The following is a 228598-nucleotide window of genomic DNA, read 5'->3' as shown; positions in this document are numbered from 1 at the left end:
TCAGGCCGATCAACAGCACCACGATGCCGGTGACCAGCGGGGTGATCAGGCGCTTGACGAAGGGCAGGATGCGGCTGATGCCCATTTCAACGAAGGAGCCGGCGATGACCACGCCGAAGATGGCGGCCATGACGGCTTCGACCGGGGTGCCTTGCTTGACCATGACCGAGCCGCCAGCGATCAGCGGGCCGACGAAGTTGAAACTGGTGCCCTGCACGATCAGCAGTCCGGCGCCCAGGGGGCCGAAGCGCTTGCACTGGACGTAGGTGGCGATGCCGGAGATGACCAGCGACATGGACACGATCAGGGTGGTGTCGCGGGTGCTCACGCCCAGGGCCTGGCAGATCAGCAGGCCGGGGGTGACGATGGGAACCAGGATGGCCAGCAGGTGCTGCAGGGCGGCGACAAAGGCCACGGGAGGCGCGGGACGGTCGTCGGGGCCGTAGACCAGGTCAGGGCTGGGGTCGGCGTCGGATGAGCCGTGGGGGGCGGGTTGGGTCAGGGAGGCGGGTTGCATGGCGGATGGGCCGGCCAGGGATGGGTAGGGGAGGAAAGTGCGGGATTTTAGCGGGGAAGGCCCCGTGCCGTCCGGGGACGGACCGGGAGGGGGGCGCAGGCGCGGGCCGGGATCTCCGCCGCTGGTTAGAATCCCTGGTCGCCAATCAACGGCAGGTCAGCCCCGCCACTCCATGCAAAAACGCGCCAAATGGGCCGTGATCACGCTGGTTCTGATCATCGCCGCGCTGCCGATGTTCCTGTTGTTCTGGTTGATGGACGGCGACGACTTCGCGGCCGTCGACCGTGGGCAGTCTTACGGCAACAGCATCTATAAGAATTATCAGGGCGGCGTTTACGCCGCGGTCCCCAGCAACGGCTATTACCGCATGGACGAGGCCGATCCGGCCAGTTTCGCGGCCTTCGATACCGGGGCTTTCGACGGCAGGCAGGCGGCCAGGGACCAGCGGCACGTGTACTGCGGCAACCAGCTCCTGCCTGACATGAAGCCGGCGTCGGCACGCTACCTGGGCAACAGCTATTTCAGCGACGGCGCGGTTACGGTTTTCTGTTCGATGCACAGTGTGCGCAACGAGGAACTGGGCATGCTGGACGAGTTCTGGCAGAAGATCCAGTACCGGGCGGACGCCGGCCCCAAGCCGCAGACCTACCTGTATCCGTTCGTCGTCCTGCCGGCCAGCGCCCGGCCCTACCGGCCGTTGCTGGACCGCGAGCTGGCCACCGACGATGTACGCGTGTACTACCGCGGCCGCGAAATGCCGCAGGCGGCGCCCGCTTCGCTGCGCCGCCTGCCTGCAGGCCGGGATGGCGACGTGCGTTCCAGCGACGATTTCTTCGCCGATGGCCGCCGCGTCTATTTCCACGAACAGTTGCTGCCGCTGTCGGATGATCCCGCGCTGTACACCTTCATGGTGGGCGACCTGTACCGCCAGCCCTATCTGCAAGACCCCCGCGACGGCATGGTGTATGTGGGCGCGCAGCCCTTCGACGCGGCGCATGCGCCGTACCGCCTGCTGAACGAGCACGGCCGGCATGTGTACCAGGCGCTGTTCCGCAGCAAGGACGGCATCTTTTTCTACAACACGCAGACGCGGCAGGTGGAACGGGCTGGCGACGATCCCTTCGCCTCGGGATCCTTCACCGAGCTGTCGCCATACGTGTACACGGACGGCAAACAGACGTTGTTCCTGCAGGCGCAGGAAGTTTGGGCCCGCAACTCGCGGGGCGGGGGCGGTGGGCTGGTGTCCCGTTCCACGCTGGTCAACCAGCTGGCGGATGCGCCGGCTGGGGAATGGATCAAGCGCGGCGCGGTTTATCACAACTTCGGCACGGTCTGGCAGAAGGGAGAGAAGCTCTATTACCTGGATGAGCTTGGACCCTCGCAGCTGATTTCCCATTCGATCTATCAGATCATGGACCGCGGCGCGGCGGATTTCCTGCTGAGTTCGCAAGAAACACGGCAGATCACGGTTGCCGACATACGCAAGCTGGTCCGGGCCGGCAAGCTGGCGGTGCCGCAGTATGAAGCCGTGCTGGAAGCCAAGACACGTTACCGCAAGGTGTTCTCGATTTTCTGAGGCGCTGCCGCCACTCCCCAAAAGGGGAGGCTAGAACCTGCGGGGGTTTTTTTGCCCGCCCTTGAAAGTGCGCCATTGGCCCCCACATCAGTAGGGTTTCCCGGCGGCCGCGCGGGCCAGATGTCCCGGCAGCCAATAACCGTCCCTAATTTTTACCTAGCCACGTAGAACTATGAGCCAAACCGCCACGCCTTCCACGTCCGAAACCCTGGGGTTCCAGGCAGAGGTGAAGCAGCTGCTGCACCTGATGATCCATTCGCTGTACAGCAACAAGGAAATCTTCCTGCGCGAGCTGGTGTCGAACGCATCGGACGCCTGCGACAAGCTGCGCTTCGAGGCCATCGACCAGCCCGAACTGCTGGAAGGCAATGGCGAACTGGCCATCACGGTCAGCTACGACAAGGCCGCCCGCACCATCACGATTTCCGACAACGGCATTGGCCTGTCGCGTGAAGAAGCCGTGGCCAACCTGGGCACGATCGCGCGCTCCGGCACGCGGGAGTTCTTCTCCCAGCTGACCGGCCACAAGCAGAAGGACGCGCAGCTGATCGGCCAGTTCGGCGTGGGCTTCTATTCGTCGTTCATCGTGGCCGACAAGGTCACGGTGGTCAGCCGCCGCGCCGGCGCCACGGACGCGATCCAGTGGGAATCCGACGGCCAGGGCGAATTCACCATCGCCGCTGCCGAGAAGGCCACGCGCGGCACGGACGTGACGCTGCACCTGCGCGCCGACGAAGACGAATTGCTCAACGGCTGGAAGCTGCGCGAGATCCTGCGCCGCTACTCGGACCACATCTCCCTGCCCATCCGCATGGCCAAGGAAGAGTGGGACCAGGAAAAGGGCGAGCAGGTCAAGACCGAAGAACTGGAAACGGTGAACCAGGCCAACGCGCTGTGGGCCCGCAGCAAGTCGGACGTCACGGAAGAGCAGTATCGCGAGTTCTACAAGACGGTGTCGCACGACTACGACGACCCGCTGGCCTGGACCCACAACCGCGTCGAAGGCCGCAGCGAATACACGCAGCTGCTGTACGTGCCCAAGCATGCGCCCATGGACATGTGGGACCGCGACGGCCGCCACGGCGTGAAGCTGTACGTGAAGCGCGTCTTCATCATGGACGACGCCGACCAGCTGCTGCCGTCGTACCTGCGCTTCGTGCGCGGCGTGATCGACTCGGCCGACCTGCCGCTGAACGTGTCGCGTGAAATCCTGCAGGAAAGCCGCGACGTGCGCGCCATCCGCGAAGGTTCGGCCAAGCGCATCCTGTCGCTGCTGGAAGACATGGCGGAGAACAAGCCGGAAGACTACGCCACGTTCTGGTCGGAGTTCGGCCAGGTGCTGAAGGAAGGCGCGGGCGAGGACTCGGCCAACCTGGAACGCATCGCCAAGCTCATGCGTTTCGCCTCGACCCACACGGGCGACCAGGCCCAGACCGTGTCGTTCGCCGACTACGTGTCGCGCATGAAGGAAGGCCAGGACAAGATCTACTACGTCACGGCGGATACCTTCGCCGCGGCCAGCAACAGCCCGCATCTGGAAATCTTCCGCAAGAAGGGCATCGAAGTCCTGCTGTTGTCGGACCGCGTGGACGAATGGATGCTGTCCTATCTGCGTGAATTCGACGGCAAGTCGCTGGTGTCGGTGGCCAAGGGCGGCCTGGACCTGGCCGAGCTGGCCGACGAGGAAGAAAAGAAGCACCAGGCCGAAGTGGCCGAGGACTTCAAGCCGCTGGTCGAGCGCCTGCAGAAGACGTTGGAAGACCAGGTCAAGGAAGTGCGCGTGACGCTGCGCCTGGTGGACTCGCCGGCGTGCGTGGTGGTGGGCCAGAACGAACTCAGCCCGCACCTGCTGCGCATGCTCAAGGCCGCCGGCCAGGAAGCGCCCAACGTCAAGCCGGTGCTGGAAATCAACCCGGAGCACCCGCTGCTGGCCCGCATCCGCGCTGCCGAAGACGGCGAATTCGACCAGTGGGCGCGCCTGCTGCTGGATCAGGCGCTGCTGGCCGAAGGCGCGCAGATCGCCGACCCGGCCGCGTTCGTGAAGCGCTTGAATGCGTTGCTGCTGAAGTAAGCGGCGCATCCGCTTGAAGAAGGAAAGGCGCCCCTTGGCGCCTTTTTTTCGTTTGGGAGACGTTTCACAAGCAGGGATCAAAAAATTACCGATCGGTAATTTTGTACAAAAAACCCGCTTGGATTGAAAAAATTATTCCCGTTCGGTAATTTTTTGGCCGTAGAAAAATGTGCTGCGGCAAATTTTTTCCCGCTCGGTAATTTTTTCCTGCGCCAATCAAATTTTTATCCTAAAATTACCGATCGGTAATTTTGGAGGCGGCCATGCCCTCGCAAGATATTCCTGCCGAGCTCGCAGGCGGGGCCGGCGTAACGATCCGCACATCGACCGAACTGGGCGAATTGGTGAAGGCGGTGCGGCGCTCGCAGGGTTTGCTGCAAGCGGACTTGGCTGGCCTGTCTGGCACCGGCAACCGCTATGTGGTGGATCTGGAGCGCGGCAAGCCCACGCTGCAATTGCAGAAGGTGCTGGACATGCTGGATCTGCTGGGCCTGGAAGTGCAGGTAGCGCCCAAGCGCCCGAGGCTGCCGTGACCGTCGCTGACGCGCTGGACCTCTATCACGCTGACCGCAAGGTCGGCCGCTTGTTCGACGAGCGGCCGTTGCGCTTCGTGTACGAAGATGCCTGGCTGAATTGGTCTGGCGCGCATGCCATTTCGCCGTCGGTGCCTCTGCGCAGCGGCGATCATGCGGGCGATGTCGTGCATGCTTTTTTTGAAAACCTGTTGCCCGAAGGGCATGTACGCAAGTTTCTGCAGGTCAGCCGCCATGCCACCACGGTCTTCGGTCTGCTGCGCAGCGTGGGCGGGGATACCGCCAGCGGGTTGACGATACTGCCGCAAGGGGAGCGGCCCGCGCCGGCGCGCCACCGGGTTGCTACATGGCAGGACGTGACAAAGCGCCTGCAAAACGTGGCCGTGCCCGCGCTGGCGGCGGAGAACGCCGAGGGCGCCCGCATTTCTCTGGCCGGGGCGCAGGACAAACTTCTATTGACGGTCATGCCCGATGGTTCGCCAGCGATACCCGAGGGGGCTGCACCGTCCACGCATATTCTGAAGCCGGATATTCGCGGCCTCGATGGCGTATGGTCATCGGCCCTGAACGAAACGCTGGTCATGCAGTTGGCCGCCAGAATGGGCCTGGGCGTGGCGGAAGTCCGCTATCAGCCCGATACGCGCGCATGCCTGATTACCCGGTATGACCGCAAGCCTGACGGCAAGGGTGGTTTGCTGCGGCTGCATCAGTTGGATCTCTGCCAGCTGGCTGGCAAGCCGTCCGACGTGAAGTATGAGTCCGATGGCGGTCCGTCGCTGCAGCAATGTCGGGAGTTGTTGGGAAGCATGGGCATCGGCGCGGCGGATTTGAAGCGATTCCTGCAATGGATATTCTTCAACTTGTGCGTCGGCAACAACGATAGCCATGCCAAGAACCTGTCCGTGCTGCAGACGCTAGATGGCCGATACCGGCTGGCGCCCTTTTATGACCTGATGTGCACGGGCATGTACTCCGGGCTTGCTCGCAATTTCGCGTTTGCGATCGGCGGTGAAGTGAAGCCGGGCAGCATCGGCGCGGAACATATCGCGACCATGGCTAAGGAGTTGGGTTTTGCCCTGCGCTACGTCAGGGCAGCAGGGGAGTCGCTGGTGGATGCGCTTCCCGTCGCCTTGGATGAGGTGCAGGCAGGACTGCTGGCGCAGGCGCCGGGGGGCGCGGAGCGCACGTTGATCGAGCGCTTGGGGCGTTGGATCAAGACCAACACCCGCAAGCATGCCAGGCGGTGGGGGATGGACGCGTAGCCGCCCGCGGCCGCATCGGCGCCACCGTCTGGGTGGCGCCTAGCCCCGCATCACCACCGCATCCAGTGCCACCACCCCTTGTCCCTCGGGCAGCGCCAGCAAGGGATTGATCTCCATTGAACTGAAGTCCTCCCGCCGCGCGTGGGCGTAGCGGGATAGCGCCGCCAGCGCGTCAGCCAGCGCATCGACGTCGCAAGGAGGCGCGCCGCGCGCGCCTTGCAGCAGCGCGTAGCCCTTGATCTCGCGGATCATCGCCAGGGCTTCCTCGCGACCGAAGGGGGCCAGGCGGAAGCTCACATCCTTGAGCACTTCGACGAAGACGCCGCCCAACCCGAACATGACGACCGGGCCGAACGCCGGGTCGCAATGCACGCCGGCGATGCATTCCACGCCCTTGGGCGCCATGGGCGCGACGAGCACGCCGTCGATGCGGGCGTCGGGCCGGTGCTGGCGCACGGCGGCCATGATGTCGGCATAGGCCTGCCGCACGGCGGCTTCGCCGCGGATGTTGAGCTTCACGCCGCCTACGTCGCTCTTGTGCGTGATGTCGGGCGATACCACCTTGAGCACGACGGGAGCGGCGTCGCCGTCCGTAGCAGCCAGCTCGGCGACGGCGCGCACTGCCGCGTCCACGTCGGCGGCCAGCGTGCACGGCGAGGCCGGCAAGCCGGCCTGGCGCAGCAGCGCCATGGCCTGGACTTCGTTGTAGGCGTCCAGCAATGGCGGTGTGTGCGCCGCGGGCATCGTGGGAGCATCGTCAACCACGTCGCTACCCGTATGAGCAGCCAGCCCGGCCACCGCGCCTATCGTGCGGATGGCGGCGCTGGGATCAGTGAACACCAGGCAGCCCAGTTGCTCCAGTTCCCGGCGGCGCGCGGGCGGAAACAGCGCGCTGATGGCCAACGGCACGTCTGGATGGCGGGCCTGCATCTGCATTGCGAAAGCCTCGAAGGTAGGCCACAAGGCTTCGGAGGATCCAGCGGCGGCCAGGAAGACGGCCAGCGCGTCGTAGCGTCCATCGGCCAGCATGTCGTCGGCGGTGGCCAGCAGCAGCCCGGGTTCGGACACGGCCTGGCCGGTGACGTCGACGGGATTGCGGCCGCTGGCGAAGGGCACGCGCTCCAGCAGGCGGGCTTGCGCTTCGGCGGCGGGCTCGGGCAGCGCCAGGCCAGTGTCGTCAGCCTCGTCGGCCATCAAGGCGCCCACGCCGCCAGAGATGGTGAAGATCCCCAGCCGGCGGCCCTGCGGCGGCTGTTTCCAGGTGTCCAGCGCATAGCCCAGGTTGAAGAATTCCTCGATGGTGCGCGCGCGCAGGGCGCCGTATTGGCGGAACAGCGCGTCGTAGACGGCATCATCGCCGGCCAGCGCAGCGGTATGCGAAGCCGCGGCTTGCGCGCCGGCCTGGGTACGGCCGATCTTGGTGACGACGACGGGCTTGCCAGCCGCGCGCGCCGCGGCCAGGGCGAGGCGCAGCTTGGCGCCGTCGCGGCAGCCTTCCATGTAGGCCATGATGACGCGTGTATCGGCGTCACGAGCCAGCCATTCGATGCAGTCGGCCACGTCGATGTCGGCCTCGTTGCCGGTGCTGATCCAGTGCGACAGGCCCAGGGCGCGCTCGCGCGCCATGCTGTAGGCGTAGGCGCCGAATGCGCCGCTCTGCGACACCATGCCAATGCCGCCGGCGGCGACGATGCCGTTGGCGGGGGCGGGCGAGAACGTTGCGTAGACATTGCGCCGCACGTTCATGAAGCCCAGGCAATTCGGCCCCAGCAGGCGGATGCCGCGCTCGCGCGCGATGGCGCAGAGCCGTTCCTGTTGCGCGGCCCCTTGCGCGCCGGTCTCGGAAAAACCCGAGGTGAACACCACGGCGGCGCCTACCTGCCCGGGCCGGGCGCGTTCCAGCGCCTGCGCGGCATGAGCGGCCGGCACGGCCAGAATGGCCAGGTCCACCTCCGCGTCCAGCGCGTCCAGGCCGGGTACGGCTGGCAGGCCGGCGATGGCGTCTGCGCGCGGGTTGACGGGGATAATGCGGCCGCCGTAGCCGTGCTGGAGCAGCAGCTTCACCGGCATCGCGCCGATCTTGCCGGGCGTGGCCGAGGCGCCGACGATGGCGATGCCTTGCGGATTGAAGAGGCGGGACAGGGAAGAGTCAGTCATGATGTGGCGATGAAAAATCAGGAGTAGCGCACGACGCTGCGGCCCGTACTGCCGCGTTCGAGCATGGCGGCCAGCGCTTGCGGCAGCTGGCGGGGTTCGATGACGCGCGCGATCAGGTCCAGGTGCGCGGGGCGGTATTCGGCGGCGAGCTTGTTCCATACCTGGCGCCGCAGCGGCATGGGGCTGTTGGCGTTGATGCCCAGCAGCTTGACGCCGCGCAAGATGAAAGGGATGACGGTGGTGGGCAGTTCCGCGCCGCCGGCGTTGCCGAAGGCGGCGGCCACGCCGTCTGGCTTCAGGCTGGCCAACGCGTGGGCCAGCAGCGGCCCGCCCACGGAGTCGACCACGCCGGCCCAGCGCGCGCTCATGAGCGGCTTGATGCCGGCCGACAGGTCGGGCGGGGCAATCACCTCTTGCGCGCCCAACGAGCGCAGATATTCCGCCGCATCCGGCTTGCCGGACATGGCGCAGACGCGATAGCCGCGCTGGCTCAGGATGTCGATGGCGACGCCGGCGACGCCGCCGGTTGCGCCGGTGACCAGGACCTCGCCTTGTTCCGGCGTCAGTCCGCAATGCTCCATCCAGTGCAGCGAGAGCGCCGCGGTGTAGCCCGCAGCGCCCAGCACGGCCGCATCGCGCAGTCCAATGCCGGCGGGCAGCGGCAGCACCCAGTCGTGGCGCACCCGCGCATACTCGGCATAGCCGCCGTCGCAATCCACGCCGATGCCGAAGCCATGCACCACGACCTCCTGGCCGGGCGCGAGCGCAGGGTCGGCGGAATGCACAACGGTGCCAGAAAGATCAATGCCGCCGATGCGTGGATACTCGCGGATGATGCCGCCGCGCCCGGCCTGGGCCAGCGCGTCCTTGTAGTTCAGGCCGGCATAGGCCACCTTGATGAGCGTGTCGCCCGCGGACAACTGGTCCGCGGTCAGCGTGTCGAAACGGCCCTGCGGCGGTTCGCCCGCCGCGCCTGCGTGCAGGCGGTAGGCCTGGAATTCGGGATTTTCCATGTTCGTCTCCTTAAGGGATCAGGCCAGCAGCCGGCGCGCCAGCGTGGCGCGGTGCAGTTCGTTGGCGCCGTCATAAATGCGGAAGGGGCGCATCTCCTGCCAGACCATGGATACGGGCGTGTCGTCCGAGAGGCCCGATGCGCCCATCATCTGTACGGCGCGGTCGGCCACGCGGTTCACGGCCTCGGACACAAAGACCTTGGCCATGGCGCTGTGCTGTTTCACCGACAGGCCTTCGTCCATGCGGGCTGCGCAGTCCAGCGTCATGAGGCGGCTGGCATGCAGGTCGATGTGGGAGTCCGCGACCATGGCCTGGATCTGTTGCAGGTCAGCCAGGCGCGCGCCGAAGGATTCGCGCCGCACCACATAGGCCTGCGCCGTCTCCAGCGCGCGCCGGGCGCGGCCGATGTAGCGCATGCAATGGGACAGCCGGGCAGGTTCCAGCCGCAGCTGCGCATATTCCAGGCCGCGGCCGGGCTCGCCCAGCACGGCCTCGTCACCGACCTCGCAGTCTTGCAGCAGGATTTCGGCGTGGCCGCCGATCTGGTAGCCCGTCACCATGCCGATGTCGCGCACCACCTGGTAGCCCGGCGTGTCCGCCGGCACCAGGAACAGCGTGGCGCCGGTATCGGTGCGCGCCAGCACCAGCGCGAAATCCGCACCCACGCCGCCGCTGATGAATTGCTTGTGGCCGTTGAGCACCCAGCGTCCGTTGCGCCTTTCGGCGCGCGTGCGCAGCATGGACGGATCGGAGCCGGCGCCGGGGGCGGGCTCGGTCATGGCGAAGCAGGCGCGCTGTTCGCCGCGCACCAGCGGCGCGAGGAAGCGCTCCTGCTGGGCGGTGTCGCCCAGGCGCAGCAACGTCAGCATGTTGGGCTGGTCGGGCGCGGCGCAGTTCAGCGCGGCGGGGCCCAGGAAGCCGCGCCCCGCTTCTTCCAGCACCTGTGCCAGGGCGCGCCAGCCCAAGCCCAGTCCGCCCCATTCCTGCGGCAACTGGGGCGCATACAGGCCGGCCTCGCGGGCCTGTACGCGCAATTGGGCGACGCAGCGATCCAGCGCGGCCACGTCGCGGGCAATGGCGGGGGACTCGGCCGGTATCGCCACCTCGTCGACGAAGCGGCGCACGCGCGCGCACAGGTCTTGCAGGGCGTCGCCGCCGTTGCGTTCTGGCTTGGACTGCATGGTTTATTCCTCGATCTTGACGCCGGCCTGCTTGACCACGGCGCGCCATCTGTCGGTTTCGTCGGCGATGTGCCGGCCGAACGCTTCGGCCGTGCCGCCCGTGGCTTGCATGCCCAGCCCGCTGAAGTAGCTGCGCACTTCCGGATCGGCCAGCACGGCGTTGATCTGCCGGTTCAGCAGGGCGACCACGTCCTTGGGCGTACCGGCGGGCGCCATCACGCCCCACCAGGACGAGGCCGACATCGGCACGCCCAGTTCAGCCAGCGTGGGCACGTCGGGCAGCTCGGGATTGCGCGTTTGCGAGGCGATGGCGACGGCGCGCAGACGTCCCGCCTTGACCTGCGCATACACCGGCGGCAGGTTGTCGAAGCTCATCTGGACCTGGCCGCCGACCAGTGCGGTGGCGGCTTCGCTGCTGCCCTTGTACGGAATGTGCCGCAGCGCGATGCCGGTCTGGTGCGCGAACTGTTCGCCTGCCAGATGGGGGATGCTGCCCGTTCCCGCAGTGGCGAAAGTCAGCCCCTGCTGCTGCGCGGCAGCGCGCTTCAAGTCTTCCAGGCTGCGTATCGGGCTGGCTGCGGGCAGCAGCAGGTAGACCGGCACATCCGTGGCCCAGACCACGGGCGTCAGGTTCTTCTTCACGTCATAGGGCAGCTTGGCGTACAGCACGCTGTTGGTCGCCAGGTTGGCGGTGCCCATCAGCAAGGTGTAGCCGTCGGGCGCGGCGCTGGCGACAAAAGCGGTGCCGATCTGCGTGGCGCCGCCGGGCTTGTTTTCCACCACCACGGGCTGGCCCAGCAAGGGGGCCAGCTTGCGGGCGATCATGCGCGCCGCGGTGTCGGTGCCGCCGCCGGCCGCGTAGGGCACGATCAGGCGCACCGGTTTGTCGGGGTAGGCGGCGGCCTGCGCCGCCCCGGCCGCGCCCAGCAGGGCCACGGCGCACAGTGCGCGCAGCGTTCGGATCAAGGCTTGCATGGCGGTCTCCCGGCGGGTTTACTGGATGCGGGTGCCGGTGGACTGCACCAGCTTGCCCCACCAGGCGGTTTCGTCGGCGATCTGCTTGGCGAACTCGGCGGGCGTGCTGGCCAGCGGTTCCGCGCCCAGCTCCTGGAAGCGGGTGCGCAGCTGCGGGTCTTGCAGCGCCTTGACCACGGCGGCGTGCAGCCGTTCGATCACCGCGGGGTCGGTGCCGGCAGGCGCCATCAATCCCTTCCAGGCCATCACCACAAAGCCCTTCTGGCCGGCTTCATCGAAGGTGGGGATGTCGGGCGCGGCGGTGGCGCGCTGGTCGCTGGGCACCGCCAGCGCGCGCAGGCCACCCGCCTTGACCTGCGGCAGCAGCGCCGGCATGTTGTCGATCATGAAATCGATGTGGCCGGCCACCAGGTCGGTGATGGCGGGGCCGGTGCCTTTGTAGGGCACGTGCTCGGCCTGGATGCCGGTCTGCTGCTTGAGCAGTTCGCCAGCCAGCTGCGCGGGCGAACCGTTGCCGGGAGAGCCGAACGACAGTTTGCCGGGGTTGTTGCGCGCGTACTGCAGGAACTCCTCTAGCGTCTTCACCGGCATGGACTTCGTCACCACCATCAGGTTGTGTTCGCGTTCCAGGCAGGTGATGGGCGCCAGGTCCTTGGCCGGATTGAACGGCATGTTGGCGTACAGGCTGGGATTGATGACGGTGGGACCGGCAGCGGCCAGCAGCAGTGTGTAGCCGTCGGGCGCGGCGCGGGCCACGAAATCGCCGCCGATGTTGCCGCCAGCGCCGGGCTTGTTCTCCACAATGACCGGCTGGCCCAGGATGGGATGCAGCGCCTCGGCCAGCAGGCGGCCCAGGATGTCGGTCGAGCCGCCCGGGGCGAAGGGCACGATCAGCCTCACGGGCTTGTCGGGATAGGCGGCCGCGGCTTGCGGCGGCAGCGCCGCGCAGGCGAAGGCGGCGGCCATGGCGCCGATCCACTTCGGCAGGTGCTTGTGCAGCATGATGGAAGTCTCCTTTGGTTTGGCGGGCCGCCGGCTTCTTGCGGCTGCGGTCCCTGTATTGCCCTAGCGGCCGGGCGTGTAGCCCGCCTGGCTCAGCGTATGGCGGGCGATGTTCAATTGATGGATCTGGCTGGTGCCCTCGTACAGGCGGAACAGGCGCACGTCGCGGTAGAAGCGTTCGATGCCGTGATCGGCGATGTAGCCGTACCCGCCATGCATCTGCACACATCGGTCCGCCACGCGGCCACACATCTCGGACGCGAAGTACTTGCAGATCGAGGCGTTCAGCGTCACGTCCTCGCCCGCATCGCGCTCTCGGGCGGTTTGCAGAACCAGCGCGCGGGCGGCCTGGATCTCGGTCTGGCAGTCGGCCAGCATGGCCTGGATCAACTGGAAGTCCATCAGCGGCTTGCCGAACTGCTGGCGCTCGGCCACGAAGCGCAACGTGTCGTCCAGCATGCGGATCGCCGGGCCGATGCACAGCGCGGCCAGATGGATGCGCTGCTTGTTCAGCACCTTCATGGCCGTCTTGAAGCCCACGCCTTCCTGGCCGCCGATGATGCAGTCTGCCGGCACGCGGCAGTCCTCGAAATGCACGGCGGAAACCGGCGATCCGGCCTGGCCCATCTTGTCGTAGGGCTGGCCGGTGGACAGGCCCGGCGTGCCGCGCTCCACGATGAATGCGGTGATGCCCTTGGCGCCCGGCGCATCGGGATCGGTGCGCGCCATGACGGTGAACAGGCCCGCCAGCGGGGCATTGGTGATGAAGCACTTCTCGCCGTTCAGCACGTAGTGGTCGCCGTCGCGCACGGCGGTGGTGCGCAGCGCAGTGGCGTCGGAACCCGCCTGCGGCTCGGTCAGGGCGAAGCAGCCGGTCAGTTCCCCGGAGGCCAGCCGCGGCAGGTAGCGGGCCTTCTGCGCGTCGGTGCCGTCCGCCACCAGCGCCTCGGAGCCGATGCCCGTGTTGGTGCCGACCCGGGCGCGAAACGCCACCGAGCATTGCGACAGTTCCATGGCCGCCAGGATCAGCTCCTCGGTCGTCATGCCGGCGCCGCCGTATTGCTCCGGGATGGAATAGCCGAACAGTCCCTGCGCGGCCATGCCGGCGACCAGGTCCTGTGGCACCTCGTCCAGGCGGGCGACCTCGGCTTCGCGCGGCGCCAGTTGCTCTCGCACGTAGCGGCGCAGCGATTCGAGGAATTGCGGGAATCCGTCAGGGTCCCTGATCATGGCTAGTCTCCGTTTCATCATGGGCGCTGATGCGTGCCGCGCCGTGTTGAATCCAGGCTAGCAAAAGGCCGCGGGATTTGAGACAAGTGTTTTGATATCTTGAACGCATGGCGGGCCGTCGCTGCTCTATGATCGGCAGGGACAGACCGCGCATTCCGCGCGCGCCGCGCCCAGGACCTCCACCATGACCACCCGCCCCGGCGAGCGCCATGCCGACCCCGCCTTCGCCACCACGCTGGCGCACGGCTTGTCAGTGCTGCAGGCGTTCCGGCATGGCGAACCCGCGCTCAGCAACCGCGAACTGGCGGACCGCACCGGCCTGTCCAAGGCCACGATTTCACGCTTGACCACCACGCTGATGCAGCGCGGCTTGCTGCGCTACGACGGGGGCTTGCGGCGGTACCGGCTTGGCACGGCGGTGTTGTCGCTGAGCTACCCGCTTCTGGCCAGCATCAAGGTTCGCCAATTGGCGCGCCCGCTGATGAAGCGCCTGGCCGATGCGGCGGGCGGCTCGGCCTCGCTGGGCATGCATCACGGCCTGAACATGGTGTACGTGGAAACCTGTCGCGGCCATGACGCCGTGTCGTTCCGGCCGGACATCGGCGCCTTGCTGCCGCTGCTGCCTTCGGCCATGGGGCGCGCCTGGCTCGCGCAGGCGCCGGCGGACGAGGCTGAGCCCTTGCTGGCGGCGCTGCGGCGCCAGGATCCCGCCGTCTGGCGGCGTCACGCGCCGGACTGGGAGCAGGCTCAGCGCGACTACGCCGAGCATGGCTATTGCGTGGGGCAGGGCGACTGGCACTCGGACGTGCACGCGGTGGCGGTGCCCATGCGCACGCGGGTCGACGGCCAGGCGCTGGTGTTCAACTGCGGCGTGCCCGTGACGCGGCTGCGGCCGGGCGACCTGCGCGGCCGCATCGCGCCGCGTCTGCTGACGCTGGTGGCGCGCGTGGAAAAAATGCTGGAGCGCCAGAATGACGCATGACCAGGACCGGGAATTCACCACCACGCTGGCGCGCGGCATCGATATCCTGGCGTGCTTTCGCGCCGACCGCCCAGTGCTGGCGAACAAGGACTTCGCGCAGCAGACCGGCCTGTCGCGCAGCGCCGTGGCGCGCTTGACGCATACGCTGGTTGAATTGGGTTTTCTGCAACGCGAGGGCGAGCCGGCGCGCTACCGGCTGGGCGCCTCGGTGCTGGCGCTGAGCTATCCCTTGCTCGCCAGCATGCAGATCCGGCAATTGGCGCGGCCGCTGATGAAGCAGCTGGCCGACCACGCGCGCGGCGCCGTGTCGCTGGTGGTGCGTGACCGCCTCCAGATGGTGTACGTGGAGACGGCCCGCTCCAACGAAGCCTTGCAGACGCGGCCCGATATAGGCGCGGCGCTGCCGCTGTTGTCCAGCGCCGCCGGCAAGGCTTGGCTGGCGCGGGTGTCGGATGAGGAGCGGGCGGTCGTCCTGAACCAGCTGCGCGTGGCTGATCCCCGGCACTACGAGGCCCACCTCCCCAGCCTGGCGGCCGCGCGCCGCGATCTGGAGCGCAAGGGCTATTGCGGCAACAACCTGGAGTGGCGGCCGGACGCCTATGGCTTTGCCGCGCCGCTGGGCAGGCCCTATCAGTCGTTGCTGTATGTCTTCAATTGCGGCGTGCCGGCGCAGGACGGGCCTTACCGCGAGCGCGCGGCCGACATCGGCCCGCGCCTGGTCGCCCTGGCGCGCGAGACGGAAAGGTTGCTGGGACTGGCCTGAGACGAATCGGCCCCTTTTCGTGATTCATGACTCCAGGTCAAAAGTGTTTCGCTGTTTCCTGCCTTTTTTCGCAAGGATGACGGCGGCATACTGGACGCCTGTCTTCCGATCCGGGTTTTCCCGCGTGCCGGCCCCTTTGCGCCGGCCCGCTCTCCCGGTCGGCGCAATCGAACCCAAGGAAACCAGATGAATCCCCAGGACTCCCAGCCGGTGAAGGCCGGCCTGCCATTGCTGGCGCTCGCCGTCGGTGCCTTCGGCATCGGCGTGACCGAGTTTTCTCCCATGGGCCTGTTGCCCGTCATCGCCGAAGGGGTGGACGTGTCCATACCCAGCGCCGGCATGCTGATCAGCGCCTACGCCATCGGCGTGATGGTGGGCGCGCCGCTGATGACGCTGGCGCTGTCGCGCTGGTCGCGCCGCAACGCCTTGCTGGTGCTGATGGCGATCTTCACGGTGGGCAACGTGCTGTCCGCGCTGTCGCCCAACTACACGACGCTGCTGTTGGCGCGCCTGGTCACCAGCCTGAACCACGGCGCCTTCTTCGGCCTGGGTTCGCTGGTGGCGGCCAGCGTGGTGCCGCGCCACAAGCAGGCCAGCGCCGTGGCCACCATGTTCCTGGGGCTGACCATAGCCAACGTCGGCGGGGTGCCCGCAGCCACGTGGCTGGGCCAGGTCATAGGCTGGCGCATGTCATTCGCCGCGACCTCGGTGCTGGGCCTGATCGCGATGCTGTCGCTGTGGTTCGCGCTGCCGGCCGGCGAGGCCGGACGCCGTCCCGACATCCGCCGCGAGCTGGCCGTGCTGAAGAGCCCGGTGGTGCTGGTGGCCCTGCTCACCACGGTGCTGGGCGCGGGCGCGATGTTCACGCTTTACACCTACGTGGCGCCGACCCTGGCCGAACTGACGGGCGCATCGCCCAACTTCGTCACGGCGATGCTGGTGCTGATCGGCATCGGCTTCACTATCGGCAATACGGTGGGCGGGCGTTTTGCCGACCGTTCGCTGGATGGCAGCCTGATCGCCTTCCTGGTGCTGATCATCGCCGACTTGCTGGCATTCCCGTGGCTCGCTACGACGCAGACCGGCGCCGCGATTGCGCTGCTGATCTTCGGTTTCGGCACGTTTGCGGTGGTGCCGCCGCTGCAGATGCGCGTCATGCGCGCCGCCACCGATGCGCCGGGGCTGGCGTCGTCAGTGAACGTGGGCGCCTTCAACCTGGGTAACGCGGTAGGCGCCGCAGCGGGCGGGGGCGTGATCTCGGCGGGCATGGGCTATGCCGCGGTGCCGGTCGCCGGCGCAATCATCGCCGCAGCGGGTCTGGGCCTGGTGCTGTGGCAGCGCGCCAGCAACCAGCGCCAACGCAAGCTGGCGATGCAGGGCTGCTGAAGCCGCGACGCGCAGCAAGTAAACAGGGCGCCTGTGCATGCAGGCGCCCTTTCTTCATGCAGGGAAATCGCGGCGTCGCTCAGGCCTCGATCCGTTCCACCTTCCCCACCAGCAGGATGTACGACAGCGCACCCAGCAGGGCCAGCGATGACACGTACACGATGGCGGGCGCGAAGCTGTCCTTCGTCACCAGGAAGCCGATCACGATGGGCGTGCAGATCGACGACAGGTTGCCGACGAAATTGAACACCCCGCCCGTCAGGCCCAGGAGGCGCACCGGCGCCAGCGTGGACACCAGCGACCAGGTGATCGACGCCAGGCCGTTGCCGAAGAAGGCTACGGCCAGGAAGAAGATCACCCAAGGCGTGGAGTCGGTGAAGTTGGCGCCGATCATGGACGTGGATATCAGCAGGCCCAGGATGATGGGCAGCTTGCGCGCCAGGCCGACGGTGGCGCCGCGGCGGATCAGGAAGTCGGACAGCACGCCCGAGCACAGCACGCCGATGAAGGCCGCCAGGAAGGGCACCGACGCCAGGAAGCCGGACTTGATGAAGTCCATGCCGCGGTACTTGACCAGGTAAGTGGGGAACCAGGTCAGGAAGAACCACAGCGTGGACGTCAGGCAGAACTGGCCCAGGTACACGCCCCACAGCTTGCGCTTGCTCATGACCAGGCCCAGGTCGTTCCAGTTGAACGGGGCCTTCTTTTCCTTGACGCTGCGGTCCAGGTCGACCACGCCGCCGCCCTGCTGGATCAGCTCGATTTCCGCCGCGTTCGCGCCCTTGAACTGCCGCGGCTCGCGGTAGATCATGAACCACAGCACGCCCCATACGATGCCCAGAAGGCCGGTGCTGACGAACACCATGTGCCAACCGTAGTGGTGCTGCAACCAGGCCAGCACCGGCGTCAGGAACGCCAGGCCGACGAACTGGCCCGAGGTATAGAAGCCGATGGCGGTGGCGCGTTCGCGTTCCGGGAACCAGGTGGTGACGACGCGGTTGTTGATCGGATAGGCCGGGGCTTCCAGCGCGCCCACGGCCAGGCGCAGCACGAACAGGATGACGAAGCTGCCGGCAAAGCCCATGAAGAACGTGGCTGCCGACCACAGGATCAGCGCGGCCGCGTACAGCACGCGCGGCGACACGCGGTCCACCAGCCAGCCGCCGGGGATCTGCATGGCGGCGTAAGTCCAGCCGAAGGCCGACAGGATCAGGCCTTCATGCACGGTGTCCAGGCCGAACTCGTCCTTGAGCGCGGGTGCTGCGATCGACAGGTTGCTGCGGTCCAGGTAGTTGATGACGACGGTGATGAACAGCATCACCATGATGAGGTACCGGCTGCGCGTGGGGCGCTGGGCGCCCTGCAGGCCGGCGTGGGTGGCAGTGGACAAGGGATGTCTCCTCTTTCTCTCTATCGGCTGATTTTTATCGGCTTACCATTCGGCGAAGCTGCCGTCGGCGTGGCGCCAGATCGGGTTGCGCCAGCGGTGGCCCACGGCGGCGCGTTCCTTCACGTATTCCTCGTTGACCTCGATGCCCAGGCCCGGGCCTTGCGGAATCGCGACCATGCCGTCTTCGTAGGCGAAGACTTCGCGGTTGCTGACGTAGTCCAGCAGGTCGTTGGCGGCGTTGTAGTGGATGCCCAGGCTTTGTTCCTGGATGAAGGCGTTGTAGCAACCGGCGTCGATCTGCAGGCAGGTGGCCAGCGCGATCGGGCCCAGCGGGCAGTGCAGCGCCAGCGCCACGTCATAGGCTTCGGCCATGGCCGCGATCTTGCGGGTCTCGGTGATGCCGCCGGCGTGCGACGGGTCAGGCTGGATAATGTCCACATAGCCTTCGGACAGCACGCGCTTGAAGTCCCAGCGCGAGAACAGGCGTTCGCCCAGCGCGATCGGGGTGGAGGTCAGCGGGGCCAGTTCCTTCAATGCTTCGTAGTGTTCGCTCAGCACGGGTTCTTCGATGAACATGAGCTTGAACGGGTCCAGCTCCTTCATCAGCACCTTGGCCATGGGCTTGTGCACGCGGCCATGGAAGTCCACGCCTATGCCTACGTTGGGGCCGACCGCGTCGCGCACGGCGGCCACGTTCTCCAGGCACTTCTCGACCTTGTCGAAGGAATCGATGTACTGCAGTTCCTCGGTGCCGTTCATCTTCACGGCGGTGAAGCCACGCTCCACGGCGCTCTTGGCGGCCGCGGCGGTGTCGGCCGGGCGGTCGCCGCCGATCCACGAGTACACGCGGATGCGGTCGCGCACGTTGCCGCCCAGCAGCTGCGACACGGGTACGCCCAGGTCCTTGCCCTTGATGTCCCACAGGGCCTGGTCGATGCCGGCCAGCGCGCTCATGTGGATGGCGCCGCCGCGGTAGAAGCCGCCGCGGTACAGCACGGTCCAGTGGTCTTCGATGTTGCGGGGGTCTTTGCCGATCAGGTAGTCGGATAGTTCCTCGACGGCGGCGGCGACCGAATGGGCGCGGCCTTCGACGACCGGTTCGCCCCAGCCTACGATGCCGGCGTCCGTTTCAATCTTCAGGAAGCACCACCGCGGCGGCACGATGTAGGTGGTGAGCTTGGTGATCTTCATGCTTGGGTCTCCTGGGCGGGATAGGCGCGTTGCCAGGCCGCGATGAATGCGCGCGCGTTCTGGCCGACTTGGGCGGCCGACAGGCCGGGTTTGTACAAGGCGGAGCCCAGGCCGAAGCCGCTGGCGCCCGCCTGGGCGTAAATCGCGATGTTGTCGGGCGTGATGCCGCCCACGGGCGCCAGCGCGATCGGCGGGCGCAGCACGGCGCGCCAGGCCTTCAGCACGACGGGGCCGAGTTGTTCGGCCGGAAACATCTTCAGCACGTCGGCGCCGGCCGCCAGTGCGGCGTAGGCTTCGGTGGGCGTGGCCACGCCGGGGCAGGAGGCCATGCCTAGCGCCTTGGCCGCGCGGATCACTGCGGCGTCGCTGTGCGGCATGACGATCAGTTCGCCGCCGGCCTGCTGCACGCGGGCGCAGTCCTCGGGATCCAGCACGGTGCCCGCGCCGATCAGGCAGTCGGTGGGCAGCGCCGCACGCATGGCGCGGATGCTGTCCAGCGGATCGGGCGAATTCAGCGGCACTTCGATCAGGCGAAAGCCCGCGGCATAGAGTTCCTGCCCTATGGCTTCGGCCTCGGCGGGCTTGATGCCGCGCAGGATGGCGATCAGGCCGCAGTGGGCCATGGCGGTTTGCAGACCGGGATGGTTCATGTTTGGTTCCTATTCCGTGGAGGGCGAGGCGATCAGCCCGGCGCAGATGGCCAGGTGCCACAGGCCGCGCTCGGTGGCGTTCTGCGCCTGTTCGGGCGTGCCCAGGCCGTAGTGCTGCATGGCCTGGATGTAGCGCCGGCACAGCGCGGGGTCGCCGCAAAGCACGATGCGGGGCAGTTCGCCCTGCTGCTGCAGCATGTCGGCAAGCGCCGCGATTTCATGGCCGATGAGCAGGCCCGACAGATAGTCAGCCTGCGCTTCGGGCGCCAGTTCGCCGGTCAGGCCGAGCGCGCGCGTGCTGAAGATGGTGGACAGCACGCCCGCGCGGCCGGCGGGCGCTCCGGCAACTTTCAGGCCGCGCTCGAAGGCGGCCATGTCGGCGCTGGTGGCGTCGGCCATGGTCCGGCCCAGGATGGTGTGGCCGCGCAGCGCCGCGTAGACCTCGCCGGTCATGAAGGTGTCGAAGTGGGTGACGCGGCCGCGGCGGGCGCTGACCCACTTCGAATGCGTGCCGGGCAGGCCTATCAGGACGCTGTCGGCGCTGCGGGTCGCCTGGTCCGCCATCACGCCGACGACCTGGGTTTCTTCGCCGCGTATGACGTTGGGCAGGCCATGGCGCTGGATCAGGCCGGGCACGATGTGCAGGGCAGGGCCGTCCTCGCGTTCGACCTTGGTCAGCAGCGTGCCGATGCGCTGCAGGTCGACCGGCACGTCCAGGTAGGCGGCTTCCTTCCAGCCCTGGGCGCTGCCGACCATGCCGCAGGCGATCACAGGCAGGGCCGGTTCGGCGCGCAGCCAATCGCCGCAAGCCTGTTCGAAGGCCAGCTCGAAGCCCGACAGGGCGGTGGTGGCGGCGCCGTCCTGCAGCGGCTGCGGCAGGCGCATGATGCCCCAGGGCAGATGGCGCGTATCCAGCGTGCGGCCGGCGGCATCCAGACGGTAGGCGCGCAGCGAGGAGGTGCCCCAATCCAGCGCGATAAGCGCCGCGCGGGCGGGAGATCCGGTAGTCATCAGAAGCTGTCTCGTTTCCGGCCGCAAACCGGGCTGCGGACGCGCGGTGAGGCTGGCGCGGGGGCAGGGCTCTGCGGACCTTGTTGTCTCAGGCCCGCCGGATGTTCGTGAGCACGCGGCGGGCGATGGGAAAAATTCTAGATCAGCGCTTGAAAAATCTCAAAATATAGAATTAAATCCCACATACAGGGAAAGAACGGTGATGAGGCGCGCTCCCTGCGCCTGGAGCATCCTCCGGGCATATCGCCCGGAAAGCGCGCCTTTTCCCCGCATCTCGCTGCGATGGTGGCGGTTATGCTTGCAATCGTTCTCTTTGTCGCCCGGCCCCGCTTTCATGATCTCTACGCAGACTCCCGACCGTACGCCCACCCTGGACCCCGATGGCGCCGCGCCCGCCGGCACGCAGACGCTGATGCGCGGCCTGGCGGTGGTGCAGGCCGTGTCCGGCGGCGCGCGCGACCTGAAGGAAATCTGCGCCCGCATCGGCGTGGCGCGCAGCACCACGCACCGGCTGGCCAGCTGCCTGGTGCAGGAACGCTATCTGCGGTCCCTGCCCGGCGTGGGCTATGTGCTGGGGCCGAAGCTGATCGAACTGGGTTTCCAGGCGCGCGAAGCCTTTCCGATGGCGACGCTGGCGCGTCCTTATCTGGACAGCCTGGCGGAACAGACGGGCGACACCATCCACCTGGCCGTGCGCGACAACGACGAAGTCCTGTACCTGGAAAAGATCCCCGGCAAGAAGGGGCTGGAGATGCGCTCGCGCGTGGGGCACCGCATGCCGCTGGCCGCCACGGGCGTGGGCAAGGCCTTGCTGCTGGATACCGAAGAGCCGCAGTGGAAAGCGCTATACCGTGTCGGCGCGCCGGTGTCGTCGCGCGCGGGAGGCGGCAGCCAGACCTGGGAGGCCTTCCGCGACCGTATGCGCGACTATGCCGCCCACGGCTACGCGTTCGACCTGGAAGACAACGAACCGTCGATCCGCTGCGTGGCGGCGCCCGTGCGCGACGCGTCCAGCGGCATCGTCGCCGCCATCAGTGTGTCCAGCACGGTGCCCTATATGTCGCTGGATCGCATGCGCGACATGGTCGCCGTGGTGCAGGGCGCCGCAGCGGGGATTTCAGCGGAACTGGGATGGAAGGTGGACCGCGGCTGAGGCCGCGGCCCTGTGTCTTATTCCAGCGGCAGCGTCAGCACGCCCTGCGGGGCCGGACGCATCATGACGCGGCGGTACCAGGCCGACAGCGCCGGCGTGTCCGGTCGTTCGATCGGCAGGGCCAGCCAGCGGTGGGCGGAGCAGACCAGGGCGATATCACCCATGGTCAGTTGGCGGCCGGCGATGAACTCGCGGCCCTGCAGGGCCTGGTCCAGGATCAGGGCACGGACATTCGAACGCTTGACCGAGTTCTCGATGGCGGCGCGGTCGCGCTTTTCCTCGGGTGTGCGGATCAGACCCAGGAACGCCGGACCCATGACGCCCTGCCATTCGGTGGCCTGCCAGTCCATCCAGCGGTCGGCGTCGGCGCGCAGGCATACGTCTTCCGGCCACAGGCTGCCGACGCCGTAGCGCGCGGACAGATAGCGCACGATGGCGTTCGATTCCCACAGCACGAAGCCGCCGTCGTCGATGACGGGGACCGTACGGTTGGGATTCAGCTTGGCGAATTCGGGCGTATCGACCACGCCGAACGGACCGCCAGCCTGCGTGAAGGAGTGCGGCAGGGCCAGTTCGCGCACCGCCAGCATGACTTTCTGAACGTTGACGGAAGTCAGGCGTCCCCAGATCTTCAACATAACCATTCCTTTAGTGTCAGACGGGCGGCAGCTGCCGCCGTGCAAAGCCGCTGTCGCGCGAGAAGCGCGTCCAGTTGAAAGCGGGTCCGGGATCGGTCTTGCGGCCCGGGGCGATGTGTTCATGGCCCCAGGCGGCGGCCAGCGGATGGCGCGCGCGCAGAGCCGGCGTCAGCTTGCGCAGCGCCAGGTATTGCTCTTCGGCATAGGGCAGGGTATCCGTGCCCTCGAGCTCGATGCCGATGGAAAAGTCATTGCAGCGTTCGCGGCCGGCAAAACGTGACACGCCCGCATGCCAGGCGCGTTCGTCGGTGGACACGAACTGGATGATGCTGCCGTCGCGGCGGATGAAGAAATGCGCCGACACGCGCAGGCCGCGCAGCCGTTCCAGCCAGGGATGCGAACCGTAGTCCAGCGTATTCAGGAACAGCCCCGCGACTTCAGGGCCGCCGAAGCGCCCCGGCGGCAGGCTGATGTTGTGCAGCACCAGCAGCGACGCCTGCGCGCCGGCAGGGCGCGCGTCGCAGTTGGGGGAGGGCATGAGCGAAACACCCGGGGCTGGCGCCAGCCAGCCATGACGATCCAGAAGCAAGGCCATGGGAAGAGAGCATGCGTGTGGTTTCCAACACGCATTATGCCGTGCAGGGCGGCAAGCCTCTAATCAGGCGGATCAGTGCCGGGCCGGGCCCAGGCGCGCGTGTTCCGAGCTGCACCAGGTCTGGCCGTTCTGCTGCAAGGCTTCGGACCGGGGCAGATGGATGCCACAGTGGGCGCAGCGCACCATGGACTCCAGCGGCTTGGGGCCGCGCGCATCGGCCTTGGGCTTTTTCGCGCCCTGCTGGCCGGCTTGCCGCGCCGCGGCCATGCGGCCCGCCAGACGGGCCACGAACAGCACCAGGATGATCAGAACAATCCAGAACAGCAACTTGCCCACTTCAACCTCGATGCAGAATCATTTCCAGCACGAACCGGCTGCCGGTATAGGCCAGAATCAGGAACCCGAAACCCGTCAGCGTCCAGCGCAGGGCGACGCGGCCGCGCCAGCCCCAGACGTGGCGGCCGGCCAGCAGCACGCCGAAGGTCAGCCATGACAGCAGCGTGAACACGGTCTTGTGGTCGAAGGGCAGGATCTTGCCCGTCAGCTTCATGGACGCCACCGAACCCGTGCCCACGGCCAGCGTCAGCACGATGAAGCCGATCCAGATGATGCGGAACAGCAGCTGTTCCTGCACCAGCAGCGGCGGCTGGGAGTCCAGCACGCGGCCGACGATGCTGCGTTCGGCGGGAGCTTCCAGCGGGCGATGCAGATGGCGGTCCAGCAGCGCCATCATCATGGCGTGCAGCGCGGCGATGGTGATCAGGCCGTAGGCCGCCAGGGCGATCAGCAGGTGGACGCGCAGCCACGCGTCGTTGGCATGGGGCACGAATTGGCCCTGGGGAAAGATTGCGGCCAGGCCGCTGGCGATGGTGGCTGCCGGCAGCAGCAGCAATTGCAGGCCGTCTATGCGTACCAGCAGGCTTTCCAGCCAGAACACCACCATGCCCAGCCAGATGGCCGCGGACAGGGCCAACGCCCACCCGATGAACAGATGCTGGGCCCCCAGCATCGATTGTTGCAGCCCGATTCCATGGAGAACCAGGGCACCCAGCAGGCACAGGCGGGCGATTTTGCCGGTCTGTTCCACGCCGCCGCCACGGGCCAGGCGGATCCAAAGCGACCCTCCCAGCACCGCGTACGCCAAGGCAGCCGCCGTGTGAAATACAATGCCTAGTGACATAGAAACCGTTGTCTGGATGGGGCCTTGGGGCGCATGCCGCCCGAAAGCGCAGAATCCGCGCCTGCGGCCACCGTTCAATCAACTAGTTTAAGCGGAAACGCCTCTCATGCTCGATAACCTAACTCAACGCCTGTCGCGCGTCGTCAAGACGCTGCGCGGGGAAGCCCGCCTGACCGAGGCCAACACCCAGGAGATGCTGCGCGAAGTGCGCATGGCGCTGCTGGAAGCCGACGTGGCACTGCCCGTCGTGCGCGAGTTCGTCGCGCGCGTGAAGGAAAAGGCGCTGGGCGAAGAAGTCGCCAGCAGCCTCAGCCCGGGCCAGGCCCTGGTGGGCGTGGTCCACAAGGAACTGACCGCCCTGATGGGCGGCGACCTGGGCGCCGACTCCGGCGAACTGTCGCTGGCGGTGCAGCCGCCTGCCGTCATCCTGATGGCAGGCCTGCAGGGCGCCGGCAAGACCACCACCACCGGCAAGCTGGCGCGCTGGCTCAGCGAAGGCCAGCACACCCAGCACGGCCGCAAGACTGGCAAGAAGAAAGTGCTGGTGGTGTCCGCCGACGTCTACCGCCCGGCCGCTATCGATCAGCTGAAGAGCGTGGCAGCACAGGTGGGCGTGGACTTCCTGCCGTCCGACCCCAGCCAGAAGCCCGAGGACATCGCCCGTAACGCGGTGGACCACGCGCGCCGCCATCACTATGACGTGCTGATCCTGGACACGGCCGGCCGTTTGGGCATCGACGAAGCCATGATGCGCGAAATCCGCGCGCTGCATGACCTGGTCAAGCCGGTGGAAACGCTGTTCGTGGTTGACGCCATGCAGGGCCAGGACGCGGTCAACACCGCGCGCGCCTTTGCCGAAGCGCTGCCCCTGACCGGCGTGGTGCTGACCAAGCTGGACGGCGACGCCCGCGGCGGCGCGGCCCTGTCGGTGCGCCACGTTACCGGCAAGCCCCTGAAGTTCGTCGGCGTCTCGGAAAAGCTCGATGGCCTGGAGCCGTTCTATCCCGAGCGCATGGCGCAGCGCGTGCTGGGCATGGGCGACATCGTCTCGCTGGTCGAACAGGCCCAGAAGAACATCGACATCGCCGAAGCCCAGAAGCTCGCCGCGAAGATCAAGTCGGGCAACAAGTTCGACCTGAACGACTTTCGCGACCAGCTGGGCCAGGTGAAGAAGCTGGGCGACATGGGCTCGCTGCTGGAAAAGCTGCCCGCCCAGTTTCAGCAGGCTGCCGGCCAATTGCAGGGCGGCCAGGCTGAAAAGCAGCTGCGCCGCACCGAAGGCATCCTGAACTCCATGACGGCGGCCGAACGCGCCAAGCCCGAACTCATCAAGGCCTCGCGCAAGCGTCGCATCGCGGCTGGTTCCGGCGTGCCGGTGCAAGAGGTCAACCGCCTGCTGGCACAGTTCGACCAGATGCAGGGCATGATGAAGCAGATGAAGAAGGGCGGCATGGCCAAGATGATGCGCGCCATGGGCGGGATGAAGGGCTTGGGCCGCTTCGGAATGAAGTGATGCCCCCACGGCGCGCGCACTGCGTGCGCTGGCGGTGCCCCCCAAAAGGGGGCGCTTTTTCCCTAGGCAGCCCTGCGGAAAAGACCCTTCTTGCGCCGGACCGGAATGCCCCTGTTGGGGCATTTTTCATTGGAGAGACGGGCGAAAAAAATGGCCAGACATTGCGTCTGGCCAAGTAATCGCGGCTAGCAGGGGGCGCCTGCCGCGATGCAAGCCGGAAAGCGCATGGGTGCCTTCCAGCCTGTCCGATTTACGGCAATGATCAGGACAGGGGCGGGATACGCAGCACCTGGCCCGGGTAGATCTTGTCGGGGCTGGTCAGCATGGGCTTGTTGGCTTCGAAGATCAGGTTGTTCTTCGCGCCCTGGCCCTTGCCGTATTGCGCTTCGGCAATCTTCCACAGGTTGTCGCCCTTCTGCACCGTGTACATCTTGGCTTCCGGGGTGGCCTGCTTCACCTTCAGTTGGTTGTCCACCTGGGCCACGCCCACGGTGTTGCCCAGCGCCAGAGTGATTTTCTCCGCCGCTTCAGTGCTGAGGGCCTCGCCCGCCACCGTGACCTTGTCGCCATCGACCGAGATCTGCAAGCCGTCGGCATTCAGGCCGTGCTTATCGAGCTCTTTCTTCAATTCGTCCGCCGTCGCGGCCTTGGCCTCGCTGGCGCCGAAGAGCTTTTCTCCAACGTCCTTGATGAAATTGAGCAGACCCATAGTGTTTCCTTTATCTATGTTGCGGTGAGAGAAACAAGTGCCATCAGGGCTTTTGGCCCATGAACATTTTGCGCACGATGCCGGCGATCAAGGTCAGCACGGCGCCACCGACGCCGCCGCCGACCACGCTGCTGGCGATCGCGGAAAGATCCAGTCCCGTATTGCCTGCTGCAACCGCGTTCGCTCCGGCGGTGATCATCGGAGCCAGCCAGGAACCCCCTGCCAGGCCGCCGATGGCGCCTGCGATGGTATTGCCCAACGGGCCCAGATTGAACTGCTGGAGCATCTTTCCCAAGCCATTGCCTGCGGCAGCGCCGGCGACAAGCTGGATGATCAGGTTGATGATGACTGCGGTGTTCATGATGCCTCCTCTGCCCCGCGAGGGCGATGTGCAACGCTAGAACAACAGCAAGACGAACGTACGAAACCAGCAGGAACGATTATGACTCGCACATTCCCCGGGCGACGAGGGGTTAACGTGTAACAGGTTGCTAGCCTGTCGGCAGACTACGCAAGAATGCTGGTCAGTTTGCAGGGAATGCGCCGCGATCGGTCTAAACCGCATCGGGCGCGCGGCTACATGCGACAAGGGCCGCTATCGCAGCGGCCCTTGTCTTGGCTGTCTTTCAGCGCGGCGCCGGTGTCAGCCGCCGCCCACGGCCACCACGATTTCGATCTGGTCGCCGTCCGTCAGCGCGGTCTGCGCGTGCTGGCTCTTGGGCACGATTTCGCCGTTGCGTTCCACGGCCACGCGCTTGCCGGCATAGCCCAGGGCTTCCAGCAGCTCGTTCACGGTCGTGTCCAGGGGAAACTCCCGTGCGTCTCCGTTCAGGGTGATGTGCATGCAGGTCTCCTCAGTTATCGCGCATAGCCGTCGGTGGCGGCGATCAGCCGCGCCAACGTGCCGGGTTCGTCAAACGCATGGCCCGCATCCGGGACCAGGTGGAATTCGGCTTCGGGCCAGGCGCGGTGCAGATCCCAGGCGGTGCGCGCGGGCGTGCAGACGTCGTAGCGCCCCTGCACGATGGTGCCCGGAATGCCGCGCAGCTTGTGCGCATCGCGTATCAGCTGGCCTTCTTCCATGAAGCCGCGGTTCACGAAGTAGTGGTTCTCGATGCGCGCGAACGCCAGAGCGGCGCGGTCGGCGGCATGGCTTTGCTGGTGGCGCGGGCTGGGCAGCAGCGTGATGGTGCTGTCTTCCCATTTGCTCCAGGCCTTGGCGGCGCGCAACTGCTCGGCCGGGTCGTCGCCCGTCAGGCGCTTGTGATACGCCGCGACCAGGTCGCCGCGCTCGTCTTCCGGAATCGGCGCCAGGTACTCTTCCCAGCGGTCGGGGAACAGCCACGACGCGCCTTCCTGGTAGAACCAGTGGATCTCCGCGCGCCGCAGCCCGAAAATGCCGCGCAGCACCAGTTCGCTGACGTGGGACACGTGCGTTTCCGCATAGGCCAGCGCCAGCGTCGAACCCCAGGACCCGCCGAACACCAGCCACTTTTCCGCGCCCATGACCTCGGTGCGCAGACGTTCGATGTCGGACACCAGATGCCAGGTCGTGTTGTTCTCCAGGCTGGCGTGGGGCTGCGAACGGCCGCAACCGCGCTGATCGAACAGCAGCACGTTGTAGCGCTGCGGATCGAACAGCTGCCGGTGCACGGGCGAGCAGCCGCTGCCGGGGCCGCCATGCAGGAACACGGCGGGCTTGCCCTGCGGATTGCCGCAGAGTTCCCAGTAGATCTGGTGGCCGTCGCCGGTGTCCAGCGTGCCTTGGCGGTAGGGTTCGATGGGCGGGTATAGCATCAGGCGACTCGCTTGAAGATCAGGTCCCAGACGCCGTGGCCCAGTCGCAGGCCGCGGTTCTCGAATTTGGTCAGAGGGCGGTAATCGGGGCGCGGAGCGTAGCCGTCCGCGGTATTCGCAAGCTGCGGCTCATTGCCCAGCACTTCCAGCATCTGCACCGCGTAGTCTTCCCAATCGGTGGCGCAATGGATGTAGCCGCCCGGCGCGATGCGGCTGGCCAGGAGCGCGATGAACGCGGGCTGGATCAGGCGGCGCTTGTGATGGCGCTTCTTCGGCCACGGATCGGGGAAATAGATATGCACGCCGGCCAGCGAATCGGGGGCGATCATGTCGCGCACCACTTCCACCGCGTCGTGCTGGATGATGCGCAGGTTCGGGATATTGGAGTCTTCAATGCGGCGCAGCAGCGAGCCCACGCCAGCGTTGAACACCTCCACACCCAGGAAATTGTCGTCCGGGCGCGCCAGCGCGATCTTCTCGGTGGTCTCGCCCATGCCGAAGCCGATTTCCAGCACCGTCGGGGCCTGCCGGCCGAAGGCGGCGGCGGGATCCAGGCGGCGCGGCGCATAGGGAATGGACCATTGGCCCATCAGGCGCTCGAGCGCGGCCAGCTGGCCCTGCGTAATGTGGCCGCGGCGGTGCACGAAACTGCGGATATGGGTCGCGCCCGGGCTGTTGGGAGCGTGGGCGGTACTGGCCAGCGCCGCCTGCGTTTCCGGGGAAACGGCGGCAGCCGAGGGCTCGCCGCCAGGCGTCGCGGGGGCGCTTGCGGCAGCCGGGGCCGAGGCGGCTGCGGGGTTGTTTTCGGGGGTGTTCGTATTCATAGCCCGAATTGTAGTGGCAGGCCCGGCATGCCGCTGTCGCCCAGATGCACTAAATTGGGGACATATTTACAACCTTGAGGCTGAGGGCCTGTTGCAGCAGGGCGGCGGCGGCCAGCAGCGATGAAAAAAGGCGCGCTATAATCGCCGCCTCTGCTTCGGCTTTGCGCCGAGGGCACGACACCCGAGCGGGTGTAGTTCAATGGTAGAACGGCGGCTTCCCAAGCCTCAAGCGTGGGTTCGATTCCCATCACCCGCTCCAATTACGCGCCACGTCCAATTCCTCGGTTTGGGATGCAATTCCCTCAGACTGGGGCTTGTCGCGCCTGCGCATCAAAGATGGTCAAGCGGCAACGCCGTGGTGTACTTGAGTTCCTCCATCGCAAAACTCGAACTGACGTCAAACAGTTCAGCGACCTGGATGAGCTTCTTGTAGACGAAATCGAACCCGGCGATATCGGGCACCACCACCTTGAGAAGGTAGTCGGTGTCGCCGGTCATCCGATAGAACTCCATGACCTCCGGCATATCCTTGACGCCGAGCGAGAATTTCTCGAGCCAATTCAGGTCATGGCGGTTCGTCTTTATCGACACGAACACAGTCACGCCCAGCCCCGCCTTGTTGTTGTCCAACAGGCAAACCTGGCGGCGAATAAGGCCGGACGCCTGCAGATGCTGAATCCGCTTCCAGCACGCGGTCGGGGACAGGTGGACCCGTTCGGCGATTTCATTGTTCGAGAGGCGCGCATCAGTCTGAAGCAACGCGAGGATGCAGCGATCTTTCTTGTCCATGGCTCACTCAACTTACCCTCCCTTTTGCGCAGCGTACATACCTGTATGCCGTTGCCGCCGCGCGGTTCGGAGGCCAAACCTGAGGTCGATGTTATAGGCCGCTACCCCCGGGGGCGATACAATTCATCGAGCCAAACCTACAAGAAATTTTATATTTGAGCCGGCGAGCCGGAGGCGCGATGCAAGAGGTGGACCTTACTCTCACGCAGACTTTTTTCCTTGTCGCACAGGAGGGCACGTATTCCGCCGCGGCGCGCCGGCTGAACATCACCTACCAGTCGGTGGCCAATCACATCCGGCGCCTCGAGCAGCGCGTCGGCGAGAAGCTGGTGGTGGCTGGGCGCGGCGCCAAGTCGATCAAGCTCACTCCTCGCGGCACCAGCCTTTACCGGCTGCTGGCGCCGGAATTCGACGTCATGCTGACGCGCCTGGGCAACCTGATCGACAAGGAACGGCCAGTCATCCGTATCGGGATGCCGCACGCGATCTTCTACTACCTGCTGCCGCCGGTGCTGACGAAGTTTCGGCGCATGTATCCCAACGTCGAGATCGTCGGCTACGAAAAGGACGTCTCGCTGCCGGAGCTGATCCGCAACGGCTCGCTGGATGTCTGTTTGAGCGAGCGCTATTTCGGCGACACCGTGATTCCGCAGCGCGTTATCTGCCACTACCAGCCGGCGCTGGCGTTCCCGTCGAGCTGGCCGGCGCCAGCCGATGAGACGGCTGTTCCGGAATGGGCGCTTGGGCGGCCGCTGGTGACATATGAACCGGGCCAGATGCTCCGCAATATCGCATTGGACTATTTGTCGGTCGGCAACGAGCAGCCCAAGGTCGCGGTGTCTACCTCGACCAGCATGAGCGTCAAGCGTTGCGTCGATGAAGGCCTGGGTTTCGCATTGCTTCCCACGTGGTGCATCGACGAGTCGGATCGGCGCCTGAGCTGCATCGCGCTTCCCAACGCGCCGAGGATTCCCATCTATTTCGGCGAAGCCATGTTCCTGAAATCGAATCCATTCGTGCGTTCGCTTCACAAGCTTTGCCTGGAGATTTTTCCCTCCACCATCGAAGAACGCGCGGGCCGGTGGAATTCCCTTGACGCAAGCAGGCCGAGACGCGCGCGCGCCGCTGCCCGAAGCTGAGGCCTTTCCTCCCCCGGGTCTGAGCTGACCCGGCTTAGCCAGTCCGCCTTCGCCAGATTGTCAGGATTCGGCGGTGATTATTTTTCTCTTTTTGCCTCCGGAAGGGGTAAAAAATCGAAGAGTTTTCACCCACTCTCCTCATAGACTTGATCACGTCATCAGTGGTCATCGACTTCCCCTGGAAGCGCTGGCCGTGCATCCACGGAGATTGAAGTTCATGAGGCAAAGCACTCAACTCGTCAGCGCAGGCCGGCATCCGGAACGTTTTGGCGGCCTGGTGAATACCCCCATCTGCAGGGCATCGACGATACTCGCGGGCAGCATGGCGGAATGGGAAGGCATGAAGCGCGCCCGCGCCGCGCAAGAGCCGGGCGCCACCACCTATGGCCGCTATGGAACCGCCACCACCCACGCGTTCGAGGAGGCCATGGCCACCCTGGAAGGCGGACACCGCTCCCTGGTCTTTCCCTCGGGCCTGGCGGCCATCGCCACGACGCTCACCGCATTGCTCAAGGCCGGCGACCATATCCTGGTTTCGTATAGCGCCTATTCCCCGACCCGCTCCTTCCTCGATCGCGTGCTCAGCCGCTTCGGGGTTGAGGTACAGGTCTACGACCCTGCTTGCGGCAAGCGCATCGAATCGCTCATGCAGCCCAATACGCGCGTCGTATTTGTCGAATCGCCGGGTTCCGAAACGCTCGAAATCCAGGATATTCCCGCCATCGCGGCGGCCGCGCACGCGCACGGCGCCTTTGTCGTCATGGACAACACCTGGGCCACGCCGTTGTTCTTCAAGGCTTTCGACCATGGCGTCGATGTGTCCATTCACGCCGCGACCAAGTACATCGTGGGTCATTCGGATGCCATGCTGGGCGTGGTGACCTGCAACCAAGCCACCTGGCCCAAGGTCAGGGAGACGACGCAGGAAATGGGCCAGACGGCCAGTCCCGACGATATCTTCCTGGCATTGCGCGGGCTGCGCACCATGGACGTGCGGCTGCAGAAGCATATGGCGTCGGGAATCCGCGTGGCCCAGTGGCTGGAACAACAAGCCGAGGTCGAGGCCGTGGTGCATCCCGCGCTGCCGTCGCATCCGGGCCATGCCATCTGGAAGCGTGATTTCAAGGGGGCAAGCGGCCTGTTCACGGTAGTCCTGCGCGCCAGCGACGACGAATCAGTCGCCGCCTTTGTCGATGCCTTGCATCATTTCGGAATCGGCGTGTCCTGGGGCGGATATGAAAGCCTGGCCATACCGTTCACTCCGGGAAAGCACCATGGTGATCGCTGGCCTCACAAGGGCAAGGCAGTACGCATGCATGTGGGGCTGGAAGACCCGGAAGACCTGATCGCCGACTTGAAGCAAGGTTTGGCTGCGATGGTTGCCTGCCAGGATGCGCAGCAGCAAGATACTCAGAAAGAAGTCGCCCGCTCGGTTTGAGCTTCCACCATTTTTGACTCGTCCATTACTGGAGATACACATGAGCAAGATGAAGATCACCGGGTCCTTCGTGGCCCTGATTACGCCCTTCAACAAGGATGGCAGTCCCGATTACGAAGCTTTCCGCGAACTGCTGAAGTTCCAGGAAGACAATGGCACCAGCGCCGTGCTCATCATGGGATCCACGGGCGAGGTTTCCATGCTGTCGCAAAAAGAGCGCCAGGACATCATCGTGGAAACCGCGAAGATGAAGACCGGCAAGATGAAGCTCTTCTATGGCTGCACCGGCAACAACACCGAGGCCACCATGGATTACCTGCGCTTTGCACGGGCCAACGGCGCCGATGGCGCCATTCTGGCAGCGCCTGCCTACATCTGCGCCTCCGAAGCGGACATCGAAAGCTATTTCCTCGAGATAGCCGACGCCACCGATCTGCCGCTGGGCATCTACAACAATCCGCCGCGGGTCAAGAGCGATCTGCACTGGGATCAGCTGCTGCGCATCTTCAAGCACCCGAACTACGTGGTCCACAAGGAATCCACCACGCGCGTGGGCCAGGTGGCGCAGGTGCTATACGGCGCGCCCGACGTATCCGTAATGTGCTGCGATTCGCCCAATCTGGGCCTGGTCGTGCCGACCATGAGCCTGGGTGGCCATGGCACGGCCAACATGACCGGCAATATCGCGCCGGCAGAGTTGACGGAAATTTCCCAGCCCTGGACCTCGCCCGAGGTCAGCTTCAGCTTCCGCGAATCCTATTTGCGCAATCTGCAATTGCTGCACTACTCGTACTCGGCCATCAACCCCGTGGCCATCAAATCGCTGATGAAGGCCGTGGGCCTGCCGGCAGGCGAACTGCGCAAGCCGCTGCGCGCACTGGAAGGAGAGCCTCTGCTCAAGGGCCTGCGCGCGGTCAAGGCGCTGGGGCTGGACAAGAAGTACGGCTGGAATTCGCTGCAACTGAAGGCCGCCTGATCCCTTGCAGGATGGGGCCGGAAAGAACGCGCGCCGGGAGATTGTCCGCCTTGCGGCTTCCTGCTGACTGAATTCCTTTCCGGCCATTTCATGTCATGGATCGGGCTGCGCCTTTGCAATAGGAAACGCTATGGATTTGGGAATTCGAGGCCGCCACGCGCTGGTTTTCGGCGGTAGCAAGGGAATGGGCCGCGCCTGCGCCCATCAGTTGGCAAGCGAAGGCGTCAACGTGACCATCGCGGCGCGCACGGAAAGCACGCTGGCCCAGGCCGCTGAGGAAATCACGGCGGCCACGGGAACCCGGGTCCGATACGCAGTTGCCAATATCACCACGGATGAAGGGCGGGAGGCGGCGCTTGCAGCGTGTCCCGCGCCCGATATTCTGGTCAATAACGCAGACGGCGCGCCGCCCGGCGACTTCCGCCAGTGGACCCAGTCCGACTGGCATGCGGCCCTTGATGCCATGGCCCTCGGGCCGATCGACATGATCCGGCGGGTCGTCGACGGCATGATGGAACGCCGCTTCGGCCGCATCGTGAACATCGTTTCACGCAGCGTCAAAACCCCGCAGCTTGAACTCGGCCTTTCCAATGGTGCGCGCTCGTGCCTGGTGGGCTTTGTCGCGGGCCTGGCCCGCCAGACGGTGCGGCACAACGTCACCATCAACAACCTGCTTCCGGGCGTCTTCGCCACCGATGCGCAGCGGCATCACATAGAAGGAATGCTGGAGCCAGGCGGCAAGAGTTTTGAACAGCTGTGGACGGAGCGCGGATCCAACAATCCTGCCGGCCGCTACGGCGAGCCCGAGGAATTGGGCGCGCTTTGCGCATATGTCTGCGCGGCCCAATCCGGCTATATATGCGGCCAGAATATCTTAATAGACGGCGCAGCCTATCCAGGCACCTACTGATTCGCCTACGATCATCCCCGCTTTCCACGCCGGCCTTTTTTCATGTATTGCGGGGCCGAAGAGGGGGGGCGGTATTCGTTGCCCAACCATTTTCAATGAGATCGTTCGTCATGCGTAATACCCCTATTCGTTCTCGCCGCCTTTGCATGAAAGGCATTGCGGCAGTTGTCGGTGGATTGGCCGTGCTGGGTTCGGTACAGGCGCAGTCGAAGGCGGACGCCTCCTATCCCAGCCGCCCGATTACCATCGTGGTGCCTCATCCTCCTGGCGGCTCCGTCGACGGCCTCGCCCGCATATTTGCCGTGAAGCTGGGCGAGGAGCTGAAGCAATCGGTCATCATCGACAACAGGGCAGGCGCGTCCGGGATGGTGGGCGCAGGCGTGGTCGCCCGTTCGGCGGCAGATGGCTATACGTTGTACCTGAATGCCTCGATCCACAACATCAACCCGCTGCTCTATGGGAAGAAGATGACCTTCGATGCGGTGAAGGATTTCACCCCCATCAGCGGTCTGGCGCAAGGCGCATTGATATTCAGCGTGAACAACGATGTCCCTGCGAAGACCGTGCAGGAGTTCGTCGGTGTGGTGAAGGCAGCTCCCAACAAATACAATTTTGCAACCACGGGCTTTGGCTCGGCGGGGCACCTCGCCATCGCGCAGTTTGCATATGAAGGCGGTCTTTCCGATCTGAAGATCCCGATCGTCCTCTACAAAGGCGGCGGTCCCGCCTTGACCGATCTGATCGGCGGACAGGTTCACGCGCTGGCCGATCCAATGCTCTCCTCGCTGCCGATGGTCAAGTCAGGCAAGATACGCGCGCTGGCGGTAACCGGCGACAAGCGCAGCCCCTTGCTTCCGGACGTTCCCACGATGCGCGAAGCCGGGCTGAAGAATTTCGAGTTTTATTCCTGGTATGGCTTGTGGGCGCCAGCCAAGTTGCCGGAGCCGATACTCAAGAAGCTGGAAGTCGCCACGCAGAAAGTCATGACGTCCGCCAGCATGAAGGAGCAACTCGACAACCTCGGCTTTGAAAGCTCCTACCGGAACAGCGCGGACTTCGCGCAGTACATCCAGGCCGAGACGGACAAATACAGCGCCATCATCAAGCAGGCCAATATCACCGCGGAATAAGGCGTTTTCCCAAGAACCAGAGCGCCCCATCGAGGGGCGCTCCGGGCGCTTGGGAAAAGCCGTGTCCGGACCCGGGCCAGACGGCTATGCGGCACGATCCAATTTGGCAATTGCCGGCGCCTCCAGGGCCCGGACCGAAGGCGCGGCTTCTTCCCAGCGCATTACCTCCACCAGCGCGGACTGGGCACTGCTTCCCTGAGTCAAGCGGGAAGTGCCCACGTCTATCGTCAATACGTTGGGGTTGCCGTGTATCTCCAGCTCCTCGTCGGCAGCGTCAAACCATGCTCCCGTAGGCAGCGCCACCACGCCGGGCTTGAGGTCGGCGTCGATAAGCGCGGTTGCAAGGCACGCGCCACGGTCGTTGTAAATCTTGACGAGATCATGCTGGCCGATGCGGCGCGCTTGCGCATCCAGCGGCGAAATGCGCAGGGCCTCCCGGCCATTGACCTTGAGGTCCACCGATGCCTTGCCGCCATCCATTTGGGAATGGAGCTTGCCCGCGGGCTGCGGCGTGAGCAGATGCAGCGGCCACCTTGCAGCCTTGGGTGAGCCAAGCCATTCGTCCGGCATCAGCCAGCTGGGGTGGGGCGGGCAATCGGCGTAACCGAATCCGGCGATTTTTTCCGAATACAGCTCGATGCGTCCGGACGGTGTACGCAGTGGATGTTCCTCGGGATCGCGACGGAACTCTTCGAACAGCACGAATGGCTTTTCAGGCTCGGGAATTTCCACGAACCCGCGGCTCCAGAATGCATCGAAATCAGGGGCCATATGGCCGCAGTCGCGCCATTCCTTGGCCATTGATTCGTAGATATGCCGTACCCACTCCATCTCGCCTCGGCCTTCGGTAAAACCATGCTCGTAGCCGCCCAGCGCGGCCAGTTCCCGGTATATGTCGAAGTCATTGCGGCTGGAGCCGATCGGCGCCAGGGCCTGATGCATGGCGAACACGTGACGATCGCGCGTCGATCCGCCGATGTCATTTCTTTCCAGCGTGGTGGTGGCCGGCAGCACAATGTCCGAGCGCCGCGCCATGGGTGTCCACCAGATCTCATGGGCGACTATCGTTTGCGGCCGGCTCCACGCCCGGCTGAAGCGGTTCAGGTCCTGCTGGTGATGGAAGGGGTTGCCGCCGGCCCAGTACACCATCTTGATGTCTGGATAAGTACCTTCCCGCCCATTGAATTCATAGTGCTGGCCAGGATGCAGCAGCATGTCGGTGACCCGGGCAACAGGAATCACCGAGCCGGTCGGGTTGCGTCCCGATTCCATGGCCGGTCCCGCGATCTCCATGCGCGGGTTTCCCGCGCCATTCATGGACGCATGCCCAAACGCAAAGCCCCCCCCAGGCAGCCCGATATGCCCCAACGCAGCGGCTAGCGCAATGCTTGCCCAATACGGTTGTTCGCCGCGATGAGCCCGTTGCAACGACCACGCGCAAGTCAGCATCGTGCGAGTGTTGCGTGCCTGACGCGCGAGTGCGCGGATAGTCTCGGCCGGCACATCGCAGATCGCCTGGGCCCATTCCGGCGTCTTCGGGATTCCGTCCGTACTGCCTTCGAGATAATCGCGCAAGGCCGGAAATCCAACGCAGTGGGTCTGGAGGAACGCTTCGTCGTGGACGCCATCAACGATCAGCGCCTGGATCATTGCCAGCATCAAGGCCGCGTCCGTGTTGGGACGAATGGGAATCCAGCGCGCACGCACGCCGGCAGGGACATCTCCCCGGGTCGGGCTGATGACCACAAGCTCCATGCCAGCGGCTATCGCCCGTTCGAGCTGCCCGGGCACGGGATGGTCCCCGGCGCCGCCCGATGTGATCTGCGTGTTGCGCAACGGCATGCCGCCGAATGCGATCAGCAGCCGCGTATGACTGGTGACACTGTTCCAGTCCGTCACACGGCCGGTAACCGGCGTATAGGTGCCGATCACATGGGGCAGCAGGAACTGCGCGGTGCCCCAGCTATAGTTGCCCGCCTGATTCGTAAAGCCGCCGCCGGCGTTCAGGAAACGGTGCGTCTGGGTGCGCGCATGGTGCAAACGGCCCGCCGATGACCAGCCATACGAGCCGCCAAAGATGGCCTCGCTGCCATGCTCTGTCCTCACTCGCTGGAGTTCCGAATGGACCGCCGCAAGGGCCTCGTCCCAACTGACCTCAACGTAGTCGTCACGTCCGCGCTCGCTCCCGTCGCACAAGTGCCGGTCGCGCAGCCAGCCCTTCCGGATGGCTGGCCGGTTCACCCGTAGCGGCGAGTGGACCATGGCAGGCATCGATTGCAGGATGCCCGAGGGAGCGCTGTCGCGGGCGAACGGTTCGCAATCGATCAGCCGGCCGCCTTGCGTGACCGCGGTGAATGCGCCCCAATGAGAGAGCGAGGGGAAGCGGCGAATCTGTTCAGACATGATTTGACGAGGTTCCGGCCCAAGGCCGCGCATATCAAAGGCGCGGACCGATTGCGAATGTTCAGCACGCCATTAATGCTAGCAATACAGCTGGTGAATTTTCTTTCCATTCGCGCGGATTGGCGTCAAAACAATGAAATAAATTTCACTCCGGCACCCTTTATTCTTGAATCCGGTCCGGCCTGGCATCGCCGGGCAGCGCGTTCCGGCTACGCCGCAGACATCACAATCGACCAAGACAACCACGCCCATGAAAGTTCTCATCCTCGGATCCGGCGTAGTCGGCGCCACAACGGCCTACTATCTCTGCCGCGAAGGCCATGACGTCGAAGTTGTGGAACGCCACTCGGCGGCGGGAATGGAAACCAGTTTCGGCAATGCGGGCGGTCTTTGCCCGAGCTTTGCGGCGCCATGGGCCGCGCCGGGAATGCCGGTCAAGGTATTGAAGATGGCGTTGCAAGCCGATGCCCCGGTGCGCTTTTCGCTTTGGCCCGAATTTGAAAGGCTCCGTTGGACCAGGCGATGGCTGATGGAATGCAATGCGCCGCGGTTTCGCGTCAACAAACTGCGCATGCAGCGCGTGGCTCACTACAGTCTCGCTTGCCTGAAGCAGCTCATGGCCGAGACGCCGATCGCGTTCGATTTTCATGCGGGCGGCGTGTTGCAGCTGTTCCAGACCGTAGCGGAGTGCCGGTATGGCGATATTGCCGCCAGCGCACTGAGGGAATTCGGCATTCGCCACAGTGTGTTGAACGGGCGCGATGCGCTGGCGGTCGAGCCGGCCTTGCGAGACGCCACCGCCAGGATCGCGGGCGGCCTTCATTTGCCGTCCGATGCCTCGGGCGATAGCCACATTTTCTGCCAGGCATTGACCGCCTGGCTTCAGCGTGCGGGCGTGAAGTTTCGATTCGACACCGATGTGCGGCGATTGCTGCATGAGGGCGGTCGGGTGGTGGGCGCAGAGACCTCTGGCGGCATACTGAAGGGCGATGCCACGGTTGTCGCCTTGGGCAACCAGGCTCCGGCACTGCTTGCGCCGCTGGGGATCAAGCTTCCCGTATATCCGCTCAAGGGCTATTCGATTACCGCGCGGGTGACCAATGCCGATCAAGCGCCCAATATGTCGGTCATGGATGAACACAACAAGGTCATGATTTCACGGCTGGGCAATAGAATCCGCGCGGCGGGCATGGCCGAACTGGTCGGCCACGACTTGTCATTGAAGGCGGCCCGCAAGGATGTGCTGGTCCGGGCGGTGCGCAGCCTGTTCCCACATGGTATCGACTACGCCAACGCTACCTTCTGGGCGGGTCTGCGCCCCATGACGCCAGACGGCCCCCCGATTCTCGGAGTCTCTGGTTGGGGCGGGCTGTTTCTCAACAGCGGGCATGGCTCGAACGGCTGGACCCAGGCTTGCGGAACGTCCCGGATCGTGGCGGATCTGGTCTGCGGCCGCAAGCCTGAAATCGACCTCGAGGGACTCACGATCGAGCGTTTTCGAAGGTAGCATTGACGGCACGCGAAGTTTCGCCATCCCTGTCGAGGTTGTTCGCGCCAGACAGACGAACGCCGATCTAGAGATGGAAATCGCCCGCGGCTTCCGGCTGGTAAAGCACTTTCCTGATCCCGATCCGGCGGGTCCGGTCCGAAATCCGCCAATCGATGGAATCCCCCTCCTGGTAGCCCAGGATGGCGGCCCCGACATCGGAACAGACAGAGAGCTTTCCTGCGCTGCTGTCGGCGTCTTCAGGGTAGACCAGGGCCACTTCCATCTCTTCGTCGTCCAGCTGCAGCAAGGCACGGGAGTTCATCGTGACCACGTCCCGCGCCACTTGCTGCGGCTTGACGACGATGGCGCGCTCCAGCTCGTGCTCGAGCTCGACAATAGTCGGACCCTGCTCGAGTTCTATCAGGCTCTTGAGCCGGGCCTTGTCGATTTCAGTGATGTAGATATCGGTGGAGTCGACAACGGCGCCTTCGCGCAACAGTCGTAGATAACGCCCCGCAGTCATGGAAAACGACTTCAGCGTCGGTGTTTCGTTTTCAAGCAGAAAGCCGCTGCGCAGAAAGGTCTTCAGCGAACGCGCGTTGTCCGGGTGGATCTTGGCGATGAGCTTTTCGGCCCGCATGTCGAGGAAGGCCAGCTTCATGCCTTCGCGGATCGTGCTGGCGCCCAGGTTCCGGCCCCAGTTGTCGCAGTCTCCGATCACCAGGACGATCTCGCAATCCGGGCCGGTCTTGACGAGGCGAACGAAGCCCACCGGGGCGTCATGCCTGTCATAGGCCATGAAGAACCGGCCGCCCTGGTTGAACAGATGGGTCAGGATCGGCAGCTGGGTCCGATCGATGGCTTGCTCGATGAAACGGGAGACATTGCGCGAATCGCTCAGATAGCAGGTCACGCGCTCATCTTCCAACCAATCCATCAGCGTCAGCGCGTGCGTCCGGGTGATTTCCGGGCACAGCGAAATGAAAGGCTTGTTCATCTTCACCACACTCATTCGTAAAGGATGAAAGCCCTTCATGGCGATGGCCATGACGGTTCTTTCGGCAAACCGCGCATTTTAGGACGGAATGCGGATGAGTGCAGGGCGGGCCGAGAACGGGCGCCGCTTGCAAGGCCCGGGGCCGTGTCAGATCGGATGAACCCTGCGCCTGCGCATGAGCCACTGCCAGAAATCCGCGAACAGTTTTGCTGACACGGAAAAAGCGATCAGCACGGCCGCGCCAGCAAGCGTGGGCCATCGATCAGCCCAGGCTTGCTCGAATACCAGGAGGACAAACATGTGCCCCAGCGCGGCCATCAATGGCGCGCCGATCAACCATCCCGCGACAAACCAACAATCGTGGCGGGTAAAGACCTTCGTGAAACTGAGGTGATAGGCCGCGCGTGCCACGTAATAGGACAGCACCAGGGTCAGGAAAATGAGTGCGATGCCAGCAAGCGTAAAGTCTTCGGATACGCGGACCTTGTGCCAGCTTTGAAGTATCGGGTCGCCGATCAGAATCCACTGGTCTACCGGCGGATCGTAGTGCGCGATCGGAATGATTCCGACACCGCGTGCAAGCCACGACAATCCGTGGAAGCAATACCAGGCAAAGATGATCGAAGCTGCTGCGCCGAACAGCATACGCAGCTTGTGGCTAGCCATTGCAGTAATTCCCATCGCGCTCGAAGTTCCCTGAGTATTCCACGCATGTTCCTGGCGTTCTCGGCAGCCAGTCTCTAAACCTCTCTTCCATACTGCTCCATTTTCCACCGAGCCCGCGGCCCCCGCTGCGTGTACTCGCGCCGGTAATCCGCCGGCGTTACGCCGAACTTCCGCTTGAAGGCGCGACGGAAGGCCGCCACGTCCAGATAGCCGCAGTCATTGGCTATGTCCTCCACGGAGCGCAGCGTCACTTCCAGCCACATCTGGCTCTTTCTCATCCGTATATCGGTGAGGAATTCATGCGGTGTGATCGCCAAGTGCGTCCGGAAAAGGCGTGCCAAGGTTCTTTCGCTGACGGCCGCATGCTGTGCGGCGTCGCCTATCGTTATCGCTTCCTGGGCATGTGCCAGCAACCACTGGACGGCCCTGTACAGCGGGCTGTCGCGTGTGAGACCGCTGACCTTCTCTATGGGCAGCGTCGACGCGATGATCTGCCGCGCGGGATCGAAGACGAGCTTGTCGCGCGATGCGCCGGCCAGTCCGGCGATGCCCGTGCGGTCCATCAGATCGAGCACGCAGTCATAGGCCAATGAAGGCGTCCCGGCAAGCAGGATGCGCTCGCTGGCCCAGACAATCGGATCGTTGGCGATGGCCAGGTCCGGATGGGTCCGCGCGAAGCCCGACTGGTACGCCCATTGCACCGGCGTCCGCATCTTGTCCAGTACGCCTGCCGCCGCGACCAACCAGACGCCGGTGCCCACCGCGCAGACGTAGCGCCCATCCGCCACCGCGCTGCGGATTTCGTGCAGCACGGCGTCGTTGTTTGCCACGCTGGCGCGCAACTGCGGCACCGAGACCGTTTCCAGGGGCGGAACAAAGACGGCGCGCTCCATTGCCGAATCCGGCGCGCCCGGCGGCATGAAGCTCAGATGTTCGGACGCCGAGTCCGTTTCCGCCGAAAGGGCTGCGCCCACGCAGCGCCACGTCACCACATGGCCGCTCGCTTGCCCGCTGCGGCTGCGGGCAATGCCGTTGGCGGTGCGGAACGTATCGATCGCGGCATGGATGGGGCCGTTCAACCTGCCGGCGGGCTGCAGCAGTTCCACATGCAGAGGGTAGTTGTCTGGAGCGGCACCCATGATGTCTGTTTGGAGCGCGGTCTTTCCGCAGAGGATCGAACAAAATCAACACGCAAATATTAGATCAACCGCGCCCTCCAAGGAGCCATCCGTGCCATACGCAACCGCGTCCGACGACACCCGCATCTACTACGAAACCTATGGCGACGGCGCGCCCGTCCTGTTCATCCATGGCGGCGGCGGCAACACCATATGCTGGTATCAGCAGGTGCCTTTCTTCGCCAGCAAGTACAAGGTCATCGTGATGGACTTGAGGGGCTTCAAGAACTCTCCCTGCGTGCCGGAACGCAACCATCCGCGCCACTACCCCGCCGATGTGCTGGCCATACTGGAACAGGAAGGCATAGGAAAAGTAAACCTCGTGTGCCAGTCGCTGGGCGCATGGGCAGGCTTGCCGCTGGCCGTGAAGCATCCGGAGCGCGTCCAGACGCTCTTCATCAGCGGCTCGCCGACGCCGGCCTATTCGCCCGAGACCTGGGAAATTCTGCGCAAGGCCGGCAAGACCTTCGATGACGGCCGCCACGATCTGCGCAGCAAGAGCATCGGCTGGAACCGCAAGAACGTCGAAGCCCGGCCCGAGATGCTGCATCTGTACGGCTGCATCAAAGCGCTCAATCCCAAGGGCTTCCTGGCGCTGACCATGCAGGCCGACGACGTCAAGATCCATCCCGCCGAGTTCGAGGGCTACCGCGTGCCGACCTTGATGACCGGCGGCAGCCACGACGATTTCCTGACCCCGGAAAGCCACCATCTGGTCGCGAAGCTGCTGCCGGGCAGCCTCAAGTACACCTTTGAAGATTCGGGCCATTCTCCTTATTTCGAAACGCCGGACGAATTCAACCGCGTGGTGCTTGAGTTCCTGGACGCGCACAACTAGTTCCTGATCCTGCAAGAAGGAGACAACATGGCTGCCATCAAAAAAACACTGGCGTTCGGGCTGGCTGGCGTCATGGCGCTGGCCAGCGTCGCCGCCATGGCGCAAACCGATTATCCGAACCGGCCCATCCGCTGGATCGTTCCCTCGCCGGCGGGCGCGCCTATCGACGCCATCGGACGCAAGCTGGGCGAACTCATGTCCGCGCGGCTCGGCGCGCCCGTCGTGATAGAAAACAAGCCCGGCGCCGGCAGCACCATCGGCGCCACCGAGGTCGCGCGGGCCAAGCCCGACGGCTATACCTTGATGCTGAGCGTGGGCGACGCGCTCATCTCTTCGGTCGTGACCATGAAGGTGCCTTATGACCCGCAGCGCGACTTCACGTTGATCAGCAAGATAGCCGCGTCAGGTCCCGTGCTCATCGCAAACAAGTCGATGCCGGCCGGCGACCTGGCCGGGGCGGTCAAGGAGGCCCGGGCGGCGCAGGTTCCTCTGGCCTATGGGTCGTATGGTCCGGGCTCGTACCCGCAACTGATCATGGAGAGCCTGGCCAGGCAGTCTTCGGTGAAGTTCATCGAAGTCCCCTACAAGGGATCGCCGCCGGCGATGACCGATCTGCTGGGCGGGCAGTTGGCATTTACCTTCACTTCCACCAGCATTGCCGCGCCCATGATCGCGGACGGCAAGGTCAAGGCCATCGCCGTTATCGGCGACAAGCGCTCGGCGCTGCTGCCTGGGGTCCAGACCTTCGCCGAAGCGGGATACGACGCCTTCATATTCAAGAACAAGGCCTGGGTCGGCCTGAGCGGCCCCGCCGGCATGCCTGCGGACGTGGTGCAGAAGCTTGCGGCGGCGGCTCAGCAGGTGGTGCGGGATCCGGAGTTCGGCAAGTATCTGGAGAACATCGGCTTCGACGCCGTGGGCAATACGCCGGAGGAGTTCCTGAAGGAGTATCGGGAGGAGTATTCGGTCGTGCCGGGGCTGATCAAGGAGCTGGGCGTGGCGGCGCATTGATCAGCGGGTTTATTTGATGGCGGATGGAAATCGATGGTTCCTGATATTCATTCGATATCAAATCTCAAATTCTTAATATTAGACAGCCCCGTCAAGCACGCCTAAAGTCATCCGCTGGACCATATGGCCAGGACCGCCGCCTAGAGCGGCCGGCCATCCACGCAAAGGAGACTTCCATGCAACACCGCAGAAAGATGCTGACGGCCATGTTGGCCGTGGCCTTGCTTGGCGCCGCCGGCCATCAGGCCGTCGCGCACGCCGAGACCTTCCCCTCCCGCCCGATCAAGTTCGTGGTGCCGTTCGGCCCAGGCAGCGGCACCGATACCTCGGCCCGCTATTTCGCCCGCCAGCTGCAGGAACTTACCGGTCAGCCGGTAGTAGTGGAGAACAAGCCGGGCGCCAATGGTTTCATCGCGGTGAAGAACGTGTTGTCGGCGCCGGCGGATGGCTACACGGTGTTCATCGGCAGCAATTCGACGCTGGCGGTCAATGCGGCGCTGTTCAAGGCGCTGCCTTACGATCCCGTCAAGGATTTCGCGCCGCTGACCATGATGATGCGCTCACCCGCCATGCTGGCAGTCAGTCCGCAGGCGCCGTACGGCACCCTGAAGGATCTGATCGCCTACGCCCAGGCCAATCCCGGCAAGGTGAATTTCGGCGCGGGCTCTGCCGGCTACCAATTGATGGGGGAGTTGCTGAACGACAGCGCCGGTCTGAAGACGGTACATGTGCCGTTCAAGGGCGCCGGCGATGCCATCATGGCTGTGGCCGGCGGTACGGTGGACTACACGTTCGCCGAGGTGACAGCGGTGCAGGAGCTGGCCAAGGACGGCCGCGTGAAGGTGGTGGCGGTGGCGTCGGACCAGCGTGTCGGGACTTCACCCGATGTGCCGACGGCGACCGAGGCCGGCCTGCCCGGATTCGAAGCCTATACCTGGGTGGGCGCGATGGTCAGCGCCAAGACGCCGGCCGAACAGACCGAGCGCCTGGCCGAGCTGTTCACGCGCATCTCCAAGATGCCCGAAACCCGCGCCTTCTATGAACGCCTGGGCGCCACGCCGATGACGGGCGGTCCTGCGCAGATGCACGAATTCCAGCAGAAGGAAATCGCGCTGTGGCAGCGCATCGTCAAGAAGGCGAACGTTCCCCAACAATGAAGGAAGAGGCGAGCATGACGTCGCAAGCCCTGCAGAATGTGAAGGTGCTCGATCTGTCGCGCGTGCTGGCCGGCCCCTGGGCCGCCCAGACGCTGGGCGACCTGGGCGCTGAAGTGATCAAGGTGGAGCGGCCGGGCACGGGCGACGATACGCGCGCCTGGGGGCCGCCCTACGTGACCGATCCGGCGGGGCAGCCCACGGGCGAGTCCGCTTATTACATGTGCGCCAACCGCAACAAGCAGTCGATCAGCATCGATTTCACCAAGCCCGAGGGGCAGGAACTGGTGCGGCAGCTGGCGCGGCAATGCGATGTGCTGATCGAGAACTTCAAGACCGGGGGCCTTGCGCAATACGGGCTGGACTATGCGTCGCTGAGCGAGCTGAACCCCAGGCTGGTGTATTGCTCGGTCACCGGCTTTGGCCAGGACGGTCCGTATGCGCATCGCGCCGGCTACGACTTTTTGATCCAGGGCATGGGCGGCTTGATGAGCATCACGGGGCATCCCGACGGCATGCCCGGCGGCGGTCCCATGAAAGTGGGCGTGGCGTTGACCGACATCCTGACGGGACTGTATGCCAGCACCGCCATCCTGGCCGCGCTGCAGGCGCGTGCGCACACCGGGCGCGGCCAGCATATTGATCTGGCTTTGCTTGACGTGGGCGTCGCCTGCCTGGGCAATCAGGCGATGAACTATCTGTACGGCCAGCAGGCGCCGCGCCGCATGGGCAATGCGCATCCGAATACGCTGCCGTATCAGGATTTTCCTACCGCCGACGGGCATATGATCCTGGCCGTCGGCAACGATGGGCAATTCGCCCGGCTGTGCGTCGCCATAGAACGGCCGCAATGGGCCGAGGACGAGCGCTTTGCGCGCAATGCGGCGCGGATTGCCCATCGTGAGGAACTGATCGAGGGCTTGCGCGCCATCACCGTCACCCGCAGCACGCGCGACTGGGTCGCGCTGCTGGAGCAGCACGGCGTGCCTTGCGGACCCATCAACACCGTCGCGGACGTATTCGAGGATCCGCAGGTCCAGGCGCGCGGCCTGCGCATGAGCATGCAGCACCCGCAGGCGGGCGAAGTGCCGCTGGTCGCCAGCCCCATCCGCCTGTCGGATACGCCGGTGAGCTACCGTCACGCGCCGCCGCAACTGGGCCAGCACACCGACGCCGTCCTGGCCCGCCTGCTGGGCTTGAGCGCGGATACCCTGCACACGCATCGAATCAATGGAGTCCTGGGATGAGCAGTCTGAATTCACTGGCGTTGCCGCTGACGCGCATTCCTCCCGAAGACGAGGCCCTGCGCCCCGCCGTGCGCGCCTTCCTGCAAGAAGCGGTGCGCGACATGCCGGCGCATATCCGGGCGCGTTCCTGGGGCGGCTACGACACCGCGTTCAGCCGGCGCGTGGGCGAGCGCGGCTGGATCGGCCTGACCCTGCCGCGCGAGTATGGCGGCGGCGGGCGCAGCGCCTTCGCGCGCTATGTGCTGGTAGAGGAATTCCTCAATGCCGGCGCGCCGGTCGGGTCGCACTGGATCGCAGACCGGCAGAGCGCGCCGCTCATCCTCAAATACGGCACGGAAGCGCAGAAGCGCTTCCACGTTCCCCGCATCTGCCGCGGCGAGTCTTTCTTCTGCATAGGCATGAGCGAGCCCAACTCGGGGTCGGACCTGGCCAGCGTGCGCACGCGCGCGGCGCCGAACGACCGCGGCTGGCTGCTCAACGGCCAGAAGATCTGGACCACCAACGCCCATCACTGCCAGTACATGATTGCGCTGGTGCGCACCTCGGGCGGGCCGGAGGATCGCCACAAGGGCCTGTCGCAGGTGATCGTCGACCTGTCCCTGCCCGGCGTGACGGTGCGGCCGATCGAGGACCTGTCGGGCGACAGCCACTTCTGCGAAGTGTTCTTCGATAACGTGCAGTTGGACGCCGATGCGCTGGTGGGCGACGAAGGGCAGGGCTGGGAGCAGGTCACGGCCGAACTGGCGTTCGAGCGCAGCGGCCCGGAACGGCTGTACTCCAGCATCGTGCTGTTCGATCAATGGCTGGACTATGCGCGCCTGCCCGCCAATCGCACGCCCTCGTCCCGGCGACTGGCCGGCAAGGTGCTCGGCCAGCTGACGCCGTTGCGGGCCATGTCGGTGTCGGTGCAGGAGAAGCTGACGCGCGGCGCCAGCCCCATCGTGGAGGCGGCGCTGGTCAAGGAGCTGGGCACCACGCTGGAACAGATGATTCCGGCCTGGATTGCGGAAGACCTGTACTCGCGCGAGGCCGAGGACATTCCGGTGGAACTGCTGATGACCTTGAAGTACGTGACGGAGGCCTCGCCCTCGTTTTCCCTGCGGGGCGGCACCCGCGAGATTCTGCGCGGCATGATCGCGCGCGGCCTGGGCCTGCGCTGAAGGAGCATGACATGAGCGATAACGATCTTTACGCCGATGCCGCGCGCCAGGTGCTGGCGGACCATTGCACGCCGCAGGCGGTGCGCGATATCGAAGCGGGCGGCGACGCCGCCGGCAGGCTCTGGCAACAGCTGGAGGACACCGGCCTGGCCGACGCGCTGGTCGGCGAGGAAGAGGGCGGTTCCGGGCTGAGCCTGGAGCAGGTGTTCGGCGTGCTGGAGCAATGCGGCGCTCATGCGCTGCCCTTGTTGCTGGGCGAGACCATGATCGCGCGCGCGCTGCTGCCGGCGGCGCAGCGGCCTGCTGGCAGCATTGCATTGGCACGCGGCGTGCAACAGGCGGATGGCGCCTGGCATTGCGCGCTGGTGCGCGGCGGCGCGGTGGCTGACAGCGTGCTTGTGCAGACGGGCGATGCCTGGCGCCTGCTGGACGCCGCGCAGGCGCATAGGGAGCCGCAGGCGCTGGCATTGGACGCCGCCCTGAGCTGGACCCCGGCCCAGGTCGCGGCTGCGCCGTTGGCGCCGATGGACGCGGCTACCGACGTCCGCACCATGCAGGCCTGCGTGGTCGCGCCGCAGATGGCGGGCGCGCTGGGCAGCGTGCTGGAGCGCACCCTGCAATACGCCAATGAGCGCCAGCAGTTCGGCCGGCCCATCGGCAAGTTCCAGGCCATCCAGCATCAGCTGGCCGTCATGAGCGAGCATGTCTGCGCCGCACGCATGGCGGCGCAGCTTGGCTGCCATGCCGACGGCGTGGCGCCGGACCGGCTGCGGGTGGCGGTCGCCAAGGCGCGCTGCAGCGAGGCGGCGCTGGTGGTGTCCGAGCTGGCGCACGCCGTGCATGGCGCGATCGGCTTTACGGAAGAATACGATTTGCAACTCTACACGCGCCGCCTGCATGCCTGGCGTCAGACCGCGGGCAGCGAAGCCTACTGGCATGACGTGGCGGGCGATGCGCTGCTCGCGCATGCGGGGCCGACGCTGGACCTGGTGCGTACGATTACCGACGTCCCGGCGTAAGCCCGGCTCTCAGGAGAAACTTGCATGGCTTTTCTGCAGATAGAACGCGAGGACGGCATCGTCGTCGCCACCATGAACCAGCCGGAGACACGCAATGCGCTGACCGGCAACACCGCCGTCGAAGAGATCGTGCAGCTATGCGCGGACATCCGCCAGGACGCCAGCGTGAAGGTGCTGATCCTGACCGCCGCCGGGCCGATCTTCAGCTCGGGCGGCAACGTCAAGGACATGCGCCGCTTTTTCGACGATGCGCTGACCCCCGAGCACATCTGCGAGGAGTACCGGCAGGGCATCCAGCGCATTCCACTTGCGCTGCATGGCCTGGACGTGCCCGTCATCTGCGCCGTCAACGGTCCGGCCATCGGGGCGGGACTGGACATCGCCTGCATGTGCGACATCCGCATCGCGGCCGACACGGCCACGTTCGCCGAGAGCTTCGTGCGTGTGGGCATCGTGCCCGGCGACGGCGGCGCCTGGCTGCTGCCGCGCGCCGTGGGCATGGCCCGCGCCAGCGAAATGGCCTACACGGGCGAGGCCATCAGCGCGCAGGACGCGCTGGCGTGGGGCCTGGTCAGCCGGGTGGTGCCGGCGGCGGACCTGCTGCCGACCGCCAGGACCCTGGCCGCAAAGATCGCCGCCAATCCCGGCGGCGTCATGCGCATGACCAAGCGCCTGCTGCGCGAAGGCCAGCACAGCAGCCTGGCGTCCTTGCTGGAGCTGTCGGCCAGTTATCAGGCGCTGGCCCACAAGACTGCTGAACATCGCGAGGCGGTCACCGCGTTCATCGAGAAGCGCGCGCCGAAGTTTTGAAGGGCGGCGCTGCCGATGCATTTGCGCATCGGCAGCGCCGGATGGCGTCAGTGCGCGTCCATCATGTGCAGGCCACTGCCCAGATGCGCAGCGCCATCGATCTGGAGCAGCTGGCCCGTCATCAGGTGGCCAGCCGGCGTGGCCAGGAAGGCAACCAGCTCCGCGACTTCTTCGATCGATGTGGCCCGGCCCATGGGCGTGGCGGCGACCAGGCGGTCCAGCATGGCCTGCGCAGCCTCGCCGGCCAATCCTGGCGTGATCACCGCTCCGGGGCCGATGCAATTGAGCGCGATGTCGTCAGCAGCCCATTCCAGGGCCAGGGTCCGAGTCAGGCCCAGCACGCCGGCGCGTGCGGCAATGGAATGGGCAATTCCCATGGAGCCGCGGTCCACGCCCGAGAGCGAGATGTTCACCACCGTGCCTTGGCGAGCCTTGAGGAAGGGATAAGCTGCCTTGGTTACGACAAACACGGCGTTCAGATTGGTGTCGATCACCGCATCCCAACCTTTGCGGCTGATCTGCGCGGCGGGCGCGAAGAATTGGCCGCCGGCATTATTCACCAGCAGGTCGATGCCCTGGCGTTCGCCCACTTCGGCGATCAGCGCCTCGATGGCGGCGGTGTCGCGGATGTTGGCGCAGGCATAGCTGAAGTCGCCGGTCAGTTTTTCTGCCATTCCGGCGGTCTCCGCCAAGGGATCTTCGCGCCGTCCCACCCCGAACACGTCCATGCCCAGCGCCAGCAAACGCAGGGCGATGCCACGACCGATGCCAGAGCCGGCGCCAGTGACCAGTGCGCTGCGGCCGACCAGAACGCCGGGCCGCATGACCTGGGTGGATTCCATGCAAGTTTCAGATTTCATGAGGTTCACCTGGAAGTAGGAATTCAAGAGACCTGCCGCCGCCCGCCGCCGATGGCCGGCGTGGGGCTGCGGGGGATGCGTTGACCGTCGAACAGGGCGGGAAAGGCCGGCACGTGTTCGCCGTTGGCGAGTTCCTGCGATACGGCCCCAGGCCGCAGGCCGCGGATGAGCGTCAGCGCTTCGGCCGGCGCCCGGACGTTGCCGGCCGGGATCTGCATGTCCCGCATCTGCCGGAGCACGGCTTCGCGGGTCTGCGGCAGGGTCCAGGCTTCCACCTGGGCGTCGAAGTGCGCCGCGCGGCGGATGCGTTCCTTGATGGGTGCATCGTCCGCGCCGATCAGCGGGCGCAGGCGCGCCCAATAGCTGTCCAGCCCGCCCAGGATGTAGACATGGCCGTCTGCGCAGCGATATATGCTGGAAGGCGCCGACGCGCGGTCGCGGTTGCCCATGGGCGGATCCAGTGTTTCGCCTTCGCTTAGCGCCAGCGCCGCCGGCCCCAGCAGCATTGCGGACGCCACCTCCATCATGGAGAGATCGATCAAGCGCCCGCGGCCTTCGAGCATCGCCATCGCGCAGGACAGTCCCGCGTACATGCCGCTGAACATGTCCACGGGCCAGCTCGTGGTCAGGCGCGGCGAGCCATCCTCGTCGCCGTTCAAGAGGGCGAAGCCGGATTCGCATTGCGCGATGGTGTCCATGCAGATGCGGTCGTCCTGCTGTCCATAGCCGGAGATGAGCACGACGGTCAGGCGGGGATGGCGTGCGCATAACGCCGGGCCTTGCAGGTCCAGACGGGCGAGCGATCCCGGGGCCAGATTGCAGATGAAGGCGTCGGCCTGCGCCAGCAGCGTCTCCAGTGCTTCTCGTCCGTCCGGCGCGGCCAGGTCCAGCACCTGGCTCCGCTTGCCGGTGTTGAAGCTGCGAGCGTAGAAGCTGCCGAAGCTATTTCCCGGCAAGGTACGCACGCCATCGCCGCGCGGCGGCTCCACCTTGACCACGTCGGCGCCGAAATCCGCCAGGTACTGCGCGGCGGTAGGGCCGGCGATGAACTGCGACAGCTCGATGACGCGCTTGCCGGCAAGGGGGCGTGGAGTGTCGGCCTCAGGCATGGATCACCCGCTTGGCTTTGTGGACGGTGCGCGGCAGAGTGCCGTTTTCCACCACTTCCACGTGAAAGCGCACCTGCAGGCGATCGCGCAGCAGTTGCGACAGCCTTTCGCCAAGGTCGGCGCTGGCGCCGGGTTCGCGTTCGACGCGCAGCTTCACGCCGGTCAGGAAGCCCGTGCTCGGATCCTTGACGCTGTCGTCGATGATGATCACGTATTCATTGCTGACGCCGGCAAAGCCACGGACCACGTCTTCGATGGCGGACGGGAACAGATTCACGCCGCGCACGATCAGCATGTCATCGGCACGGCCGAGCACGCCGCCAGGCAGGCGGGCATGGGTGCGGCCATCGGGGCCCAGGCGGCTGTCGCGCACCACGATGTCGCCAGTCCACCAGCGCACCAGCGGGCAGGCCTGCTTGTCCAGATGGGTGAGCACCAGCACGCCGCGTTCGCCGTCGGCCACCGGCTCATGCGTGTCGGGGTGCAGGATTTCGACGTAGATGAAATCCTCGGCCAACGTGGGGCCGAGCTGCGCGGCGGTATCCCAGCCTATGGGTTGGCATTCCAGGGCGCCGTAGCAGTCGAACATCTTGGCGCCCCACAGGCGCTCGATGCGTTCGCGCGTGCCGGCCACGCTGGCGCCGGGCTCGCCGCCGACGCAGACCATGCGCACGCGGGATTCGCGCAGGTCGCGTCCCATGGATTGGGCGGTCTCGGCCATGTGGGCCATGAAGGACGGGGTGCCGATGACGCAGTCCGTGCCGTACTGGAAGATGGTTTCCACCTGGCGTTGCGTGTCGCCGGAGGAGCCCGGAATCACCAGCGCGCCGACCCGCTGCGCGGCCAGGGTGGCGCCCAGGCCGCCGACGAACCAGGCGTAATTGAACATGCATTGGAAGACATCGCCGCGGCGCAGCCCCTGGCCGTAGAGATAGCGTGCGTACAGCTCGGCCCAGCGGTCCACGTCATGCTGGGTCCAGAGCACGGGAGCGGGCTGCGCCGTGGTGCCGGAGGAAAAGTGCACCCGCACGGCCTCGCCGGGCTGGACCGCGGCCAGCGTGCCGAAGGGCGGCGCGGCGCGCAGGCCTTCGAGATAGTCGCGCTTGTGGGTGAAAGGCAGGCGTCTCAGGTCTGCCAGGGTCTTGAGGTCTTCTGGAACGAAGCCCGCGTCCGCGAACACCTTGCGGTAGTGCTCGCTGGTATCCGCGACGCGCCGCAACTGCCGGCGCAAGGCTTCGAGCTGGAAGGTCTCGATGCGGTCGCGCGACCAGGTTTCGACCTCATCCCAGATGGTACTGGAATAGGGGAGTTGCTCTTGCTGCTTCATTGTTGGAGTCCTTGAGTAGCCCCCGCAGCGCATAGGCCGCGAGGGTGTGCGCGATATCGTCTATCGCCGCGTCGCTCTGCAGACGCCGCTGGCTGTACCACACGGTGGCCCAGTTCAGCGCGCCAAAGAAGGGTTTGCTCAACATCCTGGCGGGAAGGTCCACGAAGTCACGTTCGCGGATGCCGTCATCGATCACCTCGACGAACATCTGCTCGTAGTCATCGCGCATCTTCACCACGGACCGCAGCCGCTTGGCGGCCGCGGACGCCTCGAGCAGGTGACGCTCCAGCCCCTGCACCGCCACCTTCTGCATCGGCAATTCCTTGAGCAGGATCTGGGTATGGCGCAGCGCCATGGCCGACAGGCGTTCGACCGCCTTGCCGCCGCCGCGGGCGATGGGGTCGATCTCGTCCGTCAGCCGGGTCATTGCCGCCACCTGCACGTCGAAGAACAGGTCGGCCTTGCTCCGGTAGTGGTGATAGATGCGGCCCTTGGTGGCGCCCAGGCGTTGGGCGACCGCGTCGATGGAAGTGGCCGCATAGCCGAACTCCATGAAGAGTTCCGCGGCCGCCTGCAGGATTTCCTCGCGCGACTCGCCGCCGCCCACTTCTGCCGGGTTCTGTTGTGCACTCACCATTGCTACCTCTTTTCGGAATCGGGTCAAATAGCCAGCTCTTCCGCCTCCTTGCGTACCGCGCGCGACAAGACCAGCCGCTGGATTTCGGAAGAGCCCTCATAGATCTCGAGTATGCGCTGGTCGCGGTACAGCCGCTCGGCCACCGTAGGCTTGCAGTAGCCCAGCCCGCCCCAGATCTGAACGGTATTGTCCACTACCCGGTGCGAAACCTCCGAGGCGAACAGCTTGGTCATGGCGCCCAGGTTGGAGACGTCTTCCTGGCGGTCATAGGCTTGGGCAGCCTGGTACAGCATCATGCGGGCAGCCGAGATTTCCGTGGCCATGTCGGCAAGGCGAAAGCCGATGGCCTGGTTGTCCCCGATGGGTTGGCCAAAAGTCCGGCGCGCCACGGCGCGGGCGGCGGCCTCGCGGTAGCTAGCCAGCGCCACGCCAAGGGACTGGGCGGCGACCATGATGCGGCCGACATTCAACGTCTGCAACGCCAGGCGCAGCGCGCGGTTGAGTTCACCGACCTGGGCGCTTTCAGGCACGACCAGGTCGAGTTTCAGGTTCGAGGTCTGGGTGCCGCGGATGCCCATCTTGTCGGAGAGTTCGTCAATGACCGCGCCCGGCTGCTCCTTGTCGACCATGAAGGCGCTGATGCCGCGTCCTCCTGCCGCCGGGTCGGTCTTGGCAAAGACCACGTAGTAACGAGACGCGCCGCCATTGCCGATCCAGTATTTCTCCCCGCGCAGGCGCCAGCCGCCGCCTTCGCGCACGGCCGTGGCCTCGATGGCCGCGGCATCCGAACCGGCGATGCGCTCGGAAAGCGCAAAGCTGGTGGCGCGGCCCTCGGCCATTTCGCGCAGATAGAAGGATTTCTGCTCGTCCGTGCCGGCCAGCAGCAGGGGGAACGCGCCCAACTGATAGGCGCACATGATGGCGGCGGTCGAAGCGCAGTGCGTGCCCAGGGCTTCGACCGCCGCCACGGTGGCGACCAGGTTGGCGCCCTGGCCGCCCCATTGCGTGGGTAGGAACAGGCCGGTGAACTTGTTTTCCACCAGGGCGGCGATGGTCTCCCAGGGATAGCGTTGTTCACGGTCCAGTTCGGGGGCGAGCGGCGCGAAGCGCTCGGAGCCCAGCTTATGGGCCAGGGCCTGCCAGCGGGTGGCGGTATCGTCCAGTGTGGGATTCCAGATAACAGTCACTTCGAGTTCTCCAGTGTGGTCGCCATGGCCTTGGGACGCTTGCGACGTGTCGCCAGCAGGCCCATCAGCCCTTGCGGAAAGAAAGCCAGAACAAGGATCAGCAGGCTGCCGAGCACGATTTTGTCGACATAGCCTCCGAACGAGAAAAACTTTTCCTGGATCAGGATCAACGCGGTGGCCAGTAGCGGCCCGAGCAACTGGCGGCGGCCGACCAGTACGACGGCGGTCAGCATCAGGATGAGGAAGTAGGTTTCAAGGATGTCGGCGCTGACGTAGGCGCGCTGATAGGCATACAGCCAGCCCGCGCAGGCCGTGATGGGCGCCGAGAACAGGAAGACCTGCAGGCGCACCCTGAGCGGATCGATGCCGTTCATGGTGGCCAGGCGGGGATTCAGGTGCACCATCAGCGCCGCCTGGCCCAGGCGCGAGTGGCGGAAGCGGTCCACCAGGTAGAGCGTGATCGCCAGCAGCGTGAACGCATAGGGCCAGAGCGTCTGGTCATTGCCGGCACTGAGCGTCCAGCCGCCGATGGACAAGTCCAGCGTGGGCAGGCCGCGGATGCCATCCGAGCCGCCCAGGAAGGCCCAGTTGGCTGCCAGGGTCATGGCGACCACGGCGACCGCGTACGTCACCAGCGAAAAGACGAACTCGCGCAAACGCAGGGTGGCCAATCCGATTACTGCCGCCAATCCCAGGGCGACCGCAATCGACGCGGCCAGCGTCAACCAGGCGCTAGCGCCGGAGCGGGTAGCCAGCAACGCCGTCACATAAGCTCCCGCGGCGAAGAAGACAGTATGTCCCAGGCTCACCTCGCCCAGGTCCGAGACGATGACATCCAGCCCGTAGGCCATGACGGCCATGATGGCGATCAGCACGGCGGCGCTGTAGAGAGCCTGGCTGCCGCCCAGCCAGGAAGGCAGGAAGAATACGATGACGGCGCCCGGCAGCAGCGCGAGACGCGAGGCGGAAAGCGTGGCCATCAATGGACTCCTTTCATCGAGCCGGCGGTCAGGCCGCCAGGGCGCAGCACCAGCACGCCAATCAGTACGACGAAGGCCGCGGCGGTTGCGTATGCGGGCGACACCAGGGCGCTGAACAGCGCGGTAAAGACGCCCAGTGCGACACCCGCGACGTAACTGCCGGTCACGCTGCCGATGCCTCCCAGCACGACCACGACGAAAGTGATGATGACCTCTTCGAAACCCATGGAGGTCAGGATCGGCGTGCGCGGGGCCACCAGCCCGGCGGCCAGGGCGACCGCCGCGCCTTCGAAGGCGAACACGCCGTAGTAGACCTGCCGTACGTTGATACCCGCCAGTTGGGCCAGCTTGGGATCCTCGGCCACCATGCGCACCAGCCTTCCGGCGCGGCTGCCGTCGAGCACGCGCTTGAGCAGCAGGAACAGCAGGATGGCGGCGGCGACGATGGCGGCATCCTGCCAGGTCAGCCACAGGTCGCCGATCTCGATATCGCGTTGCGACCAGGCGGTATCCAGAATTTGTCCTGTCGAGCCGAAGGCCAACGACGCTGCGCCGTGCATGACATAGCCAAAGCCGAGCGTCATGATCATGATCGACACCAGGTTCTGTTCGAACGTGGCACGCAGCATGATGCGCTGCATGATGATGCCGATCAGCGCGCCGGCCGCCATGGCCAGCGGCAAGGCCAGCAGATAGGGCAGGCCGGCGGTGGTGGTCGCCCACCAGGTGACGAAGGCGCCCAGCATGTACATCTGGCCGTGGCCGAAGTTGACCAGCCGGGCAACGCCCAGCAACAAGGTCCAGCCGATGGCGATCAGCGCGTAGGCATGGCCCAGCACCAGGCCATTTATCAACTGTTGCAGCAGGCTCATGTCGTATGTGCTCCCAGATAGGCTTGCGCGATGCGTGGATCCGCGCCGACCTCTGCTGCGGGGCCTTGCAGCACCAGCCGGCCGCGCTCGAGCAGCAGCAGACGATCGACCACCTGCAAGGCGGCGCGTACGTTCTGTTCCACCAGCAGGATGGCCAGGCCGGCGCTGGCGAGCGAGCGCAGGCTTTGCAGCACTTGCGTCACCAGCATGGGCGCGAGTCCGATGGAAGGTTCATCCAGCAGCAGGGCGCGCGGCCCCATCATGAGCGAGCGGCCGATGCCCAGCATCTGCCGCTCGCCGCCGGAGAGCTGACCGCCCAGGTGCAGGCGGCGTTCGCGCAGACGGGGGAATAGATCGTAGACATCGTCGCGCTTGTAATAGCGGCGCGACGAGTCCTCGGCGGGCGTGATGGCGGGGGCGAGATTCTCTTCCACCGTCATGCGTGAAAAAACCAGGCGAGACTCCGGCACCAGCAACAGTCCCGCGCGTACGCGCTCATGTGTCGGCAGGCCGTCGATGGGCCGTCCCGAAAGCTGGACCTCGCCGCTGACCGCGGGCTGACCGCGCGACCAGCCCAGCAGGGCGTTGACCAGCGTCGACTTGCCTGCTCCATTGGCGCCTATCACCCCGACGATCTCTCCGGCCCGCAGGTCCAGCTGGTCAAGCTGGAGCACGCGATTGCCGGCATAGGCGACATCGAGACGCCGCGCGCTGAGTACGTGTGGCGTGGACATCATGAATCGCCTCCGAGATAGGCCTGGAGCACGCGCGGGTCGCGCTGGATCTCTGCCGGCGTGCCGCAGGCCAAAGTCTTGCCGAGGTTGAGGACGCAGATGCGGTCGGCGACTGACATGATGAGGTCCATGTGATGCTCGATCACCACCACGGCCACGCCTTCGGCCTTGAGCGAGCGCAACAGCGAGGTCAGGGCTGCCATGTCGGCGCCGCCCAGCCCCGCGGCGGGTTCATCCAGCAGCAGCACGTCGGCGCCCGAGCCGTAGGCCAGCGCGATGGACAGCATGCGCTGCATGCCGTACGAGATTTCATGCGGCTTCAGATCGTGGCAATCGGGCGGCAGGCCGAAGCGCTCCAGGCGCTTGGCGGCCTGGTCGCGCAGGGCCTGCGCCTGCCGGCCCGCCGTCAGCGGGCGCAGGATGCAGGCGCCGAGGCCGGCCGTGCCGCCCAACGCCGCCACCATGTTGTCGCGCACGCTCAACTGGTCAAAGAAGGCGTTTTGCTGGAACGCGCGTTTGATGCCCAGCCGCGCCAGCCCGTGGGCCGGCACGGCGCTGATGTTGCGCCCGCGCAGATGCACGCTGCCGCCGCGGGGGACCAGCGCAGACACGGCGTCGTAGCACGAGCTCTTGCCGGCGCCGTTGGGGCCGATGATGCCCAGCAATTCGCCGGCGCTGACTTCCCAGCTGACGTCTTCCAGGGCGACCAGCGCGCCGTAGCGCACGGCCAGGCTGTCCACGCGCAAGGCGGCAGTCATGGCTTGACCACGATCTTTCGGTCTTTGACCGTGAACAGGTAATAGTGCGACTGCAGCTGGCCGTTGGGCTCGAACGTGACGTCGCCCATGAGCGTGCCCTTGAAACTGCCGCCGCGTATGCGCTTGGCCACAGGTTCGCGATCGAGCGTTTTGAGCTCGTTGACCGCCTGGGCCCAAACCTGCAGCGAGGTCGCGCCCAGCGCCATGAACTTGTCCGGCGTGTACTTGAACATCTCCTGCGTCTTGGCGACGAAGCGCTTGTTGGCGCTGTTCGAGGCGAAGGGCTCGACGTCGGGGAAGTAGATGTCCGCGCCTATCAGGCCGTCCGAGGCATCGCCCGCTACGTTGATGACGCTGGGGGCCACGGTGCCGACCGCGCTCACCAGTTGGCCCGGCAGGCGTGATTGGCGGGCCTGGCGGATGATGGCGGGCATGCCCAGGCCTTCGTTGGCGTTGATGGCGACGGTGACGTCTGGCTTGGCGGCGCGCACGTTGGTCATGGCGACGCGGAAGTCGGCTTGGGTGAAGGGGAATTTCTCCTCGGCCACTTTTTCATAGGTGTGCCCGAGAGCCTTCAGCGCCTTCTCGATGGATTCCTGCGCACCGTTGCCGTAGGCGTCGTTCTCGGTAAGAAAGGCGACGCGCTTGGCGCCGGCGGTCTTGGCGATGTATTCGGCGATGACCGTGCCGTCCTGTGCGTTCGAGCTGTTCAGCCGGATCGCCAGCGGATTGCCTTCGCCGGAAAGAATGGGGTCTGCCTTGGAGATTGCGGTGATGTCCAGCACGCCGGCGCGGGCGATCACGGGCTGCATCGCCAACGTCACCGGGCTGTTCCAGCCTTCGATGATGACCGACACGCCGGCGCTGATGAGTTCGGTGGCGCGTGACACGCCGACCGCCGGCGTGGATTCGTCGTCGCGCGACACGATCTCGATCGGACGGCCGAGTACGCCGCCGTCTTCATTGATCACCGCCGCCATGGCCTGAATCGCTTGCGTGACGTGCTGGCCTTGCGGACCCGCGCCGCCCGACAACGGGAAGATGACGCCTACCTTGATGGGCGCGGGGGCCGCCCCGACGGGGGCGCACAAGGCCATCGAGGCCGCCAGCGCCAGGGGCGATGCCATGCGCAACAACTGTTGTATCCGCTTCATGCCTGTCTCCTGATTTTTGTGACACCGGTCTGCGCCGGCGCTGCGGCGGCCATGGCCGCCGTGCTGCATAAATGGGGACTGCGTGGTGCAACGGTTGACGGAGGCCGCGGGCCGGTAGGTCTCCGGCACTCTGAATCGGCTGTCGGAGTAAACATACCATTCGGTATTTTGATAGGTCAACGACGTAAATAAAGTTTGATTCTAGGCATTTTCCCTAGGTAAAAAATCAGTTTTTTGGTTTTTATTGATCAGATACTCATTGGTATGTACTATGAAATTTCCTTTTTCGTCACTGAGGGCTTTGGCATGAAGACAGAAGGCAACAGCGCGCTGGTGACAGGCGGCGCATCCGGGCTGGGCCTGGCGACGGCGCAACGCCTGGTCGCGCAGGGCATGAAGGTGGTGATCGCGGATCTGCCTGGTTCAGCGGGGGAGGCAGCCGCCCGCGATATTGGGGCGCTGTTCGCTCCCACGGATGTCACCCGGGAGGCCGACGTGCAGGCCGCGTGCGAACTGGCGGCCACGCTCGGCCCCTTGCGGGTGCTGGTGCATTGCGCGGGCCGCGGCGGGCCGGTACGTCTCATCGACAAAGAAGGAAATCCCGGCTCGCTGGAAACCTATACGGACATCGTCCGCATCAATCTGATCGGCACTTTCAACACCCTGCGCGTGGCGGCGGCCCATATGGCGCGCAACCCGGTGGACGACGAGGGCGAACGGGGCGTCTGCATCCTGACCGCTTCGGTGGCGGCGTACGAAGGCCAGATCGGCCAGATCGGCTATGCCTCTTCCAAGGCCGGCGTGGTGGGCATGACCATCGTGGCCGCGCGCGACCTGGCCAGCAAGGCGATACGCGTCTGCACCATCGCGCCTGGAATTTTCGATACGCCCATGCTGGCTCGCGTTTCTGACGATGCCCGCAAGACCTTGTCAGCCTCGGTGCCACACCCGGCGCGCCTGGGCATGCCCGCGGAATACGCCCTGCTGGCAGAACACATCATTGCCAACCCCATGCTCAACGGCGAAACCATCCGTCTGGATGGCGCCTTGCGCATGGCCCCACGCTGACGTGTAGAGGAGATAACGATGACCGAGAACAAGACGGAAAGCGACGAGGTATTGCTGGAGAGCAGCGACGGAATCCTGACGATCACCATCAACCGGCCGCAAGCGCGCAATGCGGTGACCCTTGCCGTGGCGCGGGCCATCGCCGCAGCCGTGGATGAACTGGATGACCGCGAGGACCTGCGCATAGGCATCCTGACCGGCGCCGGCGGTTCGTTCTGCGCCGGCATGGACCTGAAAGGCTTTCTACGCGGCGAACGGCCCAGCATAGAAGGGCGAGGATTCGGCGGGCTGACCATGCGCCCGCCGAAAAAGCCGCTTATCGCGGCGGTCGAGGGATATGCGCTGGCGGGCGGCTTCGAGCTGGTGCTGGCTTGCGATCTGGTGGTGGCGGCCGAGAATGCGCAGTTCGGCGTTCCGGAGGTCAAGCGCGGGCTCGCGGCCACTGCCGGCGGCCTGGTCCGCCTGCCGCGGCAGTTGCCGTGCCGGGTGGCGATGGAGCTGGCGTTGACCGGCGACATGTTTCCCGCAACGCGTGCCTTGAGCTACGGCCTGATCAACCAGGTGACTGCGCCCGGAGAGGCCCTGCAGGGCGCGCGGGAGCTGGCGCGCCGCATCGTCGCCAACGGGCCCCTGGCCGTGGCAGCCAGCAAACGCGTCATCGCCGAGTCGCAAGGCTGGCCGGCCGACGAGATCTGGAGCCGCCAGGCCGAACTGACCGAGCATGTCTTCACGTCGGCCGATGCCCGCGAAGGTTCCGCGGCGTTTGCCGAGAAGCGCGCGCCCGTCTGGCAGGGGAGGTGAGGTATGGCTGGCGATGCGCGTTTTGACGGGCCCGGACCCGACGTCCGCCATCAGGCGGGTTTGCGGGAGGGCCGTATCCTGTTGCAGCACTGCGACGACTGCGCCAGCGTGCGCTTTCCTCCGGCGCTGGTCTGCCGGGCCTGCGGCAGCCCCCGGCTGACCTGGCGCGAGTCGCCGGGCGCGGGCGTGGTCTATTCAACCACGACGGTGCGCGACCGCGCCGGAGACTACAACGTCTCGCTGGTCGAAGTGGAAGGCGGGGCGCGGATGATGACCCGCGTCGAGGGCGTGGACGCGCCTGCCATCGGTTCAAAAGTGCGCGCGCGCATCGTCGCGGGCGATGACGGGGCCTACGTCGTATTCGACGCCCCGGGAGAACGCTCATGAGCGCCCGCTTGCGAGGCCGTTGCGCCATTGCCGGCATAGGCAATACGCGGCGCTGGAATGCGCCCGGCCGTTCTCCCTTCGATCAGCTGCAGGAGGCGGCGATCCTTGCGCTGGAAGATTGCGGCCTGGGGATGAAGGATGTAGATGGTCTGTATTGCGCCATGTCCACATCCGGCCTGCCGGTGCTGAACGTGGCGGAACGGCTGGGCATACAGCCGCGCCAGGCCGATGGCACGATGGTCGGCGGTGCGTCGTTCCTGTTCCATCTGCAATCGGCGATGGCTGCGCTGGAAACCGGGCTTTGCGATGTCGCGCTGATCTGCTACGGGTCGAACCAGTTGACCGCAGGCGGCAAGCTGGCATCCATGCCTGACCCGCAGCCCTACGAGACGCCGTTCGCGCCGCGTTATCCGATCTCGAGCTATGCGTTGGCCGCGGCGCGGCACATGCATCGGTATGGGACCACGCGCGAGCAGCTGGCGGACGTGGCGGTGGCGGCGCGCCTGTGGGCGCAGCGCAATCCGGATGCCTATGTGCGCGGCGAGTTGACGCGCGCGGATGTGCTGGCCTCGCGCATGGTCAGCGACCCGCTCAGCAAGGCGGATTGCTGCCTGGTGACCGACGGCGGCGCCGCCGTGGTGCTGGTCAGCGCGGATCGCGCGCGCGACCTGCGCAGGCCGCCGGTCTATGTGCTGGGCACCGGCGTGGCGACGAGCCACAGGCAGATATCCTGCATGCCGGATCTGGCTACCACCTGCGCGGTCGAGTCAGGGCAACGCGCCTACGCCATGGCCGGGCTGTCGCCGCGCGACATCGGCCATCTCATGGTCTATGACGCGTTCACCATCAACACGATCCTGTTCCTGGAGGACCTGGGCTTCTGCGCCAAGGGGGAAGGGGGCGCCTTCGTCGCCAGTGGCGCCATCGCGCCTGGGGGCTCCCTGCCGGTCAATACCAACGGCGGCGGGCTCTCCTGCAACCATCCTGGCATGTACGGCCTGTACACCTTGCTGGAGTCGGTGCAGCAGTTGCGCGGCGAGGCGGGCGAGCGGCAGGTGCCCGACGTGCAGGTGTCGCTCGCCCATGCCAATGGCGGCGTGCTGTCCAGCCAGGCCACGGCCATACTCGGCACCGCCGACGTTTTGTGAGGTTCGCATGCCCATCGATCCGGCAACACTGTTGGCTGCGCGCATCCCCGAGCGCATCCAGGAATACGACTGGCGCGACTGCGCGCTCTACGCCCTCGCGCTCGGCGCGGGCATGAATCCCGTCGACGAGGAGGAGCTGTCCTACGTCGATGAAACCCGGCTGAAGGTCCAGCCGACCCTGGTCAACGTGTTGGCGGACCCGGGCCTCTGGCTGCGCGATCTGCCGCTGGGGCTGGATTGGCGCCGCACGGTGCATGGCGAACAGTCCATACGCCTGCACCGGCCCCTTGCCCCCAAAGGGCGGGTAAGAGGCGTGACTCGCATCGTCGACCTGGCGGACAAGGGCGCCGGCAAGGGCGCTTTGCTGTACGTCGAGCGTGAACTGTTCGATGCCGCGGACGACGCCTTGCTGGCCACCCTGCAGCAGACCGTGTTCTGCCGTGGCGATGGCGGTTTCGGCGGGCGGGCGTCGGCGCGGCCGGCGCCGCCGGCGATGCCGGCGCGCGAACCCGATGCGGCTGTCGATTGCCCTACTTCGCCGCAGGCCGCCCTGGTCTACCGGTTGTCGGCAGACCTGAACCCGCTGCATATCGATCCCGCGGCCGCGCGGCTGGCGGGCTTCAAGCGGCCGATCCTGCATGGCATGGCCAGCTTTGGCGTGGCCGGTCTGGGCCTGGCGCGCCTTTGCTGTCCGGGAGAGCCCGAGCGGGTGCGCGCCATGAGCGGGCGTTTTCGCGCGCCGGTCTATCCGGGCGAGAGGCTGCGGGTCGATGTCTGGCGGGAGCAGCCGGGACTGGCGCGCTTTCGCGCCGTGGTTGTGGAGCGCGGCGAGATCGCCATCGACAACGGCGCATTCGAGTTCGGAGAGTCGCAATGACAACAAAAAAGGTGCTGGTGGTGGGCGCGTTGGGCGTGGTGGGGCGGGCGGTGATGGAGCATCTGCATGGCCGGCCGGACGTGCTGTGCGCAGGCTTGTCGCGACGGTCGGCCGACTTTGCCAGGGATGCGATATGGATTGCGGCCGACCTGCGCGATGCGCAGGCAACGCGGCAGGCCTTGGCCGAGCACGGCGATGTGACGCATCTGGTCTATGCCGCCTTGAACGAGCAGCCGGATTTGCTCAAGGGGTGGCGGGATCCGGAGAACGTCGCCATCAATACGCGGATGCTGGCCAATACGTTGGCGGCATTGGACGGCGCGCCGCTGGCGCATGTGACCCTGATGCAGGGGACCAAGGCCTACGGCGTGCATACGGGGCGGGCCATGCGCATCCCCGCGCGCGAGCAGGACGCCGTGCGCGACCATGCCAATTTCTATTTCGACCAGCAAGACATGCTGGAACAACAGGCGCGGCGGCAAGGGTTCGGATGGACCATATTCCGCCCGCAGATCGTGCTTGGCGTTGCCCTGGGTAGCGCCATGAATCCGGTGGCGACGCTGGGCGCCTACGCCGCGCTGTTGCGGGAATCGGGCCAGCCGCTGGCCTATCCCGGACATCCGGAGCTGTTGACGGAATGCACGGATGCGCGTCTGATCGCCCGCGCGGTCGAGTGGGCCTGGGATGCGCCGCAAGCCTGGGGTGAGGTCTTCAATATCGCCAATGGCGATGTGATGGCCTGGCGCCATCTGTTTGAGCGCCTGGCCGAATTCTTCGGCATGCCAGCAGGGGAGTTGGTGCAGACCCGTATGCGGCAGGCCATGCCCGCCGAAGCCCAGGTCTGGCGCGAGATGGCGCGGCGGGAGGGCTTGCATGTGAACGAGCTGTCGGACCTGATCGGGCTGTCATGGCAGTACGCGGACGCGACCTGGTCGGCGCAACACCCCTTGCCGTTCCCGCCGCTGGTATCCACCATCAAGCTGCGCCAGGCCGGCTTCGGCGATTGCATCGACAGCGAGCTGTCGGTGCTGGAAAATCTGCACAGGATGCAGGCGCTCGGCTACTTGCCGCGCTGAGCCGGGCGCCCGCGATCCCGCCTATTGCACGGGCGGGATCTTCAGCTTCTCGATCAGCGCGCCCCAGCGCTGACTCTCCCGCAACGTGATATCGCGCAGTTCCGCCGGACTGCTGCTGCGCGGTTCATTGCCGATCTGCTGCATGGTGCGCACGAACTGTGGCGAAGCCGTGATCTTGCGCAGTGCGGCGTTGAGCTTGTCGACCACTGGCGCCGGGGTCCCGGCCGGAGCGAACACGGCGTACCAGGTTTCGCCGACCACGTCCGGATAGCCCAGCTCGGCGAATGTGGGCACGTCGGGCAACAGCGGTTGACGCTGCGGACTCAGCACGGCCAGCGCGCGGTACTGCCCGGCGCGCACATTGGGAACGGCGCTGGTAAGCGCCTCCACGTTGGAGTCGACCACGCCGCCTATCATGTCCACGGTGGCGGGCGCCGCGCCCTTGTAATGCACCTGCGTCACGTCCACGCCCATGCCAGCTGCAGCCAGCTCGCCCAGCAAATGGACCATGCTGCCGAGACCGTTGGTGGCGTTGTTGACCTTGCCGGGATGAGCTTTGGCATAGGCGGCGTATTCGGCCACGTTTTTTGCGGGAAAGTCCTTCTTCACTACAAAGGCGAACGGCACGGTGGCGATAGCGGAAACCGGCGCGAAGTCGTCCAGCGTGTACGACATCTGGGTCATCAAATGAGGCGTGACGGTGAAGGTGCTGCCGGAGGAAAGCAGCAGGGTGTATCCGTCCTTGGGTGCGCGCGCCACGAAGGTGGCGCCTATCATGCTGGATGCGCCGGCCTTGTTGTTGACGACAAAGGTCCCTCCCAGCTCCTCGCCCAACTGCATGGCGAGTTGCCGGCCCACCACATCGCTGGTGCCGCCGGGGGGAAAGGGAATGACAAGCGTGACGGGCTTGTCTGGGTAGTTGGGTGAGGCGGCCTGCGCAAGTGGGGCGAGGCTGGCCAGGGCCAAGGCGGCCCAGGCCGGAATGCGATTCAGCATTGCGGTCTCCGGCAAAGAGGTGAGAGCCGCGGGCGTAGCGCCCGCGGCCGGCTTCAGACGGTGGCGACGGGAGTGACGGGCGAACCTACCGCGCCGGGCAGGCGCAGCGGCGGCGCCGTCAGCAGGAAAGTGCTGCGGCCATGCTCGCGCAGCCATTGCGCCAACTCTGCGAAGTACCAGAGTTCGCCGAGATGCAGCCCAAGCTTGAAGAGGCAATGCGCGTGCAGGGGCAGGCCGGGATAGTGCTCACCCTTGCCTGGCGTGGCCGGATAGGCTTCCACCGCGAAGTTGTCGGCGCAGATTGCCACGATGCCGGAGTCGGTGATCCATTGCAGCAGGCGTTCGTCGCGGCCGTCCAGCACGGCGCACGAGCGCGCCAGGACGTCGCCGTCCGGCTGCTTGTTCATTTCCAGGATCAGGTCGGCAAAGCCCGTATAGAGGCAGAGAAAATCGCCGGGCAGTACCGCGACGCCGTCCAGGGCTGCCATCAGCTCGTCATAGCCGATCAGTGCGCGTTCGCGCCCGTAGCGGCGTTCCAGGTCGACCAGCACGCCACGCCCCTGGACGCCGGCGGTGGCCATGCGTTCGATACCGATGGCCTTGGCGCCCAGGCCGCTCTTTGCGTCATCGGGCCCGATCACGTCCAGGCCGCCGCGATAGCCGTTGTAGTAGACCTTTTCGGGCAGCCCGTCGCCGTTCGCATCGAACATCTGTCCAACATGCCCCAGTCCGTCCCATTGGGTCGAGTACTGCAGGAACATGAGGACGGCGTCGTCCGAAACGACGTCGTTGAAGCAGGGGCAGACCTGCGACAGCCGATAGTTGTAGTTGTGGCCGTCGCCGCGCTTGTCGTAGGAGAACTGCGGTTCCCGGCGATGCTGGAACAAAGTGTTCCCGCCTGGGTAGTCCAGCGGCAGGCTGAGGCAGAACGCCCGGCCTTCCTGCACCTCGCGGAACGCGCGCAAGCGCGTTTGCGGGGTTAGCAGATTCATGCGCCCGATCTGATCGTCAGGGCCGAAGTCTCCCCAATTCGATCCTTCCGGGCGCTGCTTCCAACGTGGGGTATCCATATTCTTAGACATCCTTGCCATGGGTTGGTGAGCCTGCGTGCAGACCGTCCGCCGATTGTCTCCTTCAGCGGCGGGCTGCATTCTTTTGGCAAACATACCATTCGGTATGTTTTTATGTCAATCGCGTTTTCCCATATAAAAAATCCCGATTTTTTAATGCTGAGATTTTTATTTTTTATGAGAAATGAAAAATACCAATAGGTATCTTTATGGGGGTTGGGAGCAAGGAAAGCCCCTGCCGCGCCACGCTCATGCGAGCACGAGCGTGCTAGGGGACGGTCGGAAGGCTGGGATGGAAGACATGGTCCGTTCGGCAACAGAACGAACAGGGCACGATCAGCTCCCCCGCATCGGGGGCATTGGAGGGAACGCCCGGCGCGCGTAGCGGCGCCGGGCGGGATCGGGATCGGGGGGGGCGGCCTACTGCTTGTCCATGTACGTCAGCGCGGAAGCCACCAGCGCGCGTACACCCATGCGCAGCGCGCTTTCGTCGATGGCGAACTCCGGCGAATGGTTGGGCGCGCCGCTTTTGTCGCCCAATGGCGAGGCATTAATGAACCAGAAGACCGAGGGTACCTTGCCGCTGACGCCATATGCGCCGAAGTCCTCGCTGCCGGTGGATGGCGCGGGCATTTCAACTGTCTTGCCGGCGCCGGCCGCTGCCTGCCATGCAGGTATCAGGCTGCCGGTCAGGGATTTATCGTTGTCGACGACCTCGTAGCCGGTGTAGATGTTCACCTTGGAGCTCAGGCCGTAGGCCTGCGCAATATGCTCGGCGCGCGCGCGGATGGCCTCGTGGACGATGCGTTGGTTGTGCGACGATAGCGAGCGTACCGTGCCCGCCAGTTCGGCGCTTTCGGGCAGGATGTTTGCGCGCCGTCCGCTCTGCAACATGCCGATGGACAGTACGGTGACGCCGTCGGATTGATCCACCTTGCTGCTGGTGATGCCCTGCAACGCCAATGTCAGTTCTGCCGCGGGTACGAGCGCGGGATTCGCGGTCCATGGGCGTCCGCCGTGTCCGCCCTTGCCGTGCAGTGAGATCTCGAAGCGGTCGCCGCTGGCCATGGTAGGGCCGGCGCGATAGGCGATGGTGCCGGAGGGGGCGCCGGCGCTGATGTGCTGGCCGAAGACCACGTCCACTTTGGGATTCTCCAGCACTCCCTGCGCGATCATGGCCCTGGCGCCGCTGGGCTCTTTGTCGGGTCCCCATTCTTCGGCGGGCTGGAATAGGAAGACTATCGTGCCGGGCAGTTCGTCCTGCATCGCCGACAAGGCCTTGGCCGCGCCCAGCAGCATTGCGACATGAGTGTCGTGGCCGCAGGCGTGGGAAACCGATACCTGCTCTCCGCGCCAGACGGCCTTGGCCTGCGAGCGGAATGGCAGGTCATTGCGTTCCTCGACGGGCAGGGCGTCCATGTCGGCGCGCAACGCCACCACCGGTCCTGGCTTGCCGCCCTTGAGCACGGCCTTGACGCCTGTGCGCGCTATCCCGGTCTCGACGGTGATGCCGGGCATGGCGCGCAAGGCGTCGGCGATGTACTTCGCGGTTTCGGTCTCCTGGTACGACAGCTCAGGATGCTGGTGTATGTGGCGTCTCCATGCGATCACTTCAGACTCGGTCTGGTCCGCCCGTTGCAGGGCCTCCTGCAGCAGGCCGGCATCGGAGGCGGCCTTGGCCACCGGCAGTGTCAGTCCCAGGGCCAGCATCAATCCGGAACTCGCGGCCATAAGCCGGTTGGGTAGGGCCATTGCCTTGCTCCTATCAGTGGGGCGCCTCGGACTTGCGGGCGCAGGGAGAAATGTTCAGCGCTGCGCGCAAGCGGCGATGGCGCGTGCGACATAATCGATGTTGCCGTCGGTCAGGCCGGCAACGCAGAGTCTGCCGGACTTCAGCAGATACACGGCATGTTCGCGGCGCAGCGATTCGACCTGCTGGGGGCTCAACCGCATGTAGGAGAACAGTCCTTGCTGTCGCTCGATATAGTCCCAGGCTTCGCGCGCGCCGGTCAATTGCGTCAGCGCGTTGGACAAGCGGGCGCGCAGGCTGACGAGCCGTGTCCGCATCTGCTCCAGTTCATCGGTCCAGACTTGCCGCAACGCGTCATCGCTCAGAATGGCGGCAACCAGGGCGGCGCCAAACGTGGGAGGCGTGGAGTAGTTTCCACGTATCAGCAGCTTGAGCTGGCCCAGCGCGCGGTCGGCGGCGGTTTGGTCGCGGCACACGATATTCAGGGCGCCGCAGCGTTCGCCGTACAGGGAGAAGTTCTTCGAGAAGGAACTGGCGACCAGGCATTCCACGCCCGCCCGCGCCATTGCCCGGATTGGTTCGGCGTCCGCATCCAGACCTAGTCCGAACCCCTGGTACGCCAGGTCAAAAAAGGGAATCAGGCCCTGGCGCGCAAACAGTTCGGTCAGTGCCTCCCACTGATCTGCAGACAGGTCCACGCCAGTTGGGTTGTGGCAGCTGGCGTGCAGCACGACGATGGACCCTGCCGGCAGAGCCTGCAACGCGTCATGCATCTGCGCAAAGCGCACGGTGGCAGTTTGGGCGTCGTAGTAGGGATACTCATGCACCGCGAAGCCCGCCTGGCGGAAGATCTGAGCATGGTTCTCCCATGTCGGATCGCTGACCCAGACCGTCGCTTTGGGGCAGATATGGCGCAGCAAGTCCGCGCCCAGCTTCAAGGCGCCGGTGCCGCCGACACTTTGGGTCGTCACCACGCGCTCAGGCTCGGGGCCATTGGCTCCGAAGATCAGCGATCTGGCTGCGTTGCGGTATGAGGCCGAGCCGGGGATGGGCAAGTAGGGATGCGGCTTTCCCGCCTGCACGAGCATGTCGCGGGCCTGGCGCACGGCGCGCATCACAGGGATGCTGCCGTCTTCGGCAAAGTAGGTGCCGATGCTGAGACTGACTTTGTGGGGCGCAGGGTCGTTCTGGAAGGCTTCAACCAGCGCGAAGATGGTGTCGCCGGCTGTAGCGGGCAGGGGAGAGAAAAGAGACTGCATGGAACTGCCTCATTGGAAAGGTGCGGCCGGGGCCGGCCAGGATGTCAGCGCGATGTCTGGATCTGTACCGCCAGCGTGCCGATGTCCTCGATCGTTGCGCTGATTTCGTCACCGATCTTGAGGAACGTGCCTTGTGGCGCGCCCACGCCTGCGGGCGTGCCCGTCAGTACTAGATCTCCGGGTTCCAGCGTCATGATGCGACTCAGGATTGCCAGCTGCTCACGGATGTCGAAGACCATGCCGCTGGTACGGGCGTTTTGCTTGATCTGGCCGTTGACGCTGAGCTTCAGACCCAGGTCCATGGGGTCGCGGATGAACGCCGCCGGTACCAGCCTGGGTCCGAGCGGGCAGCTGGTGTCATGCGCCTTGCCGGCCACCCAGTCCAGCTTGTAGAAGGTGTCGGGCGCCTTGTTGAGGTCGCGCGCCGACATGTCGACCGCGACGGTGTACGCCGCCACGTGGTCCAGCGCATTTTCCGGCAGCACATTCCTGGCCGTCTTTCCTATCACCAGCGCCAGTTCGATCTCCCAGTCCAGGCGCTGGCAGCCTATGGGCATGTGTACCGTGGCACCCTCGCCGACCACGGCCTGGCGGGGCGGCTTGAAGAAAAAGAACAGGCGCTGTGCGGACTTGTCCTCGGCGTTCGGGACGTTCATTTCCGCCAGGTGGTCATGGTAGTTGGCCCCGGCGCAAAGCACCTTGCCCGGATACTGCAGCGGAGCCATGTGGCGCACCGGTCCGGAGACCTCATGGCCGTCGAGCGCGGAGCGGCGGGCGGCTGCCTGCTCAAGCAGCGCCAGCGAGCGCGGCCAGTCTTCGAAGAGATCGCGGACGGAGGTATCCAGGGCGGGCTGGTCCAACACCTGGGCACAGGTGGCCAGCGGATAATTCCGCCCTTCGATTTCCAGGCAGGCAACGGGACGAGAGGCGATGTCGAGGGTGGTCAATGCGAACATGGGACTTGATCCAGTGAGATCAGAAAATGGGTGGCGGGCGGCGCAGCTCAATCGATCACGAAGCCGGACTGGGCCACGGTATCGCGCCACTGCTCGAGCTGCTGGCGCGCCAGCGCGTCGACCGCCTGCGGTGTGCCGCCGGCCGGCCGCATGCCCAGCTCGGAAAGACGCTTGGCGACGTCGGGAAGGGCGAGGATGTCGTTTACCGCCGAATTCAGCTTGCGGATGGCTGGCTCTGGGGTGCCGGCCGGTGCATACAGCCCAGCCCAGCCCGAGGTCTCGAGTTCGCCCAGCCCGAGTTCGCGCATGGTCGGCGTTTGCGGCAGCGCCGGTTCGCGTTGCGCGCTGAAGGTTGCCAGAACGCGCAACTTGCCAGCCTGCGCCAGCGGGACCACTTCGCCCGCATCCATAACGATGGCATTGATGTGTCCGCCCAGGAGCGCGGTCACGGCGTCCTTGCCGCCCTTGAACGCGATGTGCTCCAGCGGCGTACCTAGGCGCCTGGCCAGTGAAACGCCCAGGAAATGCTGCAGGCTGCCGGTGCCGGATGTACCGTAGAACGCCTTGTCCGGATTCTGCCTGGCCCAGGTCTGGAACTCGTTGAACGAGGTGACGGGGCTATCGGCCGCGACGGCGAGCACGATGTCCCAGCTCACCAGCTGCGTCACCGGCTTAAGGTCGGCGAAGGGATCGTAATTGAGCTGTCGGAACAGGTGCGGGTAGAGGAAGATGGCCACGCCCGGCGCCACCAGCAAGCTGCTTCCGTCGGGCGCGGCGCCCTTGACCGCCTGAATGGCAATGCGCGTCTGCGCGCCGGGGCGGTTCTCCACCACCACGGGCCGCTCCAGATGATTGGGAAGCTTCTCCGCCACGATCCTGGCCACGGTATCGAACGATCCGCCGGCCGGTAAGCCGACGACCAGCTTTGCCGGCTGCTGCGCGTGGCCGGAGGCCGCCATGAACAGGCCGGCCAATGCCAGGTACTTGAGTCGGGTGAGAAGGGAGGCCCCGCCAGGAACGGCTGTCTTCATCTTATCTCCACGGTCTTTTTATTTGAGTTGACCCTGGCGAGGATTGTAGGCGCGTGGTGAAAACCGTCTAATGAAGATTAGTCATCGGGTAAAAGCCAATAGGAATTACAGAAATAGGAACGGCGCCGCGGACCGAAGTCCGTGGGCGCCACGGCCGTCCCGTGCGGGACGGCGCGTCAGCCGGGGTAGTAGCCCTGCCGTATATCGTTCTCGCGGGCGAGTGTCGAGCGCCGCGCGGGATCGCCATAGCCGCCGCCGCCGGGCGTGTAGACCTCGATGACGTCGCCGGCCTGCATGACGATCCCCTGATCCTTGGATACATGGGCTGGCACATAGGCTGCGCCGTCGCGATAGACCGTGACGCGGGTACGGCCGCCTTCCTGCCCACCCGCCGCGCCGGGGGGACCGAATTTTCCGTGATCCATGACCATGGAAGCGCGCGCCGAGCCTGCCCTGAGACGGATCCGGTAATGGATGCCCATGCCGCCGCGGAACTCGCCCAGTCCGCCGGATCCTTCGTGGATGGCGTAGCGCTCGAAGAGCACCGGATACAACTGTTCCTGGACCTCCACCGGCGCGGCCTTGGAGATGCCGATGGTGGAGCAGCCGTTGGTCAGTCCATCGCCTGCGGGATGGCCGCCGTAGCCGCCGCCCGAGATGACGTACATGACATAGGAGCGCCCATGCATGGGGTCATCGCCGCCGATGGCAAGATTGGCGGTGGTGCCGGCGGGCGCCGCGAACAAACGCTGGGGGATTGCTTTCTGCAAGGCGTCGAATACGGCTTCGGCGATGCGCTGGCTGACCTCCGCGGCGCAGCCCGATACCGGCCGGGGATACTTCGCATAAAGGAAGGTGCCGTCGGGATCCTCGATGCGCAGCGGTTCGAACAGGCCCGCATTGATGGGCAGTTCGGGGAAAACATGCTTGATCGCCAGGTAGATGGATGAGCGCGTCGTGGCGATGACGCTGTTCATCGGGCCGGCGCAGGGCGGGCTGGATTCGCTGAGGTCGAAGTGCATGAGCTCGCCTTTCTTGCGGATGCGCACCGCCACCTTCAGCGGCTGGTCCTGCACGCCGTCGGAATCCAGGAAGGCTTGTCCAAGATACTCACCGTCAGGAATCGCGGCGATCACGGCGCGGGTCTGGACGGAGGCCTGGCGTTTGAGTTCTTCGATGGCGGTGTCGACGGTGTCCTGACCGTAGCGGTCCAACAGCTGGGTCAGCCGTCGTTCGCCGATGGCCAGCGCGGCCGCCTGGGCCTTGATGTCGCCGATGCGTTGCTCGGAGATGCGGATGTTCGACATCAGGATGGACAGGATTTCCGGATCCAGCTCCCCCTTCTTGTAGAGCTTGACTGGAGGAAGACGCAGTCCTTCCTGCTCGATTTCGGTGGCGTGGGCAGAGAATCCGCCGGGCACCATGCCGCCCATATCGGGCCAGTGGCCGGTGTTGGCGAGCCAGGCGTACAGCTTGCCGCGATAGAAGTAGGGTTTGACGAAGCGCACGTCCATCAGGTGGGTACCGCCCAGGTAGGGATCGTTGACCATGAAGATATCGCCGGGGGCGATGTCCTTGGCCCGTTCGATCACGGCCTGGGTGGAGAACTGCATGGTGCCCACGAAGATGGGCAGGCCCAGCTCTCCCTGGGCGATCAGTTCGCCGCTGTCGCGGTGGTAGATGCCGTTGGAGCGGTCCTGAGATTCCGAAATGATGGGTGAGAACGCCGCGCGGCAATGCGCCAGGTCCATTTCATTGCATACCTGATGCAGCCCGCTCTGGATGACGGTCAGCGTGACGGGGTCGATGTGGGTCATGAGAGTGCATCTGCCCTAGAGAGTGATGATGAGGTTGCCATAGCCGTCGCCGCGGGCATGCGCGCCGGGGTCGATGACGGTGGTGGCGTCCAGTTGTTCGATGATCGCGGGCCCGTTCAGGCCTTCGGCGGGGATGTGCTCGCGTGGGTAGATGGGCGTGTCGGTCCAGCCCGTTTCCGCGAACCACACCGGACGCCGCCGTGGCGGCGCAGCGGCCGTTCCTGTGCTGCGCAGCGAGTCCAGCGATATGGCGTGGCGCTTGCCGACGAGGCTGGTGTCCAGCGTCACCAGAACCGGTCGCAACTCGGAGAGTTCGACCTGGAACCGTTGCCAATAGGCGCGGGCGAAAGCCTCCTGCAGCTGCGCGACGGTGGCGGCGCCGGCTTCGACGGCCACTGTCAACAGATGGCTTTGGCCCTGGAACTGCATCTGCGCGTGATGGAAGATTTCGATGTCGGAGACGGCGATGCCGTCGCGCTCGATGGCGGCATGCCCCAGGGCGATCTGGTCATGCAGGCAGGCCTGCAGATCGGCGTCCGTCAGATCCTTGAGCGGCCGGTTGAAAGACTTTACGAAGTCATGCCGCACATCCGCCACCAGGCAACCCAGGGCGTTGGTCAGTCCGGGGCGCACCGGAATGAGGACGGTCGGTATGGCGAGTTCGCGCGCCAGCGCGACGGCGTGCAGCGGCCCCGCGCCGCCGAAGGCGAAGAGCGCGAAATCGCGGGGATCGTAGCCGCGGGCCAGGCTGACCAAGCGCACGGCGCCGGCCATGTTGTTGTTGCCGATCTGCAGAATGGCCGCCGCAGCCTGCACCGCGTCCAGGCCCAGCGGGCGACCGATGTGCTCCTCGATGCGCGCGGCCACTTCGTCCACGGTGACCGCGCGATCCACGGAGAGCAGGCGATCGGGGTCGAGCCGCCCCAGCACCAGATTGGCGTCGGTCAGCGTCGGCAGTTCGCCGCCGCGTCCGTAGCAGATGGGGCCGGGGCGCGCGCCCGCGCTGTCGGGGCCGACGCGCAGCATGCCGCCGGCCTGCACCCGGGCGATGGAGCCGCCGCCCGCGCCGACGGTATGCACATCGACCATCGGCACGTGCAGGGGCATGCCGTACTCCAGCTCCAGCTCGCTGGATACCTTGGGCACGCTGTTCTCGATGAGCGCGACGTCGGAAGACGTGCCGCCCATGTCATAGGTGATCAGATTCGGGTACCCGGACATCCGGCCGGAATAGGCCGCGGCCATGACGCCCGACGCCGGCCCGGACATGACGGTGTTGATGGCGGCGCGCGCGATGGTGCGCGCCGATACGGTGCCGCCGTTGCCTTGCATCACCAGCAGGTCGTTGCGAAAGCCCGCCGCGGTGAGGCTGCTCTGCAAGCGGTCGATGTAGCGGTCCAGGATGGGCTGGACTGAGGCGTTGACGGCGGCGGCGGTGCCGCGCTCGAACTCGCGGAACTCGGAAATGATGGTGTGGCCGGCGGTGATGTAGTCGTTCGGCCAGTGTTGGCGCGCCAGTTCCAGGGCGCGCAGCTCGTGGGCGGGATTGGCGTAGCTGTGCAGGAAATGTATGACCAGGGCTTCCGCGCCGGTCTGTGCCAGTTCCCGGACCCGGGCTACGAATGCCTCCTCGTCCAGCGCAGTCAGCACCTTGCCTTGGGCGTCCATGCGCTCGGGAACTTCACGCCGCAGCTCGCGGGGGATGAGCGGCACGAAACTGCCCGTCAGTCCGTAGGCGTGCGGCCGGGTGCGCCGGCCGAGTTCGAGCACGTCGCGGAAGCCGTCGGTGGTGATCAGCCCGACCTTGGCGAGCTTGCGTTCGAGTACGGCGTTGGTGGTGGTGGTAGTGCCGTGGACGATGCTGTCCACCCGTTCCAGGGGGACCTCGGTGCGGCGCAATGCCTCGAGCACGCCGAAAGCCTGATTCTCCAGCGTGCTGGGGACCTTGGAGATGCGCACGGCGCCGGATTCGTCATCGACCAGAATCAGATCGGTGAAGGTGCCGCCTACGTCTATGCCTACGGTGACAGTCATGCCAACACCTCTTCGCGGCGCAAGACGTTGAGCGCTGCATGCGCGGTCTCGACGATCTGGGCGATGTCCTGATCCCGCATGGGCGTGGACAGGGCGATGAGTCCATAGCTGGCCATCAGCACGCCGCGGTTCAGCATTTCGCGATTGAAGCGTGCCATGGCCTGAGCCTGTTCCGGACTGGGATAGGCATCGCGGTAGCTGGTCAGCGTCTGCGCCTTCAGATGCAGCTTGACGAGCGATCCCAGCCCGGTGGCCTGGCCTGCGATGCCGGCGTCGGCAAAGGCCTGGTTCAATCCCTGCCGCAGCATGTCGCCGTGACGGTCGAGCTGGGCATAGGCTGCGTTATCCAACAATTGCATGGCGGCCAGTCCGCTCACCATGCTGACGGGGTTGGCCGAGAAGGTGCCGCCGTGGGGTACCGCCGGACGGCCGGCGCTGGGATCGAATACCGCCATCACGTCCGCGCGTCCGGCCACGCCTCCGACGGGAAAGCCGCCGCCCATGATCTTGCCGACGGTAGTCAGGTCCGGCGTGACGCCCAGCCGCGCTTGCGCACCGCCTGGCGCCAGGCGCAGCGTAATGACTTCGTCGACGATCAGCAGGATGCCCAGCTCCGTCGTGACTCGCCGCAGCATGCGCAGATACTCGGGGCTGGCGGGAATCAACCCAACCCGGTTGGGCAGCAGGTCGATCAGCACGCCGGCCAGGCTGGCGGCGTGCGCGCGCAGCAGGGCTTCGGTGGCCTGGCAGTCGTTGAAGGGCAGGATCACGACGTCCGCCGTCACGCCTGCCGGCGTTCCCTGCGAGTGCGCCACCGAGGCGGGCGCGGTTGCCTCACCCCAGTTCGCGGGGCTGGCGTCCAGGCTGGTTTCGGCATGGTCATAGGAGCCGTGGTAGGCCCCCTCGACCTTGGCGATCTTGGGGCGACCGGTATAGGCGCGAGCGGCCTTCAGCGCCATCATCACGGCTTCGGTGCCGGAGTTGGTGAAGCGGATGTGTTCAATGCCCGGCACGCGTTCGGCCAGCAATTCGGCCAGCGCGATTTCGCTCTCGGTCGGCATGCCGAAGGCGGTGCCCAGGTCGATCTGGCGGTGCGCCGCCGCGGCCAGCGCCGGGTGCGCATGGCCGTGGATGAGTGCCGTGAAGTTGTTGATGCAGTCGATCAGCTCGTTGCCGTCGACGTCGCGGACGCGGCAGCCGGCGCCCTGCGCCGCGTAGACGGGGTAGGGCGAAAGATAGACGGTCGTGCGCGTGTTGCCGCCGGGCAGGCTGCGCTTGGCGCGCGTGTGCAGCGCCTGTGAACGGGAGGAAGGATCGGGATACATGGTTTCTCTCAAGCAGGAATTAGCGGCCCAGGTAGGCGTCCCGGACCCGCGGGTGCAGACGTAAGGTCTCGGCCATGTCGGTCAAGACGATGCTGCCGTTTTCGATGACATAACCGCGGTCGGCCACGCCGAGTGCGAGCACGGTGTTTTGTTCGACCAGCAGGACGGTCATGCCGCCCTCATTGATGCGGGCGATGCGGGCATAGACTTCTTCGGCCAGGCGCGGCGCCAGGCCAAGCGAAGGCTCATCGAGCAGGAGCAGGCGGGGGCGCGCCATCAAGGCGCGGCCGATCGCCAGCATTTGCTGTTCGCCGCCAGACAGGGACCAGCCCAGCTGGCTGGCGCGCTCCTTCAGCCGGGGGAAGAGGTCGTAGACGCGGTCGAAGTCATCGCTGCTGCCGCCACCGCGCACCGAGCCCCCGACTTCCAGGTTCTCCTTCACGGTTAGGCCCGGAAATATTCTGCGGCCTTCCGGGACATGGGCGATGCCCGCCTTTACGCGGCGCTGGATCGGCAGCGTGTCCAGGGAACTGCCGTCGAAGTTCAGTTCACCCGTGGTGGGAAGCAAGCCGGAGATCGCGCGCAGCAGCGTGGTTTTTCCGGCGCCGTTGACGCCAATCAGCGCCACGGCCTCGCCAGCGCGCACATCCAGATCGATGCCGCGCAATGCGACGATGTCGCCGTAGGCCGCACCCAGGTTTCTACACTGCAACATGCTGGTAGCCTCCTCCAAGATAGGCTTCGAGCACCGCGGGATCGGACTGCACCTCGGCGGGGGTGCCTTCGGCCAGCTTGGCGCCGAAGTTGAGCACCGCCACGTTCTCGGCCAGCCGCATCACCATGCCCATGTTGTGCTCGATCAGCACGACCGATAGCCGGTGCTGTTCGCGCAGGCGCCGCAACAGGTCCATCAGTTGTTCGACCTCGCCGGAATTCAGACCGGCCGCAGGCTCGTCCAGCAGCAACAGCCGCGGCCGCGCGACCATGACTCTGGCCATCTCGACCAGGCGGCGGTTGCCGTAGGACAGCGAACCTATGCTGCGGTCGGCCAGCGTATGCAGGTCGAACTGGCGCAGGGTGTCGTAGGCGGCATCACGGGCGGCGCGTTCGCGCTCCCGCGTGGATCGGGGGCGCAGCAGCAGCGCGCTCAGCGAGCGCGGGTCGCGCATGGCGGCGCCCAGCATGACGTTTTCCAGGACGCTGAGGCGCGTGAACAGGCGGCCGCTTTGGAAAATCCGGCCTATGCCCGCGTGGATGATCGCGTGCGTGGGCAGTCCGGTCAGCACTTTGCCGTCGAAGCTGACCTGTCCGGATGTGGGGGGAACCAGGCCGGTCATCACATTGAGCAGGGTGCTTTTGCCGGCGCCGTTCGGGCCGATGATGGCGTAGAACTGGTTGGCGCCGATCTCCAGGCTGACGTTCGACAGCGCCTGCACGCCGCCGTAATGCTTGCTGATGTTCTGTACTTGCATGAGGCTCATGACAGGCTGCCTCCATGGACCACGCCGCGCCGGCCGCTGCGTTTGGCGCGCCGGCGGTAGGTGGCCGGGTCGACAAGGCTGATCAGGCCGCGGGGCAGCACGATCAGGATGACCAGCACCAGAACGCCGAAAACCAGCAGATAGGCGTTGCCGACGCCGCGCAGCAGTTCGGGCAGCAGGGTCACGCTTACCGCGCCCAGGATCGCGCCGACGATGCTGCCTTCGCCGCCCACGACCAGCATGGCCAGGTAGATGATGGAGTGGGAGAAGTTGAAGTCCTCGGGCGAGACAAAGCGGATGTGGAAGGCGAACAGGCAGCCGGCCACGGCCGCGTAGGCGGCGCCCAGCGTGAAGGCCGCCACCTTGACCTCGGTGACCGGCAGTCCCGTCATGGCCGAGGCCAGCTCATCGTCGCGCACCGCCATCAGCGTGCGGCCCGCATGCGAATGGCGGATGCGCGCGGCCAGCAGGGCCAGCAAGGTCAGCACCGCCAGCGAGAAAAGGTAGAAGCTGGGTTCGTCGTCGAGCTTGATGGCGCCCAGCGAGAGCGGCGCAATGCCGGAGATGCCGTTCGTGCCCCCTGTGACGTCGATCCAGTTGGAAACGACGATGGTGAAGCTGACGTTCAGCCCCAAGGTTGCCAGCGCCAGGTAATGCCCCTTCAGGCGCAGCAGGATACGGCCGGTGACATAGGCGGTCAGGCAGGTGGCGGCAATGGCGAGCAGCGCCGCCAGCCAGGGATTCCAGCCGTGGGAGGTGGTCAGGACGGCCACCAGGTACGCGGCCACGCCCATGAAGGCGGCGTGCGCAAGCGAGATGAGGCCGGCATAACCGAACACGAAGTTCAAGCCGATGACGGCAATGGCCGAGATGACGGCGGTATTGGCAAGACGGTTGCCGTAGCCCTGGGTATAGAGGGGCAGGGCGGCGGCCAACGCCAGGACGGCCAGACCGCAGAGCAGATGGGATCGTTTCATGGTCAGCCCCGATCGGCGATGCGTTCGCCGAAGATGCCCTGCGGCCGCAGCAGCAGGAAGAGAATCATGATTCCAAAGGCCAGCAGGTCCTTGTAGGTGGAGGACAGGTATGCCGCGCCAAGAATTTCTATCAAGCCCACCACCAGCCCGCCCGCGATCGCGCCGGGTACGCTGCCGAATCCGCCGATGATGGTGGCGGCGAAGGCCTTCAGCGCGACGGCATCGCCCATGTTGACGTCGGCGAACCACATGGGCCCCACCAGCAGGCCGGCAAAGCCCGCGAACACGGCCGCCAGCAGCCAGGCGAAGCCCAGCAGCAGGCGCACCGGCAGGCCCATCAGTCTCGCGGTCTCGACGTCCTGCGCCACCGCTCGCATCGAGCGGCCGATGGAAGTACGGTGCAGCAGCGCGTGGAGACCGGCGATCAACAGCAGCGTGATGATGATGGTGGCCAGGGCGTGCACCGTGATGACGCCGCCGGCCAGGCTGATGGTGCCGTCGCCGAAAGGCGACGGCATGCGGAAGGGCCAGGCGTCCCAGATCAGCAACGCGCCGTTCTGCATGGCGATGCCGGCGGCCACCGTGCCGATGATGACCGTCACGACGGGACGGTTCTGCAGCGGCAAGTGGACCAGGGCATAGAACAACAGGCCGAAGACCGCCATCATCGCGATGGCCACGGGATAGGCCAGGGCTGCGGGCCACTGGGCCTGGATGATGGTGCTGACCCCGAAGAAAGTGCCCAGCATGACGAACTGGCCGGCGGCGAAGTTCACCACGCTGGTGGCCGAATACACGATGACGAAGCCCAGCGCGGCCAGGGCGTAGACGCTGCCGAGCGCGACGCCGTTGACCAGCAGTTGGATCATTTCCTGCATGGAGTTCCCCTTGTGGCGCCGGCCATGCTCAGTCGACCTTGATGGTGCTGATGAACTGCATGTCCTTGCTTCCCTTGGCGAACTTCACGATCGCGACATCGTGCACGCCGTTGCCTTTGGCATCGAAGCTGTAGACGTGCGAAACGCCCTGATAACCCTTCAGGTCCTTGAGATAGGCCTGGAGCTTTTGCGGGTCGGCGCCGACGGCGTTGATGGCCTGGGCCATCAGCATCGCGCCGTCGTAGTACGCGGCGCCATAGGGATCGGCGTCCATGGAGAAGCGTTGCTTGAAGCGTTCCGCGTAGTTCTTGCCCTTGTCGGTCGCGGGCAGATAGGTGTCGATCACGCCCCAGACGTTGTCCAGATCGGCTGGCGACAACAGTTGCATGGCGGCCGGGACAAAGGCAGCCGACGAGGCCACCACGGGCTGCTTCAGACCCAGCATCTTGATCTGGCGCAGCACCATCGCGCCGTCCTGCGGGTAGACGAAGGCGAGGATGACGTCGGCGCCCTTGTTCTTCAGGCTGAGAATCTGCGCCGACATGTCCTTGTCGTTCTGGCCATAGGCTTCCGTGCCGACGGGGGTGATGCCCTGATCCTTCAGGAAGGCCGCCGCGGCATTGGCGCCGCCCTGGCCGAAATCATTCTGGATGTAGAGGATGCCGGGCTTGGACAGCTTGAGCTCATCCTTGACGAAGCGCGCCATGGCGACGGCCGCCGTGCTGTCCTGCGGGCGGATGCGGAACAGCCAGGGATTGCGCAGATCCGCGACGGCATCGGCGCCGCCGGCGTACATCGCAGGAATGCCGGCCTTCGCCACTTCCGGCGCGACGGCCATGTTCTGGGTGCTGTAGCTGGTGAGAAAGGTGAAGGCGGGCTTGTTCTCCTGCGCCAGCTTCACGTAGGCATTGACGGCCGTGCCGTTGGACGCCTGGGCGTCCTCGAACACGAACTTGACCGGCTTGCCTTGCAGGCCGCCCGCCTTGTTGATGTCGTCCTCGGCCAGCTTGAGGGAATTGAAGTATTGCTTGCCGGTCAGCGACAAGGGGCCGGTGAGGGGCACGGTGGCGCCTACCACCACGTTCTGGGCGTAGGCCGCGTTGGCAAGGCTTGCCAGGGCGACGGCCGGTAGAACGCGGCGGGCAAGGGTGAGGATGTTCTTGAAAGACATGATGCTGCGCTCCTGTAACGATCAACGTTGAAGGCGGGGCGGCTTTCCCCAGGGTTTTTGATGGCTTTCTCGTCGTTCCGAAAATCGGTACAACGTTCCTTTTTTCGGTATAATAAAAAACAGCCGGCAAGGACAGCAAGACCGGGTTTTCCCGGCATGGGCGTTCGGCCGCCCTACAATGCGCGTCCAAGGAACGCCTATGAGCCAAGATTCCAAACTCCCCCCCCTAGAGCGCTACACCCGCATCCTCGAACTGCTCGCCTCCTTTCCCGACGGCCTGGCCCTCACGGAAATCGCGCGCATGCTGGCTTTACCCAAGACCAGCGCGCATCGACTGCTGGGCACCATGCAGGACTCACAACTGGTGGATCTGGCCGCAAGCACCTATGTGCTGGGTGCGCGGGTGAAGCGGCTGGCATACGCCAGCGCAGATACGGAGTGGATAGGCGCGGTGGTGCGCCCGCACCTGGCCGACCTGGCGGCCGAGACCGATGAAACCTGCTACCTGGCGAAGCTGCACAGCGGTCACCAGGTGTCATCCGTGCTGATGGAAGCGCCCGATACACCCTGGCGCGGATTCGTATTGCCCGGCAAGGGCATGGCGCCGCATGCGGCCGCATCGGCCAAAGCCATTCTTGCGTTTCAAGCGCCCAAGGTCATCGATGCCGCGCTGGCGGAACCGCTACCGCGCTTGACCGCGCATACCTGCGTGGATAGCCGCCGCATCAGAGACGAGTACGCCCAGGTCCGTCAGCAGGGCTACGCGACCTGCATCGGCGAAATCGATGAGGGCCTGGCGGCGTTGGGCGTGCCGGTGCATCTGCCGCATCTGGGCGTGATCTACAGCCTTGGCGTTACGGGACCTTTGCAACGCCTGAAGTCGAAGAACCTCGAGGCGTTGGCGGCCATCATGCAGCGCTACGCAGAAAGGGTCGCGCATGCTTTGGCCGCGGGGTATACGCGGCGTCCTGCGGACGAAGGCTAGGCCTGCGGACTCGCCGCCGACCAGACCTCCACCCGATCACGTCCCGCATTCTTCGCCCGGTACAAGGCCTCATCCGCCTTCGCCATGACCTTGTCGATGTCGGCATCATCCGACGGCCACAGCGCGATGCCGATGGACACCGTGACACGCTCCACCGCTTGCGGCATGGCATGGCTTGCCGTCGCAGCCCGGATGCGTCCCGCGACCATCGCCGCCGTGTCACGCGAGGCGTTGGGCATCAGGATCAGGAACTCTTCGCCGCCCACCCGGCACGGCGCGTCTTCCCCTCGCACACAGGTCTTGAGGATGGCGGCCAGCGCGATCAGCACCTGATCGCCGGCCGCGTGCCCGTAGGTGTCGTTCACGCGCTTGAAGTGGTCCAGGTCCAGCGCGAGCGCCGCGAAAGGCTGCTGGGTCTGGCGCAGGGTGGCGATCTGCAGCGCCAGGCCCCTGCGGTTGAAGAGGCCCGTCATCGGATCGGTGATGGTGTCCGTGTTCAGCTTGTCGAGCCGCCGGGTTTGGGAGCTTTGGCTCATCGTCACGGCGTTCCGCAGGCGGGCAGCTTCGTAGTACCAGCCCTTGACCCTGTCCAGATCTCCAGCGGATGCGCCCGGCTGGTCCCGTTCGATGATCTGCGCCAGTTCCTCCAGCGGCCGCGAGATCCAGCGGCCCAACAGATAGATGACCAGGAACATGATCAGCCCCACCGGCAAAGCGTAGAGCACGATCCTGTCGGTCAGGCTCCGCAGCGGGCGCAGCGTTTCGTCCAGCGGGCGTTGCGCCACGACGCCCCAGCCGCCGTTCTTGAGCGCGGCGTAGCCGGCCAGGAGGTGCGCGCCGCGGGTGTTGACCACGGGCATCGCACCCGTCTCGCCGCGCAGCACGGCTTCGACCACGGCGTTGCTTCTTTCGCTGGTGCCGATGCGATCCTTGTCCTTGTGATAAATGATGGTGCCGTTGCCGTCGACGACATACAGGTAGGATCCGTCGCGGTAGAAGTGCTCGCCTACCAGTTTGTCGAACTCGTTGCCTTGCCGAAGGTGGATGGCCGTGAGAATCGTGCCGGCATAGTTGCCCTTGGCATCACGGAAAGGCTCGGAAAACGCCAGTATCAGCTGGCCCTCCATACCCACGTAGGGGGTCGATATCTGGCCCTTCAAATGTTGGGCGCCCGTCGCCAATTGTTGGCGCACCAGCGTCCTGCCTTCGAAGCCCGCGTCGGCGGGAGCGGTGGCGAGGATGGTGCCGCTACTGTCGGCGATGGCGGCCGTCATGACGCCGTCGCTCTGATGGACGAGGCGCGCGAGTTCGTCTTCCATGGCGGGTTTCGAACCCAGCAGGCCAGGCGCTCGCTCGGCTGACAGGAGCAATTGCCGCTGTATGGATTCGATGTAGATGTCGGTGACTTCCGCCAGCTTGACCGCATAGGCCCGGTTGGCCTCGAGGGTGTTGGCAATCAACTGCTCGCGCTGCACCAGGTAGGCCGCGTACAGGGTGTTGACGAAGGCGATGATTCCGCTCGCGAGCGCCAGCACGGTGACAAGGCGGCGCAGTTTCAGTCTGGGCATCGCGGCAGTGGTCAATGCGGAGCTCCTTCAATCATTCACTCTGACCATTGAATCGGGGCCTTCCGCGCCTGGCCGAGCCTGCGCGCGTGTAGAACTTCAGTTTTGCGGCAAGCCTGCGCCAAGTCAAGAATCGCGTGAACGGGCGCCTGTGGATAGCGCTTCGATCAGGTGCTCGATGAACGCGGCCGTCGCTTCGGGCAACCGGGCGTGGCTGGCGGTCTGCACTTGCAGCGTGCGTTCGGCGAAGACGGCTTGCTGCAAGGACACGGCCACCAGCGCGCCGCTGCGCAGCGGTTCGGCGAGCGTGATCTCGCCGGCCAGCGTGACGGCATGGCCGGCCTCGACGATGGCGCGAATGACCGATGACGAGTTGCTCGAATAGGCGATGTCGAAAGGCGGCCCGTCGCCGCCCGCCGCCGAGTTGTCGAACAACAGGCGCACGGTGGTGCCCGAGTCGGTCAGCGCGATCGGGTAGCGGCGCAGGTCGTCCAAGGACACGCTGGCGCGTTTGGCGAGAGGATGGCCCGGGACCATGATGGCGCGAACGGGCGAGACGATTTCGTAGCGCACGGCGATGCCGTTGCCCGCGTTCAGGCTGAAGGCCAGGCCCACGTCGATGCTGTTGTCGCGCAGGCGCTGCGTCACGACGCCGGGCGAGCCGATGTGCACCTGGAACGCTACATCGGGATGCAGGGCGCGGTACGCGCCCAGGATGGGCGGCAGCACGTTGCGCGCCACGGCTTCGTTGGAGCCTATGCGGATGGTCGTCAGCTCCGCATGACGCAGGCTGCGGATATCGCGCAGCACGTGTTCGGCATCCATGGCGACGCGGCGCGCATAGTCGGCCAGCATTTCGCCGGCCCGGGTCAGCTCCATGCCATGCGGGCGCCGTTCAAACAGGGCCGCGCCGCAGTCATCCTCCAGTTTGGCGATCTGCCGGCTAATGGCGGAGGGCGCTACGTGGAGGCTCGTGGCCGCGTCCTTGATGCTGCCTGCGCGTACGACCTCGAGGAAATAGCGGTGCGCGGTGCTGAGCATGTCGTGATTCTCAAAATAGCAATTGGCATGCTAATTATTGATATTGATTGCCGCAAAAGCAATTCATAGAATGGGCCGACCAGGGCCGCCAGGATACAAGGGCAACAGACCCGCCTACGGCGCTTCAACCAAGGGGAATCGCATGGCTAGTGTTGTATGTAAATCGGGCCGCGCCGCCGCGCGCCCGCAGGGACTCGGCATTCTGAAGCGCGCCTTTGCCGCGCTGGCATTGTCGGCGGCTACCGGCGCGGGGGCGGCTGATTTTCCGCAGCGTTCGCTTCAGCTGATCCTGTCGTTTCCACCGGGCGGAGCGACGGACGTGCTCGCTCGCGAGCTGAGCCAGAAGCTGGGCGACACGCTGGGCCAGTCGGTGGTGGTGTTGAACCGCCCCGGCGCTGGCGGCTTGATCGGCATGCAGGCGGCTGCGCGTTCCGAAGCCGACGGCTACACGCTGTACATCTCGTCGGTGATGTCCAACTCCATTTACGAAGCGCTCAATGGCAAGCAGCAGGTGTCGCTGGACGGCGACTTCGATGCGGTGGGCGCGATCGCCAGCGCCCCGCACATCCTGGTCACCCCCGCGACGCTGGGCATCAAGGACTATGCCAGCCTGGTGGCCTATCTGAAGGCAGCGCCGGGCAAGTACAACTACGCGTCGATGGGCGCGGGCACCCTGTCCAACCTGGAGGGCGAGATCTTCAAGGAGCAGGCGGGCGTGGACGCATTGCAGATCCCGTACAAGGGCAGCAGCCAGGCCTTGCCCGAAGTCATCTCGGGCGCGTCGGTCTTCATGTTCGACAGCGTGACCAGCTCGCTGCCGCATAAACAGGGCGGCCGCATCGACGTGCTGGGCGTGGCCTCGGCCAAGCGTCTGCCGGTCATGCCTGACGTACCCACGCTCAAGGAGCTGGGCGTGCAGGGCCTGGAGGCGGAGAACCTGTTCGCGTTGATGGCGCCCAAGGGAACGCCCAAGGACCGCCTGGACATCGTGGCCCGCGCGCTGGCCAAGGCGCAGGGCGACGCGGGATTCCGCAAGGCCATCGAGGCGCAGGGCTTCCAGATCAGCGAGATTCCGGCTCAGACCCTGCCCAAGTTCATCCTGGACCAGCAGGCGTTCTGGCGCGACAAGGTCAAGGCCCTGAACATTACTGCGGGCAAATAGCGGCCGTCCCGGCTTTCTTGCTGGCCGCCCGCGGGCGGCCAGCTCCTAACTTCCGACCCGACTCCCATGCCCATTCCGAACGATCCCTTCTGGCAGCTTCCTTATGCATCGCAACGCATGCCCCTGCTTGCGGACAACGTGGTCAGCACGTCGCAGCCACTGGCCAGCGCTGCCGGCCTGCAGATGTACGCGCGGGGCGGCAACGCGATCGACGCGGCACTCGCCACTGCCATTGCGCTGACCGTCGTGGAGCCATGCATGAACGGGATCGGCGGCGACATGTTCGCCATCGTCTGGCATGGCGGGCGCCTGCATGGGCTGAATGCGTCGGGGCGCGCGCCGGCCGCCTGGGAAACGGCCAGGTTCGCGCATCTGGATGGCATGGACCCGATAGGCTGGGGCAGCGTGACGGTACCCGGTGTCGTGTCGGGTTGGCGCGCGATCTGGGAGAAATTCGGTTCGCTGCCGTTCGAGGACTTGTTCGAGCCCGCCATACGCTATGCGCGGGACGGCTATCTGGTTTCGCCCACGGTGCATCGCCAGTGGCAGAAGCAGGTGCCGCGCCTGAGCGGGCAGCCGGGCTTTGCCGAGTCCTTTGCGCCCGGGGGCCGCGCGCCCTTGCCCGGCGAGCGCTTCTCCAGCCCTGGCCAGGCCGCCACGCTGGAGAGCATCGCCCGCAGCAAGGGCGAGAGCTTCTACCGCGGCGAACTGGCCGCGGCGATAGCCGCCCACGCGCGCAACACGGGCGGCTATATCACCGAGGCCGACATGGCGGGCCATACGGCTGACTGGGTGGAGCCGATAGGCATGCGCTACCGCGACCTGGAGCTCTACGAGATTGGTCCCAATGGCCAGGGCATCGGCGCATTGATGGCCTTGGGCATGCTGGAACGTTTCGACCTGGCGGATTGCGGGCGCGACAGCGGCCGCGCGCTGCATCTGCAGATCGAGGCCATGCGCCTGGCGTTCGCGGACCTGTACGAACATGTGGGCGATCCGGCCCACATGCAGGTGTCGAGCGCGCAGTTGCTGGAACCCGCCTATCTGGCGGAACGGGCAAAGCTCATCGATCCGGATCGCGCGGGCGAACCCCGGGCCGGCAATCCGCACAGCGGCGGGACGGTGTATCTGACCGCGGCAGACCGGCACGGCACCATGGTGTCGTTCATCCAATCCAACTTCAAGGGATTCGGTTCCGGCGTGGTGGTGCCGGGAACGGGCATCGCCATGCAGAACCGGGGCTGGGGCTTTTCAACGAAGGCCGGGCATCCCAATGTGGTGGCGCCAGGCAAGCGGCCGTTCCACACCATCATTCCAGGCTTCCTGATGAAGGGCGGGCAGCCTTTGATGAGCTTTGGCGTCATGGGCGGCTCCATGCAGGCGCAGGGCCATCTTCAAGTGACGAGCCGGCTGGCCGACTTCGGCCAGAATCCCCAGGCAGCGAGCGACGCGCCACGCTGGCGCATCAAGGATGACAACGTGGGCGTGGCGGTGGAGTGGAACGTCCCGCCGGATGCTGTCGAGCATCTGCGCGCATGCGGCCACAAGGTCGATGTGGCGCCGCGCTTTGATCTGGAGTTCGGCAGTGCGCAGATGGCCTACCGGCTGGAGCAGGGAGGCTATCTGGCGGCGTCGGATCATCGCAAGGACGGCTACCCCATAGGCTATTGACGCCGTCTTCCTGGGGCATGTTTGGTCGAGGAAAATCCCCGTTTCGTCGAAAACTGCGTGATGTCTCGTGGCCGGCCGATGACAATCGGCACATTTCCGGCCCGAACCGATGCGGCAACGGTCCTATCCCGACGCTGGCCACAATGGCCGACCCGTCGCGTCAGCGCTGCGCCACCGCGCGCCGCAGGCGCTGCGACGCGACCCGTCCCAGCACCACGGGCGCAACACCGTTGTTGAACGCGACCTCGGTCTGCGCGCCGGGCAGCTGCGACAGGTGGGAGACATGTTCCAGATTCATGATGACCGACCGCGACAAGGCGCAGAAGGGCGGACTGGGCAGTTGGGCCGCCAGGCGCTTGAAGGTGATGTGCATCAGCTCGTTGGCGTGCGCGGCGCTGCAAAGCATCACGTAGTCGCCTTGCGCCTGCGCCATGGTCAGTTCATGGATCTTGATGATCTTGGTGCCGTTGCGCGTTCGCAGCGTCAGGTGGCCGCCAGCGCGCGGACGCAGCCGCGCCAGCGCCTGTTCAAGCCGGCCCGGACGCACGGGCTTGAGCAGGTAGTCGACGGCCTGGACGTCGAAGGCGCGGGCGGCGTAGTCGCTGTGCGCGGTGACGAAGACGACGGCGGGTGGGACTTCCAGCTGGTCCAGCAGGTCGAAACCGGTGGCGGCAGTGAGTTCGATGTCCAGGAACAGGGCATCCGGACGATGTTCGCGGATCAGCGTTCGCGCCAATTCCAGGCAGTCGGCTTCGCCCGCGACATGGACGTCGGGCGAGGCTTCGAGCAGCCGGCGCAGGTAGCGCCGCGCCGGGGCTTCATCGTCGATGACAAGCACACGCAGCATTTTCCTCCCTGGCGCCATGGTGTGGCGGGTATAGTCGTCCGGTCTGGCACGCGGGTAAATATAAGGCCTATGCAGTTTCCAGAGAACCCTTTGCCCGTCCGGGGGGCGCATCCATGAAGTTCGCATCGATCGGCCAGGGTTTGAGTCCAGGGGAGTCCTCGCTTGGCTTCTGGCGGGCGCAGACGCTGGGATGGCTCTTTCTCGCGATCGTGGGCTTCTTCATCCGGTTGGCGGTGTTCGGCAATGCCACCGCAGCCTTCTGGCTTACCGTGGCGCTGGAACCCCTGGCATTCGTCCTGACCAGCGGGGCGGCCGTGCTGCATGGCCGCCGTGCGGGCAAAGGCGATCCGCCCTTGCTGGTGCTGGTCTGCGCGGTGTTGTTCTGCCTGACCGCCTCGGCCTTGCTGGCGTCGATCGCCTATGGCATCCACAGCCTGTTTCTGCCTGGCGCAATCCGCGTGCTGCCGGGCAACCAGTACCGGCTGGGCTTTCTCTACTACATGGGCATGCTCTCGATCTGGACGCTGATCTATTTCGGCGTCTCGGCCGAGCTGAACGCACGCAGCGAGCGCCTGTCCAAGATGAAGGCGGAGACGCGCTCCTTGAGACTGGAGCTTGAGCATCTGCAGCTGCAGATCGAGCCGCACTTCCTGTTCAACTCGCTGAACACCATCGTGGCCGAGATCGCCGATCGGCCTGCCATCGCAGAGGAAATGACGCGCAGCCTGGCCGAGTACCTGCGCTATTCGCTGGACCGGCGCGGACGAGGCTTGTCCAGGCTGGAGGAGGAGATCGAGGCCGCCGAAGCCTATGTGCGCATCCAGGCGCTGCGCTTTGACAAGCGGCTTGAATTGCGCAGCCAGATCGATCCGGCCACGCTACGGATCAGTGTTCCGCGCATGACGCTGCAGGGACTGGTGGAAAACGCGATCAAGCACGGCATGCGTTCGGAACACGCGCATTTCCCGATCAGCATACGCACGCGTTTGCAGGGCGATGAACTGCTCATCGAAGTGGACAATCCCGGCCGGCTGCACGCGCCCTTCGATCTGGCCAGCGGCGGGGGCGGACTAGGGAATCTGTGCAGGCGGTTGACGCTGAGGTATCCGGACAGGCATCAGTTCGTGCTGGAGCAGCGCGGGGAAAGAACCGTCGCGCAGATAAGGCTGCGGGGCGAGCCGCTGCCGGCCTAGCGCGCCGGTTTCAGCGGTACGTCGCGAGCAGGATGCTGGTTTCGGTGGCCGCGATGCCCTTGATCAGGCGCACGCGTTCCAGCACCTTGGACAGATCTGCAGTGGAATCTGCGCGTATTTCGGCCAGCAAGTCCCAACGGCCGTTGGTGTCGTGCAGCTGCTCGACGCTCGGCTCGCCCAGCAGGCTGGCCAGCACGGCGCGCGTCTGGTTGCCGTCGACGGTAATGCCCATCCAGGCGCGCAGGCCGTCCTGGTCGGAGTCAGGGCGCAGCTTGAGCGTATACCCGGCGATGAGCCCGTCCTCCTCCAGCTTGCGCAGGCGGTTGGAGACCGTGCCGCGCGACACGCCGGCCTTGCTGGCCAAAACGGAAAGCGGCGTGCGCGCGTCGCGCCGCAGAATGCCGATCAGTCGGGTATCGATTTCATCCATGACGGGTCCGGATTTCAATGTTCCCGGAACAGCCGGCCATAGCCGTCCATCCGGTCGTGGATCCCCGCCAGCCGCAGGCAATGCCACATGCTGGCCTGATTGCTGCCGATCACGGGCTTGCCCAGCCTGTCTTCCAGACGTCCGAGGATGGCGGTGGAGCGCAGCGCGCCGCAGCTGATGAAGACGGCGTCGGCATCGGGCCGGTCCACGGCACAGGCGAATTCGTACAGATAGTCGGGCGAGACCCGGTTCATGGTTTCGTCGTCGGGCAGGGCCAGGCCCTGCAGCGAGACGACTTCGTGGCCGATGCTTTCGAAGTAAGTGCGCTCCAGTTCGTTGACGGCATCGTCATAGGCGGTGGCAACCGCCAGGCGGCGCGCGCCGACCGCGTCCAGCGCCTGCGTGACGCCGTCCAGCAGCGTGGCCACGGCCGCGCCGGGGCGGGCCTGCGCGAGCAGCGCTCGTACCTTGTCGTTGCCGATCACGAAGCTGCCCGCGGTGCAGTTGTAGCAGACCACGTCGATATCGCGACGCCCTGGCGCCAGGCCGTCCAGGGCCTGAAGCAGTCCGCCCTCCATACCGGCCAGGCTTTGCACGGTGCAGGCCGTTGCCATGGGCACGCGGGCAAAGCTCAGGCCCACGCCGTCGGGAGCCATGGCGTGCATTTCGCCCTCGGTCAGGCCGGCATTGGCCACGCACAGGAAAGCCAGGCGGGCCCGGGGGTAGGGGCCGGCGTCGTAGCGGACGGGATTCATTCCGTCATCCCCGCGGCGTCGAAGCACTCGCGTATGACCGTGGCCGCCTTGACGAAGTTGGGGTGCCCGACCATGGCGTAGTTGCGCGGACGCGGCAGATCGATGTCGACGGTCAGCGCCACGCGGCCCGGCCGCTTGCTCATCACCACCACGCGGTCGGACAGGAACACCGCTTCGGAGATGCTGTGGGTAATGAACATGACGGTCTTCTTGCTTTCCAGCCATACCCGTTGCAGCTCCAGGTTCATGGCTTCGCGCGTCATCGCGTCCAGGGCGCCGAAGGGTTCGTCCATCAGCAGGATGTCGGGGTCGTGGATCAGCGCGCGGCACAGCGCCACGCGTTGCTGCATGCCGCCGGACAATTGGTGCGGCAGGCATTTTTCAAAACCTTCCAGTCCGCTCAGCTGGATCAGTTCTCGCAGCCGGGCCTCATGACGCGCCGCGGGCAGTTTGCGCATCTCCAGCTGCAGCGAGATGTTCCCGACGACGTCGCGCCATGGCAGGAGCGCCGCACGCTGGAACACGATCCCCACGTTGGCGCCCGGCTCGGTCACGCGCTCGCCAAGCACGCGGATCTCGCCGGCGGTGAGCGGCGTCAGGCCGGCGACCGCCCGCATCAAGGTGCTCTTGCCGCAGCCGGAGGGGCCGAGCACGGAGAGGAACTGGCCTTCGGGTATGGCAAGGTCGATGCCGTCGACCGCGACATAGGAGCCAAAGCGCTGGACCATGCCGCGGATGTCGATCGCGGTATCGGGCGCGCCCGCTGCGGGAGCGAGCGTCAAGGCTGCGTGCTGTGCCATATCTAGTCCCTGTTGTAGTCGTTGGTGTAGAGCGTGCTGGTCGGGACCGGGCTGGCGATCTGATTCGATTGCACGAACTGGTCGACCATGGCCTGCCAGTCCTTCTCCGCAGAGACGCCGAACGGCAATCCCTTGGTGTTGGGCGTGCCGGCGGCCTGCAGCGAAAGCTGCAGCTGGCGCACCAGTTGCTCGCGATTGCGCGCCTGTTCCGGACGTTGGCGCACCAGGGCGTCGACCGAGGCGGCCGGGTCGGCCAGGGCCGCCTCGTAGGCCTTGCGCGTGGCGCGCAGGAAGCGCCGAGCCGTTTCGGGATTGGCCTCCAGCCATTTGGTATTGGCCGCCAGCCCGCCTTCCAGCGCGTTGACGCCGAAGTCGGCATAGAAAAAGTAATGCACCTTTGCGCCCTGCGCTTCCAGCGGCGGGATATGGAAGTAGGTGACGCCCGTGATGGCGTCCGCGCGGCGTTGCAGGAACAGGGCGGTCTTGGTGCCCACGGCGGGCGCGATGACATTGATCTTCTTCTGGTCCACGCCGTTCAGGGCGGCCAGCACTGGGAACATCTGAGCCGTCGACTCGGATGCGCTCATGCCCAGCACCTTGCCTTCCAGGTCCTTGGGCGCGCGCACCGGAGCGTCCGCGTGGCTGATGATGACCATGGGAGAGCGTTGGTGCACGGCGAAGACGGCCTTCAGCGGCATGCCTGCGGCGACGCCCTTGAGCATGGTGCCGTAGTCCATGAAGCCGATGGGATCGATGCCCTGCGCCACCAGTTTCGCGGTGTTGCTGGAGCCGCTGCCTTCGCCGATGCTCAGGTCTATGCCTTCGGCCTTGTAGAGGCCTTTTTCTATGCCGTAGTACAGCGGCGCGTGCGTGCCGTAGATGCTGTAGTCCAGGCGCAGGCTCAGCTTCTCCTGCGCGCCGGCCGCGCCTGCGGCCAGCAGGCAAGCCAGGGTCCAGCCAAGTCGAGTCGTGAATTTCATGATGGAGTCTCCGGAGGGCGGGGTCAGACAGAGGGCAGGGCGTCGCTGCGCACGCTGATGTGCCAGGGAATCAGGAATCGTTCGGAAAACTCGACCAGGTAGTAGAAGACCAGGCCGATGAGCATGAGCGCGACCAGCACCGCGAACAGCAACGTCGTGTCTAGGTTGGCGTTGGCGGACAGCAGCACGTAGCCCAGGCCGCTTTCGGCGCCCACCCATTCCCCCACCACTGCGCCGACCGTGGCGAAAGCAATGGCGACCTTCAGGCCGGAGAAGATCTGCGGCAACGCATACGGCAGCCGGATGCGCAGAAAGGTCCGCAGGGCGCCCGCCCGCATCGAGCGGGCCAGGTCGTTGAGGTCCGCGTCCACGGAACGCATGCCCGCCACCGTGCTGACCACGATGGGGAAGAAGGCCACCGAGAATGCGATCAGGATCTTGGGAAACAGGCCCAGGCCGAACCAGATGATGATGAGCGGCGCGACCGCTACCTTGGGAAACGCCTGCGACACCACCAGCAGCGGCATGATGGCGCGCTCCAGCGGACGCGACCACACCAGCAGGATGCCCAGCGGTATGCCGACGGCGATGCTCAGCAGGAAGCCGCCCAGCGTCTCGACGGACGTGACCCAGGAGTGATGTCCCAGGAACGCCGAGTCGGTCCACAGCCGTTCGAGCACGCTTAGCGGCGGCGGCAACAGGTAGGCTGGCAGGCCGAACAGCGGTATCGCGAAATGCCACAGAAGCAGCACTCCCATGACCGCGATGGTTGGATACATCCAGTTCTTCAACACGGCAATTCCCCTTGTATGTTGTTGGAGCCGGTCTTGTTGTCAGACGTCGATTTCGATCAGCTCGCGCGGATAGCGGGTGAGCACTTCGCAGCCGTCCTCGGAGACGGCCACGCTTTCGCTGGCCATGAAGCCGCCTTCGGGCATGAAGAGGGAAGGCACCAGGTGAAAGGTCATGCCGGGCTCAAGCACCGTGGGGTCGTCCGGACGCAGCGCGAGGAAGCGGCCCTCGGCCCAGTTGGGCGGAAAGCCGATGCCTATGCCGTAGGCCGTGCGGTGATCGAAGTAATGCCCCAGCCCGGCCCGTTCGAAGACCGCGCGGCAGGCCAGGTCCACCTGGGCGGAGGTGACGCCGGGGCGGATGGCGTCGATGGCGGCGTCCAGCGCGGCGATGACGGTGCTGGCCAGGAAGCGCTGCCGCTCGGTGGCGCGCCCGACCACGCAATTGCGCGAGATCATGGCGTGATAGCGGTTGATGTTGGCCGCGGCCTCCAGGAACACCAGGTCGCCCCGCTTGAGCTCCCGGCGCTGCCAGGTGGTGAAGCAGACGCCGCTGGCGCGCCCCACGGCCACCAGCGGCACGCGGGTGTATTCGCTGCCGGCCTTGGTGGCGCCGTGCAGCATGGCGGCGGCAAGATCGTTTTCGGTGGCGCCGACTGCGATCGCGCGCACTGCGGCGTCGATGCCGGCGACCGCCGCGTGCGCGGCCTGGCGCATGAAGCCCAGCTGCGCCGGGGTCTTGATCTTGCGCGCCTCTTCCATCGGGCCTTGCCAGTCGGCCAGCCGTGGGCTCAGGCGGGCTTGCAGCTGCTTGTAGGCGGCCACGCTGAGGTAGCCAGAAGCCGTTTCCAGGCCAATGCGGCCGCTGGGCAGGATGTCCTTCAGGTAGCTCGCCAATACATCGACCGGGTCGCTGATGTCATCGATGGCGACAAAGCGTGCGATGTTGCGGTTGCCGGTCGCCACGGCGTGGTTGACCTGGCGCGAGACCATGGCGATGCCGCCGTCGGGCGAGACCACCAGGCACTGGAAGGTGAAGTAGCCAATGGAACGGTAGCCGGTCAGCCAGTAGATATTCTCGGGGTCGAACAGGATGGCGGCTGACAGGCCCTGAGCCTGGATGTCCTGTGCCAGCAGCGAGAGGTTCGCGGCATAGGTTTCCGGGCCGAACGGCAATTCCATGGTTGCGTAGTTTTCCGACACGATGGGTCCTGGATGAAAGTCGAGCGTTCATCCTAGGAACAATCTGCATAACTGCCTAATACCAATAATTGCCATCCCTATAGCTAAATAGTTATAGTCGGCGCATGAACGTGCGAGAGATAGAAATCTTCAGGGCGGTGATGCGCGAAGGCTCGGTGTCCCGGGCGGCGCAGGTGCTGCTGATTTCACAGCCTGCCGCCAGCAAGTACATCGCCCAGCTGGAGCGCCGCGTGGGCGTGGCGCTGTTCGTGCGCAAGGGCGGGCGTCTGTTGCCCACGCCCGAAGGCAGGGCGCTTTATGGCCAGGTCGACCGGCTGTTCTCCGGCCTTTCGCAACTGGATAGCTTCATCAAGGACCTGGGCAGCGAAAAGCAAGGCCACCTGACCGTCGCGTCCTTGCCCTTGCTGTCCTTGACCGTCATGCCGGACGTGCTGGCCAGTTTCATGGCGGACCGGCCCAACATCTCCGTGGCTTTGCAGACGCGCAGTTCGGCGCGCATCGTCGAATGGGTGGCGGCGCGCCAGGTGGATATGGGGGTGTGCTTCTACGGGGGGCAGCATCCGGGCGTGGTAGCCGAGCCGCTGGTGAGCCTGCAGCTATATTGCGCCATTCCTCCCGGCGACCCGCTGGAAAAGTTCGACACCATCCGTGTGGAACAACTGGCCGGCCGCGACCTCATCATCTACGACAACCTGGACCACACCCGCTTCTGGCTGGAAGCGCTGCTGGAGCAGCAGAAGGTCTACGCGCGGCGTCGCGTGCAGGTGTTCTGGACCTCGGTGGCGATGGAACTGGTGATGCGCGGCGTGGGCATCGCGCTGGTAGACCGGCTGACCGCCGCGCGCATCCCGGGCGGGCTGGATCAGCTGCGGCCGCTGGAGCCGGGCGCCTCGTTCGATCTCAGCCTGGTATGGCCAGAGCATTGGCCGTCGTCGGTCATCGCGCTTTCATTCGCTGACGCGTTGCGCGAGCATCTGCGCGACCACGCAACCTAGCGCACCGCGCCCGCGGCCAGGAAAACTGGAGGCGCGGGCTGGAATCGAACCAACCTTCGCGGATTTGCAATCCTGCTGCATAGCCACTCTGCCACCGCGCCGTTTATTTTGTCCTAGGACATATATAATTATGTTCGAGTACAAACTAAAACGCAAGCGGCAACCCATAGACAGAGGACAGCAATGCAGTTCCAGTTTCCCATCGTCATCATCGACGAGGACTTCCGCTCGGAAAACACGTCCGGCCTGAGCATCCGGGTATTGGCCGAGGCCATCAAGGCCGAAGGCTTCGATGTGCTGGGAACGACCAGCTACGGCGATCTCAGCCTGTTCGCGCAGCAGCAAAGCCGCGCCAGCGCCTTTATCCTGTCCATCGACGACGAGGAACTCGCGCACGGCGAGGGCGTCGCGCCCGCGCTGCTGGCATTGCGGGAATTCATCAGTGAAGTTCGGCGGCGCAATGCCGACGTGCCGATCTATGTGTACGGCGAAACCAAGACCGCGCGGCACATTCCGAACGACATCCTGCGCGAACTCCAGGGTGTTATCCATATGTACGAGGACACGCCCGAATTCGTGGCGCGACACTTGATCCGCGAGGCCCGGGCCTATCTGGAGGGCGTCAAGCCGCCGTTCCTGAAGGCTTTGCTGGACTACGCCGAGGACGGATCCTATTCCTGGCACTGCCCGGGCCATTCGGGCGGCGTGGCGTTCCTGAAGAGTCCCGTGGGTCAGATGTTTCATCAGTTCTTCGGCGAGAACATGTTGCGCGCGGACGTCTGCAACGCTGTGGAGGAACTGGGGCAGCTGCTGGATCACAACGGCGCCATCGGCGCGAGCGAGCGCAACGCCGCGCGCATTTTCAATGCGGACCACTGCTATTTCGTGACGAACGGGACCAGTACCAGCAACAAGATCGTGTGGCACCACATGGTGGCGCCGGGCGATGTGGTGCTGGTGGACCGCAACTGCCACAAGTCCATCCTGCACAGCATCGTCATGACGGGAGCGATACCCGTCTTTCTACGCCCGACACGCAACCATTTCGGCATCATCGGCCCGATTCCGCGCAGCGAGTTCGATATCCAGGCCATCCGGGAGAAGATCCGCGCCCATCCGCTGCTCAAGCACCTGGACGCTGACGAGGTCCGCCCGCGGGTGATGGCGCTGACGCAGTCGACCTACGACGGCATCATCTACCAGACCGAGGAGATCAAGACGGCCCTGGACGGCTACGTGGACGCCTTGCACTTTGACGAGGCCTGGATGCCGCACGCGGTGTTCCACCCGTTCTATGGCGCCTACCACTGCATGGGCAAGCAGCGCGCGCGGCCCAGGGAATCGCTGGTTTTCTCTACGCAATCGACGCACAAGCTGCTGGCCGGAATCAGCCAGGCCAGCCACGTGCTGGCGCAAGACTCCATGACGCGGCGGCTGGATCGGCATCTCTTCAACGAAGCCTATCTGATGCACACCAGTACCAGTCCCCAGTACGCCATCATCGCCAGCTGCGACGTGGCCGCGGCCATGATGGAGCCGCCCGGCGGCACGGTGCTGGTGGAGGAGAGCATCGCCGAGGCCCTGGACTTCCGGCGCGCGATGAAGGAGGTCGGCACGCATTTCGCCGATGGCGACTGGTGGTTCAAGGTCTGGGGACCGGAGACGCTGGCGCCGGAGGGCATAGGCTCGCCCGAGGACTGGATCATCCGGGGCGGCGACGGCGAGTCGTCCTGGCACGGATTCGGGGCGCTGGCGGACGGTTTCAACATGCTGGATCCGATCAAGTCCACCATCGTGACGCCAGGGCTGGATCTGGACGGCAACTTCGCGGACAGCGGAATTCCGGCCTCCATCGTCACCAAGTTCCTGGCGGAGCATGGCGTGATCGTGGAGAAGACCGGGCTGTACAGCTTCTTCATCATGTTCACGATAGGGATCACCAAGGGCCGCTGGAGTTCGCTCTTGACCGCGTTGCAGCAGTTCAAGGACGACTACGAACGCAACCAGCCCATGTGGCGGATCCTGCCGGAGTTCTGCCGCAAGCATCCTCGCTACGAGAACATGGGCTTGCGCGACCTGTGCCAGCATGTCCATGCGACCTATGCCAGGCATGACATCGCCCGGCTGACCACGGACATGTACCTGACTGACGTCACCCCCGCGATGAAGCCCTGCGATGCCTATGCCTGCATCGCCCAACGCCGCACCGAGAGGGTGGAGATCGACCATCTGGAAGGCCGCGTCACCACCAGCCTGATCACGCCCTATCCCCCGGGCATACCGTTGCTGGTCCCGGGCGAGGCGTTCAACCGGACCATCGTCGATTACCTGAAGTTCTCGCGCGAGCTGAACCGCGAGTGTCCCGGGTTCGGCACGGACATCCATGGCTTCGTGGAGCTGCGCGACGCGGACGGAAACCTGCGCTACTACGTGGATTGCGTGCGGTAAGCCCGCTTTATGCGGACTGGGAATCCATGTCAAACTTACGCCGGGAGTCGGCGCGGCCGCTGCCCATGCCAGGAACGGAATTGTCTTAGGACGCTATGAAAATACAAGGAAAGACCGCCGCTGAGATCTTCGATTGCGTGCGCGGGCTGGCTCAGTCGGGCCAGTTGCCGCCGGGCCAGGCGTTGCCGCCGGTGCGCGATCTGGCGGTCGAACTGGATATCAACCGCAATACGGTCGCCGCCGCCTATAAGCGCTTGGTGACGGCCGGCATCGCGCTGACCCAGGGTCGCCTGGGCACCATCATCCGCGACCAGTCCGGACCGGGCGAACAGGAAGGCGCGCTATCGGACTCGCCATTGGCCGATCTGGCCAGCGGTAATCCCAATCCGGCCTGGCTGCCGGATCTGAGCGCGGCCCTCGCGATCCGGCCCTATCAGCCGCGGCTCTACGGCGAACCCACGGTCAACGCGGGGCTGGAAAGCTATGCCCGCGCCTGGTTCGCGCGGGACTGCCCGGCGCCTTTCGAGATCAACCTCACCCACGGGGCTGTGGACGCCATCGAACGGCTGCTCAGCTCGCACCTGGTGGCTGGGGATAAGGTGGCGGTCGAGAATCCCTGCTTCCTGAGCAGCATCAACATGCTGCGCATCGCCGGCCTGCAGGCGCTGGGCGTACCGGTCGACGCCGAAGGCATGCAGGCGGCGGCCCTGGAAGCGGCACTGGCCAAGGGCGCGCAGGCCGTGATCCTGACGCCGCGCGCCCACAACCCCACGGGCTGCAGCCTGAGCGAAAAGCGGGCGAAGGCGCTGGCGCGGGTGCTGGCCAAGTATCCCCATGCCATGGTCATCGTGGACGATCACTACGCCTTGCTGTCAGGAAAGGAATACCACTCGGTGCTGCCTTCGGGCATCCAGCGGTGGGCGCTGGTGCGCTCGTTCTCCAAGACGCTGGGCCCCGACGTGCGCCTGGCCATGGTGGCCAGCGATGCCGCGACGTCGCGCCAGCTTCGTTTGCGGCTGGCTTCCGGCACCAGCTGGGTCAGCCATCTGTTGCAGGACATGGTCGAGGTCACGCTGGGCCGGCCCGAGGTGGCCAAGCAGATGGCCCAGGCCCGCAAGGACTACGCCCAGCGGCGCAAGGCCTTGGAAGGCGCCTTGTCCGAGCAAGGCGTGCCATACGCCGCGGACGGCGACGGCCTGAACCTGTGGGTACCGCTGGATTCCGACGACCAGGCGGTCGCGCTGGCCCTGGCCCATCGCGGCTGGTTGGTGCGCCATGGAGATGCCTTCGGGGTCCAGGAGCCGGTCAGGGGCCTGCGCATCACCGTCTCTGCGATCGAACCCGGGCAGTGCCGCAAGCTGGCGCGGGATATCCGGGAAAGCATGGTCTAGCCACGGCCGGCGTCAACGCCGGTCGGCCATGGCTTGTCCCAATCTGACGGCGCGCCCTGTCTTCCAGCCGGGATGGAATCGCCAGGCGTTGCCCGGCATCAGCAACACCACGGTCGACCCCAACTGGAAATGTCCCATTTCGGCGCCTTGCGGCAAGCGCAAGGGGGCCTGGCCGCCGTAGTCCCATTGCTGGATACGCCGGCCCCGCGGCGCCACCTGGCCATGCCAGGCCGTGGCTATGCTGCCAACGATGGCGGCGCCTACCAGCACCATGGCGTAGACGCCATGGAGAGGATGCTCGAACCAGCAGACCAGCCGCTCATTGCGCGCCAGCAGGCCATCCATGTGCTGCACGATCTCCGGCCGGACGGAATACAGAGTCCCCGGCACATGGCGCATGCCCAGCAGGCGTCCCTCGCAGGGCATGTGCACCCGATGGTAATCGCGCGGACTGAGATAGATCGTGGTGAACCAGCCGCCTTCCAATGCGCGCGCCAGGTCCGCATCGGCCAGCAGTGCGGCCGCGCTGTATCGGCGCTGCTTGGCCTGGATCAATTGCCCCAGGCTGATGCGGCCGAACTGGCTGACGGTGCCGTCCGCGGGGCTGGTCCAGTCCGCATCGGCCAGCTTGCGCGCGCCCGGGCGCAGCGCGCGCGCGAAGAAGGCATTGAAGCTGGCATAGGCCTTCGGGTCGGCGTGCAGCGCTTCGTTCAGATCGATGCCGTACCACTTGGCGTAGCCGCGTATCAGCGGCTGGGCTACCCATGGCTGGCGGCATGAGGCCAGCCGGCCGGCGCAACGCGTCAGCCAGCGCTTGGACGCGATGCGTTGGACAAACAGGGAAAGAGAGGTCGACATGAAACTCGCGGCTGTGCGTGATGACGGATATTGTCCTGAATCATAGTGTAGTATGGCATAGGACAAAATCCACAGTAAGAATCCCGTCGATCGCTTACCGAGAGGCCGCAGCCGCAACAACATGGTTTCCCTACATAGCCCGCGCGTTGAAACCCTGTCGCCCTATGTGCCTGGAGAGCAGGCTCCCGGCAATGGATGGATCAAGCTCAACACCAACGAGAATCCCTATCCGCCGTCCCCCGCCGCGATAGCAGCCATCGCCGCTGCGGCTGCTGACGGTCTGGAGCGTTATCCGGACCCGCAGGCCGGGCATTTGCGCGAGGTCATCGCGCAGTATCACGGGGTGCCGGTAGCGCAGGTCTTTGCTGGCAACGGCTCCGACGAAGTGCTGGCGCTGGCGTTCTGCGCGTTCTTCCAGCACGGCGTCCAACCCTTGCTGATGGCGGATGTGACCTACGGCTTTTATGAGGTGTATTGCCGCCTGTTCGGCATACGCTGCGCGCAGATCTCCGTGGACGAGCGCTTGAGGCTGGACCTGGACGGATTCGCGGCGCTGGGCGCCGCGGATGCGGGCATAGCCGGCATCGTGATCGCCAACCCGAACGCGCCCACGGGAGAGTGCCTGCCGCTGGACCGCGTGCAGCGGCTGCTGGAGATCCAGCCTCGCCGGCTGGTGCTGGTGGACGAGGCCTACGTGGACTTCGGCGGGCGCTCCGCCATTGCGTTGGTCGAGCAGTATCCGAACCTGCTAGTGGTCCAGACGCTATCGAAGTCCAGGGCGTTGGCCGGCCTGCGCGTGGGGTTTGCAATCGGGCAGACGTCGTTGATCGCCACGCTGGAGCGGGTGAAGAACAGCTTCAACTCCTATCCGCTCGGGCGACTGGCCCAGGCAGGCGCTGCAGCGGCCTTTCAGGACCGCGCCTATTTCGAGGAGACGCGGCAGGCCATCATCGGCACCCGTACCTTGCTCTGCGCGCATTTGCGCCTGATGGGCTTTGACGTCTTACCGTCACAGGCGAACTTCCTGTTTGTCCGTCATCCGCGCTTCGACGCGCGCTTGCTCGCCGCCGGCCTGCGAGACGCGAAAATACTGGTGCGCCATTTCGCGCGGCCACGCGTGGAGCAATACCTGCGCATTTCCGTGGGCACCGAGGAGCAGGCGGCCTGCCTGGTGCGCGCGCTGCGCGCCCTGGTTCAGCCATAGCGGCATCGGAGGACCCGCGGCGTCTAGCGCGGACGCGGCGCGGGGCAGCTTAGCGCGTCGCACTCGTCGCGGGCGGGATCATCGGATGCGGCCGCGTGTGCCGCAGGAACATCGTTCTCCGCCAGCAGCCTCCCTATGGCTGCGCCCAGGGCCAGGTCGTCGATGCTGCCAAAGTGCTGCAGGCGCACGCGTCCCTGGCGGTCCAACAAGACCAGGCTGGGCGTGCCGCGCAAACCGTAGGCTTGCATGGTCATCGGGATGGCGCCCGTCGCCGCTGGCCGGTCTATGCCGATGGGAAAACTCCACCGGTACTCGTGATTGAAGGCCCGCAGCGCGGCGGGCCCCATGACGTCGTGGTGTTCGAACACGGTGTGCAGGCCGATGACCGCGACCTCCTGGCCGCGGAACAGTCTGTGCACGCGTTCGGCCTGCGGCAGCCCATGCGACAGGCACCCGGGGCATAGCATCTGGAACGCATGCAGCAGCACGACCTTGCCGCGCAGGGCGGCGAGTTCGATGGGACCGTCCGCATTCAGCCATTCGTCCGCCAGCAAGGGCGGGGGCAGTGCGTCGGCCAGGGTGTCGGATCGGGACATCTGAATGCTCCTCTGATGCGGCAGGCGGGGCGATGACGCCCCGCCTGCCGCTGTGGTCGTGCTATGCGGCGCGGCGCAGCTTCACGGCCGGGAAATCCACCGGCACGGCAAACGCCACGTTGACGTAGTTGGTGAACAGGTTGAGCGCGACGTGCGCCAGGATCTCGACGATCTCCTGGTCGCTGTAGCCAGCCGCGCGTACGGCCTGCACGTCGGCTTCGCCCACTTGCCCGCGCGCTTCCACCAGCTTGAGCGCAAAGCGCAGCGCCGCAGCTGTCTTGGGATCGGCGGCGTCGCCGCCTTGCGCGGCCGCCATTTCTTCGGCGCTGGCGCCTGCCTTGCGGCCCAGGGCCGTGTGGGCCGCAAGGCAGTATTCGCAAGCGTTGCGGTCGGCCACCGCCACCGCGATCTGTTCGCCCAGCTTGGCGGGAATGACCCCGCCGCCCAGCGCGCCGAAGGCGCCCCACATGCTCTGCAGCGCAGCCGGCGAATTGGCCACGGCCTTGAACATGTTCGGTGTTGCGCCAAAGGCGCCGTGGATCTGCGTGAGCAGCGCCTTGCGGTCCGCGCTGGCGCTGCTGGCATCGATAAGAGGAACTCGGGACATGTCGGTAACTCCTGGAAATGAAAAAAAGGCCGCCGATATCGAACGGGCTGGAGGAATCGTACGTAGAATGTCTGGACGTAAGGTGTTGTTTAATCCATAAAAATTGTCATTTCGTCCAAGATATGAGCAATCCTCTTCCCATTCAGGTTGACCGGCTGTCGGCGCTGCTGGACCGTTTCCGGGTGCGCGCCACGCTGTTCCACACGGGGGCGCTATGCGGCACCCAGGCTTTCGAAGCCGTGCCTGGGCGCGGCTTCCTGCACGTGTTGCGCCGGGGCGAAATGGAAGTGCGGCATCGCCCGGGCGAGACCGCCACGCCGCGCCTGCGCCTGGCCGAGCCGACCCTGCTGTTCTACCCGCGCGCCGTGCATCACGAATTCGTGAACCCGCCGCGGGACGGCTCGGATTTCACCTGCGCGGCGTTGGATTTCGATGGCGGCGAACGCAATCCCATCGTCCAGTCGCTGCCGTCCGTGGTGCGGATCCCGCTGGACGCGGTCGAAGGCTTGCGGCCGGCGCTGGACCTGCTGTTCGCCGAGGCGGATCAGGTGCGCTGCGGTTCACGCCTGTTGGCCGACCGCCTGTTCGAGGTGGTCTTGATCCAGCTGCTCAGGTGGATACTCGACCATCCGGAGGAAGTGGGTGTGACCAGCGGTCTGGTGATGGGCCTGTCCGATCCGCGTCTGGCCAGGGCGTTGGTGGCGCTGCACCGCTCGCCGTATGAAGACTGGTCGCTTGCCCGGATGGCGGCGATGGCGGGCATGTCGCGCAGCGCCTTTGCAGCGGCCTTCAAGGATGCCACCGGCGCCACGCCCGCGGCCTACCTGACCGATTGGCGCTTGAGCCTGGCGGCGTCCATGATGCGGTCCGGCCGCGCGGTCAAGCTGGTGGCGGCGGAGCTGGGATTTGCCAGCGCCTCGTCCTTGTCCAAAGCGTTCCGGCAGCGGATGGGTGTTTCGCCGCGCGAGTGGCTGGCGGCCAACGCGTAGCATCGGCCGCCTGCGCGCCGGCGTGATAATATTGACCTATGACAAAACTTCAGACGGCATAAGCGTAATGGAAAGCGCCCGCCGTTGTTCCTCCGCGAGGTTCAGGCATGAGCGAGCAAGACCCAGGGCAAGACAAGGGCACCCAGACACAGCATGACCAGCATGGCCGCTGGCCGCAGGCGCAGTCGGTCGAAGACTTCCGCCACAACCTGGCCACGGTCAACGGACGCATCGCCGATGCCGCGCGCCGCGCCGGGCGCGATCCGGCCACGGTGCGCCTGCTGCCCGTGAGCAAGACGGTGGAGGAAGCGCGCATCCGGCTGGCCTACGAGGCTGGCTGCCGCTACCTGGGCGAGAACAAGCTGCAGGAAGTTTCGAGGAAATGGGAAGCCATGGCCGACCTGACCGATCTGCGATGGTCGGTCATCGGCCACCTGCAGACCAACAAGGCCAAGCTCGTGGCCCGCTATGCGGCCGAGTTCCAGGCGCTCGACAGCCTGCGGGTCGCTGAGGCGCTGGACCGCCGGCTGCAAGCGGAAGGGCGCCAGCTGGACGTTTTCGTGCAGGTCAACACCTCGGGCGAAGCCAGCAAGTATGGGCTGCAGCCGGACGAGACGGCGGCCTTTCTGCGCGAATTGCCCGCGTTTTCGGGACTGCGGGTGCGCGGTCTGATGACCCTGGCGCTGTTTTCGGCCGAAGCCGCGCGCGTGCGCGAGTGCTTCGTGCTGTTGCGCACGCTGCGCGACCAATTGCGCCAGGACGCGCCCGCGGGCATCGGCCTGGATGATTTGTCCATGGGCATGTCGGGCGACTACGAGATCGCCATCGAGGAAGGGGCCACCGTGGTCCGCGTCGGTCAAGCCATCTTCGGCGCGCGCAACACGCCGGATTCCTACTACTGGCCGACCGACAACGGCGCGGAATCGCGCGCGTCCGGCTCTCAGGAGTAGCGCGCATGCCGGTGTACCGACTCATCATCAAGCGCGACGGCCGCCTGATCGGTCATTTCGAATCCACTGCGGCGTCCGCGCTGGACGACAGCCGCGACATCGCGGCGCGCCTGCCGGCCAAGGACGGCTATCAGCTCAGCCTGCAGGTCGCCGAGGGCGAACGGCGCCTGCTGGAAAGCACGCCGCAAGGCATACGGTTGCTGGCATCGGAAAACCTGTTCGTCTCAACCCCCGAAGGCTTGCTGGGCGGGCTGGACCGCCATCCGAGCCCGCAATAGGAGTTCCTGGAATGAGCCTCAGCGCTTTGGCGATCCGCCACGTTCCCTTTGAAGACCTGGGCATATTGGCGCCGGTCTTTGCCGATCGCGGCTACAGCGTGCGATACCTGGAGGCCGGCGTCGACGCCATCGACTCCGCCACCGTGGCTAACGCCGACCTCGTCGTGATCCTGGGCGGCCCCATCGGCGTCTATGAAACCGGCCGCTATCCCTTCCTGGAGCCGGAGCTGCGCGCCATCGCGCAACGCCTGCGCCAGGACAAACCGACCCTGGGCATATGTCTGGGCGCGCAACTCATGGCGGCAGCGTTGGGCGCGGACGTGGTGTCCACCGGCCGCGCCGAGATCGGCTATGCGCCGTTGACCCTTACGCAACAAGGGCAGGATTCCGTGCTGAGCGCGGTCGAGTCGGTGCCTGTGCTGCATTGGCATGGGGACCAGTTCGCCATCCCCGAAGGCGCGGCGCGCCTGGCCGAAACGCCGGGCTTCCCGAACCAGGCGTTTGCGCTGGGACCCAGGATACTGGGCCTGCAGTTCCATCTGGAGGCGGATTCCGCACAGATCGAACGTTGGCTCATCGGCCATGCCTGCGAACTGAGCCTGCGCCAGATTGATCCCGCGGTGATCCGCGAGGACGCGCGGCGTTATGGTCCCCAGCTTGAACACGTCGCGCGCCAGGCGATCGAGCAATGGCTGGACCAGATCTGAGTCTGTCCTATGCCCTGGCGCGTCCTGGCGACGAGGACGCTGCGCAACCATAGCCTTGCATAGGCGCAAGGGGCGCGCTGCGCCCCGTTCCAATTCGCCGCGGCCTGCGGCTCTCGGCGCTTCTTCCGCTCGCCATCTCTACCGCTGAATCTAAGGGTTAAACCCAGTAGCCGCTTCGATGTCCGATAAATAGGATCCCGTTTTACGCAAATGGGATCCCATTTGTGTTTGTCACTTTTCTTTCTTCAGGACGGACAGCACATGACCAGCATCGACACCATCACAGGCAAGAAGATCATCAACGAGGGCGGCCGCGGCGGTCCGCTGACCGAGGACCACCAGGGCATGCGCGCCCGCCACGAGGACGACCTCGAGTGGACCAACCTGCGCTACGAAGGCCAGTTCGCAAAGATGATGTTCCATCCGACGGCGGAGGATCCGACCATTCCGAACGCCGGCATCGTGCGCTACGAAAAGGGTTCGGGACACCCGCTGCACAACCATTACTTCGCGCAGATCTGGTACATCCTGGACGGCAAGTTCCTCATCGAAGGCAAGCTCCACGGCAAGGGTTCGATGATCTTCCATCCGGATCCCCATTTCGAAAGCAAGCTGGAAACCATCGAGGCCGGCACGATTCTGTATGTGCAGTACGTCGGCCCGCACACCCGCCAGGGCGCGATCTACGAAGGCCGCTTCAACGTCAGCGAGCGCAAGAGCCTGGCGGAAGAGACCACCGCCGTGTAGTCGGGCGAAAAAAAGAAAACAAGGGAGACCGGGATGAACGCCATCTCACAACTGCCGTCCTCGCGCTCGAAGAAGCATTACGTGACCGCGGGACTGTCCAGCATGATCGGGACCACCATCGAGTGGTATGACTTCTTTCTATACGGCATTGCGGCAGCGCTGATTTTCAACAAGATCTACTTTCCCGCGATCGATCCCATCAGCGGGACGCTGGCGGCCTTCGGTACCTATGCGGTCGGTTTCATTGCGCGGCCGCTGGGCGGCATCGTGTTCGGCCATTTCGGCGACCGCGTCGGCCGCAAGTCGATGCTGATGATCAGCCTGATGCTGATGGGCGTGCCCACCATCCTGATCGGACTGACGCCCAGCTACGAGACGATCGGCTACTGGGGCGCAGTGGCCCTGGTCTTCTTCCGTTTCCTGCAAGGCCTGGCGGTGGGCGGCGAGTGGGGCGGAGCCGTGTTGATGGCGGTAGAGCATGCCCCCGAAGGCAAGAAGGGCCTGTTCGGCAGCCTGCCGCAAGTCGGGGTCGCGCCCGGCCTCATCCTGTCGTCGCTGGCGATGGGCGCGGTCTCCAGGCTGCCGGAGGCGGATATGCTGAGCTGGGGCTGGCGGCTGCCATTCCTTGCAAGCGTGTTCCTGCTGCTGGTCGGTTGGTACATCCGGGCCAAGGTCAGCGAATCGCCGGAATTCAAGCAGGCGCAGGCCCAGCCGAAACCGGACGCGCTGCCCTTGAAGACGGTGCTCCGAGAGCACAAGGTTCCCGTGTTGACCGCACTGGTGGCCTGCATCTCCGAAAAGACCTGGTTCTATACGCTGGCGACGTTTTCATTGACCTATGCCGTGGGTACGCTGGGGCTGCCGCGTGAAACCATATTGACGGGTGTCATTTGGGGAGCGGTCGGTGCATTGTTCACCATCCCGCTGTTCGGGTTGCTGGGCGACATGATCAGCAAGCGGGCGATATTCATCGCCGGCGCGCTGGGGATCTCGCTGTTCAGCGCGACATTCTTCTCGCTGCTGGATGAGAAGACGGCTTATCACACGAACATCGCGATGCTGGTGGCGTTCGGCTTGGTATACGCCGCGATGTATGCGCAGGAATCCAGCCTCTTTTCCAGCATGTTCCCGCCGGACGTCCGCTATACCGGCATCTCGCTGGCCGTGCAGATAGGCGGGGCGATAGGCGGCGGCACCGCGCCGCTGGTGGCGACGTACCTGCTGTCCCTGGGCGGAGGGTCGCCGCGGTTCATCGTGCTGTATCTGGCGGGGCTGGGATTGATCGCGGCAGCCTGCGGCGTGTTGATGCGTCCCTATGGGAAGCCGCAAGGCGCGAGCGGCGCAAAGCTGGCTAGCGCCGCGACTCCATCCATTCGATGACGAGTTCAGTCGTCCGGGATATGTGCGTGGCCATCGCTTCGCGAGCGGCGGGGCCATTGCGCAAGGTCAGCGCTGTGATGATGTCCTCGTGCTGTTTGATGTTCTCTTCCATCAGGCGGGGTGGCATCTTGGAGGCGAACCCCAGCACGTTGGAAACGATGCTGCCCTGCAACTCGGCGACCAGCTCGTGCAGACGTTCGTTGTGGCTGGCCTGGGTGATCAGGCTGTGGAATTTGGCGTTGAACTTCAGCCAGTCGGAACCGCTTTCGCTGCGCACGCGCGAGCGCAGGGCGTCGGCGTAGTGCTTCTGGTGCTGCGCCAGCAGTTCCAGGTCATGGTCGTCGATCCAGTCCACCGCCAGTTGCGCGGCCAGCCCTTCGAGTTCGGCGCGGATCTGGAAGGCTTCGCGGATGGCGCGGATGGATGGCACGGTGACCACGGCGCGGCCGGTACTGGTCAGCGTGATGGCGCGCCGTGCTTCGAGAAACCGCAGGGCCTCGCGGATGGGGGTGCGGCTGGTTTCGAACTCGGTCGCCAGCTCGTACTGGCTCAAGGCATCGCCGGGCAGGTATTGCCCGTTTCTGATCCGCCGCAGAATTTCTTCCGAAATCTCGATCGAGGATCTAGACGTGTTCCTGGTTTCGCTCATGCTCGAATCCGTGTCGCTTCCTGTGCGGGTCGGCAGGCGCTCCACGGCTTGGGGTGGCCAGGCTGATCCGTGTCCCTGGCGTCTGCGTTGCGCCCTTCCGCCGGCATGGTAGCACGTGGCTTTCGGCGGAATTGGGGGCGCAGCTACCGTGGCGGCTTGCGGCCTTCAGGACGCTTTTGCAGCCAGTCCACCACGAACTCCCCGGACTCATGGATATGCGCGCGCATGGCGGCGCGCGACGCCGCGGTGTCGCGCGCCGTCAGCGCTTCGACGACGGCCGCATGATGTTCGATGTTCTTCTTCATGCGGGCCTCGTACATGCCCAGCACGGTCATGTTGAGAATGTTCTTGGTGTAGTCCGTGTGCAGGTCCTTGATGATGCGCTCCAGCGACGGATTGCCGGCGGCGCGGAAGATCAGGGCATGAAACTCCTGGTTCTTGACGACCCAATGCCGCATGGGCGCGGCGGCCTGGCGCGGCGCGGCCGAGCCGCCCGCGTTGACCTCGGCGTAGAGCGCGGCGACCGCCTCGGCGCATTCGGCGTGCGCGGCCTGCAGTCTTTGCAGGTCGGCGTCGGAGATCCAGCGTGCCGCCAGTTCCGCCGCCATGCCTTCCAGCTCGCCGCGCAGCCAGTAGTTCGCGCCTATGTCCTTGAGGGTCGGCGCCACCACCGTGGCGCCGTAGCGCGGCTGCTGCACGATCAGGCCCTTGGTCTCCAGCTGCCGGAACGCTTCGCGCACCGGCGTGCGGCTGACGTCGTATTCTTCGGCCAGGGTCTCCTGCCGCAGCTTCTGTCCGGGCGCATATGCGCCATTGAAGATCTTCGCGGAGATCGACTCCACCAGATGCTGCACCAGCTCTTCCGTGGCGGGATAAATGCGATCCATGGCCTGACTCCCCTGTTCTTGACGGCTGCGGCGATCCTCCGCGGGCTATTTTCCCGGCTCCGCGGAGAATACCAGTCGCCACTTCTGCTGTTCCTGGCGCATGCGCTCCAGAAAGACCTGCGACCCCGTGGGCATGGGCTGGCTGCCTTGCGCATGGAGCTGCGCCATGCCCTCGCTCTGCGCCACCGCCTGCATCGCATGTTCCAGCTTGTCGAGGATGCTCCGGGGCGTGGCGGCAGGCGCTACGAGTCCGGATATCGAGCCCACATCGAAATCGCTGCCCAGGGCTTCGCGGGCCGCGGGAACGTCAGCCAAATTTGACACCCGCTGTGCCGAGGTTACGCCCAGCGCCCGCATCCGTCCGGACTGTATGAATGGCCCGACCACCACGGTCTCTACCGCCGTCACGTCCACCACGCCCGAAAGCAGGGCGGTGGCGGCTTCCGCGCCGCTCTTGTAGGGCACATGCATGAGCGTGGCGCCGGTCTGTCGCTGCATCAGGGCGAATACCTGGTGTATCGAGGTGCCTTGTCCGGAGCTGGCGAAGGAGACGGCATCCGGCTTGCCGCGGGCCCGCGTCACCAGCGCCGGCAGGTCCTGGATCGGGGAGTCTTGCGGCACGACCAGGGCCAGCGGCGTGTTGGCGATCATGGAGACGTAGGCGAAATCCTTGAGCGCGTCGTAGTTCAGCTGCTTGTGGATGAGCGGATTGACCGCGACCATGCCGTTGGTGATCACCATCAACGTGTAGCCGTCGGGCTTGGCACGGGCCACGATGTCGGCGGCGATATTGCCGCCGGCGCCCGGCTTGTTCTCTACGACCACCGGCTTGCCGAGCTCGGCTTGAAGCTGTTTGGCCACGGTGCGGGCGGTGAGGTCGGTGATGCCGCCGGCGCCGAACGGCACGACCAGCGTGATGGGGCGCTCAGGCCAGTCCGTTGCAGCCTGGGCCTGAGCGGCAAGCGAAAACGTCAACGACGCGAGGCAGGCGCGCAGAAATCGTGCGTGCATGATGGTTGTCTCCTTGGAATGTTCTATTTCTTGGTGGGCAGGTCGGTTTCGACTGCCTGCCGTGGACGGCTGCCAATCCTGGCTGCCGCCCCGGGGAACCGCGTATCAGTGTTCGAGGTCCTGCTCGGTGATCGCGGGCGGCTCGCCCTTGATGTTCATGCGGCCTTCGTACACCGGCCGGCCGCCGGTCGTTGGGCCTTGGTACTGGACGAAGAACAAGGTGCCGCCCGTTTCGGTGCTGAGCGCTTCCTCGATGTGCGGGTCCGGATGGAACACCACGGTGCCGGGGCCGTACATCTTTCCGCCCATGTTGAATTCCCCTTCGATCACGTACCAGACCTGGGCGAAGTCGTGCTTGTGCAGGCGGAAGCCCGCGCCGGGTTCATAGCGGAGAAATCCTGCGTTGGGCTCGGTGAGGCGTTCCGCCCGCGTATGGAAAAGGAACTTCGTCTTGTTCTTGAACCGGCCCATTTCCCATTCCATGTCCTCCGGCCTGCGGTACTCGGGCATGTGGTGGGTCTGCGCCTGGTCGAGAACGTCATTGCTGCTCATGGCTTGCTCCTTGGTGATAGACCGGGAAAGTCTATCGGCCTTGCGCGGGAATTACTGGATACAAGATTTGCCTGTACGGCAGTGTGGGCGGGAGGTATCAGGCGCTCTGGAAATAGGTATTGGACCGGCCTGGGCGGCGTCCCTAGACTGCAAGCCAACATGGAGAACGAGCGATGCACTTGAAGGGAATCATCGGCTATCTGCTGACGCCTTGCGATGAACGCGGGCGGGTGGACCATGCGCTCTTGGAAGCGCACGTCGAGCGGCTGATCGGCGAGGGCGTGCATGCGCTGGCGCCGCTGGGCAGCGTCGGCTGCCTGCCTTACCTGGACGACGGCGAGCGCGAGGCCGTCATCGACACCGTCATCCGCGCGGCAAGCGGGCGGCTGCCCGTGCTCGCGGGCGTGTCCAGCCTGAGTACCGCCAGCACGGTGCATCACGCGCGCTACGCCGAACGCGCGGGCGCCGCAGCCTTGCAGCTATTGCCTAGCACCTACTGGAAGTTGACCCAGGACGAAATCCACGCCTACTACCGCGAGGTCTGCCAGTCGGTCTCCACACCGGTGATGGTCTACAACAACCCGTTCACGACGGGCATGGACCTGCCCGTCGAGTTCCTGGCCCGGCTGGCCGAGCTGCCCAACGTCACCATGATCAAGGAAAGCAGTCCGGACCCGACGAAGATCGCGCGGCTGCGCGCGGCCTGCCCGGATCGGACCGCGGTGTACATCGGCCTGAATTGCATGGCGCGGACCGGGTTTGCGGAAGGGGCGGCGGGTTGGTGCACGGCGTCGGCCAACGTCAGCGCGTCGTTTGCCCTGAACCTGTATCGCTGCGCCATGGCCGGCGACGCGCGCGGCGCGGACGAATGGTTCGGCCGCCAGATCGATCTCTTGAACTTTCTCATGGACCATGGCTTGCCGCGGACCGTGGCCGCGGGCTTGCGCTTGCGCGGCCTGGACAGCGGCCATCTGCGCGCGCCTCTCGCGCCGTTGGCCCCGGACCTGGAACAACGGCTTCTTGAAATCCTCAAAAAAATGGAGATCGCGCGATGAACAAGGGATTGCGCCGCTGCATGGCGGCTTTGTTGGGTGTAGTGCTTCCCGCTGCGGCGGCATGGGCGGGGTCGTATCCCGACCAGCCCATACGCCTGATCGTGCCGTTCGGCGCCGGCGGCGTGACCGACACCACGGCGCGGGTGTTCGCCGAGGGCCTCACGCGCGAGCTGGGCCAGCCGGTGGTGGTGGAGAACCGCGGCGGCGCGGGCGGCTCGATCGCGGCGGGCGCGGCGGCGAAGTCGCCGGCCGACGGCTATACGCTGCTGGTGATCACCAACGGCATGGTCGCGGTCAATCCGCTGATCTACAAGAAGCTGCCCTATGATCCGAACAAGGACTTCACCTACGTCGCGATGTTGGCCAATACGCCGACGGTGCTGGCGGTGGGGGCGGACAGTCCATATGCATCGTTGCCGGAAATCATCAAGGCCGCGTCGGCCAAGGCTGACAATATCGCGTTTTCCACGGCCGGCGAGGGCTCCGACAACTATCAAGTTCTGGAGCTGCTGCAACAGGCGACCGGCGTGAAGATGCTGCACGTGCCTTACAAGAGCGGATCGGAGTCCATGACGGCCGTGATGAGCCGCAACACGGATCTGACGGCCGTTTCCGCCGTCACCGCGGTGGGTTTCGTCGAGGCCAAGCAGATTCGTCCTTACGCGGTGACGTCGTCGCGACGCCTGGCCAATCTGCCTGACATTCCCACGGTCAAGGAAGTGCTGGGCAAGGACGTGGAAGGCGGGTCGCTGTCGGGTATTGCCGTTCCCAAAGGCACGCCGGCCGATGTGGTTGAGCGGCTGAACATGGCCATTGCCGCGGTGGCAAAAAGCCCATCGGTGCAGGACAAGATCTACGCGCGTGGCAGCGAACCCGTGGACGGATCGCAAGCGGCGTTCGAGCAGCGGGTCGTGGCTGAACAGAAAAAATGGGCGGGCATTCTTTCGCGTCCGGCGCAGTAAGCCCCGGGGGCGTCAGGCGGCTGGCGCGCCCAGCACCTCGCGCGCCGTGTCGATGAACCAGTGGACTGCCGGATTCACGGACTCGGCGGGCGCTGCCAACGCCATGGCGTAGGTCAAGGGCGCGCCCTTCACGTCCATGAGGTCCACATATGCCACGTTGTCGATGGCGATCCGGCGCAGCGCCGCCGGGACGATGGCGACCCCCAGGCCCGCGGCGATGAGCGGCAGGCTGATGAGGGCGTGGGACGATTCCTGCAGAACCCGGGGATGAAACCCCGCGCGCTGGCAGGCCGCGACGATCTCTCCCGCGAACCCGGGGCTGTCGGAGTGCGCCAGGGTCACCAGCGTTTCATCCGACAGGTCCGAGAGCCTGGCGCTTTTCATGCCTGCCACCCGATGGCCCGCAGGCACGGCCAGCGCCAGCCGTTCGCGCTGCAAGCCCGTGATTGCGATGCCCGGCATCCCGGACGCGGGCGGCACCAGGAATGCCGCGTCCAGCTCGCCGCGCTGCAATCCTGCCAGGATGCCGACGGTGCTGCCGCTGGTCAGTCGCAGGCGTATGTGCGGAAAGCGCTGCGTAAACTCGGGCAGGATGCGCGGCAGCAGGTTCAACGCGGCGCTGGGCACCGCGCATACCCGCAGCGTGCCCATACGTCCTTCGGCCGCATCGCGTGCACTCTGCAGCGCGGCATCGGCGCCTTCCAGCAGGCGCTTCGCTTCGCGCAGAAAAGCGCCGCCGGCGACCGTGAGGCGCACGCCCAGGCGGTCCCGTTCGAAGAGGTCTGCACCAATCTCGGTTTCGAGCCGTTTGATTGCGACGCTGAGCGGAGGCTGGGTCATGTGCAGCCGGGCGGCCGCCTTGCGATAGTTCAATTCCGTGGCCAGAACCACGAACTGCCTGAGCTGCCTGAAATCCATGCTGGTCTCCCCGTGCTTTCTTAGGGCCGTCGCGCCGGCTTCAGCCTCGCGTGCGCTGGAAGTCTGTCATGAAATCGGCCAGCGCGGCCGCAGCGGGCAGCTCCACCGCGTTGTACAGACTGGCTCGGATGCCGCCGGTGTGGGCGTGTCCTTTCAACCCCATGAGCCCGGCGCTCTCGGCCTGGCGCAGAAACAAGGGCTCCAGCGCGGAATCGGCCAGGAAGAACGGCACGTTGTTGATGGACCGGAATTCCGGCCGGACCTTGTTGAAGTAGAAGCCGTCGCTGGCGTCGATGGCGCGGTACAGCAGCCCGGCCTTGGCCTGGTTGGCCTGATGGATGCGTTCCACGCCGCCGGTCCGGCGGATCCAACGCAGCGTCAGTCCGGTCAGATACCAGGAGAAGGTGGCGGGCGTGTTGAGCATCGAGTCCGCCCGCGCCGCGTGCGCATAGTTCAGCACGTCGGGCGTGATGGGCAGCGCGCCGTCCAGCAAGGCTTCGTCCACCACCACGACCGTGACGCCGGCGGGCCCCATGTTTTTCTGCGCCGCGGCGTAGATCAGACCGTGCCGGGACACGTCGATGGGCTTGGACAGCAGGCTGGAGCAGGCATCGCACACCAGCGGGACGGACGCGTCCGGCGCGGCGGGGAACTGCACGCCATGCACCGTCTCGTTCTCCGTGTAGTGCAGATAGGCCGCATCGGCGTCGAGCTGCCATTCGCCGGGCGCTGGGATGCGGTCGAAGCCCGATGCCTCGCTGCTGGCCGCGACGCGGACCTTGCAGTAGCGCCGGGCCGCATCGATGGCCTTGCCGGACCAGAGCCCCGTGTGAAGGTAATCCGCCGACGCCTTGCCGCGCAGCAGATTCATCGGCACCTGCGAGAACTGCAACGAAGCACCTCCTTGCAGGAACAGCACCTTGTAGCGGTCGGGGATCTGCAGGATGGCCCGCAGGTCCGATTCCGCCTGGCGTGCGATATCGATGAACACGCGCGAGCGATGGCTGACTTCCATTACCGACATGCCGGTGCCCGCGAAATCGAAGAACTCTTCGTGCGCCTCCTGCAGCACTTCCAGCGGCAGCGCAGCCGGACCAGCGCTGAAGTTGTATGACCTTGCCATATTTTCCGATTCTGCCCCGCCTGGCGCGGGCTCCTGCATGGTTACGCCCGCGGTTGGCGTGGCGATCGGGTGAGTCTACGGATAGAATGGCCGGCCCGGACAGGCCAGTTTTCTTCTTGTGAGCAGACCACATGCCTAAGACCTTCGAGCTGGATACGCTGAGGATGCGCATGAACGATGCGGAGCTCCAGCGCCTGGAGCTGCATCAGAGAATTCAGCGGGCGCTGCGCGCCCTGATCCTCGACGGTGCGCTGGGGCCTGGCCTCAGGCTGCCCGCTACCCGGGGGCTGGCCAAGTCGCTGGGGGTGGCGCGCGATACGGTGGAGAATGCCTATGTGCATTTGCACCGCGACGGCTACATCGTGCGGCGCGAGGGCTCGGGCAGCTACGTGTCGCAGACCGTGAGCACCGAATTGCGCGGCGCCGCGCGTAGGCGCGCGAAGCTGGATAACAAGCTGGGCGTACTACCGCCGGGGGCAGGCCTGAGCCGGCGCGGGCGCATGATCCTGGACAGCGGCGGGGTCGCGGACCAGCAGGCCATCAAGGCGTTCGCCACGGGCCTGCCGGAAACCCGCAGCTTTCCCACCGACGTCTGGGAACGGCTGCAGCGCCAGGTCTTGAAGGACTACCGCAGCCATGTGCTGCTGCATGGCGACCCGCAGGGCGCCGAGCCCCTGCGCCGCGCCATCGCCGCCTACCTGAACCTGGAGCGCGGGGCCAAGGTCTTGCCTGAGCAGGTGCTGGTGTTGAGCAGCACCCGCCAGGCCCTGTTTCTGTGCGCGCAATTGCTGACGGACGCCGGCAAGCCCATTCTGATGGAAAACCCCGGCTACTTCGGCGCCCGCAAGGCCTTCGAATCCGCGGAAACGCGGATCGTGCCCATCGACGTCGACGCGCAGGGCATACGCACGGACCTGCTGCGCGCGGACCGCAGCGGCGCCAACTGCGTGTACGTGACGCCGTCGCACCAATACCCCACCGGCGTGACGCTATCGCTTGAGCGCAGGCTGGATCTGATCGGCTGGGCGGCGGAGCACGGCAAATGGATCATCGAGGACGACTACGACAGCGAATTCCACTACGACGGCCTGCCTACGGCCTGCGTGCAGGGGCTGGACATGCACCAGCGCACGCTCTACCTGGGTACGTTCAGCAAGACGCTTTATCCGGGTCTCAGGATGGGATACATGGCGCTGCCGCCCGGCCTGGTCGATGCCTTTGCCCGTGCGCGCAGCATCATGGACGGGCATACGCCGCAGATCCTGCAGCTGACGCTGGCGCGCTTCATGGACGACGGCCATTACAACTCGCACGTGCGATCCATGCGCAAGCTGTACGCGGGACGGCGGCAGGTGCTGCTGGAGTCGCTGGGCAAGCAGCTGGACGGCGTCGTGCAGGCCTACAGGCCTCCCGGCGGGTTGCAGATCCCATGCCTGCTTGAGCGCGGATGGTCCGAGGAGCAGACCATCCGCCAAGCCGAGGCCGCGGACCTGGGGCTGCCCGGACTGAGCCGGCTCTATGCGGGCGATCACAAGCAGCAGGGCTGGCTGCTGGGCTATGCCTCGCTGACGGCCTACGAGATCGACGCCGCGGTGCTGCGGCTGTCGAATGCGTTGAAGCGCTAGGGGACTTCAGTACGGCAGCGGGAAGCGCCTGGCCAGCCCGGCCACGCCTTCGCGGATGGCGCTTTCCGTGCGGGCGTCGACGGCCCCGGCGCGCACGCCGCCCAGCAAGGCCAGGATCATGTCGCCGATTTCCTGGAATTCGGCGGGTCCCATGCCGCGCGACGTGCAGGCGGCGCTGCCCACGCGTATGCCGGAGGTAACGGCCGGCTTGGCGGGGTCGTTGGGGACGGCGTTCTTGTTCAAGGTGATGCCAACCTGTTCCAGCGCTTGCTCCGCCGTATTACCGGCCAGTCCCCAGGGTCGCAGATCGACCACGCCCAGATGGCAGTCGGTGCCGCCCGACACGATGGACAGGCCGCCTTCGGCCAGCCGGCGGCACAGGACGCGCGCATTCTCGACCACGGCGTGGACGTAGGTGCGGAAGGCGGGCTGCAGCGCTTCGCCCAGGGCCACGGCCTTGGCGGCGATGATGTGCATCAGCGGACCGCCCTGCAGGCCCGGGAATACGGCCGAATCGATCTTGCGGGCGAGTTCGGCGTCATCGGTCAGGATCATGCCCCCGCGCGGGCCGCGCAAGGTCTTGTGGGTGGTGGTGGTCGTGACGTGCGCATGCGGCACCGGCGAGGGATACGCGCCGGCCGCGGCCAGGCCGGCGAAATGCGCCATGTCCGCCATGAAGATCGCGCCCGTCTCATCGGCAATGGCGCGAAAACGCGCGAAGTCCAACGTGCGCGAGTAGGCCGAGCCGCCGGCGATGATGAGCTTGGGTCTTTCCTGCCGCGCGATGCGCTCGACCTCGTCCATGTCCACCCGATGCGTAGCCGGATCGACGCTGTAGCTCAGCGCCTGCAGCCAGCGTCCCGACATGTTGACCTTGGAGCCATGGGTCAGGTGTCCGCCCGCCCTCAGGTCCAGGCCCAGGATCTTGTCGCCGGGGGCCAGCAGCGCCAGGTAGACCGCCTGGTTGGCCTGGCTGCCCGAGTGGGGCTGTACGTTGGCGTAGCGGGCGCCGAACAGACGCGTGGCGCGCTCGATGGCGATCTCCTCGGTCACGTCCACGTTGATGCAGCCGCCATAGTAGCGGCGGCCAGGGTAGCCCTCTGCGTACTTGTTCGTCAGCACGGAGCCCTGGACTTCCAGCACCGCGCGGCTGACGAAGTTTTCGGAAGCGATGAGTTCTATCGAGTGCCTCTGCCGGCGCCGTTCGGCGTCGATGGCGCCCCAGATGCCGGGGTCGGCCTGAGCCAAGGGCAGGGCGCTGACGCAAGGCAGTGCGAGGCTGTCGGGAAGGTTGGGGTTCGTCACGGTGGTTCCTGTTTCGATGGACGTATGGAGATGAAGAGGTCAGGAATTGGCGGCCAGCGCCCGCTGGCCGCCATGGATGAGCAGGTGCGCGGTCAGGCCGGCGACCAGCCCCCAGAACGCGCCGCCCACGCCCAGCAGGGTGACGTTGGCGGCGGTGGCCAGAAAGGTGATGAGCGCGGTCTCCCGGGTGCGGGCGTCGGCCATCGCATTGGCCAGGCTGCCGCCGATCGCGCCCAGCAAGGCAAGGCCGGCCAGCGTGGTGATGAATGCCTTGGGCAGCACCATGAACAAGGTCGCCAGCGTGACGCCGAAGGTGCCCACCAGGATGTAGAACACGCCGCAGGCCAGGCCCGCGAGGTAGCGTTTGGCGGGATCCGGATGCGCATCCCGGCCGGTGCAGATCGCCGCGGTGATCGCCGCCACGTTGAAGGCGTGCGCGCCGAAGGGCGCCATGAGGAGCGAACCCAGGCCCGTCACGGTGAGGATCGGGTTCGCGCTGGTCTGGTAGCCGTCGTTGCGCAGCACCAGCATGCCGGGCATGTATTGCCCCGTCAGCGTGATGATGAAGAGCGGCAGGGCGACGCCCAGCAAGGCCTGCAGCGAGAACTGCGGCATTTCGAAGACCGGCGCTGCGAGGCTGAGGTGGACTGCCGAGAAGTCGATGCGGCCTTGTGCGATGAGCAGCGCAAGGCCGATGACCAGGATGCCGACCACCGCAAAGCGCGAGGTATAGCGCTTGAGCAGCGCATAGGAGATGACCAGCACGATTACCAGCAGCGGATCGGCGCTGGCCCCGCCGAAGGCATTGACGCCGAATTGCAGCAGGATGCCGGCCAGCAGGCCGGCGGCAATGCCGCCCGGAATCATGCGCACCAGCTTCTCGAATGCGCCGGACAGGCCGAGCACGACGAAGCCCAGCGCCGACAGGACGTACGCGCCGATGACCTCGCCGTAGGGCGTGAAGGGCATCACGGTCGCCAGAAACGCCACGCCGGGTGTGGACCAGGCCGTAATGACGGGCGCCTTGTAGCGCCAGCTCAACAGTGTGCCGGTGATGCCGACGCCGATGGAAACCGCCCATACCCAGGACGCGGTCTGGGCAGGAGTCAGCCTGGCCAGCTCCGCGGCCTGGAACACCAGCACGAAGGTGCCGCCGTAGTTCACCAGCACCGAGATCAGGGCGGCGACGGTGGGGGAAAAGAAGTCGGCGGGTCTGAGGCCAGCCGGTGATGCGTTCATGATCAACTCCGCGTTCGTGGTGGGGCCAGGCCGCGCGGCGGCCGGGCTTGAACGAGGAGTCTAGGGTGCTGGCGGTATGTCGATACCTGCCACATTCATGAAAGTGGGCAGACCGCTTTCCTGACGGGAACAGCGCTGGGCGGAGTGCGGGACAGGCTCAGCGCCACGCTTGCCGCAGGGTTTGCGCAAGCGCGGATGCCTGGCGCAGCCCGGCCTCGGCGGCGTCGGCGCGGCGCGCTGGGTCCAGCACGTTGTCGCCGATGGCCTGTTCGCTGGTCGCGTCCGGCAGCACGGCATGGACCTCGTTGCCGGCGTCGCGCAGGGCCTGCAGTTCGCGCCGCAGATGGCCGCTGACCGGATTCCCTTCCCGATAACCCAGCGGCGCCAGCACCACGACCTGCTGATAGCCGGCCGCCATATCGGCATTGGTCATGGAGCGGATGCCGCCGTCCATGTAGGTCGCGCCGCCGATGGGCACGGCCGGCCAGGCGCCCGGCACGGCGCAGCTGGCGGCGATGGCATCGACGAAATCGACCTGGTCGGCGGCGCTGAAACTGCGCCCTTCGCCGGTGGTCGTGTCGACCGCGACCACCAGCAATGGACGGGAAGGCCAGTCGCTTGCGCCCAGACGGGCGGCGATGATGGCGCGGCGTTCCGCCAGTGTGGGCGTGGCCGAACGCCGCGCATAGGCGCCGATGCGCTGCCGCGCTTGCTGCAGGTCCGCGCCCACTTTGCCGTACAGCTCGCGGTTCTTTTCGTCCGCGGCTTGTTGCGAGTACGGACGGTATTGTTCGGTGCCCGTCCCTCCCAGCTGCGTCGCCAGCAGCTGCATGGGCGGGACGCCCAGCGCCAGTTGCGCGCCGGCGACGGAGCCGGCGGAGCAACCGATGAACAGGTCCGCCGCGGTGAGGTCGACCTCCTGGCGTGCCAGGCCCGCCAGGATGCCGATCTCCCAGGCCAGCCCGGTCACGCCGCCGCAGCCCAGTACCAGGCAGCGCTTCTTCTGCGGATGCGCCATTCAGGCTGTCTCGACGCGAGTGGCGGCGGACGGCTCGGTTTCGCCCTCGCCGGACGCCGGACGATAGTGATAGTCGCCCATGTCCGTCTTGCGCAGCATGTGCCAGTAGTCGTCGTTGCGGAAAGGCGTGGGCGCCACCACCTTGCCATGCGCGTTGCGGTACCAGTTGCTCATGCCCTTGTGGGTCCAGATCATGCGGTCATGGGCGGCCTGGACGCGGGCGTTATAGGCGTCGTGCCTGTCCCTGCGGACTTCGATCTCGAAGCGTCCGCCGGCCTTGTCCAGACCTTGCTGCAATAGGCCCATGACATAGCGCACCTGGGTCTCCAGCAGGGCGACGACGCTGCCGCCGTGGCCCAGGGCGGTGTTGGGGCCGGCCAGGATGAACAGGTTGGGGAAGCCCGGCGCCGCGACGCCCATGAAGGCCTCGGCCCCTTTTTCGTCCCAGGCTTCGCGGATCGAGCGCCCGCCGCGGCCATAGAGCTTGAACGAGGACAACAGGTTGATCGCGTCGAAACCGGTGGCGACCACCAGCACGTCCAGTTCGTGCGCCCGGCCGTTGTCGCTCACCACCGCGTTTTCCGTGACCCGGGCGATGCCGCCCGTGACCAGTTGGACGTGGTCCCGGGCCATGGTTCGGAACCAGCCGTTGTCCATCAGCATGCGTTTGCCGAAGGGAGGGTAGTCGGGCAGAACGTCCGGCAGCAGGTCCTGGCGGTCGCCGAGTTCCGCCTTGATGTAGCTGGTGAAGTGTTCGCGGTGCCTGTCGTTGATCTGATTGATGGCGCGCTCGGGGTGCGGCCATTGCGGATCGATCTGCAGCGTGGCGTGGACGCGGTCGTTGAAGATCCAGGCCAGCCGTTGGCGATACCACTCCTGGTAGTACGGCACCTCGCGCAGCAGGAAGCGGACGTCCTCCGGCACCGGCTTCTGGAATTTCTCGAAGGGCGCGGCCCATTGCTTGGAGCGCTGGAACACGGTCAGGGAGCGGACCTGGTCGGCGATTGCGGGAACGACCTGCATGGAGCTGGCGCCGTTGCCGATGATGCCCACGTTCTTGCCGCGCAGGTCCAGGCCTTCCGGCCAGTTGGCCGTATGGAAGCAGGGGCCCTTGAAGCTCTCCAGGCCGGATATGGGGGGCAGCTTGGGCACGTTCAGCAGGCCCACCGCGCTGATGAGGATGTCCGCCACATAGTCCTGGACCTGGCCGTCCTGCCCGACCGTGCGTATGTTCCAGCACAGCGCGTCTTCGTCGTAGCGGGCGGACTCCACGCGCGTGTTGAAGCGGATGTTGGGGCGCACGCAATGCTGGTCGGCGACGCTTTCGAAATAGCCCTGGATCTCGCCTTGCAGGGCGAAGTAGCGGGACCAGTCGTGCTTGGCGAACGAGTACGAGTAGATGTGGTTAGGGGTGTCCACGCCCGCGCCAGGGTAGCGGTTCTCGTACCAGGTGCCGCCGACTTCGGCGTTCTTCTCGATCACCACATACGGAATGCCCGCGCCTTGCAGGCGGATCGCGGCGCACAGGCCTGCCACGCCGGCGCCGATGACCAGCACCCGATAGCCTTGCGGCACCTGGAACGCATCGTGTTGCTCCAGCGCGAAGTCCGGGTCCAGGCCCAGCCAGGCGGCGATCATGGGGCCGTACGAGTCGGGCACATCTTCCCCGATGCTGGTGCGCAGCATGGCGACCAGCTGTTCATGCGCAGGCGCCGGCAGCTTGGGCTGCTGGCCGCGGCGGGTCAGCAGGATGGCCGAGTACGCGGCCTCGCGGATCTCTTCCTGCACGGCGTCCGGCAACCCGCCAGGGTCGTTGTCTTCCAGGCCGCGAATGCGCGAGCACTGGTAGCGCTCGGACAGCCATTGCGTGTCGCCCGTCAGGTGCACCAGCACCATGAGCAAGGTGGGGATGTTGGCGCTGGCCAGCGCGCGCTTGAGCGTGGCCTCCCACACGTCGTTGCCGAACGGTGTTGCCGGAGCCGGGGTATCGCGATGCATGTAAGGGTCCTTCCAGGAGTGGCGTGGGGGATCGGGTTGCGGCCTACTCGGCGGTTGCGCCGGACTTCTTGATCAGCTCGGCCCATTTGGCGCTGTCGCTGACGATGAAGGCGCCGAAATCGCCCGGCTTGGTGAACAGGGCGTCCAGGCCCATTTTCTTGAACTGCTCCTGCACGTCGGGCGCCGTCTTCATCTTCTGCAGGGATGCCTGCAGCCTTTCGACGACCGCGGACGGCGTGCCGGCCGGGGCCACTATGCCCAGCCAGGGCATGGCGTCGTAGCCGGGCAGGCCGGACTCCTCGACCGTGGGCAGGTCGGGCAGCACCGAGGACCGCGTCTTGGTGGTGACGGCGAGCGGCCGTACCTTGCCGCTATCGAGGAAAGGCTGGGCGGCCGCGATGTCCACGAACAGCATGTCGACTTCGCCGCCAGCCAGGGAGGTCAACGCCGGAACGCTGCCCTTGTAGGGGATGTGGGTCATCTTCAGGCCGGTCAGCGCGGCGAACAGCTCGCCCTCCAGATGGTTGGACGTGCCGTTGCCGGAAGAGGCGAAGGTCGCCGATTTGCCGTCTTTCTTGAGCGCGGCGATCAGTTCCTTGACGCTGGACGCCTGCACCTGCTTGCCCGTCACCAGGACGTGCGGCACGCTGGCGATGAGCGAAACGGGCTGGAAGTCCTTGACCGGGTCGTAGTTCGCGGTGTTCTTGTACAGGCTGGGAGCGATGCCCAGGGACGATGCCGCCATCAACAGCGTGTAGCCGTCGGCCGGCGCCTTGGCCACGTAGGCCGAGGCGATCATGGTGCCGGCGCCGGGCTTGTTGACCACCACCACCGGCTGGCCCAGATCTGCCTGCAGCTTGGCCGCGACCTGTCGGGTCATCACGTCCGTGACGCCGCCGGGCGTGAAGGGCACCACGATGTTGATGGGCTTGTTGGGATAGTCCTGGGCGTGGGCGGCTGCGCCCGTGCAGATCAGGGTTGCGGCCAGGCAATGCGATAGCCATTTCATGAGTTTGTCTCCTGTGGTTTTCTAGGTGTGGCGTTCAGATGGAGCCTGCGCTGAGGCTCCGGTGCCGGATCAAGCCCCAGACCGTGTTGGCGTGGGGCATGTCCAGGTTCAACTTTGCTGCGATCTCGATCATGGCGCCGACCAGGGCGTCGGTTTCCAGCGGCTTGCCTTGCAGCGCGTCCTGCAGCATCGAGGTCTGGGCGGCGCCGGCGCTGGCGGCTGCCTGCATGCGTTGTTCCACGGTGACCGGCAGCTCGAGCCCGAGCGCCTGGCCCAGCGCCAGGTACTCGCCGAGCATGGCGCGCGCCAGTTTTCCGAGATATGGATCCTGGACCATGGCTTCCATGGTGGCGCGGGCCAGCACGCTCAAGGGGTTGAAGGTGGCGTTGCCCATCGCCTTGATCCAGACGGCTTGGTGGATGTCGTCGCTGACCTCGCATTGCAGGCCTGAAGCTTGCAACAGCCCGGCGAGCCGATTGGCCCGCGCAGACATGGAGCCGTCCGGTTCGCCGAGGATGAGATTGTTGCGGGCGTTCTGGGCCGCGATGCCAGGCGCGGTGGCGTTCGCCGCGATGTACACCACGGCGCCCAGCACCCGCTCCAAAGGCAGCGCTCGCCTGAGGGCGCCGCGGCCATCCACCGATTGCAGCGGCGTGTCGCCCAGGGGACTGCCCAGCGTGGGCAGATACCACCAGGGGATGCCGTTTACGGCCGGCACCACGGCGCCCTGCGGCGCGAGCATCGGCGCCAGGTGCGCGGAGATATCGTCCAGCGCCTGTTGCTTGACCGCAAGAATCAGGTAGTCCGCGTCGCGCACCTGGCGCGGTTCGTCGGTGGCGCGCACCGGGTAGTGGCGCGTGACGCCGTCGACCGTCAAGCCGACGCCGTGCTGGCGCAAGGCGGCCAGCGTCTTTCCGCGGGCGATCATGGTCACCTCGCAGCCTGCCTGGGCCAGGCGCGCGGCGAGCAGACAGCCGATCGCGCCCGCACCATATACCGCGACGCGGCATTGATGAGCATCTTTCATTTCTACTCTGCGAAAAAATGGGCCGCCGGGATGGCGGCGCGGTTGCCGCTATTCCTGGTATTCGGGCCGGATGCGTTGCAGCAGCCGGAGCAGGGGGGGCCAGTGCTTGTGGCGGGACGGGCGGTCCAGACGGTCGAACTGGCGGCCGACCTTCTCGGCAACCTCGGCTCCGGGCACAACCAGCGGCAGGCCGCCGGCCAGCGCCGCGACCTGCGCCTGGCAGGCGCGCTCCAGATAGAACATGGCGTCGAAGGCGTCCGGCACGCTGGCGCCGCAGACCAGCAGGCCGTGATTGCGCAGGATCATCGCGCTGTGGGAGCCGAGATCGGTGATCAGGCGCTGTTGCTCGTCCATGTCGAGCGCGACGCCTTCGTAGTCGTGATAGCCGATGCGGTTGTGAAAGCGCATGGCATGCTGCGAAATCATGAGCAGGCCAGCCTCTTGCGCGGACACCGCGATGCCGGCCGCGGTATGCGTATGCATGACGCAGGCCGCGTCGTGGCGGACGCGATGGATGGCGCTATGGATGACGAAGCCGGCGGGGTTGATGCCCAGGCCGGTCTGGTCCAGCAGGATGCCGCCGTCGATGTCCACCTTGACCAGGTTGGACGCGGTGATCTCGTTGAACATCAGGCCGTAGGCATTGATCAGGAAATGCGGCTGGGCGCCGGGAACCCGGGCCGAGATATGCGTATAGATGTGGTCGGTCATGCGCATTTCGACAGCCAGGTTGTAGGCCGCGGCGAGATCCACGCGCACTGCCCATTCCTCGGCCGAAACCTGGTCCTTGATCGATGCCTCTTGCACGGCAGCTCCTCCGGTTTTGCATTCTTCTTGGTCTGGCCGGCGTCTCTGCTGCGTGGCCTCTTTCAAACGGAGTATAGGTTTTCCAGCCGCTGTCGACTAAGCAAACGTTTTGATGGAAACGCATAAATTCCATCAATCATTCGGCCATGCCGGCAGGCATGAAAAACCTTGATGGATATGCATAAAAACGTTTAGCTAGTGCGGCGAAATTCCGCTACCTATACTGATTTTCCTACCCATGGGCGCGGCGGCAAGGAGCCGGCGCGCCCTTGAAAAATCAGAATAGCCGGAGGCTGGATGGACGCTGCAGGAAACCGCGGGATCACGGATTTGCTCGATGAACAGGCGCTGTGCCACGGGCATAAGCTGGCGATCGTGCATGAGTACCACAACGGCGACATCAGCCAGTTGAGTTTCATCCAATTACGCGAAGCGGCCCGCGCATTTGCCGCGGGCTTGCAGGCGCGCGGCGTGAAGCCGGGCGACCGCGTATTCGTATTCATGGGCAACACGGCGGAGTACGTGCCGCTGTGGATGGGCCTGATGCTGGCGGGCGCCGTCATCGTGGCGGGCAACATCCATCTCACTGCGCCGGAAGTGGCCTATCAGCTTGAGCATTGCCAGCCCGCGCTGGCGCTGGTCGAGCCTGCGCATGAAGCGCTGGTTCGCGAAGTGTGCGCCGGGATGGACCAGGCGCCGGATATCGTGCCGGTGAAGCGCGGCAGCCTGGGGCAGGAAGGATTGAGCGGTGCGCTGGCTGCGGCATCCGCGGATTACCGGGCTCCCGAGCTGTGCAGCGACGACCTTGCCCAGATCCTGTACACCTCGGGCACGTCGGCGCGGCCCAAGGGCGTGATGCTCACCCACGCCAATCTGCTCTGGTGTGGCCAGGCGGGCGCAGCCAACAGCGGCATTGGCCGCGCTGACCGCGTGTTCAACAACAAGCCGCTGTTCCACGCCAACTGCCAGGAAACCGTGCTGTCGTGCCTGACCGCGGGCGCCACCGCGGTGATCGGGGAACGCTATAGCGCCACGCGCTACCTGCGCCAGCTCATCGAACACCGCATCACGATCTGCAGCCTGTCCGGCATGCTGTGCCGAACCTTGTTGAACCAGCCGCCCACGCCTTTCGATACGGCGCATCAGGTGCGGTACGCGGGCTATGCCATCAATATTTCGGAAGCCGAGATCGCGGCGTTCATCGAGCGTTTCCGCATCCCGCTGCGCAATGGCTATGGGCAGTCGGAGACCATGCTCTACATCACCTTGCAGCCGCATGCATCGCCGTCCGCCTATCCGTCCATCGGGCGCGCCACGCCCGACCGCGAAGTGTTCGTGGTCGACGACGACAACCGGCCGGTCGCCGTAGGCGCAGTGGGCGAGATCGTGGTGCGCGGACGTCCTGGGCGCACGCTGACCCTGGGCTACTACCGCGACCCGGCTGCGACGCAGGCCGTGTTCGAGGGCGGCTGGCTGCACACGGGGGATCTCGGCTACCAGGACGCCAAGGGCAACTTCTTTTTCTTCGGCCGCAAGAAGGAGGTGATCAAGCGGGCCGGCGAGAACATCTCAGCCGCGGAAGTGGAAGAGGCCCTGATGGGGCATCCGGCCGTGCGCGACGTGGCCGTGGTGGGCATACCCGATCCGGTGCGCGACCAGTCGGTCAAGGCTTTCGTCGTGCTGCACGCAGGGCACCAGGCGGATGCGGATGCCATCAAGACCTATTGCGCCGGGCGGCTGGCGTACTTCAAGGTTCCCGAGCACGTGCAGTTCATGGCTGAGCTGCCGCGCAACGCCAGCGGCAAGGTGCAGAAGCGCGCGCTGCTCGACGCCTGAACGCGGCCGCGAGTTCTCAGGCGTGGCCGGTAGCCGCCTTGCCCAGCCGGGCAAGGGCTTCGGCGACCTGATGGACGACGGACTGGCCCTGGTTGCGGTGGATGGCGATGGTGAACTCCAGCGTCAGCGGCGTCAGCGCCGGGTCCACCAGCACCAGGGTGCCGGCGCGAACTTGTTCGGCCACCATCATTTCCGGCAACTGCGCGATGCCGCCGCCCGCCTCGACGACTTCGATCAGGCTGTTCAGGCGATTGCAGCTGCAGATGTTGTCCAGGTTGGCGCCCATGTCGCGCAACTCGTCCTGCGCCGGGCCAAAGAAGCCCGACGGACGCGATACGCACCACAGCGGCTCGGTTTGCAGTAGCGATTGCATGCTGCGGGGCTTGCCTTCCGCGTCGCTAAGCAGCCGGGACGAGACCATCCACGACATGCGGGTCGTGCCCAGCGATTCGCAGATGAACTGGTCGTCGCGCAGATGATTGGCCATGATGGCAATGTCCAGCGCGCCGGACGTCAGGTGCTCCTGCAGCTTGATCGCCAGGTCCAGCTCGATCTCGTAGGAAACGCGCGGCAGGGCGCGGCGCAGCTCGGGCACCACGCGTGAAAACCAGGTCATGGAAATCTCGCCCATGCCGATGCGCACCGTGCCGGCCGCGTTGTTGACGGCCTCCGCGTCGGTGAAGGCGTCTTCCACCGCCAGCAGCAGCGGTTCCACGCGTTCGACGAAGCGGCGTGCGGGCACCGTCAGTTCCAGCCGGCGGCCGCGCTTTTCGAACAGCGGAAAGCCCAGCGACTGCTCCAGCTCTTTCATGCGCGCCGAGACGGCGGGTTGGGAAGTGTGCAGCCGTTCGGCCGCAGCGCGGAAGCTGCCCAGCTTGGCGATCTGGCACAGGGTTTCGGCGTTGGTCAGATTCGGACGGGGCATGGGCGAATGTCGTGGTTTTTGCGCGGTATGTTAAAGGAAATCGTCAGGAAATCCCGCCTGGCTCGGTGAAATCCGCCATTTCCCCCCGTCAGGCCCGTCGATACACTGGCCGCTCGCCATCTTAACGAGACAGCCATGAGACATCTACTTCCCGCCCTGGGCGCCGCGCTTGCCTTGACGCTCGGCGCGCAGGCATCGGCCCAGCAAGCCCAGCCCGCGGCCTCCGTGCCGCGCGATCCGTTCTTCTGGCTGGGCGAGATCAACAAGGCCACTGCCGTCATCAACACGGACGAGGGGCTGCTGGACAAGTCCATGGCGCCGCGACTGGCGGCCGGCGTGGCCAAGGTGATCAACGACGGCAACCAGCCGGGCGCCAAGCGCCCGGCCAGCGTCATCACCTTCGAGCCGCTGCTGATCAAGGCGGCGGGCGAGGATGTGACGCTGCTGCACGCGGGGCGCTCCAGCCAGGACATGCACGCGACCTACCGCAGCGCCATCCTGCGCGACAAGCTGCTGGACCTGGCGGCCCAGCTGAACGCCACCTCCACCACGCTGGTGGAACTGGCGGGCAAGCATGCAGCTACCATCGTGCCGAACTACACCAATGGCGTGGCGGCGCAGCCTAACAGCTATGGACACTATCTGCTGGGGCAGGCCGCCGGCCTGGCCCGCGACGCCCAGCGCATCCGTGAGGCCTACGTGCGCATCGACCGTTCGCCGATGGGCACGACGGTGCTCAACGGCACCAGCTGGCCGCTGGACCGCAAGCGCATGGCGCAGTACCTGGGCTTCGCCGCACTGGTGGACAACGCCTATGACGCCTCGCAGATCTCGTCCATGGATCAGCCGGTGGAAGTCGCCTCCATCGTCACCAGCATTGCGCTGCGCACCGGCAATTTTGTCGAGGACGTAATGACCCAGTACGCCCAGCCGCGTCCCTGGATCCTGCTGGAAGAGGGGGGCGGCAACACTTACGTGTCCAGCGCGATGCCGCAGAAGCGCAATCCCGGCCTGCTCAACGATACCCGCAGCGATGCCTCCACGGCCGTGACGCTGGCCATGGGGCCGGTGGTGCAGACGCACAACATCACGCCAGGCATGAGCGATCCGAAGGACGTGAAGCAGAATTCCGCCATGGTGGATGCCGGGATTTCGGCGCTCAAGCGCTGGGACCGGGTGTTGAAGGCCATGGTCCTCAGCCCCGACCGCGCGCTGGAAGAACTGAACAGCGACTGGACGGCCTCGCAGGAACTGGCCGACGTGCTGATGCGCAAGTACAAGCTGCCGTTCCGCGACGGCCACCACTTTGCGTCCGAGGTCGTCAGCTACGCCAAGGCCAACAACATCAAGCCGCTGGACTTCCCGTATGAGCAGGCGCGCCGTATCTATGCGGACGCCATGAAGGACTCGAAGTACGGCAACGAACTGCCGATGAGCGAGGCGGAGTTCCGCTCCACGCTGGATCCCGTGGCCATCGTCAAGAACCGCGCCACTTCGGGCGGTCCGCAGCCGGCGGAAATGGAGCGCATGCTGAAGGAAGCGCGCGCGCAGCTGGCTGAGCAGGACGCCTGGATCAAGGCGCGCCGCGCCCACATCAACGATGCGCTGGCGGAGCTGGACAAGAAATTCGGCGCGCTGGTGGCCAGCGCGCCGAAGCAGTAGAACCTGCGGGAAGAGCGCTTCCCGGCGGCTGCCGGGAAGCCCCGCTCAGCCGCGGGCCGGGAAGGGCGCGGCGAAGCGGCGCAGCCGCAACGCGTTGCTCAGCACGAACACGCTGGACAAGGCCATCGCGCCCGCCGCGAACACCGGAGACAGCAGGCTGCCGTTGACCGGATACAGCAAGCCTGCCGCTACCGGGATCAGCGCCACGTTGTAGGCAAACGCCCAGAACAGGTTCTGCTTGATGTTGCGGATGGTGGCCTTGGACAGCGCGATGGCGTTGGGCACGCCGCCCAGGTCTCCCGACATCAGCACCACGTCGGCGGCTTCGATGGCGATGTCCGTGCCGGTGCCGATGGCCAGGCCCACGTCCGCTTCGGCCAGGGCCGGCGCATCGTTGATGCCGTCGCCCACGTAGGCGATGGGACCGTACTGCTGCTTCAGGCGCTGCACCGCCGCGACCTTGCCGTCGGGCAGCACTTCGGCGACGACTTCGTCGATGCCGAGCTGGCGGGCGATGGCCTCGCCGGTGCGGCGGTTGTCGCCGGTGATCATCGCGACTTTCAGACCCAGGTCATGCAGGGCGCGGATCGCGGCGGCCGTGGTTTCCTTGATGGGGTCAGCCACGGCGATCATGGCGGCCAGCTGGCCGTTGATGGCGGCGTACAGCGGCGTCTTGCCTTCGTCGCCCAGGCGCGCGGCGTCCGAACCGAAGGACTCGACGCTCAGGCCCAGTTCGCGCATGAAGCGGTCGGCGCCGATCTCGACCAGGTCGCCGTCGACCCGGGCGCTGACGCCAAAGCCGGTGATCGATTCGAATTGCGAAATCGTGCCCAGCGCAATGTTCTCGGCGCGCGCCGCATCCACGATGGCTTGGGCGATCGGGTGTTCCGACTTGGCCTCGACGGTGGCAACCTTGCCCAGCACCGCAGCGCGTTCGAAGCCCTGTGCAACGATCAGGTCGGTCAGCTCGGGACGGCCCTTGGTCAGCGTGCCGGTCTTGTCCACGGCCACGACCTGCGCGTCCTTCAGCGATTGCAGCGCTTCGCCCTTGCGGAACAGCACGCCCATCTGCGCGGCGCGGCCCGTGCCCACCATGATGGAGGTCGGCGTGGCCAGGCCCATGGCGCAGGGGCAGGCGATGATCAGCACGGCCACGGCATTGACCAGCGCGAAGGTCAGGGCGGGTTCGGGGCCGAACGTCAGCCAGATGATGAAGGTCACGACGGCCGCCGCCATGACGGCAGGCACGAACCACATGGTGATGCGGTCCACCAGGGCCTGGATCGGCAGCTTGGAGCCTTGCGCCTGTTCGACCATGCGGATGATCTGCGCCAGCAGCGTGTCGCCGCCGACCTTGGTGGCGCGGAACGTCAGCGCGCCGTTCTGGTTGACGGTGCCGCCGACCACTTCGGAGCCGGGCTGCTTTTCGACGGGCACGGGCTCGCCGCTGATCATGGACTCGTCGATGAAGCTGTTGCCTTCCACCACCTCGCCATCCACCGGGATGCGTTCGCCGGGGCGGACTTCGATCAGGTCGCCCGCCACCACTTCCTCGATGGCGAGTTCCAGCGTCGCGCCGTTGCGCACGACGCGCGCGGTCTTGGCCTGCAGGCCGAGCAGGCGCTTGATGGCCTCGGACGTGTTGCCCTTGGCGCGTGCCTCCATGTAACGGCCCAGCAGGATCAGCGCCACGATGACCGCGGCGGCCTCGTAATAGACGTTGACGGTGCCGGCGGGCAGCAGTCCGGCCGCGAAGGTGGCGACCACCGAATAGGCATAGGCGGCGGACGTGCCCACCGCCACCAGCGAGTTCATGTCGGGCGCGCCGCGCAGCAGCGCGGGGATACCTTTCTTGAAGAAGCGCAGGCCGGGGCCGAACAGCACGATGCTGGCCAGCACGAATTGCAGGTACCAGCTGTTCTGCGTGCCGATGGTTTCGGCGATGACGTGGTGGAACGCCGGCACGATGTGCGCGCCCATTTCCAGGATGAACACCGGCAGCGCGAAGATCGTGGCGACGGTCAGCGCGCGCTTCAGTGACTTCAGCTCGGCGGCCTGGCGTTCGGCCACGGCGTCGGTGTCGCTGGCTTCGGCGGCCAGGGGCTTGGCTTCGTAGCCGGCCTTGGCCACCGCCTGGATCAGGGCGCTGGCGGGCACGCCGCCGGCCGCGGTGATGCTGGCGCGCTCGGTAGCGAGGTTGACGCTGGCGCTGCTGACGCCGGGCACCGCCTTCAGGGCTTTTTCGACGCGGCCCACGCAGGAGGCGCAGGTCATGCCGGTGACCGACAGTTCGATCGTGGTTTCGGCGACGGCGTAACCCGCCTTCTGCACCGCCTGCACGGCGGCGGCGACGTCCGGCGCCCCTGCAAACGTGATGTCGGCGCGTTCGGTCGCCAGGTTGACGCTGGCCTGATTGACGCCCGGCACGGCCTTCAAGGCCTTTTCGACCCGGCCCACGCACGAGGCGCAGGTCATGCCTTCGATAGGCAGGCTGACCGCGACGCTGTCTGCTGGGATGGCACTCATATCCGCTCCTTGAAAACTTGGAATTTCCTGCTGATGGGTGTCACTATAAAGATTCCAATGATGTCAAGGTCAAGCGTTTGATCGGACGAGTTTTGACCTGGCTCAGCCCAGTCTGCCCAAGGCGGGGAAGGTCAGCAGCATCCAGATGGCGAAACGGGCCAATTGGCCGGTGGCGATGGCCCAGCCCATCACGATCAGGATCAGCCCGGTCAGGATCCGCAGGATTCGGCCGGCGCGTTGCAGGCCCTGCATGCGGCGCAGGAAGGGGCTCATGAACCAGGCTGCCGCTAAAAAGGGGACGCCCAGTCCCAGTGCGTAGACGCCCAGCAGGGCCACGCCCTGGCCCACACTGGCCGAGGCCGCGCCCAGCGCCAGGATGCCGGCCAGGATCGGGCCGATGCAAGGCGTCCAGCCGAATCCGAACGCGGCGCCCAGGATCGCGGCGCTGCCGGGGCTGCCCTGACCCGCCGGATCGAACCGGTAGTAGCGCTGCGCCCAGGCGGGCAGGCGCAGGACGCCCAGCAACATCAAGCCCGCCAGCGCGATGATGGCGCCTGCGGCCAGGTTCAGTTCGTAGCGGTAGGACAGCAGCAGGCGGCTCAGCGCCGTGACGCTGGCCCCGAAGATGACAAAGACAGTAGAGAAGCCGGCGACGAAGCAGGCCGCCAGCCCCAGCATGCGCCAGCGCAGCGCACGGCCATCATCCGCGGACGCGCCGGATCCGCCCGCGATGTAAGACAGATAGCCTGGCACCAGCGGCAGCACGCAAGGCGACAGGAACGATGCGGTCCCCGCGATGAAGGCGGTGGCCAAGCCGATGAGGGACAGGTCAAGCATGACGGGCCGCCGCGATCATGGCGCAGCGCCCTCGCGCTGGCGCTGGCGGGCCAGCGTGATGCCCTCATTGACGGTGCGCGCCATGTCGCTGCCGGCAGGCAGCCTGGCCAGCAGGCGTTGCCAGAAATCGATGGCCGTCGGGAAATCGCGCTGGTCAAAGCGGCTTGCGCCCGCCAGCATCAGGGCCAGCGGCTCCTCGGGGTTGAGGTCCAGCGCGCGCCGCAACAGCTGGTCAGGCTGTCCGCCGAAACCCCGGTTGGCGCTGAGCACCAGCGATTCGGCGTACTCGGCCAGGGCTGCCGGGTTGCTGTCCACCACCGGCGCGGCCCGCGCAAAGGACTGGACCGCGTCGGCGTGCCGGCCGAAGTAGCGGTGGGAACGGGCCAGCATCAGCCACCCCTGATAGTCGTCGGGATTGCTCGCCAGGCGGGTCTCAAGTTTGGCCACCATGGCCCGGATGTCGGCGGCGGTGACCTCGGGTTGTGCGACAGGCGCCTGAGGCGGGGCGATGGCGGCGGGGTTGCCCAGCGCCACATAGGCAATTATGGCGGCCAGAGGCAGCGCGAGGGCCAGGCTCGCAGGCAGCAGCCGGCCGGGGTTCGTCGCCGTGGCACGGTCTTGCGTTTCGCCGGCTTCTTCCAGCGCCAGCCGCTGTAGCTCGGTGCGCGCTTCGGCGAAGGCGTCTTGCGAGAGGATGCCGTTGGCGCGGTCCCGCTCCAGCTCGCGCAGCTGGTCGCGCAGCACCGCCACGTTCGCCGCCCGGCGCTTGTTGGCGGCGCTGGCGGCGGGCGCACGCCGCAGGGCGGCGATCAGCCATAGGGTGACGACGGCGGCCATCAACGCGGCCGACAGATAGAAGAGCTGAGTCATGTTCCAGATCCTTTTTCAGCGTCGACGCCCAGCAGGGCGTCGGCAGTCCGGCGCTCGGCAGGCGTCAGCGCGGGGCGGCGCTGGCGCAGCCTGCGCCGGCGCAAGGTCAGGGCCAGCGCGGCCAGCCCGGCGGCCAGCAGCGCGGCGGGGCCGAACCAGAGCAGCAGCGTGGAGGCTTTCAGGCGCGGCCGGTAGAGGATGAAGTCGCCGTACCTGGCCTCCATATAGGCCAGGATGTCGGCCTCGGATTTTCCGGCGTCCAGCTGCTGACGGATCTCGCGGCGCAGATCGACGGCGAGGTCGGCGCGCGAGGCGGCAATGGATTCGTTCTGGCAGACCAGGCAGCGCAGTTCCGAGGCGATCTCGGTGACGCGGCGGTCGTCAGTCGAGCCTTGGGCGCCCGCGCCGTAGCCCAACGCCAGCGATAGCGCGAATACGCGCAGGAGTATCTTCATTGCAGCCCCCGGATCAGCGGAAGCAGGGTGTCGCGCAGCGATTCGCGCGTCACCGGGCCGATGTGCTTGTAGCGGATGGTCCCGGCCTGGTCGATGACGAAGGTCTCCGGCACGCCGTAGACGCCGTAGTCGATGCCGACCTTGCCGTCGGTGTCGGACACGGACGCCTCGTAGGAATCGCCGTTGCGCGCCAGCCAGGCGATGGCTTCGTCCCGTATGTCCTTGTAGTTCAAGCCTATGACAGGCACGCCGTGCTGCGACGACAACTCCTGGATATAGGGGTGTTCCGTCAGGCAGGCATAGCACCAGGACGCCCAGACGTTCAGCACCCATACCCGGCCTTTCATGCTCTCAGGCGTGAAGGTCTTCTGGGGCTCATGCAGTTCGGGCAGGGCAAACGCGGGAGCGGGCTTGTCGATCAGCGGCGACGGCACTTCGGACGGGTTGAGGGTCAGGCCTATTCCTAGAAAGAACACCAGCACCACGAAGCCCGCCAGGGGCCAGATGTAGCGGCTCATGGCCGGGCCTCCGCCGGCGCCTGCGGTACTGCGCGTTGCGGCTGTTTTTTCTCGCGGCGCTTCAGGCGGTAGCGCGGATCGCTGATCGCCAGCAGCCCGCCCAGGGCCATGAGGATGCAGCCGCCCCAGATCCAGTCGACGAACGGCTTGTAGTACAGGCGCACGCTCCAGGCGCCTTGCTCCATGGGTTCGCCCAGGGCGACGTAGACATGGCGCAGGCCGTTGGCGGCGATGGCCGCCTCCGTCATCGGCAGCGCCGAGGACGCATAAGTGCGCTTTTCTGGATGCAGGTCGCGCAGGCGCTTTTCGCCGCGGTAGAGCGCGAAGGTGCCCATATCGGATTCGTAGTTCGGGCCGCGCACGCGCGCCACGCCCTTGAATTCGACGCGATACGAAGCCACTGGCGCGCTTTGCCCGGGCTGCATCAGCAGATCCTGTTCGGTCTCGTAGCTGCCCACCAGCGTAACCCCGGTGATGAACACCGCCACGCCCAGGTGAGCCAGATGCATGCCCAGCCAGCTGCGTGGCTGGCGCCACCAGCGGTCGCGGGTCGCGCGGATGCGCTTGACGACGTCCACGGCGATGGCGGTCGCCAACCACGCGGCCAGTCCCAGCCCCAGCGCCGTGCCTCCGGACCAACGCTCGAAGAGCAGGGGAACGCCCACGCCCGCCAGCACGGCCAGCGCCGCGGGAATCGACAGGCGTTTGAGCAGGCTGCCAGCATCGGCCGATTTCCAGTTGGCCATGGGCCCCACCGCCATGAGCAGCAGCGCGGGCACCATCAGCGGCACGAAGACCGCGTTGAAGTAGGGTGGTCCGACCGACAGCTTGCCCAGGCCCAGCGCGTCGATGAGCAGCGGATATAGCGTGCCCAGCAACACGCTCGTGGCGGCAACCGCCAGCAGCACGTTGTTGACCAGCAATAGCGATTCGCGCGATACGAACGCGAACTGGCCGCCGTGGCCGATCCGGGGCGCGCGCAGGGCATACAGGAACAGAGAGCTGCCGACCGTGGCGGTGAACAGCGCCAGGATGAATACGCCGCGCGCCGGGTCCGTCGCGAACGCATGCACCGAGGTCAGCACGCCCGAACGCACCAGGAACGCGCCCAGCAAGGCCAGCGCAAACGTGCCGATCGCCAGCAGCACGGTCCAGCTCTTGAAGCTGCCGCGCTTTTCGGTCACGGCCAGCGAGTGGATCAGCGCCGTGCCGGCCAGCCAGGGGATGAAGGAGGCGTTTTCCACCGGGTCCCAGAACCACCAGCCGCCCCAACCCAGCTCGTAGTAGGCCCACCAGCTGCCGACCGCGATGCCCAGCGTCAGGAACAGCCACGCCGCAGTGGTCCATGGGCGCGACCAGCGGGCCCAGACCGCGTCCAGATTGCCCGACAGCAGCGCGGCGATGGCGAACGCAAACGCCACCGAGAACCCGACATAGCCCATGTACAGCAGCGGCGGGTGGAAGATCAGGCCGATGTCCTGCAGCAGCGTGTTCAGGTCCAATCCGTCAGCCGGGGCCGGGACCAGGCGTTCGAACGGATTCGACGTCAGCAGCACGAACAGCAGGAAGCCCGCGCTTATCAGGCCCAGCACGCCGAGCACGCGCGCGACCATGGCGTCGGGCAACTGCCGCGAAAACAGGCTGACCGCGCCGGCCCAGCCCGTCTGCATGAACATCCATAGCAGCAGCGAGCCTTCATGCCCGCCCCAGGTCGCCGCGATGCGGTAGAACAAGGGCAATTGGGAGTTCGAGTTGTAGGCCACATAGGCCACCGAATAGTCCTTGGCCGCGAAAGACCAGATCAGCGCCCCAAGGCTGAACGAAACCAGCAGGAACTGGATCTGCGCGGCGGGCCGCGCAATGGCGATCCAGTCCGCGCGGTCCAGGGCCGCGCCGCGCAGCGCGAGCGCACCTTGCACCAGCGCCACGAACAGCGTCAGGATCAGGGCGAAATGAGCGAGTTCCGGAATCATCGGGAGCGGGCCTCCTGGGGGGCGGTCTTCGGTGCGGCCTGCGATACGGCCTGATCGATCGCGTGCTGCGCCTCGGGGGGCATGTAGTTCTCGTCATGCTTGGCCAGCACCTCGTCGGCGCGGAACAGGCCATCGCCGTCCAGCCGGCCCTGCGCCACGACGCCCTTTCCTTCGCTGAACAGGTCCGGCAGGATGCCTTCATAGGCCACGCGGACGGTGTGGGCCGTATCGGTCACGACGAAACGGACGGTGAGCGAGCCCGGCGTGCGCTGCACGCTGCCGCCTTCGACCATGCCGCCCACGCGGAAGGCGCGTCCAGCCGGCGCTTCGTTATTGCTGACCTGGGTGGGCGTGTAGAAGAACACCAGATTGCTCTGGAAGGCGTTGAGCACCAGCGCGCTGGCCACGCCCACCGAGGCCAGCCCGCCCAGGACGAGCCACAAGCGACGTGTCCGCTTATTCATCGCCGCCCTCTCGCCATTGAGCGGGGGGCGGCCCCGCCAGGATCGCGCGGCGGCGGCGCGCCAGCAGCAGCTGTTCGCTGCCCAGCAGGAACGCCGTCATCAGCAGCGATCCCCACACGTAAACCGCATAACCGCCCATGGCGAGGAACTCGCCCAGACTGGACCAGTGCATCATTCGCTACTCCATTGTTCGCGGATCCAGGCCGCGTGCCGCTCGCGCTCGAGCACGATGCAGCGCAGGCGCGCCAGCGCCGTTGCGATGCTGTACATCCACGCGGCCAGGGACATCAGCAGCATGCCGGCGAGCATGATGCCGGCCATGCTGGGCGCGGCGGTCAGCGAGACCGAAGCGCCCTGATGCAAGGTGCTCCACCATTGCACCGAGAAATAGATGATGGGAATGTTGACCACACCGGCCAGCACCAGCACCGATCCGGCGCGGTCGGCACGCTGCGGATCGTCGATGGCGGCCCTCAACGCGATATAGCCCGCGTACAGGAAAAGCAGGATCAATTCCGAAGTCAGCCGCGCATCCCAGACCCACCAGGCGCCCCACATGGGCTTGCCCCATAGCGCGCCGGTCCACAGCGAAAGAAACGTGAACAACGCGCCGGTAGGCGCCAGCGCGGCGATCATCATGGCTGACAGCCTGCTGTTGAAAACCAGGTGGACCAGCGCCCAGAACGCCATCACCAGATAAACGAACATCGACATCCAGGAGACCGGGACATGGACGAAGATGATGCGGTAGCCCTGGCCCTGCTGAAAATCGGCGGGCGCGGCGATAAAGCCGATATAGAGGCCGGCCGCGGCCAGCAGGACCGCTGCCGTGGCGAACCAGGGGATTGCTTTTCCGGCCAGGGGATAGAAGGCCTTGGGCGAGGCATAGTGAAACCAGCGGATCATGGGTTCCTCATTCAAGCGAGATGCGTAGGGCGGCGGCCGCGCCCTGCGGCGCGAGGAACAGGGACAAGGCCAGCACGGCGCCCAACAGCGACAGGTGCGCATTCGCGCCCAGGCCGCTTTGCGCTGCCTGCACAGCGCCCGCGCCGAATACCAGAATGGGAATGAAGAGGGGCAGCACCAGCAGGGCCAGCAGCGCGCCGCCGCCGCGCGCGGTCAAGGTGAGCGCCGCGCCTATGGCGCCGATCAGGCCAAGCGCGGGCGTGCCGATGGCCAGGCCCAGCGTCAGGATCAGAAGGGCGGAGGCATCCAGGCCGAATTGCAGGCCCAGCACGGGCGCAAGCAAGGTCAGCGGCAAACCGGACAGCAGCCAGTGGGCAGCTACCTTGCCCAGCACGATCACCGGCAAGGGCGCGGCGGACAGTATCAACTGCTCCAGTGAACCGTCGCGATGGTCTGCCTCGAACAGGCGGCCCAGCGACATCAGGCAGGACAGCAAGGCCGTCACCCAGAGCACGCCTGGCGCAATGACGCGCAGCGTTTCCCGTTCGGGGCCGACCGCCAGGGGAAACAGGCTGGCAGCCACCAGGAAGAAGGCCAGCGGCGTCAGCGTGTCGCTGGCGCGCCGTTGGGCGATGCGCAGGTCGCGCAGCGCAATGGCTGCGAGCAATTTCGGCATGGAACTCATGCGCTAGGAGCCAAGCCGGATCTGCTTGTGCGCATGGTCCAGCGCGATCGCCTGATGGCTCGTCGCCACGATCGCGCCGCCATCGCGCAGATGGCGATCCATGGCGCGCGCCAGCCACGCGTGAGCGGTGGCGTCCAGGGCGGTCACGGGTTCGTCGAGAATCCAGAGGGGGCGGAATTCGGCAAGCAGGCGGGCGAGGGCCGCCCGCCGCCTCTGGCCAGCCGACAGGGCGCGGATAGGAAGATGCTGCTTGTCGTCGAGTCCTGCCTCGTGCAGCGCGGAGGCAATCGCCGCGGGACGCTCCGCGTGTCCGCTTGCGGCCTGTAGCGCCCGCAGATTCTGGATAGCGCTGAGTTCACCATTGAGGCCGTCGGCATGCCCCAAATAGAAGAACTGGCTGCGATAGTTGCTGCCAAGTTGCGAAATGCCGAGTCCCTGCCACAGCACCTTGCCGCGAGCGGGCTGCGCCAAGCCCGCCAGAATGCGCAGCAGGCTGGTCTTGCCGCTGCCGTTGCGTCCGTGGACGAAGAGGCATTCGCCGGGCGCCACCTGCAAGGCCAGTTGCTTGAACAGCGGGCGCTCCGCGCGCATGCAACCAAGATCCATCGCTTCAAGCATTGCCGCTCCGCCGCTGTGTGGACAAAGGGGCCACTATAGGGAGGCGCGTCTGACCGTCACATTGCTGGCGGTTTACATTCCTGTAATGTTCGGACGGAAACGGCCGTGTTTCAGCACAGATCGCGCGGATGCGGCCGTAGCAGTTGAAAAAGTTCTGGCCGACGCCGCGAGTTGCAGCGCCGGCGATACTTAGAACCAGATGCGCACGCCGGCCAGGATCGCGCGTTCGGAACGGCTTTCTCCGGCTTCGCTGGCGTAGCTGGCGGTCTTGCCGAACTTGCGTCCGAACGACACCCCGACATACGGGGCGAATTCGCGCGTGACCTCGTAGCGCAGCCGCAAGGAGAACGATGCGTCCGACAGCCCGGAACCCACGCCGCGCGCCTCGTCATTCTTGCCGTTCAGGCTGGCTTCGATTTCAGGCGTCAGGATCAGGCGCTGCGTGAGCAGCAGGTCGTATTCCGCCTTCAACGCCAGCGCGGTTCTGCCGGATCCGCCGACGTAGCCGGTGATTTCGGTTTCGATGCCGTAGGGCGCCACGCCTTGCACGCCGAACGCCGCCCAGTTGCGCTTCGGTCCCGTGCCGAAATCGCGCCGCGCACCGAGTTGCAGGTCCCAGAACGGCGAGATCGTGTGGCTCCAGAAGGCCTCGATCTTGGCGTCCGTGCTGCCGTTCAGGCGATCGCCTTCGCTTTTGATCCACAGCTTGTTCAGATCGCGGCCGATCCAGAACTGGCCGTCCCATTGCAGGCTGGTCTGTTCGTTGCGGTCGTAGGCGACGCCAAGCTTGTCGAACAGCAGGTGGCTGGTGACGACGTTGTCCATCATGTGCGGATGGATGCGGTAGGCGGCGTAGCGCTGCTCCGTGCTGCCGTCGCTGGAGGGCAGGGATCCCACCGGCGGGCCTTTGGGCGGGGATTCGTCCATGCCGGGCATGGCGCCGTGATCCATGCCCGGCATCGAACTGTGATCCATGCCTTGCATCGAGCCGTGGTCCATGCCTTGCATTGAACCGGGGGCCATGCTCTTCGTCGAGGTCGGATTCTGACCCTGCGTCGATCCATGGTTCATGCCAGGCATCGAGCTGTGGTCCATGCCTTGCATCGAGCCATGGTCCATGCCGTCCATCTTTCCGGCCGGCGCCTGCGCCTGGGCCAGTCCGGATGCGGCCGCAAGAAGGGCGGCGCCCGCGACGAGCCCGGACCAGTGCATTCTGGATGTCGTTGTTCTCATTATTCCCCCTATTCCACGACGACCGCGCGGAACATGCCGGCCTCCATGTGGAACAGCAAGTGGCAGTGATAGGCCCAGTTGCCGCGCGCGTCCGCGCTGACGCGGTAAGTGAGGCGCTGCGCCGGGTTCAGGCTGATCGTGTGCTTGCGCACCTGGAAATTGCCGTCGGCGGATTCGAGGTCGCTCCACAAGCCATGCAGGTGGATGGGGTGCGTCATCATGGTGTCGTTGACCAGCACGAAGCGCACGCGCTCGCCATACTTGAGCACGATGGGCTTGGCCTCGGTGAACTTCAGCCCGTTGAACGACCACATGTAGCGGTCCATGTTGCCGGTCAGGTGCAGTTCGATCTCGCGAGTCGGCGGGCGGTTGTCCGCGGGTTCGACCATGGAGTGCAGGTCCGCATAGGTCAGCACGCGGCGGCCGTTGTTGCGCAGGCCCACGCCTGGATCGTCCAGCCGGGTCGAAACGATGTCAGGCACCATGGAGTTGGCGGGACTGTACTCGGCGGGGTAGGGATGCTTGACCTCGACCATGCCGCCTTCGTTGCCGCCCGCGCCATGGTTCATGCCTGCCATTCCTGCCATGCCGGCGTGGTCCATGCCGGCCATGGAGCCGTGATTCATGCCGCCCTGAGCGCCGTGGTCCATTCCCCCCGCTTGCGAGCCGCCCATGTCCATGCCGGGCATGTCGTGCGCCATGCCCATGTCCATCATGGTCAGCACCTGCACCGGGTCCAGCGCCGGGATCTCGGCCTGCATGCCCTCGCGCGGGGCCAGCGTGCCGCGCGCATAGCCGGAGCGGTCCATGGCCTGCGAAAAGATCGTGTAGGCGCGCTCGTCCTGCGGTTCGACGATGACGTCATAGGTCTCGGCCACGGCGATGCGGAACTCTTCCACCTCCACGGGCCGCACGGCGAGGCCGTCGGCGGCCACCACCGTCATCTTCAGGCCGGGGATGCGCACGTCGAAGTAGGTCATGGCCGACCCGTTGATGAAGCGCAGGCGGATCCGTTCGCCCGGACGGAACAGGCCGGTCCAGTTGCCGGCCGGCGATTTGCCGTTGGTAAGGAAGGTATAGGTTGCGCCCGAGACGTCGGCCAGGTCGGTCTGGTTCATGCGCATCTTCTGCCACATGAGCCGCTCGTTCAGCGCACTCTTCCAGCCGGATTTTTCGGCGTCGTCGATCAGGCTGCCGACGGTGGGCTGGATGTAGTTGTAGTAGTCGGGCATCACCTTGAGCTTGCGGAACACGCTCATGGGATCCTCGTCGGTCCAGTCGGACAACAGCACCACATAGTCGCGGTCCGCGCGCACCGGGTCCGGGCGCTTGGGGTCGATGACGATGGCGCCGTACAGTCCCGTTTGTTCCTGGAAGCCGGAATGGCTGTGATACCAGTACGTGCCGCTTTGCCCCACGTCGAACTGGTACGTGAAGGTTTCGCCGGGCGCGATGCCGGGAAAGCTTAGACCGGGCACGCCGTCCATGCCGGTGGGCAGGATGATGCCGTGCCAGTGGATCGAGGTGTCTTCGCGCAGGCGGTTGGTGACGCGCAGCGTGACGCGGTCGCCTTCGCGCCAACGCAGCGTGGGCGCGGGCAGCATGCCGTTGACCGTGGTTGCGATGCGGGGAGCGCCAGTGAAATTGGCGGGACTCTCGCCGATCTCCAGGTTGAACTCGGTCCCCGACAGCACGCTCTGCCGGGCGGCGCCGGCCTGCGCCCAAGAAGACGGGCTCCACAGACCCATGCCGGCCAGCGCGCCGCCCGTGGCCAGGCCCTGCACAAACCGGCGGCGCGGATTCGAAACTGCTCTACTCATGCTCTATCTCCCCGGTAGCCGGACCGGCATCCCGGCAGTGGATTACTTGACGGAAACCGCGCCCTTCATGCCGGCGGGATAGTGTCCGGGCTCCAGGCAGGCGAAGGCGACGGTTCCCGCCTTGTCGAAGGTCCAGACGATGTCGCCGGCCTTGCCCGCTTCCAGGGACACGGAGTTCGGCTCCTCGTGGCGCATGCCCGGGTCCTTGAGCATCATCTGGTAGTGGCTGTTCAGGTCTGCCGTGGTGCCCAGCACCATTTCGTGGCGGATCTTGCCGGAGTTGGTGACCTTGAAACGGATGGTCTCGCCCGCCTTGACGTCGATCTTGTCCGGCGTGAAGCGCATTGCATCCGTCATGTCGACCACGATCGTGCGCGAGACCTTGGCGGGGTTGCCGGGCTTGCCGATGGGGGCGGCGGCGTCATGGCCGCCGCCGTGGCCCGCGCCGTGGCCGGGGGCAGCCATGGCGCCGAAGGAAAGCAAAAAGACGCCCGCGGCCACGGCGCCTTGTGCGAGTTTCACCAGTTTCTTCATGCGTATCCTCTAGACTCGAATTGGGGGTAGGAGGCGCCACTTTAGTGACGCGCTCCACACCGCAACCTGTCGGGAGGATTACTTTCCTGTAATGTTCGGCGTCCGGGACAGTGTGAAGCCGACCTCGGTGCCCTGACCGCCGCAGCGCGCGAACGCGTTGCCGCCGTGCATGCGGGCAATGGCGCGGACGATGGCCAGGCCCAGGCCGTGCCCGTCGGCGCGCCGGCTGCGGGCATCGTCGCCGCGATAGAAGCGGTCGAAGATGCGCGGCAGCGCCTCGGATGCGATCGGCGCGCCTGGATTCCTGACCCTGATCTCGATCTCCTCTTGCCGGGTGATGCAATAGAGGTCGATGCCGCGTCCCCGCGGCGTGGCCCGGATGGCGTTGCTGAGCAGGTTGGCGATGGCGCGCCGCAACAGCCGCGGGTTGGCCATCAAGATGGCGGCGCCGTGCGCGGTCAGGGACACGCCGGCTTCGTCCAGCGCAGCCTCGTAGTACTCGGCCACGCGGGCGACCTCGCGGCGCACGTCCACTTCCTGCAGGTCCCCCGCTGGTTCGCCGCCGTCGGCGCGGGCCAGGAACAGCATGTCGTTGACCAGCGCCTTCAGCCCTTCCAGCTCCTCCAGGTTGGATTCCAGCACCTCTCGCAGCTCCTGCTCGGAACGGGGGGACGACAGGATGACCTCGGCGCCGCTGATCAGCGTGGCCAGGGGCGTGCGCAGTTCGTGCGCCACGTCGGCGTTGAAGCCTTCCATCTGCTGGTAGGCCGTTTGCACCCGGCCCAGCATGCCGTTGAAGGTATGGGTGAATTCGCGCAGCTCGCGGTCTATGCCCTGTTCCGGCAGGCGCACGGCAAGATTGTCCGGCTGGATCCGGGCGGCCTGCTGGGACAGGCGGCGGATGGGCGACAGTGAGCGCCGCACCGCCCATGCCGACAGCACCAGCGTGGCGCCGACCCAGGTGGCGCAGATCAGGACCAGCGCGGTGGCGAAGGCATACAGGAACTGCGTGCCAGGGCGCAGGTTAACGGCCACGGTGAGCTCGGCCCCCGGCAGCAGCGTGCCTTCCAGCGGCACGCGCAGCCCGCGCATGTTCCAGCCGTCCTGCGAGTGCAGCCTGATCTCGCGCCCGGACAGCGGCCGCACGTCCACGGGCGGCGCCTCGCCGTAGAACACGCTGCCGTCGGCGAGCGTGATCCAGGTCTTGAGATTGCCGTGACCGACCATGATGTTGTCCAGGGCGCCACGCAGATCCTGCATCTGCGCCAGCGTGGTCTGCATGCCGATGAGGTGGTTGATGAGCTCCAGCTTGCCGGCCACCTCGGTGATCTCCTGGCGCTGCACCTCGCGCTTCAAGGCCCAGAACAAGGTGTAGCCGGCGATGCTGGACACCACCAGCGCAATGATGCCGAGCAGCAGCGTGAGGCGGATTTCCATCGAAGCGATGCGCGGCAGCTTCATTTTTCGCGCAGCTCCAGCACGTAGCCCATGCCGCGCACGGTATGCAGCAGCTTGGTTTCGAACGGGTCGTCTATTTTGGCCCGCAGGCGCCGCACGGCGACTTCGATGACGTTGGTGTCGCTGTCGAAGTTCATGTCCCAGACTTGCTCGGCCAGCACCGTCCGGGACAGCACCTGGCCGTGGCGGCGCAGCATCAGCGTCAGCAGCGTGAATTCCTTGGCGGTCAGGTCCAGGCGCATGCCGCCGCGTTGCGCCTTGCGCCGCGCCAGGTCCATCTCCAGGTCGGCAAGCTTGAGCAGCGTCGACTCCTGCCCGCGGCCGCGGCGCAGCAGGGCCTGGATCCGCGCCAGCAGCTCGGAAAAGGCGAAAGGCTTGACGAGGTAATCGTCCGCGCCGCCTTCCAGGCCGCGCACGCGGTCTTCCACCTTGTCGCGGGCGGTCAGCATCAGGACCGGCGTTTCCTTGTGCTTGCGCAGGTCCGCCAGCACGCCGAAACCGTCGACGCCGGGCAGCATAACGTCCAGCACCACCACGTCGTAGTCGCCCTCGATGGCGGCGTGCCGTCCGTCGATACCGTCGCGGGCGATGTCGACCACGTAGTTGTGCTCGGTCAATCCTTTGCGGACGTAGTCCGCGAGCTTTCTTTCATCTTCGATCAAGAGGATACGCATGGGGCGCCTCGCATTCCTTGCACAAATGTAATGAGTCGGTCCGGCTTCTGTAATTGCCGACTGCGTAGAGTTCAGCGTGTCTGCCAAGTTCCCGCTTGGCGGCGCTGAAACACAAGGAGCGATCCGTGAGTGCTCGAAAATCTGTCTCGAAGAGCTTTGAAACGGCCAACGATGAAATTGCCGTTGCGGCGCATTATGCACCTTGCGCGCCGAAACGTGCACGGGGATATGCGCGGATGGCGGCCGCGGGGACCGGTCCGTCCAGGGCCTGAACCGGCGTTGCTCGATGAAGATCCTGTACACCAATTTCCATCGCGGCGATGGCGGCGGGCATACCACGTATGTGCTGTCGCTGGCCGGCGCGCTGCGCGGCGCGCACGATATCGTCGTGGCGGCGCCGCCAGACAGCCGGCTGTTCAAGACGGCCCTGGCGATGCCGGGCGTGCGGGTCGAAGCGCTGGATTTCCGCGGCGGCCTGCTGGCCGCGCTGCCCAATGCACGGCGCCTGCGGCGACTGCTGGTGCAGGAACGCTTCGACATCGCGCACGTCAACGGTTCTGCCGACCATCGTGTGTGCATGCTGGCAGGCTTGGGGCTGGGGGCGGACAGCCCTGCGGTGGTGTATACGCAGCACAACGACCGGATCGCCAGCAGCCTGGGCGCGACGCTGCGCGCCCGGCTGGCGACGGACCGCGTCATCTGTGTGTGCGAGCACACGCGCCGCAAGCTGGCGGGCAGCGCATTCGGGCGCTGCGGCCTGCGCACCGTGCGCAATGGCGTGGACGTGGAGCGGTTCATGCCCCCCGCGCCGCAGGCGAGGGCTGAAGCCCGCCGCCGCTGGCTGCCGGCTGCGCACGCGGGCCGGCTGGTGGTCGGCAGCAATGCGGGCACCGCGGACTACAAGCGCTGGCCGGACATGGTCGAGGCCCTGTCCTTGCTGCCTGTCGAGCTGCGGGCGCGTATCGTCATCATGATCGCTGGCGAGCCTCCCGGCGAACCTCAGCGCCGGCGGGTGCGTGAACTGGGCATGGAAGACCAGGTGATCTTCTCGGGCCTGCTGGACGACGTGCGGTCCTTCGTGGCCGCGCTGGACGTGGGCTTTGTGCTGTCCTCGGAGATGGAGACCATCTCGTTCGCGTGCCGCGAGATGATGGCCATGGGTGTGCCGGTCATCGTCAGCAATGCCGGCGGGCTGGCCGAGAATGTGTATCCCGGGCTGGACGGCTGGGTGGTCCCGGCGCGCACGCCCGAGGCCGTGGCAGGCGTGCTGCGCGAGATCCTGGCGCAACCGCAGCTACTGGGTCCCATGGGGCGCGCGGCGCGGGAAAAGGCAGTGCGGGACTTCGCCCTGTCCCGCTTCGTGGCGGACACGCACGCGGTCTACCTTGAAGCGCAGTCGCAGGCCCAGCGTCCGTTGCGGCTGGCGTGAATGGAACGGCCCCCAGCGTACGGCCTCAGACCATCGCTTGGCCGCTGCGCCTGGCAGCGCGGATGTCCCGCCACAGCGTCACGCACAGCAGCGCCAGGATGAGGGCGGAAATGGCGGGCCACACCAGGAAGTAGAACGTCAACCACATATCAGTCTCCTTGTTGCTGAATGGATGCTCAGCCTTGGGCCGGCTGGATTTCGGGGCGTTGCACGGCGGGTGCGGAAAGGGCGTCCTGCGCTTCCTGGAAGGAAGTCACGCGGTCCGCCAACAGGCTGAAATCGAAGCGCTGCTGGTTGCGCAGGCTGAGACCGGCGCAGACCGTGGCGCTTACGCCGTAGGCGGTCAGCGAGCCCATCAGGACGATGTACTCGCGCAAGGTGCCCACGAACACGGGCAGCATGACCAGCATGCCCAGGGCGCCCACGGCGAGCGCCGCGGTGCGGCCGAAGAAGCCGAACGTCATGAGGCCCAGCACCACGCCGCCGCCGATGGCCGAGCAGATCTCGAAGAACACGGCGACCGCGCCGGTGATGGGTAGCAATTCAAAGCGCACGACGGTGAACAGGATCACGGCGCTGAGCACGGCGCTGACGAAGGCGCGGTTGTCGACGCGGTCCCAGTAGAAGCTGGCGATGACGGGGAAAACGATGGCGCCCCACAGCGCGCCGACGAACACCAGCATGACCAGGATATCCAGGCGCAGGCTGGCGAATATCACGCCTATCATCGTGGCGACGATCATGGTGATACGGCCCCACCACAGCATGCGGCGCGGATCGGGGCGGCCGCCGGCCAGGTTCTTGGCGTAAACATCAGTCATGACGATGGCGGACAGCGCGGCCAGGTCGGAGTCGGCGGTCGAAGACAGCGAGCCCACCACCAGCAGGAAGAACAGCGCAATGCCGAAGGGCGGCAGGTAGGTCGAGGCCATCTGCGGGATGATGTTGTTCATGTCGCCGTTGGCGGGCTCCAGGCCGACGAAAAGCGCCAGCAGCCCCAGCATGCCCAGTCCGATCACGACGGCGCCATATCCCGCCGTGGCCGTCAGGAACGTGGGCTTGATCAGGTCTTCGCGCACCGCGAACAGGCGCTGGGCGATGGTCTGGTTGCCGATGGCGTAGGCCAGCACGGCCACGAAATAGGGGGCGCCCTGTTCCAGGATGGCGCGGGTGGAATAGAAGTCCGCCTGGTCGGCGCTCAGACGCCACATGTTTTCCGACAGCACGTCGGGTCCGCCCGCGTTGAAGAAGATGAGCGGGATGATGACGACTGCCGCGATGATCATGGCGGCCAGCTGCGCAAAATCCGTCATTACGGAAGTGCGGAATCCCGACCACAGCGTGTACGACAGCACGCCCAGGCCGGCGATGAGCACGCCCTGGATGAAGGTGAGCGGGCTCAGGATCGAGACCAGCGCGCCCGCCGCCGTGAAGTTCACCATCAGGCTGATGCAGCTGCCCACGATGTTCGACACCGCCATGATCATCTGGCTGGAGGTGCCGTGGCGCGCGTGTATGACTTCGGCCAGCGTATGCGCCTTGGGCGCCAGCTTGCGGAAGCGCTTGCCGAAGGGATAGATGAAGAGAATCATCAGCGCGCCCCAGAAGCCGTAGTGCAAGGGGCCCGACAGGCCGTACTTGTAGCCCGAGGTGGCGCTGGCGTAGAACGATGCGGCCCAGATCCAGGTTGCGATCATGCTGGCGGTGGACAGGCCGAAGCCGACCGCGTTGTTCGACACCATGTAGCCATCGACGTTTTCGTTCTTCTGGCCGATAAGCAGCGACATGAGGAACGTCGCGCCATAGAACCCGACCAGCAGCAGGATGGCGGTGGTGGCGGATAGCTGAAAGAATTCTGTCTCTTGCATCGTCTTCGTCCTTTCTCCTTGACAGCGTGTTCATGACGGACAGTCATGGCTGCATGAAGGCCGTTTCCGCGGGATGCGATGGGCGGCAAACCCCTTTGACGCAGCCGAAACACCAGGCGAGCGGCCGTAGGCGCGATCGCATGCCTGCCCGGCGCGGACGTGACTGGACACGCCCGCGGACGGACAGCAATAAGGCACACCGTATAGGTGTCTTGCTGCCGCATAGCGCAGAACGCTGGTTGCTTTTTTACGTTGCCCGATGCGGCGAGCGATGGTCCTGCCTGGTAAGCAGGAGTTTTGTTCCGCAGCCTTTACGGCTGGGTGTGGGTGTTTCGGCGTTACACGCCGGGCCGCTGTGCGCGGCCGTGTGATGGATGCTTCCAGCGATGTGCATCGCCTGGCTGCATGCGTAATGAACTACAACAGGCGCCAAGTATAGGGACATACCCCGCGCTAGTCCAGCTTGCGTCCGCCAGGCGTGCATGCGCGGGTATCGCGAATCGCATTGGCGGGTATCGCAACACTTAATTGGCCGCCGTGCGCGCCATCCGATAAGGTGTACGCAAGCCCGGGCCATGCGTATGACATGGCCGCGCAAGACCGAGACGACACATGACAGACCGCGTATACCTCAATGCCGTGGGAGCAGACGGCAATCCCCTATACATGCACGTGCGCGATGGCCGCATCCTGGCGCTGGGCGCCGAGCCGCCCGTCCTGGGCGCGGCGCAGGTGACCGACCTGCGCGGACACCTGGTGCTGCCGGGCTTTGTCGACGGCCATATCCATCTGGACAAGAGTTTCGTCGGCGACCGCTGGCGGCCGCACCGGCCCGCGGACAGCCTGCGCGAACGGGTGGCCATCGAGAAAGAAGAGCTTGCGGCCGCGCCGCCCATCGAGGGGCGCGCCGATGCCCTTATCGCGCAGGCCGCGGCGTTCGGCACGGTGGCGATGCGCTGCCACGTGGACGTGGACGCCACGACCGGCTTGGCGAATCTGCATGCCGTCATGGCGGCGCGCGAGAAATGGCGCGGCATTGTCGATATCGAACTGGTGGCGTTCCCGCAGGCCGGCGTGATGTCCTGTCCGGGCACGCCGCAATGGCTGGAAGCGGCCGTGCGCGAAGGCGCCGGGGTAGTGGGCGGCATCGATCCCTCCACGCTGGACGGCGATGCCGAAGGCCAGCTGGATTGCGTGTTCGGCATCGCTGAGCGGCTGGGCGCCAAGATCGATATCCACCTGCATGAGCCGGGCGAGCAGGGCGTTGCGCAGATTGCGCGCATTGCCGCGCGCGCGCAGGCGCTGGGCCTGGCGGGTCGGGTCGCCATCAGCCACGCCTATGCGCTGGGCGATGTCGGCCAGGGGGCGCTGCAGGACGTGGCGCGTAAGCTGGCCGACGCTGGCGTGGCGATCATGACGAACGCGCCAGGCGACCGGGCCTTTCCGCCGGTATTGGCGCTGCGCGCGGCGGGCGTGCGCGTATTCACGGGCAATGACAACATCCAGGATTGCTGGTGGCCCTATGGCAATGGCGACATGCTGCAGCGTGCGATGCTGATCGGCTACCGCTCGGGCTTCTACACGGACGACGATTTGTTGACGGCCTTGCACATGGCGTCGCATGCGGGCGCGGCGGTGCTGGGCCTGGGCGGGTACGGCCTGCAGGTGGGCAATGAGGCGACCTTCGTGGCGCTGCCCGTGCCCAACGGCGCCGCCGCGGTTGCCGCGGTGCCGAGCCAGCGCGCTTTGTTCCGCAAGGGCGAACCCGTGGGCGAGGCGGCTCGGACATACGCTGGCGTCACGCCGGCGGTGTGACCTGCGCGGCGCGTTGCGTGCAGAAGTCCTGCAATGCGCGCCGCAGCGCGTGACCCGCGTCGCTGAGCCGCGAGCGCGCATACAGCGACAAGTGCAGACCGCGCGGCGCCGGAAATCCTTCTTCGGGCGTGAGCAGCCGGTGTTCGGCGCTGGCGCAGGCGGCAGGCAGCAGGCTGATCCCCAGTCCCGCGGCGACGGCAGCGCTCAGGCTGGGCAGGCTGGGGCTGGAAAAGCGCACATGCCAGGGCTTGCCGCTGGTTTCCAGCATGGCGGTCATTTCCTGGCGGTACAGCGCGCCGGACGGAAAGGCCACCAGCGGCACGGCGGTGTCGGGCGCGGGCGGCGGCGCATCGCGGGCGGTGATCCAGCACAGGGGTTCGGGCCAGTGCGCATCGCAATCGGCGTCCACTTCCCATTGCTTGACCAGCAGCAGGTCCAGTTCGCCATCGCGGTAGCGCCGCAGCAGCTGATGACTGAGGCCGCCTTCGACTTCCACGCGCAGGCGCGGATAGGCCGCTTCCACGGCGGCCAGGGTAGGCATCAGCGTGGCGCCCATGAAATCCTCGGGCGCGCCCACGCGCACCACGGCGCTGGCCTGGGCGGCGGCCACGTTTTCGCGCGCCTCCTCAGCCAGCCGCAGGATGCTGCGCGCATAGCCCAGCAGGCGCTCGCCCTCCTCGGTGGGCAGGACATGGCGCTGCGTGCGGTCCAGCAGGCGGCAGCCCAGGTTCTCTTCCAGCCGGATGACGTGCTGGCTGACGGTGGATTGCGTCAGGTGCAGGTGTTCGCTGGCGCGGGTGAAGTTGCCCGTGTCCACGACGGTAAGAAAACTGCGCAGCAGGACGGGATCTAGCATTGGGATGTCCACTCGAATCTATCAAGCCAATTAATTTCATAATACTTGGGCCGGCCGCCATACTTGGAATCTCACGAGGCCGCGAGTCGATTCGGCTTGCCTCAAGCTGTTGATCTGGAGGAAATACCAATGTCTATCTTTCGTGCGGGCCGTCTTTGGCTGGCGGCATTCCTGTTGGGCATGGGGGGCGTGGCCGCGGCCGCGGGCCCGGACACCGCGCTGTTGGCCGCCGCGGGCAATGGCGACGCGGCCCGCGTCAAGCAGCTGCTGGGGCAGGGCGCTGCCGTGGATACGCGCGATGCGGACGGCAATACGCCGCTGCTGCGCGCGACGCAGGGCAATCATGTCGAAGCGGCACGCGTCCTGATCGAGGCCGGCGCCAACGTCAATGCGCAGAACTCGATCCGCGACAGCGCCTACCTGCTGGCCGGCGCCCGCGGCTATCGCGAGATCCTGGCGCTGACGCTGGCGCACGGCGCTGACCTGAAAAGCACCAACCGCTACGGCGGCACTGCCCTCATTCCCGCATGCGAGCGCGGCCACGTCGAAGTGGTGGACATGCTGCTGCGCGCCGGCGTGGACGCGGACCATGTGAACAACCTGGGTTGGACCGGCCTGCTGGAAGCCGTGATCCTGGGCGATGGCGGCGCGCGTCACCAGGCGATCGTCAAGCGGCTGATCGAAGCCGGCGCCGACGTCAACCTGGCGGACGGCAAGGGCGTGACGCCGCTGCGTCATGCGCGTGAGCGCGGACAGACCGAAGTCGTGCGCCTGCTGGAGGCGGCGGGAGCGAAGGGCTGAGGCGCTGGCGCTGCGAAAAAAAACGGGGCTTGCAAGCCCCGTTCTTCATGCTGGAAACGGCAAGCCGGATCAGAAGCCCTCGCGCGGCACGTGCACCCGGCCTTCCATCAGCACGCGGGCGCTGCGGCTCATGATGGCCTTGGTGACCTTCCATTCGCCGTCGACCAGCTTGGCCTCGGCGCCGACGCGCAAGGTGCCGGACGGATGGCCGAAGCAGACGTTGTCGCGTTCGCCGCCGCCCGCGGCCAGGTTGACCAGCGTGCCCGGCACCGCCGCCGCGGTGGCAATGGCGACGGACGCGGTGCCCATCATGGCGTGGTGCAGCTTGCCCATGGAGAGCGCGCGCACCAGCACGTCGATGTCGCCCGCGCCGATCTTCTTGCCGCTGGAGGACACGTATTCCTTGGGCGCCGCCACGAAGGCGACCTTGGGCGTGTGCTGGCGGCTGGCGGCCTCTTCCAGCGTCTTGATCAGGCCCATGCGCAGCGCGCCGTGGGCGCGGATGGTCTCGAAGCGCGCCAGCGCGGCGGCGTCGCCGTTGATGTCGTCCTGCAGTTCGGTGCCGCGGTAGCCCAAGGCTTCGGCGTCCAGGAAGATCGTGGGGATGCCGGAGTTGATCATGGTGGCCTTGAACGTGCCGATGCCAGGCACTTCCAGGTCGTCCACCAGCTTGCCGGTGGGGAACATGGAACCACCGTCGCCTTCCTCGGCCGGGTCCATGAATTCCAGGCGCAGTTCAGCCGCCGGGAAGGTCACGCCGTCCAGTTCGAAGTCGCCGGTTTCCTGCACCGCGCCGCCCGTCATGGGGACGTGCGCGATTATGGTTTTCTGGATGTTGGCCTGCCAGATGCGCACGACGGCGACGCCGTCCTGCGGCACGCGGGCGGGGTCGACCAGGCCGTTGGTGATGGCGAACGGCCCGACGGCGGCGGACAGGTTGCCGCAATTGCCGCTCCAGTCCACGAAGGGCTGGTCGATGGAGACCTGGCCGAACAGGTAGTCCACGTCATGGTCGGGGCGCGTGCTTTTGCCGATGATGACGGTCTTGCTGGTGCTGGAGGTGGCCGCGCCCATGCCGTCGATCTGCTTGCCATAGGGATCGGGGCTGCCGATCACGCGCATGAGCAGCGCGTCGCGCGCGGCGCCGGGCACGCGCGCGGACTCGGGCAGGTCGTCGAGCTTGAAGAACACGCCTTTGCTGGTGCCGCCGCGCATGTAGGTGGCGGCTATCTTGGTCTGGGGAGCATGGGTCATGGGGCAGTCCTGATGATGGGTGTTGGGGCGGGCGCCGCGGCGCCCGTCCCGCCTATGGCGGATCAGCCGGCTTTCTTGTCGGCGCCGGAAGCTTCCAGGAAGTCCTGGGCAAAGCGCTGCAGCACGCCGCCGGCTTCGTAGATCGAGACCTCTTCGGCCGTGTCCAGGCGGCAGGTCACGGGGACTTCGACGGTTTCGCCGTTGCGGCGGTGGATCACCAGCGTCAGGTCGGCGCGCGGCTTGCGCTCGCCGATGACGTCATAGCTTTCGGTGCCGTCCAGGGCCAGCGTCTTGCGGTTCACGCCCGCCTTGAATTCCAGGGGCAGTACGCCCATGCCGATGAGGTTGGTGCGGTGGATGCGTTCGAAGCCTTCGGCGACGATGGCTTCCACGCCAGCCAGGCGCACGCCCTTGGCGGCCCAGTCGCGCGACGAGCCCTGGCCGTAGTCGGCGCCGGCCACGATGATCAGCGGCTGCTTGCGGTCCATGTAGGTTTCGATGGCTTCCCACATGCGCATGACCTTGCCTTCAGGTTCCACGCGGGCCAGCGAGCCTTGCTTCACCGTGCCGTCCGCGTTCTTCACCATTTCGTTGAAGAGCTTGGGGTTGGCAAAGGTGGCGCGTTGCGCGGTGAGGTGGTCGCCGCGGTGGGTGGCGTAGGAGTTGAAGTCCTCTTCGGGCAGGCCCATCTTGTGCAGGTATTCGCCCGCGGCGCTGTCCATCAGGATGGCGTTGGATGGCGACAGGTGGTCGGTGGTGATGTTGTCGCCCAGCACGGCCAGCGGCAGCATGCCGCGCAGCGTGCGCTCGCCTGCCAGCGCGCCTTCCCAGTATGGCGGGCGGCGGATGTAGGTGCTCTGCGCACGCCACTCGTACAACGGGCTGACGGCGGCCTTGCGGTCGTCCTGGATGCCGAACATGGGGGCGTAGACCTTGCGGAACTGCTCGGGCTTGACCGCCGACTTCACCACGGCGTCGATCTCTTCGTCGCTGGGCCAGATGTCCTTGAGACGGATCTCGCGGCCGGCGGCGTCCGTGCCGAGCACGTCGCGCTCGATGTCGAAGCGGATGGTGCCGGCAATGGCATAGGCCACGACCAGCGGCGGCGAGGCCAGGAAGGCCTGCTTGGCATAGGGATGGATGCGGCCGTCGAAGTTGCGGTTACCGGACAGCACGGCGGTGGCGTAGAGGTCGCGATCGATGATTTCCTGCTGGATGACCGGGTCCAGCGCGCCCGACATGCCGTTGCAAGTGGTACAGGCGAAGGCCACGACGCCGAAGCCCAGCTGTTCCAGTTCCGGCGTCAGGCCGGCTTCGTCCAGGTACAGCGAGACGGCCTTGGATCCCGGCGCCAGCGAGCTCTTGACCCAGGGCTTGCGGGTCAGGCCCGCGCGGTTGGCGTTGCGCGCCAACAGGCCGGCGGCGATGACGTTGCGCGGATTGCTGGTGTTGGTGCAGCTGGTGATGGCGGCGATGATCACGGCGCCGTCGGGCATCTGGCCGGGATTGTTTTCCATCACGCCGGAGATGCCGCGCTCGGCCAGGTCGCTGACCGGCAGGCGGCGGTGCGGATTGGACGGACCGGCCAGGGTGCGCACCACGCTGGACAGGTCGAAGCGCAGCACGCGTTCGTATTCGGCCTGCTTCAGGCTGTCGGACCACAGGCCCGTGGTCTTGGCGTAGTTCTCGACCAAGGCGATCTGCTCGTCCTCGCGGCCGGTCAGGCGCAGGTAGTCGATGGTCTGCTGGTCAATCGAGAACATCGCGGCGGTGGCGCCGTACTCGGGTGCCATGTTCGAGATGGTGGCGCGGTCGCCCAGCGTGAGGCTGGCGGCGCCTGCGCCGTAGAACTCCAGGTAGGCGCCCACGACCTTCTCCTTGCGCAGGAATTCGGTCAGGGTCAGCACGATGTCGGTGGCGGTGATGCCGGGCTGCGCGCGGCCGGTGAGTTCCACGCCGATGATGTCGGGCAGGCGCATCCACGAGGCGCGGCCCAGCATGACGTTCTCGGCTTCCAGGCCGCCCACGCCGATGGCGATCACGCCCAGCGCGTCCACGTGCGGCGTGTGGCTGTCGGTGCCGACCAGCGTGTCGGGGAATGCCACGCCGTCCTGCGTGTAGATGACGGGCGACATGCGTTCCAGGTTGATCTGGTGCATGATGCCATTGCCCGGCGGCACGACTTCGATGTTGCGGAAGGCCTGCTTGGTCCAGTCGATGAAATGGAAGCGGTCTTCGTTGCGGCGGTCTTCCACGGCGCGGTTCTTGGCGAAGGCGTCGGGGTCGTCGCCGCCGTATTCCACGGCCAGCGAGTGGTCGACGATCAGCTGCACCGGCACCACCGGATTGACCTTGGCGGGGTCGCCGCCCTTGTCGGCAATGGCGTCGCGCAGGCCGGCCAGGTCGACCAGCGCGGTCTGGCCGAGAATGTCGTGACAGACCACGCGCGCCGGGAACCACGGGAAGTCCAGATCGCGGCGGCGCTCGATCAGCTGCTTCAACGCGTCGGTCAGCATGGCCGGATCGCAACGGCGCACCAGGTTTTCCGCCAGCACGCGCGAGGTGTAGGGCAGGCGGTCGTAGGCCCCGGGCGAGATCGCCTCGACGGCGGCGCGGGTGTCGAAGTAGTCCAGGCGGGTGCCGGGCAGGGGCTTGCGGTAGTTTTGGTTCATGCCTCGGTGCGCTGCAGGTTGCCCTGCGCGATCTGCTGTTCGATGTTGATACGGGATGCGCGGATGTGGCGGCGCATCAGGATTTCAGCCAACTCGCCATCGCCGTCGGCGATGGCATCCAGAATGCGGTGGTGTTCGGCGTAGGCCTGCCGGGGGCGGTTGGGGGTGGTCGAATACTGGATGCGGTACATGCGCGCCAGCTGGTAGAGCTCGTCGCACAGCATGCGGAACAGCATCTGGTTGCCGCTGCCCTTGACGATGCGGTAGTGGAAATCGTAGTCGCCTTCCTGCTGGTAATAGCCCAGCCCGGCCTGGAAGGCTTCATCGCGTTCGTGCGCTTCCAGCACGGCGCGCAGCTCGGCGATTTCCGAGGGCGGCATGCGTTCGGCGGCCAGGCGGCAGGCCATACCTTCCAGCGATTCGCGGATTTCGTAGAGTTCGGACAGTTCCTGCTGCGACAGCGACACCACGCGGGCGCCGGCGTGGGGCACGCGCACCAGCAGCTTCTGGCCTTCCAGGCGGTGCAGGGCCTCGCGCAGCGGTCCGCGGCTGACGCCATGGATGCGGGCCAGCTCGGGCTCGGAAATCTTGCTGCCGGGGGCGATTTCACCCTTGACGATGGCGGACTGGATCTTGCGGAATATGTGTTCCGCAAGCGTCTCGTTGTCGCCGGGGGCGGCGCCGGGCAGGGTCAGCACCTTGCTCATTGTGTTGACAATCTTTCCGCTATGGGAAGAAAAATTCGGAAAAAAGCGCCGTGTGACGCAAGATTGTCAACAATTTACCTCGGCGGCGGGGCGGGCGCAAGCCCGCCCCAATGGGACGCAGGGCGGGCGCCTAGCGCTTGTGGTGCACTTCCTGCAAGCCATAGACCTGCACCGGCACGCCCACCTGCCGCGCCTTCAGCTGCAAGGACAGGTACTGCGAGTAGTGCCGCGACTGGTGCAGGTTGCCGCCATGGAACCAGAGCGCTTCCTGCTGCGTGGGCTTCCACATGTTGCGCTGCTCGCCCTCCCAGGGGCCGGGGTCCTTGGTGGTGTCCGAGCCCAGGCCCCAGCACTTGCCGACCTTGTCCGCGACCTCGCGGTTGATCAGGTCGGCGGCCCAGCCGTTCATCGAGCCGTAGCCGGTGGCATAGACCACCAGGTCCGCCGGCAGGCTGACGCCGGACTTCAGCACCACGGCGTCGCGTGTCAGGTGGCTGACGTCGGTGCGAGACTGCAGCTTGACGCTGCCGTCGATGATCAGATCGCAGGCGCCGACGTCGATGTAGTAGCCGGAGCCGCGCCGCAGGTACTTCATGAACAGGCCCGAACCGTCGTCGCCCCAGTCCAGCATGAAGCCGGCCTCTTCGAGCTTGGCGTAGAACCCGGCGTCGCGTTCGCGCATCTGGTCGTAGAGCGGGATCTGGAACTGCGCCATGATCTTGTAGGGCAGGGACGCGAAAGTCAGGTCGGCCTTGCGGGTGGTCATGCCACTGGCCAGCGCCTGCTCCGAATACAGGCCGCCCAGGCCGATGTCCATCAGCGTGTCGGAACGCACGATGTGGGTGGACGAGCGCTGCACCATGGTGACGTTGGCCCCGCCTTCCCACAGCGCCGCGCAGATGTCGTGCGCGGAGTTGTTGGCGCCGATGACGACCACGTTCTTGCCGCGGTAGGCGTCCGGGCCAGGGTGTTGCGAAGAATGCTGCTGTTCGCCCTGGAATTCATCCTGGCCGGGGAAGGTGGGGACATTGGGCTTGCCGGACATGCCGGTGGCCAGCACCAGCTGTTTGGGCCGCAGCACCACGGGCTTGCCCTCGCGCAGCACCGTGACCTCCCATTCCTGTTTCTGCTCGTCGTAACGGGCCGACTGGCAGACGCTGGAGGTCCAGTAGTTGAGCTCCATGATCTTGGTGTACATCTCCAGCCAGTCGCCGATCTTGTCCTTGGGCGCGAAGACGGGCCAGTTCTCGGGAAAGGGGATGTAGGGCAGATGGTCGTACCAGACCGGGTCGTGCAGGCACAGGGACTTGTAGCGCTTTCTCCAGCTGTCGCCGGCGCGTTCGTTCTTTTCGATGATGATGGTCGGCACGTCCAGTTGGCGTAGGCGTGCGCCCAGCGCGATGCCGCCTTGGCCGCCGCCGATGATGAGCACGTAGGGCTGGGTCTGGTAGCCCAGTTCGGCGGCTTCCTGCTCGCGTTTTTCCAGCCAGGTCTGGCGCGTGCGGCTGCTGCCGTGTTCGGCGCCCTTGGGGCGGCGCAGGCCGCTGGGTTCCTCGTGCCCCTTGAGTTCGGACATGGTGGTCAGCAGCGTCCAGATCTTGCCGTCCTGGACGCGGATGTGGCCGTAGCCGCGCGCGCGGTTGGTCTCGATCTCGATCCAGCCTTGCAGCAGGCCTGCCTCCTGCGACACGGTTTCCTTCGGATCCAGGCTGAAGCGCACCGGCTCCACCTGCGACAGCTGGTGTTGCAGCATGTCGCGGATCTGGCCATGGCCTTCGAGCGTGCGGATGTTCCAGGTGAACAGCACCAGGTCGCGCCAGTAGCAGTCATCCTGGAACAGGGCCGCGACGCCGTCGATGTCCTTGTTGCCCAGCGCCGTGTTCAGGCGCGTGAGTACGGCGTCCAGGGCGGCGCCGGCTTGATCGGTCTGCATGTCTAGTCTCCTTGCCCGTGGCGGGCGATCGTTGTCGTGGCGGACCGGGACATGGTCCGCTGGCGGCCCCGGCCTGTGCCGGCCGGTGGGCGTCGATAACGATCAAGCAATCGGCATGCCAGCCCTGGCGCGCAGGAGAGCTGGACTGGATGCCGTGGCGCCGCGCCACACCTGTGGCGCAAGGGTGTGGCGCCTGGGGTGGCGCCCGGCCGTGGGCCTCAGGAGCGCGAGGAGACGCCGTGGCGCCGCATCTGGCGATGCACGGTGGAGCGGTCCACGCCCAGGCGCCGCGCCGCTTCGGAGACGTTGCCGCCGCAACTGGCCAGCATGGCGCGCAAGGCGGCTTCTGCCGGGTTGGCGACGGCTGCCTCGGGCGCCAGTGCGTCGGGCAGGTCGGAGGGTTCGATCACGCCGTTCTCGCACAGCGCGGCGGCGACCGCGATGGCGTTGGCGAGTTCACGGATATTGCCGGGCCAGGCATGCGCCTTCAACGCCATCAGCGCGGCGGGCGCCAGCACGGGGGCGCCGGACTCGTCCTGGTGGCGCGCCAGCAGGCGGGCGATGAGCCATTCCAGGTCCGCACGTTCGCGCAGCGGCGGCACGGTCAGCGTGGCGGCATTGATGCGGTAATACAGGTCTTCGCGGAAGCGCCCCTCGCGCACCAGGGCGGCCAGGTCGCGGTGCGAGGCCGACACCAGGCACAGGCGCACGGCGCGCGGGGCGTTGGCGCCGATCGGTGTGACCTCGGATTCGGCCAGCACGCGCAAGAGGCGGCTTTGTAATGTCAGCGGCATGTCGCCGATCTCGTCCAGGAACAGGGTGCCGCCGTCGGATTCCTCGATCAGGCCCTTGCGGCCCTTGGCCGCCGCGCCGGTGTAGGCGCCGGGCAGGTAGCCGAACAGCTCGCTTTCGATCAGCGATTCGGGAATCGCCGCGCAATTCACGGCGACGAAGCGCCCGGCGCGCTGGCTGCTGTCGTGGATGGCGCGGGCCAGGTATTCCTTGCCGACTCCGGTTTCGCCTTGCAGCAGGAGGGGCAGCCCCTGCCGGGCCAGTTTGGCTGCGCGCGTCAGCATGGCCGCCATGCGAGCATCGCCGCCATCCAGACCGCGCAGCGCGGACGGCGCGCCGCGCACGGCGACCGAGGTTCCGCGCGCGTGCCGGTTGGGTTCGATGGCGTGCGCGAACAGCGCGTTGCCGTCGCGGGCCGCGATCAGGCGTTGCTGCGGCGCATGGGCGCGGGTGTAGCGCGGCAGGTCATCGAGCTGCACGTCGAAGAAACGGGTGACGGGCTGGCCGATCAGGCCGGCGGGATTGCGCCAGTCCAGGCCGGCGGCGCGCGCCAGCAGTTTGGCGCCGGTATGCGTCATGCCCAGGATGCGGCCGGAGCCGTCCAGCGAGATCGCGGCCTCCGGGTCCACGTCCAGGAATTCCGGCGAGCGCGCGAAGCGCAGCACCCATTCGTTGCTGGTGCGCGCCATCAGATTGGCCATCTCGATGCGCCGAGTGGTGCTGGTGACCAGATGCAGCGCCAGGTTCTGGCTGGCTTTCAGGATGGGCGAGCTCAGCAGCGAGATGTCCAGCACGGCCGCGAGTTCGCCGTCGGCGTTGTAGATCGGCGCGGCGGTGCAGGACAGCGGCGTATGGGTGTTGTCGAAGTGGTCGGTCTGGTGGATGGTAAGGGCTTCGCCGCTTTCCAGGCAGGCGCCGACGGCGCAGGTGCCGGCGCGACGCTCCGACCATTCCGACCCCAGATACAGTCCGGCCTTGCGCAGGCTGGCGGTCTGTTGCGCGTCGCCCAGGAATTCCACGGTGACGCCCTGGCGATCGGCCAGCAGCAGCACGTAGTTCTGGCCGGCGACCTGGCGGAACAGATGGTCCAGGCCGGACCTTGCAATGGAAATCAGCGCTTCGGACTGCTGGCGGTGTTCGCGCAGCCGGCCATCCGGCACGATATAGGCCTCGCAGGCCTGGGCGGGATCCAGCCGGTACTGGTCCAGGCAGCGCAGCCAGCTGCTGACCACGTGCGCGTCGCGCTGGGTGGGGCGGCCCTGGCCGACTTGTTCGATCTCGCGGATATGGGCGGAGTGCAGGGATTCCTGACTAGGCATGTCGTCTCCATGTTGCGCCCGATCTGCGCCGGATCAACGGCCAGCATGCACAGAGGACGACACGCCTGTAAATGCTGGTTATCCAGCATCGGGACGTATGGGGGACGCTACAGGTCGACCTTGACCTTGCCGGCCTGCACCAGCCCCGCCACGTCGCGGATTTCCGCCAGCAACGCCTGTTGCAGCTGCGCGGGCGTGCCGCCGGTGGGCTGGAAGCCCTGTTCGCCCAGCTTGGCGCGCACCGTCTCGGTCTGCAGCGCGCGGTTGATGCCCTGGTTCAGCGCCGCGATGGTGGCTTCCGGAGTGCCCGCCGCGCAATAGGTGCCGAACTGGATCTGCGCCGAGAAGCCGGGGTAACCGCCTTCCGCCACCGTGGGAATGTCGGGGTACTTGGGCAGGCGTTCCGGGCTGGTCACGGCCAGCACGCGCAGGCGTCCGCCTTGCAGATACGGTTCCACCGCTGCGACGGTGGCGACCACCACCTGGATCTGTCCGCCCAGCAGGTCCGTCATCATCGGACCCGTGCCGCGGTAGGGCACGTGCAGCATGTCGATGCCGCAGGCGGCCTGCAGCAATTCGGTGGCCAGGTGTTGCGGCGTGGCGTTGCCGGGGGAGCCGAAGGTCAGCCCCTTGGGCTCGCGCTTGGCCTGGGCGACGAGTTCGCCCAGGGTCTTGGCAGGCAGGTCCGCATTGACCGCCACCATGTAGGGCGAACGCGCAATCGGGCAGACCGGCGCCAGTTGCTTGAGCACGTCCTCGGGCGGCTTGGCGTAGTAGCGCACCGATGGCACCAGGCCGGCAAACAGCAGCACGCTGCCATCCTTGGCGCCGTTGGCGGTGTAGTCGGCGCCCAGCATGCCGCTGGCGCCGGGTTTGTTCTCGACCACTACCGGGCGGTCCAGCGCGCCTTCCAGCGTGGCGGCGATCACTCGGCCCAGCACGTCGGTGCCGCCGCCGGGCGGGAAGGGCACGATGACGCGCAAAGGGGCTTCGCGCGCGCTGGCGGCGCCGCCGAGCGCGGCGCCCAGCGGCGTGAGCGCCAGGGCCGCCATGTTCTTCAGGATGGTTCTGCGATTCATATTGTTTGTCTCCGTATCCACTCTACGCGGGCTAGGCCGCGCTTGGCGCGCCGGCAGCCGGCAGAAAAAATCCATGCAGCGCCGCCGCCACGATGGCCGGTTCCTCCACCGGCAGCATGTGTCGCTGGCCAGGCACCACCTGCGCCTGCGCATGGGGCAGCGCTTCGGCCAGTTCCCGTGTCATGCGCGGGGTCGAGCCGACGTCCAGTTCGCCGGTCAGCGCCAGCGCGGGGCAGGCGATGTCTGGCGCGGCGTGCGCCAGGATCGGATCGCCCTGCGCGAACACGCGGTAAGCGGCCAGGAAGCTGGCGCGGTCGTTGTCCAGCAGGCGCTGGCCGATGCTGGCCACGCGCTCGGGACGCCGGGCCTGGAACGCGGGCGTGAACCAGCGCTGCAGCGAGACCTGGGCCGCGGCTGCGGGATCCTGCGTGGCAGCTGCTTCCAGCCGCGCCAGCACGGCGCGCGTTTCGTCCGCGCTGCGGCGGAACACCGTGCTCAGCAAGGTCAGGCGCGTGACGCGTTGCGGGCGTGCGGCGGCATAGGCGCCCGCGATCAGGCCGCCCATGGAATAGCCCAGCAGATTGGCGCTTTGCCAGCCGGCGCGATCCAGTTCCGCGTCCAGCTGCGCGATGTAGTCCTGCACCGTCACTCCATGGGCGACGGCGGGGGCGCGGCCATGGCCCAGCATGTCGTAGCGCAGCACCTCGAAATGCGGCTCCAGCAGCGGCGCCAGATCGTCCCACAAGGTGTGGTCCAGGCCGACGCCATGCAGCAGCACCAGCGGTACGCCGCGGCCCGAACGGCGAAAATGCGCGCTCATTTGGCCTGCGCCTCGCGTTCCAGTTCCTGCAGGTCGGAATAGCGGTTGCCGATCCGATGATGCGGACGGCCCGAGGTCGCCGCGCCCAGGGCGATCACGATTTCGTCGGGGGCGGGCGCGTCGTTGATGGTTGTCTGCACGGTCAGATAGTGCGAGCGCAGGCCTTCGTCGAGCTTGTGCATCAGCGGCACGGTGATCACGCAGCCGGGGCCGCCGCGCATATTGGTGAAGCTCAGGTAGCTGGTGCCGCCAACCGCGCCGCGATAGGCGTTGCCGAAGCGCAGGGTGTGGATCAGCGCCGAGGCGTGCTCGACTTCGCCGGCCGTGCCCACGACCGCGGCCTTGCCATAGGCTTCAACCTGGTCGGCCGAGCCGGCCTGACGCAGGATTTCCGCGACCAGCAGCTCGCCCAGCGGCGGCGCAGCTTCCAGGATCTTGGGCCGCAGGTCTTCCTGGAACGGCTGGCCGGCCCAGGGATTGCGGATCACGGCCGCGGCGATGACCATCACCAGCGGGCGCTCGGCGGCGCGACCGCCTTCGATCAGGGTTTTTTCCACATAGCTGACTACCTTGCGCACTTGCAAAGACATAACCGCTGCTCCAGTACCTGTAGGAATGAAAGACGCGGCCATTGTTGAAGGCAAGGCGGAGTTTTGACAATCCAAATTAACTCAAGTTAATTTCGGAAAATCCGAATTTTCTGCAGCCCTGAAGCCATGTCCGTGCCCTTGAAGATCCAGCATCTGCGCCAGTTTCTGTTGGCGGCCGACCACGGCAGTTTCCGTCTGGCGGCCGAAGGCACATTCCGTTCGCAGGCGGCCGTGTCGGCGGCCATGCAGGATCTTGAGCAGCAGCTGGGCGCGCCGCTGTTCGAACCCGGCAAGCGCGCGCAGCTCACGCCCCTGGGTATCGCCGTGGCTCCGTTATTCCGCGAACTGCTGTCCACCCACGACCGGGTGCTGGACGCGGCGCGTCAGTTCGGCCTGGGCAGCCAGGGACCGGTATCGCTGGCGGTGATGCCGTCGCTGGCCGACGAGTGGCTGCCGCGTTTGCTGGAGCGCTATGCGCGCAGCCACCCCGCGATCCGCATCCGCGCCGTCGACGAGTCCTCGCAAGACGTGCACCGGCTGGTGCTGAGCGGTGAGGTGCAGGTAGGGGTGGCGGGGCAGGTGCCGCGCACCGCGGAGGTGGCGTTCGCGCCGGTGGCGCGCGACGCGTTCGGCCTGGTGTGCCGCAAGAGCCATCCGCTGGCGCGGCGGCGCGGCGCCGTGCCCTGGTCGGCGTTGGCGGGCGAGCGCCTGATAGGCAATGCCACCTTCGACACGCTGAAGAACCGGCAACTGGGCAGCGCCATAGAGGACCCGTTCATGGTGGTGTCGAACCGCGCGTCGCTCCTGGCCAGCGTGGTCAGCGGGCTGGGCGTGACGGTGCTGCCGGTGCTGGCGCGGCCGGCCGCCGCGACCGGACTGGCCTTCGTGCCGCTGGCCGAACCCACGGTCGAGCGCATCGTCGGCGTGCTGACCCGCAAGGAAGAAACGCTGCTGCCGTCGGTGGCTGCCATGCATGCATTGGCCCTGCGTTCCCTGGCCCAGTTCACGCGCCGCAAGGGCGCGATCCTGGTATAGCGGCCAGGCGTGCTGCGGCGCTAGACGCCGCAGGCGTAGATCATGAACTGGCGGAAGGCTTCGGCGGGCTTGGCCAGCCGCGCTTGCGGATGCCACAGCAGCCCGGCCTCCATGGGCGGGACGGCATCGGTAATGGGTACGGCCTCGATCTTGCGGCCCTCCAGCGACCACGGACGGTAGACCATGTCCGACAGCATCGTGACGCCGAAGCCATGCGCAACCAGCCCGCGAAGCGCCTCCATCGAGCGCGTGCGGAAGGCGATGTCGGGCTGCAGGCCGTGAGCGCGCCAGTAGGCCAGCGCGGAGCGTTCGCCTTCGTCCATTTCCAACAGGATGTAGGGATAGCCGGCAATGTCGGCCAGCGACGGCGCCGATGCCTGCGCCAGCGGATGGCCGGACGCGGTCCATAGCTGCCGCCGCGAGCGCACCAGCACCTGGTGGCCGAAGCGCTCGCGCCGTTCCACGTTGGACAGCAGCGCCACGCCCAGCTCGACCTCGCCGCGGGTTACGGCGGCTTCGATCTCGGGCCGGTCGAGGTCGACAAGGTCCAGCTCCACGTCGGGATAGCGCCGCCGGAAGCGCGCCAGCAGGTCGGGCAGGAAGTAGCCCAGCACCGTGTAGGACGCGGCGATCCTCACTGCGCCGCGCAGCGCATAGCGCTGGAAGCCGGGTTCACGCAGGGCGTCGTCCAGCGAGTCGAGCACTTCACGCGCCCGCTGGTGGAAGTTATGCCCTTCGGGCGTCAGGGTGACGCCATGCGGATGGCGGTCGAACAGCCGCACGCCCAGTTGCGCCTCCAGCGCCAGGACGGCGTTGGTGACCGCGGATTGGGAGACATGCTCGTCGGCGGCGGCCATGGAAAACCGGCCGGTCCGGGCGGCAGCCGCGAAGTAGCGCAGTTGGCGCAGGGTGACATCGTTAGCCATCTGTTTAACGCATACCTGATACCTGAATATATGAATATACGATAACCAGCCTGCTTCCTACACTGCGGCAAAACACCAAGAACCGGAACGCAGGAGACAAGCGTGGACACCCCCCTTTCCGCAGGCGCGGCCGATACCCATGGCCTGACGCTGGACGACAAGTACACCCGCAGCCGCGGGCGCATCTATCTGAGCGGCACCCAGGCCCTGGTGCGGCTGCCGCTGCTGCAAAAGCAGCGCGACCTGCAGGCCGGCCTGAACACCGGCGGCTACATCTCTGGCTACCGCGGCTCGCCGCTGGGCGGGCTGGACCAGGCCCTGTGGAAGGCCAAGCGCCACCTGCAGGCCAACGACGTGGTGTTCCAGCCCGGCGTGAACGAAGACCTGGCCGCCACGGCGGTATGGGGCTCGCAGCAGCTGAACCTGTTTCCGAGGGCGGCGCGCGACGGCGTATTCGGCATGTGGTACGGCAAGGGGCCGGGCGTGGACCGGTCGGTGGACGTACTCAAGCATGCCAATTCCGCCGGCAGTTCGGCGCATGGCGGCGTGCTGATGCTGGCGGGCGACGACCATGCCGCCAAGTCCTCGTCGGTGGCGCACCAGTCCGAGCACGTGCTGATCGCCAGCGGCATACCAGTGCTGTATCCGTCCAACGTGCAGGAGTACCTGGACTACGGCCTGCATGGCTGGGCCATGAGCCGCTACACCGGCCTGTGGGTGGCGATGAAATGCGTGACCGACGTGGTCGAGTCCAGCGCTTCGGTGGAAGTGGATCCGGACCGGGTGCAGGTGGTGCTGCCCGAAGACGTCTTGCCCGAAGGCGGCCTGAACATCCGCTGGCCCGACACGCCGCTGGCGCAGGAGGCGCGGCTGCTGGACCACAAGTGGTATGCGGCGCTGGCCTATGTGCGCGCCAACAAGCTGAACCGCGTGGTGCTGGATTCCCCGCAAGCGCATTTCGGCATCATGACCGCGGGCAAGGCGTATCTGGACGTGCGCCAGGCGCTCAACGACCTGGGCCTGGACGAGGCGGCCTGTAGCGAGGCCGGCATACGCGTGCTGAAGGTGGGCTGCATCTGGCCGCTGGACGCGCAGGATGCGCGCGAGTTCGCCACCGGCCTGAAAGAGATCCTGGTGGTGGAGGAAAAGCGCCAGATCCTGGAATACGCGCTGAAGGAAGAACTCTACAACTGGCGCGACGATGTACGGCCACGCGTCTACGGCAAGTTCGACGAACGCGACAACGGCGGCGGCGAATGGTCCACGCCGCGCGGCGGCTGGCTGCTGCCCGCGCGTCACGAGCTGTCGCCCGCGCTGATCGCCCGCGCCATCGCCGCGCGGCTGGAAAAGGCCGACCTGTCGGACGCGCTGAGAGCGCGCATCGCGGCGCGGCTGGCTGTCATCGACGCCAAGGAGCGCGAGGCTGCCCGTCCCACGCTGGTGGAAGAGCGCAAACCCTGGTTCTGTTCCGGCTGTCCGCACAATACCTCCACCCGCGTGCCCGAAGGCTCGCGCGCCGTGGCCGGCATAGGCTGCCATTACATGGCGATGTGGATGGACCGCAAGACCGACACCTTCAGCCAGATGGGCGGCGAGGGCGTCGCCTGGCTGGGGCAGAAGGATTTCACCGCTGAGCGTCACATCTTCGCCAACCTGGGCGACGGCACCTATTTCCATTCGGGGTTGCTGGCCATACGCGCGGCAGTCGCCGCGCACGCCAGCATCACCTACAAGATTCTCTACAACGACGCCGTCGCGATGACGGGCGGGCAGCCGGTGGATGGCGTGCTCACGGTGCCGCAGATCGCCGCCCAGATGCAGGCCGAAGGCGTGGTCAAGACCGTGGTGGTGACCGACGAGCCGGAAAAGTACGCCGGCGCTACCGCGTTGCCGCAGGGCGTGGAGGTGCACCACCGCAAGGCGCTCGACGACGTGCAGCGCGCCTTGCGCGACATCGCTGGCACGTCGGTGCTGATCTACGACCAGACCTGCGCCACCGAGAAGCGCCGCCGCCGCAAGCGCGGCGAGTATCCCGATCCGCCGCGCCGCGCCTTCATCAACGAGTCGGTCTGCGAAGGTTGCGGCGACTGCTCGGTGCAATCCAATTGCCTGTCGGTCGAGCCGCTGGATACGCCGCTGGGCACGAAACGCCGCATCAACCAGTCGTCCTGCAACAAGGACTTTTCCTGCGTGGAGGGCTTTTGCCCCAGCTTTGTCACGGCGGAAGGCGCGACGCTGCGCAAGCCGGGAACGGGCAGGGATCTCCCCGCGTTGGCCGAACCGCCGCAGCCCGACCTGGCAGGGATCCGTCCGCTTGGGGCCTACCGCGTGGTGATCGCGGGCGTGGGCGGAACCGGCGTCGTGACCATAGGCGCGCTGCTGGGCGCGGCCGCGCATCTTGAAGGCAAGGGCGTGACCGTGCTGGACATGGCCGGGCTGGCGCAGAAAGGCGGCGCCGTGCTCAGCCACGTGCAGCTGGCCAATCGCCCCGCGGACCTGCATGCCACGCGCGTGGCGCTGGGCGAGGCCGACCTGGTCATCGGCTGTGACGCGCTGGTGTCGGCGTCGCCCGAAGTGCTGTCGCGCCTGCGCCCGGACCATGGCCGCGCCGTGGTGAACAGCAGCGCCGCGCCGACGGCAGCCTTCCTGTCGCAGCCGAGCTGGCGCTTCCCCGGCGCGCAAGCCGAAGCCGCGCTGGCGCGCAGCACGGGCGGCAACTGCGATTTCATCGAGGCCGGCCCGCTGGCCGAGGCCCTGCTCGGCGACACCATCTACGCCAATCCGCTGCTGCTGGGCTATGCCTGGCAGCAGGGCGGCCTGCCGCTGGCGCTGGACAGCCTGCGGCGCGCCATCGAACTGAACGGCGTCTCGGTCGAAAAGAACCTGGCCGCCTTTGAACTGGGCCGGCAAGCCGCGCATCATGGCGCCGCCGCGCTCAAGCCGGCGCCGCGGGCGCAGGTGATGGCCTTGCCGGAGTCCCTGGACGGCCAGATCCAGCGGCTGGCGCAACACGTACGCGCCTATCAGGACGAGGCCTACGCCGCGCGCTTCCTGGATGCGGTGGCAGCGGTGCGGGCGCGCGAAGCTGCGCTGCCGGATCCGCAGCGTTTCGAGGTCACGCAGGCGGTCGCGCGCAACCTCGCCAAACTCATGACTTACAAGGACGAGTACGAGGTGGCGCGCCTGTACGTGGATCCGGCCTTCAAGGCCCGGCTGCGCGAGCAGTTCGAAGGAGAACCCGGCCGCGACTACCGGCTGCGCTATCACTTGGCGCCACCCGCGCTGGCGCGCCGCGACGCGCGCGGACGCCTGCAGAAGCGCGCCTACGGTTCGTGGATGGGACTGGCGTTTCGCGCGCTGGCGCCCATGAAGCGGTGGCGCGGCACCTGGCTGGACGTGTTCGGCAAGACCGCCGAACGTCGCATGGAGCGACAACTGGCGGCCGACTACCTGGCGCTGGCCGAGGAGTTCTCCCGCACGCTGGACGCGGCCAATCGCGCCACGGCGCTGGAACTGGCCGCGCTGCCTGACACGATCCGCGGCTATGGCCATGTCAAGGAGCAGAACGTCGAACGGGCGCGCGCGCGGGAAGCCGGGCTGTGGGAGCAGTACCGCGCGTCGGCGCGGGAAACGCTGGCGGCTTGAGGGGCTCGTGGCGTCAAGCCATCTGTTCGAGCAGCACGCAGTTGCGGCCGGTCAGCTTGGCCTTATATAGCAATTCGTCGGCGCGGCGCGACAGGTTTTCCAGCGCCGCCGTATCGCTGCCGCGGGCGTGGGCCACGCCGAAACTGGCGGTCATGCTGAAGCTGGCGCCTGCGCCGGCACTGAGCCGCGTTTGCGCGATGCTCAGCCGCATGCGTTCCGCGATGTCCCGGACGCGGTCGGGGTTGCGGCTGCGGCACAGCACCGCGAACTCTTCGCCGCCCACGCGCGCGACCACGTCGGATTCGCGGAAGGTCTTGCGGCACAGATCGGCCACGGTCTTGAGCGCTTCGTCGCCTGTAGCGTGGCCGTGCGTGTCATTGATGGACTTGAAGTGGTCGATGTCGAACAGGATGAAGCCCAGACCGCTCTGCGGATCGTTGCGGATATCGTCCAGTGAAGCTTCCAGGCGCTTTTCGAAGGCGCGGCGGTTCAGCAGGCCGGTCAGGAAATCCGTTTCGGCCATGATGGCGAGGTCTTGAATCAGGCGGTCGCGTTCGAGTTCCAGCTTACGGACGGCGGTGGCGTTGTCGTTGAGCACGTTCAGCGCCTTGAACATGCCGTTGACTTCGCCCCGGTACTGGTCGGCGGGAATGGGCGGCACATCGCCGCCTTTCGCGATCGCGCCGATGATGTTCGTGGCGCGGACGAAAGGCCGGATGACGCGCTTGCGGAACATGGTCAGGCCGATTATCAACGCGGCCGTGAGCATCGCCGCGGCCGCCAGGGTGGTCAGCAGCACGCGGATCGCGGCCTGGCGGTTTTCTCCGATGCGCCGCTCCACTTCGTTGAGCATCAGGTCGCGAAACCGGACGATGGACTTCATGCGCGGCACATAGTTCGCGCCGAGTTCGTACATCGACACCAATGACTCCTCCGGCGCCCGTTCGGCAATGGCGCGCACGCTGTCGAGGTAGCTCATGCCATCGCCGAAGTACTGCTGCTGCAGTTCGCGGTAGGCGAGGGAGGATGCGTATCGCGGCATGCTGGCGATGTTGGCGTCGATCAGGGCGCGCAGTTCGTCGATGCGGCCGATCACGCGTTCTATCCTCAGCTGATCGCTGGCGGTCAGCGTGCGGCGCTTGCTGAGGGCCGGCGCGAACGTGGAGCCGACCAGTCCCGCCTGTTCGCGCAGTTCGCCGGCCAGCAGCGCCAGGGACAGCAGGTCGAAGTCTTCGCCCTGGTTCCGGGCGACCAGGCCGATGCCGTCGGACATCGCGGCGCGCAGTTCGGGAACCACCGCCACCATGTCGCCGACCACTGTCCACAGGTTGTGGCCGGACGTGTTGGCGCGGGGCGCGGCGATGGCCGCGTCGGCGCTGGCGCGGGCGTTCAACAGGGACTCGCGGATGCGCTGGATGTTGGTGAATTCGCGGGCGCCGTTGGGATTGAGAGGTGCGCGGTAGAGCGCAAGCAGGTCGGCGACTTGCGCATTGGTGCGCTGGCGGGCTTCGGCCAGCGCGCGCAGGATGTTTTCGGGGACCGGCAGGTCGGAGCCCAGCGCCGAGTTCATTGGGCCGCGTTCGGCGGATACCGCTTCCATCGTCATCAGGGTCGTGCGGACTACGATGAAGCCCCGCATGGCGTCGTCGGTGGCGGCCAGCGACCGCCAGTTCTGCTGCACCACGATCACGGTCAGCATGGAGACCGGCAGCGCTACGCCGGCTGCCAGTGTCAGGAAATACCTTTCAAGGGATTTGAGAGCAAAGACATTGCGGAACATGCGTAAACATCGGCTCGGAACAATGACTGGTGGCCGGAGGTTACTTGAAATGGGCCGCCCAATGCATGGTTTTCCCGCCACAGTCCGACGGAACGAAGTTTGTATCGCTTTAAGTCGTAAAGTCTCATTTGCCAGCGCATTGCATCACTCTATTGCGAGCGCTTTCATGGCTTCTTCCAAGCCGCGCGGCGGGCCCATCATGGCCGCGCGACGGGCAGCTTTTCCAGCGCGTTCTTGAAGTCGGGATACTCCTTCAGGAAATCCAGGCTGCGCCCGAACCGCTTCAGGAGTTGGTCGTCCACCGTCAGATTGAGCACGGTTGCGCCATCCCACAGCCTTGGGCGTTTTTTTACATGGATCAGCACCTTCTCCGTGAACTCGCGGTAGGAGTCGTGCGGCTCGCATTGGTCGTAGTCCGTGGCGACGCGTTGCGCCAGTCCGGCCTCCAGGCCGACCTGGCGCGCTTTCTCCTGCAGCCACGAGGCGGGCAGCGTCTGCAGGCTGCCGTCCCGGTAGCCGCCGCCGACGTCCGAATGGGCGCCGATGAACCAGCGCTGCTCGACCGGATGGTCGGCTGGACGCGGCTCGGAGTCAGCCAGCCGGGTCCACAGGGTAGGCGCATACGGTTCGCGGAATTCGTTGGTGGCGATTGCGTGATAGGCGTGATGGACGTGGTTGCTGAGTTCGGTGTCGTGGAAGTTGTAGAACCTGGAGAAACCCGGAAAAGGGATGCCGCCTACCGGTATGCCCAGGCTGCCGACCGTGTCCCAGACGCCGACGAAATGCACGTCGGTCTCGCGCGAGAAATTCACGCGGAAGGTCGCGGCTTCCAGCGAGGAGGGGATGCAGTCGTCGCGGTAGAGCGCATAGGCTTGCTCCACGTTGTTGTCGGAGGGATCGTTCAGCAGGCCGCATTTGCGCACCATGCCGGCCAGGCTGCGGGCGGAGTAGGCGCCACGGCTGAACCCGAACAGGAAGATGCGGTCGCGCGGTTGGTAGCGCTGGCAAAGCCAGCGGTAGCCCGTGCGGATATTGGCCGACAGTCCTGCCCCAAAGGCGCCGCCGGCGAACTTGTCGATGGCCGCCCACAGGCCCTGGCCCTGCGTGCCTACGCCTTCGATATAGAACGTCTCCTGCGTGGAGGTCTCGGGCGCCGCCTTGTAGAGTTCGTAGACGTTGGTGCGGTCATTGGGTTCGTTCCAGGTCCCGTCGAAGAATACGGCCAGATTCTTCACCATGATCGTTCTCCACAGATTGAGTCTTGCAATGAATCTGTTTGCTGGCATGGTCCGCGTCGTGCGCGACGGTAAGCTAGCACGGCGTTCGGACAACGCCGGGTGCATGGTTTCCCTGCTGCATGGACGTACACCGCTTTTTTGACTAGCTAATTGGTCGCAATCCAGCGCATTTTCTGGGTTCGCACGGCGGCGCGGGCGCAGGAGGAAAACTTCACTACATCAAAAGTAGCAATCCTCCAGGCAAGCGCGGGGAGGCCCGCACGCGTTGGCGGCCGCGCCGGGCATGGAGTATGTTGCGGGGCAGGGCGGCCGCGGGCCGCGCATCAATCGAGTAGATGTACATGGGACGTTTAGCCATATTGGGCGCCTTGCACGAAGAGATCGCCGACCTGCTGGCGGCGATGGATCCGGGCGCCGCCATTCACCGCATTGCCATGCGCGACTTCCACGTCGGCACCTTGTGGGGCACGCCTTGCGTGATTGCGTTGAGCCGGATTGGCAAGGTGGCCGCGGCTGCGACAGCATCCATCGTGATCCAGGAATTCAAGGCGTCGCGGGTGGTCTTCACCGGACTGGCGGGCGGCTTGCATGAGGATGTGGCGGTGGGCGATGTGGTCGTGGCCAGTGCGTTGATGCAGCACGACATGGACGCGCGCCCGCTGTTTGGACAGCATGAGATTCCCCTGTTGGGGCGCGAACGCTTCGATGCGGATCCGGTCCTGAGCGAACGGCTGCTGGAAAGCGCGGGACAGTTCGTGCGCCAGGGCGGCTTGCCGGCGGGACCAGGCGGACAGCCGCCGCGGGTGCACCATGGGCTCATCGCCACCGGCGACGTCTTCGTCAACAGCAATGACTATGCGCACCAGCTACGCCAGCGCCTGCCCGATGCGCTCTGCCTGGAAATGGAAGGCGGGGCGATGGCGCAGGTCTGCTACGAATTCGGCGTGCCCTTCGCTGTGCTGAGGGTGATTTCGGATCAGGCCGATCATGCCGCGAAGGCGGACTTCACTGACTTCCTGGTGAACCTGGCGCGGGTCTACACCGCCGGCATCCTGGCGCCCCTGCTGAAGTCGGGCGCGCTGCGGGAAGCCTGAGGCCGGCGCTGGTCAGCGGCCGGTGTCGGGGTAGTTGGGGCCGGCGTCGTGGAAGCCGCCCTGGCTGTAGGGATTGACCGCGCCGGGATGGGGCGGGCCGCCACTGCCCTGCGCGCAACCGGCCAGGACCAGGGCCGTGGCCATGAGAGTAAGCAAGCGGATCAGGGCGGATTTCATGGTGGTCTCCTGCGCGTACCGCTGCTGCGGGGCGCTGCTGGTCTGTCTTCGTTATTTTACGCTTTGACGGCAGCGCCAGTCCTGATCTTGCGTTTGGTCTGCGGCGCCGCGCAGCGCTGCTGATAGGCCTGCACCGCTCGGGAATTCGCGGCCTGGAAGTAGGGGTGCGGATGACCGGCCTCGCGCAGCGCGTCGTACATGCGCCCGCCCCACACGCATTGGGCCTCGGCTTGTTTCCAAAGCCCAGTGGCCAGGCCTTTTTGGCCGTGGCGCCACAGCGCCAGGCCGTAATCGGCCACGATTTCCTCGTCGCGCGGAATCTCGCGGTAGGACTGCTTCAGCAGGTCCAGCCCGCCGTCGACCTCGCCCCTCAGGACGAGGATCCAGCCCAGCGTTCCCAGGTTGTAGGGAAGGGCGCCGGCCGTGGCTATCGATTTGTGCGCTTGCGCCTCGGCTTGCGCCAGGTAGTCGGGAAAATCCGCCAGATAGTAGGCGATGCTGTTGGCCCAGTCGGGATCGTCCCGCAGCGGGACGTCGGCCTGGCGCCGCTGCAATTCCAGCGCGTCTTCCAGCGCCAGGGCGGGCAGGCCCAGCAGGCGTTCCAGCTTGAATCTTGCGCGCAGCACGTCATGATCCACGGGCTCGGATCCTGAGCGGGCGCGTTCCAGCCATAGGCGCGCCAGGTCGGCGCGGCCGGCCATCAGCAGCAGGTTGGCCATGTCCAGCTGTTGCTGCGGCTCTGCGCCGCAGGCGGCGGTATCCACCAGTTGCAGCGCGCCCTCGGCATCGCCCTGGCTGAACTTGCGGTTGATGGCGTCCAGCTCGTCGAAGCAGCGGCGGTTCTCTGCCGCATTGGCCTCGACCGAGATCGAAAGGGAGGCCGCCGGCCGGGCGTGGCTGAAGTAGGCGGTATTGCCCTGCGCGGTGCTGTACCCAAGGTCTACCCATTGCTCACCCCAGCGCACATGCATGGTGGTGATGTAAGGCCACCCCCCCAGCGGACCATTATCCCCGCCGCTCTGCAGCTGGAAAACACTGCCCCAGGCGCCGCTCCCTATGCGCCGGATCAAGGTGAAGTCTTCGGCGGAATGCGCCTCGCGGGTCCAGATCCAGGCGCTGCGGCCCAGCGCGTCGGTGACGCCGTGCACGATGCCGTCGTGGTCGGGCGTACCCTCGATGGCCTTGTCCGCGCCTGTCAGGAACAGGCGGTATGGCGTATTGGGAGCGATGCCGCCGCCGCGGCTGTTGTCCAGCCGCAGGATCAGGTAGCGGCCATGTTCACCCTTGCCGTACTGCGGCATGCCTTGGGGCGGCGTCGCGGGCGTGTTGCGGGTGGCGGCTTTCCGGGAGGACGAGCCGGCAGAGGCATATGCCGGCAAAGCCGCCTGGGCAAGCGCGAGCGCGCCGGACAACAGCAACGGGTACAGCCTGGTTTGCGGAAGCGTCATGGGTGCTGCTTGAGGTCTGAGCGGTGGAGCCTGAGAGACAGGCGGCATTCTCTCAGAGAACGCGGCGCGCCGCTGCCTGGCGAGCAATCGCGCCGGACGGTGCGTATCGGATGCAGCGGGATTCCTCCTGTGGCATTCTTGCGCCCGCACCCCGCCGCCGCACGCGGCGCATTCCCGTTCCATGATGCCGAAATTCTTCCTGCGGTTCTGTGATTTCCTGCTGCTCTCTGCTGCGGCGGCGCTGTTCGGCGCTTGCCTGACTTCAGTGCTGAAGACCGATGCCTACGGCTGGATGATTCCGGATGCGCCGTTCATGTACGGGCCGTTCGACTTCTACGTCGATGCCGCCTTGGCGGGGCTGGCCGGCCTGCTGGCGCTGGCGCTGGCCGAGCGCGCGGCGCGGGTGCGCCGTTCGGCCGCATGGCGGGCCGCGGCGACGCTGGCCGCCGCGCTGGTTGCGCTCTATCTGGCGCCGCCCGAGGCCCAGGTGTTCGGCAACACCTGGGCGCCTGGCGAGGCCACGATGGAACTGTTCGTGGCGCAGTGGCGCATGGTGCTGCCTATTGCGTTCGCCGTGCTGGCGCTGCGCCTGGGATTGAGGCGCCTGCTTGCGCGGTCCGGGGTCTAGCCCTGCTCCAGCCGGTAGAACTGCTGGCTTGCGATCAGCGTGGCGCCGCAGGATGTCTTCATGCCTTCCAGCGCGGTGCGTCGGTCCGAACTGACGGCGGCCGCGCCTTCGACGATGGTATGCGTGCCGCTGCACTTGGGGCAGGTGACGCGGTCGCCCAGCCGGGCCATGGGCTGGCCGAAGATCATTACTGTTTCGTCGCCCGTGACGACCACTCCGCCATGCGAGGTGCGGTCGCCCTTGCGTATCACCGATAGCTGCGCCATGGCTGCTTGTTGCCCTGTCAGTTTGGTTATGTGTGCTTACAGATAGGTGCCGTCCGGCGCCTGCCGCGGCGTGCCGGTGACGAAGCTGCCGTCGGGCGCCATGCGCACCGGACCGTCGCCGCCCAGATAGCGGCCGTCAGGCGCGCGCTGCGGCTTGCCGGCAACGTAAGTGCCATCTGGCGCGCGGGTGATGGGTCCGCCGTCGCCGACGTAGGTGCCGTCGGGGCAACGGCGCGGCTTGCCAATGATGAAGCGGCCGTCGGGCATCATGTGGAATGACTTGTTCATCGCGCATCCTTGTCCTGGGGAACCCGCATGATATCCAGGGTCCGTGATGCGTTTTGTAATAGGACGTGTCATCTTCAAACGCGCAGTCGTTACAGATATGGGAGGATCGGTCCTCTTGTCGCTGCCCGCCGCTGGCCCGGCGGCAGCGATCCTGCCATCCGACCAGATCTATATGAGCGATATCGACACATTGCTGCAGCCCATTGCGGGCGAGGCGCCCTGCGGCGTCGACATGGTGTTCTCAGCCGAATTTGACGCCATCCGCGAAGCCCGCCGCCACGATGATCCGAACCTGGACCAGGGCGACTGGGTTATCGACATCAAGGAGGCCGACTGGCCGGAAGTCATCCGCATTTGCACCACGGTGCTGCGCGAACAGAGCAAGGACGTGCGCGTGGCCGCCTGGCTGGCCGAGGCCTGGGCCAAGACGCGCGGCTTCGCCGGCCTGCGCGACGGCTATCTGCTGGTGGACGGCCTGTGCCGCCACTACTGGGACGGCCTGCATCCCGTGCCGGACGAGGGCGACGTGCAGCAGCGCGTGGGCAACCTGGCCTGGCTGCTGGCACGCTCGCAACAGCTGATCCGCGAGCTGCCGCTGACCCAGTCGGAGGGCGGGCGCTATGGCGCGGCGCTGTGGGACAGCGCCTCGCAACTGGCCAACGCGGTCAAGCGCGCGCCGCAGAACGCGGCCGAGATCACGCGCGGCAAGCTCACGCTGGACCAGTTCGACGCGGCGCGGCGCGACACGCCGCCCGCTTTCTATTCCGAACTGGAAGGCAATCTGCAAAGCTGCTTCGCGGCGCTGGATACGCTGGAACAGACCCTGGCGCAACGCCTGGGCGACGAGGGCCCGGCCTTCTCGCCGGTGCGTGACGCGCTGCGCGACGTGACCGAGCTGACCCGCCGCTTCGCCCGCGACGCCGGGCTGCTGGTGCGCGCGGATACCGCGGCGCCGGCCGCTTCCACCGCTGCGCCCGCAGCTGCCCGGATGGAGCCGACCTTGTCCGCTGCCGACCCTGTTTCCGCCGCGCCCGCAGCCGCGCGCGGCCCGCTGCAAACGCGCGAGCAGGCGCTGGCGCAGCTGCGCGAAGTGGCGGAGTTCTTCCGCCGCACCGAGCCTCACAGCCCCGTGGCCTATCTGGCCGACAAGGCCGCCAGCTGGGGCGAGATGTCGCTGCACCTGTGGCTGCGCACCGTCCTCAAGAACGGCGATGCGCTGTCCGGCCTGGAAGAGCTGCTGGGCGTGCCCAAGCCGCCGGACCACAACGGCTGAACGCAAAGTCACTGTTTGCACAAGCCGGCCCGCGCGGGCCGGCCAAGCGCCAGGCGCCTAGCGGCTGGCGCGGAACTCGATGCGGCGGTTCTTGGCGCGGCCTTCGGCCGTGGCGTTGGTGGCGACCGGCTGGTCAGGCCCCGCGCCCAGCGTCTCAAAGCGCGCGGGCGGCAGGCCCTTGTCCACCAGGTAGGTTTTGACGGCATCGGCGCGCGCCTGGCTCAGCGCCAGGTTGGTGCTGCGGCTGCCGGAGCTGTCGGTGTGGCCGATGATCTGCACCTTGTCGCTATGCAGCTTGGGCACCACGTCCGCCACCTTGTCCAGCAGCTCGCGGCCGCGCGCGGTGAGCGTGGCGCTGCCGGTCTCGAATTCCACCACACGGTTGGTCAGTACCTGGTCCAGCAAGCCCTGTTCGTCCTTGCTGGCGGATACGCGCAGGCCGTTGACGATCTTGTAGGTGGGATTGAGCGAGGTCGCGAAGGTGCTGGCGATCTGCTGGCGCGAGGCTTCATTCTGCACCTCGCCGCGCAGGCGGATCTGGGTGCCGTCGATCTCCAGCTGGCCGCGGTTGATCTGTTTCAATGGCTGGCCGATGAGCTTGCCGACGTGCTCCGACCAGTTCGGCGGCGCGACCACGCCGCCCACATCGATCTGGTCGATCACGTTGCCCACGCCATACACCTGCTGCAGCCGGGCCAGCACATCGGCCTTGGCGGCTTCGTCCGGCACGGCGCCGCTGGCCACGACCTGGCCGGGCTGGGGGATGACGTTGGCGGGCACCACCGTGGCCGCGTCCTGGGCTGCGGCCGTGCAGGCATACAGCGCCGCCATGAGCAGGAAGGAAAGGCGCATGGTCAGGCTCCGGTAAAGACTTCAAGAAAGGTGTCGAGCGCCAGGCGCAAGGACAGGCGCGGCTGGTCCAGGTAGCTGGACAGCTTGGCCAGGCCGTGGCTGGCCGATACGTGGTTGCGGACCCAGGGCGCGTCCTCCAGCACGATGTGCTGTTCGGCATACGCCTGCGGCGTGGACAGCAGGCTGGCCAGCGTCTGCGGCGAGGCGCCGCGGAAATCCACGGCCAGCCGGTGCTTGCCGGCGATGCGGCCGATGAAGAGGGTGATCTCGAAGTCCGCGCGCGACAGGAAGGGCGAGATCAGCGTCATCCAGTAGGCGGCCACCAGGTTGATGTAGAGCGGGTCGTCCGGCAGCGGCAGCGACAATCCCTTGTCCAGCTGCGAAGAGCCGCTGGACATCACCGGCTCCAGCAGGATGCCCAGCGCCAGGATGATGTCGTGCACGCGCGCGGCGTGTCCGTTGCCGCGCAGCATCGCCTCCAGCCGCTCCACGGTCTGCAGGTCGACGAAGGCGTCGAAGCCGTCGTCGGCCGCTGTGCGGATTTCGCCTTCCAGTTCGTTGAGCGTTTGCAGCGCCGAGGCGGGATCGCCGTCCTGCATCAGCAGGGCGGCGGCGCCGCTCATGCGGTTCCACATGCGGCTGAAGGCAATGGGGCTGCGGGCAATGAAGGCCAACGGCTTCTGCACTTCCACCGAGGTGGCGGAAAGGAAAGGGTAGCGGCGGCCCGACAGGTCCTGGCTGGGCTGCAGATGCCCCGCGATGGCCAGCTTGCCGCGCGACCCCAGGATGGCGAACGGCATGGGCTCGGCTTCGTCGTAAAGCGCCTTCCAGTGCGGTTCCTGCGCCAGCATCTCCATGGTGCTGGCGACCCAGGCATCCAGCGTGGCCATCAGCTGCGGATGTGAAGTGTTCTTCACGAAATCGCCGCGGCTGGGAATCTTGCCGAAGTAGGCCGTGCGGAACAAGGGGGACTGCGGGCTGCTCATTGCGGCGCTCCGGGTTGCGTCTGGGCGGAGGATTCGGGAGAGGCGCCGATCACGGACGAGGGCAGGCGCAGGTTGCGCAGGCCCTGGCTGCCGCCGGGCTCGCTGCCGCCGGCGCCGGGCGCCTGGGCGTTGCTGATGATGCGCAGCTTCACCGGCACCGTCACGTTGGATTTGCCCCAACTCATGTTGAAGCTGCCGTCGGCGTTGGCGGTGCGCTGGGCCGTGGAGATCAGGCGTTCCAGGCCGAAGCGGCCGGGTTCGTTGACGATCTCGACCACGCTGCCGTCGAAGGTGGTGGCGGTGATGCGCGCGCCGGGGGCGCCCTGGGCGTTGGGCCACACGAAATTGACCCACTGCGGCGGGGTATTGCGGTAGCGCAGCTGCTGGCCGTCGATCTCGATGGTGTACTCGGTCACGCCGGCCGCGGGCTTGGGCTGGATCTGGAACAGCGTCTGCGGCTGGCTGGCCGCGCCGCTGCCGGCCGCGCCTCCCGAGAGCGGCGCCACCCACTGCGCGAAATTGGCCGTGAAGGTGGGCTGCAGGCTCACGCCCATGTCGCCCCAGGTGCGTGCCGTGAGGATGTCGCCGCGGCGCACCGTCAGCGGACCCAGCGTGTCGTTGACGTACTTGGCGATGCTGCCCTGCGGGCCGAACACCTGGCCGATCTCATCGCTGCTGGCTTCGACGCTGGCGCGGCTGGCAAAGGGGTACTTCTCCGCCAGGGTCTGGTTGAACGGGCGGTAGACCTGCGCGTTCCAGACCTTGTTCAACTCGGATTCCGCCGGCTGCATGGTCACGGCGTAGGCCTGGATCAGCGGGCGCACCAGCAACGGGCGCAGGGTCTCGCGTTGCGTCGCCGACATGCCTGCCAGCATCTGCTCGTCCACCAGCTTCAGCGCGTCGGCCAGTTCCGAGTCTTTGCCTTCCAGGGTCTGGCGCATCAGCGTCAGCGCGCCGGGGCCGGGATCGCCCTGGTTGTTCAGCAGGTTGAAGCGGGTGCGGATCTTGGACAGTGCGCCCATGTAGTTGCCCAGCAGCGACTGGTTGTCGCGCGTGACCACCAGGCGCGCCACGTCGGAGAATTCGCGTCCCACCGGACCCATCGGAATCGCCTCGCCGTTGGCGGCGGTGGCGGGCGCGGCGGACGGCGGCGTCTGGCGCAGGATGACGCGCTTGAACCAGCCGACCACGCCGCTCTGGGCCTGCTGCAGCCCGGCGTTGATCAGCGAAGGGTTGTCCCAGGAGGTTTGCTCATAGGTGGTATTGATGAGCTTGGCGATGGGCGAGGTCTGCGGATCGCCCAGGCGGTTCATCGCGCCCACCGATTGCTCGAAGCTGGTGAAGGGCTTGATCGTCACGCCGCGCAGGAATTTCTGCCACTCCTCGGCGTACTCGGTCTTGTACATCGTCGCCAGGCTTTTCTGGATCTGCTCCGGGCTGCCTTCCAGCGTCAGGTCGTCGCGCGCGTTCACGCCCAGCACCCAGTCGCTGGTCTGCACTTCCTTCTTGGCGGCCTCGCCGATGGCGGGCTGAATGTACTGTTCCCAGGCTTCGCGCGTGAACGTGCCGGGGATGGCGTAGCTGCCGGCGACCACGCCCGCGTCGTTCTCGCCCACGATGCGCGCCACCGTCATGGCCTGGAAGCGCGTCGCGGCGCGCGCCTTGAGCGTGGCATAGGCGCGTTCGCGCGCCGGCATGCCCTGCATCACGGCGCGCAGGCTGCCGCGGGTCTTTTCGACCAGCGCCAGATTGGTGTCGATCTGCGGCCAGCCTTCGTCCTGCGCGCGGCCGACATAGAACGAAATCAGCCGCTCGGCGCTGCGGATCAACTGGTCGCGCGGCATGGCGCCGCGGTTGGTTTCCAGCCAACCGCGCCAGAAGCGCGTGATCTGGTCTGACAGGTGCGTGGGGTCCACGTGCTGATGGTTGGCCATCATCAGGTAGGTCTTGAGCGCGTTGTAGGCGTCGTCCGCGTTGGTGGGCGAGGCGTCCTGGAACAGCGTGTCGCCATTGCCCGCGTGCGCGGCGCGGGCCTGCTGCGGCGCCGGTTGCGGCGCGTTGCCGCTGGCTGCTGCGGCGGAGGTGTCGACCTTGGCCAGGAAGTCTTCCAGGCTGGCCTTCACCGGCGTCAGCATGAACTGGCGCGCGCCGTTGTAGTACTCGGCCAGCAGCCGCTCCTTCAGCACATCGCCCTGGTACAGGCCCAGCCCCAGGGACCACGGACGGCTGGAGGAATAGCGATCCAGCTGTTCGATGCGGTCCTGCAGGATTTCCATTGCTTCGAGCCTGCTTTGCAGGTCGGTGCGCTCGCTTTGCAGGCGCACCACCTTGTCCAGGTCGGCTTGCACGTTCTGCGCCAGTTGCCGGTTGCCCAGGTAGGACCAGCTCCAGCCGCCCAGTACCAGCCCCAGCGCCAGCACCAGGCCGAAGAAGGCCAGGTAGCGCATGCGCGTCTTGGCGGGACTGGCGTGCTGGCGCACCAGTTTCTTGTCCGCGAAGATCACGCTGGAGAACAGGTCGCGCAGGAAGAAGCCATTGTTGGAGGTGACGCTGCGCGACTGCGCGCGCGCGGCGGGACGCAGTTCGAATCGTTCGGCCAGGCGCTCGGTGGAAGTGCTTTGCGTGATGCCTTCCTGCAGCGCGCTGGTGAAGTAGAAGCCGCGGAACACCGGCTTGTACTGGAACGGATTGGTCTCGAACAGCGTGGACAGGAACGTGCGCAGCGCCGGCTTGATGCCGGCGAATTCCAGCGGGAACGTCAGCAGGCCTGGCGGCAGGTCGCGACTGTTGCGCAGGGAGATCTGCGCCGTGCCCATTTCCTTGAGGCCTTCATACAGTTCGTCGAAGCGGCTGTCGAACAGCGCCAGCACGTCGCGGTTTTCCTCGGCGCCGTAGGGCAGGGTCGCGCCCCAGACACGGTCGCGCTCGCTCTGGTCGCTGTCGGAGAAGAACTCGCTGAAGCCCGAGATCAGGTCGGCCTTGGTGAAGATGATGTAGACCGGCGCGAACACTTCCAGGCGGTCGGTCAGCTCCTGCACGCGCTGGCGCAGGTTCTTGGCCAGGTTGATCGCGAACTCCGGACCCGCGCCCGTCAGCTCGTCGATGCTGGCGGCCACGATGATGCCGTTGATGGGCGCCTTGGGACGGTGCCGCTTGAGCAGGTCCAGGAAGCCCATCCATTCGTTGCGGTCCTCTTCATGCACCGAGTAGCGTCCGGCGGTGTCCAGCAGGATGCCTTCGGTGGTGAAGAACCAGTCGCAGTTGCGCGTGCCGCCCACGCCTCGCACCGCCGCGCCGTTCTTGTCCGCAAAGGGGAACTGCAGGCCGGAATTGATCACGGCGCTGCTCTTGCCGGCCGCGGGGTTGCCGATGACGATGTACCAGGGCAGCTCGTACAGGGCCTCGTTGCCCGAGGTCTGGCCGATCTTCGAGGTCTTGATGGTGCGCACCGCCTGGGTCAGCCGCGTGCGCAGCGCTTCCACGTCGTTGCGGTTGGCGGCGGCGCCCGTCTGCACCTGCTGCTCCAGCATGTCGCCCAGGTTCTTGTTGGCCTTGCGGGTACGCCGCCGGCGCCACAGATAGGCGCACAGCCACAGCAGCACGCATACGCCCAGGGCGATGCCCGCCCAGACCAGGCCGATCTCCACCGTGTCGGCGAACAGGAACAGGAAGACCACCAGGGCCAGCAGCCCGAGCGCCATGAAGGTGCGCGGATTGGCCAGCGCGCGCGAGGACCAATGTCGGCCTTCGCTGATGGCGCGGGAGGCGCCGGATAGGAGATCGGAGGGGCTGCGCATGGTTTGAGCTATGTTCTTGTGGGTCAGGCGGGAAGGGTTTCGGAAGGCGACACCAGCGCCAGCGTCCGCAGCGCCGGGTCCTGGGTCATGAGGGCGAGCACGGGCGCGCCGGCCTGGGCGCAGGCGGCGCCCGCGACGGCCACGGTCAGCAGATGCGCGGCCGCGCCGGTATGGCCGCAGCCGGAACCTACTGCCAGGCAGTCCTGGTTGGGGTCCAGCGCCGGAAACAGCGCAGCAGCCAGGCCGGCGGTCTCCAGCGGGCGGCTGCCGCGGTGGTCGGCATCGCTGATCAGCGCGGCCACGCCATCAGCGGGTTGGCCTTGTTCGGCCAGGAATTGCGTGGCCAACTCGGTCACGCGTGGCTCATGCAGCGCGCCGCGCGCGTCGGCGTCGACCGCGCGCAGTGTTTGTGCGGACAGGGTCAGGGTCAGCGCGGAGTCGCTGCGTGCGGGCTCGCCGCCAGGCGCATGGGCGCCCAGGTCCAGCAACAGGCCCGCCGCGGCTTCGCCAGGCACCTGGCCTTGGGGATTGGCGTTCGACATGAGCCGGCCGGCGGCGTCCCATTGCTCGACGCGCGTCGCATCGATGTGGGAGTCGGCGACAGCAACCAGGCGTAGCGTGGCGCTGCGCGCGGTCAGGGGTTCCTGCGCCAGCTGGCGCAGCAGTCCATCGCTGGTGAGCGCGTCTGGCGCGGCGTGCAGGCGCTGGACCATGCGGCTGGCAGGCCACGCCGCCGCCGCGAGTGCCTGGTCCACGGCATGGTCGCGCACGGCGTCGGACCAGTCGGCGGGCAGCAGCAGTTCCAGCTGCAGCAGCGGCCATGCTTCGTCATGTTGCGGTTCGCCTTGCTTCAGCACGATGGCGCGCGCTTCCAGCGCCAGCGCCTCCACCACCTCTGCCAGCAGGGCGGTTGCGCGCACGCGTTCTTCTTCGAGCGCGGCGGCCGGGGCGCGGGCCTCGCGCGCCGCGGCGCGCAGCGCATCGGTATCGAGCTGCGGCGCGCGCGCGCTGAAGACAGGAAAGCCTTGCGTGTTCTTGAAGGAAGGGTCCAGATCCGGACGCTGCTGCGCGGCCAGTGCGGCATGGATCGCGACGGCCTCGCTGCCTACGGCGGCGCTGGCAGCGCTGGCCAGCACGCGCAGACTCGCGGCCTGGGGAGCGGGTTCGGCGGTCTGGGCGGCGTCGTCCTGCGGGGGCTGCGCCGGCGCGGCGCGGGCCTCGCGGCGCGCACGCACGATGCGCGCGCCGCTCCAGGCGGCGGCGATCAACGCGAGCGGCAGCGCGAACAGATAAAGGCCGATGTCCACGCCCGTAGGCAGCGTGCGCGACTCCTGCCACCAGATGATGACGGCGAGCCAGACCACGCCGAAGACGAGGGCCAGCAACAGCCCGGTTTTGAGTATGCGGCTCATGGATGCGATATGACGCTTTCGGAGTTGATCATTGCGCGGCTCCGCCATTGCGCCGCATGACGCCGGGGCGGCGCAGCTCGGTGTGGCCGAAGTCCATCATCTTCCAGCGGCCGCCCCAGGTCAGGCCGACGCGCTCGGCGGTTTCGCCGAACAGTTCGTAGCCGCGCATGGCCCAGGGATCCTTTTCGGACACGACCACCTTGCCGTCGCGCAGGAAGGCGCTGTCCGCGGCCAGGCCGAACTGGTGATAGCTCTGGTAGGCGCCGGCATTGGTCACGTGCGAGCCCATCTTGGCAAGCTCCGCCTGGCGGTCGGGGCTGCGATAGCCTTCGATCAGCACCATCTCGTAGCCGTGCTCTTCACGCATCACGCGGTACGCGGCCAGCAGGCGCTGGCGGTAATCGGCGTCCAGCAGGTTCCAGTCGCGGCTGGCGCCGCCCAGGTTGGGACGCACCAATTCCACTTCGCGCGTGGTGAACGCTTCGGGCGGCAGCGGAGGCGGCGGGACCAGTCTTTCGCCGGTCAGCAAAGCCTGGATGCGAGGGTCCGGACCCGCGGTCCGATCCTCGTAAACAAATGTGTGATTGTGTCGCATGACGAAAGCGAAAAGTGACGGAAGCAACACAACCAGCAGGCCCGCAGCGATGTGCCAGCGGTATGCCGAAAACGCGCCGCCAGCCTTTCCAAAGCCCGTGCGCAGCGCCTGTGCGGAGTCGCCCATCGCCCCTCCTGCGTGTCCCGCGCCGCGCGCCATGCCCTGGCGTATTCCCTGTGCAAGCGCGCGCGCTCCCCTTGCCGTGGCCTCCCGCAAGGACGGAAAGACAAGCAACGCGGAAACGCCGATGGCGAGCAGAAAGTAGAGAGGCAGCAGGAGAAGCAAGGAGGTCCCTCAGTTACGAAGGCGTAATCTTTTGTTCTATTCGGGATTCAGGCAAGCGCTTGGACGTTGCAAAACGCGTCTGTGGCTTAGAACTCGTAACAAGAATCGATGATGCGAAAGAAGTCATCAGGTATTCTCGAACCCCTTGGTTACAGGGGTTTAGACGACCTCTGCAGACACGGGACTTCGCATGGCAGAAGACGAAAAAAGATCGCGATCACCGACCTCTGTTCCCAGCTTGCTCGCAGGACGCTCACCGTCACCGGATGAACGCGCAGCGTCGCGCATCCTCGCCGCGCTAGAGGGGCGAGTGCCGGACGCCGAAGTCAAACACCTGGCGCCCAAGCGCCGTTCCCGCTTGCCGCTGGCCTTGCTGCTGCTATTGCTGACGGGTGCTGCGGGCGCGGTGTTATATAGCGTGTTCGATACGCCGCCGCTGCCTGTGGTCGCTGAATCGACTCCTCCGGTTACGCCGCCAGCGCAGCCCGCCGCCGCGCCAGCCGCTCCAACAGCGGGTGCGCGCGTGGCCGCTGCCGATCCCGACCCGCAGCCTTCTTCCGCGGCCGTCATCGAAGACCATCCTCTCGCGCAATTGGGACTTCCCAATGCCGATGAGGACCGCGCGCCCGAGAACCCCTTGTCTGCGTTGGCCGTCACCGCCACGCCGCCGCAGCCTCGCGCTGCGTTGCAGGCGCAGGCCGCTGCGCCCAAGGCAGCCGGGCCCACGGTGCCGCGCGCGATCACTTCGCAAGGCTCGCCCAAAGCGTCGCCCCAGGCCGCGCCGCAGCGCGCCAAGACGCCGCGCAACGATTCCGACGCCGCATTGCTGGCCGCGCTGATGTCCTATGGCCTGCCGCCGGCGTCGCCGCCCGGTACCAAGGTCTACAAGAACGACGGCGTCTTCGTCCGCGAACTGCCGGGCTCGCCCCTGGCGGCCCGGTTGGAGCAATGCCGCAAGCTGGGCTTCCTGGAAAGCGAGCAATGCCGCTTGCGGGTGTGTTCGGGCTATTGGGGCACGGCGCCCGAATGCCCCAATCCGCAAGCCCAGGTCGAACCCTGAGTCTTCAGAGAAGGTTTTTTTCCGCAATGGATCCGACTGCAACGCCTGGCCTGTTCAGTTCCGACGCCCGCCTCTACAGCCTGGAAGGCGAGGGCGCGCTCGCCTCGCTGCAGGTCGAGGGCTGGATCGCGCGCGAAGCCTTGTCGGGCGTTTCGCAGACGCGCGTGGTCGCGCTGTCCGACGACGCCGGCCTGGAATTGCGCGACATGATCGGCCGCCCCGTGACACTGTGGACCACGCGCGCCGACGGCAGCCGCGCGAGTCGCAGCGGTCTGGTCCGCGAAGCCGAGCTGCTGTCGGGCGACGCGGGCCTGGCGCGCTACCGCCTGACGGTCGCGCCCTGGCTGTGGCTGGCCACGCAGCAGCGCAACAGCCGCGTGTTCGAAGCGCGTTCCGTGCTGGACATCGTCAGCCATGTGTTGGGCGGCTACGAAGGCTATGTGCATCGCGTGGCTCCCGATGCGGCCGAAGCGCAGGCCGGCGTGGCGCCGCGCCCCTACACCACGCAGTACCGCGAGACCGACTATGACTTCATCAGCCGCCTGCTGGCCGAAGCAGGCCTGGGCTGGACGACGGTCGAAGACCCGGAGGTTCCCGCGCGCCACGTCGCGCTGATCTTCGCCGACAGCCGCGGCCTGGCCGAGGATGCCGAGTCGGCAGGCGGCGGCGTGCGCTTTCACCGCGCCGGCGCGACCGAGTCGCGCGACACCGTGCAGGCCATGTCGCGCCAGTGGCGGCGCGGTCCTGACCGCGTCACCGTCCTGGGCTGGCACGGCGGCGGCAAACGCGCCGTGGCGGCAGAGGCGCTGGCGCGTCCGGCAGACGGCACTGACGACGCGGGCCTGGAATGGTACGAGGTGGCAGGCCACGGCAGCTTTGCTGATGAGGCCGAGGCGCGGCGCCAGGCCACGCTCGCGATGGAAGCCGTACAAGCCGGCGCTGAGACTTTTGTCGGCCAGGGCGGGGTGCGTACCTTCCGTTCCGGCACGCGTTTCACGCTGCAGAACATGTCTCCACTGGGGCCTGCCGGCGAAGAAGGCTTCGAGCCCGCCTTTGCGCTGGACCGGGTCGAGCACGTCGGCATCAACAACCTGCCGCCAGAAACCCGAGCCTCGCTGTCGCAGCGCTTGGGCGGGCTGGACGCACATTTGGCCTTGGATACCGAGGCGCCCGCGGCGCCTGGCGCGGCGGGTTCGAACGCCGATCCGTCGCGGCCCGACGCCGCGGTGTTGGCGAAAGCGCGCGAGGTCGGCTACGCCAACCGCTTCCAGGCGGTGCGTTGCGACCGCCCCTGGCGGCCAGCGTTGCCGCAGACACGCGGCGCGCGCCTGAGCGGCGCGCCTTCGGTCCATGGCGTGCACACGGCCATCGTCACGGGCGCCGACGGCGCAGTGCAGGCGCAGGGCGAGGACGAGATCCTGCGCAACAAGCGCGGCGACGTGCGCATCCGATTCCATTGGCAGGCAGACGATGCCGAGGGGGTGGCCAAGAGCCGCTGGGCCCGCGTGGCGCAGCGCCAATCGGGTGCAGGCATGGGCATGAGTTTCGTGCCGCGCATCGGCCAGGAGGTGCTGGTGCGCTTCCTGGACGACGACGTTGACCAGCCCATCGTCGTGGGCGCGCTGTACAACGGCCGCGGCGAGGGCGGCACGCCCGCCACGCCGGGCGGCCGGGACGGCGGTAAAGCCGACACCCAGGTCTACACCGCCGCGCGCGATGCCGCACCCAGCGCCCAGGCCAACCTGGCGGGAGGCAACGCGCCTGCCTGGCATGGCGCCGCGGGCGGCGACGAGAACCACCGCAACGCCGCCGCGCTGAGCGGCTTCAAGAGCAAGGAGTTCGGCGGCTCGGGCTACAACCAGATCGTGTTCGACGACAGCGACGGACAACTGCGCCTGCAGATCAAGAGCAGCCAGGAAGCCAGCGAACTGAACCTGGGCCACCTGATTCATCAGGCCGGCAACTACCGCGGCGGACTGCGCGGCCTGGGCGCCGAGCTGCGCACCGACGCCTACGGCGCCGTGCGCGGCGGCGCGGGCGTGCTGCTCAGCACCTACGCCGGCACTGGCGCCAGCGCCGGCCCCGCAGGCGAGGCTGCGGGCTTGCAGGCGCTGGCCAGCCAGGCCGAGCAGATGGCGCGTTCGCTGGATGGCGTGGTCGGCGCGCACCAGGGTCTGCGTCTGGCGAGCGCGCTGGGCTCCAAGGGAGCGGAAGCGAGCGTGCTGGATGACGGCAAGGCGCCCTTGGCCGCCATGCATCGCGCCGTGTCCGGCACCGTCGCAGGCGAAAGCCTGGATGGTGCGCGTAGCGACGCTTCGGCCAAGCACACCCAGGCGGCCGAGGGCAAGGTGCCGCACCTGACCGATCCGGTCGTGTTCATGGCCGCGCGCGCGGGACTGGCGCAGGTCGCCGGCCAACACATGCAATACACCGCCGGCGAGACCGTGCACTGGTCGGCCGGCAAGGACCAGAACCTGGCCGTGATGGGCGCGCTGCGCGTGCACACCGGACAGGGCCTGGGCATCGTCGCCGGCCTGCAGCAGGGCGGCGCGGACTCCGGCCTGGACCTGATCTCCGCCACCGGCGACGTGCACGTCCAGGCCCAGCACGACATCCTGCGCGTGCAGGCGCAGAAGGACATCACCATCGGCAGCGCGCAGACCAACGTCGAGTATGCCGCGCCCAAACGCATCCGCATCGCCACCGCGGCCGGCGCCAGCATCGTGCTGGAAGGCGGCAACATCACGGTGACCGCGCCGGGGCGCATCGATGTGAAGACGGGGAACAAGCAGTTTGCGGGGCCGGACCGCATGCCTTACGCTTTTCCCCAGTTCACGGTCTGCAAACAATGCGTGCTGGACGCGCACGATGGCGTGCAGTCCATCACGGACAAGGCATGAGGCGGGCAAGCGCATGACGGATTGGCAATCCCTGCTTGGCGAGACGCTGCGGCATGCTGAAGTCAGCCGCATCGAAACGGGCGAGGCAGTGCATGCCTATCTGCTCGTGGATTTCCGCAACCGCGCGGAGCTGGCCGCGCCAATCAAGAGCAGCGCTCAAGTCAGCCACGGTTCGGTCTGGCTGGGAACGGATCTGGCCGTATACGGTGAAATCGCGCCCCTGCTGATCGAAATAGACGATCTGACGCGTTTTGAACTGGGGCGCGACACGGACGGGCCATACACCTCTGAACTATTGCGGCTGCTGCGCAGGGTGTACGAGGCGGACGGTGGGCAGTTTGCGGTCACCCATATCCTGTCGCCCATGGCCCTGGCCGAACTAATGGCACATTGCGCGTACTACGGCGACTATGGCTTGCCGGACGGTCGCGAGTATTACCTGCACTTCTACGACAGCCGCATTCTGGACCGCGCTTTTCAGGTCTGGAGCGAAGCCGAGCGCGAGCGTTTCCTGGCGCCGCTGACGCTCATGCGCTATTTGCGCCGGGACGGTTCCATCGCCGAGTGGAAGGGCGGTGGAGAACGTGAATTGAGCGCTGCGGCGCTGCCGGCGCCACAGCCGTTTACGTTGGCGCAGCATCAGGCGCTGCTGGATATGGATTATCCGGACAAGCTGACCCAACAAATCCGCCGCATCTATATGGGAGTTCTGGGCAGCGACCTGCGGCAGGACGAATTGCATGAGCAGGTGCTGGAGCAGATGGCGCGGGCGCGTGCCTACGGGATAGAAAGTGAGCGGGACATGCTGGACTATGTGGCGTGGGGTATCACAATATCGCCGCGTTTTGATGAACACGAGGTGATTCAGTCCGCGCTGCGCGCATTCAAGGGCTCTGGGCTGTCGCAGGCGCTGGAGGATGTGCCTGACGACGTGTGGGATGGATTGTTGCGGGAGAGGACGGGAAATGCGTAAGGGCCTGATTGTCGTTCTGATGTGGCTGGGCTTGCTGGCGGGCTGCAATGGCGAGCCTACGTACCAAGGCGTGACCTTGGTTGCCTTCAACTACACACCTTGGGACCTTGACACCATTCAACTGACCGACAACGCAGGCCGCAGCGCCAGCTCGGGTGCGGTCGGCGTTGGCGGCGGAGAAGGGTCGGGTACGTGTTGCTACACGCTGAAAGGCACCGATTTCGTCGTGAAATGGAGCGGCGCCGACGGCGAAGAAGCGATCAAACATTTGTACGACGGCAAGCTCGACGAGGTGATCTTTCATAAGGAAACGAAGGTGCATTTCCCTGCGGCGCAGATTCCTTCGGGTGACGGTCCGTTGTACATGGAGTTGCACATCTATCCCGACGAGCACATGGAAATCGCATTGAGCCGAAAGTTGCTTGGGCAAACGCGTCTGCCGCTGGTTTCCGTCACGGATTGGCTTTATGCCGCTCATCGAGATGCGCTTCAGGGGTACAGGGATGGCTATGCGGTATTGAGGGCCGTGGGAAAGGTAGCGAGGACGGCTTGGATTGAATACCGTATTGAAGACAAGCGCGACATGCAGCAATACATGCTGCTGTATTTTACGGTTTCGCCAAATTTTGATCGAGATCCGAAGATTGCCGCAATGCTGGCCAAGCCGGGCCGCCAACCGGGCGACTTTGCCAAGGCTGTCGAGGCTATGCCTGAAGGAGAGATTGCACGTCTGAGGGCGGAAGAGAAGGCTTCAGGAGAGAAGAATGGTTGACAAAACCTCGGGTGGCCTGCCGCCGGAAGATCGTACGCCGGCTTCCGTATTGAAGAAGATGGCCGAGAACGAAGCTGCGTATCCCAAGGACGATTGCCTGGAGTGCGGTGCGGTCATTCGGATCGGGTTCTTCTTTGATGGTTTCGGGCGCAGCCGGGACATGGACCGGAATGATCCGACGTTCTATTCGAACATTTGCAGGCTTTGGGAGGCACACTACATTCAGACGGATCTGGGGCGTCCCGAGAAGCAATTCTGGTTTCGCTTCTATTACTCGGGACTGGGAACCGAGTTGAACGAGGATGCAAAAGAGAAGCAAGACGCCCTGATCTATGCGGCTACCGTCGCGGGCAGCAAGGCGCTGAGCGAAAGCGCCAAGAATCTTGGCAAGGCGGGCCAGAACATCGCCCGGCTGGATGAGATTCCTGAGCATGACGTTCTGAAGCGCTTACGAGCCGCGACGCAGAAGATGATCAAGGAAGGCTCCTTCCAGCCTATGGTAAAGGCCTACAACGACGTAGTGAAGGACGTCAAAACGCTTCCCGACAAGGCTGTGCGGATATGGAATGCCTGGGATCCCGAACGCCTGGCAAATCGTGCGAAAGCCACGGTACAGGGGTTCTGGTCCGGCTTCAAGAGAAACCCCTTGAAGGTCGCATGGACTGCGGGAAAAGAGGTCGTCAAGACCACCGCGATGGAAGGGGTACCCGTGATCCGGGACAATGAGACGGTCGCCTATCTCATGGGAACAGGAGTCGACACTCGGGTCGACGCCGCTCTACGTCAGCTCAAGGCAGCCCATGACGCGGTCAGCGCCGAGATGAACAATGTGCGGCGCATAGAGATCTCCGTGTTTGGCGCCGACCGTGGCGGTGTGATGGCTCGCCAATTCATCAACGACTTGGTCAAGAAGTATCGGCGTCGGAACGATCAAGACCTGGTGATGCCGGGGAAGGAGGGGGCTCCCGCTGCGGAGATCCGGATCCGGTTTCTTGGCCTGCTGGACTCCGTTTCCTCCATCATGGACGAGAGCACCTTCCTGGGATTCATGCCATTTACCGACTTGCTGAAGCAAACCCACAAGGACCGTGCCTTGACGGTGCCGGCCGCCGTGGAGAAGTGCGTTCACTTCGCAGCAGGCCATGAACTGCGCGCCAATCAGCGCATCGACAGTCTGGAGAAGACTCGGGGCGAGCAGTATCTCTATCCAGGTTCCAGCGGCGATGTCACTGGAGTGAGTCCGGCAGGCTCCTTGGGTGCTCGCACGGAACTCTCTCGGGTGCCCTTGCGCGATATGTTGCACCAAGCCCTGGCAAGCGGCGCAGCGATGTACAGCATGGAACAGCTCTTCAAGGTTCGGCCGCTGATCGCCATCAAATTTTCCCTGGCGTCACGCGTGGGGGAGGGGGCGCAGAGCTATGGCATCGCTGAACTGGTGGACGCATATCGCGGCGTGGTGAAGTATGAGAAAGGCATGGACTTCATTCCACACATGGAAGTATTCCTGCGGTGGCTCGCAGTGCGCTACCAGGATCCCGTCTTCAAAGCTGATATGTCGGATCCTGCCGAAAAATGGATCCAGGATCGCGATTTCTTCACTCCGGAGCAGGAATACAACGAAGAGTTCAGGCGCGTATCCATGCTGCCGCGCGAGGAACGCAACAAGCCCGAGAACACGGCTCGCCTGAAAGAGCTGGAAGCGCTCAAGGACGAACGTTGGAATCGTGCCGTCGCGAGCCGTGGAGAATTGCCGCCGCAGCGTTTCAAGCCGCTATGGCAGCGGCTGGAAGAAGAGTACCGTGCGCTCGAAGAGGGGGAGCGCCAGGACATTGCGAATGAACAGCGCAAGGAAGAATTTCGCAGGAGAAATCCGAATTCGGTGCATGCCATGGAGGCGTGGGAACAGAATCTCAAGGATATGCAAAGAATGCGCAACGAGCTCATCACACGCGGCGGCGGCACGCTGACCGAAGAGGACAAGCCGAAAGATCCTTTCGCTGATATGAAAGCCAAGCGCGAAGTGCAAAAGCGCCTGCTCAACGTATGGCGCGAGGCGAGCGCCGGGACCAACCCTTTGCCTCCCAAGGTCATGGCGCTGTTCGACTTCCTGGTGCATGACGCCATGTTGAGCAGCTGGCCCGATCATTTGCTGGCCAGCACTTCACTGTATTTCCGCGTGCGGGACAAGGACATTTTTGGCAAGACCGACTTCAAGGCGGAACAAGCCAAGTTCAAGTCGGACAATGAGTCGGCATCGCGGGTTGATCAGATGCGTGCCAATCTGGATGGAATGGCTCCGGTTCGTCCGTAGCGGTGGCACCGAAACTCAGCTCAAGACGGAGGCCGGTTTGCGGGAAGTCTTGATGACGCTTGCTGAATTCGGAGTTTTGATCGTCCGGTCCTCCTGCTACGTATTGCCGCTTGCATGCGTGTTGGCGGTGATCATCCATCTTTGGCCACAGCGCTTTGGCAAGCTGGGAACGCTGGCTTCCATGCGTTGGGTTTCGGGAGGAATGGCAGCGATTTGGGTGTGCGCGCTGTCATTGCTCTTGCTGCTTTATTGGGTTGCTAGCCGATATGACAATGGATACGGCTATGCGATGCTTGGGCTGATGACTTACATGAGTCCGTCGCTCATCATGTCTCTCGTTGCGCTATTGGTCCATTGGCGATTGGCGCGGAGGGATCGCGAACATGTATGAGTTTCCCGTCAATATTCTTCTTTCTGGCAAGTCTCTGGCCGTAAGCGTCTTTCAGCTTCTTCCAGTTGTTTGGGGTGCAGGAATTCTTTTATGCGTCGAGTCCGCTCTTCCTGGGCTGTCGCCGAAAGTTTGGCGTAGGGTGCGTGATGTCGTGGCCGTCATGATGGCCGTTTTTCTGTTGGTGTGCGGCGTCTATGCCATCTTCGGATACAGCGTTTCCGTCATTTTCGGTCAACCCGGATATTTTCATATGACCGGGGATGGCTTGTGGGCATTGTGTCTATCCATTGGGATGGCGGTGCTCGGACTGGTGCTGCGTGCGCGTGCACGGCCCGTCGTGTAGGTTGCTTTTTTTGAGGGCGTTGCGGAAACGGGCTTCGCATCTCGGATCCCTTAAAACTTGCGCCGCCGGTGTCTCACAATCCCTTAAGAGGTGTGCGTGCATGAAGTGATTGTTTGGGGCGAAGGGGTGACGTTTCAACTGGCGCACGACTTGACGTACGCATTGCCGCTGCTCTGCCTTTTCGGAATTGTGGTTCAAATATGGCCAAGCCGATTCGGGATATTGGGATCTCCGGCCGCGCAAAGGTACTGGGCTGTGGTCATGGTGGCTGTTTGGGCGTTTGCAGCCGTCAATGTCCTGCTGCTCTACTACGTTTGGAAATACCATTCTCGATTAGAAGGTTTCGGGTTCTTCTTTCTTGTTGGCTATCTAGGGCCCTCAATGATTCTGTCGCTGGTCTGGCTGGTAATCCAGCACAAGATGTACGGGAGGAAAAAGGAGAATGGATGACCAGCGTGCATTGTTGCTAGTTGTGGGAGAGACTTTCGCCACGAACTGGCAGCAAGTTTTGCCTGCGATATGGGTCATAGGCTTGTTGCTATGTATTGATCATGACTGGCCCGGATTGTCTCGGGCGGCATGGCGTCTTTTGCGCAATCTTATGGCGGCGGCGATGGCGATCTTTCTGGTGCTTGCAGTCGCTTACGGCATATACGGATTTTGGGCGGCCGCCCATTTCGATCATGTTGGATTCGCGAATCTGGCTAGCCACGCGTTGTCCAGAATGTGGCTGTCGATAGCACTGGCGGCGACAGGAGTGGTGTTGTGGTTCATTCGCCGGCCCAAATCGGATCGCTAGTCAGCCGGCGATGCGGCACTCTCGATGCTCGTTCAGCATTCGGACCGCCTGGCCGGACTGCTCTGTTAGAGCGTCAGCTCAGTTTCTCTGAATGTCTTGGGAGACGGTATTGGACGACCTGATGCTCTGGTCCGCCGAAAAGGCGTTTCGGACGGCGCAGGCGTCGATGTACGCGCTGCCACTAGTCTGCCTTTTCGGAGTCGCTGTCCAGGCCTGGCCTGGCAAATTTGGGGTTTTGGGATCTTCAGCGTCACGCAGGGCATTTTCCTTTGTCATGATTGCGGTCTGGCTCTTCGCTATCGCGGGCGCATTGCTGCTCAATCATGTCACCGAGAACTATTCGCGGTCTTATGGTTTCCTCTTGCTCTCCTTCCTGGTTTATCTGGGGCCGTCAATGATCTTGTCGCTCATTGGGGGGATTGTCCGATACAAGATGCGCCGAGCGGAAAGGGGCAATGGTTGACAACGTGGCGCCAGGGCTTCCGGGAATGGGTCGGGAGTCGAATCTTTGATGGCGCCGGCAGGGCCTGAATGGCCACCCCATTCGAACCATCCATGTCGTCGTTCGACTTATGACCGGCAGTACGGTTACTTTTCTGCCCCGCTTGCCCTACTATCTGGGGCCATCGCTGATCCTGCCTCGGATCGGCCCGACACTGCGCCACAGATTGCGCCGAGAGCGTCGGTTCTAGCCCTGGGAGAAGAATTTGCTTGCGGTCCTTGCTGCGATTGCCGAGTCTGGCATGTTGATCGCCCAGTCGACGGCCTACCTGGTGCCGGCGGCGGGCGTCCTGGCGCTGATCATCTGCCGGTGGCCCCAGCATTTTGGCCGGCTGGGGACGCGCTCCTTCAGGCGCGGGATATCGGCTGGAATGCTGGCCGTCTGGATTTTTGCGCTGGTCCTGCTGGGCATGTTCTATTGGCTGGCGACCAACCATGACAGCGGCTACGAGTTTCCGCTGCTTGGGCTGATGCCGTACATGAGCCCGTCTCTACTTACCGCCCTGATCGTCCTGCTGGTCCATCGGCGAATGGCGAAGCAAGAGCGCGGCCATGAATGAGGTGTATCCCGCCAATGTCCTGCAGTCCGGCGAATTGCTGGCCTGGGGGATATTCCAGATAGTTCCGCTCTGGTGGGGCGCTGGAATCCTGCTGTGCCTGGAGTCCAATCTGCCGGGGCTTTCGGCCAAGGCCTGGCGCGCGATGCGTGACGTCACGATCGCGCTGATGGCGGTGTTTCTGCTGGCCTGCATTGCTTACGCCGTCTTCGGCTATGGCGTCGCCGTCCAGTTCGATCAGCCGGCCTATTTCGACAAGGCGCTGGAAGCCTTGCGCTTGCTGTCGCTGTCGATGGGAATGGCGGTGTTCGGGCTGGCGCTACGCGCCCGTATCGGGCGCGGCGCCGTTTCCCGCAGCCGCTAAAATCCCGCCATGCTTCCGCCTCAAGTCCTCGTCGCCCTCATCGTCCTGATGCTTGCCGTCGTCATTCCGCTGTTCGCGGTGACGATCCAGCTGAGCCGTTTCATCCATTGGTCCTTCTGGGCCGACAAGATCACGCGCGGCGATCGGCCGCATTTCACGGGGCCGGTGCTGGCGCTGATCTTCAGCACCCTGGCCGCCAGCGATTTCGTGGGCTATGAACCCTTTCTGACGATCTCGGCGATGAATCCAGTGCCGATCGAGGCCAGGGCCTACTTCACTGTCGCGATGCTGGCGCTGGCCGTCTGGTGCTGGGCCTATGGGCGGTCGATCCGGGACCGCGTGCTGCGCATGATCGGGCCCCGCGCCTCTTAGCGGCCGCCAGGGTGGACGCATGATGTCGATCTACGGTCTTCTTGCGTTGGGCGCCCTGACATTGGCCATCTGCGTGCCGTTCGCCGCGACGGGGATACAGCTGATCCGCCTGCTGTGGTTCATCACGGGCGACAAGGAGACGCGCGGCGCGCGCCCGCGCTTTACGGGGCTGGTTCTGGCGATGCTTTTCAGTTCGCTGGCGGCTACCGAACTGCTGTCCGTGGAACCCTTTCTGACCTTGTCCCACCTTAATCCTGTGCCGCAGGAGCACCGGGTTGAATTCATGATCGCGATGCTGGCGCTGGCCCTTGCGGGCTGGATATGGGGCGGCGCGATATGGAATCGCCGGCCTGGCGGCTGAGGCGGCCGCTGCAAGCAGGGCGCCTACTTGGCCGCCTGCACTTCGATCTTCACCGTATTCGAGCGCACGCCGTTCGATTCGATATACACCTCGTAGACCGCCGGATCCTTGGGCAGCTGCACCTGCGCAGCAAGGTCGGTGCTGAACTGCGTGCCGACGCTGATGCCCGGGCTGATGGGGATGCCCTTGGGCGGACGCGAGCTGGGGATCTCGTCCACTTCCATGCCGGGGCGTTTGCGCGGCTTGTATTCGTAGGCCACGCCTTCATAGACCGCCTTGGTCTGCGTATTGATGGCGACGAAGCGCGGCAGCTTCTGGTTCTGCGATACGGGAATGATGCCTTGCGCGCAGACCGGGATCACCAGCGCGCCGGACGCCTGCGGACGCACGCGCGCGGGCGCGGCGATGTTGAGCTGGTCGTCGCTGCCATGGTTGGGCGGAATGCAGGCGTGGTCGCGCACCGTGCCGATGGGGGCGGTGGCGAACGAGGGCGGGTCGATCCAGTCGGTGTTCATCGTGGTCTTCTGGGGATGTGGGGTGGGGCGCGCGGCGGTGGCGGCGCCAGGCGCGGCCATGGCCATCGCGGCCGCGAGCAGCAGGGCCAGCGCCAGCGCCACGCGGCGCCGCGCGTCAGAACGAGGGCCAGCCATTGGACATGTCCGTCTTGCGTACGGCCTGGGCGCAGCTGGCGCAGAAGCGGATGCTGACGCAGTCGCCGCCGAACATGACGCAGGAGCCGGTGTGGCTGGGATCGGCCTGGCTGGCGGGCAGGCCGAAGTGGCAGTGGTTGCCGAACTGGGAGTAGAAATACGGACCCTTGTCGAGTTTGGACGAGTCCATGTCGGCTTCATCGGGATGGGCGCGTACCCACTCGGGTCCGCTGGGCGTCATGCCGATCAGGTGGCCGATCTCGTGCACCAGCGTCTGCTGCAGATAATCCAGCGTGTTGGGCTCCCAGGGGCTCATCGCCGCCACGCCAAGGAGGTTGGTGCCAGGGAACGCCACGCCGCCTGCGGAGCTTTCCAGCAACCGGACCTTCAGAATGATCTTGCCCGAGGTCGGCACGGGCACCAGGCCCGCCATGCGGATGTTCAGGGTGTCGCAGGCCTTGGGATTCGCAGGGTCGTAAGGCACCGGGGTCATGCGATCCTTGGGGATGGGGACCTGCCTGATGCCGGCCGCAGGGTCGGTGTACTCGAACAGGCATTCGACGTACCAGTCCACGCCAGGTTCGATGTGATACCACAGGAAGCTGAGGGTGCCGTCGGCGTTGACGAACTGCACCTGCTTGTCGGCCGCGCCGGGACCGGCCGAGGCTTGCACGTAAATGGGCTGGACGGGCAGCATCGAGGCCAGCCGGTCGATGTGGCAGACGACGAGCGTATAGGGCTCGTGATCGGGGCCCTGCGACCCTGGATAGACGGAGGCGGCCAGCCGGCGCAGGCGTTCATAGCCGTCGTCCGTGAACACGTCCATGTTGGCGTCGCCGCGCGTGCTGACCGGCGGCAATTGCACGACGTCCACACCATGCCGCGCGTATTCCGTAGCGGTCGGCTGGAAGCCGTGGCGGCGCGCCAGAGCCTCGGGGCCGGGCAGCATGATCTCCTGGAGATATAGCCGCCTTGCGGTCTCGACCTGCTCCGTGGAGATGATCTGGCTCTTGTCGTTCACCACCTCGAAGGTATAGGTGTTCAGGCCGGCGGCGGGCAGGGTGATGTTGTCGACCACCTTGGTGCCGTCGGCGTCGGTTACGTAGCTGTAGGAACGCTGGTTGGGCTCTCGATACAGCGGCTGGCGGCTTTGCTCGCGCGCGGAGTACACCGCGTTGCCCGGACGCGGGCTGACCTTGACGCTGAAGCGATGCTGGCCGGCCTTGTTGAAGCGCACGCGGATCCTGGGCTTGTTGGTCTGGCGGTCCAGGCTGTCCAGCGCCTGGCCATCGTTCCAGACCTCGTCCTCTTCCTTCAGGTTGACGTACTGGAGCTTGGCGCCGCTCCTGGCCCGGTAGGCGGACGGCGTGGGTGCGCCGGCATCCGGCGTCCCGGCCGCTGCGGAGCCGCCCGCGTCCTGGCCGCCGGGCGCGCCAGCGGGCCTCGCCACAGGGCCGGGCAGGCCGACGCCGGCCATTTCCATGACCCGCTTGGCCATCGCCGGATAAGGCGAGTTCGCCACCGCCGGAATGTTCATGATCGCCTCCGCCACCTTGGGCAGCGTGACGTTGGATATCGTGGGCGATTGCAGGATGGCGCCGACCACGGACGGAATCGCGGAGTCGGTCAGGCCCGGCGTGCTGAGTATGGCGCCCGCCACCGCGGGCAGATTGCCCTGGTTGACGTCGGGCATGGTCAGCAGCGTGTTCACCGCCGAGCTCAGCGCGGCGGGGCGGCCGCCCATGGCGCCCATGGCCTGGCTCATGAACGGGCCAATGGCGGACCCCACGCCGCCGCTGCCGGCGGCGGTCAGGTTGGACGCGGCGCCCAGGGCGGATGCCGCCGTGGCGTTGCCCATTGCCGTGGCGGCGCTGGAAGCGCCCGACAGCATGCCCGAGGCCGACGGGCCGGCGCCTGCGGCCGGCGAGGCGACGGTGGATGCCTGCGAGGCCAGGGCCGACGCCTGCGTAGCCATGCCGCCGGCCCTGGACACGGCGCCTGCCGCGTCAGTCAGCGCCTGGGGCATGGAAACCGCGCCGGCCAGCGCGTCGCCAGCGCCCTGTGGAATCTTCATGGTGGAGAGGCCGCCGTCCATCAGCGACGGCGTTGCCATGCTGGCCAAGGACTGCGTGGCGCCGTTAGCCAGTGAGGACGTGGCGCCGCCAGTCAGCGACGGAGCCACATTCTGCATGGCCGTTTGCGCCATGCCGCCGGCCTTTGCCATGGCGCCCGACATCAGTTCCGAGCCCGCCTTGCCCGCTGCCTGCATGGTCTTGCCGGCCATCGCGCCCAATTCCTGCACGGGCTTGAGCGCTTCGCCGGCCATGCTCTTGGCCTGGTTCAGCATGCCGGAGGCGCCATCGGCCGCGGCGGACAGGCCGTTGGATACGGCGGTTGCGCCGCTCGCAAGCGCCGCGCCCGCGCTACTCAGCAGCGAGCTTTGCGATCCACTGGCTGCAGCTGCTGTGGGGCCTCCAGCCGCTGCAGCCGAGGCGGCCGCGCCGGTCGCCCCAGCCGCATTCAGCGCCTGGCCGGAGCCGGCTTGCGCCTGCAGCTTGGCCTTGGGACGGTGCACCAGTTCGGCCGTGACCAGCATCGGATCTCCCACTTGCGAGGACGGCAGCGCGGGCAGCGCGGCCGCGTCGCTGGCAGGCCCGATCAGGTTGTGGGATGCGCCCTTGACCGAGAACATCCCCGGCCCCTTGAACAGGATGTCGCCGCCATTCATGACGATGCTGGCGCCGGCGGCCTGCAGGGTGATGCTCTGGTTCGCCAGGATCTCGATGCTGTCGGTAGTGGAGGTGACGGTGATGTCCTGGCCGGCCAGCATTTCCAGCATGTCGGTATGCGCGTGGATCGACACAGGAGATTCGGCGGCGACGGCGCGGATGCCGCCGTCCTGCACGAACAGACTGGTGGAGCGGCCGGAGGCCGTGGCAAAGGTCTGGCGCGCTGCCACGTGGCCGTCGGCCTGCGCGGTGACGTGCAGGTTTTCGCTGGCGTGCAGGATGGCCGAGGCGGGCGTGGCGAAGTTCAGGGAGGACGGCGCGTCGATCAGCATGCGGGCGCCGTCGATGCGCTCCACTGCGTCCGTGCCGGTGCGTTCGCCGCCGCTGGCCTTGACCGCCTGCTGGCCGCCTACGCTGCCCGGATAGCGGCCATCGCCCTTGGGATCGATGGCGCGGGTCAGCGTGTCGTATTGGCTGGTGGCCGCGAGCGCGCGCGCCTGGCGCTGCGCGCCGGCGGCATCCAGGCGTTGCGCCGCATTCTGCGCCCCGCGCAGCAGCGCCAGCGCTTCCTGCGCGTCGGCCTGGGTGGAGCGCGCGTCCTCGCGTGCGTTGGCGGACAGCAGCATGCCTTGTCCTGAGCGCACCACGGTCCAGGCATCCGAGCGCAGCTCGAAGCCGGTGCCGCGCCATGCGCCGCGACTGGATTCATCCGCGCCCTGTGCGACCAGATAGCCCAGGCCCAGCTGCGTGGCGCCGATGGAACTCGACAGGCGCGTGCGCATCTGCCGCGGCGTGTCGTCGAACAGCCATTGGCTGTGGCCCTCGCCGTCCAGGCCCTTGCTATGCCAGCCGCTGAGCCTGCCGGGATGATTGGCTTCAGCGTCCTCGCCGGCGGACCAGGGCGGCAGGTCGGCGTCGTTGTACAACTGGGCCGAGGCCACGGGCTGGTCGATGTCGCCGTCCAGGAATTCGACCAGGACCTCGGTGCCTTTGCGCGGCAGATGGTGCGCGCCCCAATTGGGACCGGCCTGCGCGCCCGCAACGCGCAGCCAGGTGCCGGAACTGTCGTCGCCCGGCGCATTGCCGGTGTCGTCGCCATGGCTGCGGTGCGCCAGGCCACCCGGTAGCGGACGCGCGCCGCGCTGCCAGGGGAATTGCACCTTGATGCGCAGGTCGCGGCCCGAGGAAATGGGCGCGTCCTGCGCAGCCACCACGACGGCCGCCAGGCCTTCGGGCGCCGTGGGCTTGGCGCGCCAGCCGGGCATAAGCGGCGCGGCTGCCGGCAGGGCGCCGAAGGTATTGCGGTAAGAGCCATGTTCCAGATCGGAATCGCCCAGCGCCTGGGCGGCCTGGCTGCCCAGGTTGTTGGCGGCTTCGTGTTCGACGTGCAGCAGCGTGTAGCGGTTGCCGCCCATCTCATCGACGGCCTGGCCCGAGCCCCCGGCGTAGCGGCTGTGCTGCGTCAGCGTGAAGTCATGGCCGGGCATCATCTGGCGGGCCGTGCCGCCGCCGTCGAAGCGCACCATGCGGGCTTCATGCGCCTGCAGGCTGCGCGCGGCGGCAAGCTCCGCGCTGTCGCCGTCGGCATGGCGGCCGTGGCCGTCGTAGTCATAGTCTTCAAGGCGCGGCACCGCGCCGGCCTGGACGTCGGACTGCGCATGCGCCGCGTGCGCGAGCAGCTTGCGGTCGTCCCAGGCCAGGCGCGTCACGGCATTAGGCCGTACCGCCCGGGACGCGCCAAAGCGCGTGATGCTGTCCTCGGTTTCCGTGGCGTCGCTGCGGTGAAAGCGCAGCGTGGCATCGGGGCAGACGGGCCGCGCCGCGCGCGTGTCGAACACGACCAGCCGGTGCCGCGCGCCGCCCGAGGCTTCGTCCTGCTGTTCGCCCTGCTGGTGGTCGAAGCGGAAGCTCAAGCCGGCTTCCGCCATCAGGCGCAGCACGAAGGCCAGGTCGGTCTCGCGGTACTGTGTGCGCAGTGGACGCGGCGCGGGCGGTTCGGCGATGTCGAACGAGTAGGCCGCCTGCGGATAGTCGGCGAAGATCTCGCTCAGGATGTCAGTGACCGACTTGTCCTGGTACAGAAAGCTGTCGCGGCGCAGGCCCAGGGCTGCCAGCCAGGGCGCGGCGTGCAGCCGGTAGCGCGCCAGGCCGCCGTCTGCGCCCAGCGCGTCCACGCCTTCCACCACTGCATGCCATTGGCGCCTGTTGCCGTCGGTCAGCAGCAGGCTGACGCTGATCTCGCGGCCCAGCAGGGCTTGCACATCCAGTTCGGCCGAGGACGCCAGGCAATCCAGCGTCAGGGCAAACAGTTCGGAGACGCTTTCGCGCAGGACCATGCGTTCCACTGCGAGCGCCGCATCCAGGGGCGTGCGCACCTGTAGCATGCGGGCGTTCTGGGAGAGGGCGGCAACATCCAGGCTGCTGAATCCGGCGGGCGCTTGGGAACGGTCGGTCATGGTGCTGAGCGGTGGCCTGAGGCCTTCAGGGTAGCGAGATGGTCAGGTGCGCGGCGCGCGGGCCGATCTTGACGATGTCATGGTACGGAGCCATGGCGGTCTGCATGTCGCGGTTCAGGAAGTGGCTCATGCCCAGATAGGCCAGCAGCCCCAGCAGCGCGAACAACGCGCCGATGCTCCACAGCGGCACGTCGCGCTTGAGCGTGTGGGCGATCTTGTCGGGCAGGGGCCAGTGCGGCGCGAAGCCCGCGCGCTTGCCGCGCAGCAACGTGATTTCATCGCCCAGCCGCGCCGTGAGATAGCCCAGCTTCTCCTGGCCTTCTATCATGTACTTGCCCTGGAAGCCCAGCAGCAGGCACATGTAGAACACTTCCAGCGATTGCAGGCGCGGCGCGCCCTGCGCGCGCAGGTCTTCCAGGCGCGCAAAGAAATTCTCGCCCGCAAGCTGTTCGCCAAACAGGGTCAGCTGCAGCGGCTGCAGCATCCAGGCGTCGCGGATGGAAAAGCCGGAATTCAGCACGGTCTCGTCCACCGCGGCGCAAAATGCGTACTTGGTGGCGTAGACGTCCTCGGCAGGAATGTCCATCTTCTTCGCGCTGCGCTCGAAGTCTGCCAGGAACTGCTGCACGCGCGCCGAGAACGAGGCGGCGTCCACGGGTTCCTGGCCGCTTTTCAGCAGGAACAGCATCAGGAAGCCGTCGTACAGCAGGTCCAGCAGGGACTTCGCGGGGCGCGAGCCATAGAAATCGGCGGCTCGGGGAGGGAGCGAGGCTCCGGGCATCAGGGTAGGCGCGGCGGCGGTCATGGGCAGGCTCTAGCGGGTGACGGCGATGAGGTCCAGTTTCAGTTCAGGTATGCCCGAGGGGGCATAGATGGCGATGCTGCGTGCCTGCAGCATGCGGTCATACAGCGAGCCGCGTGTTTGCAGGGTGAAGTAGCAGGCGCCCGGCTTGACGGGCACGGCGGGCGGAACCTGCGGCGTGTAGACGAGCTGCACGCCGGGCATGGCCGAGAGCACCAGCTTTTCCACGTCGTCGGGCGCGCCCACCTTGAAGCGCAACGGCACGGTCTCGGCCAGTTCGCTGGCCGGCGTGGTGGCGGATACCGACAGGTAGAGCGCGGTGGTCTCGTCGAGCTTGCCGGAATCCAGCCGGCCGACGTGGAACGAGGGGCGCAGTTCTTCCAGCACGATGGAGAAGTAGCGGGTGGAGATGACGGTGTCGAGCAGGTCGCGCAGGATTTCGTCCAGCTGCGCGAAGGCCGCGCCCGGCGCGTCGTGCTGGTAGGCCGGCAGGTCCGCCAGGGTGTGCACCTTGGAGAAGGTCATGAGCGCGCCGGCCAGCCGCAGCATTTCCTGGAACAGGCGCTCGGGATGCAGCTGCGGATTGTGGAACAGGTGCGACAGCGCGGAATAGGCTTCGTTGCAGGTGTGCAGCAGCCAGAACGAGGCCACATCGCCCGAGCGGAACTCGATGATGTTCTTGTTCGGTTCGCGGTGAAAGCCATAGAGCGCGTTGACCTTGGCCTGCAGTGCGTCCAGCAGCCGGCGCAGCTGTTCGAACAGCGCGCTGCACGCCTGCACCGTGACGCTGGGGGCGATGAAGCTGGTGTCCAGCTCGTAGCCGGCGCTGGCCGTGCGGCGCACGCGCGCTACGGGAATGGTCAGCAGCGCGTCGCGTGGCTCGTGTTCCGACAGCAGGCGCACGTTCTTGCGCAGGAAGGCAAGTTCGGCCGTGCTGGCGTTGGTGTACAGATCCGGCGCGGGGCTGTCCTGGTGCGCATAGCGCGCATCGAAGCCCTGTTCCTGGCGCGTGTCCCGATAGTTGCCGCCGATGTCCTTCATCGGGTGCAGCGCCAGGTAGAACACCGCCGTGCTGGCGCCGTCCAGGCCGTCCAGCGCGACCGCGGGCGGCAGGTCGTCGTTATGGGGGGCGCTGTAGATTTCGCCGTCGGGAAATATCGCGGAGAGCTCGGTGGCGCGCAGCATGCCGTTGGCAAGCGCCGCCGCGTCGAAGCGCGCCGCGCGCAGGCCCCATGCATAGGGATGCAGCGCGCGGCTCATTTCCGCGAGGCGGGCCTCGTGGTACGCGTCTTGGCGTTGAAAATGTTGGGGCCGCAGGAACAGCCCCTCTCCCCACAGTATCTTCGCTGAATGGCTCACGTTTGCTGGCTCTTGCTTCTTATATATAGAGGGCGTCGATGACGGCGGCTAGGCGCGGCTTGCGTTCAGTTCGGGCATTGCACCGAGCCGAGGCGGGCCGGGTCGAAGCCGGGCACGCCCGGTGGCAACACTATCTGTCCGGTGACCACGGTCATCGCGCAGGCATGGGCGCCCATGACGATGCCGGTGTCCTCGGCGGTCTTCACTTCGAATACGTATTTCCAACGCTGCGGCGCGGGCGCGTAGAACAAGCCCGCGACAGCGATGTAGGCAGCGGTTTTAGGCACTTTTTCCAGGTGTTCGTAGCGCTGGCCCGGCGTCAGTGTGACTTCGCGTGCAGCGATGATGCTGTCACCCAACGCCGCCTTTTCGGCGTCAGTATCAACCAATTGCGTGAGCGGTGCGCGCTGAAATGCCTCGGCATTCTTCAAATAGTATATTTTCGTAACCACAGCCATTGGCTGTCCGCTACTCGCATTCAAATTTTCTCCGGCATGTATAGCCAATTTCACATCGATTGGCGCATTCGGGTCTTTTTTCAGGCCCGCCATATCCATCATGCCGCCGGTCATTCCGGCCACCGCTCCGATCGCTGAAACCGCTGCGCAACCGCTGATTACGGGGCTTGCCGCGATGATGGCCGCTGCTGCCATGCACCGAGAAAAATAGAGATGTTTTGACATGGCTCTTTATACCGGAAGCCTGCGACAACATACAGATCACGGCACGATGAGCGAAGTTTCTGCGCGAGTTACATGAAGTAATGCACTGTAGTGCTGCGCTAACAAAAGGTTGTTGAAATACGCGGCCTTGGTTACACCCTCCTACATACCAAAAAAATGCACATATCCCGGGTTCTCCTCATCGGCGCAATGATGGCCTTCCTCGCGGGCTGCGCCACGTCCCCCAAGCCGCAGACCGACGCCGAGTACAAGCAGTCGATGACGCACGCCACGCAGACGCTGGCTGCCAAGGGCAACGATCAGGCGGTTGCCGAGTTCCAGGAAATAGCCCTGCTCAATCCCGCGCGCGGCGAGCCGTGGTCGTACATCGCCAAGATCCGCTTCGACGAGCAGAAGTACGGCGAGGCCATCGTCGCGGCCGATGAAGCGCTGAACCGTGACCCCGAAGACTTCACCGCCAAGACCGTGCGGGCCGTGGGCGGCCTGCGCGTGGCCATGCAATCGCTGGCCGATCTGCGCGCCAACGCGCTGTTGGCGGGCAACGCCCGCACTGATGCGGTGGCGCTGGCTGCCGCCATGCGTGAAACCCTGGGCCAGGACGTGCTGTTCCCCGAGGGTTACAAGCCCCCGCGCCCGCGCCAGCCGCGGCGCAACGATGCGCAGGGCGCGGCCGCCGCGCAACAGGCCAAGCCTGCCGCCAACGCGGCGGCGGCGACGCCGCCCGCTACGCCTGCGGCCCCCGCGGCGAATTCCGCTGCGGCTCCCGCCGCAAAGCCGCCTGTGGCCCCGGCTGCTTCCGGCGCCGCGCCGGCCGGCCGCGCGCCGGATCCGTTCGGCAACCTCCTCAAACCCTGATCGGGCCCCACGGCCTCTTCACTATGCACTTCGCTTGGAGCCCCCATGGCTAAGAAAGAAAGCGTTCAGAAAAGACTCCAGAAAGTACGTCCGCCGCGCGTGCAGCTGACCTATGACGTCGAGAAGGGCGACGCGATCGAGCAGAAGGAACTGCCGTTTGTCGTGGGCGTGGTCGGCGACTTCAGCGCGCAGTCCGAAGCCGAGCTGCCGCGCCTGAAAGACCGCAAGTTCGTCAACATCGACGTCGACAACTTCGACGACGTGATGCGCGGCCTGGAGCCGCGCGCCGCGTACCGCGTGAAGAACCGCCTGACCGACGAAGGCGGCACCTTCGGCGTGGACCTGAAGTTCCGCTCGGTCGAGGACTTCCGGCCCGAGGCCGTGGTGCAGCAGATCGAGCCGCTGAAGGAACTCCTGGACATCCGCACCAAGCTGGCCGACCTGCGCAACAAGCTGGCGGGCAACGACAAGCTGGAAGACCTGTTGGGCGAAGTGCTCAGCAGCACTGAAAAACTGCAGCAACTGACCAGCGAAGCCGGCAAGAACGGCAAGGGAGGCAGCAATGAGTAATTCCGCCGCCGCGCAGAACGTATCCGCGCCCGCCGCCGAGGCCGACTCGGGCCTGCTGGACCAGATCGTCGAACAGAGCCGCGTGGCCAAGTCCACGGCCGAGCACGACCGCGCCAAGGATCTCATCGGCGAGCTGGCCCGTGAAGTCATGAAGGGCACCGTCGTGGTCTCGGACAACCTGTCCGCGATGCTCGACGCCCGCGTGGCCGAGCTGGACCGCCTGATCTCGGCCCAGCTGAGCGAAGTAATGCACGGCGCCGAGTTCCAGAAGCTGGAAAGCACCTGGCGCGGCCTGCATTACCTGTGCCAGGAGAGCAACACCGGCCCGATGCTGAAGATCAAGGTGCTCAACGTCACCAAGCGCGATCTGGTGCGCGACTTCCAGACCGCCATCGACTTCGACCAGAGCCTGATGTTCAAGAAGGTCTACGAAGAAGAGTTCGGGACCTTCGGCGGTTCGCCGTTCGGCGCGCTGCTGGGCAACTTCGAGATCACGCGCCAGCCCGAGGACATGTACTTCATCGAACAGATGTCGCACGTGGCGGCCGCTTCGCATGCGCCCTTCATCGCCTCGGCCTCGCCCGAGCTGCTGGGCCTGGACAGCTTTGCCGACCTGGGCCGCCCGCGCGACCTGGCCAAGGTGTTCGACACCGTCGAATACACCAAGTGGCGCAGCTTCCGCGATTCGGAAGACTCGCGTTACGTGGGCCTGACCATGCCGCGCTTCCTGGGCCGCCTGCCCTATGACCCGAAGGAAGGCACTTCGGTAGAGGGCTTCAATTTCGTCGAGGAAGTGGACGGCACCGACCATGCCAAGTACCTGTGGTGCAACGCCGCCTGGGCCTTCGGCGCGCGCCTGACCGCGGCCTTTGCCGACTTCGGCTGGTGCGCGGCGATCCGCGGCGTGGAAGGCGGCGGCCTGGTCGAGAACCTGCCGACCCATACCTTCAAGACCGACGACGGCGAAATCGCCCTGAAGTGCCCGACGGAGATCGCCATCACCGACCGGCGCGAAAAGGAATTGAGCGACCTGGGCCTGATTCCGCTGGTGCATTGCAAGAACTCGGACTACGCCGCGTTCTTCGGCGCGCAGTCGGTGCAGAAGGCCAAGAAGTACAACACCGACAGCGCCAACGCCAACGCGGTGCTGTCGGCCCAGCTGCAATACATCTTTTCGGTATCGCGCGTGGCGCACTACCTGAAGGCCATGATGCGAGACAAGATCGGCAGCTTTGCCTCCGCGCAATCTGTCGAGAGCTTCCTGAACCGCTGGGTCTCGCAGTACGTGCTGCTGGATGACAACGCGAGCCAGGAGCAGAAGGCGCAGTTCCCCTTGCGGGAAGCATCGGTGCAGGTTGCCGAGGTGCCGGGGCGTCCCGGCGTGTTCCGGGCCGTGGCGTTCCTACGGCCTCACTTCCAGCTCGATGAGCTTTCGATTTCGTTGCGCCTGGTCGCGGAACTCCCCGCCCAAGCCCAGAAGTCGTGACCACCGTCGGATTCGACGATTTTTAACCAGAGAGGCTATTAATGAAGGACATCTACGTCAAATTCGGCAACCCCGCACTCAAGGGCGAGTCGCAGGACAAGGACCATCCGGACTGGATCGAAGTCGGATCGTGGCGCCATGAAATCATCCAGCCGCGTTCGGCTACCGCCTCCACCTCCGGCGGCCACACCGCCGAGCGCACCGAGCATGGCGAGATGGTCTTCACCAAGGACCTGGACGTGGTCAGCCCGCTGCTGTATCAGCACGCTTCCGGCGGCACGACGTTCGACGAAGTGACCATCGATTTCCTGCGCGCCGACGGCGAAGGCAACCGCGTCAAGTACCTGGAAATCAAGCTCAAGTACGTGATCATCTCGCGCGTGGCGCCGGAAGTCGTCAGCGAAGGCCTGCCGCACGAATCGTTCTCGCTGAAGTACGCCGCCGTGCAGTGGAAGTACACGCAGCAGAAGGTGGGCGGCAACCAGGGCGGCAACGCCCAGGGCGCATGGAGCCTCACCAAGAACGACAAGACGTACTCGGTCTGAACCTGACCGCATGAACGGCAAAGGCCCCGGCCGGTCCGGCGCCTTTGCTCAATGAGGCCGCGATGAAGGGATTCGAACCCAGCCTGTTCGACAAGTTGTTCGACGGCGACGGGCAGACACCGCATGCGTTGCGACGCCTGTCGGTGGAAGAAATCAAGGAAACGGTCGCGCGCGACATCGAGGCCCTGCTCAATACGCGCATGGTCTTCACAGAAGACTCGCTCAAGCGCTTTCCGAACTGCCAGCGGTCCATCCTGACCTATGGCTTGTCGGATTTTTCCGGCCTGAGCCTGGCCAGTCACTACGACCGCGAGTTCATCTGCCGGTCGCTGGAGCAGGCGATCGCCCGCCATGAGCCGCGCCTGACGCATGTGCGGGTGTTGCTGCAGGTGGACAGCCGCGCGACCTCGGTGCTGTATTTCGCGATTACCGCGATGCTGGACGTGGGGCCTGCGCATGAGCCGGTCACGTTCGACGCGACGCTGCAGCCGTCCACCTTGCAGTACTCGGTGAGCAAGGGCCGGGCCAAGGCCGCGGCGGCCGCCTGATAACAAACCATGCACGCGGGCGCCGGCGGCACGCCGCCGGCGAAGAAGGGAAAGATGGAAGAACTGCTGCCTTACTACGAACGCGAACTGGGCTTTCTGCGCGGTTCGTCGCGCGATTTTGCGCAGCGCTATCCCAAGATCGCCGCGCGGCTCGGGCTATCCGGCGAAACCTGCGAGGATCCGCACGTCGAGCGGATGATCGAATCGTTCGCGCTGCTGGGCGCACGCATCAACAAGAAACTGGACGACGATTATCCGGAATTCACGGAAGCGTTGTTCGAGGTCATGTACCCGCATTACCTGCGCCCGTTCCCTTCGTGCTCGGTGGCGCAGTTCGACATGGGCGGCATGGCCTCGCAGCTGACCGCGCCGGTGCGCATGGCGCGCGGCACGGAATTGAAGTCGCATCCCGTGCGCGGCGTGGCGTGCCGTTTCCGCACGGCGTATGACGTGACCCTGGCGCCGGTGAGCGTACGCCAGGCGGTGTTCGCGGCCACGGCCAATGCACCGTCTGCAGCCAGCCTGCCGGCGGGCGTGACGGGCCGGTTGTCGCTGACGCTGGCCTGCCTGGCAGAAACCCAGAATTTTTCCACCCTGGCGGTGGACCGCCTGCGCGTATACCTGCATGGCGAGCCCTCATTCGTAGCCGCGCTGCGGGACTGCCTGTTCCTGCGCACCGCCGCGGCCTATCTTGAAACGCAGCCGGGCCGCTGGAACCGCATGCAGGATGTGCCGCTGGCGGAGGTGGGGCTGTCCGAGGACGAAGCCCTGATCGACTTCCCGGCCAGCTCGCATCCCGCCTACCGGCTGCTGGCGGAGTACTTCGCGTTCTCCGAGAAATTCAACTTCGTGGACATCGACCTCGCGGCGCTCAGGCGCGCGGCAGGGCCGGTGCGTGAAATCACCCTGCATCTGGCATTGAAGGGCGTGCGCGCGGATTCGAACACGGCGCGCCTGCTGGAGTCGGCCTCCGCGGACAATTTCCGGCTGGGCTGCACGCCCGTGGTCAACCTGTTCGCGCAACGCGCCGATCCCATCCGCGTCACCCATGCGCAGGCGTCCTATCCGGTGGTGGCCGACGCGCGCCGCGCCTATGGCTACGAGATCTATTCGATCGACCGCGTGCGCCAGGTGCGGCAGAACATGCAGGGCGATTCGGTGGTGGAATTCCGACCCTTCTATTCGCTGCATCATGGCGAAACGCCCGAGGGCGCCGGTCACTACTGGACGGCGCGGCGCAATGCCATGGTGGCCGAGCGCAGCCCAGGCTACGAAATGGAGCTGTCTATCGTCGACATCGATTTCGATCCCTCGCTGCCGCAGACCGAGACCCTCAGCCTGGAACTGACCTGCACCAACCGTGACCTGCCCGCGCATCTGGCGGTGGGACAGCCGGGCGGGGACCTGTTCCTGGAGGGCGGCTCGATCGCGCGTGAGATCCGCATGTTGCGCCGGCCGACGCACACGCATCGCTTCCAGCAGGGGCGGGCGGCGCACTGGCGCCTTATTTCGCATCTGGCTCTGAACCACCTGTCGCTGGTCCACAGCGGCCTGCCTGCGTTGAAAGAGACGCTGCGGCTGTATGACCTGTCGCACTCCGCGGTGGCGGCGCGCCAGATAGAAGGGCTGGTCGGCCTGGACTACAAGCCTGCCACGCACTGGATGCCCGGCGAGCCGTTCGCGACCTTCGTGCGCGGCATCGAGATCCGGCTGACGATCAACGAAGACAACTTCGTCGGCACCAGCCTGCATGCCTTCGTGGCGGTGATCAACCGCTTTTTCGGCCTATACGTGCATGCCAACAGCTTCGTGCAGCTGGTTGTGCTGTCGCGCCGCGGCGCGGAAGAAATCCTACGGTGCGCTCCATGCAACGGCGACGCGATCCTAGCGTAATCGAATCGCTGCTGGCCGAGCCGCAGCGCTTCAAGTTCTTCCAGGCCGTGCGGGTGCTGGAGTCGTGGTTCGCGCGGCAGGAAGGCAGCCGCGCGCGCAATGCCGTGCCCGCGCACCTGCGCTTCCTGAACTCGTCTTCGCTGGGCTTTCCCGCCAGCGAGATCGCCGCGCTGACAGCCTATGACAAGCAGGGCCAGGCGCTGGAAGACACCGAAGCGCGGCTGGCGGCGCTGGCAGCGGGCAACCTGGGACGAGTGGAGATCGAACCGGCCTTCTTTGGCCTGTTGGGCGCACAGGGCGCCATGCCGCTGCATTACACCGAGATCCTGAGCACGCGCGAGAGCTCGCGGCGCGACCGCGGCGCCCGCGCCTTCTTCGATATCTTCTCCAACCGGGCGGCGGCGCTGTTCTACGCGGCCTGGAAGAAGTACCGCATGCCGGTGCGGCACGAGACCGAACAGGACCACCATTACCTGCCGCTGCTGCTGGCGCTGGGCGGCATCGGCCATCCGGCGCTGCGCGACCGCCTGCAGTCGGGGCAGGGTCGGGTGTTCGACGAATCGCTGGCGCACTACGCCGCGGCCGCGCGCCAACGGCCGGTATCGGCGGCCTACCTGCAACGGGTACTGGCGGACTACTTCCAGGTGCCGCTGCGGGTGGAGCAGTTCGTCGGGCGCTGGTATCACGTGCCGCCGCAGAACCGCACGCAGCTGGGCATGCCTGGCGCGGTGCTAGGCGTGTCGGCCATGGCCGGCGACCGCATCTGGCAGCGCGACATGCGCATCCGGCTGTGGATCGGCCCCTTGTCCAAGGACGCGTTCACCGACTTCCTGCCCGGCGGCGCGCGTGCCCAGGCGCTGGAGAAACTCCTGACCATGTTCGGCGGCATGAGCTTCGAATACGAAGTGCGGCTGGTGATGGCCAAGGAAGACGTGGGCGGCAGCGTGCTGGGCGAAGGCGGCGGCGCGCGTCTGGGCTGGAACTCCTTTCTTTGCACCGAAGCGGTGGCATCGGACCGCGATGACGCCAGCTACGAATTGCACACCATACATTGAGACTAGACGACCTGGAATATGGCCACACCCTTGAAGACCCTGATTGGAAAGCTCAACCAGACCTGCCGCCAGGCGGCCGAGCGCGCCGCCAGCCTGTGCATGGCCCAGGGGCACTATGAGGTGGACCTGGAACACCTGTTTTTGGCGCTGCTGGAAAAGCCGGCCAGCGATTTCAGCATCGTGGCGCGGCGCAGCGGTATCGAGGCTTCGGTGCTGGAAGCGGACCTGAATGCCGAGATCCGCGGCTTCAAGAATGGCAACACCCGCACGCCGGTGTTTTCGCCGCATCTGCCGCGGCTGTTCGAACATGCCTGGCTGATCGCTTCGCTGGACACGCAGACCACGCGCATCCGTTCCGGCCATCTGCTGCTGGCCTTGCTGACCGAGCCCGACCTGGCCCAGTTGGCGCGCCGCGGTTCGCGCCTGTTCGAATCGTTCAGGCTGGATGAACTGAAGCACGATTTCGCCGCGCTGACGGCGGGCTCCGAAGAGGCGGGCCAGTCGGTGGCGCTGGGCGACAGTCCGGCGGCGGACGCTGCCCAGGACGGCGCGGCCCCTGCTGCCGGCCTGTCCAAGACGCCGGCGCTCGACCAATACACCGCCAACCTGACCGAGCGCGCGCGCGAAGGCAAGATCGATCCGGTGATCGGGCGCGATGCCGAAATCCGCCAGATGATCGACATCCTGACGCGTCGCCGCCAGAACAATCCCATCCTGACCGGCGAGGCCGGCGTGGGCAAGACCGCGGTGGTCGAGGGGCTGGCGCTGCGCATCGTGGCGGGCGACGTGCCGCCGGCGCTGGCGGGCGTGGCCCTGCGCACGCTGGACATGGGCCTGTTGCAGGCCGGCGCCAGCGTCAAGGGCGAATTCGAGAACCGCCTGAAGAACGTGATCGATGAGGTCAAGCAGAGCTCCACGCCCATCATCCTGTTCATCGACGAAGCCCACACCATGATAGGCGCGGGCGGACAGGCCGGGCAGAACGATGCAGCCAACCTGCTCAAGCCGGCGCTGGCGCGCGGTGAACTGCGCACCATCGCCGCCACCACCTGGAGCGAATACAAGAAGTACTTTGAGAAGGACGCCGCGCTGGCGCGCCGCTTCCAGGTCGTGAAGGTGGAAGAACCCAGCGAGGAGCTGGCCGCCAGCATGCTGCGCGGCATGGCGCCGCTGATGGAGCAGCACTTCGGCGTGCGCGTGCTGGACGAGGCCATCGTGGCCGCCGCGCGTCTGTCGCACCGCTATATCAGCGGCCGCCAGCTGCCGGACAAGGCCGTCAGTGTGCTGGACACGGCCTGCGCGCGCGTGGCCTTGGGCCGCAGCGCCACGCCGGCACTGATCGATGACGCGCGCCACCGCCTGGCGCGCCTGGAGACCGAACGCGCCGCCCTGCGCCGCGAAGCCGCGGCGGGCGCGGCGCAATCCGCGCGCCTGCGCGAACTGGATCAGGAAATGGACGCCACGCGCGCCGCGTTGACGGACGCGGAAGCGCGGCTGGAGCAGGAAAGCGAGCTGGTCAGGCAGATCCACGCGCTGCGCGAGGAACTGGAAGCGGCGGGAACGGACGTGACGCCGGAACCCGCCGGCAAGCGCCGCTCGGGCAAGGCGGCCGAACCCGTCGCCACGCCCGGCCAGGCGCAACTGGCCGAACTGCAGCAGCAACTGCGCGCCTTGCAGGGCGAGGCGCCGTTGGTGCCGGCCTTCGTGGACGCGCAGGTCATCGCCGAGATCGTGTCGGCCTGGACTGGCATTCCGCTGGGCCGTATGGTCAACGACGAAATCCGCACGGTGCTGGAACTGCAGCCCCTGCTGGCCGAACGCGTCATCGGCCAGGACCATGCCTTGCACGCCATCGCGCAGCGCGTGCGCACCGCGCGCGCCGGCCTGGAGGACCCGAACAAACCCAAGGGCGTGTTCCTCTTCATTGGCCCCTCGGGCGTGGGCAAGACCGAGACCGCGCTGGCCGTGGCCGACGTGCTGTATGGCGGCGAACGCAAGCTGGTCACCATCAACATGAGCGAGTACCAGGAAGCCCACAGCGTATCGGGCCTGAAGGGCTCGCCGCCGGGCTACGTGGGCTACGGCGAGGGCGGCGTGCTGACCGAGGCGGTGCGCCGCCAGCCCTACAGCGTGGTGCTGCTGGACGAAATCGAGAAGGCTCATCCGGACGTGCTGGAGCTGTTCTTCCAGGTGTTCGACAAGGGCGTGATGGACGACGCCGAAGGCCGCGAAATCGATTTCCGCAACACGCTCATCATCCTGACCTCCAATGTCGGGTCCTCGGCCATCATGCAGGCGTGCCTGAACAAGAGCGCGGAGGAACGGCCCGATCCCGAGGCCTTGCAGGAACTGTTGGCGCCGCAGCTGTACAAGGCCTTCAAGCCCGCCTTCCTGGGCCGCATGAAGACCATCGCCTATTACCCGGTTGACGACGACGCGCTGGCCCGCATCATCGGGCTGAAGCTCGGCCGCATCGCGCAGCGGGTCCAGGCCAATCACCGCGCCGTCTTCGAATGGGACGAGGCGCTGGTGGAGGCCGTGCTGGCGCGCTGCACCGAGGTGGATACGGGGGCGCGCAACGTCGACCACATCCTGAATGGCACGCTGTTGCCGCAAATCGCGGAACAGGTGCTGGGCCGCATGGCGCAGGGCGAGGCCATCGCCCGCATCCGCGTTACCGCCGGCAAGAACGGCGATTTCCGTTACCGCCTTGCCTGACGCCGGAGCCTGACATGCCGATGGATAATGCCGGCCTTTCCCGAATGTCGATCGCGTCGGTCGACCAGGCCAACCGTTTGCTGGACCTGCGCACGCCGCTGGGCGCCAACCGGCTCGTCGCGGAAACGCTGTCCGCCACGGAGACCCTGTCGGACGGCGCGTTCCGGCTGGAACTGACGGCGCTGTCGGACGATGCCGGCATCCCCTTGTCCGAACTGCTGGGCAAGCCGGCGACGCTGCGCCTGCAGACCGCGCTGGGCCGCGAACAGCCCCGTGTCTGGAATGGCTACATCATGGCGGCCGAGTTCCAGGGCGCCAACGGCGGGCTGGCGCGCTATGGATTGACGCTGGAGCCCTGGCTCGCGTTTCTGCGCGCGCGCCGCGACAGCTTTGCCTATCAGGACAAGACAGTCATTGAAATCGTCGACAGCATCTTCGGCGATTACAAGGACCAGGGGGGGCTGGCGCCGCAATGGCGCTGGGTGGTGAAGGACCGCGCCGCCTACGCCAAGCGCAGCCTCACCGTGCAGTATCGCGAAACCGATCATGCCTTCGTCGAGCGCCTGCTGGCCGAAGAAGGCCTGTTTTACTGGGTGGAGCATGAGGCCGGCGAAGGCGAGGGCAGCCACACGCTGATCATTGCCGACCACAACGGCGCCTTTCAGCCCGGCCCGCAGGCCAGCGTGCGCTTCGCGCGCGCCGACGTGACGGAGACCGAGGACAGCATCCAGCAATGGAGCCGGCGCGCACGCTGGCAAACCAATGCGGTGCGCATGGCCAGCTGGGACTACCGCAGCGCCCAGGCCAGGCCGGTGGCGGCCCAGGTCGATGGCGGCGGCGCGAAGGGCGCGATGGATCTGGTCGTCAATGACTATCCCGGCCAGTACGCCTACGAGGACAGTGCGCAGGGCGAACGCCTGGCGCACATCGCGCTGGCCGCGCTGCGCGTGGGCCAGGAAAGCTGCGAAGGCGCGGGCACGGTGCGCACGCTGGCGCCGGGCCAGCGCTTTGAGCTGACCGGGCATTATCAGCAGGGCGGGGCCGCCTATGTGGCGATCGCCGTGCGGCACGAGGCCCGCAACAACTTCGACGAGGACCTGGGCCGCGCCGTGCGCGAGGCGCTGGGCGAGACCGGTCCGCAGGCAGCCGAGGCCGACTTCTACCGCAATACCTTTACCTGCATCGGCATCGATACGGAATTCCGCAAGGCCACGCGCGACGGGCACGGCGAACGCCTGCATCCGCGGCCCACCGTGTACGGCGCGCAGACCGCGCTGGTGGTGGGCGCCGAGGCGCCGGTGCACACCGACCGCGATCACCGCGTCAAGGTGCAGTTCCATTGGCAACGCGGCAAGGCTTCCAGCAGCCGCCTGGAGCATCCTTCGGGCGACGAGAACGCGCCGGCCAAGGACGAACTTGGCACGTGGGTGCGGGTGGCGGAGTCCGTGGCGGGCGGTGACTGGGGCGGGAACTTCGTGCCGCGCGTCGGCCAGGAAGTGCTGGTCGAGTTCCTGCACGGCGACATCGACCGCCCCGTGGTGGTGGGCGCGCTCTACAACGGCGCAGGCGCCGAGGACGCCGCGCATAACCAGGTGCAAGGCGGCGCCGCCAACGCCACCGGCAACGCGCCCGCCTGGTTCGCGGGCGGCGCCGACGGTCATGCGCACAACGTGGTGATGTCCGGTTTCAAGACGCAGGCGCTGGCCAGCAGCGGCCAGGGCACCGGCGGCTACAACCAGCTGGTGCACGACGACACGCCCGGACAGTCGCGTCTGACGGCTTCGACCACGCAGGCCGAGAGCCGCCTGAACCTGGGCCATATCAAGCAGCAGCGCGACAACGAAAGACTGCAGGACCTGGGCCACGGCGCGGAACTGTCGACCCGAGAGGCGGTGGCGCTGCGCGGCGGCTCCGGTCTGCTGATCAGCGCGGACCTGCGCGGGAACGCCGAGGGTGCGTTGCTGGACAGCTCGGAAGCGGCCAAGCAGATCGAGCGGGCGGCGCGTTCAGCGGAGGAGTTGGCGCAGGCGGCAGCGCGACAGAAGGCGGTGCTGGAAGACGATCCGGAAACACTGCCGGCGCAGGATGCATTGAAGCACGTCCTGGAGGTGATCGACGCGAAGCAGGACGCGCCCGAGGGCGAGCCCGTTGCCGCCTATAGCGAACCACAGTTGCAGGTGAGCGCGCCCAGCGGCATCGGCCAATACACGCCGGCCGACGCCTTCCTGGCGGCCGGGGCGTCGTTGGCGCAGGTGGCGCCGGACGTGAACTGGGTCAGCAGCGCCAACCTGGCGGTGGGCGTGGCCGGCGGCGCGGTGTTGTTCACGCTTGGCCGCAAGGCGTCCGGCGGCAGCCCGGTGCAGGGCCAGGGGCTGCTGCTGCATGCGGCGGGCGGCAAGCTGCGCCTGCACAGTCAGGATGCCAAGATGACTCTGTCCGCGGAAAAGGCGGTGACCTTCGCGTCGGCGCAGGCCGGCGTGACGGTGCAGGCGGCCAAGCGCGTGCTGGCGACGGCCGGCGGCGCCTATGTGCGGGTGGAAGGCGGCGGCATTCAGCTCCATGCGCCGGGGAAGGTCGAGCTGAAGGCCGGCGTGCATAACTGGGTCGGCCCGGAAAGCAGCCAGGCGAACCTGGTCTTCAACGAAGCCAGCCCCTTGTGCGAAGCGCGCGTGCGCGGCGCGGCCCAGCGCGGCGGCGCCGTGGTGCCGCTGGGTTGAGGCGGGAGGAAGGCGGCATGCTCGATTACCAGGCTTTCAGCGCCCATGGCTTTGGCCTCATCCAGGACGAGCGGACGGCCGGCGTGCCGGCCTGCGTCCAGGCCGAAGCCCTGGTGCCGCCGGCGCTACGGAAAATGCCGGGACTCATGCCCCGGTTGGTGGACCTGACCGCAATGCCAGCGGCGGACAAGGCGCAGGCGCTGGCTAGCCTGAACCAGGCCTTGCTCGATGGCGAGGATCTCTGGCTGGGGCTGCTGTTGCAGTCCGATCAGCCCGCCGATGCCGTCGCCGCGCATCTGCGCTCGCGGATGATCGTCGACATCGCGGGACAGGGCCCGTGCTTTTTCCGCTTTTTTGATCCGCGCGTTTTGGTCCAGCTGCCATGGATGTTGGACCCGGCGCAGCTGGTCTGGCTTTGCGGGCCGGTGCAGCGCTTCGTGTTCCACCTGGATGGCGCATGGCGTGCGGTGGCGCGCCCCGACGCCGAGGGGGCGGCGCGTCCGAAGCTGAGCGTGGATCAGTCCTTCGCCTTGACCCAGGTGCAGGCCCTGAATGAAGTGCTGTCGGACCTGGATACGCTGGAGCCCGAAGGGCGCGTCGCCTTGGGCCAGAAGGTGATGGCGCATTTCCGCACGGCCCGCGAACTGGGCCTGGCGACCGCGCAGGAACGCAAGGCGTTTGCACGGCATGCCCTGGACGTGCACCCCGCCTTCCACCGCCACGAGCGGGTCCGCGCCTGCCTGGCAGCAATGCAGCCCGAAGATGATTACCCCTACCTTGCTGCGGTCCAGGACCTGTCCGATGAGGACTGGTCCAGCGTGCGCGCGGATATGGAACGAACTGGAGAGCCCGATGGCCGATGATGCAAAGAACTGCGGGAAGAAGCGCTCGTCGCTGGATTGCGGAGAGGATTGCCCGTTTCACCGGATCGGCCTGCCCATCATGCCGCTGCGCTACGCGGTGCTGAAGAACGACGGTGCCTTTGCGGCGCTGGACGGCGACCTGAACACGCTGCAGCTGGCAGAGCGGCCCCTGGGTGACAGCGCGCGCTATGGCGTGCGGCTGCTGCGTCCGGGCTATCTGTACGTCTATGACGAGGCGCGCTCTGAGCTGAAGGGCTACTACGTCAACGAAAACGCCACGCTGTACAACTTTGATCTCGACAAGCCGGTGCAGGACTGCGACCGGACCTTTACTTGCACGATGGACCACGAAGCCAAGGCTTCGCTGCTGACTATTCCGAACGCCAAAAAAGCGACATTCGTATGGTTGGCGTTTTCGGACGTGCAGTGGACCAAGGACGTGTGCAAGGCGCACAAGGGCAAGAAGGGCGCCGATATGCGCGAGCGGCACATGTTCAAGTTCGATGTGCAGGCCTGGCTCAGCAGCGGCAAGCACGCCAATGCCAAGAGCATCAACACCCTGAAGGATACGGCCGCGGACTACCAGGTGCATCGCAAGCGCGACCTGGATCAACATCAGAAGCAGCAGTTGCTGGGTTGGAGCACCGTCGGCTATTACGACGTGAAGGGCTGGATGGGGGAAATGATCGAGAACGCCGCGGAGGCCTTCCTGCCCGGCAAGGGCCTGATGCTGGCGCTGCCGGACAGCACCGGAATCCTGCAGGATCTCGCGCGGCTGATGCGCATACGCTTCGACGACTTCGTATCGAACAAGGAGGACCTGCGTCCCCTGACCGTGTCGAAGTCCATCGAGTCTCTTAGCGAAATCATCATGCAGTCGGCCGAGAGCGAGTTCCTGGAGCAAAGAGGCCGGGATGCCACCAACCATACGGTCTATGGGACCACGACTCCGAGTATGGGAGCCGGCCCGGGAGGGTCGGGGGCCGGGGGGCTGGCGGTAGGCCAGATGCTGGCGGACTGGCTGATGCCGGAGAACAAGAAGCAGCGCATGGCCGAGGCGGAGGACTATCGCCATCCGACCGAGGCCGAGCGCGGCAAGGTGCGCTGGGAAGCCTGGTCGAAGTACTTCGACAATTACGACGAGAACGCGCGCAGGGCATGGCAGAAGGGATTCGACGAGCGCTTGGCGCAATTCGACGCGGCGACCATCGTGCCCTTGGCGAAGGCGCACGTGGCGTGGATCACCTGCCAGAAAACGCTCGATTCGTTCGAATGCAACTACGACTCCAATAACGCGGATAGCGGTGCGGTTTACCAGACGGTTCTTGCGTTGTGCATCGACGGAACCCAGGACAAGCGCATTTGCTTCAAGCAGTATGCGGACTGGCTACAGGGGGAACCGGACGACACGCGCAACCTGTTGCTGCGCGCCATGTTCCACAACCAGGATTTCGTGGTCAAGAAGGTGGTCGAGGCGCACGAAGCGGCGCTCGACTGGAAGGCCATCCCCTGGGGCAATCTGCACGAGGCCTACAAGACCGGGCTCAAGGTGCTGAGCGAAGGTCAGATGGACAAGACCGCGCGCCTGCTGGAGCAGGTCATGGGGCCGGTTGTGCATGTGCTCAGGCTGGGCGTGGATAGCGGCATCGCGCGCAAGCTGGCGATGTACGTGGGCCTGCTGGCGCGGCAGAACGTGGCGATCGTGGAAGTCGAGGGCGGCAAGAAGGCTTTCCGCGCCGCGCTGATCCGCGAGGTACTGCGCCAGCATGGCAGCCAGGTGAGCATGCGCCAGATGGAGCAGGCGGTGGCGGACGAGCTGCGGCGGTTGGAGGTGCGCGGCGAACAGCTGGAGGGCACCGACAAGAAGCGCTGGTTCATGCTGGTGGACAGGGACGCTGCCGCCAATGTGTCAACGGACCTGCGGGCCGCGGATAGGGCCAGGGCCTTGGCGCAGACCACCATGACGGTCGAGGAATACGAAGCCCGGGAACTGTCGCGCTGGCGCACCGCGATCAACACGGACGTCCGTGTCGGCGTCGTCGGCTGCCTGTTCCAGACTGTGGCGGTGTACAAGCTCTGGAGCGACCTGGAATCGGCCATGCCTCACGAACGCAGCGACGCGAGCTGGAAGTTCGTGGTCGGCATCGCGTCGGCGGGCGGCTCGGTGGCCGACGTACTGGGCGTGGCGCTCAAGAGCCGGCAGGCCGCGGGTATGCGGCTGGGGATTGGGGTGGGACTTGAAACCACCGGTTCTCTGCTGGTGCGATGGGGCGGCCGCATAGGCGTCGTCACTGGCGTCATCATGGCCGTGTTCGATTTCAAATCTGCCGCGGACCAATTCACGATTGAAAAGAACGGCTTGATGGGCGGGCTTTACCTTGCCTCGGGTATCCTCAGCCTGGTTGTCATCGGAGCGTTCGCCCTGTCGGCCACGGTCGTGGGCCTGATCGCGGCGGTGCTCCTGATCATCGTGGCGATATTGATAGAGAAGTTCAAGGGCAACAAGATCGATGAATGGCTGAAGCGCTGTCTGTGGGGGAAACTGCAGGGACAGGCCGGGGCCGATTACTACTATGGGGTGCAGCAAGAGATGAACAGCCTGCGCGTGGCCTTGGGAGGGTCGTGATGGACTTTACGGGACTGATGTCCAGGTTCCCTAACGATCGTCCGCTTTCGGAGTTCGACCGCGAGCATCGCTTGCTGCAAAAGAAGCGTCTCGATGTGCCGCTGCTGGCGCAGCTCTGCGTCGTGAAGATGAATTCCAACAGCCTGCTGTCGGTGGATCGCTGGTATGGCTGGCGAGGCTTTATTGCACTGATCGGCGCCATAGGAATCGCCTTTGGTGTGGGTGGCATCCTGATGCTGGCCTGGATTCTGGTAGCGGGCGATCTGCCCAATGAGAACGGTCTCTGGGAAGCGATCTTCATCGGAATGGCGATGTTCGCCATGCTGGGCTTGGCTGGCGTCTGGATTGCGTGCAAGGAGATGTTCCGTTGGACCTACTATCCCATCGCGCTGGATCGCAAGCGCCGGCTGGTACACGTGTTCCGGCTGAATGGCACCGTCTTGACGGCGCCCTGGGACAAGATTTACTTCACGCTGGGCCGGGGCAAGGGCACGTTCGGCTGGCTCAACTGGGACATACGCGGCCTGATCCTGGCCGAGGACGGCGTCACGGTGCAGGACACCTTCGCCTTTTGCATCGCCACCAGCCGCGTCGAAAATGCCTATTCCCACTGGGAGTTCCTGCGCCGGTACATGGAAGAGGGTCCTCAGGCGGTGCTGGATGCGGTCCTGTACTGCATGCCCGTCGACGGCAAGCGCGAGAGTTTCGCCTTCAGCAAGGAACGCATCTTCGCCAATGATGCGCAGAGCCCTGGCCTCATGTATTTGGTCATGGTGCCCTTCAACTACCTGCATGCCATCATGCGCTGGGCGGTGATGCAGACCAGCAAGATCCCGGCGTTTCCGCCGGAGATCGAGGCCACGCTGCAACCTGAGCCGGGCGACAAGTACGTGCGCGATGCGTCGATGAATCCCGAAGACCTGCGCTAGGGGATTTCATCCGGCGGCGCGGCGGACCGGATTTGCGCTAGGATTACCCCGACCTTTCCGCCCCTCCCTGGAGCCCCCGCATGACCGACCTCAGCGCCTTTCCCATCACCAAGAAGTGGCCCGCCCGGCACCCCGACCGCATCCAGCTGTATTCGCTGCCCACGCCCAATGGCGTGAAGGTGTCGATCCTGCTGGAGGAAACCGGGCTGCCCTACGAGGTCCACCGGGTCAGCTTCGACGCCAAAGACCAGTTTTCGCCCGAATTCCTGTCGCTCAGCCCGAACAACAAGATCCCGGCCATCCTCGATCCCAATGGTCCCGAGGGCAAGCCGCTGGGCCTGTTCGAGTCCGGCGCCATCCTGATCTACCTGGCCAGCAAGGCGGGCAAGTTCCTGCCGGCGGATACGGCGGGGCGCTACGAGACCCTGCAATGGGTCATGTTCCAGATGGGCGGCATCGGCCCGATGTTCGGCCAGCTGGGCTTCTTCCACAAGTTCGCGGGCAAGGACTATGAAGACAAGCGCCCGCGCGACCGCTACGCGGAAGAATCCAAGCGCCTCTTGAACGTGCTGGACCAGCGCCTGGAAGGCCGTGACTGGGTGATGGGCGACGAGTACACCATCGCCGACATCGCCATCCTGCCCTGGGTGCGCAACCTGGTGGGTTTCTACGGCGCGGGCGAGCTGGTGGAGTTCTCGCGCTTCAATAATGTCGCCCGGGTGCTGGAAGCCTTCGTGGCGCGTCCTGCGGTGGCCAGGGGCCTGACGATCCCCGGATAACGCCGCGCGTACCCTGCCTCTACAATCGGCCCTGTCATCCCTTCTGGAAAGCCGGGGCCGCCCATGGAACTGCGCCAACTGCGTTACTTCGTCCGCGTCGTGGAGGCGGGCAGCATCGGCCGCGCCGCGCAGTCCATAGGCATGGTGACCTCGGCGCTCAGCCAACAGATCAGCCGGCTGGAGGGCGAGCTGTCCACGCGGCTGCTGCGGCGCAGCGCCAGCGGCGTGGAGCCCACCGATGCGGGCTTGGCGTTCTTCCGTCAGGCGCAATTGGCGTTGCGCCACGCCGACGATGCGGTACATGCCGCGCAGCAGGCCAGGCTGGCAGGCCACGTCAGTGTGGGCCTGCCTTCCACCACCGCCGCCATCCTGGGCGCGCCCTTCGTGCAGGCCATGAACGAGCGCTATCCCGACATCCGCCTGCATCTGGTGGAGGCGCTGTCGGGCCATCTGAGCGACATGCTCAACGGCCGCATGCTGGACCTGGCCATCGTGTTCCAGGCGGAATCCGCGCGCCGCTGGAGCGTGACGCCCTTGCTGGACGAGCCGCTGTTCCTGCTGGCGCGGCCGGACATGGCGGGTTTGCCTGCCGGCGAGACCACGCGCATCGAGGCCATTGCGCATCTGCCTCTGGTCCTGCCCAGTGGACGCCACGGGCTGCGGGCGCTGGTCAACAACGCGTATCAGCAATCGGGCCGCACGCCGCTTGTGGCGGTGGAGGTGGACGGCCTGCCAGTGCTGATGGACGTGGTGCAACTGGGCCACGTGGCCACCATCCAGCCCAGTTCCGCCATGGCCCGGATCGCGCCGGGCCAGCTGCACATGGCGCGCATCGACGACGCGCACCTGTACCGCCCCAATCTGCTGGCCAGCCTGTCCGAGGACGAGCTGTCACCCGCGGCGCTGGCCGCCCGCCTGGTGCTGGCCGACGTGTCGCGCACGCTGGCGCGCGAGGGCAAATGGCCGGTGGTGGCTCTTCACGATTCATGAAGACCTGTTGACGGCTGGCTGATATCGGCGGGCGCTGCCGCTCGCTACAGTCCGTTCCTTGGAAGAGGAACGATGGCATGGTCGACGTCTTGGTGGTGGGAGGGGGCAACGCGGCGCTGTGCGCGGCCCTGATGGCGCGCGAGGCCGGCGCCAGCGTGCTGCTGCTGGAAGCGGCGCCGCGCGAATGGCGCGGCGGCAATTCGCAGCACACGCGCAATCTGCGCTGCATGCACGACGCGCCGCAGGACGTGCTGGTCGAGGCCTATCCCGAGGAAGAATACTGGCAGGATCTGCTCAAGGTGACGGGCGGGCTGACCAACGAGCATCTGGCGCGGCTGGTCATCCGCGAGTCCTCCACCTGTCGCGACTGGATGCGCCGCCATGGCGTGAACTTCCAGCCGCCCTTGTCCGGCGCGCTGCACGTGGCGCGCACCAACGCCTTCTTCATGGGCGGCGGCAAGGCCCTGGTCAACGCCTACTATCGCAGCGCCGAAGCGCTGGGCGTGCAGATCCGCTACGACGCGCCGGTCGACTCGCTGGAGCTGGAGGAAGGGCGCTTCGTGGCGGCGCGCATCGGCCATGAGCGCATCGAGGCGCGCGCCTGCGTGCTGGCGGCCGGCGGCTTCGAATCCAACCGCGAATGGCTGCGCGAAGCCTGGGGCCAGAACGAGCGCGGCGAATGGCCGGCCGACAATTTCCTGATCCGCGGCACGCGCTACAACATGGGCGTGCTGCTGAAGTTCATGCTGGACGCCGGCGCGGACAGCATCGGCGATCCGTCGCAGTCGCATTGCGTGGCAATCGATGCGCGCGCGCCGCTGTACGACGGCGGCATCTGCACGCGCATCGATTGCGTGTCGCTGGGCGTGGTGGTCAACCGGGAGGCCAGGCGCTTCTACGACGAGGGCGAGGACTTCTGGCCCAAGCGCTACGCGATCTGGGGCCGCCTGACAGCCATGCAGCCGGGCCAGATCGCCTATTCCATCATTGACGCCAAGGCCGTGGGCCGCTTCATGCCGCCGGTGTTCCCGGGCGTGCAGGCCGACACCTTGCCGGAACTGGCGGTGAAGCTGGGGCTGGACCCGGCGGTCTTCGAGCAGACCGTGCGCGACTACAACGCGGCCTGCCGCGTCGGCAAGTTCGACCATACGGCGCTGGACGACTGCCATACCGAAGGCCTGGCGCCGGCCAAGACGCACTGGGCGCGGCCCATCGACACGGCGCCGTTCTATGGCTATGCCTTGCGGCCCGGCATCACCTTTACCTACCTGGGCCTGAAGGTGGACGACACCGCCGCGGTCCGGTTCAGCGACGTGCCCAGCGACAACCTGTTCGTCGCGGGCGAAATGATGGCAGGCAATGTGCTGGGCAAGGGCTATACGGCCGGGGTGGGGATGTCCATCGGCACGGCCTTCGGCCGCATCGCCGGCACCCGGGCCGCCGCCGCCGCGCGCGGCCGGCATAACGCGGAAGCACGACATGAAGCAGCTTGAAGCCCTGGCCCGCGAGGCCCAGTCCTTTTCCACGCAGCATGGCGAGGCAGCGCCCGTCATGGCAGAGCAGCCGGTGCGCTGGCATGGCAAACAGGCCGAACGCCGGGCGGATCTGCTGACGGGCGATGAAACCGAAGTCGCCCGCGTCATGCAGATCTGCAACGCCTGCCGCTATTGCGAAGGATTCTGTGCGGTGTTTCCCGCCATGACCCGTCGCCTGGAATTCGGCAAGGCCGACTTGAACTACCTGGCCAACCTGTGCCACAACTGCGGCGCCTGTCTGCATGCCTGCCAGTACGCGCCGCCGCACGAGTTCGCGGTGAACGTGCCGCAATCCATGGCGCGGGTGCGGATGCAGACGTACACCGACTACGCCTGGCCGCCCGTGTTGGGCAGGCTGTACAAGCGCAACGGCCTGGCCCTGTCGCTGGCGACGGCCGCAGGCCTGGCGCTGTTCCTGGCCCTGGCGGCGCTGATGGGGGGCGGGCTGCTGCATGAGCCCATGGGCGGCAACTTCTATGCCGTATTCCCGCACAACACGCTGGCGCTGATGTTCGGCGCGGTGTTCGGCTTTGCGATGCTGGCGCTGGGCGTGGGCGTGACGCGCTTCTGGCGCAATGTCAGTCCAGGCGCGGCCACAGGCGCTGCAGTGGCGGAAGCGGCGCATGACGCCCTGCGCCTGCGCTACCTGGATGGGGGGCATGGCAAGGGCTGCAACAACGCGGACGACGCCTTCACCTTGTGGCGCCGCCGCTTCCATCACTTCACGTTCTACGGCTTCATGCTGTGTTTCGCCGCCACCAGCGTGGCGACGCTGTATCACTATCTGCTGGACCAGCAGGCGCCGTATCCCTTCTGGAGCGCGCCTGTGCTGCTGGGTACGGCAGGCGGCGTCGGCCTGTTGATCGGACCCGCGGGACTGCTGTGGTTGAACCTTAAGCGTCATCCGCAGCAGGGCGACGCGGCGCAAAAGCCCATGGACCGCGGCTTCATTGCGCTGCTGTTCCTGACCAGCGCCACGGGCCTGGCCTTGCTGGCCGGCCGCGACGGCGGCGCGATGGCGCTGCTGCTGGCGATTCACCTGGGCGTGGTGATGGCGCTATTCCTGACGCTGCCCTACGGCAAGTTCGCCCACGGTATCTATCGTTCGGCCGCGTTGTTGAAGTGGGCCATCGAGAAACGCCAGCCCAACAAGCTGCAACTGGGCTCGGATTGAAGCACCGCGCAGCCGCGCGGCCATGACGGCGTCCGTCGACGGCGCCGCGACCGACAACAAACCAGGAGACTTCAATGTTCCGCACTTCCTTGCTGGCGCGTGCCGCGCTGGCCGCCTGTCTGCTGCCGGCCTTGCCGGCGCAAGCCCAGTCCTTCCCCTCGAAGCCGATCACGCTGGTGGTGCCGCATTCCGCGGGCGGCACCTCGGATATCCTGGCGCGCACCGTTGCGGCGGAGGCGGCGAAGACGCTGGGGCAAACCATCGTCATCGACAACAAGGGCGGTGCCAACGGCACCATCGCCGCCAAGCAGGTGGCGATGTCCGCGCCGGACGGCTACACGCTGCTCTTGGCAACTGCCAGCACGCACGGCATCAATCCGTCCTTGTACTCGCGGATTTCGTACGATGCGGTGAAGGACTTCACGCCCGTGACGCTGCTGGCCACCGTGCCCAATGTGCTGGTGGTGGGCAAGCAGGTGCAGGCTGCCAATGTGCAGGAGCTGGTTGCCTACATCCGTTCGCAGGGCGACAAGATCAACATGGGCTCGGCCGGCGCGGGCACGCCTGGCCATCTGGCCGGCGAGATGTTCAAGAGCGCCGCGAAGCTCCAGTTCACGCACATCCCCTACAAGGGCGGCAGTCCGGCCATCACCGACCTGATCGGCGGCCAGATCGACTTCATGTTCACGACCATTCCCGGCGTGCTGCCGCACGTAAAGGCCGGCACGCTGCGCGCGCTGGCGGTTACCTCGCCGCAGCGTTCGCCCGCCATGACGGATATCCCCACCATGGCGGAATCGGGCCTGCCGGGCTTTCAGGCCGTGTCGTGGCACGGCATCGTTGCGCCGGCGGGCACGCCGGACGCGGTGGTCGCCACGCTGAACCAGGCGTTGAGCGGCGCGCTGGCCGCGCCTGCGGTCAAGCAGCGCCTGATGGAAGAGGGCGCGCAGTCCTCCAGCCTGAACACGGCGGCGTTTGGCGCCTTCATCCAGAGCGAGATCGCGGCCTGGGCCAAGGCCGTCAAGGATTCGGGCGCCACGGCGAACTGATACCGGCGGCGTAGAGCGGGGCAGTGTCCTAGAATGACGCATGCTTATTGCCCTGCTCACCACGCTGGCCCTGGCAACGGGCAACGCGGCTGCCTTCGAACTTTCCTGCTTCTATGCGGACAAGACCGACGAAGGCGCATTCGGCCACGCGGAACAGTGCGCCCGCGAGGACGGCGGCGGCATCGTCTTCAACCCCGAAATCTTGCGCCGCATGCAGTTCGGCGCCGATGGCCTGGCGCCCGCGGCCGTCGCTGGCTGGCGTTGGGTGCGGCCGGATGGCCGGTCGGTGTCCGTGATTACCTACGACAACGGCCCGGACGAGTTCGAGGAAGGGCTGGCGCGCGGGCGCAGGCCGGAAGGCATGGCCTACTACGACAAGCAGCTGGACCTGGCGCTGGCCACCTCCTATGCGTGGGCTGAGCCTTTCAGCGGCGGTCTGGCCGCAGTGTGCAGCCATTGCGTCAGCGTGCAGGATGGCGAGCATTCCGTGATGGTCGGCGGCGATTGGGGCGCCATCGACCGCAAGGGCGTCCTGGCGCTGCCCCTGCGGCCGGACGCTGCGTCCTTGCGCAGCGATCTGGAGGCCGCGAGAAGGCGCCGCTGAACGACGCTCGCGGATCAGCCGCCCGCCAGCAGCTTGCCCAGTGTCGCCATGCCTTGCTCCATTTCGGGATTCCAGGGATGGCCGCCGTTCAGCCTCAGGAAGTTGCCGAAGGCGCCTGACGCTGAAAACAGCGGACCCGGGGCGATGCTGATGCCGTGTCCCAGCGCGGCGCGGTGCACCTTGAGCGTGTCGATATGGGCCGGCAGCTCCACCCACACGAAGTAGCCGCCCAGCGGTCGCGTGGCGCGCGTGCCCTTGGGGAAGTAGCGGGCGATGGCTTGCAGCAGTTCCCCTTGCTGCTGGGCCAGCGCCTGGCGGAATTGCCGCAGGTGACGGTCGAAGCCGCCTTTTTCCAGATAGGCTGCGATGGCCGCCTGGGTGGGCGCGGCGGTGGCCAGGCTGGTGGTGAGCTTGTTGCGCATGATGCGCCGCGTGTAGCGGCCGGCGGCCACCCAGCCCACGCGGTAGCCCGGCGCCAGGGTCTTGGAGAACG

General features: G+C 66.1%; 207 protein-coding genes and 2 tRNA genes (2 of these 209 running past the window's edge). 88 read left to right on the top strand and 121 right to left on the bottom strand.

The genetic code is table 11. The features are described from left to right. Window positions 1-517: the start of a uracil-xanthine permease family protein gene (locus tag IB258_RS15915; protein WP_054459298.1), read on the bottom strand. The gene continues 872 nt to the left of window position 1, outside the view; the window shows 517 of its 1389 coding nt (coding positions 1-517); the start codon lies at window positions 515-517; its stop codon lies beyond the left edge, outside the window. 172 nt (window positions 518-689) lie between these two features. On the opposite strand from IB258_RS15915, the gene IB258_RS15910 reads away from it, so the two are divergent. The 4 genes from IB258_RS15910 to IB258_RS15895 all read left to right on the top strand — a co-directional run bounded on the left by IB258_RS15910 (window position 690) and on the right by IB258_RS15895 (window position 5959). Next, window positions 690-2093 (top strand): DKNYY domain-containing protein, encoded by a 1404-nt coding sequence (locus IB258_RS15910; RefSeq protein WP_192352856.1) that lies wholly within the window; start codon window positions 690-692, stop codon window positions 2091-2093. Between the two features lie 172 nt (window positions 2094-2265). Further along, window positions 2266-4164, top strand: a complete 1899-nt coding sequence (gene htpG, locus IB258_RS15905; protein ID WP_192352855.1) for a molecular chaperone HtpG — start codon at window positions 2266-2268, stop codon at window positions 4162-4164. 263 nt (window positions 4165-4427) lie between these two features. Beyond that, on the top strand, window positions 4428-4697 hold the full coding sequence (locus tag IB258_RS15900; RefSeq protein ID WP_119450477.1) for a helix-turn-helix domain-containing protein: 270 nt from the start codon (window positions 4428-4430) through the stop codon (window positions 4695-4697). Continuing rightward, window positions 4694-5959 (top strand): type II toxin-antitoxin system HipA family toxin, encoded by a 1266-nt coding sequence (locus IB258_RS15895; protein WP_192352854.1) that lies wholly within the window; start codon window positions 4694-4696, stop codon window positions 5957-5959. Before IB258_RS15900 ends, IB258_RS15895 begins: the two co-directional genes overlap by 4 nt. A gap of 39 nt (window positions 5960-5998) precedes the next feature. Here IB258_RS15895 and IB258_RS15890 read toward each other — a convergent pair whose 3' ends face one another. The 6 genes from IB258_RS15890 to IB258_RS15865 form a co-directional block, all read right to left on the bottom strand. Next, window positions 5999-8116: an acetate--CoA ligase family protein gene (locus IB258_RS15890; RefSeq protein WP_192352853.1), complete on the bottom strand. Its 2118-nt coding sequence runs from the start codon at window positions 8114-8116 to the stop codon at window positions 5999-6001. A 17-nt stretch (window positions 8117-8133) separates the two neighbouring features. Further along, entirely contained in the window at window positions 8134-9129 is a 996-nt protein-coding gene (locus tag IB258_RS15885; RefSeq protein ID WP_192352852.1) for an acryloyl-CoA reductase, read from the bottom strand. An 18-nt stretch (window positions 9130-9147) separates the two neighbouring features. Then, complete coding sequence (locus IB258_RS15880; protein WP_192352851.1) at window positions 9148-10311, bottom strand: acyl-CoA dehydrogenase family protein; 1164 nt, start codon at window positions 10309-10311, stop codon at window positions 9148-9150. A gap of 3 nt (window positions 10312-10314) precedes the next feature. Beyond that, window positions 10315-11286, bottom strand: a complete 972-nt coding sequence (locus tag IB258_RS15875) for a tripartite tricarboxylate transporter substrate binding protein (protein ID WP_192352850.1) — start codon at window positions 11284-11286, stop codon at window positions 10315-10317. 18 nt (window positions 11287-11304) lie between these two features. Further along, window positions 11305-12288, bottom strand: coding sequence for a tripartite tricarboxylate transporter substrate binding protein (locus IB258_RS15870; RefSeq protein ID WP_119450472.1), 984 nt, complete (start codon window positions 12286-12288; stop codon window positions 11305-11307). Between the two features lie 63 nt (window positions 12289-12351). Next, window positions 12352-13518 carry an acyl-CoA dehydrogenase family protein gene (locus tag IB258_RS15865; protein WP_175212700.1) on the bottom strand — a complete coding sequence of 389 codons (1167 nt, stop codon included), beginning with the start codon at window positions 13516-13518 and terminating at the stop codon, window positions 12352-12354. A 184-nt stretch (window positions 13519-13702) separates the two neighbouring features. On the opposite strand from IB258_RS15865, the gene IB258_RS15860 reads away from it, so the two are divergent. The 3 genes from IB258_RS15860 (at window position 13703) to IB258_RS15850 (ending at window position 16649) form a co-directional block, all read left to right on the top strand. Next, window positions 13703-14500: an IclR family transcriptional regulator gene (locus IB258_RS15860; RefSeq protein WP_119450470.1), complete on the top strand. Its 798-nt coding sequence runs from the start codon at window positions 13703-13705 to the stop codon at window positions 14498-14500. Continuing rightward, window positions 14490-15263, top strand: coding sequence for an IclR family transcriptional regulator (locus IB258_RS15855; RefSeq protein ID WP_192352849.1), 774 nt, complete (start codon window positions 14490-14492; stop codon window positions 15261-15263). The genes IB258_RS15860 and IB258_RS15855 overlap by 11 nt, the downstream gene beginning before the upstream one ends. 186 nt (window positions 15264-15449) lie before the next feature. Beyond that, window positions 15450-16649, top strand: coding sequence for an MFS transporter (locus IB258_RS15850; RefSeq protein WP_054459320.1), 1200 nt, complete (start codon window positions 15450-15452; stop codon window positions 16647-16649). 79 nt (window positions 16650-16728) lie between these two features. On the opposite strand, the gene IB258_RS15845 is transcribed toward IB258_RS15850, so the two are convergent. Genes IB258_RS15845 through IB258_RS15830 form a run of 4 tightly spaced genes read right to left on the bottom strand, consistent with a single transcriptional unit; the run spans window position 16729 to window position 20891 of the window. Continuing rightward, complete coding sequence (locus tag IB258_RS15845) at window positions 16729-18039, bottom strand: MFS transporter (RefSeq protein WP_119450466.1); 1311 nt, start codon at window positions 18037-18039, stop codon at window positions 16729-16731. Window positions 18040-18081: 42 nt separating this feature from the next. Continuing rightward, on the bottom strand, window positions 18082-19230 hold the full coding sequence (gene dgoD, locus IB258_RS15840; RefSeq protein WP_054459324.1) for a galactonate dehydratase: 1149 nt from the start codon (window positions 19228-19230) through the stop codon (window positions 18082-18084). Beyond that, window positions 19227-19880: a 2-dehydro-3-deoxy-6-phosphogalactonate aldolase gene (locus IB258_RS15835; protein ID WP_054459326.1), complete on the bottom strand. Its 654-nt coding sequence runs from the start codon at window positions 19878-19880 to the stop codon at window positions 19227-19229. Before IB258_RS15835 ends, dgoD begins: the two co-directional genes overlap by 4 nt. A 9-nt stretch (window positions 19881-19889) precedes the next feature. Continuing rightward, the gene (locus IB258_RS15830; RefSeq protein WP_192352848.1) at window positions 19890-20891 is read right to left on the bottom strand and encodes a 2-dehydro-3-deoxygalactonokinase; all 1002 of its coding nucleotides are present in this window, start codon (window positions 20889-20891) and stop codon (window positions 19890-19892) included. A gap of 334 nt (window positions 20892-21225) precedes the next feature. Here IB258_RS15830 and IB258_RS15825 point away from each other — a divergent pair, with 334 nt between their 5' ends. Then, complete coding sequence (locus tag IB258_RS15825; protein ID WP_192352847.1) at window positions 21226-22044, top strand: IclR family transcriptional regulator; 819 nt, start codon at window positions 21226-21228, stop codon at window positions 22042-22044. A 17-nt stretch (window positions 22045-22061) separates the two neighbouring features. Here the strand turns inward: IB258_RS15825 and IB258_RS15820 are convergent, their stop codons facing one another. From IB258_RS15820 to IB258_RS15805, 4 genes are all read right to left on the bottom strand, one after another. Continuing rightward, window positions 22062-22682, bottom strand: a complete 621-nt coding sequence (locus IB258_RS15820; RefSeq protein WP_192352846.1) for a glutathione S-transferase family protein — start codon at window positions 22680-22682, stop codon at window positions 22062-22064. 16 nt (window positions 22683-22698) lie between these two features. After that, entirely contained in the window at window positions 22699-23277 is a 579-nt protein-coding gene (ampD, locus tag IB258_RS15815; protein WP_119450465.1) for a 1,6-anhydro-N-acetylmuramyl-L-alanine amidase AmpD, read from the bottom strand. A 72-nt stretch (window positions 23278-23349) separates the two neighbouring features. After that, window positions 23350-23613, bottom strand: coding sequence for a PP0621 family protein (locus IB258_RS15810; RefSeq protein ID WP_158598561.1), 264 nt, complete (start codon window positions 23611-23613; stop codon window positions 23350-23352). Window position 23614: 1 nt separating this feature from the next. Beyond that, window positions 23615-24457 carry an inner membrane protein YpjD gene (locus IB258_RS15805; RefSeq protein WP_054459338.1) on the bottom strand — a complete coding sequence of 281 codons (843 nt, stop codon included), beginning with the start codon at window positions 24455-24457 and terminating at the stop codon, window positions 23615-23617. A 106-nt stretch (window positions 24458-24563) separates the two neighbouring features. On the opposite strand from IB258_RS15805, the gene ffh reads away from it, so the two are divergent. After that, window positions 24564-25970 (top strand): signal recognition particle protein, encoded by a 1407-nt coding sequence (ffh, locus tag IB258_RS15800; protein ID WP_054459340.1) that lies wholly within the window; start codon window positions 24564-24566, stop codon window positions 25968-25970. A gap of 262 nt (window positions 25971-26232) precedes the next feature. Here the strand turns inward: ffh and lysM are convergent, their stop codons facing one another. The 5 genes from lysM to trmB all read right to left on the bottom strand — a co-directional run bounded on the left by lysM (window position 26233) and on the right by trmB (window position 29300). Next, window positions 26233-26679 (bottom strand): peptidoglycan-binding protein LysM, encoded by a 447-nt coding sequence (gene lysM / locus IB258_RS15795; protein WP_054459342.1) that lies wholly within the window; start codon window positions 26677-26679, stop codon window positions 26233-26235. 43 nt (window positions 26680-26722) lie between these two features. Next, window positions 26723-27040 (bottom strand): hypothetical protein, encoded by a 318-nt coding sequence (locus tag IB258_RS15790; protein ID WP_054459343.1) that lies wholly within the window; start codon window positions 27038-27040, stop codon window positions 26723-26725. Window positions 27041-27322: 282 nt separating this feature from the next. Next, a complete protein-coding gene (thiS, locus tag IB258_RS15785; protein WP_054459345.1) occupies window positions 27323-27523 on the bottom strand; it encodes a sulfur carrier protein ThiS in 201 nt (66 codons plus the stop codon). A gap of 14 nt (window positions 27524-27537) precedes the next feature. Continuing rightward, window positions 27538-28476: a prolyl aminopeptidase gene (gene pip / locus IB258_RS15780; protein WP_054459347.1), complete on the bottom strand. Its 939-nt coding sequence runs from the start codon at window positions 28474-28476 to the stop codon at window positions 27538-27540. Continuing rightward, window positions 28476-29300, bottom strand: a complete 825-nt coding sequence (trmB, locus tag IB258_RS15775) for a tRNA (guanosine(46)-N7)-methyltransferase TrmB (protein ID WP_175180506.1) — start codon at window positions 29298-29300, stop codon at window positions 28476-28478. Before trmB ends, pip begins: the two co-directional genes overlap by 1 nt. A 185-nt stretch (window positions 29301-29485) precedes the next feature. Between trmB and IB258_RS15770 the strand changes: the two genes are divergently transcribed. Beyond that, a tRNA-Gly gene (locus IB258_RS15770) sits at window positions 29486-29559 on the top strand. Window positions 29560-29630: 71 nt separating this feature from the next. Here IB258_RS15770 and IB258_RS15765 read toward each other — a convergent pair. Further along, window positions 29631-30089, bottom strand: coding sequence for an Lrp/AsnC family transcriptional regulator (locus IB258_RS15765; RefSeq protein ID WP_054459352.1), 459 nt, complete (start codon window positions 30087-30089; stop codon window positions 29631-29633). A 179-nt stretch (window positions 30090-30268) separates the two neighbouring features. Between IB258_RS15765 and IB258_RS15760 the strand changes: the two genes are divergently transcribed. The 5 genes from IB258_RS15760 (at window position 30269) to IB258_RS15740 (ending at window position 35682) form a co-directional block, all read left to right on the top strand. Continuing rightward, window positions 30269-31228, top strand: a complete 960-nt coding sequence (locus IB258_RS15760; RefSeq protein ID WP_054459354.1) for a LysR family transcriptional regulator — start codon at window positions 30269-30271, stop codon at window positions 31226-31228. Between the two features lie 217 nt (window positions 31229-31445). Next, window positions 31446-32666 (top strand): cystathionine beta-lyase, encoded by a 1221-nt coding sequence (gene metC / locus IB258_RS15755; protein ID WP_119450447.1) that lies wholly within the window; start codon window positions 31446-31448, stop codon window positions 32664-32666. 40 nt (window positions 32667-32706) lie between these two features. Continuing rightward, the gene (locus IB258_RS15750) at window positions 32707-33642 is read left to right on the top strand and encodes a 4-hydroxy-tetrahydrodipicolinate synthase (protein ID WP_119450446.1); all 936 of its coding nucleotides are present in this window, start codon (window positions 32707-32709) and stop codon (window positions 33640-33642) included. A gap of 130 nt (window positions 33643-33772) precedes the next feature. Beyond that, window positions 33773-34552 (top strand): SDR family NAD(P)-dependent oxidoreductase, encoded by a 780-nt coding sequence (locus tag IB258_RS15745; protein ID WP_054452198.1) that lies wholly within the window; start codon window positions 33773-33775, stop codon window positions 34550-34552. Window positions 34553-34662: 110 nt separating this feature from the next. After that, window positions 34663-35682: a tripartite tricarboxylate transporter substrate binding protein gene (locus tag IB258_RS15740; protein WP_225588872.1), complete on the top strand. Its 1020-nt coding sequence runs from the start codon at window positions 34663-34665 to the stop codon at window positions 35680-35682. An 84-nt stretch (window positions 35683-35766) separates the two neighbouring features. On the opposite strand, the gene IB258_RS15735 is transcribed toward IB258_RS15740, so the two are convergent. After that, window positions 35767-38085, bottom strand: coding sequence for a molybdopterin-dependent oxidoreductase (locus IB258_RS15735; protein WP_192352845.1), 2319 nt, complete (start codon window positions 38083-38085; stop codon window positions 35767-35769). A 250-nt stretch (window positions 38086-38335) separates the two neighbouring features. Between IB258_RS15735 and IB258_RS15730 the strand changes: the two genes are divergently transcribed. Next, window positions 38336-39592 (top strand): D-amino acid dehydrogenase, encoded by a 1257-nt coding sequence (locus tag IB258_RS15730; protein WP_192352844.1) that lies wholly within the window; start codon window positions 38336-38338, stop codon window positions 39590-39592. A gap of 67 nt (window positions 39593-39659) precedes the next feature. On the opposite strand, the gene IB258_RS15725 is transcribed toward IB258_RS15730, so the two are convergent. The 3 genes from IB258_RS15725 to IB258_RS15715 all read right to left on the bottom strand — a co-directional run bounded on the left by IB258_RS15725 (window position 39660) and on the right by IB258_RS15715 (window position 42343). Further along, the gene (locus IB258_RS15725; protein WP_054452190.1) at window positions 39660-40622 is read right to left on the bottom strand and encodes a bifunctional GNAT family N-acetyltransferase/nucleoside diphosphate kinase regulator; all 963 of its coding nucleotides are present in this window, start codon (window positions 40620-40622) and stop codon (window positions 39660-39662) included. Window positions 40623-40718: 96 nt separating this feature from the next. Beyond that, on the bottom strand, window positions 40719-41237 hold the full coding sequence (locus IB258_RS15720) for a hypothetical protein (protein ID WP_125471274.1): 519 nt from the start codon (window positions 41235-41237) through the stop codon (window positions 40719-40721). A 74-nt stretch (window positions 41238-41311) separates the two neighbouring features. Then, on the bottom strand, window positions 41312-42343 hold the full coding sequence (locus tag IB258_RS15715; protein ID WP_166738319.1) for a helix-turn-helix domain-containing protein: 1032 nt from the start codon (window positions 42341-42343) through the stop codon (window positions 41312-41314). Window positions 42344-42467: 124 nt separating this feature from the next. Between IB258_RS15715 and IB258_RS15710 the strand changes: the two genes are divergently transcribed. The 7 genes from IB258_RS15710 to IB258_RS15680 all read left to right on the top strand — a co-directional run bounded on the left by IB258_RS15710 (window position 42468) and on the right by IB258_RS15680 (window position 49654). Next, complete coding sequence (locus tag IB258_RS15710) at window positions 42468-43253, top strand: alpha/beta fold hydrolase (protein ID WP_192352843.1); 786 nt, start codon at window positions 42468-42470, stop codon at window positions 43251-43253. A 27-nt stretch (window positions 43254-43280) separates the two neighbouring features. Next, entirely contained in the window at window positions 43281-44264 is a 984-nt protein-coding gene (locus IB258_RS15705) for a tripartite tricarboxylate transporter substrate binding protein (protein ID WP_192352842.1), read from the top strand. 176 nt (window positions 44265-44440) lie between these two features. Next, complete coding sequence (locus tag IB258_RS15700) at window positions 44441-45421, top strand: tripartite tricarboxylate transporter substrate binding protein (RefSeq protein ID WP_054452179.1); 981 nt, start codon at window positions 44441-44443, stop codon at window positions 45419-45421. After that, window positions 45418-46665, top strand: coding sequence for a CaiB/BaiF CoA-transferase family protein (locus IB258_RS15695; RefSeq protein ID WP_192352841.1), 1248 nt, complete (start codon window positions 45418-45420; stop codon window positions 46663-46665). The genes IB258_RS15700 and IB258_RS15695 overlap by 4 nt, the downstream gene beginning before the upstream one ends. Continuing rightward, window positions 46662-47825 carry an acyl-CoA dehydrogenase family protein gene (locus IB258_RS15690; RefSeq protein WP_175212688.1) on the top strand — a complete coding sequence of 388 codons (1164 nt, stop codon included), beginning with the start codon at window positions 46662-46664 and terminating at the stop codon, window positions 47823-47825. Before IB258_RS15695 ends, IB258_RS15690 begins: the two co-directional genes overlap by 4 nt. Before the next feature lie 11 nt (window positions 47826-47836). Next, window positions 47837-48844: an acyl-CoA dehydrogenase family protein gene (locus IB258_RS15685; RefSeq protein WP_192352840.1), complete on the top strand. Its 1008-nt coding sequence runs from the start codon at window positions 47837-47839 to the stop codon at window positions 48842-48844. 24 nt (window positions 48845-48868) lie between these two features. Further along, complete coding sequence (locus IB258_RS15680) at window positions 48869-49654, top strand: crotonase/enoyl-CoA hydratase family protein (protein WP_192352839.1); 786 nt, start codon at window positions 48869-48871, stop codon at window positions 49652-49654. A gap of 47 nt (window positions 49655-49701) precedes the next feature. On the opposite strand, the gene IB258_RS15675 is transcribed toward IB258_RS15680, so the two are convergent. The 10 genes from IB258_RS15675 to IB258_RS15630 are packed head-to-tail and all read right to left on the bottom strand — an operon-like array spanning window position 49702 to window position 59272. Continuing rightward, entirely contained in the window at window positions 49702-50514 is an 813-nt protein-coding gene (locus IB258_RS15675; protein WP_082400839.1) for an SDR family NAD(P)-dependent oxidoreductase, read from the bottom strand. 23 nt (window positions 50515-50537) lie between these two features. After that, window positions 50538-51623: a CoA transferase gene (locus tag IB258_RS15670; RefSeq protein ID WP_119450433.1), complete on the bottom strand. Its 1086-nt coding sequence runs from the start codon at window positions 51621-51623 to the stop codon at window positions 50538-50540. Then, window positions 51616-52950 carry a phenylacetate--CoA ligase family protein gene (locus tag IB258_RS15665; protein ID WP_192352838.1) on the bottom strand — a complete coding sequence of 445 codons (1335 nt, stop codon included), beginning with the start codon at window positions 52948-52950 and terminating at the stop codon, window positions 51616-51618. Before IB258_RS15665 ends, IB258_RS15670 begins: the two co-directional genes overlap by 8 nt. Then, the gene (locus IB258_RS15660; RefSeq protein ID WP_054452167.1) at window positions 52904-53587 is read right to left on the bottom strand and encodes a TetR/AcrR family transcriptional regulator; all 684 of its coding nucleotides are present in this window, start codon (window positions 53585-53587) and stop codon (window positions 52904-52906) included. Before IB258_RS15660 ends, IB258_RS15665 begins: the two co-directional genes overlap by 47 nt. Window positions 53588-53610: 23 nt before the next feature. After that, window positions 53611-54774: an acyl-CoA dehydrogenase family protein gene (locus IB258_RS15655; RefSeq protein ID WP_054452166.1), complete on the bottom strand. Its 1164-nt coding sequence runs from the start codon at window positions 54772-54774 to the stop codon at window positions 53611-53613. Next, window positions 54771-55754, bottom strand: coding sequence for a branched-chain amino acid ABC transporter permease (locus tag IB258_RS15650; RefSeq protein WP_192352837.1), 984 nt, complete (start codon window positions 55752-55754; stop codon window positions 54771-54773). The genes IB258_RS15655 and IB258_RS15650 overlap by 4 nt, the downstream gene beginning before the upstream one ends. Then, window positions 55754-56626 carry a branched-chain amino acid ABC transporter permease gene (locus IB258_RS15645; protein WP_054452164.1) on the bottom strand — a complete coding sequence of 291 codons (873 nt, stop codon included), beginning with the start codon at window positions 56624-56626 and terminating at the stop codon, window positions 55754-55756. Before IB258_RS15645 ends, IB258_RS15650 begins: the two co-directional genes overlap by 1 nt. Further along, complete coding sequence (locus tag IB258_RS15640) at window positions 56623-57363, bottom strand: ABC transporter ATP-binding protein (RefSeq protein ID WP_225590391.1); 741 nt, start codon at window positions 57361-57363, stop codon at window positions 56623-56625. The genes IB258_RS15645 and IB258_RS15640 overlap by 4 nt, the downstream gene beginning before the upstream one ends. Beyond that, window positions 57360-58118, bottom strand: coding sequence for an ABC transporter ATP-binding protein (locus tag IB258_RS15635; protein ID WP_054452162.1), 759 nt, complete (start codon window positions 58116-58118; stop codon window positions 57360-57362). The genes IB258_RS15640 and IB258_RS15635 overlap by 4 nt, the downstream gene beginning before the upstream one ends. Continuing rightward, on the bottom strand, window positions 58115-59272 hold the full coding sequence (locus tag IB258_RS15630) for an ABC transporter substrate-binding protein (RefSeq protein WP_125471261.1): 1158 nt from the start codon (window positions 59270-59272) through the stop codon (window positions 58115-58117). The genes IB258_RS15635 and IB258_RS15630 overlap by 4 nt, the downstream gene beginning before the upstream one ends. Before the next feature lie 306 nt (window positions 59273-59578). Here IB258_RS15630 and IB258_RS15625 point away from each other — a divergent pair, with 306 nt between their 5' ends. From IB258_RS15625 to IB258_RS15600, 6 genes are read left to right on the top strand one after another with little or no spacing between them, the layout of a single operon-like run. Further along, window positions 59579-60340 carry an SDR family NAD(P)-dependent oxidoreductase gene (locus IB258_RS15625; RefSeq protein ID WP_175180519.1) on the top strand — a complete coding sequence of 254 codons (762 nt, stop codon included), beginning with the start codon at window positions 59579-59581 and terminating at the stop codon, window positions 60338-60340. 18 nt (window positions 60341-60358) lie between these two features. Then, window positions 60359-61141, top strand: coding sequence for a crotonase/enoyl-CoA hydratase family protein (locus IB258_RS15620; protein ID WP_125471259.1), 783 nt, complete (start codon window positions 60359-60361; stop codon window positions 61139-61141). Window positions 61142-61201: 60 nt separating this feature from the next. Next, complete coding sequence (locus IB258_RS15615) at window positions 61202-61528, top strand: Zn-ribbon domain-containing OB-fold protein (protein WP_233564553.1); 327 nt, start codon at window positions 61202-61204, stop codon at window positions 61526-61528. Continuing rightward, complete coding sequence (locus IB258_RS15610) at window positions 61525-62676, top strand: thiolase (RefSeq protein ID WP_054452158.1); 1152 nt, start codon at window positions 61525-61527, stop codon at window positions 62674-62676. The genes IB258_RS15615 and IB258_RS15610 overlap by 4 nt, the downstream gene beginning before the upstream one ends. A gap of 7 nt (window positions 62677-62683) precedes the next feature. Then, window positions 62684-63553 carry a MaoC/PaaZ C-terminal domain-containing protein gene (locus IB258_RS15605; RefSeq protein WP_175212684.1) on the top strand — a complete coding sequence of 290 codons (870 nt, stop codon included), beginning with the start codon at window positions 62684-62686 and terminating at the stop codon, window positions 63551-63553. Continuing rightward, a complete protein-coding gene (locus tag IB258_RS15600; protein WP_054452156.1) occupies window positions 63550-64629 on the top strand; it encodes an NAD-dependent epimerase/dehydratase family protein in 1080 nt (359 codons plus the stop codon). The genes IB258_RS15605 and IB258_RS15600 overlap by 4 nt, the downstream gene beginning before the upstream one ends. Window positions 64630-64650: 21 nt before the next feature. Here the strand turns inward: IB258_RS15600 and IB258_RS15595 are convergent, their stop codons facing one another. From IB258_RS15595 to IB258_RS15530, 14 genes are all read right to left on the bottom strand, one after another. After that, window positions 64651-65625 (bottom strand): tripartite tricarboxylate transporter substrate binding protein, encoded by a 975-nt coding sequence (locus tag IB258_RS15595; RefSeq protein WP_192352836.1) that lies wholly within the window; start codon window positions 65623-65625, stop codon window positions 64651-64653. 53 nt (window positions 65626-65678) lie between these two features. Further along, the gene (locus tag IB258_RS15590) at window positions 65679-66695 is read right to left on the bottom strand and encodes a cyclase family protein (RefSeq protein ID WP_125471767.1); all 1017 of its coding nucleotides are present in this window, start codon (window positions 66693-66695) and stop codon (window positions 65679-65681) included. Between the two features lie 420 nt (window positions 66696-67115). Continuing rightward, window positions 67116-68447: a M20 family metallopeptidase gene (locus IB258_RS15585; RefSeq protein ID WP_370539835.1), complete on the bottom strand. Its 1332-nt coding sequence runs from the start codon at window positions 68445-68447 to the stop codon at window positions 67116-67118. Between the two features lie 54 nt (window positions 68448-68501). Beyond that, on the bottom strand, window positions 68502-69704 hold the full coding sequence (locus IB258_RS15580; protein ID WP_175180522.1) for an amino acid aminotransferase: 1203 nt from the start codon (window positions 69702-69704) through the stop codon (window positions 68502-68504). A gap of 44 nt (window positions 69705-69748) precedes the next feature. Then, window positions 69749-70660 (bottom strand): fumarylacetoacetate hydrolase family protein, encoded by a 912-nt coding sequence (locus IB258_RS15575; protein ID WP_192352835.1) that lies wholly within the window; start codon window positions 70658-70660, stop codon window positions 69749-69751. 47 nt (window positions 70661-70707) lie between these two features. Then, complete coding sequence (locus IB258_RS15570; RefSeq protein ID WP_192329468.1) at window positions 70708-71691, bottom strand: tripartite tricarboxylate transporter substrate binding protein; 984 nt, start codon at window positions 71689-71691, stop codon at window positions 70708-70710. A 176-nt stretch (window positions 71692-71867) separates the two neighbouring features. Next, window positions 71868-73508, bottom strand: coding sequence for a hydantoinase B/oxoprolinase family protein (locus tag IB258_RS15565; RefSeq protein ID WP_119450422.1), 1641 nt, complete (start codon window positions 73506-73508; stop codon window positions 71868-71870). Window positions 73509-73523: 15 nt separating this feature from the next. Continuing rightward, window positions 73524-75542: a hydantoinase/oxoprolinase family protein gene (locus tag IB258_RS15560; protein WP_054452148.1), complete on the bottom strand. Its 2019-nt coding sequence runs from the start codon at window positions 75540-75542 to the stop codon at window positions 73524-73526. Beyond that, window positions 75539-76867: an aspartate aminotransferase family protein gene (locus tag IB258_RS15555; RefSeq protein ID WP_192352834.1), complete on the bottom strand. Its 1329-nt coding sequence runs from the start codon at window positions 76865-76867 to the stop codon at window positions 75539-75541. Before IB258_RS15555 ends, IB258_RS15560 begins: the two co-directional genes overlap by 4 nt. 19 nt (window positions 76868-76886) lie before the next feature. Next, a complete protein-coding gene (locus IB258_RS15550; protein WP_192352833.1) occupies window positions 76887-77582 on the bottom strand; it encodes an ABC transporter ATP-binding protein in 696 nt (231 codons plus the stop codon). Next, complete coding sequence (locus IB258_RS15545; protein WP_054452145.1) at window positions 77569-78348, bottom strand: ABC transporter ATP-binding protein; 780 nt, start codon at window positions 78346-78348, stop codon at window positions 77569-77571. Before IB258_RS15545 ends, IB258_RS15550 begins: the two co-directional genes overlap by 14 nt. Continuing rightward, window positions 78345-79325, bottom strand: coding sequence for a branched-chain amino acid ABC transporter permease (locus IB258_RS15540; protein WP_054452144.1), 981 nt, complete (start codon window positions 79323-79325; stop codon window positions 78345-78347). Before IB258_RS15540 ends, IB258_RS15545 begins: the two co-directional genes overlap by 4 nt. A gap of 2 nt (window positions 79326-79327) precedes the next feature. After that, window positions 79328-80203, bottom strand: coding sequence for a branched-chain amino acid ABC transporter permease (locus tag IB258_RS15535; protein WP_192352832.1), 876 nt, complete (start codon window positions 80201-80203; stop codon window positions 79328-79330). Window positions 80204-80231: 28 nt separating this feature from the next. Then, window positions 80232-81374 (bottom strand): ABC transporter substrate-binding protein, encoded by a 1143-nt coding sequence (locus IB258_RS15530; RefSeq protein ID WP_054452142.1) that lies wholly within the window; start codon window positions 81372-81374, stop codon window positions 80232-80234. Window positions 81375-81573: 199 nt separating this feature from the next. Here IB258_RS15530 and IB258_RS15525 point away from each other — a divergent pair, with 199 nt between their 5' ends. Continuing rightward, window positions 81574-82359, top strand: coding sequence for an IclR family transcriptional regulator (locus IB258_RS15525; protein ID WP_119450418.1), 786 nt, complete (start codon window positions 81574-81576; stop codon window positions 82357-82359). On the opposite strand, the gene IB258_RS15520 is transcribed toward IB258_RS15525, so the two are convergent. Both IB258_RS15520 and IB258_RS15515 read right to left on the bottom strand, forming a co-directional pair. Beyond that, window positions 82356-83942 (bottom strand): diguanylate cyclase, encoded by a 1587-nt coding sequence (locus tag IB258_RS15520; protein WP_192352831.1) that lies wholly within the window; start codon window positions 83940-83942, stop codon window positions 82356-82358. The genes IB258_RS15525 and IB258_RS15520 overlap by 4 nt on opposite strands. A 108-nt stretch (window positions 83943-84050) precedes the next feature. Then, a complete protein-coding gene (locus tag IB258_RS15515; RefSeq protein ID WP_192352830.1) occupies window positions 84051-84965 on the bottom strand; it encodes a LysR family transcriptional regulator in 915 nt (304 codons plus the stop codon). Window positions 84966-85107: 142 nt separating this feature from the next. On the opposite strand from IB258_RS15515, the gene IB258_RS15510 reads away from it, so the two are divergent. Both IB258_RS15510 and IB258_RS15505 read left to right on the top strand, forming a co-directional pair. Next, a complete protein-coding gene (locus IB258_RS15510) occupies window positions 85108-86127 on the top strand; it encodes a tripartite tricarboxylate transporter substrate binding protein (RefSeq protein WP_082400824.1) in 1020 nt (339 codons plus the stop codon). Window positions 86128-86193: 66 nt separating this feature from the next. Beyond that, entirely contained in the window at window positions 86194-87798 is a 1605-nt protein-coding gene (locus tag IB258_RS15505; protein ID WP_217482916.1) for a gamma-glutamyltransferase family protein, read from the top strand. Between the two features lie 160 nt (window positions 87799-87958). Here the strand turns inward: IB258_RS15505 and IB258_RS15500 are convergent, their stop codons facing one another. Then, complete coding sequence (locus IB258_RS15500) at window positions 87959-88645, bottom strand: LytTR family DNA-binding domain-containing protein (protein WP_054452138.1); 687 nt, start codon at window positions 88643-88645, stop codon at window positions 87959-87961. Between the two features lie 113 nt (window positions 88646-88758). On the opposite strand from IB258_RS15500, the gene IB258_RS15495 reads away from it, so the two are divergent. Then, entirely contained in the window at window positions 88759-89838 is a 1080-nt protein-coding gene (locus IB258_RS15495; protein ID WP_054452137.1) for a sensor histidine kinase, read from the top strand. 10 nt (window positions 89839-89848) lie between these two features. Here the strand turns inward: IB258_RS15495 and IB258_RS15490 are convergent, their stop codons facing one another. Genes IB258_RS15490 through IB258_RS15465 form a run of 6 tightly spaced genes read right to left on the bottom strand, consistent with a single transcriptional unit; the run spans window position 89849 to window position 94797 of the window. Further along, window positions 89849-90268, bottom strand: coding sequence for an Lrp/AsnC family transcriptional regulator (locus IB258_RS15490; protein ID WP_054452136.1), 420 nt, complete (start codon window positions 90266-90268; stop codon window positions 89849-89851). A gap of 14 nt (window positions 90269-90282) precedes the next feature. After that, a complete protein-coding gene (locus IB258_RS15485; RefSeq protein WP_192352829.1) occupies window positions 90283-91023 on the bottom strand; it encodes an arylmalonate decarboxylase in 741 nt (246 codons plus the stop codon). Continuing rightward, window positions 91020-91823 carry an ABC transporter ATP-binding protein gene (locus tag IB258_RS15480; protein ID WP_192352828.1) on the bottom strand — a complete coding sequence of 268 codons (804 nt, stop codon included), beginning with the start codon at window positions 91821-91823 and terminating at the stop codon, window positions 91020-91022. The genes IB258_RS15485 and IB258_RS15480 overlap by 4 nt, the downstream gene beginning before the upstream one ends. A gap of 2 nt (window positions 91824-91825) precedes the next feature. After that, the gene (locus IB258_RS15475) at window positions 91826-92803 is read right to left on the bottom strand and encodes an ABC transporter substrate-binding protein (protein WP_192352827.1); all 978 of its coding nucleotides are present in this window, start codon (window positions 92801-92803) and stop codon (window positions 91826-91828) included. A 23-nt stretch (window positions 92804-92826) separates the two neighbouring features. Beyond that, complete coding sequence (locus tag IB258_RS15470; RefSeq protein WP_082400822.1) at window positions 92827-93597, bottom strand: ABC transporter permease; 771 nt, start codon at window positions 93595-93597, stop codon at window positions 92827-92829. A gap of 39 nt (window positions 93598-93636) precedes the next feature. Beyond that, on the bottom strand, window positions 93637-94797 hold the full coding sequence (locus IB258_RS15465; protein ID WP_192352826.1) for a Xaa-Pro peptidase family protein: 1161 nt from the start codon (window positions 94795-94797) through the stop codon (window positions 93637-93639). Between the two features lie 110 nt (window positions 94798-94907). Here IB258_RS15465 and IB258_RS15460 point away from each other — a divergent pair, with 110 nt between their 5' ends. Beyond that, complete coding sequence (locus IB258_RS15460; RefSeq protein WP_158598560.1) at window positions 94908-95792, top strand: LysR family transcriptional regulator; 885 nt, start codon at window positions 94908-94910, stop codon at window positions 95790-95792. A 26-nt stretch (window positions 95793-95818) separates the two neighbouring features. Here the strand turns inward: IB258_RS15460 and IB258_RS15455 are convergent. Then, window positions 95819-95893, bottom strand: a tRNA-Cys gene (locus IB258_RS15455). 82 nt (window positions 95894-95975) lie between these two features. Between IB258_RS15455 and IB258_RS15450 the strand changes: the two genes are divergently transcribed. Together IB258_RS15450 and ptsJ are read left to right on the top strand one after the other, a co-directional pair. Then, window positions 95976-98240 carry an Orn/Lys/Arg decarboxylase N-terminal domain-containing protein gene (locus IB258_RS15450; protein WP_192352825.1) on the top strand — a complete coding sequence of 755 codons (2265 nt, stop codon included), beginning with the start codon at window positions 95976-95978 and terminating at the stop codon, window positions 98238-98240. A gap of 95 nt (window positions 98241-98335) precedes the next feature. Beyond that, a complete protein-coding gene (gene ptsJ, locus IB258_RS15445) occupies window positions 98336-99631 on the top strand; it encodes a transcriptional regulator PtsJ (protein WP_192352824.1) in 1296 nt (431 codons plus the stop codon). Window positions 99632-99643: 12 nt separating this feature from the next. Here ptsJ and asd read toward each other — a convergent pair whose 3' ends face one another. Next, entirely contained in the window at window positions 99644-100489 is an 846-nt protein-coding gene (asd, locus tag IB258_RS15440; protein ID WP_192352823.1) for an archaetidylserine decarboxylase, read from the bottom strand. 121 nt (window positions 100490-100610) lie between these two features. Between asd and hisC the strand changes: the two genes are divergently transcribed. Then, a complete protein-coding gene (hisC, locus tag IB258_RS15435; protein ID WP_054452126.1) occupies window positions 100611-101693 on the top strand; it encodes a histidinol-phosphate transaminase in 1083 nt (360 codons plus the stop codon). 23 nt (window positions 101694-101716) lie between these two features. Here hisC and IB258_RS15430 read toward each other — a convergent pair whose 3' ends face one another. Together IB258_RS15430 and IB258_RS15425 are read right to left on the bottom strand one after the other, a co-directional pair. Then, a complete protein-coding gene (locus tag IB258_RS15430) occupies window positions 101717-102289 on the bottom strand; it encodes a redoxin domain-containing protein (protein WP_119450406.1) in 573 nt (190 codons plus the stop codon). Between the two features lie 61 nt (window positions 102290-102350). After that, window positions 102351-102896: a carboxymuconolactone decarboxylase family protein gene (locus tag IB258_RS15425; protein WP_054452124.1), complete on the bottom strand. Its 546-nt coding sequence runs from the start codon at window positions 102894-102896 to the stop codon at window positions 102351-102353. 122 nt (window positions 102897-103018) lie between these two features. On the opposite strand from IB258_RS15425, the gene IB258_RS15420 reads away from it, so the two are divergent. The 6 genes from IB258_RS15420 (at window position 103019) to IB258_RS15395 (ending at window position 107947) form a co-directional block, all read left to right on the top strand. Then, window positions 103019-103885 (top strand): AraC family transcriptional regulator, encoded by an 867-nt coding sequence (locus IB258_RS15420; protein ID WP_054452123.1) that lies wholly within the window; start codon window positions 103019-103021, stop codon window positions 103883-103885. Between the two features lie 107 nt (window positions 103886-103992). Next, window positions 103993-104835: a YggS family pyridoxal phosphate-dependent enzyme gene (locus IB258_RS15415; RefSeq protein ID WP_054452122.1), complete on the top strand. Its 843-nt coding sequence runs from the start codon at window positions 103993-103995 to the stop codon at window positions 104833-104835. A gap of 5 nt (window positions 104836-104840) precedes the next feature. After that, the gene (locus IB258_RS15410; RefSeq protein ID WP_054452121.1) at window positions 104841-105113 is read left to right on the top strand and encodes a hypothetical protein; all 273 of its coding nucleotides are present in this window, start codon (window positions 104841-104843) and stop codon (window positions 105111-105113) included. A gap of 11 nt (window positions 105114-105124) precedes the next feature. Further along, on the top strand, window positions 105125-105820 hold the full coding sequence (locus IB258_RS15405) for a glutamine amidotransferase (RefSeq protein ID WP_192352822.1): 696 nt from the start codon (window positions 105125-105127) through the stop codon (window positions 105818-105820). Window positions 105821-106081: 261 nt separating this feature from the next. After that, window positions 106082-106567, top strand: a complete 486-nt coding sequence (locus tag IB258_RS15400; protein WP_054452119.1) for a cupin domain-containing protein — start codon at window positions 106082-106084, stop codon at window positions 106565-106567. Window positions 106568-106600: 33 nt separating this feature from the next. Continuing rightward, complete coding sequence (locus IB258_RS15395) at window positions 106601-107947, top strand: MFS transporter (protein WP_192352821.1); 1347 nt, start codon at window positions 106601-106603, stop codon at window positions 107945-107947. Here the strand turns inward: IB258_RS15395 and IB258_RS15390 are convergent. The 4 genes from IB258_RS15390 to IB258_RS15375 all read right to left on the bottom strand — a co-directional run bounded on the left by IB258_RS15390 (window position 107919) and on the right by IB258_RS15375 (window position 111046). Beyond that, window positions 107919-108596 carry a GntR family transcriptional regulator gene (locus IB258_RS15390; RefSeq protein WP_119450402.1) on the bottom strand — a complete coding sequence of 226 codons (678 nt, stop codon included), beginning with the start codon at window positions 108594-108596 and terminating at the stop codon, window positions 107919-107921. The genes IB258_RS15395 and IB258_RS15390 overlap by 29 nt on opposite strands. Window positions 108597-108739: 143 nt before the next feature. After that, the gene (locus IB258_RS15385) at window positions 108740-109483 is read right to left on the bottom strand and encodes a GntR family transcriptional regulator (RefSeq protein WP_192352820.1); all 744 of its coding nucleotides are present in this window, start codon (window positions 109481-109483) and stop codon (window positions 108740-108742) included. 45 nt (window positions 109484-109528) lie between these two features. After that, window positions 109529-110494 carry a tripartite tricarboxylate transporter substrate binding protein gene (locus IB258_RS15380; protein ID WP_192352819.1) on the bottom strand — a complete coding sequence of 322 codons (966 nt, stop codon included), beginning with the start codon at window positions 110492-110494 and terminating at the stop codon, window positions 109529-109531. Window positions 110495-110599: 105 nt separating this feature from the next. Then, window positions 110600-111046 carry a cupin domain-containing protein gene (locus tag IB258_RS15375; protein ID WP_054452115.1) on the bottom strand — a complete coding sequence of 149 codons (447 nt, stop codon included), beginning with the start codon at window positions 111044-111046 and terminating at the stop codon, window positions 110600-110602. Window positions 111047-111219: 173 nt separating this feature from the next. Between IB258_RS15375 and IB258_RS15370 the strand changes: the two genes are divergently transcribed. Beyond that, window positions 111220-112101, top strand: coding sequence for a dihydrodipicolinate synthase family protein (locus IB258_RS15370; RefSeq protein WP_175159864.1), 882 nt, complete (start codon window positions 111220-111222; stop codon window positions 112099-112101). Continuing rightward, window positions 112098-113063: a tripartite tricarboxylate transporter substrate binding protein gene (locus IB258_RS15365; RefSeq protein WP_192352818.1), complete on the top strand. Its 966-nt coding sequence runs from the start codon at window positions 112098-112100 to the stop codon at window positions 113061-113063. The genes IB258_RS15370 and IB258_RS15365 overlap by 4 nt, the downstream gene beginning before the upstream one ends. Window positions 113064-113075: 12 nt before the next feature. Here IB258_RS15365 and IB258_RS15360 read toward each other — a convergent pair whose 3' ends face one another. Together IB258_RS15360 and serC are read right to left on the bottom strand one after the other, a co-directional pair. Continuing rightward, window positions 113076-113981 (bottom strand): LysR family transcriptional regulator, encoded by a 906-nt coding sequence (locus IB258_RS15360; RefSeq protein WP_192352817.1) that lies wholly within the window; start codon window positions 113979-113981, stop codon window positions 113076-113078. Between the two features lie 40 nt (window positions 113982-114021). Continuing rightward, a complete protein-coding gene (gene serC / locus IB258_RS15355) occupies window positions 114022-115104 on the bottom strand; it encodes a 3-phosphoserine/phosphohydroxythreonine transaminase (protein ID WP_192352816.1) in 1083 nt (360 codons plus the stop codon). 131 nt (window positions 115105-115235) lie between these two features. Here serC and IB258_RS15350 point away from each other — a divergent pair, with 131 nt between their 5' ends. Then, entirely contained in the window at window positions 115236-116729 is a 1494-nt protein-coding gene (locus IB258_RS15350; protein WP_192352815.1) for a PLP-dependent aminotransferase family protein, read from the top strand. 6 nt (window positions 116730-116735) lie between these two features. Here the strand turns inward: IB258_RS15350 and IB258_RS15345 are convergent, their stop codons facing one another. From IB258_RS15345 to IB258_RS15315, 7 genes are all read right to left on the bottom strand, one after another. Next, window positions 116736-118034 (bottom strand): serine hydroxymethyltransferase, encoded by a 1299-nt coding sequence (locus tag IB258_RS15345; protein WP_192352814.1) that lies wholly within the window; start codon window positions 118032-118034, stop codon window positions 116736-116738. 39 nt (window positions 118035-118073) lie between these two features. Beyond that, window positions 118074-119273 carry a benzoate/H(+) symporter BenE family transporter gene (locus tag IB258_RS15340; protein WP_054452108.1) on the bottom strand — a complete coding sequence of 400 codons (1200 nt, stop codon included), beginning with the start codon at window positions 119271-119273 and terminating at the stop codon, window positions 118074-118076. Window positions 119274-119430: 157 nt separating this feature from the next. After that, entirely contained in the window at window positions 119431-120291 is an 861-nt protein-coding gene (locus tag IB258_RS15335) for a patatin-like phospholipase family protein (RefSeq protein ID WP_192352813.1), read from the bottom strand. Further along, a complete protein-coding gene (locus IB258_RS15330) occupies window positions 120292-122289 on the bottom strand; it encodes an NAD(P)/FAD-dependent oxidoreductase (protein WP_192352812.1) in 1998 nt (665 codons plus the stop codon). It lies immediately after the preceding gene. Window positions 122290-122332: 43 nt separating this feature from the next. After that, window positions 122333-123298, bottom strand: coding sequence for a tripartite tricarboxylate transporter substrate binding protein (locus IB258_RS15325; RefSeq protein WP_054452105.1), 966 nt, complete (start codon window positions 123296-123298; stop codon window positions 122333-122335). A gap of 34 nt (window positions 123299-123332) precedes the next feature. Next, window positions 123333-124325 (bottom strand): ketopantoate reductase family protein, encoded by a 993-nt coding sequence (locus IB258_RS15320; RefSeq protein ID WP_192352811.1) that lies wholly within the window; start codon window positions 124323-124325, stop codon window positions 123333-123335. A gap of 48 nt (window positions 124326-124373) precedes the next feature. Beyond that, window positions 124374-125132: a class II aldolase/adducin family protein gene (locus IB258_RS15315; protein ID WP_192352810.1), complete on the bottom strand. Its 759-nt coding sequence runs from the start codon at window positions 125130-125132 to the stop codon at window positions 124374-124376. Between the two features lie 297 nt (window positions 125133-125429). Here IB258_RS15315 and IB258_RS15310 point away from each other — a divergent pair, with 297 nt between their 5' ends. Then, window positions 125430-126968: a class I adenylate-forming enzyme family protein gene (locus IB258_RS15310; RefSeq protein ID WP_175159880.1), complete on the top strand. Its 1539-nt coding sequence runs from the start codon at window positions 125430-125432 to the stop codon at window positions 126966-126968. A gap of 16 nt (window positions 126969-126984) precedes the next feature. On the opposite strand, the gene IB258_RS15305 is transcribed toward IB258_RS15310, so the two are convergent. Further along, window positions 126985-127893 carry a LysR family transcriptional regulator gene (locus IB258_RS15305; RefSeq protein ID WP_054452101.1) on the bottom strand — a complete coding sequence of 303 codons (909 nt, stop codon included), beginning with the start codon at window positions 127891-127893 and terminating at the stop codon, window positions 126985-126987. Between the two features lie 135 nt (window positions 127894-128028). Here IB258_RS15305 and IB258_RS15300 point away from each other — a divergent pair, with 135 nt between their 5' ends. Next, entirely contained in the window at window positions 128029-129555 is a 1527-nt protein-coding gene (locus IB258_RS15300; RefSeq protein ID WP_192352809.1) for an argininosuccinate lyase, read from the top strand. Window positions 129556-129600: 45 nt separating this feature from the next. On the opposite strand, the gene IB258_RS15295 is transcribed toward IB258_RS15300, so the two are convergent. The 16 genes from IB258_RS15295 to IB258_RS15220 all read right to left on the bottom strand — a co-directional run bounded on the left by IB258_RS15295 (window position 129601) and on the right by IB258_RS15220 (window position 145126). Next, window positions 129601-132081 carry a heavy metal translocating P-type ATPase gene (locus IB258_RS15295; protein ID WP_192329427.1) on the bottom strand — a complete coding sequence of 827 codons (2481 nt, stop codon included), beginning with the start codon at window positions 132079-132081 and terminating at the stop codon, window positions 129601-129603. A gap of 102 nt (window positions 132082-132183) precedes the next feature. Next, entirely contained in the window at window positions 132184-132918 is a 735-nt protein-coding gene (locus tag IB258_RS15290; RefSeq protein WP_054452098.1) for a cytochrome c biogenesis CcdA family protein, read from the bottom strand. A gap of 15 nt (window positions 132919-132933) precedes the next feature. After that, window positions 132934-133788, bottom strand: coding sequence for a c-type cytochrome biogenesis protein CcmI (ccmI, locus tag IB258_RS15285; RefSeq protein WP_192352808.1), 855 nt, complete (start codon window positions 133786-133788; stop codon window positions 132934-132936). Then, window positions 133785-134243 (bottom strand): cytochrome c-type biogenesis protein, encoded by a 459-nt coding sequence (locus IB258_RS15280; RefSeq protein WP_082400815.1) that lies wholly within the window; start codon window positions 134241-134243, stop codon window positions 133785-133787. The genes ccmI and IB258_RS15280 overlap by 4 nt, the downstream gene beginning before the upstream one ends. After that, the gene (locus IB258_RS15275) at window positions 134240-134761 is read right to left on the bottom strand and encodes a DsbE family thiol:disulfide interchange protein (protein ID WP_054452096.1); all 522 of its coding nucleotides are present in this window, start codon (window positions 134759-134761) and stop codon (window positions 134240-134242) included. Before IB258_RS15275 ends, IB258_RS15280 begins: the two co-directional genes overlap by 4 nt. Further along, window positions 134758-136734 carry a heme lyase CcmF/NrfE family subunit gene (locus tag IB258_RS15270; protein ID WP_192352807.1) on the bottom strand — a complete coding sequence of 659 codons (1977 nt, stop codon included), beginning with the start codon at window positions 136732-136734 and terminating at the stop codon, window positions 134758-134760. Before IB258_RS15270 ends, IB258_RS15275 begins: the two co-directional genes overlap by 4 nt. Then, window positions 136731-137198 (bottom strand): cytochrome c maturation protein CcmE, encoded by a 468-nt coding sequence (gene ccmE / locus IB258_RS15265; protein ID WP_175159888.1) that lies wholly within the window; start codon window positions 137196-137198, stop codon window positions 136731-136733. The genes IB258_RS15270 and ccmE overlap by 4 nt, the downstream gene beginning before the upstream one ends. After that, complete coding sequence (ccmD, locus tag IB258_RS15260; protein WP_370539834.1) at window positions 137191-137373, bottom strand: heme exporter protein CcmD; 183 nt, start codon at window positions 137371-137373, stop codon at window positions 137191-137193. The genes ccmE and ccmD overlap by 8 nt, the downstream gene beginning before the upstream one ends. After that, complete coding sequence (ccmC, locus tag IB258_RS15255; protein WP_042795263.1) at window positions 137370-138104, bottom strand: heme ABC transporter permease CcmC; 735 nt, start codon at window positions 138102-138104, stop codon at window positions 137370-137372. Before ccmC ends, ccmD begins: the two co-directional genes overlap by 4 nt. Before the next feature lie 7 nt (window positions 138105-138111). Continuing rightward, the gene (gene ccmB / locus IB258_RS15250; RefSeq protein WP_192352806.1) at window positions 138112-138780 is read right to left on the bottom strand and encodes a heme exporter protein CcmB; all 669 of its coding nucleotides are present in this window, start codon (window positions 138778-138780) and stop codon (window positions 138112-138114) included. 12 nt (window positions 138781-138792) lie between these two features. After that, complete coding sequence (gene ccmA, locus IB258_RS15245) at window positions 138793-139407, bottom strand: cytochrome c biogenesis heme-transporting ATPase CcmA (RefSeq protein ID WP_125472239.1); 615 nt, start codon at window positions 139405-139407, stop codon at window positions 138793-138795. 189 nt (window positions 139408-139596) lie between these two features. Beyond that, window positions 139597-140640, bottom strand: coding sequence for a copper resistance protein B (locus IB258_RS15240; protein ID WP_370539833.1), 1044 nt, complete (start codon window positions 140638-140640; stop codon window positions 139597-139599). 8 nt (window positions 140641-140648) lie between these two features. After that, window positions 140649-142460 carry a copper resistance system multicopper oxidase gene (locus IB258_RS15235; protein WP_192352805.1) on the bottom strand — a complete coding sequence of 604 codons (1812 nt, stop codon included), beginning with the start codon at window positions 142458-142460 and terminating at the stop codon, window positions 140649-140651. Between the two features lie 42 nt (window positions 142461-142502). Continuing rightward, window positions 142503-142994 (bottom strand): plastocyanin/azurin family copper-binding protein, encoded by a 492-nt coding sequence (locus IB258_RS15230; protein ID WP_042795260.1) that lies wholly within the window; start codon window positions 142992-142994, stop codon window positions 142503-142505. A gap of 78 nt (window positions 142995-143072) precedes the next feature. Beyond that, entirely contained in the window at window positions 143073-144455 is a 1383-nt protein-coding gene (locus IB258_RS15225) for a heavy metal sensor histidine kinase (RefSeq protein WP_192352804.1), read from the bottom strand. After that, entirely contained in the window at window positions 144452-145126 is a 675-nt protein-coding gene (locus IB258_RS15220) for a heavy metal response regulator transcription factor (RefSeq protein WP_119450383.1), read from the bottom strand. The genes IB258_RS15225 and IB258_RS15220 overlap by 4 nt, the downstream gene beginning before the upstream one ends. 286 nt (window positions 145127-145412) lie before the next feature. Between IB258_RS15220 and IB258_RS15215 the strand changes: the two genes are divergently transcribed. Continuing rightward, window positions 145413-146555, top strand: coding sequence for a glycosyltransferase (locus tag IB258_RS15215; protein WP_054452088.1), 1143 nt, complete (start codon window positions 145413-145415; stop codon window positions 146553-146555). A gap of 25 nt (window positions 146556-146580) precedes the next feature. Here IB258_RS15215 and IB258_RS30375 read toward each other — a convergent pair whose 3' ends face one another. Then, window positions 146581-146703, bottom strand: coding sequence for a putative transporter small subunit (locus tag IB258_RS30375; protein ID WP_208949752.1), 123 nt, complete (start codon window positions 146701-146703; stop codon window positions 146581-146583). A 28-nt stretch (window positions 146704-146731) separates the two neighbouring features. Beyond that, a complete protein-coding gene (locus IB258_RS15210; RefSeq protein WP_054452087.1) occupies window positions 146732-148423 on the bottom strand; it encodes a sodium:solute symporter family protein in 1692 nt (563 codons plus the stop codon). A gap of 612 nt (window positions 148424-149035) precedes the next feature. On the opposite strand from IB258_RS15210, the gene IB258_RS15205 reads away from it, so the two are divergent. Beyond that, window positions 149036-150238: an amidohydrolase family protein gene (locus IB258_RS15205; RefSeq protein WP_192352803.1), complete on the top strand. Its 1203-nt coding sequence runs from the start codon at window positions 149036-149038 to the stop codon at window positions 150236-150238. Here IB258_RS15205 and IB258_RS15200 read toward each other — a convergent pair. Beyond that, window positions 150222-151094, bottom strand: coding sequence for a LysR family transcriptional regulator (locus IB258_RS15200; protein ID WP_054452085.1), 873 nt, complete (start codon window positions 151092-151094; stop codon window positions 150222-150224). The two genes, IB258_RS15205 and IB258_RS15200, sit on opposite strands and share 17 nt — an antisense overlap. Before the next feature lie 129 nt (window positions 151095-151223). On the opposite strand from IB258_RS15200, the gene IB258_RS15195 reads away from it, so the two are divergent. Further along, window positions 151224-151895 (top strand): ankyrin repeat domain-containing protein, encoded by a 672-nt coding sequence (locus tag IB258_RS15195; protein WP_192352802.1) that lies wholly within the window; start codon window positions 151224-151226, stop codon window positions 151893-151895. 69 nt (window positions 151896-151964) lie between these two features. Here IB258_RS15195 and prpF read toward each other — a convergent pair whose 3' ends face one another. From prpF to IB258_RS15155, 8 genes are all read right to left on the bottom strand, one after another. Beyond that, window positions 151965-153149 (bottom strand): 2-methylaconitate cis-trans isomerase PrpF, encoded by a 1185-nt coding sequence (gene prpF, locus IB258_RS15190; protein ID WP_054452083.1) that lies wholly within the window; start codon window positions 153147-153149, stop codon window positions 151965-151967. A 62-nt stretch (window positions 153150-153211) separates the two neighbouring features. Further along, window positions 153212-155821 (bottom strand): Fe/S-dependent 2-methylisocitrate dehydratase AcnD, encoded by a 2610-nt coding sequence (gene acnD, locus IB258_RS15185; protein ID WP_192352801.1) that lies wholly within the window; start codon window positions 155819-155821, stop codon window positions 153212-153214. Continuing rightward, on the bottom strand, window positions 155818-156528 hold the full coding sequence (locus tag IB258_RS15180) for a GntR family transcriptional regulator (protein WP_054452081.1): 711 nt from the start codon (window positions 156526-156528) through the stop codon (window positions 155818-155820). The genes acnD and IB258_RS15180 overlap by 4 nt, the downstream gene beginning before the upstream one ends. 130 nt (window positions 156529-156658) lie before the next feature. Continuing rightward, a complete protein-coding gene (locus tag IB258_RS15175) occupies window positions 156659-158461 on the bottom strand; it encodes an NAD(P)/FAD-dependent oxidoreductase (protein WP_192352800.1) in 1803 nt (600 codons plus the stop codon). A gap of 218 nt (window positions 158462-158679) precedes the next feature. Next, window positions 158680-160572, bottom strand: coding sequence for a sigma-54-dependent Fis family transcriptional regulator (locus IB258_RS15170; protein WP_192352799.1), 1893 nt, complete (start codon window positions 160570-160572; stop codon window positions 158680-158682). 107 nt (window positions 160573-160679) lie between these two features. Continuing rightward, window positions 160680-161651, bottom strand: a complete 972-nt coding sequence (locus IB258_RS15165; protein WP_175180557.1) for a tripartite tricarboxylate transporter substrate binding protein — start codon at window positions 161649-161651, stop codon at window positions 160680-160682. Window positions 161652-161682: 31 nt separating this feature from the next. Further along, window positions 161683-162471 (bottom strand): alpha/beta fold hydrolase, encoded by a 789-nt coding sequence (locus IB258_RS15160; protein WP_192352798.1) that lies wholly within the window; start codon window positions 162469-162471, stop codon window positions 161683-161685. Further along, window positions 162468-163061, bottom strand: a complete 594-nt coding sequence (locus IB258_RS15155; protein WP_054452076.1) for an amino acid synthesis family protein — start codon at window positions 163059-163061, stop codon at window positions 162468-162470. The genes IB258_RS15160 and IB258_RS15155 overlap by 4 nt, the downstream gene beginning before the upstream one ends. Window positions 163062-163187: 126 nt before the next feature. Between IB258_RS15155 and IB258_RS15150 the strand changes: the two genes are divergently transcribed. Continuing rightward, window positions 163188-164096 (top strand): LysR family transcriptional regulator, encoded by a 909-nt coding sequence (locus IB258_RS15150; protein WP_192352797.1) that lies wholly within the window; start codon window positions 163188-163190, stop codon window positions 164094-164096. 20 nt (window positions 164097-164116) lie between these two features. Here the strand turns inward: IB258_RS15150 and IB258_RS15145 are convergent, their stop codons facing one another. Then, complete coding sequence (locus tag IB258_RS15145) at window positions 164117-165022, bottom strand: LysR substrate-binding domain-containing protein (protein WP_054452074.1); 906 nt, start codon at window positions 165020-165022, stop codon at window positions 164117-164119. A 102-nt stretch (window positions 165023-165124) separates the two neighbouring features. On the opposite strand from IB258_RS15145, the gene IB258_RS15140 reads away from it, so the two are divergent. After that, window positions 165125-168667: an indolepyruvate ferredoxin oxidoreductase family protein gene (locus IB258_RS15140; protein WP_192352796.1), complete on the top strand. Its 3543-nt coding sequence runs from the start codon at window positions 165125-165127 to the stop codon at window positions 168665-168667. Window positions 168668-168680: 13 nt separating this feature from the next. Here IB258_RS15140 and IB258_RS15135 read toward each other — a convergent pair whose 3' ends face one another. Next, a complete protein-coding gene (locus IB258_RS15135) occupies window positions 168681-170447 on the bottom strand; it encodes a diguanylate cyclase (RefSeq protein WP_119450366.1) in 1767 nt (588 codons plus the stop codon). 197 nt (window positions 170448-170644) lie between these two features. Next, window positions 170645-171685, bottom strand: coding sequence for a DUF2235 domain-containing protein (locus tag IB258_RS15130; RefSeq protein ID WP_054452058.1), 1041 nt, complete (start codon window positions 171683-171685; stop codon window positions 170645-170647). Window positions 171686-172026: 341 nt separating this feature from the next. Between IB258_RS15130 and IB258_RS15125 the strand changes: the two genes are divergently transcribed. Continuing rightward, complete coding sequence (locus IB258_RS15125) at window positions 172027-172779, top strand: 5'-methylthioadenosine/adenosylhomocysteine nucleosidase (protein WP_192352795.1); 753 nt, start codon at window positions 172027-172029, stop codon at window positions 172777-172779. Window positions 172780-172791: 12 nt separating this feature from the next. On the opposite strand, the gene IB258_RS15120 is transcribed toward IB258_RS15125, so the two are convergent. Beyond that, the gene (locus tag IB258_RS15120; RefSeq protein ID WP_175212640.1) at window positions 172792-172956 is read right to left on the bottom strand and encodes a hypothetical protein; all 165 of its coding nucleotides are present in this window, start codon (window positions 172954-172956) and stop codon (window positions 172792-172794) included. A 56-nt stretch (window positions 172957-173012) separates the two neighbouring features. Beyond that, a complete protein-coding gene (locus IB258_RS15115) occupies window positions 173013-174404 on the bottom strand; it encodes a tetratricopeptide repeat protein (RefSeq protein WP_225590389.1) in 1392 nt (463 codons plus the stop codon). Between the two features lie 181 nt (window positions 174405-174585). Here IB258_RS15115 and IB258_RS15110 point away from each other — a divergent pair, with 181 nt between their 5' ends. Beyond that, window positions 174586-175032, top strand: a complete 447-nt coding sequence (locus tag IB258_RS15110) for a hypothetical protein (RefSeq protein ID WP_225590388.1) — start codon at window positions 174586-174588, stop codon at window positions 175030-175032. Here IB258_RS15110 and IB258_RS15105 read toward each other — a convergent pair. Continuing rightward, window positions 175029-175298 carry a PAAR domain-containing protein gene (locus tag IB258_RS15105; protein WP_042795237.1) on the bottom strand — a complete coding sequence of 90 codons (270 nt, stop codon included), beginning with the start codon at window positions 175296-175298 and terminating at the stop codon, window positions 175029-175031. The two genes, IB258_RS15110 and IB258_RS15105, sit on opposite strands and share 4 nt — an antisense overlap. A gap of 36 nt (window positions 175299-175334) precedes the next feature. Then, on the bottom strand, window positions 175335-175586 hold the full coding sequence (locus IB258_RS15100; protein WP_054452057.1) for a hypothetical protein: 252 nt from the start codon (window positions 175584-175586) through the stop codon (window positions 175335-175337). Window positions 175587-175758: 172 nt separating this feature from the next. Between IB258_RS15100 and tssA the strand changes: the two genes are divergently transcribed. After that, window positions 175759-176859: a type VI secretion system protein TssA gene (gene tssA / locus IB258_RS15095; RefSeq protein ID WP_192352870.1), complete on the top strand. Its 1101-nt coding sequence runs from the start codon at window positions 175759-175761 to the stop codon at window positions 176857-176859. Window positions 176860-176916: 57 nt separating this feature from the next. Here the strand turns inward: tssA and IB258_RS15090 are convergent, their stop codons facing one another. The 5 genes from IB258_RS15090 to IB258_RS15070 form a co-directional block, all read right to left on the bottom strand. Next, entirely contained in the window at window positions 176917-177711 is a 795-nt protein-coding gene (locus tag IB258_RS15090; protein WP_192352794.1) for an OmpA family protein, read from the bottom strand. 2 nt (window positions 177712-177713) lie between these two features. Next, complete coding sequence (gene tagF, locus IB258_RS15085) at window positions 177714-178697, bottom strand: type VI secretion system-associated protein TagF (RefSeq protein ID WP_054452055.1); 984 nt, start codon at window positions 178695-178697, stop codon at window positions 177714-177716. Next, window positions 178694-182398, bottom strand: coding sequence for a type VI secretion system membrane subunit TssM (tssM, locus tag IB258_RS15080; protein WP_054452329.1), 3705 nt, complete (start codon window positions 182396-182398; stop codon window positions 178694-178696). The genes tagF and tssM overlap by 4 nt, the downstream gene beginning before the upstream one ends. Before the next feature lie 119 nt (window positions 182399-182517). Then, entirely contained in the window at window positions 182518-183906 is a 1389-nt protein-coding gene (locus IB258_RS15075) for a hypothetical protein (protein WP_192352793.1), read from the bottom strand. Window positions 183907-183934: 28 nt separating this feature from the next. Continuing rightward, the gene (locus tag IB258_RS15070; RefSeq protein WP_054452053.1) at window positions 183935-184786 is read right to left on the bottom strand and encodes a M15 family metallopeptidase; all 852 of its coding nucleotides are present in this window, start codon (window positions 184784-184786) and stop codon (window positions 183935-183937) included. A gap of 310 nt (window positions 184787-185096) precedes the next feature. On the opposite strand from IB258_RS15070, the gene IB258_RS15065 reads away from it, so the two are divergent. From IB258_RS15065 to IB258_RS15000, 14 genes are all read left to right on the top strand, one after another. After that, entirely contained in the window at window positions 185097-185846 is a 750-nt protein-coding gene (locus IB258_RS15065; RefSeq protein ID WP_175180564.1) for a hypothetical protein, read from the top strand. A 26-nt stretch (window positions 185847-185872) separates the two neighbouring features. Further along, complete coding sequence (locus IB258_RS15060; RefSeq protein WP_192352792.1) at window positions 185873-188746, top strand: type VI secretion system Vgr family protein; 2874 nt, start codon at window positions 185873-185875, stop codon at window positions 188744-188746. A 13-nt stretch (window positions 188747-188759) separates the two neighbouring features. Next, window positions 188760-189719 (top strand): DUF4123 domain-containing protein, encoded by a 960-nt coding sequence (locus IB258_RS15055; protein WP_082400811.1) that lies wholly within the window; start codon window positions 188760-188762, stop codon window positions 189717-189719. Then, the gene (locus IB258_RS15050; protein ID WP_054452049.1) at window positions 189712-190491 is read left to right on the top strand and encodes a DUF3304 domain-containing protein; all 780 of its coding nucleotides are present in this window, start codon (window positions 189712-189714) and stop codon (window positions 190489-190491) included. The genes IB258_RS15055 and IB258_RS15050 overlap by 8 nt, the downstream gene beginning before the upstream one ends. Beyond that, window positions 190484-192802: a DUF2235 domain-containing protein gene (locus IB258_RS15045; protein ID WP_192352791.1), complete on the top strand. Its 2319-nt coding sequence runs from the start codon at window positions 190484-190486 to the stop codon at window positions 192800-192802. The genes IB258_RS15050 and IB258_RS15045 overlap by 8 nt, the downstream gene beginning before the upstream one ends. A 52-nt stretch (window positions 192803-192854) precedes the next feature. Then, the gene (locus IB258_RS15040; RefSeq protein WP_175164336.1) at window positions 192855-193193 is read left to right on the top strand and encodes a hypothetical protein; all 339 of its coding nucleotides are present in this window, start codon (window positions 192855-192857) and stop codon (window positions 193191-193193) included. After that, complete coding sequence (locus tag IB258_RS15035; protein ID WP_175164335.1) at window positions 193186-193536, top strand: hypothetical protein; 351 nt, start codon at window positions 193186-193188, stop codon at window positions 193534-193536. The genes IB258_RS15040 and IB258_RS15035 overlap by 8 nt, the downstream gene beginning before the upstream one ends. Window positions 193537-193632: 96 nt before the next feature. Continuing rightward, window positions 193633-193986 (top strand): hypothetical protein, encoded by a 354-nt coding sequence (locus IB258_RS15030; protein ID WP_175164334.1) that lies wholly within the window; start codon window positions 193633-193635, stop codon window positions 193984-193986. After that, window positions 193979-194335: a hypothetical protein gene (locus tag IB258_RS15025; RefSeq protein WP_192352790.1), complete on the top strand. Its 357-nt coding sequence runs from the start codon at window positions 193979-193981 to the stop codon at window positions 194333-194335. Before IB258_RS15030 ends, IB258_RS15025 begins: the two co-directional genes overlap by 8 nt. Window positions 194336-194444: 109 nt before the next feature. After that, window positions 194445-194798, top strand: a complete 354-nt coding sequence (locus IB258_RS15020) for a hypothetical protein (RefSeq protein ID WP_125470145.1) — start codon at window positions 194445-194447, stop codon at window positions 194796-194798. 280 nt (window positions 194799-195078) lie between these two features. Continuing rightward, entirely contained in the window at window positions 195079-195396 is a 318-nt protein-coding gene (locus IB258_RS15015; protein ID WP_175164333.1) for a hypothetical protein, read from the top strand. Next, window positions 195389-195757 (top strand): hypothetical protein, encoded by a 369-nt coding sequence (locus IB258_RS15010; protein ID WP_192352789.1) that lies wholly within the window; start codon window positions 195389-195391, stop codon window positions 195755-195757. The genes IB258_RS15015 and IB258_RS15010 overlap by 8 nt, the downstream gene beginning before the upstream one ends. Window positions 195758-195766: 9 nt before the next feature. Beyond that, window positions 195767-196129 (top strand): hypothetical protein, encoded by a 363-nt coding sequence (locus tag IB258_RS15005; protein WP_192352788.1) that lies wholly within the window; start codon window positions 195767-195769, stop codon window positions 196127-196129. Window positions 196130-196148: 19 nt separating this feature from the next. After that, the gene (locus tag IB258_RS15000) at window positions 196149-196490 is read left to right on the top strand and encodes a hypothetical protein (protein ID WP_125470142.1); all 342 of its coding nucleotides are present in this window, start codon (window positions 196149-196151) and stop codon (window positions 196488-196490) included. A 23-nt stretch (window positions 196491-196513) separates the two neighbouring features. On the opposite strand, the gene IB258_RS14995 is transcribed toward IB258_RS15000, so the two are convergent. The 5 genes from IB258_RS14995 to tssJ all read right to left on the bottom strand — a co-directional run bounded on the left by IB258_RS14995 (window position 196514) and on the right by tssJ (window position 205169). Continuing rightward, the gene (locus IB258_RS14995) at window positions 196514-197140 is read right to left on the bottom strand and encodes a hypothetical protein (RefSeq protein ID WP_192352787.1); all 627 of its coding nucleotides are present in this window, start codon (window positions 197138-197140) and stop codon (window positions 196514-196516) included. Further along, complete coding sequence (tssI, locus tag IB258_RS14990; protein WP_192352786.1) at window positions 197121-202325, bottom strand: type VI secretion system tip protein TssI/VgrG; 5205 nt, start codon at window positions 202323-202325, stop codon at window positions 197121-197123. The genes IB258_RS14995 and tssI overlap by 20 nt, the downstream gene beginning before the upstream one ends. 25 nt (window positions 202326-202350) lie before the next feature. Beyond that, entirely contained in the window at window positions 202351-203106 is a 756-nt protein-coding gene (gene icmH / locus IB258_RS14985; RefSeq protein ID WP_223283522.1) for a type IVB secretion system protein IcmH/DotU, read from the bottom strand. 33 nt (window positions 203107-203139) lie between these two features. Further along, complete coding sequence (tssK, locus tag IB258_RS14980; protein ID WP_192352785.1) at window positions 203140-204486, bottom strand: type VI secretion system baseplate subunit TssK; 1347 nt, start codon at window positions 204484-204486, stop codon at window positions 203140-203142. A gap of 65 nt (window positions 204487-204551) precedes the next feature. Beyond that, complete coding sequence (gene tssJ / locus IB258_RS14975) at window positions 204552-205169, bottom strand: type VI secretion system lipoprotein TssJ (RefSeq protein ID WP_225588881.1); 618 nt, start codon at window positions 205167-205169, stop codon at window positions 204552-204554. 189 nt (window positions 205170-205358) lie between these two features. Here tssJ and IB258_RS14970 point away from each other — a divergent pair, with 189 nt between their 5' ends. The 18 genes from IB258_RS14970 (at window position 205359) to IB258_RS14885 (ending at window position 228105) form a co-directional block, all read left to right on the top strand. Further along, window positions 205359-206024: a hypothetical protein gene (locus tag IB258_RS14970; RefSeq protein WP_054452042.1), complete on the top strand. Its 666-nt coding sequence runs from the start codon at window positions 205359-205361 to the stop codon at window positions 206022-206024. A gap of 45 nt (window positions 206025-206069) precedes the next feature. After that, on the top strand, window positions 206070-206594 hold the full coding sequence (gene tssB / locus IB258_RS14965) for a type VI secretion system contractile sheath small subunit (protein WP_013396290.1): 525 nt from the start codon (window positions 206070-206072) through the stop codon (window positions 206592-206594). Next, window positions 206587-208080, top strand: a complete 1494-nt coding sequence (gene tssC, locus IB258_RS14960; RefSeq protein WP_059371264.1) for a type VI secretion system contractile sheath large subunit — start codon at window positions 206587-206589, stop codon at window positions 208078-208080. Before tssB ends, tssC begins: the two co-directional genes overlap by 8 nt. A gap of 41 nt (window positions 208081-208121) precedes the next feature. Next, a complete protein-coding gene (locus IB258_RS14955; RefSeq protein WP_006395404.1) occupies window positions 208122-208625 on the top strand; it encodes a type VI secretion system tube protein Hcp in 504 nt (167 codons plus the stop codon). Between the two features lie 62 nt (window positions 208626-208687). Next, window positions 208688-209173, top strand: a complete 486-nt coding sequence (gene tssE, locus IB258_RS14950; protein WP_054452040.1) for a type VI secretion system baseplate subunit TssE — start codon at window positions 208688-208690, stop codon at window positions 209171-209173. Between the two features lie 54 nt (window positions 209174-209227). Beyond that, complete coding sequence (gene tssF, locus IB258_RS14945; RefSeq protein ID WP_175161380.1) at window positions 209228-211066, top strand: type VI secretion system baseplate subunit TssF; 1839 nt, start codon at window positions 209228-209230, stop codon at window positions 211064-211066. Beyond that, entirely contained in the window at window positions 211030-212121 is a 1092-nt protein-coding gene (gene tssG, locus IB258_RS14940) for a type VI secretion system baseplate subunit TssG (RefSeq protein WP_175161300.1), read from the top strand. Before tssF ends, tssG begins: the two co-directional genes overlap by 37 nt. A gap of 18 nt (window positions 212122-212139) precedes the next feature. Beyond that, a complete protein-coding gene (gene tssH / locus IB258_RS14935) occupies window positions 212140-214839 on the top strand; it encodes a type VI secretion system ATPase TssH (protein ID WP_119450353.1) in 2700 nt (899 codons plus the stop codon). Between the two features lie 14 nt (window positions 214840-214853). Beyond that, complete coding sequence (locus IB258_RS14930) at window positions 214854-217556, top strand: type VI secretion system Vgr family protein (RefSeq protein ID WP_192352784.1); 2703 nt, start codon at window positions 214854-214856, stop codon at window positions 217554-217556. 17 nt (window positions 217557-217573) lie between these two features. Beyond that, window positions 217574-218419, top strand: coding sequence for a DUF4123 domain-containing protein (locus tag IB258_RS14925; protein ID WP_054452036.1), 846 nt, complete (start codon window positions 217574-217576; stop codon window positions 218417-218419). Continuing rightward, a complete protein-coding gene (locus IB258_RS14920) occupies window positions 218409-221045 on the top strand; it encodes a DUF4064 domain-containing protein (protein ID WP_192352783.1) in 2637 nt (878 codons plus the stop codon). Before IB258_RS14925 ends, IB258_RS14920 begins: the two co-directional genes overlap by 11 nt. A gap of 17 nt (window positions 221046-221062) precedes the next feature. Then, entirely contained in the window at window positions 221063-221974 is a 912-nt protein-coding gene (locus IB258_RS14915) for a DUF6708 domain-containing protein (RefSeq protein WP_225588882.1), read from the top strand. Window positions 221975-222054: 80 nt separating this feature from the next. Next, window positions 222055-222753, top strand: coding sequence for a glutathione S-transferase N-terminal domain-containing protein (locus IB258_RS14910; RefSeq protein WP_192352782.1), 699 nt, complete (start codon window positions 222055-222057; stop codon window positions 222751-222753). Window positions 222754-222816: 63 nt separating this feature from the next. Continuing rightward, entirely contained in the window at window positions 222817-223743 is a 927-nt protein-coding gene (locus tag IB258_RS14905; RefSeq protein ID WP_175180575.1) for a LysR family transcriptional regulator, read from the top strand. A 77-nt stretch (window positions 223744-223820) separates the two neighbouring features. Further along, the gene (tcuA, locus tag IB258_RS14900; protein ID WP_125470132.1) at window positions 223821-225236 is read left to right on the top strand and encodes an FAD-dependent tricarballylate dehydrogenase TcuA; all 1416 of its coding nucleotides are present in this window, start codon (window positions 223821-223823) and stop codon (window positions 225234-225236) included. Beyond that, the gene (tcuB, locus tag IB258_RS14895) at window positions 225223-226452 is read left to right on the top strand and encodes a tricarballylate utilization 4Fe-4S protein TcuB (protein ID WP_225590387.1); all 1230 of its coding nucleotides are present in this window, start codon (window positions 225223-225225) and stop codon (window positions 226450-226452) included. Before tcuA ends, tcuB begins: the two co-directional genes overlap by 14 nt. Before the next feature lie 74 nt (window positions 226453-226526). Continuing rightward, complete coding sequence (locus IB258_RS14890; protein ID WP_192352781.1) at window positions 226527-227501, top strand: tripartite tricarboxylate transporter substrate binding protein; 975 nt, start codon at window positions 226527-226529, stop codon at window positions 227499-227501. 40 nt (window positions 227502-227541) lie between these two features. Beyond that, complete coding sequence (locus IB258_RS14885) at window positions 227542-228105, top strand: hypothetical protein (protein ID WP_054452026.1); 564 nt, start codon at window positions 227542-227544, stop codon at window positions 228103-228105. A 14-nt stretch (window positions 228106-228119) separates the two neighbouring features. On the opposite strand, the gene IB258_RS14880 is transcribed toward IB258_RS14885, so the two are convergent. Then, a protein-coding gene (locus tag IB258_RS14880) for a PLP-dependent aminotransferase family protein (protein ID WP_054452025.1) crosses the window boundary here: on the bottom strand, window positions 228120-228598 show its final stretch. Its footprint extends 934 nt past the window's final position; 479 of the gene's 1413 nt are visible here — the last part of the coding sequence; the start codon falls outside the window, past its right edge — the gene reads right to left on this strand; the stop codon is at window positions 228120-228122.

Origin of the sequence: Achromobacter sp. ACM02 (assembly GCF_014851605.1) — a bacterium.
Classification (GTDB): domain Bacteria; phylum Pseudomonadota; class Gammaproteobacteria; order Burkholderiales; family Burkholderiaceae_B; genus Achromobacter; species Achromobacter aegrifaciens.
Note: the sequence above shows the minus strand (reverse complement) of the source record. Positions and strands in the feature narration are given on the sequence as shown.

Excerpts from the sequence above, each read along its gene's own strand:
- IB258_RS15160 (WP_192352798.1), bottom strand. The coding sequence starts at position 162,471 with ATGAGCGCGCATTTTCGCCGTTCGGGCCGCGGCGTACCGCTGGTGCTG.
- ccmB (WP_192352806.1), bottom strand. The coding sequence starts at position 138,780 with ATGCCGAAATTGCTCGCAGCCATTGCGCTGCGCGACCTGCGCATCGCC.
- IB258_RS14915 (WP_225588882.1), top strand. The coding sequence starts at position 221,063 with ATGTCCAGGTTCCCTAACGATCGTCCGCTTTCGGAGTTCGACCGCGAG.
- tssA (WP_192352870.1), top strand. The coding sequence starts at position 175,759 with ATGAGCGATATCGACACATTGCTGCAGCCCATTGCGGGCGAGGCGCCC.
- IB258_RS15555 (WP_192352834.1), bottom strand. The coding sequence starts at position 76,867 with ATGTATCCCGATCCTTCCTCCCGTTCACAGGCGCTGCACACGCGCGCC.
- IB258_RS15900 (WP_119450477.1), top strand. The coding sequence starts at position 4,428 with ATGCCCTCGCAAGATATTCCTGCCGAGCTCGCAGGCGGGGCCGGCGTA.
- IB258_RS15530 (WP_054452142.1), bottom strand. The coding sequence starts at position 81,374 with ATGTCTTTCAAGAACATCCTCACCCTTGCCCGCCGCGTTCTACCGGCC.
- IB258_RS15515 (WP_192352830.1), bottom strand. The coding sequence starts at position 84,965 with ATGCTCAGCACCGCGCACCGCTATTTCCTCGAGGTCGTACGCGCAGGC.
- IB258_RS15220 (WP_119450383.1), bottom strand. The coding sequence starts at position 145,126 with ATGCGTATCCTCTTGATCGAAGATGAAAGAAAGCTCGCGGACTACGTC.
- IB258_RS15500 (WP_054452138.1), bottom strand. The coding sequence starts at position 88,645 with ATGCTGCGTGTGCTTGTCATCGACGATGAAGCCCCGGCGCGGCGCTAC.
- IB258_RS15000 (WP_125470142.1), top strand. The coding sequence starts at position 196,149 with ATGATGTCGATCTACGGTCTTCTTGCGTTGGGCGCCCTGACATTGGCC.
- IB258_RS15395 (WP_192352821.1), top strand. The coding sequence starts at position 106,601 with ATGAACGCCATCTCACAACTGCCGTCCTCGCGCTCGAAGAAGCATTAC.
- IB258_RS15280 (WP_082400815.1), bottom strand. The coding sequence starts at position 134,243 with ATGAAGATACTCCTGCGCGTATTCGCGCTATCGCTGGCGTTGGGCTAC.
- IB258_RS15195 (WP_192352802.1), top strand. The coding sequence starts at position 151,224 with ATGTCTATCTTTCGTGCGGGCCGTCTTTGGCTGGCGGCATTCCTGTTG.
- IB258_RS15525 (WP_119450418.1), top strand. The coding sequence starts at position 81,574 with ATGAGCCAAGATTCCAAACTCCCCCCCCTAGAGCGCTACACCCGCATC.
- IB258_RS15760 (WP_054459354.1), top strand. The coding sequence starts at position 30,269 with ATGCAAGAGGTGGACCTTACTCTCACGCAGACTTTTTTCCTTGTCGCA.
- IB258_RS15450 (WP_192352825.1), top strand. The coding sequence starts at position 95,976 with ATGCAGTTCCAGTTTCCCATCGTCATCATCGACGAGGACTTCCGCTCG.
- ffh (WP_054459340.1), top strand. The coding sequence starts at position 24,564 with ATGCTCGATAACCTAACTCAACGCCTGTCGCGCGTCGTCAAGACGCTG.
- IB258_RS15855 (WP_192352849.1), top strand. The coding sequence starts at position 14,490 with ATGACGCATGACCAGGACCGGGAATTCACCACCACGCTGGCGCGCGGC.
- IB258_RS15405 (WP_192352822.1), top strand. The coding sequence starts at position 105,125 with ATGAGCCTCAGCGCTTTGGCGATCCGCCACGTTCCCTTTGAAGACCTG.
- IB258_RS15825 (WP_192352847.1), top strand. The coding sequence starts at position 21,226 with ATGATCTCTACGCAGACTCCCGACCGTACGCCCACCCTGGACCCCGAT.
- IB258_RS15410 (WP_054452121.1), top strand. The coding sequence starts at position 104,841 with ATGCCGGTGTACCGACTCATCATCAAGCGCGACGGCCGCCTGATCGGT.
- tcuA (WP_125470132.1), top strand. The coding sequence starts at position 223,821 with ATGGTCGACGTCTTGGTGGTGGGAGGGGGCAACGCGGCGCTGTGCGCG.
- hisC (WP_054452126.1), top strand. The coding sequence starts at position 100,611 with ATGGTTTCCCTACATAGCCCGCGCGTTGAAACCCTGTCGCCCTATGTG.
- IB258_RS15385 (WP_192352820.1), bottom strand. The coding sequence starts at position 109,483 with ATGGATCGCATTTATCCCGCCACGGAAGAGCTGGTGCAGCATCTGGTG.
- IB258_RS15890 (WP_192352853.1), bottom strand. The coding sequence starts at position 8,116 with ATGACTGACTCTTCCCTGTCCCGCCTCTTCAATCCGCAAGGCATCGCC.
- dgoD (WP_054459324.1), bottom strand. The coding sequence starts at position 19,230 with ATGAAGATCACCAAGCTCACCACCTACATCGTGCCGCCGCGGTGGTGC.
- metC (WP_119450447.1), top strand. The coding sequence starts at position 31,446 with ATGAGGCAAAGCACTCAACTCGTCAGCGCAGGCCGGCATCCGGAACGT.
- IB258_RS15170 (WP_192352799.1), bottom strand. The coding sequence starts at position 160,572 with ATGCCTAGTCAGGAATCCCTGCACTCCGCCCATATCCGCGAGATCGAA.
- ptsJ (WP_192352824.1), top strand. The coding sequence starts at position 98,336 with ATGAAAATACAAGGAAAGACCGCCGCTGAGATCTTCGATTGCGTGCGC.
- IB258_RS15490 (WP_054452136.1), bottom strand. The coding sequence starts at position 90,268 with ATGGATGAAATCGATACCCGACTGATCGGCATTCTGCGGCGCGACGCG.
- IB258_RS15805 (WP_054459338.1), bottom strand. The coding sequence starts at position 24,457 with ATGTCACTAGGCATTGTATTTCACACGGCGGCTGCCTTGGCGTACGCG.
- IB258_RS15885 (WP_192352852.1), bottom strand. The coding sequence starts at position 9,129 with ATGGAAAATCCCGAATTCCAGGCCTACCGCCTGCACGCAGGCGCGGCG.
- serC (WP_192352816.1), bottom strand. The coding sequence starts at position 115,104 with ATGGCAAGGTCATACAACTTCAGCGCTGGTCCGGCTGCGCTGCCGCTG.
- IB258_RS15545 (WP_054452145.1), bottom strand. The coding sequence starts at position 78,348 with ATGAGCCTCATGCAAGTACAGAACATCAGCAAGCATTACGGCGGCGTG.
- IB258_RS15060 (WP_192352792.1), top strand. The coding sequence starts at position 185,873 with ATGGATCCGACTGCAACGCCTGGCCTGTTCAGTTCCGACGCCCGCCTC.
- IB258_RS15880 (WP_192352851.1), bottom strand. The coding sequence starts at position 10,311 with ATGCAGTCCAAGCCAGAACGCAACGGCGGCGACGCCCTGCAAGACCTG.
- IB258_RS14920 (WP_192352783.1), top strand. The coding sequence starts at position 218,409 with ATGGCCGATGATGCAAAGAACTGCGGGAAGAAGCGCTCGTCGCTGGAT.
- IB258_RS15305 (WP_054452101.1), bottom strand. The coding sequence starts at position 127,893 with ATGCCCCGTCCGAATCTGACCAACGCCGAAACCCTGTGCCAGATCGCC.
- IB258_RS14890 (WP_192352781.1), top strand. The coding sequence starts at position 226,527 with ATGTTCCGCACTTCCTTGCTGGCGCGTGCCGCGCTGGCCGCCTGTCTG.
- IB258_RS15210 (WP_054452087.1), bottom strand. The coding sequence starts at position 148,423 with ATGCAAGAGACAGAATTCTTTCAGCTATCCGCCACCACCGCCATCCTG.
- IB258_RS15320 (WP_192352811.1), bottom strand. The coding sequence starts at position 124,325 with ATGAAAGATGCTCATCAATGCCGCGTCGCGGTATATGGTGCGGGCGCG.
- htpG (WP_192352855.1), top strand. The coding sequence starts at position 2,266 with ATGAGCCAAACCGCCACGCCTTCCACGTCCGAAACCCTGGGGTTCCAG.
- IB258_RS15045 (WP_192352791.1), top strand. The coding sequence starts at position 190,484 with ATGGTTGACAAAACCTCGGGTGGCCTGCCGCCGGAAGATCGTACGCCG.
- IB258_RS15040 (WP_175164336.1), top strand. The coding sequence starts at position 192,855 with ATGACGCTTGCTGAATTCGGAGTTTTGATCGTCCGGTCCTCCTGCTAC.
- IB258_RS15690 (WP_175212688.1), top strand. The coding sequence starts at position 46,662 with ATGAGCAGTCTGAATTCACTGGCGTTGCCGCTGACGCGCATTCCTCCC.
- IB258_RS15025 (WP_192352790.1), top strand. The coding sequence starts at position 193,979 with ATGGATGACCAGCGTGCATTGTTGCTAGTTGTGGGAGAGACTTTCGCC.
- IB258_RS15600 (WP_054452156.1), top strand. The coding sequence starts at position 63,550 with ATGACAACAAAAAAGGTGCTGGTGGTGGGCGCGTTGGGCGTGGTGGGG.
- ccmD (WP_370539834.1), bottom strand. The coding sequence starts at position 137,373 with ATGATGCACTGGTCCAGTCTGGGCGAGTTCCTCGCCATGGGCGGTTAT.
- IB258_RS15680 (WP_192352839.1), top strand. The coding sequence starts at position 48,869 with ATGGCTTTTCTGCAGATAGAACGCGAGGACGGCATCGTCGTCGCCACC.
- ccmI (WP_192352808.1), bottom strand. The coding sequence starts at position 133,788 with ATGACTCAGCTCTTCTATCTGTCGGCCGCGTTGATGGCCGCCGTCGTC.
- IB258_RS15585 (WP_370539835.1), bottom strand. The coding sequence starts at position 68,447 with ATGGCCCTACCCAACCGGCTTATGGCCGCGAGTTCCGGATTGATGCTG.
- IB258_RS15340 (WP_054452108.1), bottom strand. The coding sequence starts at position 119,273 with ATGAACGCATCACCGGCTGGCCTCAGACCCGCCGACTTCTTTTCCCCC.
- IB258_RS15750 (WP_119450446.1), top strand. The coding sequence starts at position 32,707 with ATGAGCAAGATGAAGATCACCGGGTCCTTCGTGGCCCTGATTACGCCC.
- IB258_RS15055 (WP_082400811.1), top strand. The coding sequence starts at position 188,760 with ATGACGGATTGGCAATCCCTGCTTGGCGAGACGCTGCGGCATGCTGAA.
- IB258_RS15675 (WP_082400839.1), bottom strand. The coding sequence starts at position 50,514 with ATGAAATCTGAAACTTGCATGGAATCCACCCAGGTCATGCGGCCCGGC.
- IB258_RS15390 (WP_119450402.1), bottom strand. The coding sequence starts at position 108,596 with ATGAGCGAAACCAGGAACACGTCTAGATCCTCGATCGAGATTTCGGAA.
- IB258_RS15720 (WP_125471274.1), bottom strand. The coding sequence starts at position 41,237 with ATGGCTAGCCACAAGCTGCGTATGCTGTTCGGCGCAGCAGCTTCGATC.
- IB258_RS15090 (WP_192352794.1), bottom strand. The coding sequence starts at position 177,711 with ATGCGCCTTTCCTTCCTGCTCATGGCGGCGCTGTATGCCTGCACGGCC.
- IB258_RS15595 (WP_192352836.1), bottom strand. The coding sequence starts at position 65,625 with ATGCTGAATCGCATTCCGGCCTGGGCCGCCTTGGCCCTGGCCAGCCTC.
- IB258_RS15610 (WP_054452158.1), top strand. The coding sequence starts at position 61,525 with ATGAGCGCCCGCTTGCGAGGCCGTTGCGCCATTGCCGGCATAGGCAAT.
- IB258_RS15620 (WP_125471259.1), top strand. The coding sequence starts at position 60,359 with ATGACCGAGAACAAGACGGAAAGCGACGAGGTATTGCTGGAGAGCAGC.
- lysM (WP_054459342.1), bottom strand. The coding sequence starts at position 26,679 with ATGGGTCTGCTCAATTTCATCAAGGACGTTGGAGAAAAGCTCTTCGGC.
- IB258_RS15115 (WP_225590389.1), bottom strand. The coding sequence starts at position 174,404 with ATGACGCTTCCGCAAACCAGGCTGTACCCGTTGCTGTTGTCCGGCGCG.
- IB258_RS14970 (WP_054452042.1), top strand. The coding sequence starts at position 205,359 with ATGATGGCCTTCCTCGCGGGCTGCGCCACGTCCCCCAAGCCGCAGACC.
- IB258_RS15225 (WP_192352804.1), bottom strand. The coding sequence starts at position 144,455 with ATGAAGCTGCCGCGCATCGCTTCGATGGAAATCCGCCTCACGCTGCTG.
- IB258_RS14955 (WP_006395404.1), top strand. The coding sequence starts at position 208,122 with ATGAAGGACATCTACGTCAAATTCGGCAACCCCGCACTCAAGGGCGAG.
- IB258_RS15015 (WP_175164333.1), top strand. The coding sequence starts at position 195,079 with ATGTTGATCGCCCAGTCGACGGCCTACCTGGTGCCGGCGGCGGGCGTC.
- IB258_RS15330 (WP_192352812.1), bottom strand. The coding sequence starts at position 122,289 with ATGCATCGCGATACCCCGGCTCCGGCAACACCGTTCGGCAACGACGTG.
- IB258_RS15400 (WP_054452119.1), top strand. The coding sequence starts at position 106,082 with ATGACCAGCATCGACACCATCACAGGCAAGAAGATCATCAACGAGGGC.
- IB258_RS15540 (WP_054452144.1), bottom strand. The coding sequence starts at position 79,325 with ATGAAACGATCCCATCTGCTCTGCGGTCTGGCCGTCCTGGCGTTGGCC.
- IB258_RS15295 (WP_192329427.1), bottom strand. The coding sequence starts at position 132,081 with ATGAGTGCCATCCCAGCAGACAGCGTCGCGGTCAGCCTGCCTATCGAA.
- IB258_RS15910 (WP_192352856.1), top strand. The coding sequence starts at position 690 with ATGCAAAAACGCGCCAAATGGGCCGTGATCACGCTGGTTCTGATCATC.
- IB258_RS15650 (WP_192352837.1), bottom strand. The coding sequence starts at position 55,754 with ATGGCCACGCTTTCCGCCTCGCGTCTCGCGCTGCTGCCGGGCGCCGTC.
- IB258_RS15570 (WP_192329468.1), bottom strand. The coding sequence starts at position 71,691 with ATGAAGACAGCCGTTCCTGGCGGGGCCTCCCTTCTCACCCGACTCAAG.
- IB258_RS15125 (WP_192352795.1), top strand. The coding sequence starts at position 172,027 with ATGGGACGTTTAGCCATATTGGGCGCCTTGCACGAAGAGATCGCCGAC.
- IB258_RS15630 (WP_125471261.1), bottom strand. The coding sequence starts at position 59,272 with ATGAAGCGGATACAACAGTTGTTGCGCATGGCATCGCCCCTGGCGCTG.
- IB258_RS15050 (WP_054452049.1), top strand. The coding sequence starts at position 189,712 with ATGCGTAAGGGCCTGATTGTCGTTCTGATGTGGCTGGGCTTGCTGGCG.
- IB258_RS15660 (WP_054452167.1), bottom strand. The coding sequence starts at position 53,587 with ATGGTGAGTGCACAACAGAACCCGGCAGAAGTGGGCGGCGGCGAGTCG.
- IB258_RS15735 (WP_192352845.1), bottom strand. The coding sequence starts at position 38,085 with ATGTCTGAACAGATTCGCCGCTTCCCCTCGCTCTCTCATTGGGGCGCA.
- IB258_RS15695 (WP_192352841.1), top strand. The coding sequence starts at position 45,418 with ATGAAGGAAGAGGCGAGCATGACGTCGCAAGCCCTGCAGAATGTGAAG.
- IB258_RS15575 (WP_192352835.1), bottom strand. The coding sequence starts at position 70,660 with ATGTTCGCATTGACCACCCTCGACATCGCCTCTCGTCCCGTTGCCTGC.
- thiS (WP_054459345.1), bottom strand. The coding sequence starts at position 27,523 with ATGCACATCACCCTGAACGGAGACGCACGGGAGTTTCCCCTGGACACG.
- IB258_RS15510 (WP_082400824.1), top strand. The coding sequence starts at position 85,108 with ATGGCTAGTGTTGTATGTAAATCGGGCCGCGCCGCCGCGCGCCCGCAG.
- tssI (WP_192352786.1), bottom strand. The coding sequence starts at position 202,325 with ATGACCGACCGTTCCCAAGCGCCCGCCGGATTCAGCAGCCTGGATGTT.
- IB258_RS15105 (WP_042795237.1), bottom strand. The coding sequence starts at position 175,298 with ATGGCGCAGCTATCGGTGATACGCAAGGGCGACCGCACCTCGCATGGC.
- acnD (WP_192352801.1), bottom strand. The coding sequence starts at position 155,821 with ATGAACCAAAACTACCGCAAGCCCCTGCCCGGCACCCGCCTGGACTAC.
- IB258_RS15850 (WP_054459320.1), top strand. The coding sequence starts at position 15,450 with ATGAATCCCCAGGACTCCCAGCCGGTGAAGGCCGGCCTGCCATTGCTG.
- IB258_RS15130 (WP_054452058.1), bottom strand. The coding sequence starts at position 171,685 with ATGGTGAAGAATCTGGCCGTATTCTTCGACGGGACCTGGAACGAACCC.
- IB258_RS15725 (WP_054452190.1), bottom strand. The coding sequence starts at position 40,622 with ATGGCCATCGCCATGAAGGGCTTTCATCCTTTACGAATGAGTGTGGTG.
- IB258_RS15705 (WP_192352842.1), top strand. The coding sequence starts at position 43,281 with ATGGCTGCCATCAAAAAAACACTGGCGTTCGGGCTGGCTGGCGTCATG.
- IB258_RS15235 (WP_192352805.1), bottom strand. The coding sequence starts at position 142,460 with ATGAGTAGAGCAGTTTCGAATCCGCGCCGCCGGTTTGTGCAGGGCCTG.
- IB258_RS14925 (WP_054452036.1), top strand. The coding sequence starts at position 217,574 with ATGCTCGATTACCAGGCTTTCAGCGCCCATGGCTTTGGCCTCATCCAG.
- IB258_RS15380 (WP_192352819.1), bottom strand. The coding sequence starts at position 110,494 with ATGCACGCACGATTTCTGCGCGCCTGCCTCGCGTCGTTGACGTTTTCG.
- IB258_RS15625 (WP_175180519.1), top strand. The coding sequence starts at position 59,579 with ATGAAGACAGAAGGCAACAGCGCGCTGGTGACAGGCGGCGCATCCGGG.
- IB258_RS15580 (WP_175180522.1), bottom strand. The coding sequence starts at position 69,704 with ATGCAGTCTCTTTTCTCTCCCCTGCCCGCTACAGCCGGCGACACCATC.
- tcuB (WP_225590387.1), top strand. The coding sequence starts at position 225,223 with ATGAAGCAGCTTGAAGCCCTGGCCCGCGAGGCCCAGTCCTTTTCCACG.
- IB258_RS15550 (WP_192352833.1), bottom strand. The coding sequence starts at position 77,582 with ATGTTGCAGTGTAGAAACCTGGGTGCGGCCTACGGCGACATCGTCGCA.
- IB258_RS15335 (WP_192352813.1), bottom strand. The coding sequence starts at position 120,291 with ATGGCGCATCCGCAGAAGAAGCGCTGCCTGGTACTGGGCTGCGGCGGC.
- IB258_RS15075 (WP_192352793.1), bottom strand. The coding sequence starts at position 183,906 with ATGAGCCGCATACTCAAAACCGGGCTGTTGCTGGCCCTCGTCTTCGGC.
- IB258_RS15670 (WP_119450433.1), bottom strand. The coding sequence starts at position 51,623 with ATGCCTGAGGCCGACACTCCACGCCCCCTTGCCGGCAAGCGCGTCATC.
- tssB (WP_013396290.1), top strand. The coding sequence starts at position 206,070 with ATGGCTAAGAAAGAAAGCGTTCAGAAAAGACTCCAGAAAGTACGTCCG.
- IB258_RS15485 (WP_192352829.1), bottom strand. The coding sequence starts at position 91,023 with ATGAATCCCGTCCGCTACGACGCCGGCCCCTACCCCCGGGCCCGCCTG.
- IB258_RS15365 (WP_192352818.1), top strand. The coding sequence starts at position 112,098 with ATGAACAAGGGATTGCGCCGCTGCATGGCGGCTTTGTTGGGTGTAGTG.
- IB258_RS15830 (WP_192352848.1), bottom strand. The coding sequence starts at position 20,891 with ATGACTACCGGATCTCCCGCCCGCGCGGCGCTTATCGCGCTGGATTGG.
- IB258_RS15740 (WP_225588872.1), top strand. The coding sequence starts at position 34,663 with ATGCGTAATACCCCTATTCGTTCTCGCCGCCTTTGCATGAAAGGCATT.
- IB258_RS15665 (WP_192352838.1), bottom strand. The coding sequence starts at position 52,950 with ATGAAGCAGCAAGAGCAACTCCCCTATTCCAGTACCATCTGGGATGAG.
- IB258_RS15605 (WP_175212684.1), top strand. The coding sequence starts at position 62,684 with ATGCCCATCGATCCGGCAACACTGTTGGCTGCGCGCATCCCCGAGCGC.
- IB258_RS15205 (WP_192352803.1), top strand. The coding sequence starts at position 149,036 with ATGACAGACCGCGTATACCTCAATGCCGTGGGAGCAGACGGCAATCCC.
- asd (WP_192352823.1), bottom strand. The coding sequence starts at position 100,489 with ATGTCGACCTCTCTTTCCCTGTTTGTCCAACGCATCGCGTCCAAGCGC.
- IB258_RS14905 (WP_175180575.1), top strand. The coding sequence starts at position 222,817 with ATGGAACTGCGCCAACTGCGTTACTTCGTCCGCGTCGTGGAGGCGGGC.
- tssJ (WP_225588881.1), bottom strand. The coding sequence starts at position 205,169 with ATGTCAAAACATCTCTATTTTTCTCGGTGCATGGCAGCAGCGGCCATC.
- IB258_RS14910 (WP_192352782.1), top strand. The coding sequence starts at position 222,055 with ATGACCGACCTCAGCGCCTTTCCCATCACCAAGAAGTGGCCCGCCCGG.
- IB258_RS15835 (WP_054459326.1), bottom strand. The coding sequence starts at position 19,880 with ATGAACCATCCCGGTCTGCAAACCGCCATGGCCCACTGCGGCCTGATC.
- trmB (WP_175180506.1), bottom strand. The coding sequence starts at position 29,300 with ATGAATACGAACACCCCCGAAAACAACCCCGCAGCCGCCTCGGCCCCG.
- IB258_RS15560 (WP_054452148.1), bottom strand. The coding sequence starts at position 75,542 with ATGACTGTCACCGTAGGCATAGACGTAGGCGGCACCTTCACCGATCTG.
- IB258_RS15350 (WP_192352815.1), top strand. The coding sequence starts at position 115,236 with ATGCCTAAGACCTTCGAGCTGGATACGCTGAGGATGCGCATGAACGAT.
- IB258_RS15120 (WP_175212640.1), bottom strand. The coding sequence starts at position 172,956 with ATGAAATCCGCCCTGATCCGCTTGCTTACTCTCATGGCCACGGCCCTG.
- IB258_RS15010 (WP_192352789.1), top strand. The coding sequence starts at position 195,389 with ATGAATGAGGTGTATCCCGCCAATGTCCTGCAGTCCGGCGAATTGCTG.
- IB258_RS15370 (WP_175159864.1), top strand. The coding sequence starts at position 111,220 with ATGCACTTGAAGGGAATCATCGGCTATCTGCTGACGCCTTGCGATGAA.
- IB258_RS15730 (WP_192352844.1), top strand. The coding sequence starts at position 38,336 with ATGAAAGTTCTCATCCTCGGATCCGGCGTAGTCGGCGCCACAACGGCC.
- IB258_RS15565 (WP_119450422.1), bottom strand. The coding sequence starts at position 73,508 with ATGACCCACATCGACCCCGTCACGCTGACCGTCATCCAGAGCGGGCTG.
- IB258_RS15215 (WP_054452088.1), top strand. The coding sequence starts at position 145,413 with ATGAAGATCCTGTACACCAATTTCCATCGCGGCGATGGCGGCGGGCAT.
- IB258_RS15475 (WP_192352827.1), bottom strand. The coding sequence starts at position 92,803 with ATGAAATTCACGACTCGACTTGGCTGGACCCTGGCTTGCCTGCTGGCC.
- IB258_RS15420 (WP_054452123.1), top strand. The coding sequence starts at position 103,019 with ATGAGCAATCCTCTTCCCATTCAGGTTGACCGGCTGTCGGCGCTGCTG.
- IB258_RS15870 (WP_119450472.1), bottom strand. The coding sequence starts at position 12,288 with ATGCTGCACAAGCACCTGCCGAAGTGGATCGGCGCCATGGCCGCCGCC.
- IB258_RS15180 (WP_054452081.1), bottom strand. The coding sequence starts at position 156,528 with ATGAGCAAGGTGCTGACCCTGCCCGGCGCCGCCCCCGGCGACAACGAG.
- IB258_RS15175 (WP_192352800.1), bottom strand. The coding sequence starts at position 158,461 with ATGCAGACCGATCAAGCCGGCGCCGCCCTGGACGCCGTACTCACGCGC.
- IB258_RS15415 (WP_054452122.1), top strand. The coding sequence starts at position 103,993 with ATGAGCGAGCAAGACCCAGGGCAAGACAAGGGCACCCAGACACAGCAT.
- IB258_RS15865 (WP_175212700.1), bottom strand. The coding sequence starts at position 13,518 with ATGATCAGGGACCCTGACGGATTCCCGCAATTCCTCGAATCGCTGCGC.
- IB258_RS15300 (WP_192352809.1), top strand. The coding sequence starts at position 128,029 with ATGAGACATCTACTTCCCGCCCTGGGCGCCGCGCTTGCCTTGACGCTC.
- tssC (WP_059371264.1), top strand. The coding sequence starts at position 206,587 with ATGAGTAATTCCGCCGCCGCGCAGAACGTATCCGCGCCCGCCGCCGAG.
- IB258_RS15425 (WP_054452124.1), bottom strand. The coding sequence starts at position 102,896 with ATGTCCCGAGTTCCTCTTATCGATGCCAGCAGCGCCAGCGCGGACCGC.
- IB258_RS15230 (WP_042795260.1), bottom strand. The coding sequence starts at position 142,994 with ATGAAGAAACTGGTGAAACTCGCACAAGGCGCCGTGGCCGCGGGCGTC.
- IB258_RS15745 (WP_054452198.1), top strand. The coding sequence starts at position 33,773 with ATGGATTTGGGAATTCGAGGCCGCCACGCGCTGGTTTTCGGCGGTAGC.
- IB258_RS15360 (WP_192352817.1), bottom strand. The coding sequence starts at position 113,981 with ATGGATTTCAGGCAGCTCAGGCAGTTCGTGGTTCTGGCCACGGAATTG.
- IB258_RS15640 (WP_225590391.1), bottom strand. The coding sequence starts at position 57,363 with ATGATGTCCACGCCACACGTACTCAGCGCGCGGCGTCTCGATGTCGCC.
- pip (WP_054459347.1), bottom strand. The coding sequence starts at position 28,476 with ATGCTATACCCGCCCATCGAACCCTACCGCCAAGGCACGCTGGACACC.
- IB258_RS15375 (WP_054452115.1), bottom strand. The coding sequence starts at position 111,046 with ATGAGCAGCAATGACGTTCTCGACCAGGCGCAGACCCACCACATGCCC.
- IB258_RS15790 (WP_054459343.1), bottom strand. The coding sequence starts at position 27,040 with ATGAACACCGCAGTCATCATCAACCTGATCATCCAGCTTGTCGCCGGC.
- IB258_RS15290 (WP_054452098.1), bottom strand. The coding sequence starts at position 132,918 with ATGCTTGACCTGTCCCTCATCGGCTTGGCCACCGCCTTCATCGCGGGG.
- IB258_RS15685 (WP_192352840.1), top strand. The coding sequence starts at position 47,837 with ATGAGCGATAACGATCTTTACGCCGATGCCGCGCGCCAGGTGCTGGCG.
- IB258_RS15150 (WP_192352797.1), top strand. The coding sequence starts at position 163,188 with ATGTCCGTGCCCTTGAAGATCCAGCATCTGCGCCAGTTTCTGTTGGCG.
- ccmE (WP_175159888.1), bottom strand. The coding sequence starts at position 137,198 with ATGAATAAGCGGACACGTCGCTTGTGGCTCGTCCTGGGCGGGCTGGCC.
- IB258_RS15535 (WP_192352832.1), bottom strand. The coding sequence starts at position 80,203 with ATGCAGGAAATGATCCAACTGCTGGTCAACGGCGTCGCGCTCGGCAGC.
- IB258_RS15145 (WP_054452074.1), bottom strand. The coding sequence starts at position 165,022 with ATGGCTAACGATGTCACCCTGCGCCAACTGCGCTACTTCGCGGCTGCC.
- tssH (WP_119450353.1), top strand. The coding sequence starts at position 212,140 with ATGGCCACACCCTTGAAGACCCTGATTGGAAAGCTCAACCAGACCTGC.
- IB258_RS15270 (WP_192352807.1), bottom strand. The coding sequence starts at position 136,734 with ATGATTCCGGAACTCGCTCATTTCGCCCTGATCCTGACGCTGTTCGTG.
- ccmC (WP_042795263.1), bottom strand. The coding sequence starts at position 138,104 with ATGATCCGCTGGTTTCACTATGCCTCGCCCAAGGCCTTCTATCCCCTG.
- IB258_RS14885 (WP_054452026.1), top strand. The coding sequence starts at position 227,542 with ATGCTTATTGCCCTGCTCACCACGCTGGCCCTGGCAACGGGCAACGCG.
- IB258_RS15590 (WP_125471767.1), bottom strand. The coding sequence starts at position 66,695 with ATGGATACCCCACGTTGGAAGCAGCGCCCGGAAGGATCGAATTGGGGA.
- IB258_RS15820 (WP_192352846.1), bottom strand. The coding sequence starts at position 22,682 with ATGTTGAAGATCTGGGGACGCCTGACTTCCGTCAACGTTCAGAAAGTC.
- IB258_RS15035 (WP_175164335.1), top strand. The coding sequence starts at position 193,186 with ATGTATGAGTTTCCCGTCAATATTCTTCTTTCTGGCAAGTCTCTGGCC.
- IB258_RS15005 (WP_192352788.1), top strand. The coding sequence starts at position 195,767 with ATGCTTCCGCCTCAAGTCCTCGTCGCCCTCATCGTCCTGATGCTTGCC.
- IB258_RS15430 (WP_119450406.1), bottom strand. The coding sequence starts at position 102,289 with ATGTCCCGATCCGACACCCTGGCCGACGCACTGCCCCCGCCCTTGCTG.
- IB258_RS15110 (WP_225590388.1), top strand. The coding sequence starts at position 174,586 with ATGATGCCGAAATTCTTCCTGCGGTTCTGTGATTTCCTGCTGCTCTCT.
- IB258_RS15495 (WP_054452137.1), top strand. The coding sequence starts at position 88,759 with ATGAAGTTCGCATCGATCGGCCAGGGTTTGAGTCCAGGGGAGTCCTCG.
- IB258_RS15240 (WP_370539833.1), bottom strand. The coding sequence starts at position 140,640 with ATGAGAACAACGACATCCAGAATGCACTGGTCCGGGCTCGTCGCGGGC.
- IB258_RS15635 (WP_054452162.1), bottom strand. The coding sequence starts at position 58,118 with ATGACTGCCGCCTTGCGCGTGGACAGCCTGGCCGTGCGCTACGGCGCG.
- IB258_RS15645 (WP_054452164.1), bottom strand. The coding sequence starts at position 56,626 with ATGAGCCTGCTGCAACAGTTGATAAATGGCCTGGTGCTGGGCCATGCC.
- icmH (WP_223283522.1), bottom strand. The coding sequence starts at position 203,106 with ATGCCCGGAGCCTCGCTCCCTCCCCGAGCCGCCGATTTCTATGGCTCG.
- IB258_RS15505 (WP_217482916.1), top strand. The coding sequence starts at position 86,194 with ATGCCCATTCCGAACGATCCCTTCTGGCAGCTTCCTTATGCATCGCAA.
- IB258_RS15875 (WP_192352850.1), bottom strand. The coding sequence starts at position 11,286 with ATGCAAGCCTTGATCCGAACGCTGCGCGCACTGTGCGCCGTGGCCCTG.
- IB258_RS15200 (WP_054452085.1), bottom strand. The coding sequence starts at position 151,094 with ATGCTAGATCCCGTCCTGCTGCGCAGTTTTCTTACCGTCGTGGACACG.
- IB258_RS30375 (WP_208949752.1), bottom strand. The coding sequence starts at position 146,703 with ATGTGGTTGACGTTCTACTTCCTGGTGTGGCCCGCCATTTCCGCCCTC.
- prpF (WP_054452083.1), bottom strand. The coding sequence starts at position 153,149 with ATGACCCATGCTCCCCAGACCAAGATAGCCGCCACCTACATGCGCGGC.
- IB258_RS15480 (WP_192352828.1), bottom strand. The coding sequence starts at position 91,823 with ATGGCACAGCACGCAGCCTTGACGCTCGCTCCCGCAGCGGGCGCGCCC.
- IB258_RS15275 (WP_054452096.1), bottom strand. The coding sequence starts at position 134,761 with ATGAGCCGCTACATCTGGCCCCTGGCGGGCTTCGTGGTGCTGGTGTTC.
- tssF (WP_175161380.1), top strand. The coding sequence starts at position 209,228 with ATGGAAGAACTGCTGCCTTACTACGAACGCGAACTGGGCTTTCTGCGC.
- IB258_RS14930 (WP_192352784.1), top strand. The coding sequence starts at position 214,854 with ATGCCGATGGATAATGCCGGCCTTTCCCGAATGTCGATCGCGTCGGTC.
- ccmA (WP_125472239.1), bottom strand. The coding sequence starts at position 139,407 with ATGCTTGAAGCGATGGATCTTGGTTGCATGCGCGCGGAGCGCCCGCTG.
- ampD (WP_119450465.1), bottom strand. The coding sequence starts at position 23,277 with ATGGCCTTGCTTCTGGATCGTCATGGCTGGCTGGCGCCAGCCCCGGGT.
- IB258_RS15310 (WP_175159880.1), top strand. The coding sequence starts at position 125,430 with ATGGACGCTGCAGGAAACCGCGGGATCACGGATTTGCTCGATGAACAG.
- IB258_RS15860 (WP_119450470.1), top strand. The coding sequence starts at position 13,703 with ATGACCACCCGCCCCGGCGAGCGCCATGCCGACCCCGCCTTCGCCACC.
- IB258_RS15700 (WP_054452179.1), top strand. The coding sequence starts at position 44,441 with ATGCAACACCGCAGAAAGATGCTGACGGCCATGTTGGCCGTGGCCTTG.
- tagF (WP_054452055.1), bottom strand. The coding sequence starts at position 178,697 with ATGAGCAGCCCGCAGTCCCCCTTGTTCCGCACGGCCTACTTCGGCAAG.
- IB258_RS15165 (WP_175180557.1), bottom strand. The coding sequence starts at position 161,651 with ATGAATCGCAGAACCATCCTGAAGAACATGGCGGCCCTGGCGCTCACG.
- IB258_RS15325 (WP_054452105.1), bottom strand. The coding sequence starts at position 123,298 with ATGAAATGGCTATCGCATTGCCTGGCCGCAACCCTGATCTGCACGGGC.
- tssE (WP_054452040.1), top strand. The coding sequence starts at position 208,688 with ATGAAGGGATTCGAACCCAGCCTGTTCGACAAGTTGTTCGACGGCGAC.
- tssM (WP_054452329.1), bottom strand. The coding sequence starts at position 182,398 with ATGGCGCTCGGGCTGCTGGCCCTGGTGGTCTTCCTGTTCCTGTTCGCC.
- IB258_RS15100 (WP_054452057.1), bottom strand. The coding sequence starts at position 175,586 with ATGAACAAGTCATTCCACATGATGCCCGACGGCCGCTTCATCATTGGC.
- IB258_RS15135 (WP_119450366.1), bottom strand. The coding sequence starts at position 170,447 with ATGTTCCGCAATGTCTTTGCTCTCAAATCCCTTGAAAGGTATTTCCTG.
- IB258_RS15155 (WP_054452076.1), bottom strand. The coding sequence starts at position 163,061 with ATGTCTTTGCAAGTGCGCAAGGTAGTCAGCTATGTGGAAAAAACCCTG.
- IB258_RS14995 (WP_192352787.1), bottom strand. The coding sequence starts at position 197,140 with ATGGCTGGCCCTCGTTCTGACGCGCGGCGCCGCGTGGCGCTGGCGCTG.
- IB258_RS15765 (WP_054459352.1), bottom strand. The coding sequence starts at position 30,089 with ATGGACAAGAAAGATCGCTGCATCCTCGCGTTGCTTCAGACTGATGCG.